The sequence below is a fragment of the Sinorhizobium mexicanum genome (assembly GCF_013488225.1).
In the GTDB taxonomy this organism is placed as follows: domain Bacteria; phylum Pseudomonadota; class Alphaproteobacteria; order Rhizobiales; family Rhizobiaceae; genus Sinorhizobium; species Sinorhizobium mexicanum.
Window position 1 is genome coordinate 4,000,172 of sequence record NZ_CP041238.1, and the last position, 225,116, is coordinate 4,225,287.

Genomic DNA, 225,116 nt, shown 5'->3' on the forward strand with positions numbered 1-225,116 from the left:
CGGCGCTGTAGGTGCCCTCCGAAATCATCGGCGGCACCACGACGTCTGGAGATGCGGCGCCGGGGCTGGCAACAGCTCCGGCTTTCGCTTGAAGGAGCAGCGAGCCTTGCATCCGGTTCAAGTCGGGCCGTGCCCCGTCCTTGCAATATCAAGTATCCGCAACCGAATGGATAACATAGGCGGTCGAAACGCTGCCGATCGACCGTATTACCGTTGATCGATCGAAAACTGTTTCCCTATTTTCAATAAGGTAATGCCTCACGCTCGCTGCCATAGTTTGCCACCTGCCTCATGAAGAGGCGGGAATACATGCAAAGGTATTGGAGGAGATTACCTTGGCAAACAATGCAGACGAAACTGTACGACATATGCGGCCGGAAGATGAGAAACTCGGCATCGGTGCCAATCTGGCCTATGGCCTGCAACATGTCCTGACGATGTACGGCGGCATCGTCGCCGTACCGCTGATCCTCGGCCAGGCGGCAGGCCTCACCTCCAGCGACGTCGGCCTGCTGATCACCGCCTCCCTTTTCGCCGGCGGCCTCGCCACCATCCTGCAGACCATCGGCCTGCCGTTTTTCGGAAGCCGGTTGCCGCTGGTCCAGGGCGTTTCCTTCTCGGGCGTTGCGACGATGATTGCCATTTCCGGCAATGGCGGTATCGAGGCCGTGCTCGGGGCCGTCATGGCCGCGTCACTGATCGGCCTTCTGATCACGCCCGTCTTCTCGCGGATCACGCGTTTCTTCCCACCGCTCGTCACGGGCATCGTGATCACCACCATCGGCTTGACGCTGATGCCCGTCGCCGCGCGCTGGGCCATGGGAGGCAACAGTGCTGCGCCGGACTTCGGCAGCCCGGCCAACATCCAGCTCGCAGCGGCGACGCTCGTGATCGTGCTCCTGCTCAGCAAGCTCGGCAGCGCATCGATCTCAAGGCTGTCGATCCTGATCGCGCTGATCATCGGCACCGTCATCGCCTATTTCGCCGGCATGACCGATTTCACGAAGGTGACCGAGGGGCCGCTCTTCTCCCTTCCGACCGTGTTCCATTTCGGCTATCCGACCTTCGAGATCGCAGCGGTCGTCTCGATGTTCATCGTCATCATGGTGACGCTGGTCGAGACGTCAGCGGATATCCTTGCCGTCGGCGAAATCATCGAAACAAAAGTGGACTCGCGCCGCCTCGGCGATGGCCTCAGGGCGGATATGCTGTCCAGCCTCATCGCACCGGTCTTCGGCTCCTTCACCCAGAGCGCCTTTGCCCAGAATGTCGGGTTGGTGGCTGTCACCGGCGTGAAGAGCCGCTACGTGGTGGCGACGGGCGGCATGTTTCTCGTGGCGCTCGGCCTGTTGCCCGTCATGGGCCGCGTTGTCGCGGCGGTTCCAAGCGCCGTGCTCGGCGGCGCCGGCATCGTGCTCTTCGGCACGGTCGCGGCAAGCGGCATCCGCACCCTGTCCAAGGTCGACTACAACAACAATATGAACCTGGTGATCGTCGCCACGTCCATCGGCTTCGGCATGATCCCGATCGCCTCTCCTGGCTTCTACGAGCACTTTCCGGCCTGGGTGGCGACGATCTTCCACTCCGGCATCAGTTCCGCCGCACTGATGGCGATCAGCCTCAATGTGATCTTCAACCATCTGACAGTCGGAAACTCCGACCAGCAATCGGTGTTCGTCGCCGGAACGGAGCGGACGCTCCGGTATCAGGACATCGCGCGGCTGCACGATGGCGACTATTTCCTCAACGGCAAGCTCTACGATGCAAAGGGCATCGAGGTGCCGGTGGTCGCTTCTGAAGCGCACTGACCGTTTGCACCGACAGCGCCGTGCGTCTTATCGGACACACGGCGCTGTCGTGAAAAGATCTCCCCATCTCGGGGAAATCTCTCCCGCAGATGCATCACATTTCGATCGGGACCGAAGCATCCGTCGTCCGACGATGTTAGAAGGACGGCATGGACTCGCTTCAAGGACTGGATTGATGACCGCGGCCAAGACAAACATCGCCTTCGAACTCTTGCTTCTTCTCGCGCTTGCCACCCTCTGGGGCGCCTCCTACACCTTCATCAAGCTCGGCGTCGAAACCATTCCACCGGTGACGCTGATTGCCGCGCGCACGCTGCTTGCCGGCGCGATTCTTCTGGCAGTGATCGGATGGCGCGGTCTTTCCTTGCCCCGTGACACGGCCACCTTGGGGCGGTTTCTGTTCCAGGCTTGCCTCAACAGCGTCTTTCCCTTCACGCTGATCGCCTGGGCCGAGCGGACGATCGACGCCGGTGTGGCAGTGATCCTCAATTCCACCACGCCCATCTTCGCCTTCCTTTTGACGGCCCTGATCACCCGGCACGAGCCCGTTACCGCCCGCAAATTCGTGGGCGTCATTGCGGGCCTCACCGGCATCAGCCTGATCATTGGGCTCGAAGCCTTTCGCGGCATCGGCGATCAGTTGGTGCCGCAGCTTGCCGTTGTCCTTGCAACCATTTGCTATGCGGGCGCGGCGATCTTCGGCAAAAGTTTCAAGGGCCTGGACCCGATCATACCCGCCGCGGGCTCGCTTCTCGCCGGCGCTGTCCTGCTCGTCCCGGCGAGCCTGATCGTCGATCGGCCCTGGACGCTCAGCCCCTCGCCGCAATCGCTGATCGCGCTCGTCTGCCTCTCGGCCTTCTCGACGGCGCTCGCTTTCGTCATCTATTTCCGCCTGATCCACACGCTCGGATCCGTCGGCACGACGGCACAGGCCTATATCCGTGTTCCGATCGGCGTTGCCATCGGAGTCCTGTTCCTCGGCGAAACTCTACCGACGACTGCGTGGATCGGCCTCTGCGGCGTTATCGCCGGCGTCGCCGCTATGACAGTGCCGGCGCGCAAGCGCGCGGCGGCGGCCGCAGCCAAAGTGTGATCCCCGGTCAGTCCTTGCGCTTCCGGCAATAGAGCTCCAGCCGGTGGCGCACCAAGTCATAGCCGAGTTCGGCGGCGATCTCCGCCTGCAGTTGTTCGATCTTGTCGGACCTGAATTCGATCACGGCACCTGTGTCGATGTCGATCAGATGGTCGTGGTGCGGCGCGTCCGCCGTCTCGAATCGAGCGGTTGCGTTCTCGAAGGCATGCCGCTGCACGACCCCCTGCTGCTCCAGCGCGGACAGTGTCCGGTAAACGGTCGAAAGCGATACGGTCGCATCTATTTCCTTCGCGCGCCGGTGCAATTCGCTAGCATCGGGATGGTCCTCGGCCTCGGCCAGAATCTTAAGGATTGCAGCGCGTTGGCGGGTAACGCGCACGCCGCCGTCCCGCAGGATTCCTTCCAGTTCCTTGATCCGATTCTTGCTTTGTCTCATCTGGCGACACTAGCCAAGGGCGGCCTGTTTGAAAATAGCTAGTTGCAAATGGTTCTCATTTGCATTGACTTATGCAGGTCATTCGCCTACCCATAGGACCGGATTGCATCGAGGCTGGCCCTGAGGAGTGATGAATGGTCGATCGCACGAGGCGCATGATTTTGACGGCGGCAGCGGCGGCGGCTGCCTTTTCCTTCGTCCCCGGCGCGGCGCTGGCCCAGGAAAAATTCAAGGCCGTCACGACTTTCACCGTCATTGCCGATATGGCGCAGAATGTCGCGGGCGACGCGGCCATCGTCGAATCGATTACCAAACCTGGCGCAGAGATCCACAACTACCAGCCGACGCCGCGCGATATCCTCAAAGCCCACGACGCCAAGCTCATCCTCTGGAACGGGCTGAACCTCGAACTCTGGTTCGAAAAATTCTTCCAGAACTTCGATGAAATTCCAGGCGTCGTCGTCTCCGATGGGGTCGAGCCGATGGGTATCGCGGAGGGGCCCTATAGCGGCAAGCCGAACCCACATGCCTGGATGTCGCCCTCGGCAGCGCTGATCTATGTCGACAACATCCGCGATGCCTTCGTGAAATTCGACCCTCAGAACGCCGAGACCTACAAGGCGAATGCCGAGGCCTATAAACAGAAGATCGAGGCGGCCATCGCGCCGATCCGGGCGGAGCTCGAGAAGATCCCGGCGGAAAAGCGCTGGCTCGTCTCGAGCGAGGGCGCCTTCAGCTACCTGATCCGCGACTTCGGCATGAAGGAACTCTATCTCTGGCCGATCAATGCCGATCAGCAGGGCACGCCGCAGCAGGTGCGCAAGGTGATCGACGCGGTGCGCGCCAACAACATTCCGGTGGTCTTCTCCGAGAGCACGATCTCGCCCGATCCGGCGGAACAGGTGGCGCGGGAAACCGGCGCGAAATATGGTGGTGTGCTCTATGTCGATTCCTTGAGCGAGGCCGATGGTCCGGTTCCGACCTATATCGATCTCCTGCGTGTCACCTCCGAAACGATCGCGAGAGGTCTTTCGCAATGAACCTTCAGGTAAAGGAGCGCGCCAGGCCGGCGCCGACTTCAACGGACGAGGGCAGCGGCATCCGCGTCCGCGGCGCCACGGTGACCTATCGCAACGGTCACCGGGCCCTTCGTGATGCCTCCTTCGAGATCCCGACCGGGACGATCGCAGCGCTCGTCGGCGTCAACGGCAGCGGCAAGTCGACGTTGTTCAAGGCGATCATGGGCTTCGTCCGGTTGGCGCAGGGCGAAATCTCGATCCTCGGGCTTTCGGTGCCGGCTGCGCTGAAGAGAAACCTCGTCGCCTATGTGCCCCAGGCGGAGGAGGTCGACTGGAACTTCCCGGTTCTCGTCGAGGACGTAGTGATGATGGGCCGTTACGGTCACATGAACATGCTTCGGATCCCGAAGAAGGCGGATCATGACGCGGTAGAGGCCGCACTCGCGCGCGTCGGCATGAGCGATTTCCGCAAGCGCCAGATCGGCGAGCTTTCCGGCGGCCAGAAGAAACGCGTCTTCCTCGCCCGTGCGCTGGCCCAGGACGGCCGCGTCATCCTGCTCGACGAGCCCTTTACCGGTGTCGACGTCAAGACCGAGGACGCGATCATCCGCCTGTTGATCGGCCTACGCGATGAGGGGCGCGTGATGCTCGTCTCCACCCACAATCTCGGCAGTGTGCCGGAATTCTGCGACCGCACCGTACTCCTGAAGAACACGGTGCTCGCCTACGGGCCGACGGCAACCACATTTACCCGCGAGAACCTCGAACTCGCTTTCGGAGGCGTGCTGCGCCATTTCGTGCTCGGCGGCGAGAACCTGCACGACGACGCCGACCCGCGCCAGCTTGCCGTCATCACCGATGACGAGCGTCCGCTCGTCATGTACGGCGCGCAGGGGCGGATGGTGACGCAGCCGGCAAAGCCGGAAACCGAGGCGGACGCCGAATGATCGCCACCCTCGTCGAGCCGTTCACATACGGTTACATGCTGAACGCCATGTGGGTCAGCGCACTGGTCGGCGCCGTCTGCGCCTTCCTCTCGGCTTATCTCATGCTCAAGGGCTGGTCGCTGATCGGCGATGCGCTTTCCCACTCGATCGTGCCGGGTGTCGCCGGGGCCTACATGCTGGGGCTTCCTTTTTCGCTCGGCGCCTTCTTTTCCGGCGCGCTCGCCGCAGCCGCCATGCTGTTCCTGAACCAGCGCACGCGGCTGAAGGAGGACACGATCATCGGGCTGATTTTCACCTCCTTCTTCGGCCTCGGCCTCTTCATGGTGTCGCTGTCGCCAACCTCGGTGAACATTCAGACGATCGTGCTCGGCAACATCCTTGCCATCACGCCGGCCGACACGCTGCAGCTGGCGATCATCGGCGTCGTCTCGCTGGTCATCCTGTTCGCGAAATGGAAGGACCTGATGGTCACTTTCTTCGACGAGAACCATGCCCGCTCGATCGGCATCAAAACGACATTCCTCAAGGTGCTGTTCTTCACGTTGCTCTCGGCATCTACGGTCGCCGCCCTTCAGACCGTCGGTGCCTTTCTCGTCATCGCCATGGTCGTCACGCCCGGGGCAACCGCCTACCTGCTCACGGACCGCTTCCCGAGCTGATCGCGATCAGCATCGCCATCGGCCGCGCTGACGAGCTTTGCCGGCGCCTATGCCAGCTATTTCCTTGACGGCGCGACGGGCGGCATCATCATCGTGCTGCAGACGCTGATCTTCCTCCTCGCCTTTGTCTTTGCTCCGAAGCATGGGTTGATCGCCGCCCGGTCGCCGCGCCTCCGAGGCACTGGAGGTTGCGCAATGATCTCGCTCGACATGCTTCTCGCCGTCTTCGAATTCGAGTTCATGCGCAATGCGCTGCTGATCTCGGTCCTGATCGCAATCCCGACGGCCATGCTCTCCTGCTTCCTCGTGCTGAAGGGCTGGTCGCTGATGGGCGACGCGATCTCGCACGCGGTCTTTCCAGGCGTCGTCATCTCCTACATCGTCGGCCTGCCGCTGGCCGGTCGGCGCCTTTGCCGCCGGCATGTGCTGCGCGCTCCTGACGGCTATCTCAAGGAAACAGCCGCATCAAACAGGACACCGGTGATGGGCATCGTCTTTTCCGGCATGTTCGGTTTCGGTCTTGTGCTCTACACCAAGATCCAGAGCGACGTGCATCTCGACCACATCCTTTTCGGCGACATGCTCGGCATCGGCTGGGGCGACATTCTGGAAACGGGCCTGATTGCGCTTCTTGCCGCCGGCATCCTCGGCCTCAAGTGGCGTGACCTGCTGCTGCACGCCTTCGACCCCGCCCAGGCGCGCCCGGGCTCCCGGTCGGATGGCTGCACTACGGACTGCTTGCGGTCCTGTCGCTGACGATCGTCGGCGCGCTGAAGGCCGTCGGCTTGATCCTCGCGATCGCAATGCTGATCGCCCCCGGCGCGATCGCCTTCCTGCTGACGCGCACATTCGGCGGCATGCTGATTGTCGCGGTGCTTGTCGCCGTCGTCGCCTCGTTTGCCGGGGTTTACCTGTCCTTCTTCATCGACAGCGCCCCCGCCCCGACTATCGTGATGCTGATGACGATAATCTTCCTGGCCGCCTTCGCCTATTCCAGCTGGAAGTCGGCACGCCTGGCGAGCTCGTTGAGTTCAAACGGTTAGGGCTCTCATGGCTGGAGCCAAGGCGCTCGCGACATTCATTTCCGCGCCAAAGGTTTCGCATCGCGCATTAGCGGGGCAAGCTGACGAGCAAGCTCTTCGCTCAATGTGCGCATATATGTCGCCGTTACGTGATGCTTGTCGTAATAGACCTGCACATTGCCGATGACTGCAGGGCACATTTCAGCGGTGCAGAAATAATCGGAAAAGTCCAGGAAATGCAGGTTTTCCTTGAAGGACACCGCGCGGGTCGGATTGATCGGAGCGAGCACCGAATCCCGCTCAACAGCGCATTTCGGCGAGAAGCGGCCATTGATTTCCACGCACTCGGGCACGTCAAAGCCAAACCAGGGCGTGTCGCGCATCGCGACGACAGGAATTTCCGCCGCCGCCAGTTTCTCCCATTGCCGCCGGTAACCGGCGGGAACTTCCTCGATGCCCTTGATCACCCGCGTGGACGTGGTGAAAATCAGATCCGGCTTTATCGCCAACAACCTTTCCATTAGCAGTTCGTTCCACTCGGTGCAGGCATCGCGATATGCGGGTACCTCGGACGACGCCTGCGAGGTCAGGACGCAACTGCTCTTGGTGTAGGTGACGATTTTCCATTCCGGATACCGCTGCAAGACGCCCTGCAATGCAGGTAGCCAATGCACGCTGTGCGAACCGCCAACAAGCGCCAAAGTGTGGCTTGCCTCTCTCGGTCCATAACTGCAACTGAGCAAGGCGGTGCCCAGCAGCGACTGGTGGCAACCGTCCCGATACACGTCTGCATCGTCCCACTTTGCGGTCATTGGTCCGGGATGGACGGGGATCTCACTCGAGCCCGCCGCGAGCCCCTTGATCGCCGCACCGGGGTAATGCTCGGGGTCCACGACACGCAATCGCTCCTCGGCCAAGCTTTGCGCAGCCTCCACTCTCCAGACGAACAGGCCCGCAGCGATCACTGCAAGGGTGGCGATAGCTGCGAAGGCCGTTTGCAAGGGACGCTCATCCTTCTCCCGCCGGGGGAAACATGCCTCCACGATTCGCGTCGTGAAGTACGAGAGGACGATGGAGACGAGCAGGACGACCGAGCCCTCGATTGGACCGGCCGAGGTTTGATACGTGTAGGTGAGATAAAAGACGAGGATTGGCCAGTGCCAGAGATACAGACAATAAGAGATGTCCCCAAGCCACGTGAGCGGTCGCGCGGCCAGCAGACTTGCCACGCCGAAGCGTAATGGCGGACCGTCGCCACAAACAAGGATCGCAGCGGCGGCAAGTGTCGGCCAGAGCGCCGCGTAGCCGGGAAAAACAGTCGATATTTCAAGCAGGATGCCGCAGCTCAAAATAGCTGCCAAACCAATCCATCCGCCGATGGTCCGCAACGTTGGCGACAAGATGATAGCGGGCAACAACAGGCGAGTGATTCCGCCAAGCGCGAATTCCCAGACCCGTGCAAAGGTGTCGTAGTAGGCGAATGCCTGGTTTCGGGACGTGCTGTAGACCGAGTAGGCTAACGACAGCGCGAACACACTTGTGAGAAACACCAACAGGTCGATGCGCGACGGCCGACGCCTTATCAAGGTAAATAGGGCAATACCCACTGCCAAGATCAGCAGGCATTGAACCTGGGCGGACATTGCCCAGTAATGCTGGACCGGGCTTCCAACTTCGTCTCGTGCAAGATAGTCGATCGCCGAAGTCGCCAGTAGCCAATTCTCCAGATATACCGAACTGGCCGCAATCTGATACATCCCGGCTTGCCATCGCATTCTCGGCAACCAAAACGGCGCCGACATCGCAATCACAGCAATCACCAAAAATGACGAGGGCAGAAGCCGACGGGCCAACTTGGTGGCAAAGGGGACGAGGTCCACGCGATGCCCGGATTCCGCCTGACGCGCCAGCGACCCGATAAGCAGATAACCGGAGACGATGAAGAAGACATCGACACCACCGGAAACCCGACCGATCCATATGTGATATATCGCGACCAGAAGTGCGCCGATTGCCCGCAGACCCTGAATGTCATCGCGCCGCGGCACAGCACGACTATTGGGCTCGACCATCACTTTGGTTCGGCCCCGGTAAACAGGTCGGGGTACCCGCAAGGCCTCGATAGAGCCTCGAAACGCATTAGGTCTGTTGATCCGATCGCCAACCTGCGTCACTCGCGAGATCGAATTAGTCGATTGGGCATTAACTGTTCAAATAGCGCACAAGGCAATGCCCCGACCGGGAACGTCCTGAGATGCGGGATCACTTTCAGCGTTAAATGTCACAAAGGTTGATGATTGGCTCTGTCAACGAACCTCGATGCGCGCCAGAAGACCCATGACGACAGCCGTGGAATGGCGGCCTTGCCGCCTCAATTCGTTGTGGGATTTTGGTATGGGCAGCCGGTGTCTCAGCCGATCCTGGTCGCCTTCAACCGCTCCTCATCGAGGGCGATGCCGAGCCCAGCCGCTTCGCCAAGTTCAAGCCAGCCCCTCGCGTGTCGGAGCGGCTGTGCCATCGGGTAGTCACGGCGCTCCCCGCTCCACTCCGGATTGTCATAAGGGTATTCGAGCCAGGGCGCTTCGCCGACGCCCGCCGTCAGGTGTGCGTTCGCCAGCACGCCGATGCCGTTGGTCCAGGAGTGCGGCGTGAACATCACGCCCGCCTCGCGCGCCTGCCAGGCAAGCCTGCGGCATCCGGTGATGCCGCCGACCAGCGCCACGTCCGGCTGGATCACGTCGAAGGCTCGCTCTTCGATGATGTCGCGGAACTCGTAAAGCTCGCGCGTCATCTCTCCGCCGGCGATACGGACGGGTGTCGCATCGCTCAACCGCCTCATGCCTTTTCGGTCGGAGCGATGGAGCGGCTCTTCCATCCAGTAGACGCCGAGCCGCTCCAGCTCTCTGGCAACCGCCAGCGCATCCTTGAAGGTCCAGGCAAGCGTCGTATCCCAGGGCATGCGCCAGCCCTGATTGCAGTCGACCATGAGTTCCAGCCGGTCGCCGACCCGGGCGCGGATCGCCTCGATCGCCCGGACATCGGCGCGCCAACCGTCGCGACCGCCAGCGGAGGAGGTGAAGCGCACCTTCATCGCCGGAAAGCCTTCCTCCAGATAGCTTTCAGCCTGCGCCGCCATCGCGCCGGCATCACGAAGAACGCCCGATGAGGCATAGAGACGGACGCGGTCCGCCCGCCCGCCAAGCATGCGCCACACGGGCTCGCCCGTGATCTTGCCGGTGAGATCCCAGAGCGCCAGGTCCATTGGCCAGCAGCGGCCATAGTGGAAACTGATATGCGACAGCACTTCGTAGTGCTGCTCGACATGACGCGGGTCTTTGCCGATGAAAAGCTCTTCGTGCCCCTCGAATCCTTTCATCAGGTCGCCGGAGCCGATCCCCTCGCGGCCCTCGGCATCGCGAACGCGGACGATCGTCGCATCGAAATGTTTGCGCGGCCGCCCGTCCCAGCTTGCCTTGAACGGCGGATCGAGCGGCAGACGGTGGTGGGTGATCTCGATGGAAACGATCCTGCTCATGGCGCCGTCCTCCCTCTCCTGCGAAACCCTAATCGAACTGCTGCCAGATGGTCTTGTAGTCGCAATACTTGTCGATTGCATGCACCGAACGGTCGCGGCCGAAGCCGGATTGCTTGAAGCCACCGAAAGGTGTCGCGAAGTTCGACATGTCGTAGCTATTGATCCAGACCGTGCCCGCATGGATCGCCTCGGAGAAGCGATGCGCCCGGTCCATGTCGCGGGTAAAGACCGCGCCCGCCAACCCGTAGATGGTGTCGTTGGCGATCCTCAACGCCTCCTCTTCCGTATCGAAGGGAATGGCGGCGAGCACCGGCCCGAAGATTTCCTGGCGCGCGAGCGTCATGTCGTTGGTCACATCGACGAATACGCCGGGCGCAACATAATAGCCGCCGGTTTCGCCCATCACCCGTTCGGCGCCGAAGGCACGGCGACCGCCTTCCTTCTCGCCGGCGCCGATGATAGAAAGCACCTTGTTCATGTGCTCCTCCTCGATCAGCGCCCCGATCTGCGCCGAAGGATCGAGCGAATGGCCGAGCGTGATCTCACGCCTTGTCACCGCCTCGATCTTTTCGATCAGCGTCTCCTGCACCGAGCGTTGGACGATCAGACGCGTCGAAGCGTGGCAGGTTTCGCCGGAATTGTAGAAACAGCCCCAAGCGACGGCGGTTGCTGCCGCATCGAGATCGGCATCCTCGAAAACGACGAGCGGCGACTTGCCACCCAGTTCCAGCGCCACCCGCTTGACGTTCGACTGCGCCGCATAGCCCATGATCAGCTTGCCGACCTCGGTCGAGCCGGTGAAGGCGATCATGTCGACATCCATGTGCAGCGCCAGCGGCTTGCCAACCTCCTCGCCGTATCCGGCGACGACGTTAAAGACACCGGCCGGAAGCCCGGCCTCTAGCGCGAGTTCCGCGAGCCGGATCGCCGAGAGCGACGACTGTTCGGCCGGCTTCAACACGACCGAATTGCCGGCGGCGATCGCCGGCCCGAGCTTCCAGGCGTCGATGATCAGCGGATAGTTCCACGGCGTGATCGCGCCGACGACGCCGAGCGGCACCTTCCGCACCAGGGCGCGCGCGTTCGGCCCGGTCGGCGCGATCTCGTCATAGAGCTTGTCGATCGTCTCGCCGTAATACTGGATGCCGTCGGCCGCGAGACGGACATCGACGTTAAGAGACGCCATAATCGGCTTACCGACATCGAGCGTTTCCAGCAGCGCAAGCTCCTCGCCATGCTGCCGGATGAGATCCGCCCATTTCAGCATGATCTTCTTCTTTTCCAGCGGCTCCTTTTTGCGCCAGATGCCGCTCTTGAAGGCGGCGCGGGCAGCGGCGACCGCAATATCGACATCGGCGGCGTCACCACGGGCGAGCCTGGCGCCCGGCCTTCCATCCATCGGGCGGATGCGTGTGAAGGTCTCGCCAGATGCGGAGGCTCTATGCGCGCCATCGATGAAATGCCGACCCTCGGGCGTCAGTTCGGCAAGCAGGCTTTCCCAATAGGCGCGCGTATATTCCTTCGTCATCTCATTGCCCTTTCGCGAGCGCCATCATCCTCGCCGCAAAACGGTCGATATCGGCATCCGTCACGTCGCGGATCGTCGACCGGCGCATCGGCTGGTTTTCCGGAGCCTTCATCTCGCGGGCGAGATCGGCCGCCGAGAACGCGTCGAATGCATTCGGTAGAGCGCGCACGAGGCCGCAGCGGTCCATCAGGTCGGAGACGAAGGCAGGAAGTTTCGCGGCCTTATCGACGCCGCAAGCTCCTGCCGCACGGTCGAGATCGACTGTAGCCGCCTCGACGAGCCAGCCGATGGTCGCCTCGAAACCAAGTGCCGTCGCGAGCGCGTGATGCACTGGCGCAAGTCCGGCTAGAGCATGGCTGATGTTATGCGCGATCGCCGTGCCGCAATTGTCGATGGCGATCCCGGCATAACAGGAGCCGAGCAGCAGCTTGCCGCGCGCCTCCAGATTGCCGGGCTCCTGCACCGCCGTTTCCAGCGCGCCGATGATCAGCCGCAACGCCTCGTGGGCATAGAATTGGGCGCCGCTGTGCGTGTTGCGATTGGTCGCCGCTTCGAAAGCGTGGACGAACGCATCGAGCCCGCACCAAGCGGTGAGGTTGGCGGGCAGTGTTGCAGTCAGCGACGGATCGAGCAGCACCAGATCGGCCTTGGTCTCCGCCCCCCAGATCCAGAGCTTCTTGCCTTCCGGCCCCGAGAAGATGTTGGTGGCGGAGGTCTCCGATCCGGTGCCGGCTGTCGTCGGCACCAGGATCTTCTTCAAGGGGTTTTTCGGCAACGGGTTGGCGGCGAGCGCGTAGTGCATCGGATCCCGGCCGGAGGCGGCGCAACAGGCTACGATCTTGGCAATATCGAGCGCCGAACCGCCGCCTATGCCGATCACGAGATCGCAGCCCGTCGCCATTTCAAGCGCCGCACGCAGGTGGGCAAGCTTCGGCTCCCCGGTAAATGCCGAGAAGATGCGGGTGCGGATTCCCTCCTGCTCAAGGGCTTTCGTGACACTTCCGCTCAAACCGGACTGCACGAGAAAGACATCGATAACGATGATCGCGCGCTGCGCGCCAAACGTCCTTGCGGCGCGGCCAAGGGTCTGATGAATATTCTCTCCGAAACGAATTTCCGGAATGAAGGACATGGAGAACTGCAAAGGTCGTGCTCCCGGCTGGCCTGCGTCGCGTCTTTACCCTGCAACACGATCTGATATTTTCAAATCCGGTGAATTTTCGGCCTTTTTGATAACCTGAAGTCATGGAAAACCGTCTGCTCGATCGCATTCCGCTGGAGGCCTTCCGCGTCTTCGATGCCGCGAGCCGGCACATGAACTTTTCTCGCGCCGGTCGCGAGCTGAACATCACCCAGGCGGCCGTCAGCAGGCGCATCAAGACGCTCGAGGATCATCTGGGCAGCCCGCTCTTCAGCCGTCGCGGCAAGAACCTGGAGTTGACCCCGCAAGGCGAGCGGCTTTTCCAGCGGGTACGCGCCTCGCTCGACTATCTCGAGGAAAGCCTCGAACCGTTCCGCGGCGCCTCCGGCCAGACGATCTCGATCGCTGCCAGCGGCTCGGTCTCCCATCTCTGGCTCGGCACGCGGCTGCGTGAATTCGGCAAGGAGAACCCGGGCATTTCCATTCGTCTCTTGACGACGGACAGCCCATCCGAGCTTGCCTCGGAAAACAACGACCTCGTCATCCTCTATTCCACCGGAGACCACCCACGCTGGTCGCTGAGCCTGTTGATGGCCGAGGAACTCGCGCCGGTCGCCTCGCCCGACTATCTCGCCGCCAGGGGCCTCGACGCCGCCGAGCTGCCGCCCGAGACCATCGCAACGCTCGACCTCATCGACTACGATCGCTTCAACGCCCATTGGATCTCGTTCCAGAAATGGTTCGAGCGGATCGAGCCCTCCCGGCACGGCACAAAGCCGCGCCCGAAATACACCTTTTCCACCTATGTGATGGCGATCGATGCAGCGCTGCGCGGCGACGGCGTGGCGCTCGGCAGCCTTGGACTGGTGCGTGAACACCTCAGGGATGGCCGCCTGGCGATGCTCGGCCAACGCAGCCTTGCCTCCGGTTACGGCTATTATCTCGGGTTGCCGCGCAACCGGCCATCGACGGACGAAGTCCTTCGCCTCCATGCAGCGCTGAGCAGGCTAGCATGAACGGCGTACTGCTCCACGACAGCGGATCTCAGCGGCGCGGCCTTCTGGCTCTGTGTTCCGCGATCTTCGTAGCGCGCGAGACACTTTGCGTCGCTGGCGCACTTTTCGAGACGGGGCGCTGACGCCCGATGGAGAAGACGCAGAAAGGCCGTTCCGGCATCGCCTTTTTCTTCCTCGCCCTGGCGCTCGTTTTCACGGCGATCCTCGCGACCGTTCTTCTTGCCAACGAGCAGCGCAACCTGAAACAGCTGCTCACGGCCGCCGGGCTGCCAGCGACATTCCTGGAGGGGGCGAAGAAGGAGGCGAAGCAAGCCGAGCCAGTACACGGGGTCAATAAGAAACCGGAGCCGCCCCGGATCTTGTTGCCGGCCAAGACTTTCGAAAACCTGCACACGCCCGAGCAGCAGTTCCTGCGCGAGATCCGCAGCGACCCGCGCGCGCTTTGCGAAGGCTTGCGCGACGCCGGCTTTCGTGAACTTGAGTGGAAATCCGCCGAGAGCGGCCGGTGGGAATGCTCGTCGCTCATCCCGCTTGCCCGGCCCGGGGAAGACAACCCCTCGTCCATCTTCATTTTCGTCAAAGGCAGCGGCGAAGACGAAATCACCTCGTTCCGCGTAAAGCTCAACATCGAACGGCCCGAAGACACGCAAGCCGTCACGAGCGCCGCCGCCAAGGCCGCCTCGGTCTTCCTGACGCAGGTGCGCTGGGCGGATAGCGAAAGCATCGCCCTGCGGATCCAGGCGCTTAAGGAATTCGACCTCAAGCGATTCGGCAGCCGGATCCAGTTCAAGCAGGAATCGGGCGACGTTCCCCGCTACAATTTCCTCGCCAACCAGGCGGGGCGATCGCGGCCGAAGAGTATCGCCGAGCTCTTTTTCGATCGCGGCAAGTGGCTCACTCCCGGTGACGGCTCGACTGTCTCCTTCGTGCGCGGTCCGGCAGCCTGGAACGCGCCAAACGCCGTGCCTGAGAAAAGCAGCGCCCCTCCATCAACGAATAAGCAATCCGTCCGCTGAACCAGAGACGCTCAGCGATCGATGCGGGTCGAGAGAATGATCGAGGACAGCGTCTTTTCGACCCCGTCGATTTCGCCGATGCGATCGATCAACAGGTCGAGCTCGCTGATCGAGGCCGCCGCCACGACCGCGATGAGATCGAAACTGCCGCTGACCGAATGGAGCGTCCGGATCTCCCGGATCGCACCGAGCTCGGGCGTAACGCGGCTCAGCGCCCGTGGCGCGATGGTGATCAGCACATGCGCCTTCACCAGGCCCTTCTCGTAGCTTTCCGAAAGCCGCACGCCGTAGCCGGCAATGACGCCCTCGCGCTCCAGCCGTTCGATCCGGGCCTGCACCGTCGTGCGCGAAAGGCCGAGCCGGCGCGCGATCGTCGCCGTCGGCATCCGCGCATTCTCGCTCAGGATGGCGAGGAGCTCACGATCCTTGTCGGTCACCTGCATATCGTCGGTCCATTTTGGCGAATTGCCGAATATAGACCGGCGATTTAGCCGCATCGACGCTTCAAATCAACAGGCGATCGCGAGAGAATAGAATACGAAGCAGCTCATACCCTGGGGAAAAGAATGAAAGACATCGTCGTCATCGGCGCCGGCAAGATCGGCTCCACCATCGCACGCATGCTGGCGCATACCGGCGATTATCGCGTCTGTGTTGCCGACCGCAGCGCCGAGCAACTGCAGCAGGTCGAAAAGCACGAGGCCATTTCGACCGCGACCATCGACATCTCCGACAAGAAGGCCCTCGTCGGTCTGCTCAGCGGCAAGTTCGCCGTGCTGAGCGCCGCACCGTTCCACCTGACGGTCGCCATTGCCGAAGCGGCCGCCGAGGCGGAGATCCACTATCTCGACCTGACCGAGGACGTCGAATCGACACGCCACGTCAAGGCGATCGCGGCAGAAGCGAAGACCGCCTTCATTCCGCAGTGCGGCCTTGCGCCGGGCTTCATCTCGATCGTCGCCAACGATCTGGCGAAGCGCTTCGATACGCTGGAAAGCGTCCGCATGCGCGTCGGCGCCCTGCCGCAATATCCGTCCAACGCCCTCAACTATAACCTGACCTGGAGCACGGACGGCGTCATCAACGAATATATCGAGCCTTGCGAGGCGATCGTCGAAGGTTCGCTGATCGAAGTCCCGGCGATGGAAGAGCGTGAGGAATTCTCGCTCGACGGCGTCACCTACGAAGCCTTCAACACCTCCGGCGGCCTCGGCACGCTTTGCGAGTCTTTAAAGGGCAAGGTCCGCACGCTGAACTACAAGACAATCCGCTATCCTGGTCACGCCGCCATCTTCAAGGCGCTCCTGAACGATCTTGGCCTGCGCCATCGCCGCGAGGTGCTGAAGGATATTCTGGAGAATGCCCTGCCGACCACCACGCAGGACGTCGTCGTCATCTTCGTCACCGTCTCCGGCTTCCGCGAAGGCCGCCTGGTTCAGGAAACCTACGCCAACAAGGTCTACAGCGGTGTCGTCGCCGGACGCATGCAGAGCGGTATCCAGATCACCACGGCCGGCAGCATCTGCGCCGTCCTCGATATGCTCGCCGACGGCAAGATCGCGACGAAGGGCTTCGTTCGCCAGGAAGACATCGCGCTCGACACCTTCCTCGCCAACCGCTTCGGCCATTACTACGCGCAGAAGCACGAGACGGAGCGTGCGGCGAGCTGACGTAAGCGCGGCTCTAGCCTGCTTCAGGATGAAGCGACAAATGCCCGGACCGTGTCCGGGCATTTTTCTTTTGATGCGGTCTCCCGAGTAACCCTCTGGCCTGCGGCATTTCCCACAAGACGGAGAGTGCGTGAGGCACGCCCTGCTCATCATCGGGCCGCTTCATACGAGCAAACCTTCCGTTGGAGTGACAACCTAGCCGCGACTCGATCTCCACCCTTGTGGGGGAGATGGCCGGCAGGCCAGAGGGGATGAGCCCTTCTTGTAGGCAATTCCTCGGGAGACACTGCTGCAACCGACCTACAGCGCCGCGCATCTTATCGGCCGCGTAAAGGACGCTGTAGCATCTTGAATTGCTGCACGTTCTTGTCCTTAGATCGGCTACGATTTAAGGAAACCTGCAGCAGGAAGCCAAAGACCACCAGGATCCTATCGCGCCCGACGAGACACTCGGTGCGATGGTTCAGCGAAAGCCGTTCTGACTGAATCGTTGCGCGCACCGCCGCGCATATGTCCAAGCCGGTTGGCACCCCTCTGCCCTACCGGGGCATCTCCCCCACAAGGGTGGAGATCGGTAAGGCGCGGCTCCCTGCTCCCTCTCTTCGACAATGTTTAGCCTTGCTGCAGGTAGAAATGGCGCGAAGCAATGCCTTCCCACCTGGCCGATGTCCGCGAAATCGCAGCGTCGCTACCGAGATTGTTTTCGCGGACATCGCCGCGCGGCACAGCGGTGACTTTCGGACATGAAAAACCCCGCTCGAGGCGGGGTTCGATAGGCATCATCCCTTATCGGGATGTCCCTTTCAGGCCGGGATGACGATCTCCCCGAGCTTCGTCAGTTCGGCGATGAATTGCTCGAGACGAGTCTTCTTCTCGTCGGCCGCACCCTCCAGTTCGGCGCGAACGGCGTCGATGCGGTTTTCCAGCACCGTACGGTCGAGTTCGTCGACGTGGACGGCGGACTCGGCAAGCAGCGTGCAACCGGTCGGCAGAATATCAGCGAAACCGCCGAAGACCGCAAAACGCTCGGTCTTGCCGTCAGCCGTCTTCACGGTAACCACGCCCGGCTTGACGGTCGTCATCGTCGGTGCGTGATAGGCCATCACGGTCATCTCGCCCTCGGTTGCCGGAATGACGACTTCCGTCACCTTTTCCGAAAGCAGCAGGCGCTCGGGGGAAACAAGCTCAAAATTGAAACTGTCGGCCATGACCATTCACTTCTGGTGCGCGCGCCGCCCGTTGGCAGCGGCTGTGGCATGTTCTCCGCCGCTCGTCGCGGCAGAATGAAAACCGTGGCGTGAAATATTCCCGCCACGGTTCACGATGCTGATTAAGCGGCTTCGGCAGCCAGCTTCTTGGCCTTCTCGATCGCTTCGTCGATGGAGCCGACCATGTAGAAGGCAGCTTCCGGCAGGTGGTCGTATTCGCCGTTGACGAGGCCCTTGAAGCCCTTGATCGTGTCTTCGAGCGCAACCAGCTTGCCCGGCGAACCGGTGAAGACTTCGGCAACGAAGAACGGCTGCGACAGGAAGCGCTCGATCTTGCGGGCGCGGGCAACCGCCAGCTTGTCCTCTTCGGACAGCTCGTCCATGCCGAGGATGGCGATGATGTCCTGAAGCGCCTTGTAGCGCTGCAGGGTCGACTGCACCTTGCGCGACACTTCGTAGTGCTCTTCGCCGACGATCATCGGGTCGAGCATGCGCGAGGTCGAGTCAAGCGGGTCGACGGCCGGGTAGATGCCCTTTTCCGCGATCGAGCGCGACAGAACGGTGGTTGCATCGAGGTGGGCGAACGAGGTTGCCGGCGCCGGGTCGGTCAAGTCGTCGGCCGGAACGTAGATGGCCTGAACCGAGGTGATCGAACCCTTGGTCGTCGTGGTGATGCGTTCCTGCATCGCGCCCATGTCGGTCGCGAGCGTCGGCTGATAGCCCACGGCCGAAGGAATACGGCCGAGCAGAGCCGACACTTCCGAACCCGCCTGGGTGAAGCGGAAGATGTTGTCGACGAAGAAGAGAACGTCCTGGCCTTCGTCACGGAACTGTTCGGCGACCGTCAGGCCGGTGAGCGCCACGCGAGCGCGTGCGCCCGGCGGTTCGTTCATCTGACCGTAAACGAGAGCGGCCTTGGAACCTTCACCGCCGCCGTGCTTGTTCACGCCCGATTCGATCATTTCGTGATAGAGGTCGTTGCCTTCGCGGGTGCGTTCGCCGACGCCTGCGAAGACCGAGTAACCACCATGCGCCTTGGCGACGTTGTTGATCAGTTCCATGATCAGAACTGTCTTGCCGACGCCTGCACCGCCGAAGAGGCCGATCTTGCCGCCCTTCGCATAGGGAGCGAGCAGGTCGACGACCTTGATGCCGGTGACGAGGATCTGTGCTTCCGTCGACTGCTCGACATAGGCCGGCGCATCCTGGTGGATCGCGCGGCGTGCGGAGGTCTTCAGCGGACCGGCTTCATCGACCGGCTCGCCGATAACGTTCATGATGCGGCCGAGGGTTTCCTTGCCGACCGGAACCGAGATAGGGCCGCCCGTGTCGGTGACCGACTGGCCGCGAACCACACCTTCGGTCGAGTCCATGGCGATCGTGCGGACCGAGTTTTCGCCGAGATGCTGCGCGACTTCGAGAACGAGGCGGTTGCCCTTGTTGTCGGTTTCCAGCGCGTTCAGGATCTGCGGGAGTTGACCTTCCTCGAAAGCGACGTCGACAACGGCGCCGATAACCTGCGTGACGCGACCGACAGCGCCGGTAGCCGTAACGACTGTCTTGGCGGAAGCTGCCTTACGCGGTGCAGCGGGCTTCTTCGCCGCTGCGGTTTCTTTCGGGGTAGCTGCCTTAGCCATAATTCTTACCCTCTTTCGTAACCTTAGAGCGCTTCCGCGCCAGAGATGATTTCAATGAGTTCCTTGGTGATCTGCGCCTGCCGCTGACGGTTGTAGTTGAGCGTCAGCTTGTTGATCATCTCACCGGCGTTGCGCGTCGCATTGTCCATGGCGCTCATCTTGGCACCCATTTCGCCGGCAACGTTCTCGAGCAGAGCCCGGAAGATTTGCACCGAGATATTGCGCGGGATGAGATCGGTCAGGATGGCGGCTGCGTCCGGCTCGTACTCGTAGATCGCCGAAGCGTCCGAGCTCGCGGCGGAAACATCGCCAGCCGAGGCCGGGATGAGCTGCTGCGCGGTCGGAACCTGCGAAATGACAGACTTGAACTCGGAGTAGAACAGCGTGCAGACATCGAACTCGCCCTTCTCGAAGAGCGCGATGACCTTGTGCCCGATCTGATCGGCGTTTTCGAAACCGATCTTCTTGACTTCACGCAGGTCGATGCGGTCGATGATCAGCGACGCGAATTCACGCCGCAGGATATCGAAACCCTTCTTGCCGACGCAGATGATCTTCACGGTCTTGCCGGCAGCGAGCAGCTTGCGCACATGATCGCGGGCAAAGCGCGCGATCTGTGAGTTGAAGCCGCCGCAGAGGCCGCGTTCCGCCGTACAGACGATCAGGAGGTGCGTGTCGTCCCTGCCGGTTCCCGTCATCAGCTGCGGTACGCTTTCGTCCGCGCCGACCGCCTGGGCGATGTTGGCGAGAACGGCAGCCATGCGCTGCGAGTAAGGCCGGGCGGCCTCGGCCGCCTCCTGCGCACGCCGAAGCTTCGCCGCGGCGACCATCTTCATCGCCTTGGTGATCTTCTGCGTCGCCTTGACGGAGGCGATCCGGTTTTTCAGATCCTTAAGTGAAGGCATCCGTTGTCCGTCCTAAATGAAACCCGCTCAGGCGAAAGACTTGGCGAAGGTGTCGATTGCAGCCTTCAGCTTGCCCTTGGTGTCGTCGGAAATCGCCTTTTCCGTGCGGATCGTTTCCAGCACGTCCTTGCCTTCCGAGCGCAGGTAGGAGAGCAGGCCCTGCTCGAACTTGCCGACCTGGTTGACCGGCAGCTTGTCGAGGTAGCCGTTGACGCCTGCGAAGATCACCGCGACCTGCTCTTCCGTCTTCAGCGGCGAGAACTGCGGCTGCTTCAGGAGTTCGGTCAGGCGGGCACCGCGGTTCAGGAGGCGCTGCGTTGCGGCATCGAGGTCCGAGCCGAACTGTGCGAAGGCCGCCATTTCGCGGTACTGCGCGAGTTCGCCCTTGATCGAGCCTGCGACCTGCTTCATCGCCTTGATCTGCGCCGAGGAGCCGACGCGCGAAACCGACAGACCGACGTTAACGGCCGGACGGATGCCCTGGTAGAACAGGTCGGTTTCAAGGAAGATCTGGCCGTCGGTGATCGAAATCACGTTCGTCGGAATGAACGCAGACACGTCGTTGCCCTGCGTTTCGATGACCGGCAGAGCCGTCAGCGAGCCGGCGCCCTTGTCGTCGTTGAGCTTTGCAGCACGTTCCAGCAGGCGGGAATGCAGGTAGAAAACGTCGCCCGGATAGGCTTCGCGGCCCGGCGGACGGCGCAGGAGCAGCGACATCTGACGGTATGCGACGGCCTGCTTGGAAAGGTCGTCGTAGCCGATCAGCGCGTGCTTGCCGTTGTCGCGGAAGTATTCGCCCATCGCGCAGCCGGCGAACGGAGCAAGATACTGCATCGGAGCCGGATCGGAAGCGGTAGCAGCAACAATGATCGAGTACTGCAGGGCGCCGCGCTCTTCGAGAACCTTCACAAACTGAGCGACGGTCGAGCGCTTCTGGCCGATGGCGACGTAGACGCAGTAGAGCTTGTCCTGTTCCGGGCCGTTGTCGTGGATCGGCTTCTGGTTCAGGAAGGTGTCGAGAATGATCGCGGTCTTGCCGGTCTGGCGGTCGCCGATGACGAGCTCGCGCTGGCCGCGGCCGACCGGGATGAGGGCGTCGATCGCCTTGAGGCCGGTCGACATCGGCTCATGAACCGACTTGCGCGGGATGATGCCGGGAGCCTTGACGTCGACGCGGGCGCGCTGCTTGGCATTGATCGGGCCTTTGCCGTCGATCGGGTTGCCGAGCGCGTCGACGACGCGGCCGAGCAGTTCCGGACCAACCGGGACGTCCACAATGGCGCCAGTCCGCTTGACGGTGTCGCCTTCCTTGATGTCACGGTCGGAACCGAAAATAACCACACCGACGTTGTCGGCTTCGAGGTTCAGCGCCATGCCGCGAATTCCACCCGGGAATTCGACCATCTCGCCTGCCTGTACGTTGTCCAGGCCGTAGACGCGGGCGATACCGTCACCGACGGAAAGCACCTGGCCAACTTCGGAGACTTCTGCTTCCTGGCCGAAATTTTTGATCTGATCTTTGAGAATTGCGGAAATTTCCGCGGCGCGGATATCCATCAGCCGACCTCTTTCAGTGCAAGCTTAAGGGTAGAGAGTTTGGTGCGAAGGGAGGTGTCAATCTGGCGGGACCCGACCTTGACGATCAGACCTCCAAGAATAGACGGGTCGACAGTGACGTTGACCGCCACGTCTTTGCCGGTGACGCCCTTGAGCGTCGCCTTCAATTCAGTTTCCTGCGCCGGGGTCAGCGCATGGGCCGACGTGACGTCGGCGGAAATTTCGCCGCGATGGCGCGCGGCAATCAGGCGGAACGCCTGGATGATGCCCGGCAGCGCGAAGAGACGGCGGTTGCGGGCAACGACCTTGAGGAAGTTGCCGACCAGGCCGGAGATTCCAGCTTTTTCTGCGACCGCGGAAATGGCCTTGAACTGATCCTCGGCGGAAAACACCGGGCTTCCGATCAGGCGCTTCAGATCATCACTACCGTCGATCAGCGACTGGACGCGGTTAAGATCGGTACCGACCGCATCGAGCGAACCGGCCTCAAGAGCGAGCTCGAAGAGCGAGGACGCGTATCTTTCTGCAACACCGGAAATAAGCTGGGATGTGTCTGCCACGGGCACACGCTTCTCTCTAAATCATCCAAGAACGTCAGCTGCGGCGAACCGTTGACTTAACATCTTGAATTTGCTGCAATAACTCGCAGGATATCGAGGCCCTTCGACCCACTTCCCCCGCAATTCGCGGTTCGTCTAGCATAGGATGTTTGGACTCGCAACACGCCAACGGCAGGAATGCGGCATAAGTCGACCCACATCGGCCGAATTTTGCCGTAAATCCCCGAATGAAACGCTGAATCGTGTTTGCGCTCGTCAGATTAGCCCGAAAACGTAAGCAAGCGGGAGGATCGCAAGCACCGCCTGAATAGCAAGGGCGATCCAATTGAAAAGGGTCCCCCCATTGTCGCTCATCATCGACAGGATGCGGCCGAAGGCCGCGAGCGCAAAGGCGGCGCCGACGGCGAGATAGACCATCGGCTGGGCGAGCAGGATGGCGCCGAGACCGAGACCGACATGCATGCCGCCCATGGTGGAGCGGGCTTCGGCAAGCCCGCCGCGGCGCCCTTCGGCGACGCCGATGCCAGCCGCGCGAAAGGCAAGACGCGGTGCAAAGAGCATGACAAGGCCGATGAGCGCTGCGACCGCCGCCGCGCAAAATGCCAGGAACTCCCCGGTTTCCGTCGGAATGTAGAACTCCATGCCGTCCCCGCTGATGGAATCATTTCGTTGGCGTCGCGCTCGGGCGATTCCTCGCAGACGCGGCACCGGGGTGGTCTAGCGCATGTCGGCGCCGATGTGAATCCGCTCCGTCGCGTTCGAACCATCGATTAGAGCGGGATGAGGAAAAGCGTGTGCGGTTTTCCGCCCGCATCCCGCTCTAACTTATTAGGATCGATCACGTTTATGATTTTGGGTCGAATCGACCCAAAATCATCGTGATCTAGAGAAAACTCTGCGGATCGATGTCGAGTTGCACGCTGATCGATCCCCTTTCCTTGGGCCCGCCGGCAATCATCGCCTTGACGAAGGCCTGCATGTCGCTGTTGCGCCGCCCATGGACGAGCAGACGGAAGCGGTGGCGCCCGCGGATGAGCGCGAGTGGCGCCTCGGCCGGACCGAGGATCGAGATGCCGTCGACGCGCGGGGCAGCCATGCGCAGACCGCGCGCATGGCTCTCGGCGTCGTTCCGACTCTCGGCGGAGATGATGATCGAGGCCAGCCGGCCGAAGGGCGGCAGTGCGGCGCGTTCCCGCTCGTTGATCTCACGCTCGTAGAAGGCGTCCGAATCGCCCGAGACGATCGCCTGCATCACCGGATGCTGCGGCTGGTAGGTCTGTAGCAGGCCAAGGCTCTTCAGGCCCGTCCGCCCGGCGCGCCCCGTCACCTGCGAGAGCAGCTGAAACGTCCGCTCCGCCGCGCGCGGATCGCCGTTGGCGAGGCCGAGATCGGCGTCGACGATGCCGACCAGCGTCATCATCGGGAAGTTGTGGCCCTTGGCGACGAGCTGGGTGCCGATGACGATGTCCGCCTCGCCGCGTGCGATCGCCTCGAGTTCCAGCCGCAGGCGTTTGACGCCCATCAGGTCGGAGGAGAGCACGATCGTGCGCGCTTCGGGGAAGTGCCGCTCGACCTCCTCGGCGATGCGCTCCACGCCGGGGCCGCAGGCGACCAGGTGGTCGAGCGTGCCGCATTCGGGGCAGGCTTCCGGCGTCCGCTCGGAGTAGCCGCAATGATGGCACTGGATCTGACCGCGGAAGCGGTGCTCGACGAGCCAGCTCGAGCAGTCCGGGCACTGGAAGCGGTGGCCGCAGACGCGGCAGAGCGTCAAGGGCGCGTAGCCGCGTCGATTCAAAAACAACAGCGCCTGTTCGCCACGGCCGATCGCCTTGCCGACCTGGTTGAGGAGCACCGGCGAGAGAAAGCCGCCGCGCTCGGGTGGATGGCGGCGCATGTCGACCACGCCGAGATGCGGAAGCGCCGCATCGCCAAAGCGCGTTGGCAGGTGGATCGGCCGGTAACGGCCCACTTCGCCGTTCACCCGGCTTTCGACGGAGGGCGTTGCCGATACCAAGACGACCGGAAAGCCGCTGATCCTGCCGCGCACGACCGCCATGTCGCGGGCGTTGTAGAAGACGCGGTCCTCCTGCTTGTAGGCGGGATCGTGTTCCTCGTCGACGATGATGAGGCCAAGATCCTCGAAGGGCAGGAACAGCGCTGAACGGGCCCCGGCGACGACGCGCACCTGTCCGGTCGTCACCTGTCGCCACACCTTCTCGCGCGTTCGCGGCGCGAGATCGGAATGCCATTCCGCCGGCTTCGCACCGAAGCGATCCTGGAAACGTTCGAGGAAGCTTGCGGTGAGCGCGATTTCCGGCAGCAGGATCAGCACCTGCTTGCCGGCCCTCAGGGTCGCGGCGATCGCCTCGAAATAGACCTCGGTCTTGCCGGATCCGGTAATGCCGTCAATCAGGGAAACGGAGAACGTTCCCTCTTCCACTGCCGCCAGCAGATCGGCTGCGGCAGCCTTCTGCGCGCCCTCCAGCCGGGGAGCGGCGAAATCCGGATCGGGCGGGGCGACAACGGGCGGCGGCGGCATGAAAACGGTCTCGAATACGCCCTGCGCAGTGAGGCCGTCGACGACGCTCGACGAAACGCCCGCCGCGTGCGCGAGGCCGGAGCGCGTCCAGGAAAAGCCGTCGCTTGCCGCCGCGATGACCCTTTCGCGCGCCGACGTGATCCGCTCCGGCCGCTGATCCGTCAGGCGCAATGCTTCCACCATCGGTTCCGGATCGAAGGCCGTCGGCGCCCGCAACGCCATGCGCGCGACAAGCCCCGGCGGCGTCACCGTATAGGCCGCCACCCAATCGAGAAAGGCCCGCATGTCGCCCGCGAGCGGCGGGCAGTCGAAGACCTTTGCGATCTGCTTCAGTTTCTTCGGATCGACCGTACCATCATCGGCGCCGTCCCAGACGACGCCCACGACCAAGCGCGGGCCTAGCGGCACCTGCACGATCGATCCCGGCTCGACCGCCATGCCATGCGGCACCACATAGGAATAGGCCTTCGGCGCCGGCATCGGCACCAGGACGGGCACGATGCGGCGCTCGGATACGGCCCCGAATAAATCGGTTGAATCAAGAGTCATTTTGCCGTGACCTTGCCACCGCTTTCAGTTAAAGAAAACTGCGCAGCGAACCGCTGCCTTGTGGATAGCAGGGTTTGTCACGGTTCCATCAGAGTTTCAACGCGCGCGGTTTCTGCCCGCGGATTTTCCGCCCGGCAGATATGCGCCCGAACGGCAATCATGCCCCAAGGAGAGACCTCCATGAAATTTTTCGTTGATACCGCCGATGTGAAGGAAATCCGGGAGCTGAACGACCTCGGCCTGCTCGACGGCGTCACCACCAACCCCTCGCTCATCCTGAAATCGGGCCGCGACATCGTCGAAGTCACCAAGGAAATCTGCTCGATCGTCGACGGACCGGTATCCGCCGAAGTGACGGCAACCGAATACAGCGAGATGATGAAGGAGGCGGCCGCGCTTTCGAAGATCGCGGACAACATCTGCATCAAGGTGCCGCTGACGCTTGACGGTCTCAAGGCCTGCAAGGCGCTCACCTCGGACGGTCACCAGACGAATGTGACGCTTTGCTTCTCGGCCAACCAGGCCCTGCTTGCCGCCAAGGCCGGCGCGACCTTCGTCTCGCCCTTTATCGGCCGCCTCGACGACATCGCCTTCGACGGCATGGATCTCATTCGTGAAATCCGCCACATCTTCGACAACTACGGCTACGAGACGGAAATCCTCGCCGCCTCGATTCGCACGGTCAACCACGTCAAGGAAGCCGCCCTTATCGGCGCCGACGTCGTTACGGCGCCGCCGGCAACGCTGAAGGCGCTCGTCAAGCACCCGCTGACGGACAAGGGCCTGGAAATGTTCCTGGCCGACTGGGCAAAGACCGGCCAGAAGATCGGCTGATCGGTCGCATTCCAGCGCGCAGAATTTGAAAGGCCTCGCAGCGATGCGGGGCCTTCTTGCATTCGGGTCGCGGTGCGGGTGATCTGCCCCTCACCCTACAGCGCCGCGCGTCTTATCAGACGCGCAAAGGTCGCTGTAGCACTTTGAATTGCTGCATGTCTTTGTCCTTAAGCCGAGGTCGATTTAAGGAGACATGCAGTAGCCCTCTCCGCGCCTGCGGGGAGAGGGGACTGGGAGGGCGTCGCGAGTCTCCTTCGCGCCGCTTGCGGGGAGAAGGTGGCTGGCAGGCCGGATGAGGGGCGGACATGGAGAAAGCATGCCGTTCAGGTCTGCTCAGATCTGCCTGACCGACGGGTCGAACACGGCATCGCTGTCGGCCGCGAGTTCGAAGACCGTGTGTCTTTCCAGCGCGCGCGTGATGTCTGCCGGATCGCCGTCCAGCGCTTCTGGCGCAATCAGATTGCCGACGCGAAAATCGAAGAGGTCGCCCTTCTTGTTCAGAAGTTCATGGAACACCGTCATGTCGCGCAGTTCCGTGGACCATTTGGCAAACCAGTAGAAGAGACCGGAATTGCGCGCGCTCATGTGTACCGGCAGGATCGGCAGGCCATATTTGCGCGCGAAACCGACGGCGGAACTCTTCCATGGACGCTCGTTAAGGCACCCGTCGGCCCAATAGGCGATGCGGCCCGAAGGGAAAAGCACGGTTGCCTTGCCTTCTTCGATGGCGCGATTGGTGACCTGCAGCGTTTCGCGAGCCTTGAGCTTGCTCTTGTATTCGTCGCGCCATTCGACCGGAATGACCATCTCTACGAAGCGCGGATTGACCCTGATCGCGTCGCGATTGGCGAAGAACATCATGTCCGGTCGGCGGGACTTCAAAAGATCGAAGACCGCTATGCCATCGGCAATGCCGGTCGGATGATTGCTGACAAGGAGAAAGCCGCCCCTTGCCGGAATCCGCTCTGCCTTGTCGACGCGAATGTCGAGCGAAAGCAGCGAGCTCAGGTGCTCGAACGCCTGAAAGCCCGGCATGTTGGCGACGGCATCGGCGAATTCGATCGCCTTGCGATAGTTGAGCAGGGTGTAGAGAAAGGGCCGCATGGCCGGCCACAACGGGTGGCGAACGATCTTCCGGCCGCGTTCCGCGATCAGGGTATCGACGATATGGCCGGGCTGTCCCTGAGAAACCAGCGCAATGGCCTCAGCAAAGTGCGCGAATCCGCCCCCCATGTCCCTTCTCGCCATAGTCCCATCCGCGTTTGCTGACCGACCATCGCAGTTCAATATGATCGAACAATGACAAATTCCAAGGGTGCGACAGCAAAAAGAAGTGCGTTAGCAAAAACATAAGGCGCCCGGCGACATTGTGTACGGCACACGAAATCGCCGGAGCGACGATGAACGAGATTCTTGCAATTGGTCACCCCGAAGTCATGGCGGAACGCCAGCGCTGGCTGGCGACCCTCACCCAGGAACGGCGTCTGTCCGCAAAGACGGTCGAGGCCTACGAGCGCGATACGCGGCAATTCCTGACCTTCCTGACCGGCCATCTCGCGGGGCCGCCGCGCCTGGCGGATATCCGCAGTTTGCGCCCGGCCGACCTGCGCGGCTTCCTGGCGCAACGGCGCAAACACGGCGCGGGCGCGCGTACGCTCGGACGCGGGTTGGCGGGCCTCCGCTCCTTCCTGCGGTACCTGGAGAAAAATGGTCTCGCCAACGCCGCGGGCGCCCAGGCCGTGCGCTCGCCGAAGCAGCCGAAATCGCTGCCGAAACCGTTGACTGACGGCGAGGCGCTGAAGGTTGTCACCGCGGACGCGCAGCTTGCGGAAGAGCCGTGGATCGCCGCCCGCAACGCCGCCGTCCTGACGCTTCTCTACGGCTGCGGTCTGCGCATATCGGAAGCGCTCGGACTGACACCCAACGATTTTGCCGGCAACAGGTCATCGTTGCGCGTCAACGGCAAAGGCGGCAAGACACGAATCGTCCCGCTCATTGCCGCCGCGACCGAAGCCGTCGCCACCTACAGCCGGATTTGCCCCTACCATCTCGCCGCCGATGCAGCGCTGTTCCGCGGCGCCCGCGGCGCCACGCTCCAGCCGGCGATCATCCAGCGCGAGATGCAGAAACTGCGCGCCGCCCTCGGCCTTCCCGATTCGGCAACGCCGCACGCCCTGCGTCATTCCTTCGCCACGCATCTTCTCGCCGGCGGTGGTGACCTTCGCACCATCCAGGAACTGCTCGGCCATGCCAGCCTCTCGACAACGCAGGTCTACACAGGCGTCGATTCGGCTCGCCTGCTGGAAATCTACGATCGCGCTCATCCCCGCGCCTGAATTCGGCCCGCGCCTGAAATTCGGCCCGCCTGAAATTTGGCAAAGTACCGGATTAACCAAGTGCGTTAAGGAACCCGTGACCATCGCGGCGTAGGGTTCGAGGGAGCATTCCAGGAAAGTAGAATTGTGCAGAATCGGTGCCCGATGACGACGTTTCCGATCTCAAGACCCGTTCGCAATCTCACTCACGCGCTTGCAGGCCGCGTCCTGTGGCTGATCGCGTCGCTGCATCTTCTGGCGCTCGCGAGCCTCATAGCCGCACTGCTTTCGATCTCGGATGCACGCGCTGCCGAAGAATCCGCCTGCGGCGGCAGCAACATCCTGGCAGGACTGGAACAATCGGATCCGACGCGCCTCGCCGCGCTGCGCCGGGAAGCCGACGCGGTACCGAACGGAAAGGGCCTCCTCTGGAAAATCGAAGCCCAAGGATCTGCACCTTCGTGGCTGCTCGGCACCATGCACGTCACCGATCCGCGCGTGCTGGCGATGCCGGAAGGTGCAGTCGACGCCTTTGCCCGGGCGGCCATCGTCATCGTCGAATCGGACGAGATCATCGACGACAGGAAGGCGGCGGCGGCGATCATGATGCACCCGGACCTCACCATGTTTGCCGGCGACAAGACGATCAACGACTTTCTCCAGCCGGAGGATCGCACGCGCCTCGAAAGCGGTCTCAAGGAACGGGGCATTCCGCTGCCGCTCGTCGCCAAGATGAAGCCGTGGATGATTGCAAGTTTCGTCGCGCTTCCGGCCTGCGAGATGTCACGCAAGGCTGCCGGCGCGTCCTTTCTCGACAAGAAGCTGGCGGAGGACGCACTGAGGGAGGGGAAGACGCTAAAGGGCCTTGAGACGCTGGTCGAGCAGCTTTCGGCAATGGACTCGCTCCCCGTCGAGCTTCACCTGCAGGCGCTGATCGAAACATTGGCGCTCGGCAAGACGGTCGACGATGTCATGACGACGACGACTGATCTCTATCTTTCCGGCGACACCGGAATGATCATGCCCATGATGAAATCCGTTTCCGTGCAGACGGCGGCAAAGGACTTCGGTTTTGCCGATTTCGAGCAGCGAATCATCATCGACCGCAACAAAATCATGGCGACGCGTGCCGAGCCGATCCTGAAGGGCGGCAATGCCTTCATGGCCGTTGGCGCCCTGCACCTTTCCGGCGCGGAGGGCCTGGTCGAGCTCCTGCGTCAACGCGGCTTTACCGTCACGCCGGCAAACTAGCCGGGCTGAGGTCAGTGAGCGCGGATTCGCCCGCTCGTTAGCTAGCGCATCGGCCCGAAAATCGGAATCGATTTTCGGGCCGATGCGTAGATTCAAAGACTTACAGCGTCCTTGGTGCGTCCTGAAGGACGCACGGCGCCGTAGAATCGATCAACGCCGCTCGTTCAGCTCGGCCAACAGTGCCGGCACGATGGTCTTGTGGAACGGCGTGACAACCGCGAGGTAGATGCGGCCGAGAAAATTCCGGCGACGCACGAGGGTCGTGACGCCGACGACGCGGCTGTCGGCGGGACCGTCACGAACGTCCACGACGATGCGAAAATCCAGATGCCGGTCATCGAAGCCGAGAACGGCCTTGCGTTCGTCATCAAGCAAAACCGGAAGGAACCCGATCAGACCACGATCCGCGTCAGGCGCATCGGTCTTCAGTCCGAAAGCCGAGACGATGCGGTTTCGAAGGACAAGAAGGGCTCGGACCCAGGCCGGCAATTGACCAAGCATCCGCTGGGCCGCTTCACCCGCCGTCAGCCGCTCATTCAGAATGAGCAGCTCGTAGCGGTCCGCCCAATCGGCTTCGGGCAGTATCGCGTTCGGAAGGGGTGCCGCAGCGCTTCGCGGTCTCATGAACGATCCTCATATCGGTTCATTCATGTTCGCGCGGTGCGGCAGCGCATGGCAGGGGGCCGCATGTCGCAGCCCCCCGGCCAATTGTCACATGTGGATCGGCTTGGCGAAGGTGGCGAGAGCCGCCTCCTTGACTGCCTCCGACATGGTCGGATGGGCATGGCAGGTACGTCCGAGGTCTTCCGACGAGCCGCCGAATTCCATCAGCACGGCGATCTCGTGGATCATTTCGCCGGCGCCGAAGCCGACGATATGGCCGCCGAGCACGCGGTCGGTTTCCTTGTCGGCCAAGATCTTGACGAAACCATCCGTCTGAAGCATCGCGCGTGCGCGGCCATTGGCGGTGAAGGGGAACTTGCCGACCTTGTAGGCGACGCCCGCAGCCTTGAGTTCTTCCTCGGTCTTGCCGACCGACGCCACTTCCGGCTGGGTGTAGACGACGCTCGGAATGACGTCGTAGTTCACGTGACCGGCCTGTCCGGCGATGATCTCCGCCACCGCAACGCCCTCGTCCTCGGCCTTGTGGGCAAGCATCGGACCGCGCACCACGTCGCCGATCGCATAGACACCGGTCAAGCTCGTCTGGAAGTGGCGGTCGATCTCAATCCGGCCACGGGAGTCGAGCACGACACCCGCCTTGGCAAGGCCCATATTCTCGGTGCACGGCTTGCGCCCGGTGGCGACCAGCACGACATCGGCGTCGATCGTGGTCGACTCGCCGCCCTTGACCGGCTCGAAGGTGACCCTCGCGCCACTGCCCGGCTTCGAGACGCCGGTCACCTTGGCGCCGAGCTTAATGTCGATGCCCTGCTTCGTCAGCATGCGGTGCAGCTGCTTGGCGACCTCGCCGTCCATGCCGCCGAGGATCGTGTCAAGGAACTCGACGACCGTCACCTTGGCGCCCAGGCGCGCCCAGACCGAGCCGAGTTCCAGTCCGATGACACCGCCGCCCACGACGACCATGCTGGCCGGTACCTTCTCCAGTTCGAGGCCGCCGGTCGAAGAGATGATGACCTTCTCGTCGAACGCGACTTCGACGCCGGGAATGCCGGCGACGTCGGAACCGGTGGCGATCACGACATTCTTCGCCTCGAGGACCTGCTCCTCACCCTTGTCGTTCGTGACCGAAACCTTGCCCTGGCCGAGAACCTTGCCCGTGCCCTGGAAACCATCGATCTTGTTCTTCTTGAAGAGGAAGGCAACGCCGTCGACATTCGCCTTAACGGTCGCGTCCTTGTGGGCCATCATCTTTGCGAGATTGAGCTTGGGGCTTGCGACCTCCACGCCCAGCGCATCGAGACTGTGCTGTGCGTGATGGAACATTTCGGAAGCGTGCAGCAAGGCCTTGGAGGGGATGCAGCCGACATTGAGGCAGGTGCCGCCATAGGTGCTGCGCTTTTCGACCACGGCAACCTTCATGCCCAGTTGCGCCGCCTTGATGGCGCAGACATAGCCGCCGGGGCCGCTTCCGATAACGATGAGATCATAAGCCATTTGATAGTCCTTGTTTCAGGGCGGTTACCGACCGCCGCTGACGTTGAGAATTGCCCCCGTCACATAGGTCGCCTTATCCGACAGGAGATAGAGAATTGCATCGGCAACCTCGCCGGCCGTGCCGGGACGTTGCATGGGGATCGAAGGCGCCATGTCGCGGGCGCGGTCCGGCAGCCCGCCGGAGGCGTGAATGTCCGTCTCGATGATGCCGGGGCGCACCGCATTCACGCGAATGCCCTCCGCCGCCACTTCACGCGCCAGGCCGACGGTAAAGGTGTCGATCGCGCCCTTTGCGGCGGCATAGTCGACATATTGCCCGGGTGAGCCCAGAATGGCCGCCATGGACGATAGGTTGACGATCGAGCCGCCACGCCCACCATGACGCGTCGACATCCTGAGCACTGCTTCGGCCGCGCAGCGGATGGAACCGGTCACGTTGACACGGAACATACGGTCCAGCCGTTCGGGAGAAATCTCGTCGATGCGCTGCGGCGGGCCGACAATGCCCGCATTGTTGACGAGCCCGTCGAGACGGCCGAATGCGGCGTCGACGGCAGAGAAGAGCGCCTTCACGCCGGCTTCGGAACCGACGTCCCCTTCGACGGCGATTGCGGCGCTGCCCGCTGCCTCGACCGCACGCACCACCTCTTCCGCGGCCTGCCGGTTCGAGGCGTAGTTGACGGCGACACGCCAGCCTTCGCTTGCCGCTGCGATGCAGACAGCGGCACCGATGCCGCGGCTGCCGCCCGTGACGAGAAGAACGTGCCCGTCGCTCATGCGGCGCATCCCTTGAACGCAAAGACGTCGGAGCTATCGGCGTTCGCCTTGCCCTCGCCCCAGGCGCTCGAAGTGCGCAGCGATGGACCGAAACCGGGGAGCAGTATCTGCTCGGCCGCCGGCGCGTCCTCCGCCTGAAGCACGCCGATGTGGCCGGCCCTGTCGACGATATAGATCGCGCCCTGCCAGACGGTGCAGGCCTCAAGCTCCGCGCCGGTGACGTCGCCTGTCGGGCAATCATGCATGACGATGCCGTTCGCACGCAGCGGCTCGCCGGACTGCATCACGACGCCGTCGAGCGACAGACGGGTCTTGCCGACCGTAACCTTGAAGTGATTGCTGGTGACGGCGCTTTCCGAGCCGACCGGCTCGAATCGCAACTCGTAGGTGCCTGCCGGATCGGCATAGATCGCATGCGCCTGGACGCACTCGTCCGCAAGGGCGGGTGCGGCGGCCAGGATGGTCGCGAGCGAAGCGAGGAGAGCGTTCCAGCGCTTCATCGTCAGGCAACCTTCTCGGTCGCGAGTTTCAACCCGAGCCCGATGAAGACCACGCCGCTTGCCCGGTCGATCCACTTGCTCGCCCGCGTGAAGGCCGCCCGCATCGGCGGCGTCGTCATGAACAGACTGACGCCGACGAACCAGAGGATCAGGCAGCTTGCCATGACGAGGCCATAGCCGAACTTGACCATCATCGGCGTATGCGCGCTGACGACCGTCGAGAAGATCGACAGGAAAAAGAACACCGCCTTCGGGTTGAGCGCATTGGCGGCAAAGCCGAGGCCAAAGGCCTTCGCCGCCGACTGCTCGTTACCCGCCTTGGCCTCTCCCGCGTCGACCGCGATCTCCGTCTGACCCGCGCGCAGGGCCTTGATGCCGATGTAGACGAGGTAAGCGACGCCGCACCATTTGACGATGTTGAAGAGGTAGATCGACTGGGAAATGATCAGCCCCAGGCCGAGGATCGTGTAGGTGACATGGAACATCAGCGACGTGCCGATGCCGAACGACGTGATGATCGCCGGGCGCCGCCCGTGCACGAGCGACTGTCGCATCACCATGGCGAGGTCGGCACCGGGGGAAACGATGGCGAACGAGAAGATCGCCATCAGCGATGCGAGTTCGATCAGGTAGTGGCTCATGCTTTTGCGACCGGTGCGTTGAGGGCCCAGATGTGGCCGAAGGGATCCTGGATGCGCGCATAGCGTGCTTGCCAGAACGTATCCTGCGGCTCCATCACTGTCGATGCCCCGGCGGCCATAGCCTTGGCATAGGCCTGATCCACATCATCGGGTTTCGGAAGGTTGATATTGATCGCGACGCTGGCGCCGCCGGCCGTCTTGGGCGAGCTGATGCTCATGCCGAATTCCGGAAACTCGTCGTGCAGCATGATCTCGCCGCCGAAGAGGGCCAGATTGGCGTGCATGACGCGCTTGCCGTCTTCGGACATCTGGTGAAACGTGTTTACCGCACCAAACGCCTTTTCATAGAAGGCGATGGCGGCAAGGCCGTGCTTTACGCAGATATGCGCCTGGATCGGGGGAACGTTCGGTTCGAATGCCATGCTTTTCTCCTCGGTCTAGATGAGAATGCCTGCAAGGATCAGCGCCAGCCCCATCGCCGAGACAGCCCAGATCGCGGAGCGAACACGCCCGAGCCCGCCGACATAGACCGGCAGATAGACGGCTCGCGCCCAGAACCAGATACCGGCGCCCCACTGCGTCAGCAATCCGCTGCGCCCGGTAAACTCTACCACGACCACCAGTACGATGAAGATCGGATAGGTCTCATGAAAGTTGCGGAGCGCGCGGCCGGCGCGCGCTGTCAGCATGTTCGGCTGTTCTTCCACGTCGCGGTTGGGATCCTGATCCATGACGCCGTGCTGCAAACGGTATGCGCCCGCCTGCGTCATCATATAGACGAAAGCCAGCACTGCGCTTGCGAGCAGGTAGATCAGTTCCAGCGACATCCGCACATCCGCAAGAAGGAAACGGGGGCTCTCGCCCCCGCCTGTCCTAGAGGTCGAGCACCAGGCGTTCCGGATCTTCGAGGCTCTCCTTGACGCGCACCAGGAACGTAACCGCCTCCTTGCCGTCAACGATGCGGTGATCGTAGGAGAGTGCGAGATACATCATCGGACGGATGACGACCTGTCCACCGATCGCGACCGGCCGGTCCTGGATCTTGTGCATGCCGAGAATACCGGACTGCGGCGCGTTGAGGATCGGCGAAGACATCAGCGAGCCATAGACACCGCCGTTCGAGATGGTGAAGGTGCCGCCCTGCATGTCGGCCATCGAAAGCGCGCCATCGCGGGCGGCCTTGCCGAGGCGACCGATTTCCTTCTCGATCTCGGCGATCGACATCTGGTCGGCATCGCGCACGATCGGCACGACAAGGCCCTTGTCGGTACCGACAGCGACGCCGATGTGGCAGAAATTCTTGTAGATGACGTCGGTGCCGTCGATCTCGGCGTTGACCGCCGGCAGTTCCTTCAGCGCGTGCGTGACGGCCTTGGTGAAGAAGCCCATGAAGCCGAGCTTGACGCCGTGCTTCTTCTCGAAGATGTCCTTGTACTTGTTGCGCAGGCTCATCACTGCGCTCATGTCCACCTCGTTGTAGGTGGTGAGCATCGCGGCGGTGTTCTGCGCGTCCTTGAGGCGCTTGGCGATCGTCTGGCGCAGCCGTGTCATCTTGACCCGTTCCTCGCGCACGGCGTCCTCGGCGGGCGCCGGTGAACGCGCCTGGACCTTCGCCGGCTCGGCGGCGGGAGCCGAAACCCCCTTGGCGAGAGCGGCGATCACGTCACCCTTCAGCACCTGGCCACGCTTGCCGGAACCGTCGATCTGCTCGGCGGCGATGTTGTTTTCCGCGATGAGCTTGGCGGCAGCCGGAGCCGGCGGCATCGACGTCGGCGCCTGCTGTGCCGGCGCGGGAGGGGCAGGCTGCGGGGCCGGAGCGGCAGCAGCGGGTTCAGCCTTTTTCTCGGCCGGAGCCGGAGCAGCAGCGGCGGCTCCGGCGCCTTCGGCGATCTGGCCGAGCAGCGCTCCGAGGCCGACGGTCTCGCCCGCCTGCGCCACGATTTCGGAGAGCGTGCCGGCGGCCGGTGCCGGAACTTCGATCGTCACCTTGTCGGTCTCAAGCTCGAGGATCGGCTCGTCGGCCTTGATCGCATCGCCGACCTTCTTGAACCAGGTCCCGACGGTCGCTTCGCTGACGGATTCGCCAAGAGTGGGAACGCGGATTTCTGTTGCCATGATTTTTGTTCCGTTGATCAGATATCTGTTTCTAGCTCTTTGAGTTACGCACTTCCGGACGGAAAACCGCTACGCACTTTTCCTGGAAGTGCTCTAGCGATTGGCAGACCGTGGGGAGCCGATCAGCCCCCCAGCGCGTCCTCGAGGAAGGCGGCAAGCTGCGCCATATGCTTGGACATCAGGCCGGTTGCCGGCGAAGCGGCGGCCGGACGACCGGTGTAGCGCACCCGCTGATACTTTGCATCGATATGGGCGAGCACCCATTCGAGATAGGGGTCGATGAACGACCAGGCGCCCATGTTCTTCGGCTCTTCCTGGCACCATACCATTTCTGCATTGCGGAAGCGGCTGAGCTCGTTGATCAGCGCCTTGGCCGGGAACGGATAGAGCTGCTCGACGCGCAGCAGGTAGATGTCGTCGATCCCGCGCTTCTCGCGTTCCTCGAGCAGGTCGTAATAGACCTTGCCGGTGCAGAGCACGACGCGGCGGATCTTCGAGTCCTTCTGCAGCTTGATCGGGCCGTCCTTGATGACTTCCGCATCGTCCCACAGCAGCCGGTGGAAGGAGCTCTCGCCCGCCATTTCCGAAAGGCTGGAGACCGCCCGCTTGTGGCGCAGCAGCGACTTCGGCGTCATCAGGATCAGCGGCTTGCGGAAGTCGCGCTTCACCTGGCGGCGCAGGATGTGGAAGTAGTTCGCCGGCGTGGTAACGTTGGCGACCTGCATGTTGTCTTCCGCGCAGAGCTGCAGGAAGCGTTCGAGGCGTGCGGAGGAGTGCTCCGGCCCCTGGCCTTCATAACCGTGCGGCAGCAGGCAGACGAGGCCGGACATGCGCAGCCACTTGCGTTCGCCGGACGAGACGAACTGGTCGAAGACCACCTGAGCACCGTTGGCGAAGTCGCCGAACTGAGCTTCCCACAGCGTCAGCGCATTCGGGCGGGCCAGCGAATAGCCGTATTCGAAGCCGAGCACCGCCTCTTCCGAGAGCATCGAGTTGATGACCTCGTAGCGCGCCTGGGTCGGCGACAGGTTGGCGAGCGGAATATAGCGCTCTTCCGTCTGCTGATCATAAAGAACCGAGTGGCGCTGCGAGAACGTGCCGCGCTCGCAGTCCTGGCCGGAGAGGCGGATCTTGGTGCCTTCTGTGACGAGCGTGCCGAAGGCGAGCGCCTCCGCCATCGCCCAGTCGATGCCCTCGCCGGTCTGCACCATGCCGGCGCGATTTTCCATGAAACGCTGGATCGTGCGGTGGGCGTTGAAGCCAGCCGGGATCTCCGAAATCTTGCGGCCGACTTCCTTGAGCTGCTTCATCGGCACCGAGGTCTTGCCGCGGCGCTGCTCATCCTGGTTGTCGGCCGTGCGCAGGCCCGACCAGACGCCGTCGAGCCAGTCGGCCTTGTTCGGCTTATAGGACTGGCCTATCTCGAACTCCTGTTCGAGATGAGCGCGCCAATCCGCCTTCATCTTCTCGACCTCGCCCTCGGTCATCAGACCTTCGGCGACCAGCCGTTCGGAATAGAGCTGGACGACCGTCTTGTGGGCGCGGATGGCCTTGTACATCTTCGGCTGCGTGAACGCCGGCTCGTCGCCCTCGTTGTGGCCAAAGCGGCGGTAGCAGAACATGTCGACGACGACCGGCTTGTGGAACTTCATCCGGAACTCGGTCGCGACCTTGGCGGCATAGACGACGGCTTCCGGGTCATCGCCATTCACGTGGAAGATCGGCGCTTCGATCATCTTCGCGACGTCCGACGGATAGGGCGAGGAGCGCGAGAAGGCCGGGTTCGTGGTGAAGCCGATCTGGTTGTTGATGATGAAATGCACGGTGCCGGCAACGCGGTGGCCGCGCAGGCCCGAGAGACCGAGGATTTCTGCGATGACGCCCTGGCCGGCGAAGGCCGCGTCGCCATGCAGCAGAAGCGGCATGACCTTGACGCGTTCGCGCAGCGGAATGATGTCGCCCTCGAAGACGGTCGCCATCTGGTCCTGCTTGGCGCGCGCCTTGCCCATGACGACCGGGTTGACGATCTCGAGATGCGACGGGTTCGCCGTCAGCGACAGGTGCACCTTGTTGCCGTCGAATTCGCGGTCGGACGAAGCACCGAGGTGATATTTGACGTCGCCGGAACCTTCCACGTCATCCGGCGCATAGGAGCCGCCCTTGAACTCGTGGAAGATCGCGCGATGCGGCTTGGCCATGACCTGCGACAGCACGTTGAGGCGGCCGCGGTGGGCCATGCCGAGCACGATTTCCTTGAGGCCTTCCTGGCCGCCGCGCTTGATGATCTGTTCGAGCGCGGGGATCAGCGATTCGCCGCCGTCGAGGCCGAAGCGCTTGGTGCCCTTGTACTTGACGTCGATGAACTGTTCGAAGCCCTCGGCTTCGACGAGCTTCTGCAGGATCGCCCGCTTGCCTTCCGGCGTGAATTCGACGCCCTTGTCCGGACCTTCGATGCGGGCCTGGATCCAGGCCTTCTCCTCGGGGTTGGACATATGCATGAACTCGACGCCCATCGTCGAACAGTAGGTCCGCTCGAGGATCTCGACCATTTCGCGCACGGTCGCGTATTCGAGGCCGAGCACGTTGTCGATGAAGATCTTGCGGTCGTAGTCCTTTTCCTCGAAGCCGTAGGACTTCGGCGAAAGCTCGTCGTAGTCCTCGACGGGGTCGGCGAGACCGAGCGGGTCGAGCTTGGCATGCAGGTGACCACGCATGCGGTAGGCGCGGATCATCATGATGGCGCGAACCGAATCGCGCGTCGACTGATGAACTTCCGCTTCGCTGACCGGTACGCCCGTGACGGCGGCAGCTTCCTCGACCTTGGCCTTGACCTTCTTTTCGATGACCTTCTCGACGACGCCCCAGTCGCCGTCGAGAGCGGACACGAGTTCGCCATTGGCGGCGATCGGCCAGTTGCTCTTTTTCCAGGAGGCACCCTTGGCGGCCTTCACCACGTCCTCTGGCCGGTCGGCGAGCGCCTTGAAGAAGGATTGCCATTCGGACGAAACGGAGGACGGATCCGCTTCGTAACGCGCATAGAGCTGCTCGATATAAGCAGCGTTGGCGCCATCCAGAAACGATGTGAGCTGGAATTGCTCGTTGGCCTCTTGCCTTGTCATGGTCTTTCGCGAACCCTCGGTTCGCCTCCTGACTGAAGTTGGGGTGCCGGGTCTTCCCGGTCGTTCATGTTATTCGGCGCTTTTACTGCACCAAGCTTGCGTCATTAATGGGTCGGGCGGGGGCCGGCAGCTGATGCCGGCCACACGCCTCGCTGTTGGAATCTCAGCCCTTCAGGACTTCGACCAGCGTCTTGCCGAGGCGAGCCGGCGACGGCGAAACGCGGATACCGGCCGATTCCATCGCCGCGATCTTGTCCTCCGCGCCGCCCTTGCCGCCGGAGATGACGGCGCCGGCATGGCCCATGGTGCGGCCGGGAGGGGCCGTACGGCCGGCGATGAAGCCGACCATCGGCTTCTTGCGGCCGCGCTTGGCTTCGTCCTTCAGGAACTGCGCTGCGTCCTCTTCGGCCGAACCGCCGATTTCACCGATCATGATGATCGACTTGGTCTCGTCGTCGGCGAGGAACATCTCCAGCACGTCGATGAACTCGGTCCCCTTGACCGGATCGCCGCCGATGCCGACAGCGGTGGTCTGGCCGAGGCCTTCGTTGGTGGTCTGGAAGACGGCTTCGTAGGTGAGGGTACCGGAGCGCGACAGCACGCCGACCGAACCCTTGCGGAAGATGTTGCCCGGCATGATACCGATCTTGCATTCGTTCGGGGTGAGCACGCCCGGGCAGTTGGGGCCGATGAGACGCGAGGAGGACTTCTCCAGACGCGCCTTGACCTTGACCATGTCGGCGACCGGGATGCCTTCGGTGATGCAGACGATCAGCGGGATTTCCGCGTCGATCGCCTCGATGATCGCAGCGGCCGCACCGGCCGGCGGAACATAGATGACCGATGCGTTGGCGCCGGTTGCGTCACGGCCTTCGGCTACAGACGCGAAGATCGGGAGTTGTTCGCCCTTGGCGCCGGCCCAGGTCTCGCCACCCTTCTTCGGATGGATGCCGCCGACCATCTTCGTGCCATGATAGGCGAGCGCCTGTTCGGTGTGGAAGGTGCCGGTCTTGCCGGTCAGGCCCTGAACGAGGACCTTGGTGTCTTTGTTGATCAGGATGGACATCGGCCTCAGGCTCCCTTCACGGCTGCAACGATCTTCTGGGCGGCATCGTCCAGATCATCGGCGGAGATGACGTTGAGGCCCGATTCATTGATGATCTTCTTGCCAAGCTCGACATTCGTGCCTTCGAGGCGAACGACGAGCGGCACCTTGAGACCCACTTCCTTGACGGCGGCGAGCACGCCTTCGGCGATGACGTCGCACTTCATGATGCCGCCGAAGATGTTGACGAGAATGCCCTTCACGGCCGGATCGGCAGTGATGATCTTGAAGGCGTGCGTCACCTTCTCCTTCGAAGCGCCGCCACCGACGTCGAGGAAGTTAGCCGGCTCGGCGCCGTAGAGCTTGATGATGTCCATCGTCGCCATGGCAAGCCCGGCGCCGTTGACCATGCAGCCGATGTTGCCGTCGAGTGCGACATAGGCAAGATCGTGCTTGGAGGCTTCGATTTCCTTCTCGTCCTCTTCCGTGGTGTCGCGCAGCGCGACGACGTCCTCGTGGCGGAAAAGCGCGTTGCCGTCGAAGGAGACCTTGGCGTCGAGCACGCGCATGCGGCCGTTCTTCATGACGATCAGCGGGTTGACCTCGAGCAGGCTCATGTCCTTCTCGACGAAGGCCTTGTAGAGGATCGGGAAGAGCTTTTCGGCATCGGCACGCGCCTCGCCTTCGAGCTTCAGCGCGTCGGCGAGCGTCTTCAGATTGTCCGCAGTGACAGCCTTGTCCGGGTCGATCGCAACCGTAACGATCTTTTCAGGCGTATGCTCGGCAACCGCTTCGATGTCCATGCCGCCCTCGGTCGAAACGACGAAGGCGACCTGGCCGACGGAGCGATCAACGAGGATCGAGAGATAGAGTTCGCGGTCGATGTCGGCGCCATCCTCGATATAGAGGCGGTTCACCTGCTTGCCGGCCGGACCGGTCTGCTTGGTCACCAGGGTGTTGCCAAGCATCTCCTTTGCGTTGGCGACCACCTCGTCGACGGACTTCGCGAGGCGCACGCCGCCCTTGGCATCGGGGCCGAGTTCCTTGAACTTGCCCTTGCCGCGACCGCCGGCATGGATCTGGCTCTTGACCACGTAAAGCGGTCCCGGCAGCTTCTTCGCGGCGGCTTCCGCTTCGTTGGCGGAGAAGATCGCGACGCCTTCGGCGACCGGCGCGCCATAGCTCTTCAAGAGAGCCTTGGCCTGATATTCATGAATGTTCATGGGGTTGTTCCTGTCTGATTGGCCGGATGGCGGTTACTTCAGGCTGGGTGCGATGTTGATGCAGGCTTCGCAAAGGCCCGCGACCGCTGCCACAGACTTGTCGAAGGCATCCTTCTCGCCCTTGTTGAGGTCGATCTCGATGATGCGCTCGACGCCGCCGGCGCCGATGATCGTCGGCACGCCGACATACATGTCCTTGACGCCGTACTGGCCGGAAAGGTGAGCCGCGCAGGGAAGCACGCGCTTCTTGTCCTTGAGATAGGCTTCCGCCATCTCGATCGCGGAAGCAGCCGGTGCGTAGTAGGCCGAGCCGGTCTTCAAGAGGCCGACGATTTCGGCGCCGCCGTCACGGGTGCGCTGGATGATTTGCTCGAGGCGGTCCTTGGTGACCCAGCCCATCTGGATGAGATCGGTCAGCGGAATGCCGGCGACGGTCGAATAGCGGGCGAGCGGCACCATCGTGTCGCCGTGGCCGCCCAGCACGAAAGCCGTGACGTCCTGGACGGATACGTTGAATTCCTGGCTGAGGAAAAGGCGGAAGCGGGCCGAGTCGAGCACGCCGGCCATGCCGACGACCTTGTTCTTCGGCAGGCCGGAGAACTTCTGCAGCGCCCAGACCATGGCGTCGAGCGGGTTGGTGATGCAGATGACGAATGCGTTGGGCGCATATTTCTTGATGCCTGCGCCGACCTGCTCCATCACTTTCAGGTTGATGCCGAGCAGATCATCACGGCTCATGCCGGGCTTGCGCGGCACGCCCGCGGTCACGATGCAGACGTCGGCGCCTTCGATGGCAGAATAGTCGCTCGCGCCCGTCAGCGATGCATCGAAACCTTCGACCGGGGACGACTGTGCGATATCGAGTCCCTTGCCCTGGGGAATGCCATCGGCGATGTCGAACAGGACAATGTCGCCCAGTTCCTTCAGGCCGGCGAGATGCGCCAGCGTGCCACCAATCATCCCTGAGCCGATAAGTGCGATCTTGTTGCGCGCCATGAAAGTGCTTCCTTTGTGATCCCAATATGATCGAGGCCTGGAACGCGGCAAACGCCAAACCTTCGCGAAAGCCCTTAAACGGCAAATGGTAAAATATCAACGCATACTTTTCGACAGAGCAAATTCAATCGGTTAGAAGATAAAATTCTTACGTAAACGTAAGATTGTATGTCACCATTGCGTCATCAAACGGCCGTTCTTACCGGATGTTGCGCCGCATATTCCTCGCTCTGCATCTCGATCAGGCGCGACACGGTACGGTCGAACTCGAAGCCTTCGGTTCCTTTTTTCGCGGTCAGCAGCTGATGCGGCTCGGCCGCGGCGGAAGCGAACAGGCGCGCGCCCTGGTCATAGAGGGCATCGACGAGGATGATGAATCGCTTAGTCTCGTTGCGCAGGTGAGGGCCAAGATGTGGGACGTGGTCGAGGAAGATAGTGCTGTATTGGCCGAGGATGGCAAGATAGTCGGCGGCACCGAGTGGCTGCGCGCAAAGGTCGGCGAAGGTGAACCGGGCGCTGTGGCCAGACGCCGATGGCACGCGGATCTTACGGCCCTTGCGGCTGATCTCCGCCGGGGCCTCCGGGGTCCCGCGGGTCTCGCAGTACCAGGCGCGCGCCATCGCCGCCTCCGCCTCCGGGCCGAGCGGCGAAAGCCAGACCGGGTTTCCCTCCGTCTTCTGCAGGCGATAATCCGTCTCGGTATCGAGCGAGACGATCTCCGCGTTCGCCTTCAACAGGTCGATGAAGGAGAGAAAGAGGCCGCGATTGAGGCCGTCGCGATAAAGATCGCTCGGCTCGACGTTGGAGGTCGCGACGAGAACGCATCCCTTGGCGAAGAGCTCGCCGAACAGGCGCGCCAGAATCATCGCATCGGCGATATCGGTGACCGAGAATTCATCGAAGCACAGGAGTCGCGCCTCGCCGAAGAGCTCTGAGGCCACCGGCGGGATCGGGTCTGCCTGCTTCGTCTCGCCATTCTTGAGTTTCTGGCGATGCTTGTAGATGCGCTCGTGCACATCCGCCATGAACGCGTGGAAATGCGCCCGACGCTTGCGCTGGATCGGCACGGCGTCGAAGAACATATCCATCAGCATCGTCTTGCCGCGACCGACGCCGCCATGGATGTAAAGACCCTTCACCGGAGCTTGTTCCTTCTTGCGCGAGGCAAAGAGCCAGCCGAGCGCATTGGACTTGCGCGACGGCCTGCTGGCAAGCAGCTCCGCCGTCAGGTGATCGAGCCGCCGCGCGATCGCAATTTGCGCCGGGTCGCGCTGGCGCTCTCCGGTGGCAACGAGCGTTTCAAGCTTGTGAAGAATGCTGTCGTCTGGGTTGAGCACGCGGCACCCAAGGTGAGCCAGGAACACTATCGATGAGTGAGGCGCGGGATGGAGCGAAGACTGCTCACATGTCCTCATCCCGCGTCGCATCCGGCTGAGCGCCGGGGTGTTGAGGCGTCAGCGGCTGAGGCTGACCGGCTGTCCGCCGTTGGTCGAACCGTCGAAGCGCGCGTCGGCGGTCTTGTAGAGGCGGGCGATCGGATTGCCGCCCCGGTCCTTGAGCACCACCTGCTTGCCTGCGACTTCCCAGGAGCCCATCGTCGTCAGCTCGCCGGCGCAGCCGCGCGTACCGCCGCGCGATCCGCTGCCGAGGTTCGTCAGCGTCAGGAACATGTCGCAGGAGCTGCCGGCGCTCGACACACGCCAATTGCCGACCATCGATTCCTTCGTCACGTCGAGCGCGTTGGGGGCGGCGGCAACTTGCGTGCCGGCCGGCGCGCCGCCGGGTGCGGCGGTGCCGGCGTTGGGTGCCGCCGGGAACTGCGAGGTATTCGTCGTCGGATCCGGGAGTTGGCTCGACGAAACCGTCGGAACGGGCTGCGCCTGCAGCGGAGCAGGTGAAACATCCTGAGAACCGAAACCACCCATGGATGTCCGCTGGCATCCGGTCAGCGCAAGCACAACCGCCAGCCCCGCCGCCGCATGAAAAACCCGCATGTCTCTTACCCCCGATATATTCATCGAACCATGATGCAACGCGATAATAATGGCCGAACTACAGCAAATCCACCTGTCAAATCAAGGGAAGGCATTTCAGCAGTACCTGTTGCACGATTGAAACGCCGGGCCAGATGGGTGCGCTGCGCGTCCCTGCCCGCGAAACATACGTCAAGGCCTGGTGGCGCAAATACAATCAATGATTGACGCCGGCGTAGGCACGGTCGCCCCACAACGCCTCGACCGTCCGGTTCCGGCCGCAGCCGTTTCTGTAGTACCAGTAGCGAATGGGGTTTCGGGCGCCGAAGTCCTGATGATAGTCCTCGGCCGGCCAAAATTTCGCGGCACCTTCCACCGGCGTGACGATCGGCTTTCCGAGTTCGGCCTCGGCCTTGATCTTTCCGGCCTTCGCGTCCATCGCCTGCCGCTCGTCGAGCGCGTAGATCGCGGTTGTGTAGGCAAAGCCGCGATCGCAGAACTGGCCGCCGCCGTCGGTCGGATCGGTCGTGTGGAACAGCACCGAGACAAGCGTCGAATAGGAAACCCTGTCCGGATCGAACTTGATGCGGACGACTTCGCGATGGCCGCCCTTCACGTAGTCCTCATAGGTCGGATTGGCGCTTTTACCGCCGGCATAACCCGAAATCGTCTCGAGAACACCAGGCACGCCGTCGAAGTCGGTCTCCACGCACCAGAAGCAGCCGCCGGCAAACAGCGCAAACTGCGGCTCGGCCGCTCGCGCCGGCAAAGACAGCAAGCAACCGGCGGCAAGTGCAAGCAGCAAGTGATTCATCGCAATCTCCGATCCCCACCTAAAGCTATGAGGACCGCCGAAAGTTTCAAAATCAAATGCCGACACGGGGCCGTGAAGTTCGTGAAATACACCAGAGCGGGGACGAGAAAAGGCGCGCGGTTTTCCGCTCGCAACCTGCTCTAAAGAGTCGATGACGTTTATGATCTCGGGTCGATTCGACCTGAAATCATCTCGATCTGGCGGCGGGCCGGACAGCCCGCCGTCGAAGCCGAAAACAAAAGTGGCCGGGAATCAGACCCTGCGCTCGACCAGCATCTTCTTGATTTCGCCGATCGCCTTGGCCGGGTTAAGCCCCTTCGGACAGGCCTGGGCGCAGTTCATGATCGTGTGGCAGCGGTAGAGCCGGAACGGATCCTCGAGATTATCGAGCCGCTCGCCGGTCGCCTCGTCTCGGCTATCGATCAGCCAGCGATAGGCCTGCAGGAGAACGGCGGGACCGAGATAGCGGTCGCCGTTCCACCAGTAGCTCGGACAGGAGGTCGAGCAGCAGGCGCAAAGAATGCATTCGTAAAGGCCGTCGAGTTTCAGCCGGTCCTCATGGCTCTGCTTCCATTCCTTGGCAGGCGTCGGCGAAACCGTCTTCAGCCAGGGCTCGATCGAGCGGTGTTGCGCATAGAAATTGGTGAGGTCCGGCACCAGATCCTTGACCACCGGCATATGCGGCAGCGGGTAGATCTTCACCGTTCCCTTGATCTCGTCCATACCCTTGGTGCAGGCGAGCGTGTTGGTGCCGTCGATGTTCATCGCGCAGGAACCGCAGATGCCCTCGCGACAGGAGCGGCGCAGCGTCAGCGTCGGATCGATCTTGTTCTTGATGTAGAGCAGGCCGTCGAGCACCATCGGACCGCAGTCGTCGATGTCGATGTAGTAGGTGTCGACGCGCGGGTTCTTGCCGTCGTCCGGATTCCAGCGATAGACGCGGTATTCACGCAGGTTCGACGCGCCGACCGGCTTCGGCCAGACCTTGCCTTCGTTGACCTGCGAGTTCTTGGGAAGTGCGAGTTCAACCATGTGCCTTAGTCCTCGAGATCAGTACACGCGCGCCTTCGGGGCGATCTTGTTGGGATCGATGCCCTCGGCGATCAGGTCGGTGTGAACCGGGCGATAATCGAGCCGGACATCGCCGGCCTCGTTGACCCAGGCAAGCGTATGCTTGCGCCAGTTGACGTCGTCGCGCCCGCCGAACGGGCCTTCAGTGTAATCCTCGCGCGCATGCGACCCGCGGCTCTCCTTGCGTGCCTCGGCGCCGTAGATGGTCGTGATGGCATTGGCCATCAGGTTTTCCAGCTCCAGCGTCTCGACAAGGTCGGAGTTCCAGATCATCGAGCGGTCGGTGACCTTGACGTCGGAAAGCTCCTTCCAGATTTCCGACAGGCGTCGGCAGCCGGATTCGAGCGATTCCTGCGTCCGGAAGACGGCGGCGTCGTCCTGCATGGCCCGCTGCATCTTTTCGCGCAGTACCGCCGTCGGCGTCCTGCCATTGGCGTGACGCAGGCGATCGAAGCGCTCGACGATGCGGTCGCAGGCAGCCGTGTTGAGCGCCGGAATCGATTCGTTGCGGTCGATGATCTGGCCGGCGCGGATCGCCGCGGCGCGACCGAAGACGACGAGGTCGATCAGCGAGTTGGAGCCAAGGCGGTTGGCGCCGTGAACCGAGGCGCAGCCCGCTTCGCCGACCGCCATCAGGCCGGGCGCGACGCGCTCAGCGTTCTGGCCATCGGCGTTCAAGACCTCGCCCCAATAGTTGGTCGGGATGCCGCCCATATTGTAGTGGACGGTCGGCAGCACCGGGATCGGCTCGCGGGTGACGTCAACGCCAGCGAAGATCTTCGCGCTCTCGGAAATGCCCGGCAGCCGTTCGTGCAGCACGGCCGGATCGAGATGGTCGAGGTGCAGGAAGATGTGGTCCTTGTTCTTGCCGACGCCGCGGCCCTCGCGGATTTCCAGCGTCATGCAGCGCGAGACGACGTCGCGCGAGGCGAGATCCTTGGCCGACGGGGCATAACGCTCCATGAAGCGCTCGCCTTCCGAATTGACGAGATAACCGCCTTCGCCGCGCGCACCTTCGGTGATCAGACAGCCGGAGCCATAGATGCCGGTCGGATGGAACTGCACGAACTCCATGTCCTGGAGCGGCAGGCCGGCGCGGGCGATCATGCCGCCACCGTCGCCGGTGCAGGTATGCGCTGACGTCGCCGAGAAATAGGCGCGGCCATAGCCGCCCGTCGCCAGCACCACCATCTTCGCCGAGAAGCGGTGGATCGTGCCGTCATCGAGGTTCCAGGCGACGACGCCGGTGCAGCGCCCGTCGTCCGACATGATCAGGTCGATGGCGAAATATTCGATGAAGAATTCGGCATTGTTCCTGAGCGACTGGCCGTAGAGCGTATGCAGGATCGCATGGCCGGTGCGGTCGGCAACCGCGCAGGTGCGCTGCACCGGCGGACCTTCGCCGTAATTCTGCATGTGGCCGCCGAAGGGGCGCTGGTAGATCTTGCCTTCCTCGTTGCGCGAGAACGGCACGCCGTAGTGCTCGAGCTCATAGACCGCCTTCGGCGCTTCCATGGTGAGATACTGCATGGCGTCGACGTCGCCGAGCCAGTCGGACCCCTTGACCGTGTCGTAGAGATGCCACTGCCAGCTGTCGGGCGTCATGTTCTGCAGCGACGCGGCGATGCCGCCCTGGGCCGCGACCGTGTGCGAGCGCGTCGGGAAGACCTTGGTGATGCAGGCGGTCTTGAGGCCCTGCTCGGCCATGCCGAGGGTAGCGCGCAGGCCTGCGCCACCGGCGCCGACGACGACGACGTCGAAGGCGTGGTCGACATATTGGTAGGCCCTGCCGTTTGCAGCGGGTGAACTGATCGATGCCATGGCGAAATTACCCTGCAAAAGCGATCTTCAGGATGGCGAAAAGACAGAGCCCGCCGACCGCGATCGCGAAAAATGTGTTGAGCATGAGGAGAGCGATCTTGATGCCTTCCGCATGCACGTAGTCTTCGATGATCACCTGCATGCCGAGCTTCATATGGGTGAGACCGGAAAGGAGAACGAGACCCATGATCACCGCGACGAACGGATTGGAGAGCGCCGCGACGACCTCCGCATGGGGAGCGCCGGCATAGCGGGCCACGAAGAAAGCGAAGAAGATCAGCAGCGGAATGTTGGAGACGGCCGTCAGGCGCTGGCGCCAGAAATGATCGGTCCCCTCCTTGGCGGAGCCGAGGCCGCGAACCTTGGCGAGAGGTGTGCGCATGTCCATGTCGTATTTCCTCAGTACCGAACCAGATAGCCGATCACCCAGATCAGCAGCGTCAGGGAAACCGATCCGATGATCGTGGCCTTCGCCATCTTTGTCGCGAAATGCTTCTCGTAGCCGTAGCCGAGATCCCAGATGAAATGGCGGATGCCGCCGAGCATGTGATGAACGAGGGCCCAGGTGTAGCCGAAGAGGACCAGCTTGCCGATCCACGTGCCGAACAGCCAGCTGACCCAATCGTAATAGGTGGCACCGGAGGCTGCGGCGATCAGCCACCAAGCTACGAGGATCGTGCCGAAATAGAGGGCGCCCCCGGTAATGCGATGCACAATCGACATCACCATGGTGGGGATAGGTTTGTAGATTTGAAGATGCGGCGAGAGCGGCCGGCTTCTTGTGACATCCGTCATCGGAACCTCACGGTGTGACCGGATTGCCGCGCTTCAAAAACTGGAGCGCGTTAGTCCGGTATCGCACACGATTGTGCGCAATTCAGTCATTCGGACCTTTAATCACCCTAAGGCTTAACGACAAGTATGCTTACGGAGCAAAATGAATAAAATCGATTAGACGAAAAACGGCATTTTTCAGCCCTGCTGAGACACAGGAGCGAATTAACGATAAGCCGAGAAAACATAAGCAAATCCGTGACATTTGCCCGCAACTGGCCCAGGATGAATTAACGATTTGTTAAGGATGGTTCGGAGGGCACGGCAGAATGAATCTGTTGCGAGTGGTCGGTGCGACCAAAGTCCTGGTGCTGGCTTGCGCTCTGGCGATGCCTGTCGGCCTGCCGGCAGCAGCGGCGAACGGAGCGAGCTTTGGCGACGTTCAGACCCGCACACGCCATGTCAGGCTCAAGCATGGCTTTGGCTTCCATGGCTTTCGCAAATCCCACGGCCAGCGGTTTTTTGCCGGCCATCGCCGGCACCGCTCCGTCATGTCCGGCATCGATGATTTCCCCGCCTTCACTTCGCAGGGCCTGCCCGACGTTCAGATCCGCACCCGGCACGTACGGCTGAAGCATCACTTCAACCGCTTCGCGAGGCGTGATTGGCGCCGCGACCACGGCGTGGTCGTGATCGGCGGTGGATACGGCTTCGGGCCATACAACGGTGTAGGGTCCTATGGCGGCGAGGACTTTCCTTCGGTGACGCCCGGGATCGGAACCTATGCCGGCGGCATTTCCGCTTTCCGACAAGAGGGCAACGGCATCTATTTCAGCCAGTACGGCGACTACAATTATTATACGGAGGGCGCTGCAGACCCCGCGCCGCCGTTGAAGCGCGCGAAGATCATCGTCGTATCGCCGCAACCGAACGACCGCGCGTGCTCGTGGGAGCACGGCGTCTGTGTCATCCGGCCATAGGCCACGAGCGACAGACGAAAGAGTATGTAACGGCCTTCCGTTCGGAAACCGCGCAGTTTCAAAGAGCGGCATCGGTCTTGGCCGGCTCGAATTCCCAGACGGTCGTGCGCTTCACCTCGCTGTCTTCGAGCGCCCGCGTGACCGGCACTTCATAGGTCGCGAGCGCCGTCATCATCTGCCGCGGGCAGTAGGCGCGCCCCGGGTCGCCGACGAGCACGGCGGCCCCCGCTCCCGCCAGTCCGGCAAGCCAGGGGCGAAGCAGGTCGGCAAAGCCTTTGTCATAGAAGACGTCGCCGGCGAGATAGACATCGGCGAGCTTCGGTTCACCGATGATGTTGCGATCGCTGAACCCGATTTCGACCCCGTTCAACGCCGCATTCAGCCGTACAGCGGTCTCCGCCCAGGGATCGATGTCGACGGCCAGCACGTAAGAGGCGCCGGCCTTCATCGCCGCAATCGCGACGAGGCCGGAGCCGGAGGCGAAATCGATGACACGGCGGCCGCGCACGCTTTCCGGGTGATCGAGGACATAACGCGCAAGACCCTGCCCGCCCGCCCAGGCGAAGGCCCAGAACGGCGGCGGCAGACCTATCTCCTCAAGCTCCTCCTCCGTCTTCAGCCAGAGATCGTGCGCTTCGCTCGCGAGTCGCAGCCGGATCTCCGGGACATGCGGCGGCGAGAGAATGCCCGTGTTGGCGCGGATGAAGCTTTCGGGATCAGTTTTCAAGAAACGCTCCGAGCGTGATCCGAAAAGTGGGAACCGGTTTTCGGATAAATCACGCAGAAAAACAAAGCTAGCAAACAAAGCTAGCGCGGCGGGTTGTCGAGCCCGCCCATGCGGCAGACTTCGATCCACTCGTCATCGGTGACCGGCTGCACCGAAAGCCGCATCGAGGTCACGAGCGACATCTTGGCGAGCTTCGGGTTTTCCTTGATCTCCTTGAGAGAGACCGGACGCGGCACGTCCATGACGGCACGGATATCGACGCAGTCCCACCGGGCATCGCCTTCAGCGGTGGAGTCGGGGTGCGAGAGCGCACAGACCTCGGTGATCCCGACGATCTCCAGGCCCTCGTTGGAGTGATAGAAGAAGCCCTTGTCGCCGATCTGCATAGCCCGCATGTTGTTGCGGGCGAGGTAGTTGCGAACGCCGGTCCACTCGGTACCCTTTTCACCGGCGTCCTTCTGCATCTGCCAGGACCATTTGGCCGGTTCGGATTTGTACAGCCAGAAAGCCATCGCCTCATGCCTCCGGATTGTTGATGACCCAGTTGTAGGCCTTGATCTCGACATTCGAAAAAAGACCCGCCTTGGCATAGGGATCGGCCTCGCTGATCGCCTTCGCCTCTTCAAGCGTCTCGGCCTTGACGATCGCCATGGTTCCCGTCGGCTTGCCATCCTCTCCGAGAAACGGTCCGGCAATCTTGAGGATGCCCTTGGCGTTGAGATCGTTGAGATAGGCGAGGTGATCGGGACGCGTATCCAGCCTGAGCTGCAGCCCGCCGGGCTTGTCCGTGCATAGAAGTGCGAAGAGCATGGTTCCTCCTGACGTTATCAACCGGAGCGGGAGGCCGGCGGAAAACCGCTTCATCCCGCTGCCGAATCATTCCTGGGTGATTGGACGCGACATCAACTGCTCCAGGGCGGTGCGGACATCGAGCCTTCCATCGATGATGGCAGCGACCGCCTCGGTAATCGGCATGTCGACGCCCAAGTCGTGCGCAACGCGGGCGGCGACCGACGCGGCAAAGGCGCCTTCGACCAGTTCGCCGCCTTGTCCGCTCGCTGGCCCGTCCCTGCCGAGCGCAATACCGAAGCGCAGGTTGCGCGACTGATGGCTCGTCGCCGTAAGGACAAGGTCGCCGAGCCCGGAGAGCCCGCGCACCGTATCGGGTTCGCCGCCTTGGGCAACGACGAAACGCGACATTTCCGCAAGACCGCGGGAGATCAGCGCAGCGCGGGCCGAATCGCCAAGACCCGCGCCTTCGACGATGCCGCAGGCGATCGCCAACACGTTCTTGAGTGCTCCGCCGAGTTGTACGCCGATACGGTCCGCCGAGGGGTAAAGCCGGAACGTGCGGCCGGAAAGCGTTTCAGCGAGTTCCGTCGCGGTCTCGCTGTCGCGCGCCGCAACGACCATCGCCGTCGGCAGGCCCTTGGCGATATCGGCGGCAAAACCCGGACCGGACAGCACACCGATCTTGTGGCCCGGCAACTCCTCGTCGAGCACATCGGTCAGGAGCCGGCCGGTCGATTGCTCCATGCCCTTGGCGCAGGTGACGACTGTCGCATCGGTGCCGATCCGGGCTCCGTAGCTGCGAGCGGCGGCGCGATGCTCCTGCGAGGGCATGGCGAAAAGGACGATGTCGGCGTCCATGAGCGCCGCGGTATCGGAGGAAAAGGCAAGTTCCGCCGGAAGCGGTATGCCGGGCAGAAATGCGTCGTTCCGGCGCGTGCGGTAGCACTCCTCGACCATCTCCTGTCGGCGCGCAAGCAATGTCACCTGGGCATTGCCGGTGGCTGCCGCGACGGCAGCGAGTGCGGTCCCGAAGGCTCCTGCTCCAACCACGACGATCTTCGGTTTTTCGCTCATTTTATCCATCATGCCTTGGCGCCGCGCTTGCCGGAACCGATCAATGCCTGCGCTTGGTTGTCGAGCGGCCAACGCGAGCGCGGCGCAACGTCGAGACCATCCGCCGCCAGCCCCGCCGCCAGCCGCTCGGCGCCGGCCCAGGCGATCATCGCCGCATTGTCGGTGCAAAGCTGAAGCGGCGGCGCCACGAAGCGGAAGCCGTTCTGGTCGCAAAGTTCCTGAAGCGTCGCCCGCAGTTCCTGATTGGCGGCAACTCCACCGGCTACCACCAAAGCGGGTTGCTCGACGGTGGCGAACTCGCCCTTGAACCGCTTCAGCCCGCGCCCGACACGGTCCTTGAGCGTGCGTGAGATGGCGCGCTGGAACGAGGCGCAGATGTCGGCGATGTCCTGCTCTGTCACGGGCTCCAGCGATTGCGCCGCCTGGCGAACCGCCGTCTTCAGGCCGGAGAAGGAAAAGTCGAGCCGCGCGTCGCCGACGAGCGGGCGCGGAAAGTCGAAGCGCTTGGGATCGCCCGTTCGGGCCGCGCGCTCGACCGCGGGGCCGCCCGGATAGGGGAGGCCGAGCAGCTTGGCGGTCTTGTCGAAGGCCTCGCCGAGCGCGTCGTCGATCGTCGTGCCCCAGCGTTCGTAGTCGCCGACGCCCTTCACCAGGATCAATTGCGTGTGGCCGCCCGAGACCAGCAGCATCAGATAGGGGAACGTCAGGCCATCGGTCAGCCGCGCCGTCAGCGCGTGGCCCTCGAGGTGGTTGACGGCATAAAGCGGTTTGCCGGTCGCCCGCGCGATCGCCTTGCCGGTCATCAGGCCGACGATCAGCCCGCCGATCAGGCCGGGACCACTTGTCGCAGCAATCGCGTCGATGTCCTGGAGTTTGACGCCGGCGCGCAGCAGCGCCTCTTCGATCAGCGTATCGAGCGCCTCGACATGGGCGCGTGCGGCAATCTCGGGAACGACGCCGCCATAGGCGCTATGCTCTTCCAGTTGGCTGAGCACGACATCGCCGAGGATCCGGCCGCTGCCGTCCTTTTCCCGCAGCACGACCGACGCCGCGGTTTCGTCGCAGCTTGTTTCGATGCCGAGGATACGCAGGGGCGCGGACATAGGTGGTCTACTCAAAGATTGCGGTCGAACGGAAAGGTGGGTACACCGATCTCCGGTAACAATGGATGACCAAGGATGCAAACGAAACCTTTCCGTATCGGCACGCGCGGCAGCCCGCTGGCGCTCGCCCAGACGCATGAAACGCGCGACCGGCTGGCCGCCGCTCATGGTCTGCCGCCGGAAATGTTCGAGATCGTGATCCTGTCCACCAAGGGAGACCGGATCACCGACCGATCGCTTTCAGAAATCGGTGGCAAGGGCCTGTTCACCGAGGAACTCGAACAGCAGCTTTTGTCGGGCGAGCTCGATTTCGCCGTGCATTCGTCGAAAGACATGCCGACGAAGCTCCCCGACGGGCTATTTCTCTCCGCCTTCCTGCCGCGCGAGGACATTCGCGACGCCTTTGTCGGGCGGACGGCACAGAAACTCCTGGACCTGCCGCGCGGCGCTACGGTCGGTTCGTCGTCGCTGCGTCGTCAGGCGCTCATTCGCCGCCTGCGGCCCGACATCAACGTGATCACCTATCGCGGCCAGGTCGAAACGCGGCTGCGCAAGCTCGCCGAAGGCCAGGTCGACGGCACGCTGCTCGCCTATGCCGGCTTGAAGCGGCTCGGCATGACCGACGTGCCGACGGAACTGCTCGATCCGGAGGAGTTCCCGCCGGCGCCGGCGCAAGGGGCGATCTGTATCGAAAGCCGCATCGGCGACACGCGGGTCAACACACTGCTTGCCGCCATCGACGACCCGCGCACCCACGAGGCCGTCGCCTGCGAACGCGGTTTTCTAGCGACGCTCGACGGTTCCTGCCGCACGCCGATCGCCGGCCACGCCCAATCGGACGGCACGCATATCCGCTTCGCGGGCATGATCCTGACGCCGGATGGCGCAACCTGTCATCGTATCGCCATAGAGGGCAAGGCGGCGGAGGCGACCGAACTCGGACGGAAGGCGGGAGAGGACATCCGCGCCAAGGCGGGGCCGGGATTCTTTTCGAGCTGGATGTGAGCCGATGCGCGTGCTCGTCACTCGGCCGCGCCCGGCCGCTGCCGCGACGGCGCTGAAGCTCGAGGCGATGGGCCACGAAGCGATCCTGTTGCCGCTGATGCAAGCGGAGCATCTCGTGGCCGCTGTCGGGACCGCATTGAAGCAAAGCCATGGCGCCATCGCGCTGACAAGCGCGGAAGCAACCCGCGTGCTGGAGGCGCTGGATCACGCGCTCAAACCGCACCTTGCAACACCGCTCTTCTGCGTCGGCGAGGCGACCGGCCGCGCCGCTGCGGACCTCGGTTTCACGGACATTCATGTCGGACCGGGGACGGGCGAAGGTCTCGCCGAACCGATCGCGGCCGCGTTCCCCTTGGGGCCGCCCGAACCATTGCTCTATCTTGCCGGTTCGCCTCGCTCCGATGGCCTCGAACGGGCGCTACGGCAGCGCGGCATCGATCACCGTACCGTCGAATGCTACCGGATGACGCCAGTCGACCATCGTTCGGACGAGCTCTCCGGTCTTCTGCGCGCGGGGCAGGTTGACGCCGTACTGCTCTATTCCCGTGAAAGCGCGCGGCAGTTTACCACCCTGCTGTCGCGGAGCCGTCTCAGCGCCGCGGCGTTATCCCGGCGCTATCTCTGCCTGAGTGCATCGATCGCGGAGGTTTTGCCGCCGGACGCAGCGACAGAAATCGCGGCATTACCCGACGAGGAGCATCTTCTGAGGCGGCTTTGAGCCCGCGCGCGAAGTGCTATCTGCGCGCAATCAGGTTCAGGGCGTGAACAGCAAAGCCGGCACCGGTTTTCCGCGAACGTGCCGCCCTTCGATCGGGTCATCTAGCGGCATTTCCGCCAAAAACGGAGTTGGGGGCTTTCCCTCAGGAGTTCGCCTGACTAGGTTTGTCATGATAGGCCGACTGGCAATGCAACGGTAAGAGGTCACCATGGTATCGGAAAACCCGCCGCGCCGCTCGAAATCCGAGAAGGAGCCGCTGACGATCGACCTCCAGGCGGAAAAGACGGCGGCTGACGAAGCCGAATCTGTCGCAGACCGGGAACCGGTTACCGACAAGCCCGCCGAGTTTTCGGCGGACCAGGCAGAAAGCGAAAACGCGGCCGACACCGCCGACGCGAAGGAACAGACGGAGGACGAGCGCGCCGATGCCGCAGCGGCCGCCTTCGACGAAGAGCCGCCACACCTGAGCAACGAGTCGATGGCGCAGCCGGCACAGCCGCGACAGGCGACGAGCGCGGGCGCGCTGGCGGCCGGCATTCTCGGCGGTCTCGTGACGCTCCTCGGCGCCGGCGTGCTGCAATATGCCGGTTATATTCCGGCGCTCGGTCCCGATCGCGGCAACGCCGCCCTCGACCAGGGCCTCGCGAGCGAAATCGAGGCAATCAAGGCGCAGATCGCATCGCAATCGGCGCCCGCGAATATCGCCCCGCTGGAGAACCGTCTCGCGGCGCTGGAAGAGGCCGCCAAGCAGCCGGGCGGGGCGGGCGCGCCGCAGATCACCGCGCTCGAGGCGGATGTCGCAAACCTGACCAAAGAAATCGCCGGGCTGAAAGCCAGTCTCGCCGATGCCGAACAGTCGGCAGCTTCCGCCAAGGCAGAGCTTGCAGGGCGCATCGACCAGGCGGAACAGAAGCTCAACGAGCCGGTCAACGACATAGAGATGGCGAAGGCCGTCGCCATCACCGCGCTGAAGACAGCGATCGATCGCGGCGGGCCTTTCCTGGCCGAGCTTGACGCGCTACGCAGCATTGCGCCTGAAGACGCAACGGTGAGGGATCTGGCTCAAGACGCCGCGACCGGTGTGGCGACGCGGACCGACCTTCGCGCTGCTTTCCCGCAAACGGCGGACGCGATGCTCGATCGGCTCAACCAGCCCGATCCGAACGAGGGCATTTTCGCTCGCCTTGTCTCGAGCGCCATGTCCGGCATCCGCGTCCGGCCGGTCGGCAGCGTCGAGGGCGACACGCCGGAAGCCGTGATCGCGCGCATCGAGGATAAGCTCAACAATGGCGACCTCAAGGGCGCATCCCTGGAGTGGGGCGGCCTTCCAGAAACGGCGAAGTCGGCCGGGGAGGACTTCAAGGCGAAACTCGATCGGCGCCTGCGCGTCGAGACCGCTATCGATGCCGCCGTGGCGCGGACCATGACGCGTACCGGCACCGCCGGCTAAAAGGAGGGAAGAGGAGTAGATGATCCGTATATTGTTCTTCATCCTTTTCGTGCTGTGTCTCGGCCTCGGCTTTGCGTGGCTGGCCGATCGGCCGGGGGAACTGTCGCTGATCTGGCAGGGACAGCGCATCGAAATGACGCTGATGCGCGCCGCGTCCATCCTCATCTCGCTCTTTGCCGCCGTCCTGATCGTCGTCTGGTTGATCCGGACAATCTGGCTGTCGCCCCATACCGTTACGCGCTATTTCCGCGCCCGTAAGCGTGATCGCGGCTACCAGGCGCTTTCGACGGGGCTGATCGCCGCCGGCGCCGGCGATGCCAATCTTGCCCGCAAGATGTCGGCGCGAAGCCGCGGCCTGATCAGTGCCGACCAGGAGCCGCTCATCCACCTGCTTGAGGCACAGACCGCGCTGATCGAAGGTAAATACGACGACGCGCGCAAGAAATTCGAGCTGATGGCCGACGATCCCGAAACGCGGGAACTCGGCCTGCGCGGCCTGTTCCTCGAAGCCAAGCGGCTCGGTGCCAAAGAGGCTGCCCGGCAATATGCTGAGCGTGCCGCGGAGAAGGCGCCGCACCTGCCATGGGCAACGCTGGCGACGCTCGATCACCGCAGCCAGGCAGGACAATGGGACGAGGCGATCCGCCTTCTCGACCAGAGCCGCACCGCCAATGTCCTCGACCGCAAGGAGGCGGACCGGAAGAAGGCCGTGCTTCTCACTGCCCGCGCGATGGCGAAGCTCGACGCTGACCCGAAAGCGGCGCGTGACGACGGCCTTGCCGCGCTGAAACTCGACGACAGCCTGGTGCCGGCGGCGCTGGTAACGGCCAAGGCGCTGTTCCGCGAAGACAATCTGCGCAAGGGCGCGGGGATTCTCGAAAGGATGTGGAAGCAGCAACCGCATCCGGACGTGGCAAGGCTCTACGTCAGAGCGCGCGGAGGCGATTCCGCCCTCGACCGTTTGAAGCGTGCGAAGAAGCTCGAATCGCTCCGCAGCAACAATGCCGTCTCCTTGTCAGCGGTCGCGGAGGCCGCACTCGAGGCACGCGAGCTGCCGCTTGCCCGTACCAAGGCGGAGACCGCCGCACGACTCGAGCCGACGGAAAGCGTCTTCCTGCTGCTCGCCGATATCGAGGAAGCGGACACCGGCGACGAGGGCCGTATCCGCCATTGGATGGCGCAGGCGCTGCGCAGTCCGCGCGATCCGGCCTGGACCGCCGACGGTGTCACTTCGCCGTCGTGGCTGCCGGTGTCGCCGGTCAGCGGAAGGCTCGACGCCTTCGAATGGAAGGCCCCGGCCTTGCAGCTTTCCGACAAGCTCGCAAATGGCCATCCGAGCGCCGACGAGGCGATCCGCAGCCTCCCGCCCGTCGCGACCGCCGAGCACGTGGCAGAGCACGCGACGCCGAAGCCAGCCCCGCCGCCAGCAACGCCAGCGGTCCTGGAAGCCGAGCGTGAGACAGTAATCAAGGTTCCGGAGAGGAAGGAAGCGGCTCCCTCTCCTGCCAAGAAAAAGGAAGAGACCGCCGAGGAAGAGCCGGCTCCCTTTTTCGGCCGGCCGCCAGACGATCCCGGCGTTCGCGAGGCGACGGCCGGCGAAAAGGCGTCGGACAAGGCAGGCTTCCGGCTGTTTTGAACTTCGAAGACTGTGGGCGAAGACATGTTAGAACGGTTTCAAGCGTTTCTCGAAAGCTTGGCAGGCTCCGCGGCGCCTATAAAAAAGGGCGATCCGCGCGTCGCCGTGATCGCACTGTGCCTCCAGGTCATGGAGGCCGACGGAACCATTCTGGCTGCCGAGCGCCGCAAGATGCGCGAGATCATCAAAGACCACTATAAACTCGACGATGCGCGCCTCAACAAGCTCGTCGAGGCCGGCGAGACCGCCGAAAGCGAGGCGATCGACTTCTACAAGTTCACTACCGAGATCAAGCGCGAGCTCTCCGAGGAGCAGCGGATCGAGCTCATCGGCATGCTGTGGGAGATCGTCTATGCCGATGGCATCCGCAACGAAATCGAAGATCACGTGATCTGGCGGATCGCCGACCTCCTGGGCGTATCCGGGCGCGACCGCATCTTGAAGCGGCAGGAAGTTGCCGCCAGGATCGACGCGAAGGAGAAGAACGACACGCAGCAGGAAGACTGAAATGCCTGCAGGGGCCGACGACGTCAAAAGACCAATCCTCATAATCCTGCATCAGGAGCGATCGAGCGCCGGCCGTGTGGGACAGATTCTCCAGCGCAAGGGCTTCGCGCTCGACATCCGCCGCCCCGCGCTCGGCGACGAGCTGCCGCCAACGCTGGAGGGCCACTCCGGAACCATCGTCTTCGGCGGCCCGATGAGCGCCAACGACGAGGAAGAGTTCGTCCGCCGCGAGATCGACTGGCTGTCGGTCCCGCTGCTCGAGAACAAGCCCTATCTCGGCATCTGCCTTGGCGCGCAGATGCTGGCCCGCAACCTGGGCGGCAAGGTCGCGCCGCATCACGAGGGCATGACGGAAATCGGCTGGTATCCGCTAAAGGCCACCGAAGCCGGCAAGGCGCTGATCGACTGGCCGGCCATGGTCTATCACTTTCACCGGGAGGGGTTCGACCTGCCCGTCGGCGCCGAGCTGCTGGCGACCGGCGAGACCTATCCGAACCAGGCCTTCCGCTACGGTGAGAACGCCTGGGGCATTCAGTTTCATGGCGAACTGACGCGCGCGATGATGCATCGCTGGGTGGTCCACGGTGCGCACCGCTTCGTGCTGCCTGGCGCCCAGATCGGCAAGGCGCATCTCGAGGGGCGCATGATTCACGATCATCATTTGCGGACCTGGATGGAGAATTTCCTCGAACTGATTTTTTTGCGCGGCGGGGAGGCAGCCGGCGCACCCGGGGGGCAAGACCGAGGGTAACGAAAACGGCTCTGCCGTCCTCCCCGCGATATCATCAGACTACTGGATGCTCTTCCGGAACGTCGAGCGTATCGATCTTGCGCAATTGCGGGAATCCGGCCGCCCAGAGAAGCGCCACGAGCAGCGTGCCGACGCCGCCGAAGGCGACTGCGAAGACAGCACCGAAACCCGAGGCCATCATGCCGGCGCGGAATTCGCCAAGCTCGTTCGACGCGCCGACGAACACCATGTTGACCGCGTTGACGCGGCCGCGCAGTTCGTCCGGAGTCCAGAGCGTGATCAGGATTTCGCGAACGTAGACCGAGATCATGTCCGCCGCACCCATGACGACAAGCGCTGCGATCGAGATCCAGGCTGTCGCCGACAGGCCGAAGACGATGGTCGCGACGCCGAAAAGCGCAACGCCCATAAACATGTAGAAACCTGCGCGGTTGCGGATCGGGTGGGCGGCAAGCCAGACGGCCATGCCGACGGCACCGACGCCCGGTGCAGCCCGCAGAAGGCCGAGCCCCCAGGGGCCGAGCGCCAGGACATCGCGGGCAAAGACCGGCATCAGCGCCACCGCGCCGCCGAGCAGCACGGCAAAGAGATCGAGCGAGATCGCCCCCAGCACGACCTTCTCCGCCCTGATATAGCGGAAGCCCGCCGTGATCGTCTGCCAGCTTTGTCCGGAGGCGGGCGTGCGCACTGTGGGCTTGGGCACGGCAAAGACCATCAGGGCAGCCGCCGCAAAGAAGGAGAGACTGACCGCGTAGGGCACAACAGGACCGAAACCATAGAGGAGGCCGCCGGCGACCGGCCCGACGATCGTCGCCGTCTGCCAGGAGGTCGAATTCCAGGCGATCGCATTGGGCACGTGCTCGACTGGCACCAGATTGGGAGCGAGCGACTGCGCCGCCGGCCCAAGAAACGCCCGCTCGATCCCGAAGACGACGAGGATCGCATAGACCGGCCAGGGCGAAAACAGCCCCTTCACGGTCAACAGGAGCAGCGCAGACGCACAAAGCGTGCTCACCGTCATGCAGATACCCATGATGACGCGGCGGTTGTAGCGATCGGCGACGGTCCCCGTCACCAGAATCAGGACCAGCGATGGCAGGAACTGGAAAAGGCCGATGAGGCCGAGATCGAACGGATCGCGCGTCAGGTCATAGATCTGCCAGCCGACGGCGACCGACATGATCTGAATGGCGAAATAGGCGAGGAAGCGGGAGAAGAAATAGCGCCGATAGCCGACATGCCTGAAGGCGGCGAAACGATGCGCGGCGTGAACGACGGACATTTGGGGGAAGCTCCTACTGCATGACTCCTTAAATCGGAATCGATTTAAGGACAAAATCATTCAGAAACTTAAAGCTCTACAGCGACCTATGCGCGTCTGATTAGACGCGCATAGGTCGCTGTAGAGGCGGCAAAGGACTGGCGCAAGGCCATTAAACATGATCGCGCACGACGAAGCGTCGTACTTGCCCGTTTAGTTTCCAATGTCTACATGTCTGTCAACAACGAATTGGAGACTGGCATGATTGCTGTCATCGCAACCTTGAACTTCATTATCAACATTGCCTGGTTCCTGATCATAGCGTCGGCCATCTTTTCCTGGCTCTACGCCTTCAACGTGATCAACGTGAACAACCACGCGATCAACATGATCGGCCGTTCGCTCTATCAGCTGACGGAGCCGCTCTATCGGCCCATCCGCCGCGTCCTGCCGGACATGGGCGGCGTCGATCTCTCGCCGCTGGTCGTCCTCGTGATCCTCTATTTCATCTGGTACTTCCTCAACACGACGGTCGCCTCGGCGGTGATCGGCATATAAGTGCACGCGGCGCTGACCAGCCTTGACGATCATGTCCGCTTGACCGTTCGGCTGACGCCGAATGGCGGCCGCGATACGATCGACGGCTTCGAAAGTGCTGCCGACGGAGAGGAATATCTCAAGGTTCGCGTTCGCGCCGTGCCGGAAAAGGGCAAGGCGAACCAGGCGCTGATCGCGCTGCTGGCAAAACAGTTCGGCATCGCAAAGAACAGGATCGCGCTCGTTTCCGGCGACACGCAGCGCAAAAAAATCCTCCGGATCGAGGCCGATCCGGAGGATATCATCAAGCGGCTCGCCGAAATCGTCGGCGGCGTGAAATGATGCATGTCGCCCAAAAGTGTGCAGCGGTTTTGGGCGACATGCACAAGTAGCTGAACGCGAAGCGCTTTAGCTACTTCTTTGCCTTGGCGCGCTCGACCGCTTCCTTGATCAACTGCTTGGCAACGGTCGCGTCCTTCCAGCCGAAGATCTTTACCCACTTGCCGGGCTCCAGATCCTTGTAGTGCTCGAAGAAGTGCTCGATCTGCTTGAGCGTGATTTCCGGCAGGTCGGTATAGTCGTGGACCTTGTCATAGCGCATGGTGAGGTGCGTCGAAGGCACGGCGATGATCTTCTCGTCCTGACCGGAATTGTCTTCCATCATCATCACCCCGATCGGACGGACATTGATGACGCAGCCCGGCACCAGCGGGCGGGTGTTGCAGATCAACACGTCGATCGGATCGCCGTCGTCGGACAGCGTGTGCGGAACGAAGCCGTAATTGCCCGGATAGGTCATCGGCGTATAGAGGAAGCGGTCGACCACCAGCGTGCCGGCTTCCTTGTCCATTTCGTACTTGATCGGATGCCCGCCGACCGGAACTTCCACGATAACATTGACATCTTCCGGTGGATTCTTTCCGATGGAAATCGCGTCGATCCGCATGAGTACCTCCAGGGGTCGGTTGAAATTCGCCCCGTCGGATAAAGGGAAACATGCCGCAATGCAACATAACTTTCGTCCGGATAGGGGAATGGCAGCCACGCAAAAGTGCCACAGCGTCCTTTGCGCGTCTGACTAGACGCGTTGCGCTGTAGGCGGGCGGCAGGGCCAAAAAAAGGCATGCGGAAGGCTTTTCAGTGAAGGACGAGACCCGTCAGTTCCAGACGAAGCCGACTTTCTTCAGGTATCTGTCGCCGAAATCTTCCATGCCCTCGGCAATGTCGCTGCCACCGGCAGTCTGGAAGAAGCTGTAGGCGTGTTCGCTGTCTTCGAGGCACCAGACGACGAGGCCACGGCAGCCAAGTGACCTCAAGAGGCTTTTTGCCTCGCGGAAGAGAATGCGTCCGAGGCCGATGCCCTGATACTCGGGCCGCAGGTAGATTTCGTAGATCTCACCTTCCTGCGGCAGCGCTCGCGCGCGGCTCAGGCCGAGCGTGGCATAGCCGGCGATCGTGCCGGCGACATCGACGACGAGCAATGTCGCCGGCCCGCGCGTGGCCTTGCGCCACCAGGTTTCGTCGCGGCGGTTGACCATCTGGACGAGGGGACGATGCGGAATGATGCCGCCATAGGCTTGCAACCAGGAAATGCGATGCACCTCGGCGATCGCCGCCGCCTCATGTGGCTCCCCGGGCCTGACCTCGATCGAAACAGTCTTCATGACCTGACTCTAAGCACACGACACGGCGAACCGGAATCCCGCCGGGCTGCCGGGCGGAGTTAACCCACAGGCAACTTTAACGGCATCCGAATGAAGGTTAACGCCTTTTTAACTTTATCCGCAAGCCGCCCGCGATCGGCACGCACAGCAAAAACCCCGGATCGCCCCGGGGTTGTGAATGTTTTCGATTTTGCGATTGAGGTGTCAGAACAACTGGCTCGTGCCCTCACCCTGGCCCTCTCCCCGCAAGCGGGCGAGGGGACTGGGGCCGCATCGCGAGTTCCCTTCTCCCCGTCAAAACGGGGAAGATGGCGGCGGGCCGGATGAGGGGCCGTCTCGCCCCGTGGCTTACGCCGCGCCGGCGGTGCGCGCCTTCTCGAAGCGCTTGCGCTCATGCGGGTCGAGGTGGAGCTTTCTCAGCCGGATCGACTTCGGCGTCACTTCCACCAGTTCGTCGTCCTGGATCCAGGAAAGGGCCCGTTCGAGGGTCATCTTGATCGGCGGCGTCAGGCGGACGGCCTCGTCCTTGCCGGCGGCGCGCATGTTGGTGAGCTTCTTGCCCTTAAGGACGTTGACCTCGAGGTCGTTGTCGCGGGTGTGGATGCCGATGATCATGCCCTCATAGACCTTCTCGCCCGGCTCGATCACCATCGGGCCGCGGTCTTCGAGGTTGAAGAGCGCATAGGCCACCGCTTCGCCCGCCTCATTGGAGAGCAGCACGCCGTTGATGCGGCCGCCAATCTCGCCCTTGTAGGGCTGATAGTCGTGGAACAGGCGGTTCATGATCGCCGTGCCACGCGTATCGGTCAGAAGTTCCGACTGGTAGCCGATAAGGCCGCGGGTCGGGGCGAAGAAGACGAGGCGGACGCGGTTGCCGCCCGACGGCCGGAGTTCGACCATCTCGGCCTTGCGCTCCGACATCTTTTGAACGACGACGCCGGAATGCTCCTCGTCGACGTCGATGACCACCTCCTCGATCGGCTCGAGAAGCTGGCCGCTTTCATCCTTGTGCATGACGACGCGCGGGCGGGATACGGCAAGCTCGAACCCTTCGCGGCGCATCGTCTCGATGAGCACTGCAAGCTGCAATTCGCCGCGGCCGGAAACGAAGAAGGAGTCCTTCTCGGACGATTCCTCGATCTTGAGCGCCACATTGCCTTCGGCTTCCTTGAACAGGCGGTCGCGGATGACGCGCGAGGTCACCTTGTCGCCCTCGGTGCCGGCAAGCGGCGAGTCGTTGACGATGAAGGACATGGTCACGGTCGGCGGATCGATCGGCTGCGCCTTGAGCGGCTCGGTGATCGAGGGATCACAGAAGGTGTCGGCGACGGTGCCCTTGGTAAGGCCCGCGATCGCGACGATGTCGCCAGCCTGCCCTTCCTCGATCGGCTGGCGCTCGATCCCGCGGAACGCGAGGATCTTCGAGATCCGCCCGGATTCGAGCACGGTGCCGTCCTGCGCCAGGACCTTGACCGCCTGGTTCGGCTTCACCGAGCCGGAATGGATGCGGCCGGTGATGATGCGGCCGAGGAACGGGTTGGCTTCGAGGATGGTGCCGATCATCCGGAACGGGCCTTCGGCGACCGTCGGCTCCGGCACGTGCTTCAACACGAGATCGAAGAGCGGCCCCATGCCCTGGTCCTTCGGGCCTTCCGGATTGACATTCATCCAGCCGTCGCGGCCTGAACCGTAAAGGATCGGGAAGTCGAGCTGTTCGTCGGTGGCGTCGAGATTGGCGAAGAGGTCAAAGACCTCATTGATGACTTCCTCGTGGCGGCCATCCGGACGGTCGATCTTGTTGATCGCGACAATCGGCTTCAGGCCGACCTTCAGCGCCTTGCCGACGACGAACTTCGTCTGCGGCATCGGGCCTTCGGAAGCGTCGACGAGCACGATGGCGCCATCCACCATGTTGAGGATGCGCTCAACCTCGCCGCCGAAGTCGGCGTGGCCGGGGGTGTCGACGATGTTGATGCGCACGCCCTTCCAGACGACCGAGGTCGCCTTGGCGAGAATGGTGATGCCGCGCTCCTTCTCCAAGTCGTTGGAATCCATGACGCGCTCGGCGACGCGCTGGTTGTCGCGGAAGGCGCCGGACTGCTTCAAGAGCTCGTCGACAAGCGTCGTTTTTCCATGGTCGACGTGCGCGATGATCGCGATGTTACGAATGCTCATTTTTTCTCTCGGAAAGTTCTGGGCACGCGCGACAGGGCGGGTACCGCTTTTCAGTTGCCGCGCTCATACAAGTTTTTTTGCATAAGCGAAAGGGGGCCTGCGCGCAGACCAGCTCTGCAGCCTCACGCGACGGCCCCCGGATCGAGCGTCACGCGCCAGAGTTCCTTATCCTCCCGATCCATCAGCCGCACGGTCATCTGGCGCGTCTGGCCGCTGATGTCGACGATGCCGAAGAATTGCAGACCGGCCGACGGCGGCAGGTTGCTGTCGATGCCGCCTCCGGACGCCTTGATGAAGCGGACCTCCGGGCCGAAGGTCATATCGAGTTCCTTCGGACCATAGGTGCCGGAATGCAAGGGACCGGAAACGAACTCCCAGAAGGGCAGGAATTCCTTGAAGGCGGCGCGCGACGGGTCGTAGTGGTGCGCGGCGGTATAGTGCACGTCCGCCGTCAGCCAAACGATGTTGTTGATCGCGTTGTCGCGAATGAACCGCAGCAGGTCCGCGAATTCCGTCTCCCTTCCCATCGGCGCGCCATTGTCGCCGTTGGCGATCGCGTCCGACCCGCGCCGTGCCGAATAATCATCCCAGACGACGAGGCCGATCGGCATGTCGCAGGCGATCACCTTCCAGGTGGCGCGCGAGGCGGCCAGCTCACGCTTCAGCCAATCCGCCTGCCGCCAGCCGAAGAGACCGGACTCCCCCTCCCCCTGATTGGGGCCGCGATAGGAACGCAGATCGACGAAAAAAACGTCGAGCAATGGGCCGTAAGCGACCTTGCGGAAGATGCGTCCGGGCTGGGTCGGCAAGGTGCGGATCGGCGTCATCTCGTGGAACGCACGAGCGGCACGCGACGCATACACCGCCACGTCCTTTTCCGGATAGCGCGGATCGTCCCTGAGATCGGTTGAAGCCGACCAGTTGTTCAAAACCTCGTGGTCGTCCCATTGATAGAAGGTGGGGCAGACGGCATTCAGGCCGCGCACGTGCTCATCGAGCAGATTGTATTTCCACTGGCCGCGATATTCCTCCAGCGTGCGGGCGACGTCGCGCTTCTCGGGCGTCACGATCCGGTTCTTCCACATGCCGCCGTCCCGGAGCTTGATCTCGTCCGGAATGGGATTGTCGGCATAGATCGTGTCGCCTGAATGGATAAAGAAATCCGGCTCGTGAAGCTGGATGGTCGAATAGGTCTTCATGCCGACATCGTCGATGCCCCAGCCCTGGCCGGCAGTATCACCGGACCAGACGAAGCGCACCGAGCGACGGCGCAGGGGTGCCGTGCGGAAACGTCCGACGATCGGCTCCGAGACACGATTGCCGTCATAAAGATCGGTTGCGGTGAAGCGATAGAAGATATCCTGGTCCGGCAGCAGGCCGTCGAGCCGGCTCTTGATCGTGCAGTCGGTCTGCGGCATCGCATCGATGTCGGGAAGCCGTAGGGCGTTCGAGAAGCTTTCGGTGGTCGAGTATTCGACCGCCACCCGCGCCGGCCGATCCACCCGCGTCCAGATCATTCCCGATTCCGTATCGACGTCGCCAGACTGCACGCCGTGCACGAATTCCGGCCGCCCATAGCCGCGGGCGTAGAAGGGTGTCGCGAGACCGGAAGAAGCGACGAGACCGGCGGCGCCGGCGGAGAAAAGGAAAGAGCGCCTAGTCAGCGTGCTTCGAATATCGGCCAAATTTTGCCTCCGGAACGACATGCGCAAAAAATTCGCGAATCATCGATTTCGCGATCGGACCTTTGGCGAGCCGCATGTCAGCGGCTTTACAGCGGGATGAAACTATTTGAACGGTTTGGCGACAGTTCTGTGAAGGAATGGCGGCGACGGCGCGCTCTTCGTGATTTCCTGTTTCGCGACATTGGAAGCGTCTCGCGGTGCGAACAGCGGCCCTCTCTCTTCGGGTTTAACCCGAGGACTAGCCCTCTCCCCGCACGCGGGGCGAGGAGACGTGCTCCATCAGAAGCATGTGCCACGCCCGACGAGGTTTCTGAGGGAGATTAAGCGTCGCCGCTCGTCCCTTCTCCCCGCCTGCGGGGAGAAGGTGCCGGCAGGCGGATGAGGGGCAACCGCACTCATCCCGCATCAGTGCGTGAAATCGTAGTGATCCCGCACGTGGTGGTTGAAGTAGCTGCCGGCGGAGTCCGCATGCACGAAGTCCTCGTAGATGCTCTCCGGGACATCGAGATAATGGTAAGGCCTGCGATTGCCGACGAACCAGATGCTGAGCGTGCGATGGCGCGCATCGTAGTTGACGCGTTGGATCGCGGAAGAGTCCAGGATCGCAGACGATTGCAACATTGGCATTAGCGTCTTCCCGGTTGGTTTCCAGAAGTCGCTGACGCCTCTTATCATACATCAATGGGCGGGATTTATAAACGATGACGGCTACCCTGGCGCCGCCGTCCCGCGCGAGGCAGCTGCGGCAATGAAGCCGCAGCACTTTGAATTGCTGCATGAATTGTCCATAACTCGGGTCCTGAATTACGGAATCATGCGAACAACGGTCATCCCATTTACGAGGTCTTCGCCTTGACCCAATCGAAAACTCCCTCTCGCGACCGGCTCGAAACCGTACTCACGCGCCTGGATGGGCGCCGGCACGAAGAACGCGTTTTCGTGAAATTCTATTCCGACACCGCCCGGGCCGAGGCTGACGCCGCCGACCGAAGGCTGAGCGACGGAAGCGGCCTCGGCCCGCTCGACGGCCGGATCGTCTCGATCAAGGACCTCTTCGACGTCGCAGGCGAACCGACGCTTGCCGGCTCGATCATCCGCCGGGCGGCGGAACCGGCAACGGCAGACGCGGCGATCGTCCAGCGACTGCGGACGGCTGGCGCCGTCATCATCGGCAAGACGCACATGACCGAATTCGCCTTCACCGCCGTCGGCCTCAACCCGCACTATCCGGTGCCCGGCAATGCGTTCGACGAGAGCCTCGTTCCCGGCGGCTCATCGTCCGGTGCGGCCGTCTCGGTGGCGGAGGGCACAAGCGAGATCGCCATCGGCTCCGACACCGGCGGCTCTGTGCGCATTCCGGCGGCCTTGAACGGCCTCGTCGGCTTCAAGCCGACCGCCCGGCGCGTACCCCTCGATGGCGCCTTTCCTCTCTCGCCAAGCCTTGATTCGATCGGCCCGCTCGCGCGCACTGTCGCCGACTGCGCGCTTGCCGACGCCATCATGGCGGGCGATACGCCAGGAACGCTCACGCCGCTGGCGCTCGACGGGTTGAAGCTCGGCATTCCGAAGGGCTTTCTGCTCGAAGACCTCGTGCCGGAAATCGCTCGGGCCTTTGAGGCAAGCCTGCAAGCGCTTTCCCGCGCCGGCGCAAAGCTCGCCGAATGCAGCATCGACGACCTCCTCGGCCGCTTCGCCGAGGCGACGTCGATCGGCTCCGTCGCCGCGATCGAAGGCAGCCGAATCCACTGGAACTGGCTTGAGGACCGGGACGCACCCGTCGATACGCGGGTAACATCGACGCTGCGCCGGCGCTTGACCGTGCCCGACGCGGCACTGGAAAAGCTGCTGCGGACGCGGCAGGACCTCATTCGCGCGATGGACGAGCGACTGGCGCCCCATGACCTAATCCTCCTGCCGACCACGCCGATCCCCGCCGTCGGCATTGCCTCTGTGGAACACGACAAACAGGAATATCGCCGCGTCGAGGACCTGCTCCTGCGCAACACGCAGGTCGCTAACCAATTCGACCTGACGGCGATCACGCTGCCTATGGCAGGCACGAGCCTGCCGGCGGGGCTGATGCTGGTGGGACGGGGCGGGACGGACGGGATGCTGCTGTCCGCCGCAGCGTCCGGCGAGAGATTGCTGCGAGTAGACTGAACGATGCGGTAGAGCGAGATGGAAAAGCATGCGCGGCTTTCCGCCCGCATTCCGCGCCCATTTCGTAGAAGCGCCTTATGGTGTCCGGCCGCTTCAAACTGAGATCATCGTGACCTAATACAAGTCGCCCAAAGACGTGCAGCGGTTTGTGGACAACGACATTGATGACACAAAGACCTCAAGCGCGCCACATGAGGCCGTTTGAATGCGACGCGCTTTAGTGCATCGCCTGGGACACCCACTCCTCATCGAGGATCCGGAATGCATCCTCAAGTGCGGCAACCAGGATGTCCGTGAGTTCGTCGCCGCGATTGTTCGCGAGAATGAGGGCCAGGGCCGCATCCTGCGGGTCGCTGTAGTGCTGAACATCATTAGACATCGCATCGTCCTTTTTCGCCGCGTCACATTCCGGCCTCTGGGGCGGTGATAGAAAAGCCGACTTGTGCGGGGCTTGAGGGCGGCGCAAAGCTTCAGCACCGCGCGTCCTTAAATCGCCAACGATCTAAGGAAACATGCGGGTAGGCCTTTCGTTCGCTCTGCCCCCCTGCCGTGAGATACCTTTTTGCTCGCCCTTACATCCCAGGCGCGATAGAGGATCACGGAATTTCGACGGCGGATGTGAGGATGGCGAAGAAGAAACTCGACAATGCACACGATCTGCAGCGGCTGAAATCCGAGTTCCCTGATGTCCATGGTGCTTTTCTTGCCGGCAAGATATCGTCCTTGCGCAAGGCCCTCGTGATCGCCGGCATGAAGCCGGAACGCACGCGACTGGATAAGCTCAAGAATTCCTGGACGAAGGCGACCGACAGCGAACGCGACGCCTTTTTGAACTGGCTCGAGGCAAGGGGCGCGCTGTCGACGGCACCTGCGTATTCTTCCGCCCCCTCGCCGTCTGCCAGTGCCGCGGAGGCTCCGATCGCCAGCGGCCGCTACCTGCTGCCCTCCGCGATCGCCGAGATCAAGGCGATCATGGCGAAACGCGAGCTGGAGCCGGAGGACGTCATGCAGGAGATCGGGTTCGCGGCCGACGGCCGCTCCCTCGCCCAAGCGCTTGCCCGCGGTGCAAGCCTCAGGCTGGCCGTAATTGCTGCATTACAGGCGTGGCTGCGCACGCATGCGCGGGGGTGAGACTGTAGGTGTCATTTTCGGGCAAGGAGCGGCTTTGCCGTGGGAGGCGCGACGTTGAAAGAAGCAAGCTTCGACAAGTTGCTCGGCATCGACGTTGGATACTCGCTGTCGCGACCAAGCACGGGGATCGCGTGGTGCGTCGGAGGGAACGTCGGCTGCGCAAAGGCGCATAGCGATTGGAACCGTCGACAGCGCCACATTCCGGCATCCACGACGTTTTCGACTATCGCCATCGATGGCCCCTTGCTGCCGCCCGACGCGCCCGATGAACTCGACCGCTCCTGCGAGCGCCTCTTCATCCGCGGGGCGTTCCATGCACGCTGCAAGCCAGGGCTCAGCCACCACGGCCACGGTCTCGCCCTGAGAAAGGCTGCGGCCGAGACCGCAGCGCAGGTAAGACACCTCGCGGCTGCGCCGATGATCGGCAGGTCAATCATTCCCGGCGCCGCAATCATCGAAGCTTTCCCGAACGCCTTTCTCGGTGTTCTTCTCGAGAACGAGCGTTTTGCCATGTCCAGGGCAGCGAAGCGCAGGAAGTTTGACTGGCTGTACGACCAAGCGGTTGAAAGCCACGTCTTCGACAGACTTCTTGACGCCATCGGCTGGAACAATGAAACGCTGCTGCAGAAGGTCACAACCGAGCGAGACCATGAAAAACGGGCGGCATGGATCTGCCTGTTGACAGCGGCAACCGCCGCCGCAGGCAAATCCGAGGTCATTGGAGTCGAGGCCAGCGGCTGGTTCTGGCTGCCGCCGGCAGAGCTCTGGGCGCCTTGGGCAGCAGATGCTTTGGTAGAGAACAGGGCCGCGGTCTCGGCGAGCGGCGGCGCCGCCAAGTTGAGCACGGTTTCAGCCATTGCGTGATTTACTGGCGGAGAGGGGGGCCGCCTATTTAAAGGACAAGATTGTGCAGGGGCGTTTATTTTTCAGCGTAAATTCAATGACATAGTTTTTATTTTTGTTCAATGCCGTCCATTGAGGTTCAACAAAATGCAGCTTATGATGTTGGGCGAATTGTGGGGTAAGAACGTGCCGAAGGCAAAAGGCCAGCATCGAGAGAAGGTACTGTCGGCACTCAAGGTGAAGCAACTGACCGCTCCGGGCAAGTACGGCGACGGGAACGGGTTGTACCTCGTTGTCGATAAATCCGGGGCAAAAAGGTGGATGCTCCGCATTCTCGTAAACGGCAAGCGCACAGACATCGGCTTGGGTGGCATTTCCTTAGTTTCGCTTGCCGAGGCGAGAGAGAAAGCGCTGGAATATCGAAAACTGGCTCGAGCAGGTGGCGATCCGCTTGCCGCAAAAAGGGAAGCGAGACGCGTCGTTCCAAGCTTCAAGGTTGCAGCCGAAACGGTCCACGAGGAACACAAAGCGGCTTGGAAGAACGCCAAGCATACTGATCAGTGGATCAACACTCTCAACCAGTACGCCGTTCCGGTCATCGGCGACATGATGGTCGATCGCATCGACACGCCCGAGATCTTGCGGGTGCTGTCACCCATCTGGTTAAAAAAGCCAGAAACCGCTCGACGAGTCAGACAGCGGCTAACCACAGTCTTCGATTGGGCCAAAGCGTCTGGTTATAGAAGCGGCGACAATCCCGTCGAGGGGGTGACACGCGGGCTACCGAAGCAGGTGGAGCGTGGTCGCCATCACGCAGCCATGGCATTTGCCGAAGTTCCGGCTTTCATCGAATCCATGCGCGGAACGAACAGTAGTTTGGTCGCCAAGCTCGCCTTTGAGTTGTTGATTCTGACCGCGACACGCACCAGCGAAGCCCTGCTGGCGAAGAAAACGGAGATAGACGCAAAAGGTAAGCTGTGGATCATTCCCGCTGACCGAATGAAGGCGAAACGAGAACATAGGGTGCCCATAACGGACAGGATTGCCGAAATCCTCAAAGAAGCAGCCACGATATCCGGCGATAGCCAGTTCATCTTCCCGGGACGGTCCGAAGATAAGCCTCTGTCCAACATGGTGTTCTTAGAGATCCTGAGGCGGATGGAGATCCCGGTTACGGCACATGGCTTCCGCTCTGCATTTCGCGATTGGGCAGCTGAATCGACGAATTATCCCCGCGAAATTGCTGAAATGGCACTAGCCCATACGATAGAAAACAAGGTCGAAGCAGCTTATCGTCGAGGCGATCTCCTCGATAAGCGAAGAGAAATGATGGTGAGCTGGGAGAAGTTTTGCCTTGGCAGGGAAAGAGATGGCGGATTTCAAGAAGACTGACTACCTCGATCCATTTCCAATTCCGCCTTACGGAGGTCTCGGCATTGGCGACGAGGCGACGAATGCAGTTTTCGACAGTGCATGGCCGACCGTAGAAAAACACCTCTTTGGCACGCAAGCTTTCGCCCACGTTCTTTCTGATGCCACGGTCGACGCACTCAGAAATGAGCTCCGCGCGGTGAGCAATGAGTATCTTGCCGGCAAATTTAGAGCGGAAACTTTTGTTGCATCTGGCCAAAAGAAAGCCGCGAAACAGATCATCAACCACGTGGATGCACTCGTTCCACAGATTGAGGAACTCTGGCGCGTAAATCTTCCAACGAGAAGTGTTCCAATCGCAATCGATCGGCGCGAGACCTTGCTAGAGCTGTTGAAGGGACTACGATGTGAGTGCGCCGCCGTAGCAGGCAGGCGCGTGCAACCGGGCGCCATGTCTGCACATTACATTCGAGGCGCAGTACTTGATTTTATAGCTAGCTACGAGAGCGTCTTGGGTCTTGGATTTGAGCGGTCCAAATCCGTAGGCACCGGAAAAGATAGCGAATTTATAGCCACAGGTCCGCGCCTTCTGCAGATATTTTTTCAAGCCATGGACCCGAAACTGCCTCTGCGTAAGCTCGCGAGCGTTATCCAATCTCTGCCAAAAAAGTAATTAGCCAGCTAATTAAGCCGCTATTTCGGACAAGGAACAGCGTGCGTTGCAGGTCAAAGGCGTGCAGCATGCTCCCGTTCGCTCCGAAAGTGAGGTGCAAGTTGAGCAACAAACTACCGGAAACAGGCTTCGTTCGCCTGAAGTCCATCATTGGGCCGACTGGACCGATACCCATCAGCAAATCCAGCTGGTGGAAAGGCATTCGAGAGGGGCGATTTCCGCCTCCTCAGAAACTAGGCCCTAGAACGAGCGTGTGGCCTGTCGAATCCATCCGAGATTTGATCGAAAAACACACCGTAAAATAAGAATGTAAATAATCGCCGCGGGCTGGATGCCCGCGGCCTACCCCCCCCAACAAACTCACTCGTTTTATGCGGAGCTTCGCCTTCGGTCGCCTCCCCATGCGCGAGTGACAGGCAGGACCCCGATGGATAAGAAAAACGCTCGTACTTCAACGCCCAAAATACCCAACATCACACAAAACGAAGCATATAGGGGGGCTGAATACTGGCTTTCGAACGGTGCGGCCATCGTACCGCTGGAACCGCGTTCAAAGAAGCCCTTCAATGGCTATAGCTCGCGGAAATACATCAAGAAGAAGAAGGAGCTGAAGAAGTTCTTCCGCAAATATCCTGACGCGAACTACGGCATCGTAACAGGATCCGCTTCAGGGATCATCGTCCTCGACGTCGACGGAAAGGAAGGCCGCGACTCGTTGAAGGCGCTAAAGAAAGCGAATGAAGGATTTTCTTCGACGGTTATCGTGGAAACGGGACGTGGCAGACATTACTATTTCAAGGGAGACGACTGGTTCCGCAACTCCGCGGGTAAACTCGGCGCAGGTCTCGATGTCCGCGGAGATGGCGGCTACGTAGTCGGCCCCGGCAGCGTGCATGAAAGCGGGGTGCGGTATAAGTATCGTGCTGGTAGCAGTCCTGACGAGGTATCCGTAGCAAACTCCTCATGGCTTCGTGAACGTGTCGCATCACTGGTCCAGCTCAAGGCAGACTCAGTTTCCACCCCCACGCTCGTCAAAGAGGGTGGCCGCAACAACGCCTTGATCGCCTATCTGGGCGGATTGGTGCGCAAGGGGATTGTCGGAGATGAACTTCTGGCGTTGGCTCGCATCTTTAATGGGTCTTTCCCAAGCCCATTAGATGACGATGAGGTCGTGAAAACCGTCAAGAGTGCGCTGACCTATTCGCCCGTGGACCGAGATGCTGATCCAGGTGAAGCATACGCTGATGCGGTCCTGCAAACATATTTCGGCGGTGGCAAACACCTCATGCGTTTGGATGACGGCCTGTTTTGGGCCTATGACGCGAAAAAATGGACCATTGAAAACGTCGACAGCCTTAAGCAGAAGACGTTGAAGGTGATCCAGCAAAACCCTCAGCGTCCGGGGATGGCGACAACTACTGTGATCAATCAGGTAGTTGATATCCTTAAAGCAAAGGTTATGCGAGATGGAGATCCTTTGCGATTTACTGACCCTCCGGCAGCCGCATTGAATCTTCGTAATGGCGAACTATGGCTTGCGTCAGATGGAGCGACGAAACTGGGCGCTCACAATGCCGAATCTTATCTCCGTCATTTTCTGGACATCGAATACGATTCCAATGCGGCCTGTCCGCTATTCGATCGGGCTATGGAGGAGATTTTCCCGGCAGAGCACGCCGAGATCATTCCCTACATGGTAAGCGCGAATTTCCCCGCACCTTTTGCTGTTGAGTGCTCTGATGCATGAGGTGTCCACCAAAATAGGTGGACACCTTGTGATGGAAGAAGATGATCAGAAACTGCAGGTAAGGCTTGTTGGTCGGAACGGGAGACGCCGATACGACCCCGCATCGAAGAACCGTCTTGTCTCGGCCTGCCTTGAGCCTGGCGTGTCGGTATCGAGGCTTGCGCTCGAACATGGGGTCAATGCGAACCTTCTTCGGAAGTGGATAAAGAAGCGCACGGAGACCCAGTCCCTCCCGCCGTCCTCATCACCGTCGTTTATCCCGGTTCAGATTGAAAGCACTTCCGATCGGGCCTTGCTGCGACAGAGCAGCATGGCTGCGGTGGATTTGCCGGGGACTTGCGATGGAGTGCGTGGGTCGGCATCGAAAAGGGCTGCGCCTTTTTCCTCTCCAGCCAAGGTGAGCGCGTCACTGCCGAACGGGGTGAAGCTGACGCTGGAATGCGGTGATGTGGATGCGTTGGCAGCGGTCATCGGAGCGTTGGGTCATGTTCACACTGGGCGCTGACCTTCAAGTCTACCTTCACCGCGAGCCGATCGACTTCAGGGCCGGCATCAACAGCCTTGCGGTGCTGGTTCAGGAGACGATGGCGCTCGATCCGTTTGCGCCGGCGGTTTTTGCGTTCTGCAATCGCCGTCGCGATCGGATGAAGCTCTTGTTCTTCGACCGATCCGGCTTTGTGCTGGTTCTGAAGCGGCTGACCGAGGACAAGTTCCGGTGGCCTCGCCGGGAGGCGGCGGTCGTTCAGCTTACGACCGAGCAATTGCACTGGCTCCTCGACGGCATCGATATCGATGCAATGGTCCGCCATCCGGTGCGGCAATATCAGGTTGCTGGTTGAGGGCTCTCGAACTCCGCGGTTGACGCGGCGGCATGCTTTCGATTCAAGAATCTGATGAATCGATCCGGCGAACCGACTGTTGAAGAGCTGATGGCGCGTATTGCTGCGCTGCAGGCGGAGAACCGCCAGCTCACAGAACGCGTCGTCAAACTCGAGGAAGAGTTGGCGCTTGCACGGCTGCATCGTTTTGCGCCGAAGAGCGAAAAGCACATTGACCGCCTCTTCAATGAAGCCGAACAGGCCGCGGATGAGGACGATGCCGACAACGAAGATGGCGATGTCGTTGCTCTGCCGGACACGGGCTTGCCGGCGACCGACGGCACGACGGGAAAGAAGCGCGGCCGCAAGGCCTTGCCGGAAAACCTGCCGCGCGAGCGTGTCGAGTATGACCTTCCCGACGATAAGAAGGCCTGTCCATGCTGCCGTCACCAGATGCATCGCATGGGCGAGACCGTTACCGAGCAACTTCATATCGAGGTGAAGGCGAAGGTCCTGCAGAATGTGCGGTTCAAATATGCTTGCCGTCATTGCGACCGCACCGGGATCAACACCCCGGTCGTGATCGCGCCGATGCCCGCGCAGCCCTTGCCGGGCAGCATCGCCACGGCTTCGACGCTGGCCTTCGCGCTCGTTCATAAGTATGTCGACGGCACACCGCTCTACCGCTTGGCGCAGGCATTCGAGCGCGCAGGTGTTCCTGTCAGCCGTGGCGCTCTGGGCCACTGGGTGATCGGCTCGAGCGAAAAGCATCTCTCCCGCATCTATAACGCCCTGAAGCTGCGGCTCAGATCGCAGCCCCTCATCCATGGCGACGAGACGACTGTTCAGGTCCTAAAGGAAAAGGATCGAGAGGCCGCCAGCACGTCATATATGTGGGCTTACCGAAGCGGCGAGGACAGTGACGAGCCGATCGTGCTGCTCGATTATCAGCCGGGCCGCGGCCAGATATACCCGCAAACCTTCCTCGGCGATTATCGCGGGATAGTGATGAGTGATGGCTATTCCGCCTGGCGCACGCTGGATGGGGCAACCCATCTTGGGTGTATGGCCCATTCCAGACGACGCTTTGTCGACGCCCTCAAGGCGAGAAAGAAGGGTGGCGGACCACCGGAGCAGGCACTCCGCTTCTTCGAACAGCTCTACCGGATTGAAAGGCAGGCCAGGGACAGAAAACCCGAGGATGGTGAAACGCAGGCCGACTGCATTCGGCGCTCTCGCCAACAGCACAGCGTGCCCGTCCTGAACGCACTCAAGGCTTGGCTCGACGACATCGCGCCGAAGGTCTTGCCGGACAGCAAGCTCGGCGACGCTGTGTCCTACACTCTGAACCAGTGGGACTATCTGACGCGCCACACCGAGGACGGCAGGATGCCGATCGACAACAATCTTCTGGAGCGCGATATCAGAATTTTTGCAACCGGCAGAAAGAGTTGGCTGTTCAGCGATACCGTTGACGGAGCCAGAGCTAGCGCAGTCATCTATAGCCTGATGCTGACTTGCCGCGCCTGTGGCGTCGAGCCATTAGCCTGGTTACGCCACGTCCTTACTGAACTGCCTCAGCGCCCTCAGAACGTAGCTATCGACGATCTCCTGCCCTTCAACTTCCTCAAGGCCGCCGCAGCCTGACCGACGCGTCCGTCTGAAAGCGATCAGTTGCAAGGGCCGTCAACGTGCGGGGAAATGAGCGCTTACCCTACATGCACGAGCTGATTGGCTACATACTACAGCCTGAACGGCCTATTGCCCTGATTTTGATCTGGAAAGGTGTTGGTAGCAACGGCAAGTCCGCATTGGCTGGTTTGCTGGCCGACCTGCTGGGACATCATGCAGTTGCGGCGATGCGTGTACGTGATCTGACAAGAAACCAGTTTTCAGTTAACAGCTTGTTTGGGCGCCTGCTGTTTCTCGATGACGACGTCCAGACCGGCACTCGTCTTCCAGACGGCGACCTAAAGCGTATCAGCGAGAAAAAGATCCTGACTGCCGAGCGTAAATTTAGCGGCCACTACTCGTTCGAGAATCGCGCGGTGCCGTTGATGCTCTGTAACAATCCTCCCTCGATTACAGACCTTAGTCAGGGTCTACAACGACGGCTTCATGTCGTGCCCTTCACTCGTCAATTCAAAAAGAAGGACATCGACAGCACGTTGTTTGACCGTATCAGAGCCCAGGAACTTTCCGGCATTCTAAATCACGCATTACGAGGCTATCAGCGGGTGGTACGGCGTGGATGGAAGTTCAAAATTCCTGATGCGGTGAAGGCAGCCTCTGAGGGGTTTTTGCAGGAGGCGAACCCCGTTCCGGCTTTCATAGATGAAGGGTGCATCAAAGGGAGTGGCAGCTGCCTCGTGGCAGAGCTCTATGCCCGCTACGGAACGTGGTGTCAGCAGCAGGGTATTACCATGGCGCAGCAACGTTCAAGCTTCGAGCGAAACGTCACCTCCCTTGGCTATAAGGCCGTGAAACGGAACAAGGGAATGACGTTTCTCAACCTCAGCATCCGCTACCCGTAGCCATTGTGGTGGTGGTGGTGGTGACGAAAGTGCTGGAAACAAATCACCCCCCCACTACAGGGGGGTATGTTGAAAGCTTTTAGTTTGCCAACTCGTCACTTTCGTCACCACCACCAGCGGATTCGGAAGGACATCGCGCAGCTAAGTAGACATCGCTTAGTCTAAGTACTTGACAAGATTAGGTTTTCTGCTACAATGCCTTCGTTTTCAGTCGCTGATGCAGCCAAACGAACCTGTTCGCAGACGTGAAAACACCTCAGCATGAGCGCCAATTCGGCGCTCTTTTTCGTTTCAGGAGCTACCCGATGCACATACTTTCAACCTCGCCCTTAACGCCGCACGCGACGATCACGCTGGCACCCGTTTCGATTCTGGGCGCCGCCCCTTCAGCGACGCTTCGCAACAATCCCAAAGCCAACGCCGCCGCGGCTCAAGGCCCCGACGCCAAAGTCATCGTGATCGGCCTGGACGATCAGGGAAGACCGCATGCGTCGTGGTTTGCAGAAGACGAGTGCGATGCCGCCGCTGTCGCCTCTGACCTGATGAACATGGCACTCATCGACGTGAGCAATGAGGAGTTGGCTGCGATCGCCAACAACCTGCCGCGTGGAAAGCTGTTCGAGAGCGGCAAGGCGTTCGTGCCGTTCGTGAAGCGCACCACCTATGATCAGCTCGCGAAGTACCTCGACGACGACTACCTCGCGGCAGCAGCAGCCCGCGTGGAGGCCGCCGCAGGGGCAGCCAGCGCTGCAGCCGAGGATTATGCGAAAGCGAGCAAGGGTGAGGTGCCGGCCCGGCAACCGGAGGACTGGTCGAAGCTTCTGGTTGGAGACCTCGTGCTGGCCCGTGAGACCGCCGAGGAAGGTTGGTTCGAGGCGATTGTCGTCGAACTAGCGGCCGACGGCCGTTTCCGCCTTCGCTGGCGCGACTGGCCGGAGCTACCGAACTTCACCCGCGCTCTAACGGATATTGCCCTTCTGCACCCCAAGCATGTCGCGGCGTAGGGCGATCATGATGACCATCACCATACTGGCAACAGTCCATGCGAGCAGCGCTGGCCAAGGAGGCGGGTCGATCATGGCCACCGCATCGTCACCGAGGGAATGCCGCATTCGCGAACTCAACGACGCGCTGCGGACAACCTTCGGCACCGGCCGCGTCATGCTCACCAGCGGCGTGCAGGTTCTGGATGAAAGCGAACGTGCCGAGCTGCTGAATGCGGTCCAGCAGTTCAATGATTTCACGGCAGCCAATGACCCCTATGGGGAGCATGACTTCGGGCGTGTGGTCGTTGGTGGCAAGGGCTACTTCTGGAAGATCGACTACTTTGACAGCGATCTTCAATACCAATCGCCCGACCCTGCCGATGCGGCCGTCACGACGCGCGTGCTGACTATCATGCGGGAGGATGAATATTGAACCTGCTGTTCAACGACATGCCTTCGATAGAAAGCCGCGCTTCGTTCGCGGCTTCTTTTTTGTCAAGGTTTTCCCGGCTTTCTACCTGCCCTCATGGGCGCGGGGCGGGATTCGTCAGGCCCAGCTTCTTGAAAGAACGCGCCCACTTTCACGTTCAAGGCCCGCGACAACGCCTCCAACACGGAGATAGTCACGTTCTCCTCGCCCCGTTCGATGCGGCCGACGTAGGAGCGGTCGATCGCTGCCTCGAGCGCAAGTCGTTCCTGCGACAGGCCCCGCTCAACGCGCAACTTGCGGAGATTCCAGCCGATGAGTTCGCGAGCATCCATAGTCGCGCAAGAGGCCACATCGCACCCTTGACAATCGACGGACTGTCAGTCCCATATTCGCGTCAGGGGCGAGTGCTTTCATGGCCTCAATCCATGCAGGCGCCGCCTCATCCACCAATACCGTTTGCTGAGGAAACAGAATGACCGCCTACATCAATGCCATGGGTCGATATTTCGACTTCTCCGGCCGCTCGACGAGAGCGCAGTTTTGGTACTACCACCTTGCGCTGCTGGGTCTCGCGGCCGTCGGCATCATCATCGACGCCGCGATCAACGGGGGCCAGCCGCTGGTCTCCGCCCTGATCATCATCGCGCACTACGTCCCGTCGCTCGCCATCACCGTTCGGCGCTTGCACGACGCGGACATGAGCGGCTGGCTGGTGCTGCTCTGCTTGGTGCCGGGTATCGGCATCATCGCGTTCATTGCCTATGGCTGCATTGCCTCGACGGCCGGCTCCAATCGGTTCGGCCCGGCCGATCGATCAGCCCCGCTTTCGACCGTGGCAGCCCCGACAGCGGCTTCTGGGCCAACGGCGGCAGCGAACATCGAACGCATCGAGAAGCTCGCCTCTCTTCGCGCTGCGGGGACGATCAGCGACGACGAATTCCAACAGATGAAATCAGAAGTCCTGGCAGGCGGCACGCGCTGACCGAACGTATCGGGGGACGCCGTGCTCTGCTCGGGAGTCCTCGTCAGTCGAACTGAAACCGAGCGAGGGAGACGGGGGCACATGAAAATCGCGATCGGAATCATTTCAATCTTTTTAGGCATGCTGGTGCTGCTGCAGTCCTGCACGGTCGGCACTGCGTCGGAGATGCTCGGCGATCAGGCGACCAGCGAAGCTGGCGCTGTCGGAATGCTGGTCGGCCTGCTTTATTTCGTCGGAGGCGCGTTCGCATTCGGCCTGCCGGTCGTGACGATGGTCGCGCTGACACTCGCCGGTTTGCTGGGATTTGCTGCGGCGAGCAGCGGCAGCTTCTCCGACCTGACAATGTGGGCGGTCGTCGCGCTTGTCTTGGCCGTAGGGGCGTTCTTTAGCTGGCGCAGCGGTCGCAAGGCGAAGGCGGCGCAAAACAATGTCTAAGGCGATCACAGGCTTGTTGATCGGGGGTGCCTTGCTCGCCAGTCCGGTCTCGCCGAAGGCCGAGGAAATATCGTATTTCGAGGGCGAGGTCTGGAGCGTGACGCAACATCTGCCCGAGAGCGTAGGTGCCGATTTAGAAGAGAAACCTCGGTGCCAATTCGGCACACGCACTTGGCCGCAGAAGGGCTTGAACTTCGTCTATGTGCTGACCAGCAATGATTACATCGAGCCTTGGCTGCAGGTGTATTCGGAGGGGTGGGAACTTCCAGTCGGCAATAAAACCAAGGTCGATCTCGTAACCGTTGGAGGTACTTTCGGGATTGAATTGACGGCAAGCAGTGTCAATTACCTGACCGGCTCGATCAGTTCGAAAGTCATCGGTGAGCAGAACAGTTATGCCCTCGTTGTCGCGTTGAGCTACATGCTGGATGCACGGCGTCAGGGAATCAGCATGCGCGTTCGATTTGCCGGCAACGAACCCGAATGGTTTATCCCGCCGATGGACCAAGTGGAGACGTATCAAGTGAGGTCGGCTTTCGACAAATGCATGAGCAGTCTTCAAAGCAAGGCTGCAGATTACTCGCGCGATGGCGGGAGACCCGAAGGCAAGACATCGCCATTCGGTCAACCAGATGGCTCGGCTTCGGTCTTGCCACCGACCACCTCCGATGAAGCATCAGCGCCAGCCTCTCCCGCGGCACAAGCATCGACAGAATGGCATTTCGACACTGCGGCGGAAGACTGGGGCAAAACCTGCTTCGCCGAAACGGAGGTTGGCGGTGTCAAGGTCGGCTTCATGGCCGCTCCGGGAGGGGACGTCGACGGCTTTGTGGCAGGGCTATTCAGTGGTCAAATAACCACAACGTGGAAGGTGGACAACAAAGCCCCCCATATTTCCGATGGAGTTGAGGACGCCTATTTTGGCTGGCACAGCTTCGACGAGGTATCGGATGCGCTTCTTGCCGACGTCGCTGGCGGCAGCGAACTAAGGATCGCCAAGCTTGGTGAAAAGCGCTTTGTCGTCCCGCTGCAGGGGGCGAATCAGGCGCTCTCGTCGTTTGCCGAGTGTGTTGGCAAGCCAAAGCCCGCTTCCAACGCTGCAGGCCCGCAAAACGACCCGCAACTGGGCAACAAACGCGACCGATCGTGCCTGCTGCAGGTCAAGGGTAAGAAAGTCATCGACGGGCCTTGTTCGTGGGAGCCCTACGGCTCGAGCGGACCCACTTTGCAAATGACGGCGAACGGCTTCTTTGCGCTCCTGATGATGGAGGATGCCGATAACGCCATCGGCTATTGGAACGAGACTGCAAATTCCGTTCATGCCCACGCCGAACTCGGAAGGCTCACCAGGAGCGGTGATTGCTGGACTAACGAGAACGTTCGAATGTGCCCTCGAAGGTGATCACCTTGACCCGAAGCGGATCGGCGCGGTCACGCGGCGGATCCAATTTCGCGATCGAGTGCGCTCGCAAGGAATGCATCGACGCATTCATAGTGCCAGTTTGTGCGCTTCGTCGTCGGAAACCTGATTGCCCTCCCACCCCTGATCTGTGGCGCGTTTGCGGAATTGAAGAACACTGTGCGGGGAGCGCGCACGTCGTTGGTCAGCCTCTCGAAGAGGGGCAGGTAGTCCTTACCTCCAAAGAAGACGATCGGCTCCTCCGTATCCGACGGTAGCATCGAGAGATCGTGGTAACGGTCGGTCCTTCGCCTCCGTTTGTAGTTCTCGGCTTGAGAAGTGAAGGTGATGTCGTAGTACGGAGTGAGGAACGACGCTCCGATGAGCCCCCATCCGGCCGACAAGATCAAGAGCTTCTCTGGCCCGACCTTCGCGGCGAGCTTGCGGTAGACTTCGTTCTGATAAAGTTCGAACGCAGCCAGCAGGCCAAGTGGATTTCCGCCTGAGCTGCGGTTATAGGCGAGCAGTTCATCGCGCCACGTCTTGCCGCCATCAGCGATATCGTCGGGCCGGGCAAACAGCACGCCGTCAACGGCGGGCGCGGCTTTGGGTTCAGCGACAAAGCAAACCCGTCGACCGTCGCGGGTCCGGAGGTGCCCTGCATCTGCTCTTTTGCGGGCCGCGCATTGAATAACAACAATCACGTTGCCTCCTCCATGGCGAGTACGTGCTCATCTAGACAATCGAGGAACTTCGGATCGTATACTTCATCGACGTGATTGGAGTTCCAGAGGCCAGACATTCTCACCTTTGCCCGGTCGCAATGTCGTCCAAGCCAGCCCGCCGACGGAGCGTCGATTGGCTGCTTGCCGTAGTTGCTGAGAAGCGCAATCGCGTTGCGCTCGATGTAACCGCGCAGGCTCTTCGCGCCGGGCTCATCGTCAACACCAAGCCACACGAGCGGCATCGAGCCGATTAGACGGCTCACCTCACGCTCGAGCGCAATCTCGCCCATCCTTACCTCGGCACTCGCCGAATTTCCTACATCCCACGTTGAGCACGCATACCCGTCACGGGCCATGAGTGCCGTTCCGACTATCAGCCGGAATATCGATCCGCGGTGATTGCCGCCGCCACTTTGCATCTGGCCGCGATGTTGCGACAGGCGCGTCCATAGTTTAGTGCCCGAACTTGGTTTGAGCGCGTGCGTGCCCACTCTGACGATGCGTGGACCGGAGCCTGAATCAGAACGGTCTTCGCCATCCTCCATGAAGAAGTAAACGCCGCGCCGTGGCCAGCCGAGTCTACCGTTGCAACTGCCAAGCATCCTAGCGCCTCGCAGGCAATGCTGGAGACGGTCAACTGCCGAATAAAACCTCTTCACATCATTCACGCGCCGCGAATCCATTGCGTCAGCATACCGTGGCTCGGCAGCTGCTTTCTAGGTGTCAATTCGGGGGCCCGAGATGCGGGTGTTGGCCGCGTCGCCCGAGCAGAGCACTCAACCATGAGACGCTCCGAAGAAGGAAGTGTATAGCAACTAAGTTGTTCGCCTAATAAGACTCTTGGAATCGATGAGACGCGTGTGGAGTAAGGGAGAAGGATATGTTGCCGGAGAATGTTACGCTTAAGTATCTCGTGGAGAACAGGCTGTTGCCGAATGCCGAAGACTACATTCGGTGCATTCGGTTGAATTGTCGCCAGTTGGGCAAGGGCAAGGGCGAGTATGTTGTCCGATTGGGCAGGACGGGCGACGGAATTGCTCCCAACTACCGCATTGAGTTTCCCTCAGATCAGGCCGTCTGTGCAACGTCTGGCGAACTTCACAACCATTTTACCGGTGCGAGGTGGCCTGCTGATGTCGATGAATTTTTTTCTCGTGATAACGTTTTCAATGGTCGCAGCCACAAGGAGGCGGTCCTTGGGAAAGCCAAGGAATCTTGGAGCGTGGAAACAGACGACGAAGCGTCAATGATGGGTCTTCTGCAAATATTCGTCGAGGCAAGGAAAGCCAGAAAATAGGAATTCTTCGGTTACCCTTCGAGCCTGCTGGAAACAGCATGAGCGTCAGCTCGTGCTTCCTAGTAGTGAAAGCCTGACGCTTGTTACCCCCCAATGAACAGCAAAATCCGACCCCTATGGCAACATTCGAGCAATTGGACATTGCTCCCAGCACACTTTTGCGGATCGCACGCCGAAGGGGGATGGAATCTCTTGACGTTCGTGCGGTTCGAAAAGACGCTACCTTCCGGTTGCGGAGGTACTAAAATGTCTGAACTCGTCCAATCGATTGAAGATGTAGTAAAGTACGTCGACACGATCCACAACTACGGCCAAGGCAATGGACCTGAACGCCGGTTCCACGATCGGCGGATCAAGAACGGGAAGATATTCATCGCAGTGAAACGTGGTGACGACTTCCGCTTTGCGCCGCGCAATTTTGCTGGATACCGAAACAACGATCTCACCCGAGAGAGCCAGCTATCCGATCGAGACGGTCGAGTAACGGACAGGACGATTGAAAAGCTTGCGGGAAAGCCGATCCTACCTGAGAAACCAGAGCACGAGCAGATAGACCGCGCCTTTCTAAGCTATTGCGCAGAAAGAAAAATTGAACCGTCAAAGCATCATATGAAACGCCGATATTGGCTGCTGACCATCGGCACTGAATCAGTGTTGCCCGAGGAAATTTTGGACCCAGAATTTTGGGAGGGTGCAAAAATCGCGATTCAGGTAAACCGGTTTGAACGCAGCCAACAAGCGAGGAAAGCCTGCACAGATCATTACGGCTACACTTGTCGGGTATGCGAGGTGAACTTAGTCGAGGTGTACGGAGAGATAGCTCGCGAATTTATTCATGTTCACCATATTATCCCTTTGTCTGAAGTCGGCGAGGGCTACAAGGTCGATCCAGTCGCAGACCTTCGCCCCGTTTGTCCTAACTGCCATGCCATGTTACACCGTCGCCGCGAACCCTTATCCATAGACGAACTCAGGGCGCGGATAGGTCGACTTGCGTAAGGAGTGGGCGGGGTGGATAAGATCGCGCTGTGCTTCTGCTCACCACCCGGAGTAGGCCTCCGCTTCGGGTTACCAACCGTCAGGCCTTCACCACTAGCTGACTGTTTGGTTCTCGGGCAAGATGTGGGTGTTGGAGCGATATTCCGGTTGGAGCTGTTTTAGAGTTGTCGCAACTGCCTTGTGACCGCAAGCCAGTCCTCGACGTTTTTGCCGTCACTCCCCACATCATGGAGCAATCGAAGCTCCGAAGCCGACAGCGTTCGGGGTTTCGCAAGGTCGGCGAAGAACGGCGACTCCAGCGTGGCGCGCGCCGAGATTTCGTAAGGGCAGGAGCCTAAACCGCCGATCTCGGAAGAACAGCTCACAACCGCCGTAACTTGCGACGAGCCTATGGGTCTCCCGCCGTCGCCGATATTGATCAGCTTCGAAACGTCGATTGTGCCGCCACCATTCTCCAGGATCGACGACGAACTCGTGCAGACGAGCGCATGGTAGCGCGTCTTGGGCATCCCCCTTCTCGTGCCACCGGAGATGACGATAACATGGCCCGGCAAGGGAAGCTCGCCTTGCGGTGTTCGGTACGACTGCCAGAGGAACACTACACTCGGCTCGCGTGATTGGGCACTCGGGCGGGAATGCATTTGGCTGAAGAGCACTTCAGGACGAGAGTCAGAGCGACGCAGCGTCTCGATCGCTCGTCCCTTGGACTCGCCGATGCCCCACCAGAAGGTGCCGCCCGCCATCCGCTCCAGTTCTTTGCGGTTACGGATTGCACGGATATCCTCACCCGCGTCGGTCTGCATCTTGGTGAAAACGAATTGGTCTGGAATGCCGTTGATCGTGCTCATGCCTTCCCCTCCCGCTTCGGCAAGTTATTCATCTGTCTGCTCAAGCAGGCTTTCGATCTCCTGCCGAGTTTTCCTGTCCCACCCGCTTGCGGGCCTCGGGTACCATCGGCCGGCCTCGTCGGGACAGCGCCACCGCGGTGAGGCCGCACGGCTGAGGAATTTGAGAGCGTCCCAATAGTCGTCAATCATTTTCTCTTGTTTGTATTTGGTGCAGGCGACGTGGAAGTAGCCGTCAGGCAGCATATGTTCCGGCGAAAACCAGTCTCCTTCCTTGGTAACCGGGACCCACACGGGATCGCCGTCAATGAAATCCGTCTGATCGGGACGTCGGAGGGGCAGGTCTTCTTGGAGGTGCCAGATTGACGGGCGAAAGTCGGGCCGTGCTTCCAGCCATTGCCGGGCGCTCTCCACGCTTATGCTTCCGTCGGCTCTGGTTTTGAGGATTCCGCCGCTCTTGGGCGCAAGTAGGTTCATGATGCTCTTGCGGCTGACGGCTGCCAAAGCAGCTAGCTCCTCTACGCTGAGTCCTATTCTGTGCCATTCCGGGTGGTCCAGCTTTTGGCGGGCCCGCGCCGCCGCAAAAGCCCGCTTTGCCTCCTTATCCTGCAGCCAAGATGGAGGGAGCATGCCTAAATCTTCGTTTTCGTGGAATGCATCCCAATCGTGAACCCCGAGGTCGGCATCTTCTAGTTTCAACCCATAAAATGCATAGGCCCGCACAGCTAGGTAGTTGCGGTAAATCGGCAGCTTCTCCACCGAGCTGATGGGCAGATCCTCATCCGCGCTTGTCCAATCGAAATCAGGCGGAAGCTCGCCCTCACTTTCTCTATACATAGTCGTGACGCCTTCTCGCACGGCTTCAAATGGAAACAGGAATGGCAAGAGCTCCACTACGTCGTGCAACACACCGCGGACCCAAGGCGGATCGAAGTCCTTGTGATCATCCCAGAACTCCCGCCAGCATTTTTCGACTTCGGTTCTGGCGCCGTCCAGATTGTCGTTCATCGGTGTTTCCTCCTTCCATGCGGACGACCGGCGCTACGCCGACCATGCAGAAGGTGCTTACACTTGCGAGAACAGGGTCGGTAGACGGAGGCGGCGTGACCGTCTGGGGTAATAGGCACGAAAGTGCCTGCCAGCTTCATCGCCCGCTCCATAAGTAGCCTGCTCGACAGCTTGTTGTGCTTGAGCATCAACCGGACGTCTTTCAAACGGAGAAGGTAGCCGTCCGGCACCTCCGTGCCGTGCTCGATCACGAATCTAATGTCGTCTTGGCTGTAGCCGCGCTGTCGGGCGCGAATCGCTGCATGCTTGGAAATGGTGCTCCAACCCTCGCTTGTCATAGGAAGCTCCTCTCAACCATGGCCCTGTGATTGTTGAAGATAGCTTTGTCATCCGGACTAGTCAATGCCCGGGATACTTAAAATCTTCCCGGGATCAAAATTATCCCGACTCCTCGGGATGGCGTGCCAGCGCTCGGCAGTAGAGCCAATGGGTATTGTAGTTGGCGTCGTGGCCCCGATGGTCGAAAGCGGGCATGGCTAAGGCGGTGCGAATTTCCGCTGTAGGCACGCACCCCCTGCGTAGACTTGGCGCATCCGTCGCCATCTCAACGCAGCCGCCGAGGTCCCGCGCAACGTCGAGGTATACCCCCGCGACTACGTCCTCTTTACTCTTGGCAATGTATTGATTGCGCCATTCATGCCGGACAGTGTGATTGCGGCGCTGGATATAGGCGTCCTACTGCGGCTTGCCGGACTGGATACCACCGTTGCATGAAGTGATGACAAGGCTTAGACCATTGATTCGATTGCAACAACGCACATTGCTTGGATTGCTCGTGAACCCCTTCGGCAGGGCTATCCGGGTCATGGAGCTCGAAGCGCATCACCTGCGGGTTGTCCGGCGTGGCCAGACGTCGTTGATGTCCTTAGACGGCATGACCTCTCCACCGTCAGTGCGAAAGTCCGCGCTTGGTACGATCCTAACCGTCTCATCGGCAGAATGCGGCGACATTGTCTTGCGCGGCGTCGGATATGTCGATGCGCGTGCATTCGCCGACGAAGTCAGTAAGGCCTGGATTGAGCTCAATGTGTCCGCCCTCGACCGCGAGGCGGATCGCTTCTCCCGACTTCACGCTGCCGTTGCCAGCTTCTCTCGGCCAACCCGCTATCCCTCCGCCTGCCGAATTGCACCCCTCTTGAGCGACGCGAGGGCCCTCGACGTCGCGCTTCTGTCGAAACTGCAGCCGGAAGCTATCGGACCCGAGACAACTGAGCGCGTCACACTTGTGAGGACATTCGTCGCCGATCCTCGGCCAGCGAGATCCAACGCTATTGCGACCTTTGTGACGGCCGAACTGGACCGCTGGAAGGATTTCTTCGATACGATCGAGAGCAAGCCGCTGACACACGAACAGCGCCTTTCCGTCGTCGTTGACGAGGACGCAACGCTAGTCCTCGCTGGTGCGGGGTCCGGCAAGACCAGTGTGATCACCGCCAAGGCAGCTTATCTCGTTAAGGCAGGAATCCGCCAGCCGGAGCAAATCCTGCTGCTGGCTTTTGCGAAGAATGCCGCGGAGGAAATGTCGGAACGGGTGGAAGCGCGATCCGGTGTGCCGATTGTGGCGCGGACATTTCACGCGATTGCGTATGACATCATCGGAATGGTCGAGGGGACAAAGCCCGCGCTGGCCGACCACGCCACTGATGATGTGGCATTCACCAACTTGATTAAAAAGATACTCAAGGACTTCGTTCTGACGCGGTCGGAAGTGTCCAAGGCGATCATTCAATGGTTCGCGCATTTTCTAGTCGAGCCGAAGACCGAATGGGACTTCAAAACCAAGCACGACTTTTACACCCATATGGAACAGCAGGATCTGCGTACGCTGCAAGGGGAAAAGGTCAAGAGCTACGAAGAGTTGCAGATCGCCAACTGGCTTTACGAAAGCGGCGTCGGGTACGAATACGAACCAGTCTACGAGCACGAAATCCATCGCACCGGCCGTCGAGACTATTGCCCGGACTTTCGCCTGACCGAAAGCGGCATCTATATCGAGCATTTCGGGGTGCGGCGCCAGAAAATGCCCGATGGCAGCGAGCGGCTAATCACCGCGCCCTTCGTCAATCGCGAAGAGTATCTGTCTGGCATGGACTGGAAGCGCGAGATCCACGCTGCGCATGAAACCACCCTGATCGAGACCTATAGCTACGAGCGGCAGGAGGGGCGTCTACTGACCAGCTTGGCAGAGAAGCTTGCACCCCATGTGATCATGAATCCCCGTCCCGCCGACACGATCTATGATCGCGTTATCGAGTTGAAGCAGGTCGATGCATTCTCGCAGTTACTCGGGACATTCCTGCGCAAGTTTAAGAGCGGTGGCTACAGCATCGCCGACTGCGACGCCAAGTCCGAGCGGATGAAGCTCGGCAATCGGGCCAAGGCGTTCCTTGCGGTGTTTGCGCCTGTCTTCCAAGAGTATCAAATGCGGCTCGGGGGGCGGATCGACTTCGAGGACATGATCCTGAGGGCTGCGCGCTACGTTGAAACTGGCCGATATGTCAGCCCGTTCCGCCACATCCTTGTCGACGAGTTCCAAGATATCTCGCAGAGCCGTGCCCGGCTGGTGAAGGCATTGAAAGCCCAGCATCCGGACGTACGCGTTTTTGCCGTGGGCGATGACTGGCAATCAATCTTCCGGTTCGCTGGGTCCGACATCCATCTGATGCGCAACTTCGGCGATGAGTTCGGCGGGAGCTTCGACGGGGAGGCCGGTGTGCACAGGACAGTCGATCTCGGGCGCACCTTCCGTTCAGTCGACCAGATCGCATTCGCGGCCAGAACCTTCGTCCTGAAGAACCCGGCGCAGATCCAGAAGCAGATTATCCCAGCCGGGTTGGCAACCGAACCGGCCATCAAGGTCGTGATGACGTCAAAGGGGGAGGAGGAGAAAACGCTCAGCGAAGTGCTCGCGGCGATGTCCGCCAAACTGGACGCCGCGCACAACGCAAGTGTGCTGCTGCTGGGGCGTTATAGATTTCTCGAACCGGACGGGCGGGATCTGCAGCGTCGGTTCCCCCGACTGCGCATCAGTTTCAAGACCATCCACGCATCGAAGGGCCTCGAAGCCGATCATGTGGTCCTCATGAACGCAGACAGCGGTCGGATGGGCTTCCCATCGGAAATTGTCGATGACCCCTTGCTTACCTTGGTCTCGCCCGAGGAAGAGGCATTCCAGAACGCGGAAGAGCGGCGGGTGATGTATGTGGCGATGACGCGGGCCCGTCACACCCTAACGATCCTCGCCTCAAACTCGAGACCATCGTCCTTTGTTGTCGAACTCAGGAAAGATCCCGCCTATGGCATTGCTGCTGCACCCGCTGCGCAACAGGATACTCACGAGTGCGGAGAATGCGGCGGGCGGGTGCTGGATGTGCGGGGCCAAGATGGTCGCGTCTGGTATCGCTGCGAGCATGTTGAGCATTGCGGAAACTCGCTGCCCGCCTGCCCGACCTGTTGTACGGCTCTCCCCCGCCGCGCAGACGGATCGGCCGAGGTCCGGTGTAGCTGCGGTGCCAGCTACCCACCATGTCCCGACTGCAAAGATGGATGGCTGGTTGAACGAACGGGGCCTTACGGTCGTTTCCTCGGCTGTGTTCGATATCCCACCTGTGCTGGAAAAGCTCAGATCTCGCCCGTTATAGGGCGTGCCCGGCGGGCGAGGTCAAAGCGTTAGGGTTCGCTCCCGTTCCGGGTATGCTAATGTGTGTGCCCCTTTCGCCGCGCAACAGACGATGAGGCGTATGGTCGAACTGCCCAATGGTCACGTACGGGTATACGTTAAGGTGCAATCGAAGATTGTTACAGCCGCAACGAAACTTCTACTTGACGGCGAGTCAATGTGACAGGGTAGGCTTCAAGCTTAAACCCTGAGGTGACAAAATGGCTCGAATTGGCTACGCCCGCGTCAGTACGATTGAACAAGATCTCGAAATTCAAGTTGTGAAACTCAAGTCTGAAGGATGCGAGATCATCCGCTCGGAAAAAATTTCAGGCGCCTCCCGCGAGGGCCGAACGGAACTACACACGATCATTGAATTCCTTCGTGAAGGCGATGAGTTGGTCATCACGCGATTGGACCGCCTCGGCCGCGATACGCGCGACGTCCTCAATATCGTCTATGAGTGCGAGCAGCGTGGGGCTTTTGTCACGATCCTTGACCCCCACGTATCAACCCGTGGCGAAATGGGGCATGTCATACTAACGGTGCTTGGCATGGTGGCTCAAATGGAGCGTCGCTTCATCAAGGAACGTCAGCGGGAAGGCATCGCACGAGCAAAAGCCGAGGGCGTGTACAAAGGTGGTAAGGTACGGCTGGACCATTCGCTGATACGACGACTTCACGCGCAGGGATTAACCCCGTCAGCCATCGCGCGGACAGCGAGGTGCTCCCGAATGCAGGTTTACCGCATTCTCAATTCGCCCGAGCCGCATGCGGGGGAATTTCGCGAGGCATAGAGAACGTCTGCAAATGCGCAGCGAGTGGTCGCAGTGCTGTCCGTGACTATACGTGGTCGGGTGGGCAGTCGAAGAGCCCCCGGATTAACGCTGCCGGGTCGCTACTTGGACGACCTCTTCTGCAACTCGACGCAAGACATGAACGTCACTCGCTTGAGGCGGACTCTCGTTCCCCGCATGAAGAATAGAGTTTCGAATCTTCAAAAGGCGACCCAAGGATTGCGCCTCATCGCGGCCAATGTGCCCCGCCATAGCCGCGTCACGAATGAGCGTCCATGGGGTGCTAGGGTTCTTTTCAGACTTGCGAGTCTCAGGAAGCAGACGAAGAGACGCCTCCAGAGCTGCCCATGCAAACAGGAAGGAAGCTTCTAAGTGCGCAGCATCCGGCCCAGCGATGACTTCAGACTTTTCAAGTAACTGAGATACCTTTTCCGCACTGGAACGACTGTTCACGTTCGAGGGTTCACGAGGATTCGTAAATACAACAACAAACTTCCAGCCCGGCTGCGAGTTGATTAACTCCGCAACTTCAGACAAGTTGGCTAGATCGCGCATCGTCTCCCGCGATTTCACTGCGATAACAAGATTCTCCTCAGCCGATCGAGCGATGATGTCGGGAATATAGTGTAACCGACGGAGAAACTCCGGAGATTCGGCCGGAGAGCTTGGAATACTCACCTGGAAGCCCTTGTTACGGTAGTCAATCGCGAGTTCGCTGGCCCGTTGCGCTTCACGACTTGAGGATTCTGGCTTCATGAATCGAGAACTCCGTTATGCGTATTGCTCTCTATGCGCACGTGCAAAAATCCCACTCCTGCAGCAAACCCTTGGAGAAGCACCCCGGAAGCCCCTTTGATTTGGTACGAGCCATCAAGCGGTCGTTTTCGCGATTTCGTTTCCGCGACTTGTGCGTCATCTACGAACACCAAGCCGTTCAACGCGTCTTGAATCGGCTTGATGATATTGTCGACATCCGGAGAGTCACCCTCGTAGTAGTAAGTTATCGTAATCTGGACTGGATCCGGTACCGGACCAATCCCGGCAGGGATTCGCGCTTGCGCCGCAAGGCCCACTTCTTGTTTCCACTGCTGCAACCTTGCCCTGTTCCGCGTCTGATTTGAAACAGGTGGGCCTTGGATGGTGAACTCGAAGGGCAGCATTCAAAAAGTCATCCGACAATACGAAAACAGAACTTGAATAGACTGCGTGAGAACCAGTTACACACCTGCGCCCTAATACCCCGAGTCCCAAGATTCCTTATAGGTAGCGTCCGGCTCACTGACAAGGCAAGTCGCTCCACTGGGAGATGGAACTCGACGTGGGCAGCGGTGATTCCGATACGGTCAGCACTAAGTCAGCGGCACGCCCGATTGCACGCCGCCCTGAAATAAACACGCCATGGCACGAATCAACGAAGGAACGGTCGAACATAGAGACGGTGGAGCCTCAGCAGTCCCTTCAAATGAAGCTTTGCCTGAAGTGCAATTGAACCTCTGGTCACAGCGACAGGGACGCCACTGCTCGTCAGCATCGGCACAACGAATCTCGGCATAATGACTACCGCCCACTTGCCCCCAGCGTGAAGACGATAGGCACTTCGAAGTAGGCCGGACACCTCCTCGATGTAAGCTTTATCAAAATCCGGAAAGGTTTCGAGATTTATTCTGATTGGCAATAGTCTATTCAATGTCGCCGATAGGCTTGGTCGGGTAAGTCCCTCATACAACCAATGGAGTTCCAGTGGATTTGCCCTGTAACCTTCGGCGCTACGAGTTGTATTGCGATATGTTTGATCGTCAAGTTCGTCACAGAAGCCTATCGGATCACGTTCGCGGCCAGGATTTGTAGGAATGCCATTTCCGACAATATGGACCTCGTCGAAACCGACCACCAGCCCGGGGTCGACGTCAACTAGGAGCTGCGTCGTAGGATCATTCCCTGTCTGAGATAAATGAGGGAACAATGCTCGTACAAAATGCTCGGGCATAGGTTTGTACCAATAACCCTCCAGTTCATTGCGAAACCGGCTCCACCGGTGTCGATCCAATAAGCGCTTTAGCCGTACAACGGCTCTAGTTGCGGCCTCGTGCCTTATCCGAGATGTTACTACGCTCGACGAGCGCCAATATAAGTGTAATGAATACCAGAGTCTTGTAAGTCTAGATATAAACTGCCTAAGGCCCGCCATTATTCTCTTCATTCCTACGAATCTTGGTCCTTCACATCCACGCAGACTGGTCTCGAATCCTGTTGAATTCTACAACCGCTGCTGGTTAAGAATACCTACGTAGAAAACGTAAAGGAAATCAGTCCGTGGATACCGAAGCAGACACGTGTCGTAAGCAGGTTGTACCTCGACTGATTGAGGCGGGTTGGGACAAGCCCCCGTGCGCCATAAACGAGCAGAGGTCTTTCACCGACGGACGCATTGTATTTGTCGGTGGCAGAGCACGCCGCGGCCGGCAAAAGCGTGCTGACTTCATTTTGCGGTACCGGCCAGATTTCCCGCTTGCCGTCGTAGAAGCAAAATCCAAATACAGGCATGCTGCAGACGGTCTTCAGCAGGCCAAAGAGTATGCAGAAATTCTGGGCTTGAAATTCGCATACGCGACTAACGGGCGGGAGATAGTGGAGGTAGATTATACGACCGGCGTGGAGCGCGATTTGACCTCGTTCCCTTCGCCCGAGGAGCTGTGGCAGCGCCTGTCCCAAGCGGAGCAGCTAGACGAAGCTGCTAAACAGCATCTTCTTTCCCCAATCTTCCCTGATAAGGACAAGCCATTACGCTATTATCAGGAAATCGCAGTCAACAGAACGGTGCAGGGCATACTGCAGAAGCGTAAGCGCGTCTTACTCACGCTTTGCACCGGTGCCGGCAAGACGGCGGTTGCGTTTCAAATCTGTTGGAAGCTTTGGAACGGCGGCTGGAATCCGAAAGGCAAGAACAGAAAACCCAAAATTCTCTTCTTGGCCGACCGCAATGTTCTAGTTGACGATCCCAAGGACAAGGACTTCAGCGCGTTCGGCGACGCTCGTTTTAAGATCACCGGGGGGGAAATCAGCAAAGGGCGCGACATCTATTTTGCGATCTATCAGGCCATCGCAGGCGACGACTCCCGCGATGGTCTGTTCCGGGAATATGCAAGAGATTTCTTCGATTTGATCATTGTCGACGAGTGCCATAGGGGGAGCGCACGTGACGACAGCAATTGGCGCGCCATCCTGGAGTGGTTCGAACCCGCCTACCAAATCGGCATGACTGCGACGCCGCGGCGCGAAGACAACGCCGATACGTACGATTACTTCGGCGATCCCATTTACGAATACAGCCTTGCTCAAGGGATAGCAGACGGCTTTTTGGCACCCTACCGGGTGCATAGGATTATTTCAGATTTCGACGCTGCCGGATGGCGTCCATCGCAGGGAGAACTTGACCGCTACGGGCGCGAAATTCCGGATACGCAATATGGCACGCGAGACTTCGAACGCATCGTCGCCCTTCGTGCACGAACCGAAGCGTTTGCCGCGCATCTAACGAATTTTCTGAAGCAAACTGACCGCTTCGCCAAAACCATTGTCTTCTGCGTTAATCAAGAACACGCACTTGAAATGCGCAATGCACTTGCGCGTCTGAACGCAGATCTCGTCAAGCAGTATCCGGATTATGCGTGCCGCGTTACAGCAGACGAGGGCGATATTGGATCTGCCCATCGGGCCAAGTTTCAGGACATTGAAACGGCATCGCCCGTCATCCTCACGACATCTCATTTGCTGACCACGGGCGTCGATGCGCCGACTTGCAAGAATGTCGTATTGGCGCGGGTGGTCGGATCAATGCCGGAATTCAAGCAGATCATCGGACGGGGAACTCGCCTTCGTCCCGACTACGGCAAGCTGGCCTTCAACATCATCGATTATACCGGGACTGCGACGGAGAAATTTGCTGACCACGGGTTCGATGGCGACCCAGTTAGGGAGCGCGAACAAGTCATCGACGACGTTGGGGATGTCGTCGATGAAACCGACGTCACGGAAGAGACCGGAAGCCCCTGCGAAACAGACACGGCCGAAATCGACCAATTCGAGGGCGGCTTGCCGGATGACACTGAGCCGGGCCTTCCCCGCAAATTCTACTATGATGGCGGTAGCGTCGAGATTATCCGTCAGCTTGTCTACGAACTTGATTCCGAGGGCAAGCAGCTCACTTGTCGTCAATTGACCGATTACACCGGTGAAAAGGTCCGAACGCTGTACCCGAATGCATCCGAACTCCGCAAAGACTGGCTGGACCCCGAACGACGCGCCGATATTATCGAGCAACTTGAGGAAAGGGGGATCGACACGGCGATATTGGGAGAGACGGTGAGCAAACCCGATGCTGACCCTTTCGATCTGCTTTGTCATTTAGCTTACAACGCTCCGCTTCGTACACGCCGGGAACGGGCCGAACGTTTGAAGCGGGAAGAGGCTGAATTCTTCGAAACGCACGGAGAAGGTGCGCGGCAAGTGCTTGATGCCCTCGTTGAAAAATATGCCGAGCACGGCACAGCACAGTTCAAGCTTCCAGACGTGCTCGAAATTCCACCGTTCAATAACTGGGGAAACGTTGTAGAAATCGCGGCGCGATTCGGTGGCGGCAAAGCCATGCGCGAAGCTGTCAGCGAACTCCAGCGGCGTCTCTACAGCGCATAACTAAAGAGAGTCAGTTTTGTCCCGTCAACTCAAGAAAAAACAGCAGCAAACGACCGCACAGCGCCTTGACAGTATCATCAAATCGGCGCGCAAGATCATGCGCAAAGACAAGGGGCTGAGTGGTGACCTCGACCGCCTTCCGATGCTGACATGGATTATGTTCCTGAAGTTCTTAGACGACATGGAGCATATCGAGGAGGAACGCGCGGAAATCGCGGGAAAAGCTTATCGCGGAGCTATTGAGGCGCCCTACCGTTGGCGCGATTGGGCTGCCGATGAGGGCGGCATAACCGGCCCCGATTTAATCGATTTCCTGACATTGGATGTGGCCGGGCGCCCAGACGGAACAAGAGGACCGGGCCTGTTTGCCTACCTTCGTAGCCTCCGCGGCAATAATGGTACGCGCGGGCGCAAGGACGTGATCGCGACAGTTTTCCGGGGCCTCGCCAATCGTATGGAAAGCGGTTACCTGCTTCGCGACGTTATCGACCTCATTGACGGCATTCACTTCGATTCTTCGGAGGAGATGCACACGCTTGGCCGTCTTTACGAAACGCTGCTGCGAGAAATGCGGGACGCCGCCGGCGATTCCGGGGAGTTCTACACCCCGCGCCCGATTGTGCGCTTTATGGTTCAGGTGGTGGATCCTAAACTTGGCGAGGCGGTGCTCGACCCAGCATGTGGCACCGGAGGTTTTCTGACCGAAGCCTTCGTCCATATGGCGGAACAGGCCGATACAGTTGAGAAGCGCGACGTTCTTCAGTCGACTAGTATCTTTGGTGGCGAAGCCAAGCCGCTTCCCTTCCTGCTCGCGCAAATGAATCTGTTGTTGCATGGTCTCGAAGCGCCGAAGATCGCGCCTGACAATTCATTAAAAGTTCGGCTATCCGAAATTGGCGAAGCCGACCGAGTCGACGTAATCCTGACGAACCCACCGTTCGGAGGCGAGGAAGAAGCCGGTATTCTCAACAATTTCCCTGAGGACCGACGTACGGCAGAGACGGCCTTGTTGTTCCTGCAACTCATCATGCGGCGATTGAAGCGCGGCGGCAAAGGCCGCGCCGCCGTCGTTGTCCCGCATGGCGTCTTGTTTGGCGATGGCATCGCCGCGCGGATCAAGGCAGACCTGCTGACGGAGTTTAATCTGCACACAGTCGTACGCCTGCCCGAAGGCGTCTTCGCGCCCTACACAGACATTCCTACGAACATCATTTTCTTCGACACGACTAAAACGACGGGCGACATTTGGTTCTATGAACAGCCCAAGCCGAACGGGCGCAAGAAGTATTCCAAGACTGCGCCTTTGAACTTCGACGAACTAAAGCCCTGTCGTGATTGGTGGAGCGCGCGCGAAGAGAACGAACAGGCATGGAAGGTCCACGGCCCCGATCTCATCGAGACCGATAAAGCCGGGCGCGTCGTCGGGTGCAATCTTGATCTTAAAAACCCCAATGGTAGCGGAGTGATCGACCATCGCACTCCGCTGGAAATCGTCGACAGTATTGAGACCAAGGAACAGCGCATTCTCGCTATAATGGGCGAAATCAAGCGCACATTGTCGGAGATGGCATAGTGGCTTGGGGGCGTGTGAGGGTCGGTGATTTCGTAACTCCCCTGAACCGTTGGGAAACGGTGTTGCCGACGAAGAAATACGATTTGCTGGGTATGCGATCGAACATCGGCGGACCCTTCCTCAGAGAGAGCAAATTTGGTTCCGAGATATCCGCAAATAGTCTGAATAAAGTGCAAAAAGGCGATTTCATCTATAGCCGTCTTTTTGCTTGGCAAGGTTCATTTGGGGAAATTCCCGATAACCTGTCAGGCTGCTTTGTCTCGAATGAATTCCCGATATTTTGCGTTGATCGATCAAGAGTCGATCCAAAGTTTCTGACTTACTGGTTTGGACTGCCATCAACCCAAAGCAGGGTTGAACGCGATTGCTATGGATCGACCCCGGGCACCCGCAATAGGTTCAAGGAAGAATTCTTCTATGAACTGCAAGCTCCCCTCCCATCGCTTGATGAACAAGCCAAGATCGTCCAGAGACTCGACAGCACGCGCGCGAAGCTAAACGAGGTTCGTGCACTAAAGATCCAGCAGGAAAAAGAGCTGTCATCACTTGTTTTTGCTCTTTTGAATGGTCCAAAAAGTTCGCCTTATCGCCGCATTGCTTTCGGAGAAGTTGCTACACATAGATCACCTGACACAGTAGTGCGCCCTGACGTTGAGTACTGCTTTGCGGGTGTTTATAGCTTCGGCAAAGGAGTGTTTGTCGGCGACAAGAAGGTGGGATCGGAATTTAGTTATGACCGATTGACGCAAATTCGGTCGGGAGATTTTCTCTATCCGAAACTCATGGCTTGGGAAGGCGCGTTGGGTGTGGTGCCTACCAGCTGCGATGGCTTGTTTGTTTCGCCAGAGTTTCCGGTGTTCTCCTTGAATGAGGAAAGGATTTTACCGCAGGTCGTGGACGCTTACTTTAGGCACCCTGCTACATGGCCAAATCTTGACGCCTCAAGTAAGGGCACAAACCTCCGTAGAAGGCGATTGCATCCAAGCGCAATACTTCAACACCAAATCCCACTACCGCCGTACGAAGTTCAAAACGCAGTTGCCAAGCTTCTGACTGAACACGGTCTCTCACCGAAACCGCACTATGATTCAGATCTAGAAGTGCTCTTTCCAGCCATGCTGCACCAGATTTTTGAGCGGCAAGGGGTCGAACCCAAGACGGTGCACACGGTTTCGAAGCCAAGCGTCGTCGATTTTCCTCAACTGCAAACGACAGCAATCGACGCGCCCTTCAAGGAGGCGGTCCTCGTCAGTGCAATTGTCAAGGCTTTCTATCAAGACGGCGGTCAACCAATAGGCAATTTTCGTCTTCAAAAGGCCGTCTATTTCGCCCGCCGACACATGGGCGAAAGCGCGCTGGACAAGGACTATCTGCGCAAAGCGGCAGGCCCCTACAATCCGTCCATGCGGTATTCTGGCGGCATTAAGATCGCCACCGACAAGGAATGGATCAAGCGTGCGACCGGGAGATTTGGTGAAGGCCACGCGCTGAGCAGCGTCGCCGCGGAGATGGATGAATGGATTGAAAGATATCAGTTCGCCGCCGCCGCCGCATGGGTCCGCGATCGGTTCAAGTTCAAGTCCAACGACATCTGGGAAACGTTGGCAACTATCGATTACGCCATGTTGGCGCTCGATCATCGAGGCACGCGCCCAAGCCCGGCGTCCATACTCACATACATTGAAGGCGATGACGAATGGCGTCCGAAAATTGGAAAGCTTCGCCTCACCGAAGCGTCCATCCAAAACGCCATGGTCGAACTTCAAAACTTGTTTCCGGTAGAGGATAGCGGCACCCTCAAATAGAACGTGGCTCACCCGATGTGCGTTGGAAAATCACCAAAGGAGGTAAAGCGGTGACCAAGGTCTTCTTCACCTATGTTTGGGGGCCACCCGGAAATCCCGCATGGCCTCTGACGTTTGCTACAAAGGCCGCACGCTCGCACGCAAAAAAAGTACTTTCTGAAGGAGACTTCGTCTTTACGATAGGCACACGCGGAGATCCAACAGCGTCCGAACATAGGGGCAAAGTGGTCGGCGTGTTCCAGGTCTCCGACCTCGAAGTTAACACGCAGGACTACGACCTACCGCGCAATCATGCTCGTCCTGAGTTTGACGGCGTGACGCGATTTCCTTATGCGCTGCATCCACTCGCGGTTTGGCAGATTACATCGCCCGGCACCCTGTTTTCTTCGTTGGTCGGCCCCCTCACGCCCAACCATCACCTGCAGGCACAGTCGAAAATCGTAGAATTGGACGCGACCACTGCCGCTCCTCTATTAACCCTTGAGCGCCAACAAGTGCCTCCAACTCTCCCCCGCACAGAGTTTGGGCGAGGCTTGGTGGCACTGAAGAACAGCAAGCTCGCGCCAAAGCATCAAGGCGAATTCAGCGGAACCTTTGCTGATCATGACATATGGTTCGTTTACGCTTTGGTCCTCCAGGACGGGCGGAAAAAGGTCCTCGCGACCAAGGTGGGATATTCGTTTGAACCCGAGCAACGTGCTGCCGCCCACAATGCGCCAATGGCGTCGGAGGTCACCGGCCTCAGGTGGCAAGTGTTTCTGAAACAGGCGACGTCGTCGGAAGACGCAGCACGTCAGATCGAGCAGGCGGTCTTAGCTAGGTATGCAAAGCACCGGTTAGCCAGCAATGGGGAAATCATCGTGGGTGTTGATCCTCTTATGGTCGCCAGTACGATTGCAGACATTATGCGCAGCAACTAAAGGTGACTGGCAGCGGACTTGCCGCGGAAGAGGGCTGCGATTTCCGCGGCTAAAGGTGGTTTGCCAATGGTACCCGACTATCAGACTCTCATGTTGCCAGTACTGCAGCTTGCTGCTGAGGGCGAGAAGCGGGTGGCCGACGTGGCAGATCGGATCGCTGATGAGTTCGGTTTGACAACGGAAGAGCGAGAGAAATTGCTGCCAAGCGGTAGGCAGCGAATTTTGCAAAACCGCATACACTGGGCAAAATTCTACATGTCCAGGGCTGGTCTTATCGCTTCGCCGGCACGAGGCCGTTTCGTCGCGACCGATGCGGGCCGGGCGCTCCTGGCCAGCAATCCACCTCGTATTGACATTCCCCTCCTGATGCGGGAACCGGCTTTCCGAGAATTCTATCGCAATGAGGGGCAGGAAGCTTCGAGGGAGCCAAGCGTTCCGGCGACCGAGCCGGCTGGAAGTACGACCACTCCCGAAGAGCGCATCGACGCAGCTTATCAATCGCTAAACGCGGCTCTTCGGACCGACTTGCTGGAACGAATCGTTCAAAACAGCCCCGCATTCTTCGAGCGACTAATAGTCGATCTACTGGTCGCCATGGGGTACGGTGGCTCGCACAAGAATGCGGCGGCACAATTGGGAAGATCAGGAGACGGCGGCGTCGACGGCGTGATCAACGAGGATCGCCTCGGCCTCGACCGCATCTATGTTCAGGCAAAACGGTACGCGCCCGGTAATCAGGTCGGCCGTCCAGAAGTGAACGCGTTCGTTGGTAGCCTCGTGGGTCTCGGCGCCTCAAAAGGCGTGTTTGTTACCACCTCAACCTTTAGCCAGCAGGCAAAGGATTTCGTGAAACCTCTCACGCAGCGGATCATCCTCCTCGACGGTACTACATTGGGCGAACTGATGATCGAGCACAACGTCGGTGTCCGAAGCCACCGGACAGTCGAATTCAAACGATTGGATGAGGACTTCTTCAGTGAGGAGTAGAGCACTATGTCTGGTGAACCCGATCGGTTTACAGCAACGCCGATAAAAGTTGTCCGACCACGTGCGAATGATGCCGGTAAGATCCGGCGACAAATGTGGGGCGAATCGTGGGGCGTAGCTGCTCGTCAAACAAAAAATGAAGCAATTACAAGCGGTTGCGAAAGCAACTGGCGGAGAGGGGGGGATTCGAACCCCCGATGGGCTTGCACCCATGCCGCATTTCGAGTGCGGTGCATTCAACCACTCTGCCACCTCTCCGCAGGTCTGGTTGGCGCTTTGTCGGCGCGGTCGGGTTCATAGCGGCAGATTCGGGTGCTGGCAAGGGGCGATGAAAAGAATATCTTGCTGGCCGACGTCTTTCGCCTTGACAGTTAGGAGCGATTCCCGTAATCCGCGCAATGAAGTGGTGTGGCCTGTCCGCACCGCGTAGGGTAAGAGTTTGTGCCCGCCCACTGGTGGAGGTCAAGGGTTTTCCGAGACGCTCCGCTCAATGCAACGACTGACAAAAAGACGGCCTTGCCTTTTGAGGTAAAGAGCCGGACCGAACATGAAAGGATAAAGAATGTTCGCAGTCATCAAGACCGGCGGTAAGCAGTACCGCGTGGCAGCCAACGACGTCATCACCATCGAAAAGCTGGAAGGCGTTGCAGGCGACAAGATTGAATTCACCGAGATCCTGATGGTCGGCGCCGGCGCCGATGCCACCATCGGTGCTCCGTTTGTCGAAGGTGCCGTTGTCAGCGCCGAAGTTGTGGAACAGGGCCGCGCCAGGAAGGTCATAGCCTTCAAGAAGCGCCGCCGCCAGAACTCCAAGCGTTCGCGCGGCCATCGCCAGCATCAGACGACCGTCCGCATCCTGGACATCGCTGCTGCCGGCAAAGCGAAGAAGGCTTCGAAGAAGACCGAAGCCGCCGCTGAAGCTGCAAACTGAGTTCCGGGATCGAAGGTTTAAAGGAGAACACCAATGGCACACAAAAAAGCTGGCGGTTCGTCGCGCAACGGTCGCGATTCTGAGTCCAAGCGCCTTGGCGTGAAGAAGTTCGGCGGCGAAGCCGTCATCGCGGGCAACATCATCGTGCGTCAGCGCGGCACGAAGTGGCATGCAGGCGCCAATGTCGGCCTCGGCAAGGACCATACGATTTTTGCGCTTACGGCAGGCAACGTGGACTTCCGTACGAAGGCCAATGGCCGCGTGTACGTGTCTGTAATGCCGAAAGCGGAAGCAGCGGAATAAGCCGGTAGCGCTCTAAAACAGCCGGCGTCTCATCGACCCGGCTGACGCACCTGCAAGGTTCAAAGCCAGACTTCAAAGGGGAGATGGGGCGATACCCAACTCCCCTTTTCGCATGTCTGGAGGAAGAACCATGCAAACCGAGCTCTTGAGGGAAGACCAATCCCGGTCTCCCGAACAAAGGCCGAGGCCTCAGCGGTCAAGGACCGATTGCCCGATATTGTTATCGCCCCGGCTCGTTTTGCGCGCGCCCCATGAAGACGATATCGACGCCCTTGCCCATCTTGCCAACAACGCCAATATCGCCACCATGGTCTCGCGCATGCCGCACCCCTACACCGCGGCGGATGCGGCCGATTTCGTGCGACGCGCAAAAGCCGGCACGATTGGCAAGTGCGTCTACGCGATCACCAAGGCGGACAATGGCGCATTCTTGGGTTGCTGCGGCATCGAGCCGCATCCTGACGGCAAGACGGCCGAGCTCGGCTACTGGCTCGGCGAGCCCTACTGGAACCAGGGTTACGCCACCGAAGCCGCGCAAGCGCTGACAGACATGGCCTTCCGCACCCGCGACATCGACCAGATCGACGCGCGCTGCCGGGTCATGAACATTGCCTCGCGGCGCGTCATCCAGAAGTGCGGCTTCCAGTTCCAGGGCTCCGGCATGGTCGACAGCCTGGCGCTCGGCGGCATGATGTCCGTCGAATGGTACCGGCTCGACCGCAAGACCTGGGTTTCGCTGAGAAGCTGGGGAGGCATGCGATGAACGCGCTCGTTCCCGAACGGTCGCGGGTCATCGTCCGCCCCGATCCCGGCCCCTCGCCGGTCATCGAAACCAAGCGGCTCAGGCTCCGCCCGCACCGCCTTGCCGATGCGGAGGCGATCGCCCAGTCGCTCGGCGACTTCCAGGTCGCGCGCATGCTGGCGCGCGTCCCGGCGCCCTATGACCAACAGGATGCGTTCGACTGGCTAAACCGCCAGGCAGCCAACGTTCTGCCCGACTGGACGCTCGCGGTCACCACCGGCGATGACGTCCATATCGGCTGCGTCGGCATCGAGTTGAGAAACGGTCAGTGGCATGTCGGCTACTGGCTGAACCGGTTCTACTGGGGCAAGGGCCTGGCGAGCGAGGCAGTTCATGCCGCAGTCGAGCGCTTCTTCCGGCGCATGCCGGACACAGTGCTTCATTCGGGCGTCTTTGCCGACAATCCGGGCTCGCTGAGAATCCAGGAGAAGCTCGGCTTCAAGGTCACCGGCTGCAGCCAGATCTACGCGCTCGCCCGCAACGCCATGGTCGCGCATATCGAGACGCGGCTCACGTCGGCCGAGTTGCGTCGGCCGAACTGATGAAAAGACCCGCGAAGCATGCGCTTCGCGGGTCTTAAAACTATTGGAGCTCGATTCCGACCGGCAGGTGATCGGAGCCCGTCGCATCATAATCGGTCCAGGCGTCCTTCAGGCGAGGGATGAGGCCGGCACTGAGGAAGCAATAGTCGAGATGCATGCGCCGCTGACGATCGTCCGGATGAATCCAGCTATAGCTTTCCGGCGTCAGTCGGCCGAGTTGGGCAAGTGCGTCGACCGGATTACCGATGCGCAGCGAGCGGCCGTAGAAGGCGTCGCGCGTCCCGACCATCGCATTGTATTCGGGCGATTCCGGCACCATGTTGAAATCGCCCATCACGACGAAATCCTCCGGATGCGGCGGCTCGGCGAAGCCGAAATCGGAGGCGCCCGAAATCGCGCCGCCTTCGAGCGGATAGTTGACGAGCCTTTGTTTCAGAAACTCGATCTGGCTGATGCGTTCGCCCGGAAGCACATGGTCGAGGTGGACGGAATAGACGCGCAACGGACCGGTCGGCGTCGCAATCAACGCTTCCGTCGCGCCGCGCTGCAGGTTCATCGGGCGGACGGTCCGCGTCCGTGGCAAGACGATCGGCCGCGTCGAAAGGATCGGCCAGCGCGACAGGATCATGTTGCCGAACTGAAAACGGCGGTTGACCGCGCGGCCGTTCTCGATTGCCGAGCCGATATCGATCTCGCAGGGCGCATGATAGACAGAAAAATAACCGGGCAGCAGATCTTCGAAAATCGAAACGAGGTCGGCATTGCCGTTTCGATGGAAGTTGCGCGTCACTTCCTGCAGGGCGATGATGTCGGCTTCGCGCAGCGAAGCGGCGATGCGCTCGGGGTCGAAACGGCCGTCGAGACCGATGCCGTATTGAATATTGTAGCTTGTGAACCGCACGATAGTCTTTGACCTCCAGGGTAACCGCCTATATCGATGGCGGCAAAACTAATGCATGTCGCGCAAAAGTGTGCAGCGGTTTTGCGATAACGACATGCGTGAAACCAATCGGCTAAAGCCTGGCGCGTGTTCACGCGACAGGCTTTAGCCGATACAGAAAACAGATGGCAGCCAGATGAAATTTCTCGACGAAGCAAAGGTCTATATCCGGTCCGGGGACGGCGGCGCAGGCGCGGTCTCCTTCCGTCGCGAGAAATTCATCGAGTTCGGCGGCCCGGATGGTGGCGACGGCGGCCGCGGCGGCGACGTCTGGGTCGAGGCCGTCAACGGTCTCAACACGCTGATCGACTTCCGCTACCAGCAGCACTTCAAGGCGAAGACCGGCACGCACGGCATGGGCCGCAACCGCACCGGCGCCGGCGGCGCCGACGTGACGCTGAAGGTGCCGGTCGGCACGCAGATCTTCGAGGAAGATAACGAGACGCTGATTGTCGACATGGTGGCCGAAGGCCAGCGTTATCGGCTCGCCGCCGGCGGCAATGGCGGCTTCGGCAACGCCCATTTCAAATCCTCCACCAACCAGGCGCCGAACTGGGCCAATCCGGGCCTCGAAGGCGAGGAAAAGACGATCTGGCTCCGGCTGAAGCTGATCGCGGATGCCGGCCTCGTCGGCCTGCCGAATGCCGGCAAGTCGACCTTTCTTGCCGCCTGCACCCGGGCCCGGCCGAAGATCGCCAACTATCCCTTCACGACGCTGCACCCGAACCTCGGCGTCGCGACCATCGATGGACAGGAGTTCATCCTCGCCGACATTCCGGGCCTGATCGAGGGCGCTCACGAGGGCGTCGGCATCGGCGACCGTTTCCTCGGCCACGTCGAGCGTACACGCGTGCTCTTGCATCTCGTCTCGGCGCAGGAGGAAGACGTCGCCAAGGCATACAAGACCGTGAAGCACGAGCTCGAGGCCTATGGCGGCGGGCTGGAGGACAAGCCCGAGATCGTCGCGCTGTCGCAGATCGACGTGCTTGACGAGGAAGAGCTGAAGATCAAGGCCAAGGCGCTCGCCAAGGCCTGCGGCTCGCCACCGCTCACGATTTCGGCGGTCACCAACAAGGGCATGACCGAGGCGCTGCGGGCGCTTCGCAGCATCATTTCCGCCGCCAAGGCCGGCGAGGAGAGCGCATAGGATGACCAGGACCCGCAAGCCGCTGCAAAAGTATCGCCGGGTCGTCATCAAGATCGGGTCGGCGCTGTTGGTCGATCGCAAATCCGGGCTGAAGAAGGCCTGGCTCGACGCCATGTGCGCCGACATCGCCGGATTGAAGGCAACGGGCGTGGAGGTGCTCGTCGTCTCTTCGGGCGCGATTGCGCTTGGACGGACGGTGCTGGACCTTCCGGCCGGAGCGCTGAAGCTCGAGGAAAGCCAGGCGGCAGCGGCCGTCGGCCAGATCGCCCTGGCGCGCGCCTGGTCGGAAAGCCTCTCGACCGATCAGATCATTGCAGGCCAAGTCCTCTTGACCCTCGGCGATACGGAAGAGCGCCGCCGTTATCTCAACGCCCGGGCAACGATCAGCCAGTTGCTGAAGCTTGGCGCCGTGCCGATCATCAACGAGAACGATACGGTCGCCACCACCGAGATCCGCTACGGCGACAACGATCGGCTGGCCGCGCGGGTGGCGACGATGGTCGGCGCCGACCTGCTTGTGCTGCTCTCCGATATCGACGGCCTGTACACCGCCCCGCCGCATCTCGACCCCGACGCGCGCTTCCTCGATACGATCGCCGAAATCACGCCGGAGATCGAGGCGATGGCCGGCGGTGCCGCCTCCGAGCTTTCGCGCGGCGGCATGCGCACCAAGATCGATGCCGGCAAGATCGCGACCACTGCGGGCTGCGCGATGATCATCGCCTCGGGCAAGCCGGAGCACCCGCTTGCCGCGATCGAGTCCGGCGCGCGCTCCTCCTGGTTCGCGCCGGCCGGCTCGCCGGTGACCGCGCGCAAGACCTGGATCGCCGGGCAGCTTCTGCCGGCCGGCACGCTCACAATCGACGCCGGCGCCGAAACGGCGCTCCGCTCCGGCAAGAGCCTGCTGCCGGCCGGTGTCCGGCAGGTGACGGGCAGCTTCAGCCGTGGTGACACGATCGCGATCCTCGGCTCGTCGGGCCGCGAAATCGCCCGCGGCCTTGCCGGCTACGACGCCGACGAGGCGCGCCAGATCGCCGGCAAGAAATCGGCCGAGATCGCCGCGATCCTTGGCTATGCCGGCCGCGCCGCAATGGTGCACCGCGACGATCTGGTGATGACAGGCCCTGCCGGCGCGCGCCTGGATGACGGAAGCGACGAAAGGAAAGGCGAGGTTCATGCCTGACGCGGTCAATAACGGCGAGGACGTCAACAGCGTCATGCTGGAAATTGGCCGTCGCGCCAAGGCGGCAAGCCGGCCGCTCGCTGTTGCAAGCGCCGAGCGCAAGCACGCGGCCCTGATTGCCATGGCAGATGCGATTGTCGCCAGGACCGAGGAAATCCTTGGCGCCAATGCGGTCGACCTCGAAAACGCCGAGAAAACCGGTGTTGCAAAGGCCTTCATCGATCGTCTCACGCTCAACCGGGACCGCATCCGCGACATCGCCGACGGCATCCGCGCCATCGCGGCCTTCAGGGACCCGATCGGCGACGTGATTGCCGAATGGGACCGCCCGAACGGGCTTCACATCGAGCGCGTCCGCACGCCGCTCGGCGTGATCGGCGTGATCTACGAAAGCCGGCCCAACGTCACGGCCGATGCCGGCGCCCTATGCCTCAAGGCCGGCAATGCGGTAATCCTGCGCGGCGGCTCCGACAGCTTTCATTCGTCGCGGGCGATCCATGCCTGCCTGGTCGAGGGGCTGAGGGCCGCCCGCCTTCCGGAGCATGCGATCCAGATGGTGCCGGTGGCCGACCGCGCCGCCGTCGGCGCCATGCTGTCCGGCCTCAACGGCGCGATCGACGTGATCGTGCCGCGCGGAGGGAAAAGCCTTGTCGCCCGCGTCCAGAACGAAGCGCGCGTACCGGTCTTCGCGCATCTCGAAGGTCTCTGCCACATCTATGTCGATGCCTCCGCCGATCTCGACATGGCGAGGAAGATCGTCGTTAACGCCAAGATGCGCCGCACCGGTATTTGCGGAGCCGCCGAAACGCTGCTCATCGACCGCACTGCGGCGGACCGGCTGGCAAAGCCGCTGCTTCAGGCGCTCGTTGACGCGGGCTGCGAGGTCAGGGTTGCGAACGAGCTGGAAGCGCTGCTGCCGGGTCTGAAGCCCGCGACCGATGAGGATTGGGCGACCGAATATCTCGACGCGATCATTTCGGCGAAGCTGGTCGACGGCATTTCCGGCGCCATCGACCACATCAACACCTGGTCGTCGGCTCATACCGAAGCGGTCATCGCGGAAGATCCGGCCGTCGTGGAACGTTTCTTCTCGGAGATCGACTCCGCCATCCTCCTGCACAACGCCTCGACGCAGTTTGCCGACGGCGGCGAGTTCGGCATGGGCGGCGAGATCGGCATCGCTACCGGCAAGATGCATGCACGCGGGCCTGTCGGCGTCGAGCAGCTGACCTCGTTCAAGTACCGCGTGCGCGGCACGGGACAGGTGCGGTCCTGACGTGATCCCGCCTCGAGTGAACGCGCGCTATCTGCGCATGCCGCATGTCGAAAGCGGGATGACCGTCGGCCTCTTCGGCGGATCGTTCAACCCGCCCCATGGCGGCCATCTCCTTGTTGCCGAAACGGCGTTGCGCAGGCTCGGCCTCGACCAGCTCTGGTGGATGGTGACGCCTGGCAACCCGCTGAAGAATCACGACGATCTCGCGCCGCTGGCGGACCGCATCGCGCTCAGCGAGAAGGTCGCCTCCAATCCCCGCATCAAGGTCACGGCCTTTGAGAAGGCGCTCGGCCAGAGCTACACGGCGCGTACGCTCGAAATCGTGCGCGCCCGCAACCACGACGTCCGCTTCGTCTGGGTCATGGGGGCGGACAACCTCAAGAATTTCCACCGCTGGCAGAACTGGCGCAAAATAGTCTCGACCTTCCCGATCGCGGTCATCGACAGGCCCGGCTCGACGCTTGCCTATCTTTCCTCGCGCATGGCGCGGACCTTCGACTATGCCCGTATCGACGAGGACGATGCTCTGGCGCTCGCCTTCCACCGCGCGCCCGCCTGGACATTCATTCACGGACCACGCTCGCCGCTCAGTTCCACGGCGCTTCGCTCTACAACGCCGCGTGTCTCGCCAGCCGTGCAGAAATCACTGTAGCTCTTCGGGTTGCTGTTGTTCTGATGCTTAAACCGGCTTCAGTTTAAGGGAACAAACCGTAGTGAAATCTGCGTGAATTCCCATGATTCATTTCTCGCGTCTTGAAACCCTCATGGTTTGATGCCTACATTTATAAACGGTTCGATCCTGATCATCGAATCGGAAGTGCCTGTTCTGTTCTTTTGGAAAGGAAAGACCCTGACAACAGTACACGCCAAGGGTTATGCGGCAACCGCGTACCCGCGCAGCACGGAATCAAGCGACGAAGCCGCTGTCCGTGCGCTTAACCTGGTCCTCGAAAGCCTAGAGGACTCGAAAGCAGAAAATATCGTCACCATCAACATTGCCGGAAAATCGGCGCTGGGAGACTTCATGGTCGTCGTCTCCGGGCGGTCGAACAGGCATGTGATGGCGATTGCCGACCACCTGATCACGGACCTGAAGGACGAAGGGTTTGGCAATTCCCGCGTCGAAGGCCTTGAAGGTGGCGACTGGGTGCTGATCGACACCGGCGATGTGATCGTTCACATCTTCCGGCCGGAGATCCGGGAGTTCTACAACATCGAAAAGATGTGGGCGGCTCCGGAAATCGAGGACGGTACCCTGCACTGAGACGCGCCGTAGCGCCGGTGTCGAATGGAAATGCGGCTGTCATCGCCCGGCCGGGCTGATGGCAGCAAGAGTGATTTTGCCAGTCGTTTCGCAGGATCGGTCTGGCACCGGTGGGGATGATCGAGTCGTGCGTATCGGACTTTTCGCAGTCGGCCGCCTGAAGGCGGGGCCGGAAAAGGACCTTGCGAGCCGTTATCTCGACCGCTTCGCCAAGGCGGGACCCGCGCTGGGGCTGGATTTCGCCCGGGTCGTGGAAGTGAATGAGAGCCGCGCCGGCAACGCGGAGACGCGCAAGCGCGAAGAGGCCGCCCAGCTTGAAAAAGCGCTCGCGGACGGCAGCCTGCTCGTGCTGCTCGACGAACGGGGAAAGGCGATCGATTCGGAGGCCTTCGCTTCGCTCATCGGCTCATTCCGGGACAGCGGAAAGCGCGACCTGATGATCGCGATCGGCGGCGCCGATGGCCTGGACCCGGCGCTGCACGCGCGCGCTGACGCGATTCTCTGTCTTGGCAAGATGACCTGGCCGCACCAACTCGTGCGCATCCTGATAGCCGAACAGCTTTACCGTGCCGTGACGATCCTTTCAGGCCATCCCTATCACCGCGCTTGATGAAACGCGGGCCTATTCACGGGCGCGATAACACGATTATGTGTTGGTTGGCTTGGCCAAATCAGATTAGGGTTTCTTACCTATTTTTTTGAGAGACACATCGGGCCGGATGACGCGCCGAGAAAAAAGTGCCGATTTGAGATGGGCGGCGCGTCGGATCGGACGCGGTGCCGCGGCATTGGCCGTTCTCCTCGGCGTAATCGCGTCGGCTGCTGCCCAGGATGGAACCGTCGCGGCTCCCGCCGGCGCGCCGTCGAGCGAACAGGGACCGCCAGACCCCGCCGCCGATCTGGCGCTGCGGCGCGACAGCACGCGCAGCGAGCTCGACGCGCTTTCCAAGACCATTACCCTGTCGCGCGAGCGCTCCGAAGCGCTTGAGCAGACGATCGCCGAGATCGACAAGAGCAATGAGGGGCTCCGCGCTGCGATCGTCGACTCGGCAAGCAAACGGCGTGGGCTCGAGCAGCAGATTGCCGACGGCGAGAAGAAGCTCAACGACCTGCGCGTCAAAGAGGACGTGGTGCGGCGGTCGCTCCGTGCCCGACGTGGCATACTTGCCGAAGTGCTTGCCGCGCTGCAGCGCATGGGCCGAAATCCGCCGCCGGCCATCCTCGTTACGCCGGAGGACGCACTAGCCTCCGTTCGCAGTGCAATCCTCCTTGGCGCCGTCGTGCCGGAGATGCGCGAGCAGACCGACAGTCTCGTCGCCGATCTGAAAGCGCTCGCGAACATTCGCAGCGGCATCGGAAAACAGCGCGAGGAATTGACGGCGGCGATGACGGCCAACCTCGAGGAAGAGCGTCGCATGTCGATGCTGGTCACCGAGAAGGAAAAGCTGCGGCAGCAGAATGCGAACGAACTTGCGGTCGAGCAGCGCAAGGCCCGTGAACTGGCCTCGCAGGCAACCAACCTCGAAGGATTGATTTCGTCGCTCGAGACCGAGATCTCCTCGGTGCGGGACGCCGCTGCGGCCGCTCGCGCGCAAGAAGAGGAGCGCCGGCGGATGAGCGAGGCCGAGCGCGAAGAGGCCCGCGAGATCGCCCGCAACGCGGTGCCCGACAAAAACCGCATTGCGCCCGCATACGTATTTTCGGAGTTGCGGGAGAGGCTTGCCTATCCCGTCGCGGGGTCAATCCTGCGGCAGTTTGGCGATGCAGACGGCACCGGGCACTCGCTGCAGGGCATCATGCTGGAAACCAATGCAGGCGCGCTGGTGACAACGCCGGCGGATGGGTGGATCGTCTACGCGGGAAATTTCCGCAGCTACGGGCAGATGATCATTCTCAATCCCGGCGATGGGTACCATATCGTTCTGTCGGGAATGGAAAATGTCAGTGTCCGGCCGGGACAGTTCGTCGTGGCTGGGGAGCCCTTGGCGACGATGGGTGCAAAAAGAGTGGCGAGTGCGGCGGCCTTGGCGCTGGAAACTGACAGGCCGACGCTTTACATTGAATTCCGAAAAGACGGAAAACCGGTCGATTCCCGACCGTGGTGGTCCGCAGCAGAGGTTGGAAAGGCGCGAAATGATACGTAGAGCTTCACTTGTTCTGGTCGGGGCGCTGATGGGTGCGACGGCGATGGGCGTCGTCTATTCGGCTACCATTCCGGCCGTGGCAGCCAATTCGTCGACGTACCGCGAACTGGCGATTTTCGGCGACGTTTTCGAGCGCGTGCGGGCGCAGTATGTGACGCCCCCGCAGGATGACAAACTGATCGAGAATGCCATCAACGGCATGCTCTCCTCTCTCGACCCGCATTCGAGCTACATGAACTCGACGGACGCCGAGGATATGCGCACACAGACGCGCGGCGAATTCGGCGGCCTCGGCATCGAAGTGACGATGGAAGACGATCTCGTCAAGGTGACGAGCCCGATCGACGACACGCCCGCTGCGCGCGCCGGCGTGCTTGCCGGCGACTTCATCTCCAAGATTGACGGCCAGGACGTTCGCGGCCTGAAGCTCGAGGAAGCTGTCGACAAGATGCGCGGCGCCGTCGGCACGCCGATCAAGCTCACCATTCTGCGCAAGGGCGCGGAAAAGCCGATCGAGCTGACGATCGTGCGCGACGTGATCGCCGTGCGTGCCGTGAAATACCGCACCGAAGGCGACGTCGGCTATCTGCGCGTCATCTCCTTCACCGAGAAGACCTTCGACGACCTGAAGAAGGGTATCGAGAAGGTCAAGGCGGACGTTCCGGCGGACAAGCTGAAAGGCTACGTGCTTGACCTGCGCCTCAATCCGGGCGGTCTGCTCGACCAGGCGATCAATGTTTCGGACGCCTTCCTCGAGCGCGGCGAGGTCGTTTCGACCCGCGGCCGCAACCCGGACGAGACCCGCCGCTTCAATGCGACGCCGGGCGATCTCACCGACGGTAAGCCGGTCATCGTGCTCGTCAACGGCGGCTCGGCGTCGGCATCGGAAATCGTCGCCGGGGCGCTGCAGGATCTGAAGCGCGCCACGGTGCTTGGTACGCGGTCCTTCGGCAAGGGCTCGGTCCAGACGATCATTCCGCTGGGCGACGCCGGCGCGCTGCGCCTGACGACGGCGCTCTACTACACGCCCTCCGGCAAATCGATCCAGGGCACAGGCATCTCGCCGGACATCAAGGTCGAGCAGCCGCTGCCGCCGGAGCTTCTGGGCAAGGTGGAAGCGCAGGGCGAATCCGACTTGCGCGGCCACATCAAGGGCCAGAGCGAGGACGATGAGGGTTCCGGCTCCGTGGCTTACGTGCCGCCGGAAGCCAAGGATGATATCCAGCTCAACTATGCGCTCGATCTCCTGCGTGGCAAGAAGACGGATCCAACCTTCCCGGCCAATCCGGAGCAGGCCGAGCTCAAGAAGTAAGCCAGCAGAATCGAGAAATTCGTCAACATGGGCGCCGGGCTGTTCAACCCGGCGCCTTTATATTATGCAACGGTAATGGCCCGCGAGAATCTGATGATTCTTCGTGAGCGGCAGTCCATCACCGGTAATTTCCTTCAGGTCGACCGAGGCTCCGTTTGGGAACCGATCTCCATGCCCCACTTGGCCAGAACCGGAAGGTGAGGCCCGCGCGTCGGCGCGACTTCCGCAGATCCCTCGGCTATGCGCTGATCAGCCTCTGTGCAGCCACCGTCGTCAGCCTTTCCGCCTGGAGCGCCTTATCGCCCGATGGACTTACCCATGCGCCCGAGCCTCCGGAACTTGCCTCAAAAGAGGCCGCATCGGCTGGAGAGACATCGGCAACTGCCGGAAAGGCTGATGCCGCCGGAAGGCGGAAAAGTCCTCTTCGCCCGGACGGCGCACTTTCCGGCGCCCATGTCGAAGAGATGCTGACCAACGACGGGGCGGCGGTGACGAAATACACGCCGCGATCACGCGAAAGCGACGGCCCGGCATTCATCAAAGTCGGAGCCGTCCGCGGCCAGGATCCGCGCATGGCGGCGCTGCCGAACGACGACCTTTTGGAGGACAGCCCGCTGGGCCGACTGCCGATCGCCGGTCCGGATGGGCTTAGGCCGATGGATCAGTATGCGCGGCCGTGGTCGGGCGCGCGAGGCACCCGCATTGCGCTGGTCTTGGGCGGGCTCGGCCTCAGCCAGACCGGAACGCAGCGGGCGATCCGCGACCTCCCACCGGAGGTGACGCTTGCCTTTGCCGCCGCCGGCAACAGCCTGCAGCGCTGGATGCAGGACGCGCGACGCGACGGCCATGAGATCCTGCTGCAGATTCCGATGGAGCCGTTCGACTATCCGGACAATGATCCTGGCCCGCACGCGCTCCGCGTTTCATTGAGCGCCACGAAGAACCTCGCCGAACTGCACCGGAGCATGGGTCAGATCACCAACTATACCGGCATCATGAACTATCTCGGCGGACGCTTCCTCTCCGACGCCGATGCGCTGGAGCCGGTGATGCGCGACCTCGGCAAGCGCGGATTGCTCTTTCTCGACGACGGCACATCGGCGCAATCTCTCTCGGGCACTTTGGCCGGCGCCTTCGACGTTCCGCATGGCTTTGCCGATGTCATCGTCGACAGCGAGCTCAGCCGCGGCGCGATCCTGCGCAAGCTCGACGAACTGGAGCGCGTCGCAAGGCGCAACGGCACGGCGATCGGTGTCGCCTCCGCCTTCGAGGAAAGCGTGGCGGCAATCTCCGAATGGATGCAGGAGGCCGGCGGGCGCGGCATCGAATTCGTCGGCGTTTCGGCGCTCGTCAAGGATCCGCAACAAAAGTGAGATAAGCGGGGCGAAACAGGGCGCGATCTCCAAACGGGCCGCCGTATCGCTACGACATTGCATCGGGTCATGCGGGTTGGCAACGCCTACAGCGCCGCGCGTCTTATCAGACGCGCCAAGGACGCTGTAGCACTTTGAATCGCTGCATGTTTTGTCCTTAAGTCGACTACGATTTAAGGAAACATGCAGCGGGGACGACAGAAGGGAAATCAGTATGAGCAAGGACAAAAGCAAGGTCGTGAAGGCGGAAGACCTGCCCTACCGGCCCTGCGTCGGCGTCATGGTCCTGAACCGAGAAGGCCTTGTCTGGGCCGGGCATCGGATCGCCGTCGGCAATTCGGAATATGATGGCTCGCCGCAACAGTGGCAGATGCCCCAGGGCGGGATCGACAAGGGTGAGGATCCGCTCAAGGCCGCTTACCGGGAACTCTACGAGGAGACCGGCATTCGCTCGGTTTCACTGCTCGCCGAAGCGCCGAACTGGATCAACTACGATCTGCCACCGCAGTTGATAGGAATCGGCCTCAAAGGCAAATACCGCGGGCAGACACAGCGCTGGTACGCCTTCCGCTTCGAAGGCGAGGAAAGCGAAATCGCCATCAACCCACCGCCCGGCGGCCACGATCCGGAATTCGATGCGTGGGAGTGGAAGCCGATGCACGAATTGCCGCATCTGATCGTGCCCTTCAAGCGCAAGGTCTATGAAGAGGTCGTTGCGACCTTTTCCCGTCTGGTGCGCTAATGCATGTCGCCCAAAAATGTGCAGCGGTTTTGGGACAACGACATGCATGAAAGCAATGACCTACAGCGCCGCGCGTCTTTTCAGACGCGCAAAGGACGCTGTAGCACTTTGAATTGCTGCATGTCTTTGTCCTTTAATCGGCTACGATTAAAGGCGACATGCAGTAGCGCATCGGCCCGAAAATCGGAATCGATTTTCGGAAAGCACGATGCGTAGATTCAAAGACTTACAGCGTCCTTTGTGCGTCCTGATGGACGCACGGCGCTGTAAAGTAAAGCGCGTCGCATGAGGCCGTTTGAACGCGACGCGCTTTAAAAGGTTCTCCGCCCGCATCTGCCCCTGCCGCCACGTTCTCCCGCAAGCGGGGAAGGGCGATGCCACCCCCCTGCTCACGTCACCCGCAGCATCGCGCGCGCCTCATCGGGCGCGCACAAAAAGCCGTCGCACCTCGAATTGCCGCACCGCCGGCGTCCCCCTCGCCCGCGGGGGTTAGGTGAGGAGCCAGGTTGCCCCCGATATTTGATTGACGAGCGAAGAGAAAGCGCCGCGTTTGGTTGCGCGGCGCGGGCAATTCGCTACAGCGCCGTGCGTCTTTTCAGACGCACAAGGACGCTGTAGCTTTTGAATTGCTGCATGTTTTGTCCTTAAACCGGTTACGGTTCAGGGAAACATGCAGTGGGCTGCGCTATTCGGCTTCGTCGGCCGAGGCAGCGTTGAGCTGACCGTACTTCTGCTCGCCGATCTTCTCGAGAAGATCGATCTGCGTCTCGAGGAAGTCGATATGGCCCTCTTCGTCGGCGAGCAGTTCCTCGAAGAGCTTCATGGAGACATAGTCTCCGGCGTCATGACAGATGTCGCGGGATTTCTTGTAGGCCGTGCGGGCGTCGTATTCACCGGCAAGGTCGGCCTTGAGCACTTCCTTGACGTTCTGCCCGATCCGCAGCGGCGCGACCGTCTGCAGGTTGGGATGGCCTTCGAGGAAGATGATGCGTGCGATGAGCTTGTCGGCGTGGTGCATTTCCTCGATGGATTCGGCACGCTCCTTCTTTGCCAGAAGCGTGTACCCCCAGTCTTCGAGGAGGCGGTAATGCAGCCAGTACTGGTTGACGGCGCCGAGTTCGAGATAGAGCGCTTCGTTAAGCTGCTCGATGACCTTTTTGTCGCCTTTCAAGATCCGCCCTCCGGTTTTCCTCATGGAATTGTTTTAGGCGGATCATGAAATCAAATATCTCGGCTTCCGTCGAGTCGCGACGGGCGTGATATTCTTCGGTGGTACGGATGATGATGTCGACGACATTCGGGAAGCAGCCGCAGCAACGGCCGCGTTTTTCCATCGCGTGATAGACCTTCGCCGGCACGATCAACTGCCAACAATCTTGGTCAAGCAGGCTGATGATCGTGTCTTCGATCTCTTTTTCGGTGATGAAATTGCAGCTGCAAACCAGCATCTCGTCTCGCCTATCAAACGCAACGCCCTGATTTCTCGCATAAAGCAAAAGAGGATATTTGCCGTCAAGAAAAAACTCCTCCCCGTAAAGTTGAGGGGTATATTAGAGGCATTCTAAACTTGAGGAAAACCATCGCATTTTCATTACATTAGCCGATTCTAAGGAGTCGTTTTTTCTTCCAGAACTTGCAATTTCGACCGGATCACCTGCGACATTTTTACACAGGCGCGGCCGAGGTGTCGCAAACCTCGTGAATTCACCAAGCCAATGGAGTGATCTCACTGGACCTCAGTGGAAGTTGCGCCCTTTCGGCATGACATCGGCCACCTCGGTTACCCCATCCCGGTGCTGGTCTGCACGGGCCGGCAGGGCCAGCCGCATTTGCTTGAGCGCCTTCTTTTCAGGGGCGTCGGCCGTCGGCCGCAAGGCCTCGTCCGCACGGTCGTTGGCGGCGAAGCGCCGTGCTTCATTGCGCAAGAGGCCAAGCATGGGCGTTATGTCTTCGATATGCTCGGCGACCACATGGATGACGCCGCTTTCGCTCTGCAAACGGCCACGGACCTTCACAAGCCGCCCGCCCATCACTTGCGCCCGGTATTTCTTGAACATTTTTTCCCAGACGATGATGTTGGCAACGCCGGTCTCGTCCTCGATCGTCATGAAGATAACGCCCTTGGCTGACCCTGGGCGCTGGCGAACGAGCACAAGGCCAGCGACGGTGACCCTTCTTCCTGCGGCGGTCGCCGCCAGATCGCGACTGGTCAAAATGCCTATTCGCGAGAAATCCTCCCGCATGAAGGAAACAGGGTGGGCCTTCAGCGAAAGCGTCAGATAGCGATAGTCGTTGATGACATGTTCTCCAGGGAGCATGTGAGGCAACGTGACCGCCGGCTCGGCTCTCAGATCCGTGGAACCCGCGCCATCGAAAAGCGGCAGGCGCTCGACCGCAGACGCCTCGTCCAGCGCCTTCACCGCCCAGAGGGCCGCCCGCCGATCGAGGCCGATGGATCGGAAGGCATCGGCATCCGCAAGACGTTCCAGAACGGACCGGGTAAGCCCCGAACGCATCCAGAGATCATGGACGGAGCGATATCCCCCGCCCCGACGCGCAACAAGCGCATCCATATCCTTTTGTCTTAGCCCTTTGACCAGCCTGAAACCGAGTCGAACCGCCTTTTGCGTCTTGATCACATTCTCCATTTCGGCATGACGCGGATGGATCGCCTTCTTGTCGAACGGGCCGCCACCTTCGAGCAGAGCGTCCCAGCTCGAGTGATTGATATCGACCGGCAACACCTTGACCCCGTGTTCGCGGGCATCGCGCACGAGTTGTGCAGGTGCATAAAAGCCCATCGGCTGCGAATTCAGGAGTGCCGCGCAGAAGATGTCCGGATAATAGGCCTTGAACCAGGACGAGGCATAGACGAGGGAGGCGAAGGAGGCGGCATGGCTTTCGGGAAAGCCGTATTCCCCGAAGCCTTCGATCTGTTTGAAGCAGCGCTCGGCAAAATCCCTCTCGTAACCATTCCTGACCATGCCATCGATCATTTTCTGTTTGAAGGTATGAATCGTGCCGGTCCGCTTGAAGGTCGCCATGGCGCGGCGGAGATGGTCCGCTTCGCTGGGCGAAAAGCCGGCAGCGGTGATCGCGATCTGCATCGCCTGTTCCTGGAACAGCGGCACGCCAAGCGTCCGGGCAAGGACCGGCCTCAACTCCGGTTTCGGAAAATCAAAAACGTTTTCACCTCTTCGCTGCGCCTCGCGTCGCTTCAGGTAGGGATGCACCATGTTGCCCTGGATCGGCCCCGGGCGGACGATCGCCACTTCGATCACCAGATCGTACATTTCGCGCGGCTGCAGGCGCGGCAGCATGCTCATCTGCGCGCGGCTTTCGATCTGGAAAACGCCGATCGTGTCGGCGCGGCAGATCATGTCGTAAACGGCCGGCTGATGATCCTGATAGATTTCCGCGAGCTTCTTCGGCTCGCCGTAATGCGCCTCCAGAAGCTTGAAGGCCTTGGCGAGGCAGGTCAGCATGCCGAGCGCCAGCACGTCGACCTTCAGGATCTTCAGATGGTCCAGGTCGTCCTTGTCCCATTCGATCATGTAACGGTCGGGCATGGCCGTGTTCATGATCGGCACCACCTCGTCGAGCCGGTCGCGGGTGATCACGAAGCCGCCGACATGCTGCGACAGGTGTCGCGGAAAGTTCAAGAGCAGGCTGGCATAGCCAAGAACGCGGCGGGTGAGCGGATCCGAAGCATCGAGACCCGCAGCCTTTGCCTGGTCCTCGGTGAAGGCCGAAGAGCTCCAGCCCCAGATCGGGCTCACGAGCGCCGACTGGACATCCTCCGAAAGGCCGAAGGCCTTGGCGACCTCGCGCCCGGCCGAGCGCGAGCGGTAGCTGATCACCGCGGCCGTCAGCCCGGCATGCTCCTTGCCATAGGTTCTGTAGATGTGCTGGATGACCTCCTCGCGCCGCTCGTGCTCGAAATCGACATCGATATCGGGCGGCTCGTCACGGTCGCGCGACAGGAACCGGTCGAAAAGCAGGGTGAACTTCTGCGGATCGACATCGGTGATGCCGAGGCAGAAGCAGACCGAGGAATTGGCCGCAGACCCCCGCCCCTGGCAAAGGATTTTCTCACTGCGGGCAAACTTCACCAGCTTATGCACGGTCAGGAAATAGGGCTCGTATTTCTTGTCGTTGATGAGTTCGAGCTCATATTCGATCTGCCGCTCCACCTTTTCCGGCACACCGGCAGGATAGCGTTCGGCCGCGCCTTCGGCGACAAGCCGCTTCAAGGTTTCGGCCGGCGTTTCGCCTTCGGCGTTTTCATCCGGATACTGGTGGCTGAGTTCGTCAAGGTTGAATGCGAGACGCTTGAAGACCTTGCGCGCATTGACGATCGCCTCGGGATAATCGCTGAAAAGCCGCGCCATTTCCTTCGGGCCTTTCAGGTGCCTTTCTGCATTCTTCTGCAGAAGGAAGCCGGCGCTGGCGACCGTCACATGTTCCCGAATGGCGGTGACGACATCCGCGAGCGGCCTGTATTGCGGATCATGGTAGAGCGCGTCATTGGTGGCCAGAAGCCGCACGCCGGCCTTCCGGGCGAGAGCGGCAAGAACGGCGAAATCATGCCGGTCGAAGCCGTCGTAACGCGGCGTCATTCCGAGATAGAGCCTGTTGCCCGCATGCTGTTGCAGCTTTTCCAGGATATTTCCAAGAAGGCCTGCGTCCGGTCGCCCCTCGCCCTGCATGACGATGAGGAGAAGATCCTCCTGCCACGCGAAAAGATCCGCGAGATAAAGCGTGCAGTCTCCTTTCTTCGAGCGCAGGTTTCCGGCGCTGAGCAGGCGGCACAGATGCCCCCACCCCCTCCTGTTTCTTGGATAGGCGAGGATATCCGGCGTGCCGTCGGCAAAAACCAGGCGCGCGCCCGGCCGGAAAGGATATCCCTCCACTTTTGCCTTGGCATGGGCCCGGACGACGCCCGCGACGCTGTTGCGATCGGCGATGCCGAGGCCGGCAAGCCCGACCTTCTTGGCAAAGACGATCATTTCCTCGGCGGGTGCCGCTCCTTCCAGGAAGGAAAAATTCGTGCGCGCGCCAAGCTCGTAGAAGGCAGGATCCGCGCTCATGCGAAAACTCCATGCATGAACCAGCGGGGCGAGGATGTTTCCCTTCCGTAGAGACCCTCGCGGAACAACCAGAAACGGCGACCTTCCTGATCCTCGATCCGGAAATAGTCGCGGGTCGGATGCCCCTCCCCATCGATCCACCATTCGGCGGCGATCCGCTCCGGCCCTTCGGCACGGGCGACGCGATACTGGGTCTTGCGCCAGTTGAAGCTGCGCGGCGCGCCATCAGGCACCTCGGCCGTCGCTTCGACAAGTTCAGGATGCGTGAAAATCCGAAGCGGGCGATTCTCGGGGAAGACTTTTTCATCGACCGGACGGGATCCGATGACCGCCGCGACATCCTCCAAAGGAGCAAATCCGCCGGCACGTTCCGGCAGATGGCTTTCGGCAAGGGTCGCAACCGTCAGGCAATCCGGCCCGAAGCGGGCATATAGCTTGTCGGCGAAGGCGGCCAGCGGCTGGCTTTCATCGGGAACGCCGGAAAAATCCTCCTGGGCAGGATCTAGCCTTTCGCTTCTGAGGACGGATAGCCGGAGGATCTCGAAACCATATCCGGCATCGAGGTCATCATGAACCGCCTGCAACCGCTCGCGAAAGAGAGCCGCGATCCGATCGGCGTCGTTCAAGGGAACGGCCGCATGTGCCTGAATGCGAAACACCCGGCCATCGACGCGAATGAGGAGAAGCTCGAACAGACGCCCGCCTTCGCCATGCCGCTCCAGCGAGAGGCGAACATCACCGGAAAGATGCCGCGCCAGTTCAAGAATGTGCTCTTCTTCCTGAAGCGGTTCGGCAAGTCGGCGTTCGGCGGAAAAGCTCGGAACGGGGAGACGGGGCGAGAGCGACTCGTCCGTGTGGCCTCTCGCCTGATCGAGCCGCAGGAGAAGAGAAGGACCGAAGCGCCGGGCCAGGGGCGCGCGCGGTGCTTGAAGAAGATCACCGATCTGCTTCAGCCCGACCCGCTCGAGCAGGGCGGCGGTTTCCGCCGGCAGGCGCAGGGCGGCGACCGGCAGGGGTGCGAGAACCCGTTCGGCATTCTCTGGCGCGATGACGGCCGCACCGCCATAGCGGGCAACCGCCCAGGAGAGGCCCGCAGAGGAGGAGATCACTGCCCGCGCCTCGACGCCGAGCAGGAAGAGACGCGAAAGCACGTCGTCGACCAGCGCCTTCTCGCCGCCGTGAAGATGGGCGCAGCCGGTGATGTCGAGGAACAGGCCATCCTTTCCGTCGAGCGCAACCAGCGGCGTATAGCGATCGCACCAGTCGGCAAGCCCCTCCAGGAAGGCCCGGTCCGCCGCCGGATCCTCGATGATCACGTCGAGCGACGGACACATGGCGCGGGCCTCCGCCGCCCCTTGGCCTCGCTTCAGGCCTGCCCGTTCGGCAAGCGTGTCGAGCGCGACGAGCCGCATGGCATTGTCGATCTTGGCAGCGAACACGACGGGCGGATGATCAGGACGCCCTTGCGTAAGCCAGGAGGCGCCCCAGCGAATCCGCGCCACTCGATCGGCCGACAGATGCGGAAAATGGATCGACAGAATTCGCTGATTGCCCGTCTGCCTGAGGAGCGACGGACTGCTCGATGGGATAGAAGCGGCGGTCATGGGCATTCCATTCCAGAAAGATATCGGCAGAGGCGTAAGCCCTGCTTTTTTCGACAAGGACGTGAAAGGCTGGATGGCCAATGCTGCCGCAAAGCATCGAGCCATCGGGGAGAGGTCGCTCGCCGGCAAATGCCGGTTTGATCTGAAGTCGGAAAAAGGCGCTGCTTGCCTCTTCCTCGCCCGCCTGCCGGAAGAGAAGAAGAGGCACTCCGTCCGCCCTGGCCCTTACATGCAGGCGCCTGCTCTCGCTCAAGGCGAGACAGTCGGGATTGCCGCGGATTTCCAGAACGACGGCCGCGAAGACCGGTACCGAAAGAGCCGTTTCGGCAACCCAGAGCGCATCCTTGACCGTGCGTATCGAAACGAACAGGAAGCGCTCGATGTCGAGCCCATAGGATTTGAGGCCAGGCGCATAGGGAAACCCGGCCTCGCGAGAGGCAAGCGCCTGGCTGATCCAAAGGACCGGCGCCAGATGACCTTTCTCCTTCTTTCTCCGCTGACAGAGTACCGCAAGCGCCGTCACGAAACCGGCGGCGGCACCCGCATCGCGCGTTTCGACATTGCGGATTTCCGTCATGCCCTCGAGCGGCAGCCCGCCGTCGAGCACGTCATCGAGCGGCGGGACGCCAAGGGGCAGGATCTTGTTGCAGGACGCCTCCTCCCTTTTGCGCCGGAAACCGGCAGGATCGGCCGCCTTGGCTGCGCGCATGATCCCGGGCAGCCGTCGATTTTCAATCTGTGCTATGGTTTCGCGGAGGGAAAGAACGGTTTCCCGCTGCACGGCTTTCTCGGCCATGACGGTCGGCTCCACCAGATGTTCATGTTATGTTCTTATGGATTCCAGAGCCTGCCGCAAGAGTCAACAACCAAGTTTGAGAATTTATTCCTCACTCGGCCTGTGCAGAATTCAACACTCGAAAAACAAAGGAGAAATCGTTATATGAGGGCAACAAGGAGTGCCCATGGCCCGCATTGACCAGACCGATGATTGGCGGGAACGCCACGCACCGACGCTCAGTACATTCGAACTGCTTGCGCTTGAAGCCTATAGCCATCTGCCGGAGGAATTCCGCAAGCTGACGACCGACCTCATGATCGAAGTCGCCGATTTTCCGAGCGACGACGTCTTCGAAGACATGGCGCTTGAAACACCTTTCGACCTGCTTGGCTTGTTCGAGGGCCGCGGCATCGGCGAACGCTTCACCATGGAGACCGGCCAGTTCCCGAACCGGATCACGCTCTATCGCCGCCCGATCCTCGACTACTGGGCGGAAAACGAGGAAACGCTGGGCGATATCATCACCCATGTGCTGATCCATGAGATCGGCCACCATTTCGGCCTTTCCGACGACGACATGGAGCGGATCGAGGCAAGCGTCGAACACGTAGGCGGCTAGTCCCTCACCGACCTTCAACGCGAGCCTCAGTCTTCGATCTTGCGCGCCTCCGACACGAGCATGATCGGAACGCCGTCGCGGATCGGATAGGCGAGACGGGCCTTTTCGGAAACCAGCTCCTGCGCTTCGGCATCGTAGCTCAACCGCCCCTTCGTCAGCGGGCACACGAGCAGTTCGAGGAGCTTCGGGTCGACCTTGCTGGCGTTGATATCCATCGCTTCGCGCTTATTGCAGGATGTTGTCGAGGTCGCCGAAATTGCGGGCAAGCACGATCTCGGTGATCGCGATCAGCGTTTCGGCGCGGGTTTTCAGGTCGGGCGCCTCCAAAAGCGCCTGCTTTTCCGCCGGGCCATAGGGCGACATCATCGCCATCGAATTGACGAGCGTGCGGTTGCTCGCCCGCTCCACGCTTTCCCAATCCGCCTCCAGCTTGTTGGCGTCTAGATAGGCCCGGAAAGCCGCCAGGAGCGCTTCCCGGTCGACGAGGCTCTCGTCGTCCGGACTGTCGAGATCGGTTGCGAAGGGGCCGATGCGGAAGCGACGGTAGCCGCGACAGCCGGCCACCTCGGCGAAGAGTCTATAGCGGCAGACGCCCGTGAGCGAGGTGATGTAGCGCCCGTCGCCGGTTTCCGCAAAGGAGGTGATGCGGCCGATGCAGCCGACCTGGCAAAGCGCCGGCACGGGCGCCGAGTCGATATCGTTGCGTCCCTCGGAGAAGGAGGGCTGGACGATGCCGATCAGCCGGTTTCCGGCGAGCGCGTCATCGAACATCGCAAGGTAGCGCGGTTCGAAGATATTGAGCGGGAGTTGCGCACCTGGAAGCAGGAGCGCGCCCGTCAGCGGAAATACCGGAAGAATCTCCGGCACGTCCTGAGGACCGAGGTAACGCGCATTTCCGACATGCATTCTGGTAGACCTTGCAGATACCGGCTTGCCGCGCCTCATCGCCAGGCACGACCCTCCGATCAAGAAATGGTGCGTCCCTCGAAAATCTCAAGGGAAAAAGACGCGGATCCTGCTGCAGTCTTGCCGCTTAATGCATGTCGCCCGAAAGTGTGCAGCGGTTTCGGGACAACGACATGCAAACGGCAACGACTTAAAGCGCGTCGCCTACAGCACGCGCGTCTTATCCGACGCGCAAAGATCGCTGCAGCACTTTGAATTGCTGCATGTCTTTGTCCTTAAATCGAAGTCGATTTAAGGACGCATGCAGTAGCTCCGACGCGCTTTAAGAGAAAAGAATCGACGAAAGCTTGCGCCGCGCGGCGACCGTCGCCGGATCCTTCGGCCCCCAGACCTCAAAGAAGCCTAGTAGTTCGCGCCGGGCGCCGTCGTCCTCGAAGCTGCGGTCGCGCTTCATGATCAACAGCAGGTGTTCGGCGGCCGCGTTCCGGTCGCCTTCGACATTGCGGATCTTGGCAAGCTTCAGCCGCGCCGCGTGGTCATCCGGATTGAGCGCCAGCTGATGCTCGAGCGCCGTCGGATCACCGAGTTTGCGCGCCTCTTCGATCTGGTCGAGTTTCTTCGAGACGGCGCCGATGGCCGCGTCCTTTGCAAGCTCCTCCGGCAATTCTGAAAGCGCCTGGCGCGCCTCGGCAATCTGTCCGAGCGCAATCATGCAGTCGACCATACCGGCAACAGCGGTCGCATTGTCCGGCTCAGCCTGCAGGACGGCGCCGTAGAGGCCGGCGGCGTTTTCCGCCTCGCCGGCATCGAGCAATGCCTTCGCATCGGTCAGGGCGGCCTCGATCTCGGCCTTGCCATCGCTCACGGCAGGCCCCGCGATCCGGTCGATGAACTGTTTGATCTGGCTTTCGGGAACGGCGCCCATGAAGCCGTCGACCGGACGCCCGCCGACGAAGGCGATGACGGCAGGGATCGACTGGATGCCGAGCTGGCCGGCGATCGAGGGATGGTCGTCGATGTTCATCTTGACGAGCTTCACCCGGCCGGCGGCTTCCGTCACGACCTTTTCGATCACCGGGGTCAATTGCTTGCAGGGTCCGCACCAGGGCGCCCAGAAATCGACGAGAACCGGCTGCTCGCGTGAGGCCTCCAGCACGTCGCGGGAGAAGGTGGCGGTGGTCGTCTCCTTGATCAGATCGCCTGCGGCCGCGGCCTTCGGCGCCGGCTGGCCGCCGAACGAAGCCGAAGCCGTCATCTGGTTGCCGAAAGAACCTGCATAGGGATTGTCGCTACCGCTCATTCTTCTCTCCTCGCGGACTTGCCGTCCGACTTCATGCATCCGCGCCAAAGATCGTATGTCAGGTCGTCACTTTCAAGACAAGCGGCTCGTGCCCTGTCGCTTCCATGAAACGCAGCATGTCCCTCGACGCGATCGAAGTCGTCTGGTCGTTCGAAAGCGGATGGCAGTTGATCGTGTCAAATTCCATCAACGCTTCGTCGAGAATGAACTTCACATTGCCGCCCGTATCGTTGATCGCGCCGAAGGCGGTCACCGCGCCGGGGATGACGCCCAGATATTCCATCAGCTTTTCCGGCTTGCCGAAGGAAACCTTGCTCGCCGCACCGATGATTTGATGGACCGTCTTCAGGTCCACCGTCGCGTGCTCCTCGACCGTCAGCAGGAAATAATTGTCCTTCTTATCCTTCACGAACAGGTTCTTTGTATGTCCGCCGGGAATTTCATCACGCAACGCCACCGATTCGGCGACCGTGAAGACAGGCGCATGGCGTTTCGTCGTGTGTTCGATCCCAAGGTCGTCGAGAAAACGGAACAGGTCCTCCGCGGTCTTCGGCTCAGCCTCGCTCATGCTCAAAATCCTTCCTGCCGTGTCGATTTCCGCCTTGCTTTACGGAGAACAGACGCGCTCCGCAATCTCGGGCGCGGCGATTCTGATCGGCTGGAGCGGTATGCGATCGAAAACCGCTCGCACCCATATCCCACTGCACACTCCTGCCGACATGCATCAGTCGAAAACACCGGCATTTCCGGGCTTTTTGGATTGCCCCGAAAAAATTCTTCGCATTTGCGTCATTTCCCTGTTGCATTTAAAAAAGGCTTAGGCCATATAGCGCCCGTCGCCGCAAGACGGGGCGGCACCACGGTCCACCGACTACCCCCGGACTGAGGATGATGAGCGGGTGTAGCTCAGGGGTAGAGCACAACCTTGCCAAGGTTGGGGTCGGGCGTTCGAATCGCCTCACCCGCTCCAGTTTCCCAACCACTTCATTTTGTTGTTATTCTTGGCTTTTGTCGCCGGAACCATCTGATCTGGCAGACGGCGGGCCGTTCCGTTCTCACCGTTTTGGTCACTCCCCCTCAGCTCTTCATAAACACATAGTCCGTCTCCTGGCGCAGCGTGGCGCCTGGCCTGAGCACCGCCTTCGGGAAACCTTCGTGGTTGATGGCGTCGGGCCAAATCTGCGTTTCGAGGCAGAAGCCGGCGAAGGGGCCGTAATGGCGGCCTTCCAGTCCCGGCACCGGCACATCGAGCTTGAAGCCGGTATAGAGCTGGATCCCGGGCTCGGTCGTCAGCACTTCCAGCGAAATCCCGGAATTGATGCTGCGCGCCAGCGCCACGGAATGTTTGTCCATCCGCTCCGGCGAGAGGCAGAAATTGTGGTCGTAGGCGATCTTCTCGCCTTCGATTTGCCGCCGCAGCGAGGTCATTTCCCTGAGATCGAAGGCCGTGCCGGCAACGGCGCGGATTTCACCGGTCGGGACCTGCCGCTCGTCCGTCGGCAGATAGTGGTCGGCGGCGATCATGATGTCATGGCCGAATACGTCATCGCTGCCGTCGAGATTGAAATAGCTGTGCTGGCAGACATTGGCGAGTGTCGGCGCGTCGGTTTCCGATTCGTAAACGACGTTCAGCACGCCGCCGGGCTTCACCGTGTAGGTGCAGGTGACCGTGCAGTTGCCGGGATAGCCGGCCCGTCCGTCGGGATCGGCGATCCTGAGCGTCACGCGATCCTCTGCAAGGTCGACGACCGTCCAGTTGCGCTTGGCGATGTTGCTGCTGCCGCCATGAAGATGGGTCACGCCCCTTTCGTTGAGCTCGAGCTGATGGCTCTTGCCGTCGAGCGTGAACCGCCCGCCGCCGATGCGGTTGGCGTTACGGCCGGGGGTGGCGCCGAAATAGGACGAATGCGCAGGATAGCTGTCGAAATCCTCGAAACCCAAAACCAGAGGCGGCTGGTGCCCTTCGAGCCGCAGGTCCTGGATGACCGCCCCCCAGGTGATCACCTTCGCCGTCAGGCCGCCGCCCTTGAGCGTGACGCGATGGACCGGTTCACCGGAAGGCAGGCGACCGAAGATTTCCATTTCCGTGCTCATCTAGTCTCCCTCTCACCGGATCAGACGTGGAACCGGAATACCGCACGCGTGCCCCGTCCCGCTCTAAGTCGGCGTCAACCTGCGGCATTTCCGGCGGCGCGGCAACCGGAAAGTCATACTTTTCCTCTGCGTACGTCCCGGCTGCCCCGTCATCCGCTGTCGCGGGCTTCTCCCCGCTTGCCCGGGAGAGGAGATATGCTCCGCCGTCCAAGTGCCTTTTGCTCGCAGGCGGGGGGTCACAGTGAGGGCAGTACCGCCGCGGAAAAACGAGGCGTGGCCGTCAATTTAGCGCGACAATTCCCTCGTCGCCGCCTGCAGGCCGGCGAGCGTCAGCGGGAACATCCGGCCGCCGAAGAGTGCGCGGATCATGGCGATCGACTGGGTATGCCGCCAATGCTCCGCGGGAACCGGATTGAGCCAGATAGAACGCGGGAAATGCGCCGTGATCCGCTGCAGCCAAAGCGCACCCGCCTCGTCGTTCCAGTATTCGACCGAACCGCCCGGATGGCTGATCTCATAGGGGCTCATCGAGGCGTCGCCGACGAAGATCGCGCGGTAGTCGCCGCCGAAGGTGCGCAAGAGTTCCGCCGTGCGGGTGACATCGGCGCGCCGGCGGCGATTGTCCTTCCACAGGCCCTCATAGACGCAATTGTGGAAGTAGAAATAATCCATGTGCCGGAATTCGCTGCGCACGGCCGAGAAGAGTTCTTCCACGACGCGGATATGATCGTCCATCGATCCGCCGACGTCGAAGAACATCAGGAGCTTGACCGCGTTGCGCCGCTCCGGCCGCGTCACCACGTCGAGATAGCCATGCTCGGCGGTCGAGCGGATCGTGCCGGAAAGGTCGAGCTCCTCGGCAGCGCCCTCACGCACCCAGCGCCTGAGCCGCTTCAGCGCCGCCTTGATGTTGCGCGTGCCGAGCTCGACGGTGTCGTCATAGTCCCTGAATTCGCGTCGATCCCAGACCTTTGCCGCGCGCCGGTGACGCGAGCCCTCCTGGCCGATCCTCACCCCTTCCGGATTGTAGCCATAGGCGCCGAACGGCGAGGTGCCGGCGGTGCCGATCCATTTCGAGCCGCCTTGGTGGCGGCCGGTCTGCTCGGCAAGCCGCTGGCGCAGCGTTTCCATCAGCTTGTCGAAGCCGCCGAGCGCCTCGACGAGCTTCTTCTCCTCCTCGGTCAGGTATTTCTCGGCAAGCTTTTTCAGCCATTCCTCGGGAATGGCTGCTTCACCAAAGGCCTCCGATGGGGAGACCGCTTCCAGGCCGGCGAAACATTGCCGGAACACCCTGTCGAACCGGTCGATGTGGCGCTCGTCCTTCACCAGCGCCGCACGGGCGAGGAAATAGAAGGCCTCGACGTCGAAGGTCGCGATCCCCGTCTCCATTCCCTCGATCAGCGACAGGAATTCCCGGAGCGTCACCGGGACTTTCGCGGCCTTCAATTCGAGGAAGAAGGGGATGAACATTGGGGCTCAATGGTCTCCGGCGCCAATCTTTTCGAGCTCGTAGGGTGTCGTCTGGTATATTTCGTTGATCCAGTTGCCGAAGAAGAGATGCGCGTGGCTGCGCCAGCGGTTCTGCGGCGGCAGGTCCGCGTCATTGTGCGGGAAATAGTCGTGCGGCAGCTTGATCGGCACGCCGGCGTCCACATCGCGGAAATATTCGTCCGACAAGGAGGTCGAATCATACTCCACGTGGTTGAACATGTAGAGCCGGTTGCCTTTCTTTTCGTGCACGAGGCAGATGCCCATTTCCTTCGATTCCATCAGGACTTCGAGCTCCGGCACGCGGTCGATGTCGGCGCGGCGCACCTCGGTCCAGCGTGAAACGGGGACGGCAAAGTCGTCGGAAAAGCCGTTCAGATAGACCGAGGACGGTTTCAGGTTCTGATGGCGGTAGACGCCGAAGGCCTTTTCCTTGAGCGGATATTTCGGAACGCCGTGGAAATGGTAGATCGCCGCCATCGCGCCCCAGCAGACGTTCAGCGTCGAATGCACGTTCGTCGCCGTCCAGTCGAAGATGCGCTGCAGCTCCTTCCAGTAGGTGACGTCCTCGTATTCGAGCGTCTCGACCGGCGCGCCGGTGATGATGAAACCGTCGAACTTGCGGCCCTTCACTTCTTCCCAGGTTTCATAGAAGGCGAGCAGGTGATCCTCGGAGGTGTTCTTCGCCCGGTGACCGCCAACCCTCACGAGCGACAGTTCGACCTGCAGCGGAGAGGCGCCGATGAGCCGCGCCATTTGGATCTCGGTCTTGATCTTGTTCGGCATGAGGTTCAGGAGCCCGATCTGAAGCGGGCGGATATCCTGACGGATCGCCACGGTCTCGGTCATCACCCGCACGCCCTCATGCACGAGGGTTTCGAAGGCGGGCAGCGTATCGGGAATCTTGATGGGCATGGGTCCACTCGATCAATACAAAAAAACCGGCGGCGAGATGATCGCGACCGGTCCTTGGAAATCCATTTTTCCTCGGCCCTTTAGCGATTTCTTTAACGTGGCTGCAAGCCGGCCGGCCAAATCACCACGGTCCATTTGATAGCGCGCCGCGGGCCGCGCGGTCAACGAAAAACGATTCGCCGGCGGCCCTCTCATCCAGCCTGCCGGCCACGTTCTCCCCGCCAGCGGGGCGAAGGAGACACGCGGCGCCCGCTTAAGGCCCCTCGCCACGCTTGCGGGGAGGGGGCTAGTCCTCGGGTTAAACCCGAGGAGAGGAGCAATGCGGCCTCACCCGTCGCGGCGCGCCATGAAGGCCAGGCGCTCGAAGAGATGCACATCCTGCTCGTTCTTCAACAGCGCCCCGTGCAGCTTCGGCAGCATCGATTTCGGGTCGGCGCGCAGGTCCGCCGGATCGATCTCGTCGGCAACCAGCAGCCGGATCCAGTCGAGCGCCTCGGAGGTCGAGGGTTTCTTCTTCAAGCCCGGCACCTCGCGGATGCCGTAGAAGGTGGTGAGCGCCGCCGAAAGCAGCGTCTTGCGGATGCCCGGATAGTGCACTTCGACGATGCGGGCGAGCGTTTCGGCATCGGGGAAGCGGATATAATGGAAGAAGCAGCGGCGCAGAAAGGCGTCCGGCAGTTCCTTCTCGTTGTTGGAGGTGATGATGACGATCGGCCGCTGCCGCGCGTGGATCGTTTCGCCGGTCTCGTAGACGTGGAACTCCATCCGGTCGAGTTCCTGCAGGAGGTCGTTCGGGAACTCGATGTCCGCCTTGTCGATCTCGTCGATCAGCAGAACGGCTTTCCGCGACGCCTCGAAAGCCTGCCAGAGCTTGCCCTTGCGAATATAGTTCTTCACGTCATTGACGCGAAGATCGCCAAGCTGGCTGTCGCGCAGCCGCGAGACGGCATCGTATTCGTAAAGACCCTGCTGTGCCTTGGTCGTCGACTTGACATTCCACTCGATGAGCTCGAGACCGAGGGCCGCAGCGATCTGGCGTGCCAGCTCGGTCTTGCCGGTGCCGGGCTCGCCCTTGACCAGAAGCGGACGCTCCAGCCGAATCGCCGCGTTGACGGCGATCATCAGGTCCTTGTCGGCGATATAGTCGGCCGTGCCTTCGAACTGCATGGGCGTCTCTTCGATCTCTCTACGCTGAGCTGGAGACGACGGGCTTCACCCGCGAAATGCCGTAACCTCGATCTCGATCAGCATTTCCGGGCGGATGAGATCGCAGACGATCATCGTCGCCGCCGGGCGGATCTCGCCGAACATTTCGCCGAAGATCGGAAAGACCCGGTCGGCAAAGCTGGCGTCGGTGACGTAGTAATGGTTGCGCACGACATCCGAAAGCGAGAACCCGGCCTGCTGCAAGGCGCCCTCGATCGTCTTAAGGCAATTGCGCGCCTGTTCCTCCACCGTCTCCGGCATGATCATGGTGGCATAGTCATAGCCGGTGGTGCCGGATACGAAGCACCAGTCGCCCTTGACGACGGCACGCGAATAGCCTGCCGTCTTTTCGAAAGGGGAACCGGAAGAGATGAGCTTGCGCGTCATGGGCGCCCGCACTCAGGCCCAGGGGCGCGATGCGGCGTTTTTCTGCTCGAAGCTGTCGATGGCGCTCGCCTTCTCCAGCGTCAGGCCGATGTCGTCGAGGCCGTTCAGGAGGCAATGACGCTTGAAGGCGTCGACCTCGAACTTGACCGAACCGCCGTCGGGGCCGGTGATTTCCTGTGCTTCCAGATCGATCGAAAGCACGGCGTTCGAGCCGCGGTTGGCGTCGTCCATCAGCTTGTCGAGGTCGGCCTGGCTGACGACGATCGGCAGGATGCCGTTCTTGAAACAGTTGTTGTAGAAGATGTCGGCGAACGAGGTCGAAATGACGCAGCGGATGCCGAAATCGAGGAGCGCCCAGGGCGCATGCTCGCGCGACGACCCGCAGCCGAAATTGTCGCCGGCAACGAGGATCTTGGCGTTCTGGTAGGCCGGCTTGTTGAGCACGAAGTCAGGGTTCGGCGTGCCGTCTTCGTTATAGCGGGCTTCGGCGAAAAGTCCCGTGCCAAGACCGGTGCGCTTGATCGTCTTCAGGTAGTCCTTCGGAATGATCATGTCCGTGTCGATATTGACGACGGGCAAGGGTGCGGCGACGCCGGTGAGCTTGACGAACTTTTCCATGACTTTGGCCTTCGATTTCAGCGGAAACGTTGGAAGAGCGTTTAGATCAGTTTCGCGCCGAAATGAAGGAAAATCTGCGCCTCTGCAGCGCCGCGCGTCCTGTCAGACGCCCCAAGGTCGCTGCAGCACTTGAATTTCTGCATGTCACAGATCGATGATCGTGCCGCGCCCGTCGTTCCAGATCCGCATTTCGCGTCTTTCTCCGGTCGGATTTACTCGGGCGTGCGCATGTGCGGGCTTGCCATTGAGTCTTGCGGCGATGGCGCTGCCGACCGCAACGACGGCGGCGATGCCGGCCAGAGCCACGGCAAGCGAGGCGGTGAAGACGAGAGCTGCCAGCGTGATGGCGATGGCGGCGGCCGTCAGGAGAACAGAGCGAATGCTTTGCATGATCGTCAACCTTTCTAAGAAGCGATGTGGGAGCTCAATACGCCTCTTGCAAGGGGGAGACCCTCAATCGCTCGTCTTGCCTAAGAACCGAAAGGCGGGCACAACGGTTCCATGACAACCGTGATCGACCATCATCCCGCGCGCCTGCGCCGCTCCGTGCTCAGCGTTCCGGCCGATAATGCCCGTGCCTTGGCGAAGGTGCGGCAGCTTGCCGCCGACGCCGTGATCTTCGACCTGGAGGACGCCGTCGCTTCCGAACACAAGGGCGAAGCGCGCGAAGCGCTTGTCCGGCATCTTTCAAAGAACAGGCCCGACTGTGAAGTGATCATACGCGTCAATGCGCTGGGATCCGGCTTCGGTCAGATGGATCTCACCGCCGCGCTCGCCGCCAGTCCCGACGCCATCCTTTTGCCGAAGGTCGAGAGCCCGGCAGACATCCAGGCGGCTGTCGATTGGCTGGCTGAAAACGATGCGCCTGAAAACATCAGGCTCTGGGCGATGATCGAGACGCCGCGCGGCCTCATCAATGTCGCTGCAACCGCCGAGACCGGCCGTACCTTCGGCGGCAGGCTCGATTGCTTCGTCGTCGGGCTGAACGATCTCAGGAAGGAGACGGGCGTTCCTGGCACTCCCGGCCGCGCCTATCTGGTGCCCTGGCTGATGCAGATCCTGCTCGCCGCGCGCGGCAGCGGCCTCGATGTCATTGACGCGGTCTTCAACGATTTCCGCGACGCCGAAGGTTTTGAGGCCGAATGCCGTCAGGGGCGCGACATGGGCTATGACGGCAAGATGCTCATTCACCCGGCGCAGATCGGTCCGGCAAACGAGTATTTCGGTGTCGAGCAGGCGGCGGTAGAGGAGGCGCGGGCGATCATCGCGGCCTTCGACCTTCCGGAAAACGCGGGCAAGGGCGTGATCAATCTCCATGGCCGCATGGTCGAGCGGCTGCATCTCGACCAGGCTCTGAAACTGGCCGCCAAGGCGGACATGATCGAAAGACGAAAGGCAAGACCTTGAAACTCTACCGCTTCCTCACCGGTCCCGACGACGCCTCCTTCTGTCACAAGGTGACGGCGGCATTGAACAAGGGATGGATGCTGCATGGCCCGCCGACCTATGCCTTCAATGCCGATACCCAGCACATGCAGTGCGGTCAGGCGGTGGTGAAAGAGGTGGCAGGCAAGGACTATCACCCGGACATGAAGCTATCGGAGCAGTAAGCAATCATTGGCCACTGAGTAGTTGCCCCTCACCCTAACCCTCTCCCCGCGAGCGCGGCGAGGGGACGGGAGCTTGCCGGTAGCCCGCATCCTCCTCTCAGTTCCGCAGGCGGACGAGCGGGCGCGGCATGTCCCTTCGCCCCGCCTGCGGGGAGAAGGTGGCAGGCAGGCCGAATGAGGGGCCTTACACGCGAAAGAACTTCGTGTAGTCCAAGATCGTTCAGATCGGCTGGCCCGCAAGCAGGCGCGGGTCGCCTTCCCCGGCCACCCCGGCCGCCTGGCGGATGAAGAAGTTCTTGAGTGACGGAATGCGATCGACGATGCCGAGGCCGACGTCGCGGGCGATCCTGATCGGCGCGATGTCGTTCGAAAACAGCCGGTTCAGGACATCCGTCGTCACCCCCATCCGGAAGGTGTCGAAACGCCGCCAGGTTTGGTAACGCTCGAGGACCGCGAGCGAGCCTATGTCGAGGCCGAGGCGGTCCGCCTCGACGATCGTTTCGGCAAGCGCCGCCACGTCTTTGAAGCCGAGATTGAGCCCCTGGCCTGAGATCGGGTGAATGCCGTGAGCGGCATCGCCCGCAAGCGCGAAGCGGGGTGCTACGAAGTCGCGGGCAAGCGTCAGCCCGAGCGGAAACGCCCTGCGACCGCCGACGACCTTGAGGTGGCCGAGCTTGTGGCCGAAACGGCGCTCGAGCTCTTCCTCGAAGAGGAAATCATCGCCCTTGACGAGGCGTTCGGCATCGAAGGTGCTCTCGGTCCAGACGAGTGAGGAACGGTTGTTCTTGAGCGGCAGCGTTGCAAACGGGCCAGCGGGCAGGAAATGCTCCTCGGCCGTGCCCTCGTGCGGGCGCTCGTGCTCGACCGTCGTAACAATCCCCGACTGCCCGTAATCGAACTCAACCACCTTGATGCCGGCCGCCTCGCGCAGCCTGGAGCGAACGCCATCACAGGCGACCAGAAGCCGCGCCTCGATCGTTTCGCCATCGGCAAGCGTGATCGCCACCGCATGCTCGCCGCTCTTGAAGCTCTCGACCATCGCCGATTGCCGGATGGATACACCAAGGTCCTTGCAGGCGGCGCGCAGCGCACTGACCATCGCCGTGTTCGGCACCATATGGGCGAAAGGACGCCCCTCGCCGCCGTCACCCTCGAACGTAAGAAAGACCGGGCGGACGGGATCCGCCGCCTTCGAATCGGTAATCACCATCCTGAGGATCGGCTCGGCTTCGGGCGCAATCGTATCCCAGACGCCGAGAACATCCAGCATCCGCTCGGCGGCCGAGGCGACGGCGGACGCCCGCTCGTCCTTCTTCCAGGCGCCCTCCGGCGCGCCGTCGACGACGGTGATGTCGAGATGGGGCGCCGCCTTTTTCAGCGACACGGCAAGCGACAGGCCGACATAGCCGCCTCCGGCAATCAACACATCGATCATCCGCTTCTCCCGTCGCACTCGAGCCATTCTACTTGAGCCCCATTCCACTTGAGCCCCATTCCACTTCAGCCCCATCGCTCTTGAGCCCCATCGCTCTTGAGCATTGTCCCATGGCTATATAGATCAATGCCATCGCCGTTCCTACACCGGAGACCGCCGAAATGTCGCGCCCCGCCGAAACCGCCACGCCCATGGATGCGCTCCTTGCGATACTCGATCTCGAAAAGCTGGAGGAAAACCTGTTTCGGGGCTTGAGCCCCCAGGTCGGCTGGCAACGGGTCTTCGGCGGACAGGTGATCGGCCAGGCGCTGGTGGCGGCGCAGCGCACCGTCGACGAGGGCCGCTATGTGCACTCGCTGCACGCCTATTTCATGCGTCCGGGCGATCCGTCGGTCCCGATCATCTATGAGGTCGATCGTATCCGCGACGGTTCGAGCTTTGCCACCCGGCGGGTCGTGGCAATCCAGCACGGCAAGGCCATCTTCTCCATGTCGGCCTCCTTCCAATATGACGAGGACGGTTTCGAGCATCAGTTCGACATGCCGAAGGTGGCGATGCCCGAAGCATTGCCGGGCGAGCAGGAGCTCAAGGAAAAGTTCCTCGTGCACGCGCCCGAGGCAATCCGCAGGTACTGGGAACGGCCGCGCCCGATCGAGATCCGTCCGGTCGCGCTTGAGCACTATTTCTCGCGCGACAAGCTGCAGCCGACGCAGGACGTGTGGGTGAAGGTCGTCGGCACCGTGCCGGACGAGCGCCATCTGCAGGCGGCCGTGCTCGCTTATCTCTCGGACATGACCCTGCTCGATACCTCCCTCTACGCCCATGGTACCTCGGTTTTCGACCGCCACCTGCAGGTCGCCAGCCTTGACCATGCCATGTGGTTCCACCGCCCCTCGAAGATGGACGATTGGCTGCTCTATACCCAGGACAGCCCGAGCGCACATGGTGCCCGCGGCATGACCCGCGGCAGCCTGTTCGACCGCTCAGGGGTGCTGATTGCCTCCGTGGCGCAGGAAGGATTGATCCGCAAAAAGGCAACTGAATAACAATTAGGCAATCTTTATTTTCTGCCCTTTTTTTAATCTAAATAGCTGATCGTTTTTTGGCCTGCTGCGGAGCGAGCTCCACCGCATGTGATTTTCGCACATTTTTTCAATGACTTAAGCAATTTCATCGAATCTGGCACGCCCCTTGAATGTGTCTTTTCGGTTGCCCGGCGCTTCACGCGCTTAAGCAGCAAGGAGAGACGGCCTCCGGCGGGAGGCGAAAAAGGATGGGACCAGATGAAAATTGTGATGGCCATTATCAAGCCGTTCAAGCTCGATGAGGTTCGCGAAGCCCTCACCCAAGTTGGCATCCAGGGGCTGACCGTAACCGAAGTGAAGGGCTACGGCCGCCAGAAGGGGCACACCGAAATTTACCGCGGCACCGAATACGCCGTGAGCTTCCTGCCGAAGCTCAAGGTGGAAATCGCCGTGCCGTCGGAGATCGTCGACAAGGCCGTCGACGCGATCGCCTCTGCCGCCAAGACTGGCCAGATCGGCGACGGCAAGATCTTTGTCTATGCGATCGACCACGCCATGCGCATCCGCACCGGCGAAACCGATTCAGAAGCGTTGTAAACCACGCCGTTCAGGGAGCATTTCTCACATGTCATCGTTCAAACTTTCCACCTCTCTCGGACGCCTGGGCGCAACCGCTGCCGCCCTGCTTGCGCCGGTCGTCGCCTTCGCCCAGGAGGCGGCCCCTGCCATCGCTGAGGCCGCTGCGGCAACCCCTGTTCCGGACAAGGGCGACACCACCTGGATGCTGCTGTCGACGATTCTCGTGCTGCTGATGACCGTTCCGGGCCTGGCGCTCTTCTACGGCGGTCTCGTGCGCGCCAAGAACATGCTCTCGGTGCTGATGCAGGTTCTGATGATCACCGCCGTCGTCATGATCATCTGGGTGACCTACGGTTATTCGCTGGCCTTCACCGATGGCGGCTCGCTCAACTCCTTCGTCGGCGGCTTCTCGAAGATCTTCCTTGCCGGCGTCGACACGACGACGCTCGCGGAAAGCTTCTCGAAGGGTGTGTTCATTCCCGAATACGTCTTCGTCGTGTTCCAGATGACCTTCGCCTGCATCACACCGGCGCTGATCGTCGGCGCTTTCGCCGAGCGCATCCGCTTCTCGGCCGTCGTTCTGTTCGTCGTCCTCTGGGTTACCTTCGTCTACTTCCCGATCGCCCACATGGTCTGGTTCTGGGGTGGTCCGAGCGCCTACACAGCCCCGACCGGCCTGATCTTCTCCTTCGGCGCCATCGACTTTGCCGGCGGCACCGTCGTCCACATCAATGCCGGTATCGCGGGCCTCGTCGGCGCGATCCTTCTCGGCAAGCGCACGGGCTACAGGAAGGAGATCATGGCGCCGCATTCGATGACGCTCACCATGGTCGGCGCCTCGCTGCTGTGGGTCGGCTGGTTCGGCTTCAACGCCGGCTCCAACCTGGAAGCCAACGCCTATGCGGCCCTCGCCATGATCAACACCTTCCTCGCAACGGCCGCCGCAATCATCTCCTGGGCCGTTGTTGAAACGCTCGTGCGCGGCAAGGCCTCCATGCTCGGTGGCGCATCGGGTGCCGTCGCCGGCCTCGTCGCCGTCACGCCGGCTGCCGGTTTCGCCGGCCCGATGGGCGCGATCGTGCTCGGCCTCGTCGTCTCGCCGGTCTGCTACTTCTTCGTCGACGTGGTGAAGAACAAGTTCAACTATGACGACAGCCTCGACGTGTTCGGCATCCACGGCGTCGGCGGCATCCTCGGCGCGATCGGAACCGGCATCCTCGTCAACCCGGCGCTCGGCGGCGCAGGCATCGTCGACTATTCGACCGCCGACTTCGCCGCTGGCTATGCCGGCACGGCAACGCAGGTCTGGGCGCAGCTCAAGGGCGTGCTCGTCACCGTCCTCTGGTCCGGCATCGGTTCGGCCATCCTCTACAAGGTGGTCGACGCGATCGTCGGCCTGCGCGTCTCGGTCGAAGCGGAGCGTGAGGGTCTCGACCTCTCCTCGCACGGCGAAGCCGCCTACCACGCGAGCTAGGCAATCGCGGCGCCGGGAACGCGGCGCCGCCTAAAGTCCCGTCGCGGTCCGTCTGGTTATTGCGGACCGCCTCTGGCCCGGATCCTTAAAGATCCGGGCCTTTTTTGTGGAAGGACACCGGTCGTCCCAGCTCTTTGAACTTGGACAATTCCGGCGGAAAGCCGTTACCCACCCCTCCTGGAACTGCTCTATTTCGTCGGCACACGCTCATGGTTAATGTCGCATTAACCCTACTCCGCGTAGGTTGATTCCATGGCACGCAATGTGCCCGAAGCGTCCCGCTCGCACGCACACTCTTCGAACGTGGGCGAGATGCTCCGGAATCAAGCTACTGGAACGTCCCCATGGTCTACCCATGAACGCGCGACGCTCCGAAGGATCGACACGGGCAACAGGCAACATGAGCAGAAGCAATCCCGCAACGCTTGACAGCCGTTCCAACCGGTTCGTGCTGGCCACCTTCGTTTGGCGCCAGATCACCTCGCTGGCAGGCTTTGCCCTGTTCGGCGCGTTGGCGCTTGCTGTCGCCGCGCTTTCGACTTGGAACGTGTCCGATCCGAGCTTCTCCTACGCAACCTCGAACGAGCCGACCAACGTGCTCGGCCATGCGGGCGCCGCGTTCGCCGACATCTTCATGCAGTTCTTCGGGCTGGCGAGCGTCGTAGCACTGCTTCCCGCCGTCGCCTGGGCGCTTGTCCTCATCGGCGGCAAGCCGTTCGACAAGGTGTTCAAACGCCTCGGCGTCTGGTTCGTCGGCTCGGCACTCGCGGGCGCGGCGCTGAGCTGTGTTCCGGCGCCGATTACCTGGCCCCTTCCGAACGGTCTCGGCGGTGTTTTCGGTGACATGATCCTGCGCTTCCCTGCCCTTTTCACTGGTGCCTTCCCGACCGGCACCTTCGCGACCGTTCTCGCCTGCCTTTTCGCTGTCCCGGCTGCCTGGTGCCTGATCTATAGCGCCGGCCTCATCGGCGTCAGCGAGGAGCAGGAAGAAGAGCCGGCGGCGGAAGTCGCGCCGAGCAAGGCCCGCACCATCGGTGAGGAACTTGAGGACGAGGACGCCGAAGGCCCCTTTACACTGTTCATGGGCTCGCTTGCCCATATGCGCTTCACGCTGGAGGCCCGCCTGCGCCGCGCCTTCGGGATGAGCGGCACGCGAAGCACCAAACGCCAGTATGACGAGCCCTATGACTTCAATAATGATGAGTTCGGCACGCTGAACGAACCCGTGCGGCCGAAGCCGCTGGCCGACCGTGTAGAGCCTTCCCTCGACCGCACCGAACGCCGCGTCGTCGCGCCGCCGCCGATCATGGCCGACGGCGATGACGATCCGCCCTTCGATCTCGACGAACCGCGGCGCCCGGCGGGCATCCTGCCGGACGATGACGACGATGATGTTGCCGGCGATTGGGCGCCAAGAGCCGCGCCGCCGAAGGCGGGGCTCGCCAAGCCCGGATCGCGCGTCGCGTCCCCGGCGCCCCGCCCCAAATCGGGCCAGCGCGTCGAACGCGAGGCGCAGCGCTCATTTGTCGAGGACGACGGCGACTTCACGCTGCCGCCGATGCATTTCCTGGCCGAGCCCAAGAACATTGCCCGCGATCCCTCGCTCTCGTCCGATGCGCTCGAACAGAACGCCCGCATGCTCGAAGGCGTGCTCGAGGACTTCGGCGTCAAGGGCGAGATCATCCATGTCCGCCCCGGCCCCGTGGTCACGCTTTACGAACTGGAGCCGGCGCCGGGCATCAAGTCCTCCCGCGTCATCGGCCTTGCCGACGACATCGCCCGTTCGATGAGCGCGATCGCCGCCCGTGTCGCGGTCGTGCCGGGGCGCAACGCCATCGGCATCGAACTGCCGAACCAGCGGCGCGAAACGGTCTACCTGCGCGAACTGATCGGCTCGCGCGACTTCGAGACGACCAAGACGAGGCTCGCCATGGCGCTCGGCAAGACGATCGGCGGCGAGCCGGTCATCGCCGATCTCGCCAAGATGCCGCATCTGCTCGTCGCCGGCACCACCGGTTCGGGCAAGTCGGTGGCGATCAACACCATGATCCTGTCGCTGCTCTATCGCCTCAGGCCCGACCAGTGCCGCCTCATCATGATCGACCCGAAGATGCTGGAACTCTCCGTCTATGACGGCATCCCGCACCTGCTCTCGCCGGTCGTGACCGACCCGAAGAAGGCCGTCGTCGCGCTGAAATGGACCGTGCGCGAGATGGAAGAGCGCTACAAGAAGATGTCGAAGATCGGTGTGCGCAACATCGACGGCTTCAATACCCGCGTCGAGCAGGCGCTCGCCAAGGGCGAAGCGATCACCCGTACGGTTCAGACGGGCTTCGATCGCGAGACCGGCGAAGCGATGTACGAGACGGAGGAATTCGACCTCACGCCGCTGCCCTACATCGTCGTGATCATCGACGAGATGGCGGACCTGATGATGGTCGCGGGCAAGGACATCGAGGGCGCCGTCCAGCGCCTCGCCCAGATGGCGCGTGCGGCCGGCATCCACGTCATCATGGCGACCCAGCGTCCGTCGGTCGACGTCATCACCGGCACGATCAAGGCCAACTTCCCGACGCGCATTTCCTTCCAGGTCACCTCGAAGATCGACAGCCGTACGATCCTCGGCGAGCAGGGTGCCGAACAATTGCTCGGCATGGGCGACATGCTCTACATGGCTGGCGGCGGGCGCATCCAGCGCGTGCACGGCCCCTTCGTTTCCGACACGGAAGTGGAGGAGGTGGTCGCTTACCTGAAGACCCAGGGTGTGCCGCAATATCTCGATGCGATCACCGAGGACGACGGCGAGGACGAGGACGGCGGCGGACCGGCCGGCACCTCCAACCTCGCCGATTCCGACGATCCCTACGACCAGGCGGTGGCGATTGTGCTGCGCGACGGCAAGGCCTCAACCTCTTACGTGCAGCGACGCCTCGGTATCGGCTATAATCGTGCTGCCTCCCTGATCGAACGGATGGAACAGGAAGGCATCATCGGACCGGCGAACCATGCCGGCAAGCGCGAGATCCTGGTGCCGACCGAGGCCGAAATCACCGGCCGGTAATCCGGCCCTCATCGCCAGCCGCCATGACGCGCGGCCGGTAACGGTCATTTGAAACGACGCCCCCTTGCGGCACCGGGCTGCGCCTTGAAGGCGCCCCACTTGCTCTTCAAATGATCCTGAAATGAAGGAGACTGCGATGACAGAGACAAAAACCGGCCAGGGCAGCGATCGGGCAATCTCGCGGCGCGTTTTCGTTTGCGGCCTGGCGGCTCTCGCGGGCATGGCCGGAACGACGCTCGATGCGCGGCACGCCTCCGCACAGGCCTCTGGCGTCGCCCAGAGGATCGCCGATCATTTTTCGTCGGTGAAGACGATGGCGGGCGAGTTCGTGCAGTTCGGGCCACGCGGCGAGCAGACAGGCGGCAAGTTCTACATCCGCCGCCCCGGACGCATCCGCTTCAATTACGAAGCCCCCTCGCCGATGCGGGTGATCGCCGACGGCAAGTCGGTCGTCATCGGCAACATGAAGCTGAAGACCTGGGATATCTACCCGCTTTCGAAGACGCCACTCAACCTGCTGCTGAGCGAAAGGATCGACCTGACCGGCCGGATGGTTCGCGCCGTCAGGGAGGAGTCAGACCTCATCACCATCGTGCTCGGCGACCGCTCGATCTTCGGTGATTCGACCATCACGATGATGTTCGATCCGAAGACCTACGATCTCAGGCAATGGACGATCACCGATCCCCAGAAGAAGGACACCTCGGTGATGATCTTCAACGTCCGCACCGGAATGGAGTTGGACGACAAGGTTTTCCGCATCCCCTACGACGAAGTGCGCAATAAGCGAGGCGGCTGAAGCGAGGCGCCAACGGCGTCTGCAGCAGACTATCGATCAAGCATAATCGCAGCAATCAAGGTGCTCTCGCGACCACTGCGCGTCTAGATGCACGGCGCAGTCGCGCCGCGGGCTTTTTCATGCCTTGTCGATTGACGCGCGACCCCTTAAAAAGCGCGGCACGCATTGCCGGGAGCATCCCCGCTCGATCGCCGGCGCCTCATCCTTCCTACAGCGCCGCGCGTCTTATCAGACGCGCAAGGGACGCTGTAGTCCTTTGAATTAACGCATGTTTCCTTAAATCGGCAATGTAAGGAGACATGCAGTAGGGAACGCGGAATGACCCTTTCCATCGCCACATGGAACATCAACTCCATTCGCCTGCGCATGCCGCTGGTCGAGCACTTTCTGAAGACATGGCAGCCCGACATCCTGTGCCTGCAGGAAACCAAGTGCCCGAACGACCAATTTCCGTCTTCGCCGCTGAAAAGCCTCGGCTACAAATACATCGAGATGCACGGCCAGAAGGGTTATCACGGTGTGGCGACCGTGTCGCGCCTGCCGCTGCATGAGCTTTCCGATCGCCGCGACTATTGCGGGGTCGGCGACGCACGCCATCTCTCCGTCGTCTTCGAGGCTGACGGCAAGACGATACGCCTGCACAATTTCTATGTGCCGGCCGGCGGCGACGAGCCGGACCGCGCCATCAATCCGAAGTTCGGCCACAAGCTCGACTTCGTTGATGAAATGAAGCTCCTGCACGCCGAGGCCGAGGCTGGTATCTCGTCCATCCTCGTCGGCGACCTCAACATCGCGCCGCTTGAGCACGACGTCTGGTCGCACAAGCAACTCCTGAAGATCGTCAGCCACACTCCGATCGAGACCGAAGGCTTGACAGCCGTAATGACCGGCGGCGCCTGGGTCGATCTGATGCGCCAGCACGTCCCCTCGCCGGAAAAGCTTTACACCTGGTGGAGTTATCGCGCGAAGGATTGGCAGCTTGCCGACCGCGGCCGCCGGCTCGATCATATCTGGTCCTCCGCTGATCTCGCGCCGAAACTCGCCCGCGTCGACATCCTGCGCGAGGCACGCGGCTGGGACCGCCCTTCCGACCACGTGCCGGTGATCGCGCATTTCGAGCTTTGAGATTCGGCTGCCCTCCCCTGGTGGGAGGGGTCTTTCGAGAGGGCCGCTCCGTGAGCCCTCAGGCAAAGCGCCCGGCAAGCGCCTCGGCGCGCCGGATCATCGCCTGCAGATTCTCGCGGATGCGGGCTTCGACAAGCGCCGTCACCTCCGGATACTCTTCCAGCATCCGGCGAAAAAGCGGGCGGTTGATGCGGATGACTTCGCTGTCTTCGTCGGCGGTCGCCGTGAACTTGCGCTCGACCATCGAGATCAGCGCCAGCTCGGAAAGAAGCGCGCCCCGCTCGACGGTCGCCACATGCTGCAGGCGGCCCTCGCCGTCAGCCTTCGAAAGCGTGAAACTGCCGGCGGCAACGGCAAAGGCACAGTCGGCCGGCGCCCCTTCGCGAAAGAGTTCATGACCCTTCAGCACGCGGCGACGCTCGGCGCCGAAGGCAATCAGCCTCAGCTTGTCCTCGCTGATATCGGCAAAGAGCGCCACATTGGACAAAAGCGCGATGTCGTCGTTGAGTGCCAAGGCGGCGAAACTCCCAGCTCACATCTACAGCGCCGCGCGTCTTTAAGACGCGCAAAGGACGCTGTAGCACTTCGAATTGCTGCACGTTTAATCCCTAAATCGGCTACGATTTAAGGAAACATGCGGTAAATAGCGGAATGCGGAGCGGAAAGCCGCTTCACACCTTTCCGCGATCCCGCTTAAGGAACGATCTTGTAGCCGCCGTTCTCTGTCACCAAAATCTCCGCATTGGAAGGGTCGCGCTCGATTTTCTGGCGGAGCCGGTAGACATGCGTCTCCAGCGTGTGCGTGGTGACGCCGGAATTGTAGCCCCAGACCTCCTCGAGCAGGACATCGCGCGTGACCACCTTCTGGTCAGCGCGATAGAGATAGCGGATGATCGCCGCTTCCTTCTCCGTCAGGCGGATCTTCTGGCCATTCTCCATCGTCAGCAGCTTCTGGCTCGGCTTGAACGTGTAGGGACCAACGCTGAAGGTGGCGTCCTCGCTCTGCTCGTGCTGGCGAAGCTGGGCGCGGATGCGGGCGAGCAGCACGGCAAAGCGGAAGGGTTTGGTGACGTAGTCGTTGGCGCCCGCTTCGAGCCCGAGGATGGTGTCCGAATCGGTATCGTGCCCGGTCAGCATGACGATCGGCGCCTTGAAGCCGCCCTTGCGCAGGAGCTTGACCGCTTCGCGCCCATCCATGTCAGGCAGGCCGACATCCATGATCAGGAGGTCGACCTGGTGCGCGCGGGCGGCCTGGATGCCTTTGCCGGCGGTTGCCTCTTGCAGGAGGTCGAACTCTTCATAGAGAGAAAGCTGCTCTACCAGTGTCTCGCGCAGGTCATTGTCGTCATCGACAAGGAGAATGGTGCGTGTCGCCATAGGGACAATTCCTGTTTGCTTCCTGAATCAAAACTAGCTCAAATGCCGCTCTTGGCAAGCCGGCCGCCGTTGAACGCCGTCATATACGCAACCATGCCTATGGTCGTCACCTACTCGCGGACAAGGCAAAAATTTTGTGAGAATAATGCGCAAGAAAACGTCGGGAGTAAGATCGCCGAAATCCATGATCATCGTCAGAATGGCGCCACGCGACCGCCGGCGCGCGCTTGTCAGTTTCGACGGCAGGACGGAGCAGGCGGCGATCGGCCGAAGCGGTGTGACGGCGATCAAACGCGAGGGCGACGGCGCGACACCGCGGGCATCGATGAAGCTGATCGGCGGATACATGCGCCGCGACCGCATCTCGTTGCCGCCGACGCGGCTGCCGATGCGTGCCACCCGCCGCGACATGCTGTGGTGCGACGATCCTGCGCACGCCTCCTATAACCGCCCGGCCAAAGCCCCGCTCACGGTGAGCCACGAGACGATGATGCGCGACGACGGCCTCTATGACATATGCCTGGTCATGGATTGGAACATTTTCTGCAGACGGCGCAACGCGGGCTCCGCGATCTTCTTCCACCTGATCCGTCCCGGCTACGAGCCGACGCAGGGCTGCGTCGCCGTCAGCCTGCCGGCAATGAAGCGGCTGATCCGGCATATGCACCGCGGAACGATCGTGAAGGTGGGGTAGGAAGCCGACGGCTGCATCACGTTCCGTCGTCCAGCATTCGCGGCATCACGAACTGAACGAGCCGGCCCGTACCGGGCGCAATCTCAGACCATTGCTCGATAGTGAAATCCATGACGGCGAGCCCGGCCGTCGGAAACTTCTCGCGCAGGCGCGCCAACGCCACCTCGTCGCCGCCTCCAATGAGGAGGAGAGCAAGCTCCGCCATGCCCGGGTTGTGCCCGACGAGCATGAGCTTCTCGACCGACGGCTCCACCTTTCGGATCACATCGATCATCGCCTTGGCGGCGACCTCGTAGATGGCGACGGCGTCGCGGGCTTCAACCTTGTGCGGCAACGCCTCGGCCACGAGCTCCCAGGTCTCCTGCGCACGCCGGGCGGTCGAAACGAGCGCGAGATCCGGGATCAGCTCCTGTCTTGCCATGAAGGCGCCGATTGCCGGCGCCGCCCTCCGGCCGCGGCCGGCAAGCGGGCGGCGATGGTCGGCGACACCCTCGGGCCAGGCGGATTTGCCGTGGCGGAGCAGCAGGAGGCGGCGTGTCGGGGGTCTGGCGTCGTCAGGCATGGGTTTCCTCATCTGTCGGGCCGGTTGCTCCATTCTCGCACCGTCGCGCGCATAAAAAAAGCCGCCCCGAAGGGCGGCCTGAGATGCCGGAAAAGCTCGAACCGGCCTATTTCCATTCGCGGATATCGACGAAGTGCCCGGAAACCGCCGCGGCGGCCGCCATCGCCGGCGAGACCAGATGCGTGCGCCCCTTGAAACCCTGACGGCCCTCGAAGTTGCGGTTCGACGTCGAGGCGCAGCGCTCGCCCGGCTTCAGCCGGTCGTCGTTCATCGCCAGACACATGGAGCAGCCCGGCTCGCGCCAGTCGAAGCCCGCTTCCTTGAAGATCTTGTCGAGGCCCTCGGCTTCCGCCTGCTCTTTGACGAGGCCGGAACCCGGCACGATCATCGCCGAAACGGTCGAGGCGACCTTGCGGCCCTCGACGACCTTGGCGACGGCGCGCAGGTCCTCGATGCGGCCATTGGTGCAGGAACCGATGAAGACCCGATCGATGGCGATGTCGGTGATCTTCGTGCCCGGCTTGAGGCCCATATAGTCGAGCGCACGCCATTTCGAGGCGCGCTTGGTCTCATCCTGGATTTCATCCGGGTTCGGAACGATGCCCTGCACGGAGACCACATCTTCCGGCGAGGAACCCCAGGACACGATCGGCGGCAGATTGGCAGCATCGAGCACGACGACGCGGTCGTAGTGGGCGCCCTCGTCCGTGTGCAGCGTCTTCCAGTATTCGAGCGCCATGTCCCAGGCCTTGCCCTTCGGCGCGCGCGGCCGGTCCTTGATGTAGGCGAAGGTCGTCTCGTCCGGGGCGATCAGGCCGGCGCGGGCGCCGCCTTCGATCGTCATGTTGCAGATCGTCATCCGGCCTTCCATCGAGAGCGACCGGATGGCTTCGCCGGCGAATTCGATGACATGGCCGGTACCGCCGGCCGTGCCAATCTCGCCGATGATCGCGAGGATGATGTCCTTGGCGGTGACGCCCGGCGGCAACTGGCCGTCGACGCGCACCAGCATGTTCTTTGCCTTCTTCTGGATCAGCGTCTGCGTCGCCAGAACATGTTCCACTTCCGAGGTGCCGATGCCGTGCGCAAGCGCGCCGAAGGCCCCGTGCGTCGAGGTGTGGCTGTCGCCGCAGACGATCGTCATGCCCGGCAGCGTGAAGCCCTGTTCGGGACCGACGATGTGGACGATGCCCTGGCGCTTGTCGTTCTCGGAGTAGTATTCGACGCCGAAGTCGGCGGCGTTCCTGGCGAGCGCCTCGACCTGGATGCGGCTCTCTTCGTTCTTGATGCCGAGGTGGCGATCGGGCGACGTCGGGACGTTATGATCGACGACGGCAAGCGTCTTTTCCGGCGCGCGGACCTGACGGCCGGCCATGCGCAGGCCCTCGAAGGCCTGCGGGCTCGTCACCTCGTGAACGAGGTGACGATCGATGTAGAGAAGACAGGTGCCGTCGTCCTGGCTGTTGACCAGATGATCGTCCCAGATCTTGTCATAGAGGGTACGCGGTGCGCTCATGGCGATATTCCATTTGAATTTTCAGAATATGGGGAAAAGGCCGGCAGCAGGGCAGCCGGAAAACTGACCGACGATCAGGATAGGCGGCTGGTAAGCGCGCCGGAGACCCGCGCGAAAAAGCGTGCCGGCAGACGCTTGTGGTCCTGCAGCACGACGATTTTCTGTTCGCGACATCCGAATTTGGATTCCATGGCCGTGCTCATATCAATTTTTCGGCTGTTCGGCAATCGAGGAGATGGTGCGAACCGGCACCCCTTCTCTGCGAATGCGAACCCTACCGCGCTTCCGCCCTTCTCAGCCGCCGCTCGAGCGCCCGGAGAGCCAGCGACAGGCCGATCGTCAGGATGAGATAGACATAGGCGACGATGGAATAGGTCTCGAAGAAGCGGAACGAGCCCGAGGCGTAGATCTTGCCCATCTGGGTGATATCGGCAACGCCGAGCACCGAGACCAGCGAGGAATCCTTGACCATCGCCACGAAATCGTTGCCGAGCGGCGGCAGGATGACGCGGATCGCCTGCGGGAAGACGACGAGGCGAAAGCGCTGGTAGCGCGAAAGCCCGAGCGCCTTCGCCGCCTCCACCTGCCCCTTGTCGACCGACTGGATGCCGGCGCGAAAGACCTCCGCGATGAAGGCCGAATAGCCGATCATCAGCGCAATGATCGCCCGCCACATCAGCGAGATGTCGCGAACCACGAGCGGCTCCACCCAGCCTGCCGAAATGAAGGGCGCGGCTGCAAAATTCGCAACGACCACCAGCGCCGGAGCCCCTACGAAGGCGATGTAGAAAAGCAGGACGAGGATCGGCACGCCACGGATTACCTCGGTGTAGAAGCGCGCCGTCTGGCGGAGCGCAACGTGCTCGGAAAGCGCCATAAGCGCCACCCCGAGTCCGAGCACCGTCGCAAGCACAAAACCCACCAACGTCACGAAAATGGTGACGCCGATGCCCTTGAGGACAACGCCGAAAACCTGCGAAAAGATGTCGTTGGTTGCAATGACCGCGGCGAGTGCTGCGGCGATCAAGAGAAGGGCGACCAGCCACCAGGGATAGTCGCCCTTTTCGGAAGTGTCGGATCTAACTGGCGCCATCATGATTCCGATAAGTTGGAGCGGGATTGTTCCCTCATCCCGCTCCGGCGATCAGCCGCCCATCTTGTAGTCGAGGAACCACTTCTTGTTCAGCGCATCGAAGGTGCCGTCCTCCTTCAACGCCTTGATGGCGGCATTGACCGGGGCGACGAGATCGGAGCCCTTCGGGAAGATGAAGCCGAAATCTTCGGTGCCAAGCGGCTCGCCGATAACCTTGAGTTTGCCTTCGGACGAATCGACATAGCCCTTGGCGGCCACGCTGTCGGTCAGCACCAGGTCGACGTCGCCGGCCTTGAGCGCCTGCACGGTCGCGCCGAAGGTCTCGAACAGCTTGATGCGCGAGTTCTGCTCGTTGCCGTCGAGGATTTCATAGACTGCCGTGTAGAAGGGCGACGTGCCGGGCTGGGCACCGATCAGCGCATCCTCAACGGCGGCGAAGCTCTTGGCGTCCTTGAATCGGGCTTCGTCGCCGCGCACCAGCATGAACTGCTGCGAGCGCATATAGGGATCGGAGAAGTCGACCTTTTCCTTGCGGTCGTCCTTGATGGTGATGCCGGTCATGCCGATCTGGTACTGCCCGTCGGAAACGGCCTGGATCATCGCGTCCCAACTGGTGTTCTGGTACTCGACCTTGAAGTTCAGCCGCTTGGCGATCTCGTTCATCGCGTCATATTCCCAGCCGACGGCCTGGCCGGTCTTCGGGTCGACGAACTGCAGCGGCGGATAGGCGTTCTCGGTGACGACGACAACCGTCTTGCCGCCGAGGTCCGGCAGGTCGCTCGCGACAGCAGGCGCAGAGAATGCGAATGGAACGGCAAGGGCTGCGGCGATGCCGGCAAGCACGTGGCGGCGGATTGTCATTTGCAGGAGCTCCCGAAAATTGTGGCGCCCGAAAATGTCATAAAATTTGCGGGGAAGACAAGCGGTTAGTGCCAAAAAGAAAGGCGGCTCGAAAGCCGCCTTCCTGACAATTCCGAGGAAATGAAATCTTATTCCGCAGCGTTTTCCGCTGCCTTTGCTTCTTCCGCTGCCTTTGCCTCGGCGGCTTCGGCTGCTGCCTTCTCGGCTGCGAGAGCCTGGGCGGCTGCAACCTTTTCAGCCTCGATGCGTGCCTTCTCGTCGGCAACGGCCTGGCGCTCGGCTTCGTTCAGCTTGCGGGCGCGCGTGCCGGTGTTCTCGACGATACGAGCCGACTTGCCGCGACGATCGCGCAGATAGTAGAGCTTGGCGCGACGGACCTTACCGCGGCGAACCACTTCGACGCTCTCGACGAGCGGAGAGTAAACCGGGAATACGCGCTCGACGCCTTCGCCGTAGGAAATCTTGCGAACGGTGAAGCTTTCGTTGAGGCCGCCGCCGGAACGGGCGATGCAGACGCCTTCATAGGCCTGGACGCGGGTACGGTTGCCTTCGACAACGCGGACGTTGACGCGGACGGTGTCGCCGGCGGAGAAAGCGGGAAGGGTGCGCTTTGCGGCGATCTTTGCTGCCTGTTCGGCTTCCAGCTGCTGGATGATGTTCATCGGTCTAACCTTTGCGTTCTTCTGAAACAGCCAGAGCGCTCTCGACCGGCCTGTCGGGTTTCCCTTCAAGCCTTGCCGTATTCATGGCAGGAGCGGATTCGCCATTCTTTGTTGATGGTCGACGGGCAAAGAACCCGAACCGGGGCGGCACATACACCAAACGAACCGCCTTGTCATCCCCGAAAGCCGATTTTCTGCTGCGTGTTTCCTTAAGATCCCAACCGACCTACGGGCAGAACATGCAAATTCAGAGTGCTGCAGCGTGCTTTCCGCATCCGAAGACGCGCGGCGCTGTAGGTGCCTCCGCCTCGCAAGGGGCATTTTATCAGAATTGGCTGAAATTACCGACATGGGAGACACGATCGACGACGGGCTTGCGGTCGCTATCGCCAGCGGCTATCCCGGTGCCCACGCGGTTCGGGGATGGCCATGACGATTGTTCAAGCTCTTCTGCTTTTTGTTTCGGGATTCCTCTCCGGTGTTGTCAATGCCATCGCAGGCGGCGGCACCTTTCTGACCTTCGGCGCAATGACGCTCGGCGGCCTGCCGCCGATCGTCGCCAACGCCACCTCGTCGATCATCCAGTTGCCCGGCTACATCACCTCGGCGCTCGCCTATGCCAAGGAAATCCGGGCGGACCGGCAGAACGCAATCTTGCTCGGCGTCATTTCGGCGATCGGCGGACTGGCGGGTGCGCTGCTCCTGCTCTCACTCTCCAACCCGTCCTTCCGCGCAATGGTGCCCTGGCTGCTGATCCTGGCGACCGCGATCTTCGCTGTCGGTCCGCTGCTCAAGCCGAAGGTGCGCAGCGACGAACACCGGATTGGCCCGCTTGGCGTCGCCAGCCAGATGGCGACCTCCATCTATGGCGGCTTCTTCGGCGCCGGCATGGGCATCATGATGCTGGCGGTGCTGGGGCTCGCGACCGGTGGCGGCTACCATCGGCTGAACGCGCTGAAGAATTTCATCTCGATCGTGATTGCCGCAATCGCCATCGCGGTCTTTGCCGCGGGCGGGGTCGTCTCCTGGCTGCACGCGGCCATCATGGTTCCGGGTGCGGCCCTTGGCGGCTATTCGGGGGTCTGGGCGGCGCGACGCGTCCCGCAGGCGATCATTCGGGCGCTCGTCGTCGCGGTCGGGCTGCTGCTTGCCGCCTATTATTTCTTCACCGGCTGACCGCCAAGCTTGATCCACGCGTGGTTATTCCGAAAACCGGTTCCCACTTTTCGGATCACGCTTCAGCAGATCCGGCCGGCGCTCCGCCGTCAATTTTCGGGCTTCGGCCTCGCGCCATTTGGCGATCGCGCCATGATTTCCCGAGGTGAGCACGGCCGGGATTTCATGGCCTTCGAAGACCTGCGGCCGCGTATAGTGCGGGTGCTCCAGGAGGCCGCCCTCGAAACTTTCGTGCATGCCGGACAATTCGTTGCCCATCACTCCGGGCAGGATGCGCACCACGGCATCAAGCAGCACGAGCGCCGCCGGTTCTCCGCCGGAGAGAATATAGTCGCCGATCGACACTTCCTCGAGATTGCGCGTATCGATGACCCGCTGGTCGACACCCTCGAAGCGGCCGCAGACGATGACGACGCCGGCGCCACCGGCGAGCTCCCGCACGCGCTCCTGCGTCAGGGGCCGGCCGCGCGGGCTCATCAGCAGCCGCGGGCGGTCATCGTCGGCCGCGACCCGGTCGATGGCGCGGGCCAGCACGTCGGCCTTCAGCACCATGCCGGCACCGCCGCCGGCCGGTGTATCGTCGACAGTGCGATGCTTGTCCTCGGCGAAATCGCGGATCTGCACCGCCTCCATCGACCACTGCCCGCGTTCCAGCGCCTTGCCGGCGAGCGAGACGCCGAGATGCCCGGGAAACATCTCCGGATAGAGCGTCAGGACCGTCGCGCGAAAGGACATCGCCGGACCGCTCACTTGTTCTTCTTCGAGAACGGATTGCCGGCGCTTTCGTCCTTGTCGTCGACAAGACCCGCGGCGATCGGGTCGACCAGCAGTCTGCCACCCTCGAGATCGATCTCGAGCACCGACCATTCGGTGAAGGGGATCAGCACCGGCCGCCTGCCCGGCCCCTTCAGTTCCAGGAGATCGCCGGCGCCGAAATCGAAGACGCCGGTCACCGAGCCGTAGCTCTTGCCGGCGCCGTCCACCGCCTCCAGCCCTTCGAGATCGGCGTAGAAAAACTCGTCCTCGTCGAGATCGTCGTCGGGAAGGTTGTCGCGCTCGATAAAGAGCTCAAGCCCGTTGAGGGCCTCGGCCGCATTGCGGTCGTTGATGCCGCGAAAGCGCACGACCACTACGTTCTTCGCCTCGCGGATTTCAAGCACCTCGAAGACGCGCCCGTCGGCACTGTGCAGATTGCCGTAGTCGCCGAGCGCAGTCGGATCGGCGGTAAAGGATTTCACCCGCACTTCTCCGCGCAGGCCCTGGGCCGCGCCGATGGTCGCCATCAGGACTGGGTTTTCAAGCTTGCTCATAGTCTCAATCCATTTCGGGACCTACAGCGCCGCGCGTCTTCTCAGACGCGCAAAGGATGCTGTAGCACCTAGAACGTCTGCGCGATCCGTGTGCACATAAAACAAAACGGGCGGCATGGAAATGCCACCCGTTTGTCACGTCCGTTTGGCGGATATTATTCCGCGGCAGCTTCGGCAGCGGCAGCAGCTGCTTCTTCAGCACGCTGCTTGGCTTCCGCGGCACGTTCCTGTGCCTTCTTGCCGGGCTGCGCCTTGGTCGGGTTGTTGCGGGCCGGGCGCTTTGCAAGACCAGCCTGGTCGAGGAAGCGCAGCACGCGGTCGGTCGGCTGTGCGCCCTGGGCGATCCAGTGCTGGACGCGCTCCTTGTCAAACTCGATGCGCTTTTCGTCGTCCTTGGCGAGCATCGGGTTCCAGGAACCGAGCTTTTCGAGGAAGCGGCCGTCACGGGGGCTGCGCGCATCGGCAACGACGATCTGGTAGTAGGGGCGCTTCTTGGAACCGCCACGGGCGAGACGAATTTTCAGTGCCATTTCAGTTACTCCTTGCAGGCTTTCTTGACCGCTTCGTTCAAGCGGAACGTGTGGCGCCGGCGTTGCTCGCGGGTTGCGAGCGATCGGCGGCGATGGCTTCATGATGCCGGATGACTTCCTTGATGATGAAGTTCAGGAACTTCTCGGCGAAATCCGGGTCCAGATTGGCATCCTTCGCCAGGCGGCGAAGGCGTTCGATCTGGTATTCCTCGCGCGCCGGATCGGCCGGCGGCAATTGATGCTTGGCTTTCAGAACGCCGACCGCCTTGGTGCAGCGGAAGCGTTCGGCCAGCATGTGGACGAGCGCGGCATCGATATTGTCGATCGACTGCCGGTAGCCCGCCAATTCCTGTCTGATCTCGGGATCAATCATTCTCTGCGATCCTCACTTCTTCTTCGGCAGGCCGGGAAGACCCGGGAAGCCGCCACCAAGACCCGGAAGCTTGGCGCCGCCCAAACCAGGCAGCCCGCCGCTGCCGAGACCGGGCAGGCCGCCGCCGGGTTTTCCGAGTCCGGCGGCCTCGGCCTGCTTCTGCAGGGCTTCGAGCTGCTTGGGGTCGAGCTTCGACAGATCCGGCATGCCGCCGCCCAGGCCCCCGAGGCCCATCTTGTTGGCAAGGCCGCCCATCATCTGCTTCATCATACCGCCTTTGCCCTTGCCGCCCATCATCTTCATCATGTCCGCCATCTGGCGGTGCATCTTGAGAAGCTTGTTGATGTCGGCGGCATCGGTGCCGGAGCCGCTAGCGATGCGCTTCTTGCGCGAATGCTTGAGGATGTCCGGGTTGGCGCGCTCGGCCCTGGTCATCGACGAGATGATCGCGAGCTGGCGCTTGAAGAGCCTGTCGTCGAGGCCGGCAGCGGCCATCTTGTCCTTCATGCCGGCCATGCCCGGCATCAGCCCCATGATGCCGCCCATGCCGCCCATTTTCTGCATCTGCCGCAGCTGGTCGGCGAGGTCGTCCAGGTCGAACTTGCCCTTGGCCATCTTGGCGGCCATCGCCGCCGCCTTCTCGGCGTCGATGTTTTCCGCCGCCTTTTCGACCAGCGAAACGATATCGCCCATGCCGAGGATGCGGTCGGCAACGCGGCGTGGATGGAACTCCTCGAGTTCGTCCATCTTTTCGCCGACGCCGATCAGCTTGATCGGCTTGCCGGTGACGGCGCGCATCGACAGTGCCGCACCGCCGCGGCCGTCGCCGTCCATGCGGGTCAGCACGAGACCGGTGATGCCGACACGGTCGTCGAAATTGCGGGCAAGATTTACGGCGTCCTGACCGGTCAGCGCATCGGCGACGAGCAGGATCTCGTGCGGATTGGACTTCCGCTTGATCTCGGCCATCTCGATCATCAGCGGCTCGTCGATATGGGTACGGCCGGCGGTATCGAGGATGACGATGTCATGGCCGCCGAGCTTGGCCGCCTGGACGGCGCGGGCGGCAATGTCGGTCGGCGACTGGCCGGCGATAATCGGCAGCGTATCGACGCCGGTCTGGACGCCGAGCTGGCGCAACTGCTCCTGCGCGGCCGGACGACGCGTGTCGAGCGAGGCCATCAGGACCTTTTTCTTGTCCCTGCTCGTCAGCCGCTTGGCGATCTTGCCGGTCGTCGTCGTCTTGCCCGAGCCCTGGAGGCCGACCATCATGATGACAACCGGGGCCGGCGCATTGAGATCGATCGGCACACCCTCGGAACCGAGCATCGCGACGAGCTCGTCATGGACGATCTTGACGACCATCTGGCCGGGCTTGATCGATTTCAGGATTTCGGCGCCGACCGCCTTCTCGCGAACCTTCTCGGTGAAGGTACGCACGACATCGAGCGCCACGTCCGCTTCGAGCAGCGCACGGCGAACCTCCCGAAGCGCCGCGGAAACATCAGCTTCCGACAGGGCACCGCGGCCGGTCAGTCCATTCAATATGGAACCAAGACGGTCCTGGAGGCTCTCGAACATTCTCTCTTCCTTCTGGTTTCCGGTTTCACCAACGGCTCAGCCGGAAACGTGGGTTCCCTCGCACGGAAAACAAGGCGCAAAGCCAAAAACCACCCGAGGGCGCAACGCGCTGTCGGATGTTGACCTCCGGGCTCTCTTTATACCTTTGCGGGGCCCGGTCGGCGGCTTCGAAGTCATCACTTGCGAAGGAATTTGGCCGCGATAAACAGGAAAGCTGGCGAAAAGTCAAGGATCGGCGGCAAATTCGCTTGAAGCCGCATCAGGTCAGCACGGCGCCGCGCCCTTCCAGCGCCTCGGCATGCTTGCGCCATCCGGCTTCATCGCGGCTCAATACGGCGTTTTCGAGGATTTCGACCCGATAGCCGCGATTAAGCGCGCCGTTGGCGGTGTTCTGGACGCAATGGCAGCCGTCGAGCCCCGTCAGTAGCAAGGTGCCGACCCTGTTTGCAGCGAGATAGCCCTCAAGCTCTGGCGAGGAGAAGCCATCGCCGAGCGATTTCACCACCTCGAAATCCGGCGACAGCGGCAGTCCGAGATCGAGCCCTTTCGATCCGGGGATTCCCCGCCCCTCGCCGAAAAGCCAGATCATCAGCCTGGTGAGCGGCGCGCGATAGACATGGCTGATGGCGATCACCGGTATTTCAGCCTCGCTTGCCTTGATCGTGGCCGTGCTGATCATGGCAAGGCGCGGCTTCAGGTAGGCCTCGTCCCATCCGTATTTTCCGCCGATCGAAGTGAAGTCCTTCTGTATGTCGATGACGAGCAGCGCGAGGTTCGGCCGCATGGAAATGTCGATGCGCTCGCCCGTGGTCGGCGTATTCGCTCTCCGCAGTTCGTATTTCAAGCGTATGACGAAGAGGGCAGCCGCAACGACGACCGCCGCGACGACCGCGACAAGCGCAATCATCCGCTCTCCTCCGTGCCCAGCTGACGCGCCAGTTCCTCGAAAGCGGTGTCGACGCGCGCCATCACCCGGAGAGCCACCACCACCTCGGTCTGATTGATATCTCCGAGGACAGCATGCAGCAGCTCGAGCTCGCGCTGGTGAACGGCTTCGAAGATCTCCCGACCGGCGGTGCTCGGAACGCAGAAAAAGGCCTTGCGATGGTCGGGATTGGGCTTTTTCTCGATCAAGGCCTTTGCGAGCAGTCCCGCCGCAATGCGCTGGACGAACTGCCGCTTCATCGAAAGCCGCCTTGCCGCCTCCGGTACCGTCAGCGGCTCGTCGCACAGCATCTCCAACACGGCGCGCTCGGCAACCGTGATCCCCGCCCCTTCAAGCATCTTTTCCACCGTCCTGTTGACGTTGAGCTGGATGGGGCGGACAAGTTTGATGGCCTTGTAGAGCCGTTCCTGTTTGTCGAATCGGACGAGCATCGGCCGATAATAGCAATCGAGTTGTCACCTTCAAGAATTTGTTAGGGACTCGTGCCTGAACTCTGTGATGAGGGACCCAACGCGCCTATCTTGTTGCATGGCAACGGCAACCGAGGACGGCAATGACGAAGGGTGGCAATCCCTATTATACCGGCCCCGTTTCGGATCATTTCGACGGCGTTCGCTTCTTCAACCCCGGCGGCACCGCGCCGCGCGGCCTTGGCGCTTTCTTGCGCTGGCAGCTTGGCGGTGGTCGGGCGAGATGGCCCGCACACCGCGCCAGTCCGTTCCTGCAGGCGAGACCCGATCTCAATGTCGACGGCGACGGTCTCCGGGTCACAATGGTGGGGCATGCCACGCTGTTGATCCAGGTCGGCGGCCTGAACATCCTGACCGATCCGGTCTGGTCGCATCGCGCCAGCCCCTTTATCTTTGCCGGTCCCCACCGGCGCAACGCGCCCGGCATTCGCATGGACGACCTTCCGCCGATCGACATCGTCCTCGTCACGCACAATCACTACGACCACCTCGACGTCGACACGCTCATGGCATTGAACCAGGAACACGCGCCGCAGGTCGTGACGCCGCTCGGCAACGACACGATCATCCGGCGCTCGGTTCCAAATGCAGCAATATCCGTTGTCGATTGGGGCGACCGGGTCGAGCTCGACGACGGGATCACCATCCATGCCGAACCCTGCCATCACTGGTCGGCCCGCGGCTCCGGCGACCGGCGCATGGCGCTTTGGGCGGCCTTCGTCATCGAGACGCCGGCCGGCAAGATCTATCATGTCGGCGACACCGGCTTTCACGACGGCATCAACTATCGCGCGGCCCGCGCCAAACATGGGCCCTTCCGCCTGGCCAATCTGCCGTTCGGCTGCTACGAGCCGCGCTGGTTCATGGCGTCCCAGCACCAGAATCCGGAGGAGGCGGTCCAGGGCATGATCGCCTGCGGCGCCGGCCACGTCGCCGGTCATCACTGGGGCACGTTCCGCCTGACCAATGAAGGGATCGAAGAGCCGCTGAGAGCCCTGGAAACGGCCCTCGACAGCGCCGGCATCGAACGGGCGCGTTTCAGGGCGATGCGCCCCGGCGAGATCTTCGACGTTCCGGCGACCGCACCGAAGGCCGAATGAAGCCGGCACTGGTAATTTCCGGGCTTTTCCGCCATATACAGCGCAAATGAAGGACGCCTCCCCGAAGTGGAGGCCAGTTTGGACAATCGCGACATGGCCGACAGCGTGCAATTTGCCAGGATGAACGGGCTTGGAAACAAGATCCTGGTTGTCGACATGCGCGGCCGCAAGGATCGCGTCACGCCTCATGCCGCGATCGCGCTCAATGCCGATCCGGCGACCGAGTTCGACCAGATCATGGCGATCCATGATCCCAAGGCCGCCGGCACCGATGCCTGGATCGACATCATCAATTCCGACGGAACAATGGCACAGGCTTGCGGCAACGGCACCCGCTGCGTCGTGCAGGCACTCGCCGCCGAAACCGGCAAGAAGGCTTTCCTCTTCCACACCGTTGCGGGCCTCCTCGAAGCCAAGGAGCATGAGGACGGCACGATCTCGGTCGACATGGGAAGCCCGCGTTTCGGCTGGAACGAAATCCCGCTGGCCGAAGAATTCCACGACACGCGCCGGATCGAACTGCAGATCGGGCCGATCGACGACCCGGTGCTGCATTCGCCGTCCGTCGCCTCCATGGGCAACCCGCATGCGATCTTCTGGGTCGACGACGACGTCTGGTCCTACGAACTCGATCGCTTCGGTCCGCTGCTTGAAAATCATCCGATCTTTCCCGAGCGCGCCAATATCTCGATCGCCCGCGTCCGGTCGCGTGATGAAATGGACCTGCGGACCTGGGAGCGCGGCGCAGGGCTGACGCTCGCCTGCGGCTCGGCGGCTTGTGCCGCCGCGGTCAGCGGCGCGAGAACCGGACGAACCGAGCGGACGGTAACCGTGAACGTTCCGGGCGGGCCGCTCCTCATCGAATGGCGCGAGCGCGACGACCACGTCGTCATGACCGGGCCGGCCGAGTGGGAGTGGTCGGGCACCGTCGATCCCGCTACCGGCGCCTTTCAGCGCGACGCAGCAGCGGCTGGTGACAGCGGAGCGCGGGCGCTTTGAGCGGCGTCGAGGTCATAACCTTCGGCTGCCGCCTCAACACCTATGAATCGGAAGTGATGCGGGCCGAAGCCGAGAAGGCGGGGCTGAACAACGCCATTCTCGTCAACACCTGTGCGGTGACTGGCGAGGCCGTGCGCCAGGCACGCCAGGCGATCCGCCGCGCACGGCGCGACAACCCGCACGCCCGGATCATCGTCACCGGCTGCGCCGCCCAGACCGAGAAGCAAATCTTTGCCGAAATGGCCGAGGTCGATGCGGTGCTCGGCAACGAGGAGAAGCTCAAGAGCGCCTCCTACCGTTCGCTGCCCGATTTCGGCGTCTCGGCGGAGGAAAAACTCCGCGTCAACGACATCATGAGCGTGCGCGCCACCGCGCCGCAGATGGTGAAGCACATCGACGGGCATGTTCGCGCCTTCATCCAGGTGCAGAACGGCTGCGACCACCGCTGCACCTTCTGCATCATCCCCTATGGCCGCGGCAATTCCCGCTCCGTGCCGATGGGCGCCGTCGTCGACCAGGCGCACCGGCTCGTCGAGGGCGGTTATCGCGAGATCGTGCTGACCGGCGTCGATGCGACGAGCTATGGCGCCGACTTACCCGGAACGCCAACCCTCGGCCTGCTTGCCAAGACGTTGTTGAAGCAGGTGCCGGAAATCCGGCGCCTGCGCCTCTCGTCGATCGACAGCATCGAGGTCGACCGGCACCTGCTCGACCTGATCGCCGACGAGCCGCGCTTCATGCCGCATCTACATCTTTCGCTCCAGCACGGCGACGACCTCATTCTGAAGCGGATGAAGCGGCGGCATGCGAGCGCTGATGCCCGTGCCCTCTGCGACGAGGTCCGCCGCCTGCGGCCCGAGATCAGCTTCGGCGCTGACATGATCGCCGGCTTTCCGACCGAAACCGAAGAGATGTTCGAGAACGCCGCGCGCCTTGCGGAGGACTGCGGCATCGCGCATCTCCACGTCTTTCCCTATAGCCCGCGCCCCGGTACGCCGGCCGCGCGCATGCCGCAGCTCGATCGCGCGCTCATCAAGGAGCGTGCGGCGCGGCTGCGTGCGAAGGGGGCGGACCTCTACGCCGCCCATCTCTATCGTATGATCGGCAGCGAGCAGACGATACTGGTCGAGATGAACGGGCTGGGGCACACGGAAAACTTCACGCTCGTCGATGCGGCCGGCCTCAAGCCGCGGTCGCTCGTTGCTGTCACAATTACCGGCCACAATGGCAAGCATCTGACGATGCAACAAAAACAGATGGCTGCGGCCTGAAATCCGGACATTCCCATGGCGATTGGTTTCATCAAGAAGATCTTCTCCTTCGGCAAGGGTGCCGTCGAGGAGAAACCCGCGCCGCCGCAGGAGGCGCCGGAAGTGCGCGACGAGGCGCTGACACCCCCCTCTGTACCTTCGGGACATCTCCCCCACAAGGGGGGAGAGGGGACGGAGCACGAGGCGGCCGCAGGGGATGATCGAGCTGTCATCGAAAAGCCGGAGGCTGCCGCAGACGATCTCGCCGGCTCGCCCGAGACAACCGCACCAGAGACCGAAGTAACACGCGAAGACACCGCGGAAAACACTCCTCCTGCCGCAGATGAAAACGCTGGCTTTGCTGACGAGGGCGCGCCTCCTCCGATCTCCCCCCCTGTGGGGATGCCCGGCAGGACAGAGGGGGGTGAGGAGACCTCTCCCGACCGCGCCGCGGGGCCTGAAGACGACACGGCCAAGGCCGTGACACCCCCCTCTGTCCCAGATCAGGGGGAGACCGAGGTCACCACCGAGGGCGACCGCAGCGCCCCACGTGAGGAACCGGCGGACGGGGACGGCCTTTTCGCCTCGAGCGAGACCGAGAGCGAGGATGCCGAGCGCCAAGAGCCGGAGGCAACCGCGGACCGCGTTGGCGGCGAAGCCGTCGCGATGGACGATGAGGCGGCGACCGAAGCAACGGCCGCAGACAATCGCTCCGCCTCGCGAGAGGGGTCGGCCGGCGGAAACGACCTCGCCGCTTCGACCGAGACCGAGGATGCCAAACGTGAAGAGGCAGAGGCAAATGCGGAAATCGCCGCCGAAGAGTGGAGCGTCCTTCCTCCAATCTCCCCCCTTGTGGGGGAGATGCCCGGCAGGGCAGAGGGGGGTGAGACTCGCGACAATCTCGCGGACACATCACCACACAGCCTCCCCAAAGGCTTTGCCACCGCCGACAAGCGCCCGAAGGAAGCAGCGCCCGCCCCTCAGCCGAAGCTTTCCTGGTACCAGCGGCTGCGCCGCGGCCTCGCCCGCACTTCGTCGCAACTCACCGGTCAGATCGCCAGCCTCTTCACCAAGAGGAAGCTCGACGAGGCGACGCTGCAGGATCTCGAAGATCTGTTGATCCAGGCCGACCTCGGCGTCGAGACGGCGATGCGCATCACCGATACGCTCGCCTCCGAGCGCTATGGCAAGGACGTCTCCGGCGAGGATGTGTCGCGCATCATGGCCGGCGAGATCACCAAGGTGCTGGCCCCGGTCGCCAAACCGCTTGAGCTCGATCTCAGCCACAAGCCGCACGTGATCCTCGTCGTCGGCGTCAACGGCACCGGCAAGACGACGACGATCGGCAAGCTCGCCGCCAAGCTTTCCGGCGCCGGCCTGAAAGTGATGCTTGCGGCCGGCGATACCTTCCGCGCCGCAGCCATCGAACAGTTGAAGATCTGGGCCGAGCGGACAAAATCCGACATCGTCTCCTCGAAGCTCGGCGCCGACGCAGCCGGCCTTGCCTATGAAGCGTTCCAGCTCGCTCGCGAGAAGAAGTCGGACGTGCTGATCATCGATACTGCGGGGCGACTGCAGAACAAGGCCGAGCTGATGGCGGAACTCGAAAAGATCGTGCGCGTGCTCGGCAAGCTCGATCCCGACGCGCCGCATACGGTCCTGCAGACGCTCGACGCGACGACCGGGCAGAATGCCCTGCAGCAGGTCGAGATCTTCCGCAACGTCGCGGGCGTCAGCGGCCTGATCATGACCAAGCTCGACGGCACCGCGCGCGGCGGCATTCTGGTCGCGATCTCCGCCAAGCATAAGCTACCGGTCTACTTCATCGGGGTCGGCGAGGGTATCGACGATCTCGAGCCCTTCGAGGCGAAGGATTTCGCCGACGTAATCGCCGGCGTGGCCGCCTGATGCCCTACATGTTTCCGTAAGTCGGACCCGAAGTGCTGCTGCGTCCTTTGCGCGTCCGACCAGGGCGCGCGGCGCAGTAGGGCCGACCAACTCGGAAGAACGTTTGGACGCCGCCCGCCTCGTTGATATGGTTTTGCCGCAATGCTGGTGTTATGAGCAGCACTCAAGTGCTACAGCGACCCTTGCCCGTCTCGGACGCGCGGCGCGGTAGAAGGCGCGATATGCAAGAACAGGATCCGCATATGTCGACAATCGAAGCCGCCAAACCGCGGACAGAGGTGAGCCCGCTCCTGAAGCTCGTGCTGGAACTCGGGCCGCTCATGGTCTTCTTCTTCGCCAATTCCCGCGGCGACTGGCTGGCCGGCCGCTTTCCGGTGCTTGCCGAACTCGGCGGACCGATCTTCATCGCCACCGGGCTCTTCATGGCGGCAACGGCGATCGCGCTTGTCGCTTCCTGGATCATGACCCGGACGCTGCCGATGATGCCGCTCGTTTCCGGGATCGTCGTGTTCGTCTTCGGTGCGCTGACGCTCTGGCTGCAGAACGACACCTTCATCAAGATGAAGCCGACGATCGTCAACACGCTCTTCGGCGCGATCCTGCTCGGCGGCCTCCTGTTCGGCAAATCCCTGCTCGGCTACGTCTTCCATTCCGCCTTCAGGCTGGACGAGGATGGCTGGCGCAAGCTCACGGTGCGCTGGGGCCTGTTCTTCCTGTTCCTCGCCGTGCTGAACGAAGTCGTCTGGCGTGCCTTCTCGACGGATTTCTGGGTGGCCTTCAAGGTCTGGGGAACGATGCCGATCACTATTCTCTTCACCCTGGCCCAGATGCCGCTGATCATGAAGCATTCGCTCGAACAGGATAGCGCCGAGTGACGATCGCAGCCGGGACCGACGACAACAGACAACGCTGGGCCCGGTTCTGGCTGATCGCCTGCCTTGGTGTGCTCGCGGTCCAGATATTGGCGCAGCATTTCATGGGCCGGCTGTGGATCTGCGAATGCGGCTACGTCAAGCTCTGGGAAGGCATCGTCAAGTCCAGCGGCAACTCGCAACACATCAGCGACTGGTATACGCCGTCCCACATCATTCACGGCTTCCTCTTCTACGGCCTCGGTCACTTGGCTCTGCGCGGCAAGCCGCTGAGCGCGCGCCTCTTCCTTGCGACCGTGATCGAATCCGCCTGGGAAATTGCCGAAAACACGCCGATGGTGATCAACCGCTACCGTTCGGCAACGATCTCGCTCGACTATTTCGGTGACAGCATCCTGAACTCCACCATGGACACGCTCGCCATGGCGACGGGCTTCCTGCTCGCCTCGCGGCTGCCGGTGGCGTTGACGGTCGTGATCGCGATCGTGCTTGAGCTCTTCACCGCCTGGACGGTGCGCGACAATCTTACATTGAACGTGCTGATGCTCGTCTGGCCGCTCGATGCCGTGAAGGGCTGGCAGGCGGGGCTTTAGCGGCTCCGTCGTCCCCATTTGCCCCTCATCCGGCCTGCCGGCCACCTTCTCCCCGCAGGCGGGGCGAAGGAAACTCGCGGCGCCCTCTTAAGTCCCCTCGCCCCGCTTGCGGGGAGAGGGTTAGGGTGAGGGGCAATAACGACCGCGCTTCACTGCTCGAGTCGCGTCAGAAATTTCGATCGCCGCTCACGAGCCAGCAAGCGCCTTCTCGATCGCTGGCATCAGCCCTTCCTTGAGGCTGCGTTCGTCAAACGGGCCGACGCGCTTGTAGAGGATCGTGCCGTCGGCCCCTACGAGGTAGGATTCCGGGATGCCGTAGACGCCCCAGTCGATCGCGGCCTTGCCGCGCGGATCGATGCCGATCGCCGAGAACGGGTTGCCGAGCTCACCGAGGAACCGCAACGCGTTTTCGTTCTGGTCCTTGTAGTTGATGCCGACGACCAGCAGCCTCGGATCCTTGGAGAGCTCAAGGATGATCGGGTGCTCCTGCCGGCAGGGCACGCACCAGGACGCCCAGACATTGACGAGCGTCAGCCTGCCCTTGACCGCCGTATCGTTGAGCGCAGGCATCGGCTGGCCGGCAAGCGTCGCGCCTTCAAGCGGCGGCAGGTCGAGCTTCGGCGCCTTCGTGCCGATCAATGCGGACGGGATTTCGCTTACATCCTTGCCGGAATTCAGCTGGCTCCAGAAGATCAGCGCCAGTGCCGCGAAGATGATGAGCGGCAGCGCCGCAAATACGAAGCGCAGAGCGCCGGGCTTGCGCTCGTCCGGCTGGGGTACCTGCGTGCTGCTCATCGGCCGGCCCCGCTTGACGCTTCGGCCGAGCGGCGTCGAATGCCCGCCGCCTCGAGTTCCTTCAACTCACGCTGGCGCGCGCGGCCATCGCCGATGACCCAGAACACGAGTCCCGCCACCGTAACGGCGGCGACAGCATAGCTGGCAAAGACATAGGCGGCGTGGCTCATCATAGTGCCTGCGCCTCCCGGCCGGCGTTGCGCACAGCCTGACGGCGGAGCGACGTGACCCGGCGGCGCCAGATCTCGTTGCGCATCGCGGCAATGTGCAGCGTGAAGAACAGGAGCGTGAAGGCGACCGCCATGACGAGAAGCGGCCACAAGAACTCGGAATCGATCGTCGGACCACCGAGACGCATGACGCTCGCCGGCTGATGCAGCGTGTTCCACCATTCGACCGAGAACTTGATGATCGGAATGTTGACGAAGCCGACCAGCACGAGCACGGCGGAGACGCGGGCCGAACGGGCAGGATCGTCCATGGCGCGATTAAGCGCGATCAGACCGAGATACATGAGAAAGAGCACGAAGACCGAGGTCAGCCGCGCATCCCAGACCCACCAGGCACCCCACATCGGCTTGCCCCAGAGGGACCCGGTGACGAGCGCGAGAAAGGTAAAGCAGGCGCCGATCGGCGCGGCCGCCTTGGCGGAAACATCGGCGAGCGGGTGGCGCCAGACGAGCGTGCCGAGCGCGGAAATCGCCATCACCGTATAACACATCATCGACAGCCAGGCTGCCGGCACATGCACGTACATGATACGCACGGTCTCGCCCTGCTGGTAATCGCCTTCGGTGGTGAAGGAAAGCCAGAGGCCAGCAACGAAGAACAGGGCGGTGGCAGCAGCAAACCAAGGCAGGACACGCTCCGCCAGCGCCAGAAACCGGGTGGGGTTGGCGAGATCGCTGAATTTGCGGATAGCCAGGCTGTTTTCGCTCATGACGGCTCTTTAACGCGGAAGCATGACTTCCGCAATTGACCCTGGTCAATCACGATTGCGTTAGATCCCGCCGGCTTCGGTTCTCAATCGGCCGAATGCCTGAGCGCGGCGGCAGCGGCGACCGGACCTATCACTGCGAAGAACAGGGTTATCGCCATCAATATCATGAAAGGCGGCAGAAACGGGGCGGGATCCTCGATCGCCGCATAAACTGCACTGACACCGAAGATCAGCACCGGGATGGCAAGCGGCAGAACGAGGATCGAAACGAGCAATCCGCCGCGCGGCAAGGCGACCGCGACCGCGGCGCCGACCGCGCCGATGAATGTGATCGCGGGTGTTCCGGCAAGAAGCGTGAGCATCGTGGCGCCGATTGCCAACTCGTTCATATTCATGAAGAGGCCGAGCAGCGGCGAGGCGATGACGAGCGGCAGGCCGGTCGCGGCCCAATGGGCGGCGCACTTGACGAAGACGGTCAGAATGAGCGGTGTCTCCTGCATCAGCAGGAGATCGAGCGACCCGTCCTCGCGCTCCGCCTGGAATAGACGGTCGAGACCGAGCAGCGAGGCAAGCAGCGCGCCGATCCAGAGCATCGCCGGGCCGATGCGCGACAGCAGGTTGAGATCCGGCCCGACCCCGAAAGGGACGACGGCAACGACCGTCATGAAGAACAGCACGCCGATCATTGCGCCGCCGCCGGCACGCACCGAGAGTTTGAGGTCGCGGAAAAAGAGGGGGATCAATGGGTGAACCCCTTCATCTGCAAGTTCTGCGTCGACCCGAGCCCCAGAGGCTGATGGGTGGCAGCAATGACGATGCCGCCCCGTTCGAGATGAGCCGTCACAAGCCCGGCGAACAGCCTGTCCGCCCCGGTATCGAGCGCGGCGGTCGGCTCGTCGAGCAACCAGATCGGCCTGTAGGCGACGAGGAGCTTCGCCATCGCCATGCGCCGCTGCTGGCCGGCGGAAAGATAGCCGAAGGGCAGGTGCGTGATGCCGGCAAGCCCGACGGCTTCGACGGCTTCGTTGACGTCGATGCCGGAACCTCCGGGCGAATCACCCATGAAACGCTGCCAGAAGGAAAGATTTTCCCGGACGGTCAGCTCCCGCTTCATCGCGTTGCGATGGCCGAGATAATGGCTGAGCTCGTAGGGATGCGCGATTTCCGCCGGTCCTCCCTCGACTCTGAACCTGCCCGATTCGGCCCGCAGGAGCCCCGCAAGAACGCGAAGCAAGGTCGACTTGCCGGAGCCGTTCGGCCCCGTCACCACAAGGGCCTCGCCGGCGCCGAGAGCAAAGGAAATATCGTTAAAAATCAGGTCCTCGCCGCGCCTCGCACTCAAACCTTCAGCCAGCAGGCGCATGTATTTTCAGCTTCCCTTGACGCTCTCTGCCGCACACCAAAAAAAGTTCCGATTGAACCTTGGTTGGTCTGGCACCATCTGGAGAAATTATCTATAACGCGGCCAACACGCCAGCGGTCGGCGTGAATTTCATCCAAGCGCCGAACATGGAATGACATTCCACGTACGGACAGCGGAAATGGCCGCACCCGCATCCCATTTCGCGCTTCACAGGCGCTCGGGCGTTCGTACGTCAGCTTTTGGCGATCAGACGGAACGGGGTATTATCCAGTGTCCAAATCCCTAGACAGCTTCAATTGTCGCTCCACGCTCACCGTCAATGGCGTGGATTATGTCTATTACAGCCTTCCGAAGGCGGAAGCGAACGGCCTCGCCGGTGTTTCGAAGCTTCCCTATTCGATGAAGGTGCTGCTGGAAAACCTGCTGCGCAATGAGGATGGCCGCTCGGTCACCAAGAAGGACATCGAGAACGTCGCCGCATGGCTCAGCGACAAGGGCACCGCGGAAAACGAAATCGCCTACCGTCCGGCACGCGTTTTGATGCAGGACTTCACCGGCGTCCCGGCCGTCGTCGACCTCGCGGCAATGCGCGACGCCATGGTCTCGCTCGGCGGCGATCCGGAGAAGATCAATCCGCTCGTCCCCGTTGACCTCGTCATCGACCACTCGGTCATCGTCGACGAATTCGGCACGCCTCAGGCCTTTGCCCGCAACGTCGAACTGGAATACCAGCGCAACGGTGAGCGCTACCGCTTCCTGAAATGGGGCCAGCAAGCCTTCAAGAACTTCCGCGTCGTGCCGCCCGGCACCGGCATCTGTCACCAGGTCAACCTGGAGTATCTCGGCCAGACGGTCTGGACCCGCGAAGAAGACGGCGAAGTGACCGCCTATCCCGATACCTGCGTCGGCACCGACAGCCACACCACCATGATCAACGGCCTCGGCGTGCTCGGCTGGGGCGTCGGTGGTATCGAAGCGGAAGCCGCGATGCTCGGCCAGCCGGTCTCCATGCTGCTGCCGGAAGTCATCGGCTTCAAGCTGACCGGCAAGCTCAAGGAAGGCGTGACCGCGACCGACCTGGTGCTGACGGTCGTCCAGATGCTGCGCAAGAAGGGCGTGGTTTCGAAGTTCGTCGAATTCTTCGGCCCGGGCCTCGACAACATGACGCTCGCCGACCGCGCGACGATCGGCAACATGGGTCCGGAATACGGCGCCACCTGCGGCTTCTTCCCGGTCGATGCCGAAACCATCAATTACCTCACCATGTCCGGCCGTGAAGAGAGCCGCATCGCGCTGGTCGAAGCCTATTCGAAGGCGCAAGGCATGTGGCGCGAAGGCGACGGCTCCGAGCTCGTCTTCACCGACACGCTGGAACTCGACCTCGGCGACGTGGTGCCGTCGATGGCGGGCCCCAAGCGCCCGGAAGGCCGCATTGCGCTCGAAAACATCGCCTCCGGCTTCGCGACGGCGCTCGAAAGCGACTACAAGAAGCCCGACCAGCTTGCGAACCGTTATGCGGTCGAAGGCACGGATTTCGACATCGGCCATGGCGACGTTGCGATCGCAGCCATCACCTCCTGCACCAACACCTCGAACCCGTCGGTCCTGATCGCCGCCGGCCTGCTCGCCCGCAACGCGGTCGCCAAGGGCCTGAAGACGAAGCCGTGGGTCAAGACCTCGCTCGCGCCCGGATCGCAGGTCGTCGGTGAATATCTGGCGAAATCCGGCCTGCAGGCCGATCTCGACAAGCTCGGCTTCAACCTGGTCGGCTTCGGCTGCACCACCTGCATCGGCAACTCCGGCCCGCTGCCAGGCCCGATCTCGAAGACGATCAACGACAAGGGACTGATCGCCGCCGGAGTTCTCTCCGGCAACCGCAACTTCGAGGGCCGCATCTCGCCGGACGTCCAGGCGAACTACCTCGCCTCGCCGCCGCTCGTTGTCGCCTACGCGCTTGCCGGCACGGTCCAGAAGGACCTGACCAAGGAGCCGATCGGCGAGGACAAGGACGGCAAGCCGGTCTACTTGAAGGATATCTGGCCGACCTCGCAGGAAATCCAAGACTTCATCTTCAAGTACGTCACCCGCGAACTCTACGCGACGAAATATGCGGACGTGTTCAAGGGCGACGCCAACTGGCAGGCGGTCCAGGTTCCGGCGGGCCAGACCTATGCCTGGGACGAGGCTTCCACCTATGTCCAGAACCCGCCCTACTTCGTCGGCATGGGCAAGAAGGGCGCCGGCATTTCCGACATCAAGGGCGCCCGCGTCCTCGGCCTCTTCGGCGACAAGATCACCACCGACCACATTTCCCCGGCCGGTTCGATCAAGGCCCAGTCGCCGGCAGGCTCCTACCTGCTCGGCCATGGCGTCGGCGTCGCCGACTTCAACCAGTACGGCACCCGCCGCGGCAACCATGAGGTGATGATGCGCGGCACCTTCGCCAATATCCGCATCCGCAACCACATGCTCGGCCCGAACGGCAAGGAAGGTGGCTACACCATCCACTATCCGTCGAAGGAAGAGATGTCGATCTACGACGCCGCCATGCAGTACAAGGAAGAGGGCATTCCGCTCGTCATCTTCGCCGGCGTCGAATACGGCAACGGTTCGTCACGCGACTGGGCGGCCAAGGGCACCAACCTGCTCGGCGTCAAGGCGGTGATCGCCCAGTCCTTCGAGCGTATCCACCGCTCGAACCTCGTCGGCATGGGCGTCATCCCCTTCGTCTTCGAGGAAGGCATGACCTGGGAGTCGCTGGGCCTGAAGGGCGACGAGGTAGTGACCATCGACAACCTCGCCAATGTCCAGCCGCGCGAAAAGCGCCTGGCGCGGATCACCTATGGCGACGGCTCGGTCAAGGAAGTTCCGCTGATCTGCCGCATCGACACGCTTGACGAGGTCACCTACGTCAACAACGGCGGCATCCTGCAGACGGTTCTGCGCGACCTCGCGGCCTGAGCCCGCCGACCGTCTACTGCTCGCAAGCCGGGGCATCGAAAGATGCCCCGGCTTTTCACGTTTCCGTAGCGGCGGGTGGCGAAATGCTCACTCCAACGTGACTTTCCGTTGAAGTACGGCCGTCGTATGTATGAATTCCAGCATTCGAGCCTGCCTACAATAAAGTGACGCCATGACATTCGCCTATAGAACAACCATCCGGCGTCTCGCCCTGACGATATGGTTCCTGACGGCAGGCTGCGGAGCGGTTACGGCGGACGACGGAAAGACAATCAAGGGCGTCGTCGAACTCTTCACCAGCCAGGGCTGCTCCTCCTGTCCGCCGGCGGATGCGGCGCTGAAAAAGCTCGTCGATGAGGGCGATGTCGTCGCGCTCGCCTATCACGTCGACTACTGGAACTACCTCGGCTGGGCCGACACGCTTGCTTCCAAGGAAAATACCGAACGGCAATATGCCTATGCCCGCATGCTCGGCCGCAACGGCGTCTATACGCCCCAGGCGGTCCTCAACGGGCGCGATCATCTCAACGGCGCCAATCTGCAGGCGATCAGGAGCCGGCTCGACGCGATGAGCACCGAGGGCCGGGGACTGGCCGTTCCGGTCCAGGCCGCGATTGGCGACGATGGAATCTCGATCAAGGTCGGCGCCGGCGAAGGCAAGGCGAATGTTGTCGTCGTCTATTTCGAGCGGGCCAAGGTGGTCGATGTCGAGAAAGGCGAAAACAGCGGCAAGCAGATCGCCTATTGGCATGCCGTGCGCGACATACAGACGATAGGCATTTGGGATGGCAAGCCGGCCGAATTCACATTGCCCGCCTCCGTCCTCATTGAAGGAAATGGCAACAGTGGCTGCGCCGTCCTGCTGCAATCGATGAAGGATGCGGAAACGCCGGGGGCCATTGTCGGGGCGGCAGCCGTTCTTGCCGGCCCGCAGGGCAAGCTTTGAACCCGGTGATTTTCTGCATGTTCCTTACTTTGCGCGTCTGACCGGACGCGCGGCGCGGAGAGACGGGGGTGGTTCGGCCCGGCAGCATCGAGGGGCTGGGGCTGAGGGTTCGAAGTTACCGGACCGAACCGGTCATGTCTGCGTTCGTAATATCTCCCGCAGCATGACGACCTGTCCGGACATACGGTGGCAACGACTCTGTCCGGCAGCGGTCGAAGTCTTGCCGTGAATTGGGGCGCCGATTTGACTGAATTGCGGCAACCGAAAGAATTGCCGGGATTGTTCACCGGCTTCCGGCTTGCTTTTCCGTTCGTGTCAGGCACACTGTCGTGGTCCTGTCACATCAGAAGGCCAAAATACTGATGACCGATCAACCGGATTTGCCGGAAGGCGAGACGCGTCGCCAGGGCCAGGCCACGTCGCAAGTGGTCGATTTTCACGAATACAAGAGCGCCAGGAATCCCCCTCCCGTTACATTTCATCGCCGCGAGCTGGATCAGATTTTGCGGGTCTATGGCCGCATGGTCGGCGAAGGCGAATGGCGCGACTATGCGATCGACCACACGAAGGATCGAGCCGTGTTCTCCGTGTTCAAGCGATCGGGGGAAACGCCGCTCTACCGCATCGAGAAAAACCCGAAGCTTGCGGCAAAGCAGGGCGCCTATAGCGTGCTCAACGCCCATGGCACGATATTGAAGCGCGGCCATGAGCTTGCCCTGGTGCTCAAGGTGTTCGACAAGGTGCTGAAGCTCGTCGAGACCTGACGCGATATCTCCTTTGGAATTGCCGCCCATCCGCCCGCCGGCACTCTTCTCGCCGCAGGCGGGGCGAATGGTGGCGCGTGAGCGGAGCAGGTGAGGGTGATCCCACCGCTTCGAGGGGAACTACAGCGCCGCGCATCTTAATCAGAAGCGCAAAGGGCGCTCAGGTCCGGTAGAGCGTATCCGGATAGACGCCCTCGTCCGGATCCGAGGCTGCTCCATCTCCGAGGGCGAGTTGCATGATCGCCGTGTCCAGCCAGCGGCCATGCTTGAAACCGGTCGCCTTCATGAACCCCTGATGCTCGAAGCCGAGAGCGCGATGCAATGCGATCGATGACGGGTGCGCGCCGCCGATCACCGCCACCATCTGGCGGAAGCCAAGCGCGGTGCATCGCTTGACCAGTTCCGCGAGCAAGGCCCTGCCGACACCTTTGCCCCGGGCCTCGGGTGCGAGATAGATGGAATCCTCTACCAGGAACCGGTAGGCCGTCCGCGTGCGGAATGCGGAAGCATAGGCATAGCCGATGATCGCTCGCCCGTGGTCCTCCTGTGCCACGATGTAGGGATAGCCGCTGCCGGTTATCGTCGAAAAGCGGAGCGCCATCTCCGCCTCGGACGGCGGCGTTATCTCGTAGGTCGCCACGCCGTTCAAAACGGACTCGCGGTAGATTTCGGTAATTGCGGGAAGATCGGCAGCGACGGCGTCGCGGAGAGTGACAGACATGGGACTTCATGATGTTGGCTTGTCCCGATCAAATCGCATGGATCGGACCGAGCGATCAAGCCGTCTCCTGTAGCTTCCTTAGATCGAAGCCGAACAAAAAAGGCGGCCGAAGCCGCCTTTTCCGCGAATGCGTCCTGACTACTGGTTCCTGTTGCCCAGGAACTGCAGCAGGAACATGAACAGGTTGATGAAGTCGAGATAGAGCGTCAGCGCGCCCATGATGGCCTTGCGGCCAACAACCGCGGCGTCATCGGCCTCGTAGTACATTTCCTTGATCTTCTGTGTGTCGTAGGCGGTCAGGCCGGCGAACACGAGCACGCCGATCACCGAGATCGCGAAGGCGAACGCGGAAGACGCCAGGAAGATGTTGACGATCGACGCGATGATCAGGCCGAAGAGGCCCATGATCAGGAACGTGCCGAAGCCCGACAGGTCCTTCTTCGTCGTGTAGCCGTAGAGCGACAGCGCGCCGAAGGCGGCGGCCGTGACGAAGAACGTCTGCACGATGCTCTGGCCGGTGAAGACCAGGAAGATCGAGGACAGCGAGAGCCCCATCAAGGCGGCGTAGATCCAGAACGTCGTCTGCGCTGCGGAGACGCTCATCGAATTGATGCGGAAGCTCATGAAGAAGACCAGCGCCAGCGGCGCCAGCATCACGACCCACTTCAAGGGCGAAGCGTAGATGAGCTGGGCGAATGCCGGATTGGAGACGGCAAGCGCATAGGTTCCGTAAGCTGCTACACCTGTGATCGCCAGCCCGAGAGCCATCAGGTTGTAGACCTTCAGCATGTAAGCGCGAAGGCCTTCGTCGATCACGGCACCCGCCTGAGCGCCGGCGGGCGACATTCGGGTTTGGTAGTTTCTCAGATCAGCCATTGTTTCCTCATTTAAGCCCCGGTGGAAATGACGGTGTCGGGCGGTAAGTGTTTGTCCTTCAAGCGCCCAGGCGCCGCTGCGGGGCTCCAGCATGCCTGTGGACAAATATGATGTTGAATGCGGTCACGCACAAGAGCCGGAAGGGCCCGAATCGCGCAAAGCCGGGCCTCGAGCCATCAAACAAGGGTGATTTACGGTTAATCGCCGCGCTCACAACTCGCGCAGCACCGGAGCGGCCTTCTGGCCGAGAATGCGCCAGGTTCCGGCAAGACCGATGCCGACGGTCATGACGAGTGCTACTACGATCGTGGCGATCGCGACATCCGGGAGGAAATCGGACGGCAGCGTCATCACGCGGCTGACGACGAACCAGGCAGAAACACCTCCGGCAAACAGCGCGAAGACGGCAGTTGCGAAGCCGAGAATGATGTATTCGTAGCTAAAGGCGCGGATCAGCGTGCCGCGCGTGGCACCCAGCGTCTTCAGGACAACTGCATCGTGGATGCGCGCACGGTTGCCGGCGGCGAGCGCCCCCGCAAGAACGAGAACCGACGCGACAAGGGCGACCGCGGCGGCGGCGCGAATGGCCGTCGCAAGCTGCGCGAGAAGCGCATTGACAATATCGAGCGCATCCTTGACGCGCACGCTGGTGATCGTCGGATAGGTATTGGTCACCGACTTCAACACCGCCGCCTCCTCCTTGGCCGTCGCATCGGGATCGATGACCGTTGCGAGCCAGGCGTGCGGCGCGCCGGCAAACGTGTTCGGCGAGAAGACCATGACGAAATTGATCGACAGCGATTCCCATTCGACGTTGCGGAAATTGACGATCTTCGCGGTGATGTTGCGGCCGAGCACGTTGACGGTCACCGTGTCGCCGAGTTTCAGGCCGAGCTCGCGGGCTTCCTCCGCCGAGAACGAAACCAGCGGTTCACCCCGATAAGCCTCAGGCCACCACGTGCCCTCGGTGAGCGTCGCGTTCTCCGGCGGATTTTTGGCATAGGTGATGCCACGGTCGCCGCGCAGCACCCATTGCCCGCCCGGCGGCACGTTGCGGCTGTTCACGTCCTCGCCGTTGAACGCCACGATGCGCCCGCGCAGCATCGGCACTTCAACGACCTTGCCCTGTGGCATCGCCTGCGAAAGCAGTGACCGGAACCCTTCGATCTCGCTCCCCTGGATATCGACGAAGAAGAAGTTGGGCGCCCGCTCGGCCATGTGGCCGGTGAGTTCGCGCCGAAGGTTGCCGTCGATGAGCGCCAGCGTCACGAGCAAGGCGAGACCGAGACCGAGTGAAAGCACCACCGACGGCGTCAGGGCGCCGGGGCGATGGATGTTGCCGATCGCCAATCTCAGCGCCGGCGAGTTGACCCGCGGGCTGCGCCGCGCAAGCCAGGAAATAAGCCACGACACGCCGCGCAGCAGGATGAAGGCAAAGGCGATTGCGCCGAGGAAGATCAACGAAATGCTGCGATCGTACGCGGTCCAGACGGCAAGTCCGGCGAGCGCCGCAAGGCAGGCGAGCGCGCCTGCGAGATAGGGCCAAGCCGGGAAGCCAGTGGGTTCTAACCCCTGTTGCCGGAAGAGCGCCGTTGCCGGCACCCGGCGCGCGCGGCCGAGCGGCAGGATGGCGAAGGTGAGCGCCGTCAGCAGTCCGAAAAGCGCCGCGAGGCCGAGCGCCGATGGGTAGAGTTGGAAAGACGTCGGAACAGGCAGCACATCGGCGAGAAACTGGGCCGCGACGAAAGGGATCAGCGCGCCGAAAACGAGGCCGATGCCGATGCCGATCAGCGCGATCATCAGGATCTGCGCGAGATAGACCATGGCGACCAGTGACGCCGGGGCTCCGAGGCATTTGAAGGTCGCGATGACGCTGCGTTTGCCATCGAGATAGGCGCGCACGGCGTTGGCGACGCCCACCCCACCGACGATCAGCGCCGTCAGGCCGACGAGCGTCAGGAACTGCGAGAAACGCGTGATGTTGGCGTTGAGCGACGGGGCGGCATTGCCGCTCGTCCGGATCGACCAGCCGGCCGACGGGAATTGCTTCTCCGCCTCGGAGCGAACCGATGCGACGCGCTGAGGATCGGCAAGCTTGACCTTGTAGCCGTGCTCGACGAGGCTGCCGGTCTGCACGAGGCCCGAGGCGGCGAGGGCGTCGGCCGAGACCATCAGCCGCGGCGCAAAACCGAACCCGTCGGAAAGCGCGTCCGGCTCCCGGACGATCGTCGCGTTGATCCGAACCCGCGCATTGCCGAGCAGGATTTCTTCGCCGGGGCTGATGCCCAGACGCTCCAGCAGCAACGGCGCGGCCACGGCGCCGAACGCCTCCCCCCGTTTGGACAAGAGGTCGCCGAGCGGTCTGGCCGGCTCGCTTTCGACGGTGCCGTAGAGCGGGTAGGCATTGTCGACGGCCTTCAATTCGACGAGTGCCTGGTTGGATCCATCGGGGAGCCGCGCCATGGAGCGGAGCCCCGAGGAAACGGAGACCCTGCCGAGACTGTCGAGGAAGGCGCGCTCCTCGGCCGTCGCTACGCGATTGTTGAGTTCGAAGCGGATATCGCCGGCAAGGAGCTCTTGGCCCTGCGACGCGATCGTGGCGCTGATCGACTGCGAGAGGGAATTGACGCCCGCGATCGCCGCCGTGCCGAGCGCGATGCAGGCAAGAAAGATATAGAAGCCCTTGAGCCCACCGCGCATTTCGCGCAGCGCCAGTCGGAGGGCGAGAAGCGGGCGAAAGCGGTCGATGGCGCCCGTCCCGCTCATGCCGACGCCGCCGCCTGGTGAACGGAAGCGGACCTCGAATCGGGCTGTCCGCCGGAGACGATCTCGCCGGAGCGCACCTGAACCTGCCGCGCGCAGCGCCCGGCAAGTGCTGCATCATGCGTGACGAGAACCAGGGTCATGCCGCGTTCGCGCTGCTCCGCAAAAAGAAGATCGGCGATCTGCCGGCCGGTCTCGGCGTCCAGATTGCCGGTGGGCTCGTCGGCAATCAAGAGCTTTGGCGACGGCGCCAGCGCACGGGCGATTGCGACGCGCTGCTGCTCGCCGCCTGAAAGCTGCCCCGGATAATGCGTCAGTCGATCACCCAGGCCGACCGCGACGAGTTCCTGGCGCGCGACGTCGAAGGCGTTGCGGACATTTGCAAGCTCAAGCGGCACCGCGACGTTTTCAAGCGCGGTCATGTTGGGAATGAGGTGAAAGGACTGGAAGACGATACCGACGTTGCGGCCCCGGAAATCCGCAAGCCTATCCTCGCTCAGGCCATGCAGGGGCGTACCGTCGATGACGATCTCGCCGCTGTCCAGCCGCTCCAGGCCGGCGAGCACCATCAGCAGCGTCGATTTCCCCGATCCGGACGGGCCGACGATCCCGACGGATTCGCCGGCGTCGACTGTGAGGCTCACGGCCTTCAGCACATGGACTGCAGCCGCGGCCTCGCCCAGCGTCAAGTCGGCATTTTTCAACTCGATGATGGTTCTTGCCACGCGGAAACAGCCCTATATGAAATCGGATCGGATGACGAAACCGTTGCCCTCGGGGATTTAGGAACGAGCCTATGGCATTAAAAGATTTTCTGCGCTTTTTCTTGAGCCTGGCAATGACAATTGCGTTATCGTCAACGGTGCGCGCCGAGAGTGTGAGCCTCGTCGGCTTCGGCGACAGCCTCATGGCCGGCTTTCAACTCCCGCCCGAGGACGCCTTTCCTGCCCGCCTCCAAAAGGCCTTGAAAGACAAGGGTTTGGATGTCGCGATCACCAATGCCGGCGTTTCCGGCGACACGACTTCCGGCGGCCTTTCCCGCATCGACTGGTCAGTGCCGGATGGAACGAAAGGCGTCATCCTGGAGTTAGGTGCGAACGACGCATTACGTGGTATTCCGCCGGAACAGTCGCGGAAAAATCTCGAGGCGATGATCGCCCGACTGAAGGAGCGCGGCATCGCCGTGCTGCTCGCAGGCATGATGGCGCCGCCCAACATGGGAACCGACTATGCCGCCCGCTTCAACCCCATCTACCCGGAACTGGCGGCGAAATACGACCTCGAGTTCTATCCGTTTTTTCTCGACGGAGTGGTGACGGACGGCGCACTGAAGCTCGAGGACGGAATGCATCCGAACAGCCGGGGCGTCGGCGAGATGGTCGAACGCTTTTTGCCTGTCGCCGAACGATTCATTGCCAAGCTTGCGAAAGGAGACTGATCAATCGGTCCACAGTTAAGAGAAAGTTAACGCTCTGTCGCGTTAAATAACAGTTGCGTGCAGACTCGATGCGTGATTCGCTAAGACATCTGCAAGAGATTCGGGGAGCTCGCCATGCCGAGACTGTTTACCGCCCTCGAAATTCCGCGCAATGCAGCAATGAGCCTTTCTTTGCTGCGCGGAGGTCTTCCCGGAGCTCGATGGATTGATGTGGAGAACTATCACATCACTCTGCGTTTCATCGGCGATGTCGACGGACGCACCGCCGACGAGATCGTTGAAAGGCTCGACCGGATCGAACGCCCCGAATTCCAGCTGCAACTGACGGGCACGGGTGCCTTCGGCTCGAAAAAACCGCATTCGGTCTGGGCCGGCGTCAGCAACGAGCCGGAAATGTTCGCGCTCCAGGCGGAAATCGAACGCATCTGCCAGCGCCTCGGCCTGCCGTCGGACCCGCGCAAGTTCACGCCTCACGTGACGCTCGCGAGGCTGCGTTCCTCGCGCGTCGAGGATGTGGTGAATTATCTCTCCGGGCGCGGCAATTTCCTCACCTCACCTTTTACGGTCGCCCGCTTCGTTCTCCTCTCATCGCGCGATTCGGTCGGCGGCGGTCCGTACCTGACCGAAGAGGTTTTCCCGCTTCACGAGGCGCGGTCCCCGAGCCTCGCCAGCAGGGACAAGCACCCTGCGTCCAGCATCTGGTAGAGCGTTTCGAAGACCTCAGCCGCTTCGTAGTAGGGGTCCGGAACGTCTCCCGCCTGACCTGTGGCATAGCGCATGAATAGATGCACCTTGCCAGTCATTGCGGGCGGCGCGAGCGCGCTGAGGTCGCGGACGGTGCTCATGTCCATGCCGAGGATCAGGTCGAAGGCCGCAAAATCCGCCGTGCTGACCTGGCGCCCGCGCAGGGCCGCAATATCGATACCGTGCGCCTTCGCCACCGAAATCGACCGCTGATCCGGCGGGGCGCCGACATGCCATGCGCCGATGCCGGCTGAATCGACCAAAATCGCTCGCCCATGACCCGCCTTGTGCGCCAGATCCCGCATGACGCCTTCGGCCAGCGGCGAACGGCAGATATTGCCAAGGCAAACGAAGAGAATTCTGACCGGCTTCATGTTATCCAACTGGCGTCGGGAGTGGCGCGCCGCGACGACACGCCGCGCGTCTTTTCAGGCGCAAATGCCGCTGTAGCACTTTGAATTGCAGCATGTTTTTATCCTTATATCGGAACCGATTTAAGGATAAAAACTTCTTGTAGGCCGTTGTTAAGCACGAAAGATCACAGGGAGAAACAACATGAGGCCGGAAAAACTGGACGCCGAGGCTGTCGCCGAGCATTTGCACAAGATGGAGGGCTGGGTTCTCGCCGAGGATGGTGCGTCGATCTGGAAGGCGTTTCGGTTCAAGAATTTTGCCGAGGCGTTCAGCTTCATGACGCAATGCGCGCTTGCCGCAGAAAAGCTCGACCACCACCCCGAATGGTTCAACGTCTACAACAGGGTCGACGTTACGCTTTCGACGCATGATGCAAACGGGCTGACGGAGCTCGACTTCAAGCTGGCGGCAAAAATGGACCACGCGGCCGCCGGCCGGATGCCCGACCATTTGAAATAGCAGACACCCTTCCCATATCAGCCCCCTGCATGTTTCTCTGCGCGCCAGACGCGCGGCGCTGTTGGGCCCAAATCGGAAACGGACGCGATGGACGATATCAAGATCGGAGAAATTCTCCTTCCCGGCGAGGAATCCGAACAGGAGCGCCGGGAGCGCAAGGTACGTCGCCGGTTCTGGCCAACCTTTCGCCGCGCAGCCCGCCAGATTCCCTTCAGCCGCGATCTCGTCGCCGCCTTTTATTGCGCGGTGGATCCGAAGACGCCGACGCGCACGCGCGGCATTCTGCTCGCAGCCCTTGCCTATTTCGTCCTGCCACTCGACTTCGTGCCGGACATGCTGGCCGTCGTCGGCTTTTCCGACGACATCGCCGTGTTGACGGCCGCGTTCGCCGCGATCAGCGGCCAGATCAAGGAAGTGCATTATAACAAGGCTGACGAAGCCCTGCGCGACCGGCCGGATGAGGAATGATCGCTACGTCTGATCAGACGCGCAAAGATCGCTGTAGAGCTTTGAGTTTCTGCACGATGCGGGACCGCCGCATTTCTGCCTGAAAGACAAACTCTTGCCTGATTCTTTGTGACATAGATTCCGCAAACGCAGCGGCTGTGGGCGAATAGGCTGCAGGACAGTGCGTTGCGGCGAGATTTGAGACAGGGAACTCCTACCGGCCACGGCCCTCCAGAATTGACGATCGACTGAACCGGCAAACACGAAGAAACGGCACGCCGGGCAAGCGCGCCGGCTTCGGCTGCCGGGTGTGTCGCTGGTCTGTTTCGGGCGGAAACGATCGGATTGCGGTGATCGTTGACGGTTTAGTAACCTGAATTAAGTCAAAATAAATTAAAACGTGACTATGCGTTGCCCGTCTCACCTGTTTCGGGCAGTCGCAAGCAAGACAAGCGGCAGGACCTCATGTTTGTAAGAAAGATCGCAACTGCAATCGCACTCGTATTGGCAGCAGCCGGCGTTGCTTCCGCTCAATCTCCGACACGGATCCAGCAGTTCCAAGCCTGGGGCGCCTATTCCTACCAGGCCGGCGCCGGCAAGGTCTGCTACGTCCTGTCCGTTCCAAAGGAGAAGAGCCCCGCCGGTGTCGACCATGGCGATATCTTCTTCCTCGTCTCGCAGCGCCCGGGACAGAACATCAGCTACGAGCCTCAGGCGATGATGGGTTATCCGCTGCAGGACAATTCCAAGGTCAACGTGGTCATCGACGGCAAGACGTTCGTCATGTTTACCAAGGGCAATTCCGCCTGGGTGGAAAACGCTGCCGAAGAACCGGCGTTGGTGGCGGCGATGAAGTCGGGCAAGGATATGTCCGTCAACGCGAAGTCCCGCAAGGGGACCGCGACGTCCTATTCCTATTCTCTGTCCGGCATCTCCGCCGCGCTGAAGCAGATCGAAGCCTGCAAGTAACCTCAGATGCTTCAGCTATATCGCAAAGGCCGGCCCTCTGGACCGGCTTTTTTGCGTTGGCAATTGCCCCTCTCCTCGGGTTTAACCCGAGGACTAGCCCTCTCCCCGTACTGACGGGGAGAGGGGATTGGGCGCGTGCGGCTTGCCCCTTCTCCCCGCCTGCGGGGAGAAGGTTGCGGCAGCGGGATGAGGGGCAGAAAAAGCTTCATGTCGACTCGCGGCGAAAAGAATGCTAAAGCGCCGCCAAATTCAGAGCCCCGCGCCCATTGCCGCGCTCGAAGGCTCGCCAGATTTCAATTCGAGCATCGGAACACGATCCGGAACCTTCTCCGGACGGGCCGTCGCTGTTTGACAGGACATCGCAAGCATGGCAGCCACTGAGATCTTGAACAGGGCGGACATCGTCAAGGCGCCACAGGTCCGCCTGGCGCCACAGGCCGAGAAGCCATCGCTGATCGGTCTTGTGCGCGAAGACATGGCCAGGCTGCTCGTCGAGCGGGGCGTGCCCGAGCGCCAGGTCAAGATGCGTGTGAGCCAGCTCTGGCATTGGCTCTACGTTCGCGGCGTTTCCGATTTCGATCAGATGTCGAACGTCTCCAAGGACATGCGAGAGATGCTCAAGGAGCATTTCACCATCGCCCGGCCGGAGATCGTCGAAGAGCAGATTTCGAACGACGGCACGCGCAAGTGGCTCTTACGCTTCCCGCCGCGCGGCGCTGGTCGCCCCGTCGAGATCGAGACCGTCTACATCCCGGAGGAAGGCCGCGGCACGCTCTGCATCTCGAGCCAGGTCGGCTGCACGCTCACCTGTTCCTTCTGTCACACCGGCACCCAGAAGCTGGTGCGCAACCTGACGGCCGAAGAAATTCTCGCCCAGTTGCTGCTTGCCCGCGACCGGCTCGGCGATTTCCCCGAACGCGATACGCCGCAGGGCGCCATCGTGCCTGCGGAAGGCCGCAAGATCACCAATATCGTGATGATGGGCATGGGCGAGCCGCTCTACAATTTCGAGAACGTCAAGACCGCACTCCTGATCGCGTCCGACGGAGACGGTCTTTCGCTCTCGAAGCGCCGCATCACGCTCTCGACCTCGGGCATCGTGCCGGAAATCTACCGCACCGGCGAGGAGATCGGCGTCATGCTGGCAATCTCGCTGCATGCCGTGCGCGACGATCTGCGCGACATGCTGGTGCCGATCAACAAGAAGTATCCGCTGAAGGAGCTGATGGAGGCCTGCCGTGCCTATCCGGGCCTGTCGAACGCGCGCCGCATCACCTTCGAATATGTGATGCTGAAGGATGTCAACGATAGCCTCGAGGACGCCAAGGAACTGGTGAAGCTATTGAAGGGCATTCCGGCCAAGATCAACCTCATCCCCTTCAATCCGTGGCCGGGCACCAACTACCAGTGTTCGGACTGGGAGCAGATCGAGGCTTTCGCCGATTTCATCAACCAGGCCGGCTATGCCTCGCCGATCCGCACCCCGCGCGGCCGTGACATTCTCGCCGCCTGCGGCCAGCTCAAGTCCGAATCCGAACGCATGCGCAAGGTCGACCGCCTCGCCTTCGAGGCGATGATGATTGCCAATCACGGCGAGGACTGAGCCGGGAAGGAGATGCGCGGGGCGGGTTGCGCTCTGGTTCGCCCCTCATCCGGCCTGCCCGCCACCTTCTCTCCGCAGGCGGGGAGAAGGGACCATGCCGCGCTGTTCCAGTCGCCTCTTCCGCGAGCGGGGAGAGGACCAGGGGTGGTGAGCAATCTCCAATCGATGAAGAAGATTGATGGATGAAGCGCTCTCCATCGATTGATTTCATTGCTCCGCTTTCCTAAGAAAGCGGCGAATTCATCTGGAGCGGGATGAGAAACATGCGAAGCGGTTCATCCGCCGGCATCCCGTTCGCCAAACGGAGGACATCCATGCGCTCACTTCTCATAGCTCTTGCCGCCACCGTGGCGTTTTCGCTGCCGGCGCGCGCCGACGAAGTCACCGTTGCCGTGACGGCAATCGTCGAGCATCCCGCCCTCGATGCCGCCCGCGACGGCGTCAAGGACGCGCTCGCTGCCGCCGGCTACAAGGAAGGCGAAAACCTCAAGTTCATCTACGAGTCGGCGCAGGGCAACCCGGCGACGGCGGCACAGATCGCCCGCCAATTCGCCGGCGAAGCGCCGAGCGTCATCGTGCCGATCTCCACGCCCTCCGCGCAGGCGGTGGTTTCCTCGACACGTGATATCCCGGTGGTCTTCACCGCCGTCTCCGACCCGCTCGGCGCGCAGCTCGTCAAGGACATGGACAAGCCCGGCGGCAACGTCACCGGGCTTTCCGACATGTCGCCGGTTGCCGAGCATGTGAAGCTGATCAAGGAGATCCTGCCGAACGTGAAATCGATCGGCTACCTTTACAATTCCGGTGAAGCGAACTCCGTATCCCTGCTTGCGGCGCTCAAGGCCGAAGCCGAAAAGGCAGGCCTGACCGTGGTCGAGTCCGCAGCAACGAAATCCGCCGAAGTCCAGGGTGCGGCCCGCGCCCTCGTCGGCCGCGCCGATGCGATCTACGTTCCGACCGACAACACCATCATCTCCGCGCTCGAAGGCGCCGTGGCCGTTGCCGAGGAAAGCAAGCTGCCGCTCTTCACCGCCGATACCGATTCCGTCTCCCGCGGCTCGGTTGCGGCCCTCGGCTTCAACTACTACGACGTAGGCAAGCAGACCGGCGACGTTGTTGTCCGTATCCTGAAGGGTGAAAACCCGGGCGACATCGCGGTCAAGGTCGCGGCCGGCACCGACCTCGTGATCAACAAGGCTGCCGCCGCCAAGATGGGCGTGACCCTGCCGGAGAGCGTGGTCAAGCGCGCGACCCGCGTCATCGAGTAACGACTGCGTTCCGTTTGCGAACGCAAGTTGGTTGCCTTTTTGCCGCCCCCGTTCCATACGGGGGCGCTTCACTATTAACGAGATACGTTGCGCGGCAGGGCCTTGCGCGCAACACGATCGAAGAGGGCCGACAGCCTTGAGTCAAATCGCTTTTTGGGGAGCCGTGGAACTGGGGCTCGTCTATGCCTTTGTCGCCGTCGGCGTTTTCCTTGCCTTTCGCGTGCTCGACTTTCCTGACCTGACGGTCGACGGATCGTTTCCGCTCGGCGCGGCGGTCACGGCGGTCCTGATCATTGCGGGCGTCAATCCGTGGCTCGCCGCAGCCGTCGCGATGGTCGCCGGTGCCGCGGCCGGCATGGTCACGGCACTCCTCAACGTGCGCTTCCGAATCCTCAACCTGCTCGCCTCGATCCTGACGATGATCGCGCTCTTCTCGGTGAACCTGCGCGTCATGGGCAAGCCGAACGTCGCGCTGATCAATGCCGACACCATGCTGTCGCCGTTCTACGGATTGGGGCTCAGGGACTTCTACGTTCGCCCGCTCTTCGTCGGCATTCTTGTGCTCGTCGCCGTCGTCATCGTCTGGCGCTTTCTTGAGAGCGACGCCGGCCTCGCCATGCGGGCGACCGGCGCCAATGCGCGCATGGCCCGCGCGCAAGGGGTCGATACCAGCCGCCAGATCTATCTCGGCATGGCGATCTCCAACGCGCTTGTTGCCTTCGGCGGCGCGCTCTTCGCCCAGACCAACGGCTTTGCCGACGTGACCTCGGGCGTCGGCACGATCGTCGTCGGCCTCGCAGCCGTCATCATCGGCGAAACGCTGTTCGGCGCCCGCGGCATCCTGATCGCGCTCGCCGGCTGCGTGCTCGGCTCGATCCTCTACCGCATTGCCATACAGCTTGCGCTCTCGACGGATATGCTCGGCCTGCAGGCCTCCGACCTGAATTTCGTGACCGCGGCGCTCGTCACCGTAGCGCTCGTTCTTCCTCGTCTGCGCCGCGGAGGTGCCGCATGATCAGCGTCAAGAACATCAAGGTCGTTTTCGGCAAGGGCACGCCCTTGCAGAAGCAGGCGCTGAACGGCGTAAGCCTGACGATCGAGCAGGGTTCGTTCGTCACCGTGATCGGCTCGAACGGCGCCGGCAAGTCGACGCTGCTCAGCGTGCTCGCCGGAGACGTCCTGCCGAGCGAAGGCGAGGTGACGATCGGGCATGCGGACGTCACCCGCAAAGGAACGGCGGCGCGCGCCGGCCTCGTTGCGCGCGTATTCCAGGATCCGCTTACCGGCAGTTGCGGCACGCTCTCGATCGAGGAAAACCTGGCGCTTGCCGCCAGGCGCGGTGAAAGCCGCGGCCTGACGCCGGCGCTTGGCGCGAAGCGTCGCGAGCATTTCCGTGAGCGGATCGCCGAACTCAACCTCGGCCTCGAGAACCGCCTTGGCGATCGCATGGATCTCCTGTCCGGCGGCCAGAGGCAGGCCGTGTCGCTGGTGATGGCGACGCTGGCCGGATCGGAAGTTCTGCTTCTTGACGAGCACACCGCGGCGCTCGATCCGGGCATGGCCGAATTTGTCATGAATCTCACGCAGAAGATCGTCACGGAGCGCAAGCTGACGACGATGATGGTCACCCATTCGATGCGTCAGGCACTCGACTACGGGCATCGCACGATCATGCTGCATGGAGGCGAAATCGTGCTCGATGTCGCCGGCGATAGCCGCAAGACGCTGCAGGTGGAAGATCTTATCGCCATGTTCCGCCGCATCCGCGGCCAGACGCTCGACGACGACGCGCTGCTGATCGGCTGACGGTATATCGGCCCTTCCGCCGCCATTGCCCCTCATCTGCCTGCCGGCATCTTCTCCCCGTCACAACGGGAGAAGAGCGCGTGATGCAACGCCGGCACTTCAGCAGCACCGTTAAAGATTGGCGGGAAGGTGCACGGAGGGGCTGGGAGCTTGCAGCTTGTCTCTTCTCCCCGCCTGCGGGGAGAAGATGCCGGCAGGCAGATGAGGGGCCAAAAGCGTCACACCTATAGCTCAGCGCGCCTGCGTCAGAAAAATCTTGACCGCGAAGACCGAGAAAACGCCGGCGAAGCTGAAGTCGAGGGCGCGCATGAAGCGCTTGTTCTTCTGCAGCCAGGCGGCGAGCCAATCGGCGGCAAGCACCACCATCGCATTCACGGGCATGCCGATGACGATGAAGAAGAAGCCCAGGAACAGGAGCTTGCTTGTAACCGACGGATCGGTCGCGCTGACGAACTGCGGCAGGAAGGTCATGAAGAAGATCACGACCTTCGGGTTGAGGATGTTCACCCAGAAGCCGGTCGCGACGTTCGCAAAGGCCGTTCCCTTCGCCCCGTCGATCTTCTTTACCGAAAGGGTCGAGCCGTGGCGCATTGCCTGGACGGCAAGCCAGAAGAGATAGGCAGCACCACCTGTCTTCAGCACCAGGAAGGCGGTCGGCGACGCGGTAATCAGCGCCGAAATCCCGAAGGCGACGAGCATCGTGTGGACGACAATGCCGAGGCCGGTGCCGAGCACGACGAAAAGCGCGGCCTTCCTCCCTTGAGCCAGGGACCGGCTGATCGAAAGCGTCATGTCCGGTCCGGGCGTTGCCGCCAGAAGCAGGCTGGCAGCGGCAAAGGCGAGCAGCGTGGGCAGTCCGGGCACGAAGTCCATGAGACGTTTCCTCGATAAGATGATTGCCGGTGATATCGCCCGCCAGGCTTTTTTGCCAGCGGATTCGCATGTCCGCTCGCGACACCGGCTGGTGTGACGCCTCCTGACGCGTCAAATTTCGACGCGGGGTGCTGTAATGCTTGTATCCCTTCAAGTTCTGGCTAAAGTGCCGCAGATTTTGCACGCGGCATTGCCGCCCCCAGAGCAAGCAGACGGACAGAAACCATGGCATCGCATAAAGACGTGAAGAAGGTCGTTCTCGCCTATTCCGGCGGTCTCGACACCTCGATCATCCTCAAGTGGCTGCAGACGGAACTCGGCGCCGAAGTGGTGACCTTCACCGCCGATCTCGGCCAGGGCGAGGAACTGGAGCCGGCGCGCAAGAAGGCCGAAATGCTCGGCATCAAGGAAATCTACATCGAGGACGTGCGCGAGGAGTTCGTGCGTGACTTCGTCTTCCCGATGTTCCGCGCCAATGCAGTCTATGAGGGCGTTTACCTGCTCGGGACCTCAATCGCCCGTCCGCTGATCTCCAAGCACCTGATCGACATCGCCAAGAAGACCGGCGCCGACGCGATCGCCCATGGCGCAACCGGCAAGGGCAACGACCAGGTCCGCTTCGAGCTTTCGGCCTATGCCCTGAACCCGGACATCAAGATCATCGCGCCCTGGCGCGACTGGTCGTTCAAGAGCCGCACCGACCTGCTCGAATTCGCCGAAAAGCACCAGATCCCGGTCGCCAAGGACAAGAAGGGCGAAGCGCCCTTCTCCGTCGACGCCAACCTGTTGCACTCCTCGTCCGAGGGCAAGGTGCTCGAGGACCCGGCGCAGGAAGCTCCTGAATATGTGCACATGCGCACGATCTCGCCGGAAGCAGCGCCCGACAAGGCGACCGTCATCAAGGTCGGCTTCGAGCGCGGCGACGCGGTTTCGATCGACGGCGTGCGCATGTCGCCGGCGACGTTGCTTGCGAAGCTCAATGAATATGGCCGCGACAACGGCATCGGCCGCCTCGACCTCGTCGAAAACCGCTTCGTCGGCATGAAGTCGCGCGGCGTCTACGAAACACCCGGCGGCACCATCCTGCTGGCGGCGCACCGCGCGATCGAAAGCATCACGCTCGACCGCGGCGCCGCCCACCTCAAGGACGAGTTGATGCCGCGCTATGCCGAGCTCATCTATTACGGCTTCTGGTTCTCGCCGGAACGCGAGATGCTGCAGGCAGCGATCGACAAGAGCCAGGAGCATGTCGAAGGCGAAGTGACGCTGAAGCTCTACAAGGGCAATGTCATGGTCACCGGCCGCGAGAGCGCTAAGTCGCTCTATTCCGATAAGCTCGTCACCTTCGAGGATGACCAGGGCGCCTACGACCAGAAGGACGCCGCCGGCTTCATCAAGCTCAACGCGCTGCGCCTGCGCACGCTTGCGGCGCGTAATCGCTAAAAGTTGGCAATAGCAGTTGGAATTAGCCGCGGCGGGCGACCTGCCGCGGTTTTTTCATATGCGGCTCTCCTTCTCCCTCTGCTTCGCGCAGCTTGTCGTCGGATGCTGCCGGCGCGCACAGGGGCCGCGCGCGAACGGTGTTGCGGTACCAGAAGTAGCTGACGATCGCGGCTAGCCCGAAGCCTGGGATGATCGTGCCGAGCGCCACTGCCGGCACGCCGACGAGCGCAGCAAGCGCGCCGCCGAAAAGCCCCGCGCTCATCTGGATGAAGCCCATCATCGCCGATGCCGTGCCGGCGATGTGCGGAAACGGAGCCATCGCCCCGGTCATCATGTAAGGCATGACGAAGGCAATGCCGAACGCATAGATGCCGACGGGGCCCATCACCGACAGGAAGCTCGGGGGGAGAACGTGCATGGTAATGGCGAGCAGAAGGCTGGCCGCACCAATGAAGCAGAGGCCGGCCGGCACCAGTCCTTGCGGCGAGAAACGCCGCATCAGCAGACGCACGGTGACCGTACCGGAAAAGAAGAGACCCGATTGCATCAGCATGCCGACGCCGAACTGGGTCGGCGTCAGGCCGACCTGGTCGATCAGCACGAAAGGCAGCATCGTCGCCTGGGCATAGAGCGCGCCGACGGCACCGGCGATCACCAGCGTCGACGACAGGAAGCGACTGTCCGTCAAGAGCTCGCCATAAGCCCTCAGGATCGGCCGCAAGTGCCCCTTGCTGCGGTCCGGCGTCACCGTTTCCACCATGAAGAATTGCACGATGAAGCACGCCATCAGGGCGAAACCGACCATCAGGAAGAAGATCGACTGCCAGCCGAAGAGGCCGAGCGCGATGCCGCCGAGCGTCGGCGAAACCGCCGGACCGAGCGCCAGCATCATGCCGATCATGTTCATGATGCGGGCGGCGGGGGTGCCGGTGAACTGGTCGCGCACGATGGCGCGCGCCACCGTCATGCCGACGGAGGCGCCGGCCCCCTGCACCAGGCGCCCGGCCAGCAACACGCCGACCGAGGGAGCGAAGGCGGCCATCAGGCTGCCGGCGAGATAAATCGCCATGAAGATCAGCGTCGACGAGCGGCGTCCGATGACGTCGGAGAGCGTGCCGGAGACGAGCTGCGCAAAGGCGAAGCCGCCGAAATACAGCGACAGCGTCATCTTGATCGCCGCCTCGCTGGTGGCGAAGGCGCGAACGAGTTCCGGCATCGCCGGCGTATAGAGCGCCATCGAAACGGGACCGAGCGCCACCAGGAACGCGCCGATGATGCTCGTGCGCCGCTCGCTCATCCTGAGCGTCATTCGGCCGCCCCTTTTTCCCTATTGCTTTCCTTGCCGGCGAGGCAGGGATCGAGCCGGCGAAGGTTGTCGCGCAGGACCCGGAGATTGCCACGCAACAATTCCAGCCCCCCCTCGCCCAGGCCTTCGGTATAGCCGCCCATCATTTCGCGCAGGCCCGCCATCATCTCGTCGATGAGCGGATCGGCCCGGTCACTGACGACGACGTTCTTGGCGCGCCGGTCGGCCGGGTCCGGCACCCGCGCGACGAGCCCCAGCGCTTCCAGGCGATCGAGATAGGCCGAGAGCGTCATCGGCTCGATACCCATGCGGGTCGCAATTTCCGCCTGCTTGATGCCTTCCGTGGTGGCAACCTGGATCAGCGTGCGCGCTTCGCCGGGCGTGATCCCGAGCTGCATGGCGTTGACCTTGCGGTCGAAGGCGCCGCGAAGCAGCCGGGAGACGTCGTTGAGCAGCATCCCGATCGTCTCGGATTCAAGTTTTCTCGGCATCTCAATCGTTCACAGGGAATAGTAAGTTTTACTTATCATATTCCTAGAACGTGTTCAATGTGGGGCGATGAGCAAACGGCTGTCCTGAGGACTCAATCAAGCCTCTTCTACAAGGCGGAGACGCGCCCGCTCTCGTGATCCGGGAGACCTTAGCCTTCGAGCTCTTCGCGCAGCATCTCCAGCTCCAGCCATTCCTCTTCCATCCGCGCGAGCCCACCCTTCAGCTTTTCCAGTTCGGTGGCGATTTTGGCAAAGCTGGTCGGATCCTTCGAAAACAGGTTGGGATCGGCCATCCTCTCTTCGCGCCTGGCGATCTCGGCTTCGGCCTTGGCAATCTCCTTCGGCAGGTTTTCCAGCGCGAACTTCTGTTTGTAGGAAAGCTTGCCCTTGGCCTTCGGCGCCTCGGATGCAGCCGCCGGAGCGTCGGTCGATTTGGCCTTCTCGGCCTTCTCGGCCTTCTCGACCTTCCGCCTGTCCTCGATCGCGCCCTTGCGCTGCGCCATCATGTCGGAGTAGCCGCCGGCATATTCGATCCAGCGGCCGTCCGGCGCCTCCGGATTGGCCGGCGCGATGGTCGAGGTCACGGTCCGGTCGAGAAAGTCGCGATCGTGGCTGACGAGGATTACGGTGCCTGCAAAGCCTGCAACGATCTCCTGCAAAAGGTCGAGCGTTTCGATATCGAGGTCGTTGGTCGGCTCGTCGAGGATCAGCAGATTGGTGGCGCGCGCCAGGATGCGCGCCAACATCAGCCGCGCACGCTCGCCGCCTGAAAGCTCGCGGATAGGGGTGCGGGCCTGCTCCGGCTGGAAGAGGAAATCCTTCATGTAGCCGGTGACATGCCGCTGCTCACCATTGACGAGCAGGGTCTCGCCGCGCCCGTCTGTCAGGTAATGCGCCAGAGTGTCGTCGATGCTGAGCTCATCCCGCTTCTGGTCGAGCGTCGCCATCTCGAGATTGGTTCCGAGCTTGACACTTCCGGAGTCCGGCTCGATCTGGCCGGTCAGAAGCTTGAGCAGCGTCGTCTTGCCGGCGCCGTTCGGGCCGACAAGACCGATCCGGTCGCCGCGGTGCACGCGGATCGAGAAGGGCGCGACGATCGTACGATCGTCATAGGCCTTGGTGATCTTCTCCGCCTCGATGACGAGCTTGCCGGACTCCCTGGCGTCGGCGGCCGTTGCCTGCACCGTGCCCTGCGGTCCCTTGTGGCCGCGATAGCGCGCCCGCATGTCCTGCAGCTCGCCGAGACGGCGCATGTTGCGCTTGCGCCTGGCGGTCACGCCGTAGCGCAGCCAGTGCTCCTCGCGTTCGATCGCCTTGCCGAGCTTGTGCTGCTCCAGTTCCTCGGCCTCGAGCACCTCGTCGCGCCATGCCTCGAAATGGGCGAAGCCGCGATCGAGCCGGCGCGACTGGCCGCGGTCGAGCCAGACGGTCGCCGTCGAAACCTTTTCGAGGAAGCGCCGGTCATGCGAGATGAGCACCAGCGCCGAGCGGCTGCGGACGAGTTCGTCCTCCAGCCATTCGATCGTCGGAAGATCGAGATGGTTGGTCGGCTCGTCGAGGAGCAGGATATCGGGCTCCGGCGCCAGCACCCGGGCAAGTGCGGCGCGCCGCGCCTCGCCGCCCGAAAGCCGCCGCGGATCCTCTTGCCCCGTCAGCCCCAGATGCTGCAGCAGATAGGCGACGCGATAGGGATCATCGCTTGGGCCGAGCCCCGCTTCCGCATAGGCCTGGACCGTGTCGAAGCCTTCGAAATCCGGCGCCTGGTGCAGGTAGCGCACCGTCGCCGAGGGATGGCGGAAGATTTCACCCGATTGCGGCTCGACGAGGCCCGCAGCCATCTTCATCAGCGTCGACTTGCCCGAGCCGTTGCGGCCCACGAGGCAGATGCGGTCGCCGGGCTCGACCTGCAGGTTGGCGCCGGCAAGCAGCGGCGTGCCGCCGAAGGTCAGGAAAATGTCATCAAGCTTCAGAATCGGTGGCGCCAAGGCTTCAGGCTCCGGAAAGATCATAGGGTCGGGCGACAATGACCGCCCGGCCGGATTTCAAGGAAAAGCGGACCGGCCCCTCCGCAACGTTGGAAATGGTCCGCGACGAACCGAAGGGCAGCGCGAAATCGTCGAGCGGATAACGCGCATTTTCGATGGAAAGGCCGGAAAGTGCGCTGAGGCCAAGAATCGAGAAGAGGCTGCCTTTGGGAAGGTCGATCTCCTCCGAGCCCTCCAGCAAGGGATAGGCTTCCTCCTCGCCGGAGGTCATCAGCACCGGCAACCCCTCTTCGGCGATCGCCACGGCGCGCAGCAGATGCAGGAAGGCATGGTCGCTTCTGGTGCCGCCGAGGGCACCGACGAAGATCAGCGACGTCGCACCCCGCGCAAGCGCCGCCTCGACGCCGATTTCGCCGTCGGTCGCGCTCTTGGCGGCTGGATAGCTCTCGCGCGGCACCGCGGCGAACGCGGCCAGCAAGGCGTCGTCGGTCGAATCGAAGTCGCCGACCCAGAGCTCGGGAACAATACCAAGCGCCTTCGCATGGCGCATGCCGCCGTCGGCCGCGATGAAGCGACTGCCGGAAAGTTGGCTCGCAAGTCGCTCGGTGCGGGTGAGCGCGCCCCCGAGAAGGATGGTGAAGGGTGATCCAGTCATGGCAGAAGCCCATAGCGCAAAGCGGCAAGCAAGGAAAAGGCCGAAAGCAGTTTCCGGCCGCCGTTTCGCCAACGCAATTTGCGCGGATCAGGTTCCGGACGGGTCTTCATCGGGAAAAAGCATGCCCGCATAGATGCCCGGCGTCGAATCCGGTATCTCCACCGCGCCGACCGCGCGGGCGTAAAAATCGACAGGACCGACACCGCCGATAACGGCGTAGCCGTAACCGGCGGCGCGCATCGCCATCAGGCTTTCGATAAGCAGTGCCTCGCCGATCCCCTGGCCACGCATCGCTTCATCGACGCCTGTCGGCCCGAAGAAGCCAAGCGCGGTCACGTCATGGCAGGCGAAGCCGACGATCCGGTTCTCGTGAACGGCGACATGGATCCGCGCCGGGGTTGAGGAGAAGGCGGCCTCGGCCTCGCCGACCCAACCGGCGCCGAACCGTTCTTCGATCCAGGCGATCACGATCCTGCGTTCCGCAGCCATCGCCCGGCGAATGCTGACGCCAGGACCGAGCCGGGAAGCACGCCTTTCAGGCAAGGCGTAGAGACGAACGAGCATGTCTGGCATGAGAACCCTCCCCCACTACAACGTCCTTTGCGCGCAAAGGACGTTGTAGCACTTTGAATTGCTGCTGCAGGCGAACAAACGCCGCCGACAAGTGTTTGGTCTAATAGCGCAGATGGCTTGGACGGCAAACGTTTCCGCCGAAACTCGGCTTGCCAGACCTGCCGCCGAAAGCTAAATCTTTGCTGCTCTAACGGGGTGCCTTCGGTTCGCTTCATGGAACCAAGGCTGAGAGGCCCAAGCCAACCCGCGGAACCTGATCCGGCTCATACCGGCGGAGGGATTAGAAGCGATCGGACCGATGCGCCTCCTTTTCCCGCAACATCACCAACAGGGAGAGAGGTGCCCGTCATGTCCATTTACACCAAGTTGCTTCGCCGGCTGGCGATTACGACGATCGCCGCGGCTTTGCCGTTCGGCGCCAGTGCCGCCGAGAAGACGCTGACGATCTACACCTATGAGAGTTTCATCAGCGAATGGGGCCCTGGCGCAAAGGTCGCCGAGGCCTTCGAGAAAACCTGCAACTGTGACGTCAATTATGTCGGCGTCGCCGACGGAGTCGAGCTTCTGACGCGGCTGAAGCTCGAAGGCGAGCAATCGAAGGCGGACATCGTGCTCGGCCTCGACACCAACCTCGTCGCCGAAGCCAAGGCGACGGGCTTCTTCGCCCCGCACGGTCTCGACACCGCAGCCTTGAAGGTCCCGGGCGGCTTCTCCGACGACACTTTTGTTCCCTATGACTACGGCCATTTCGCCGTGATCTACGATACCGAAACCCTGAAGACGCCGCCGAAGAGCCTGAAGGAACTGGTCGACGGCGATCCTTCACAAAAGATCGTCATCGAAGATCCGCGCACCTCCACGCCGGGCCTCGGGCTGCTGCTCTGGATGAAATCGGTCTATGGGGACGAGGCGGCCGCTGCCTGGTCCAAGCTCAAGGACCGGGTGCTGACCGTGACCCCCGGCTGGTCGGAAGCCTACGGCCTCTTCACCAAGGGCGAAGCGCCGATGGTGCTGTCCTACACCACCTCGCCCGCCTACCACATGGTGGCGGAAAACACCGAACGCTATCAGGCCGCACCCTTCGCCGAGGGCCACTATATCCAGATCGAAGTGGCCGGCGTGACGAAGAACGCCAAGGAGCCGGAACTCGCCAAGGAGTTTCTGGCCTTCATGACCGGCCCGGAATTCCAGTCGATCATTCCGACGACCAACTGGATGATGCCGGTTTCGGCAACCAGGGAACCCCTGCCGGACGCCTTCGGCAAGCTCGTCAAGCCGGAAAAGACATTCCTGATGTCTTCCGAGGAGGTCGCCGCCAACCGCAAGGCCTGGATCGACGAATGGCTGACGGCCATGAGCAAGAACTGAGGCAGGCTTGTCCGGTGCGGCCGAAAGACGAATGACGATTGCCGCCGGGGCCTTCAGCCTCGGCGGCATTCTGCTGTTCGTCGGCCTAGCCGTGGTCGCCCTCCTCGCCCAGTCGGGCGGCGGCTATGCCGGCGCGCCCTTCGACGCCTATGTCTGGCGCGTCACCCGCTTCACGCTGCTTCAGGCATGCCTCTCGACGATCCTCTCCGTGCTCTTCGCGATCCCGGTGGCGCGTGCGCTCGCCCGGCAGGCAAAATTTTCCGGCCGCATCTGGTTGCTTAGGTTGATGGCGCTGCCACTCGGTCTACCCGCGCTCGTCGCAGCGCTCGGCCTCATTCAGATCTGGGGCCGGCAGGGCTTTCTCAATACTGTCCTCGCCGCGACCGGACTCAACGACCCGATCAGCATCTATGGTCTTTTCGGCATTCTTCTCGGCCACGTCTTCTTCAACATGCCGCTCGCGGCGCGGTTGATGCTTGCGGGGATCGAACGGATTCCGGGCGAATACTGGCGTACCACCGCCAATCTCGGCATGCCGTCGAGCGCAATCTTCCGCTTCATCGAGTGGCCGGCGATCCGCGGGCTGTTGCCGGGCATCGCCGGCCTCATCTTCATGCTCTGCGCCACCAGTTTCACGATCGTGCTGACGCTCGGCGGGGGACCTGCAGCAAGCACGATCGAAGTGGCGATCTACCAGGCGCTGCGCTTCGATTTCGACCCGCCGCGCGCGATCGCCCTTTCCGCCCTTCAGATCGCCCTGACGGGCGCGCTGCTTCTCGTTCTGAAGGTGCTGGCGCCACCACCGCCGGAGAGCGAGACAACCGGCAAAGCAATGAAGCGGTTCGACGGCATGAGCGGACAGTCACGACTCGCCGACGGGCTCTGGCTCGTCCTTGCGCTCGTTTTCGTCGGGCTGCCGTTCGCCGCGATCGCCTGTTCCGGCGTGCAGGCGGACTTGCCGAGGCTCGCCCGCGATGCTGCCGTCCACCGTGCATTCGCCACCAGCGGCGTGATTGCCCTTCTTTCAGCCGCGATATCCGTTGGGGCGACCGCCGTGATGATCCGCGCGCAGCAGGTTACCTTGATGCGACGACAGGCGGGAGCCGCCGCCCGGGGGTTTACCGGCATGATCAGCGCGAGCACCTCCTTCGTCCTGCTGGTGCCGCCGGTCGTCCTCGGCGCAGGCTGGTTCCTGCTGTTGCGCCCCTTCGGCGATGTCGCGCGTCTTGCGCCGGCCGTCGTCATCGCCATCAACGCGCTGATGGCGCTTCCCTTCGTCTATCGCGTGCTCGCTCCGGCAATGGCCACCCATGCGGCACGCACGGATCGGCTAGCGGCGAGCCTCGGCATCGCGGGCTTTCATCGCCTGCGATGGATCGACTGGCCACCGCTGCGAAGACCCTTGCTCATGGCCTTCTCTTTCGCCATGGCCCTGTCCCTCGGCGACCTTGGGGCGGTGGCCCTGTTCGGGTCGCAGGACATGACGACCTTGCCCTGGCTGCTCTACAGCCGCATGGGAAGCTACCGCACCGCTGATGCTGCGGGACTTGCATTGCTGCTCGGCCTCATCTGCCTGGTCCTCACCGTGCTCGGCACGGCGGGAGAGGACGGCGCGCGCGAAGGAAGAGACGCATGAATTCGCCAGCCTCCGTTTCCACGGCGCTTTCGCTCCAGGATGTCGAAGTCCGTTTCGAAACGATGACGCTCGCGTTCGACTGCGCGATTCCGCCCGGGCAGATCGTCGCGGTCGTCGGTGCCTCGGGGTCGGGGAAATCGACACTGTTCAACGTGATCGCCGGCTTTGAAGAGCCGGAGCAGGGCGCGGTCCATATTCTCGGCAAAGACATGGCTGGCCGTCTGCCGGCCGAACGCCCGGTATCGGTGATCTTCCAGGAGCACAACCTCTTTGCCCATCTCGACGCCGCGACGAATGTCGGCCTCGGCATCAACCCGGCGCTGCACCTGTCCGCCGTCGACCGCGCCAAAGTGGCCGATGCACTCAAGCGTGTCGGCCTCGACGGCTTCGGCGGGAGGTTGCCGCCGACGCTTTCCGGCGGCGAACGTCAGCGCGTGGCACTTGCCCGCGCGCTCGTCCGCCACCGTCCGCTGCTCCTGCTTGACGAACCCTTTGCCGCTCTCGACCCGGGCATGAGAGCGGAAATGCGCGAGCTTTTGCGCGATCTCCACGACGAGGAAGGCAATACGATCCTGATGATCACGCATCATCCCGATGACGTGAGACTGCTCGCCGACAAGGTGCTTTTCCTCGACCGGGGGCGTATCATCGCTCACGACCCTGTCGATCGTTTTGTCGAACGGCGCGACATCACGGCGATCAACCGCTTCCTCGGCCGCGAATGAGGTTTGCCGTCGGCCGGCCACCGCAGCGATTCAAAGCGCTCCGGCGGCCCTTGCGCATCTTAAAACATGCACGGCGCAGGAGAGAATTTTTCGCCAGATTGCTGTTCGCCACAATTTGACCGCCGCGTTGTGCGACGCGCGGGATATCCGACGGTTGGCGCGATGTTCGCGCATCCGTTGCTGTGATACCACGGGGCAACTATTTCTACCGTGATCAGCTATGCAGACGGCGCTGAAATCGCTACAGCACGATGATGGCTGAAACACCCAGGCTGGGACACTGTATCCGGCTGAAAAAGTAGAATTTTTTCGACGTCGGCGCTCTAGTTGTGGCACGCGCCGGCGGAGGGGAACGGGCTGAGGCATGGTTAGGCATACAGTCATCGATGGCCGGATTCCGACGCGACGCGGCGGCAAGAATGCACGATTAATGGTTGCATTCCTGGCGACTGCGCTCCTGTCTGCCTGCCAATCGGTAATTGAACAGACCTACGAGCCGACCGTCTCGCCGTCGTCAAATCCGCAGATCGTCGAGGAAGTGCAGAAGAACGATCCGCGCGCGCAGCTCGGCGCGCGCGAACACCCGCGGATCGTCGCGAGCTACGGCGGCGAATACAAGGACGCCAAGACGGAGCGACTGGTGGCGCGCATCACCGGCGCGCTGACGGCGGTTTCGGAAAATCCGCAGCAGTCCTATCGCATCACCATTCTCAATTCACCGGCGATCAACGCCTTTGCGCTTCCCGGCGGCTATCTCTACGTCACGCGCGGTCTCCTGGCGCTTGCCAACGATGCCTCCGAGGTCGCTGCCGTTCTCTCGCACGAAATGGCACACGTCACCGCAAACCACGGCATCGAGCGCCAGCAGCGTGAAGAGGCCGAGGTGATCGCGAGCCGGGTCGTCTCCGAAGTGCTTTCCTCCAATCTCGCTGGGAAACAGGCGCTTGCCCGCGGCAAGCTGCGGCTCGCCGCCTTCTCGCGCAATCAGGAGCTTCAGGCCGACGTGATCGGCGTGCGCATGCTCGGCGAGGCAGGATACGACCCCTATGCCGCCGCCCGTTTTCTTGATTCGATGGCGGCCTACGCCCGCTTCACCGCGGTCGACCCGGAAGCCGACCAGAGCCTCGACTTCCTGTCGAGCCACCCCAACGCGCCGCAGCGCGTCGAACTGGCGCGCCGCCACGCGCGTGCCTTCGGCGTCGAAAGCTCGATCGGCGACCGCGGGCGCGATTACTATCTGGCCGGCATCGACGGCATCCTCTATGGCGACAGCCCGCAGGAGGGTTATGTCCGCGGCCAGACATTCCTGCACGGCCAGCTCGGCATTCGCTTCGACGTGCCCGTCGGCTTCCAGATCGACAACAAGGCCGAGGCGGTGCTCGCGACCGGCCCGGGTGACATCGCGATCCGTTTCGACGGCGTAGCCGACACAGCGCAGCGCAGTCTCACCGATTACATCGCCAGCGGCTGGGTCACCGGCTTGCAGCCGGATACGATTCATCCGATCTCCGTCAATGGCCTCGAAGCAGCAACGGCGCGGGCGTCGGCCGATCGCTGGGATTTCGACGTCACCGTGATCCGCATCGACAACCGCATCTATCGTTTCCTGACCGCCGTCCCCAAAGGATCGAACGCGCTCGAAAGCACCGCGAGCCAATTGCGCGGCTCGTTCCGCCGCATGACGCAGGGCGAGGTTCAGTCGCTGAAACCGCTACGCATTCGCGTGGTAACGGTCAGGTCCGGCGACACGATGGCGACGCTCGCCGCCCGGATGATGGGAACGGACCGCAAACTCGATCTCTTCCGCCTGATCAACGCGATGCAGATCACCTCCACCGTCAAACCCGGCGACAAGGTGAAGATCATTTCCGAATAGAGTGGCGGATTGCTTTTCTTCGTGGCCAGAGTGCTGCAATGTTTCCTTAATCTCGCCGATTAGGGATAAAACATGCAGCGATTCAAAGTGCTACAGCGTCCGTCCTTTGCGCGTCCGATTAGACGCGCGGCGCTGTAGGGGGCTATCGATTGTCACAGCCACCAGGGCTTGTGTTCAATGAGAAACATTCGCCTGACAGCGTTCAAAATTTTCGCGGCCGCATCCCTCTTCTTTAATCCATGGACCCACGCGGCCGCCAGCGATGATCAAGGTGCGCTCGAACGCGTCGTGAACGAAGCGATCCGCCCCTTGATGGAGCAATACAACATTCCCGGGATGGCTGTCGCTGTCACGGTTCAGGGAAAGAGATACGTCTATAACTATGGCGTTGCCTCGAAGGAGGGTCGGCAAGAAGTCACCGACGGGACGCTCTTCGAGATCGGCTCGATCAGCAAGACGTTCGCAGCGACCCTTGCCTCCTACGCCGAAGTGCGCGGGGCCTTCTCGCTTTCCGACCACGCCAGCAAATATCTGCCAGCGCTCGCCGGAAGCAGTTTCGATAGGATCACCCTGCTCCAACTCGGCACCTATACGGCCGGAGGCTTACCCCTGCAGTTCCCGGATTCCGTCGCGCACCAGGAGGAGGCGATCAGCTATTTCAGAAGCTGGCGTCCGAGCTACGAACCCGGCGCGTATCGGATCTACTCGAACCCCAGTATCGGGCTGTTCGGATACCTGGCCGCCGAAAGCATGGGCGAGCCGTTCGACGATCTGATGGAAAAGAAGCTCTTCCCGGAGCTCGGCCTGACGCAGACCTATATCCGAGTTCCTGAGGATCGCATGCGCGATTACGCCTATGGCCACGCGAAGGAGGGTAACCCTATCCGGATGAACCCGGGTGTTCTGGATTCGGAGGCCTACGGCGTGAAGACGACTGCGGCCGATCTGCTTCGTTTCGTCGAGGCAAATATTGACGCATCGAAGCTCGACGAAACGCTCCAGCGGGCGATCGCCGCAACGCATGTCGGCCATTACAAGGTGGGCGACATGACACAGGGACTCGGGTGGGAGATGTATGCCTATCCGACCGATCTCGAGCAACTGCTGGCTGGAAACTCGGCTGAGCTAAGCTTCAAGCCAAACAAGGTGGCCAAGCTTGCGCCGCGACTGCCACCACGAGACGACGTGCTGATCAACAAGACCGGCTCGACAAACGGCTTCGGCGCCTATGCCGCCTTTGTCCCCGCGAAAGGCATCGGCGTCGTTGTGTTGGCCAACAGGAATTACCCTATTCCGGCTCGGGTAAAGGTCGGCTATCGAATCTTGGCGACCTTGGACGGTGAGTTCGGAACGGCGAGTACACGCTAGACTTCGCCAGCCCATCCGCTTTCACGTGGATTCGCTGAAAGCGGATACGATGCTCTGGAATGAAGGTACGAGAGCGTTCTTTATGCGGTCATTTGAACGCACGGCGCTCCAGATTTCTGCAGTCGATTCCGCATTGCGTTCAGTGCATGCCGGAAGCCAATGCCGGCGCTTTGGCGGCGAGCGCGACGCGCAGCTTTTCCAGCGCGCGGGTCTCGATCTGCCTGACGCGCTCCTTCGAGATGCCGAGGTCGACGCCCAACTCCTCCAGCGTCGCGCCGTCTTCCGACAAACGCCGCGCGCGGATGATCTTCATCTCACGCTCGCTCAACTCCCCGAGCGCGATATGAAGCCAGCGGCGAGCACGTTCGCCGTCGATCATGTCGCTGACCTGTTCGTCAGGCAGCGGCGCCTCGCTCGCAAGGAAGTCGAGCCGCTCGCCGCCGTCCGAGTCTCCGTGGCCGACAGGGGCCTGTAGCGATGCGTCGCTTCCGGACAGGCGCGCGTCCATCGTCTGCACGTCGGCGAGGCTGACGCCCAGCGCCGCGGCAATTTCCTCATGCATCGCCTGCGAGGTCAGTTGCCGGTCGCCTTGGGCAAGACGCGCCCGTAATCTCCTCAGGTTGAAGAACAGCGCCTTTTGCGCCGAGCTTGTTCCCCCGCGCACGATCGACCAGTTTCGCAGGACATAGTCCTGCATCGACGCGCGGATCCACCAGGTGGCATAGGTGGAGAAGCGAACGTCCCGACTTGGCTCGAAACGCGCCGCCGCCTCCAGCAGGCCGACATGCCCCTCCTGGACGAGATCGCTCATCGGCAACCCGAAGCTGCGGAATTTGGCCGCCATGGCGATCACCAGGCGCATATGCGCCATGGCGATCTTGTTGCGCGCCTCCTGATCGTTGTTGTCCCTCCAGGCCTGCGCCAGGGCATGCTCCTCGTCGCGCTCGAGATACGGCGCATCCATGGCAATCTTGATCATGCGCCTGTCGGCAGTAAGGGTCTTCATCGGTCGCTCCGTAGCTGGCGCCGGGGCGCCGTTAACGATTGAACACGAAGGGCCAAACGCTTGTCGGAGCATCCGGCAACAGGAACGGCGAGCGCCAGGATCGTACTTGAAGAACCGGTGCAGCGCCCTAAATCGAAGATACGAACCTGAAACGGTGAAAGATCACAGAACCAAGATCGTCCGGGCAGCAAAGGCGAACACCTTCGTACCGGCCATACCTAACGCGTGCCAGGGCAAAAAGTTCCGCCACTTGCGATGATTTCCGAACGATCGCTCGTGCAATAAGCCTTTGCTCAGCGCCTGAGCCTATAGCGCCGCCCGTCTTGTAAGACGCGCAAAGGACACTGGAGCACTTTGATTTAAGGAACCGCAGTAGCGGACAAAGAAAAAGCCCGGCGCGAGGGCCGGGCTCTTGGGTCGTGACTTCCGGGTCGTATAGCCTGAGGCTTAAGCGGCCTCGTCCTGGGCGTCGTCTTCGTCGATGGCCTTGCCGCGCTTCGGCCCCTTGTTCAGGTTGGCTTCGACGAGGCGTACCGCCTCCGTTTCCGACATCTTGTTGACGGCAGCGATTTCGCGCGCCATGCGATCAAGAGCGGCCTCATAGAGCTGGCGTTCGGAATAGGACTGCTCGGGCTGGTTTTCTGCGCGATAGAGATCGCGCACCACTTCCGCGATGGAGATGAGGTCGCCCGAATTGATCTTGGCATCGTATTCCTGGGCACGGCGGGACCACATGGTCCGCTTCACGCGTGCCTTGCCCTGCACCACCTTCAGCGCACGATCGACGAAATCGGTTTCGGACAGCTTGCGCATGCCGATGCTGACGGCTTTCGCCACCGGCACCTTGAGACGCATTTTGTCCTTCTCGAAATCGATGACAAAAAGCTCGAGCTTCATGCCAGCGACTTCCTGCTCCTCAATCGCAACGATCTGGCCAACACCATGAGCCGGATACACGATCGATTCACCGGTCTTGAAGCCTTGGCGCGTTGAAGATTTTTTCTGCTGGGTCGTCATTCGTTTCAAAAACTCCCTATTGCGCACCCGGCCTCTTAAAGGCCGGGGCCGGGTCGGTCGGGCCCGGGATAGACGGGGATACCGCCGGGTGGGGTCAATCCTGGTCCGTCCAACGGAACGCAAACGCCTCATAATCGCGGTCACAGGCAACGGAACGTTGCGTATTTGGGAAGAGCCGCGCCGTGGAGATCGTTTGCTTTCGTGATGGTTTTCGGGCGCGCAAAAACACCCTCGGTGGATCAGTAATAGGAAGCTATCACAAAAAAGTGCGCAAATCAATAATTTGCTGCATGGCAGCGATCAAGCTGCCACGCAAACAATTGTGAGGCTGAGGCCGGATTTCCCCAGATTTCGGCCCTCGCTTTTGTATCCGTTCGTCAGCGTCGGCGAACCAAGCGCCGACGATTGCGTCAATCGCCCTGACCCGGCTCGGCAGAGAAATACTTCTCGTATTTTCCCTCGACGCCGTCCATTTCCTTGGCCTCCGGCAAAGGATCCCGCTTCACCGTGATATTCGGCCACTTCGCCGCAAAATCAGCGTTCAATTTCAGCCACATATCGAGGCCCGGCTCGGTATCCGGCTTGATCGCCTCGGCGGGACATTCCGGCTCGCACACCCCGCAATCGATGCACTCGTCGGGATGAATGACGAGGAAATTCTCGCCTTCATAGAAGCAGTCCACCGGGCAGACTTCCACGCAGTCCGTATACTTGCAGCGTATGCAATTGTCGGTCACGACATACGTCATGAGGTACTCCAGCCAATGCTCACATGTGATGGCAGACGGCAATCAACGGTGATCCCCACCGTCCGTGCATGCTAGGAATGTCCGACGCGCATAGCTGCCGAAGCAGACCCGAATGCCATTCAACGTGGCTTGTCAGGTAACGGCTTTGAGTGCCCTTTGCAAGAATAATCCATGCGCCGTTGGCCGGGAAGCGGGCAGAGTTTTCTAGAGCGGAATGATTTTCGATCGCTTCGATCCAAAATCGCGGATTTGACTGGTTTTCATGGGGCGAGGCAGCCCGGAAACCGCCGCTCGCTTCTCAATCGTCCTCCTCATCGAAGCCGGATTTGAGTCGATCGGTGTCGCGCCGTTCCCGCTTCGTCGGGCGCCCGGCACCCCGTTCACGCGTTGCCTGTTCGAACGCCGTCAGCCTCTGGGAGGAGGTTGGCGGGGTCAGGTCCTCGTAAAGCAGGCGGGCCTCCTCATAAGGCCCGCGCCGCACACCGGCCAAGAGCACGCGAACGACGAGATCCCGTCGCTCCAGTGACAATTCGAGCGTATCGCCGGTCTTTACCTGAGCGGAGGATTGCGTCACCCGCACGCCATTGACCGCGACATGACCGGCCTCGATCGCCTTCTGGGCGAGCGAGCGCGATTTGATCAGCCGCGCGAAGAACAGCCACTTGTCGAGCCGCTGACGAGATGCGGGCGCGGACGCTGGCTGTTTCTCCATTGCCTTCCTACTTTTTCAGCTGCTCCTTGAGAGCGGCAAGTTTCGCGAAGGGCGAATCCGGATCCAGTGGCTTTTCCTTGCGGGGCGGGCGCCCCTCGAACTTCGGACCGCCCGGCTTTCCGCCCCGATCGTGGCGATCGGGCCGATCCTTGCGCTGGCCGCCACCCGGCCTGCTCTCCTGTGCCTTGCCGCGCATGGGCGCTCCGCCCTTGCGGCCGCCCTCCCGGCCTTCACCCTGGCCATGCCGCTGGCCACGCCGTTGATCGCCCTGGTGGCGGCCACCCTGGCGCTGGTTTTCCTGGCGCGTGCCAGGACGCCAAAGGAGAACGGGCTTGGCTTCGACAGGCTCTTCTGCCGGGCTTGCTTCTACCGGTACCGGGCTTGCTTCAGCCGGCGCGTCGCTGGTCGCTTCGGCTGCGGGCGCCTCCGCCTGCGTCACGCCGACCGGCTCGCTCTCGGCTTCCGCATCGACGTTCTCGGCCACGGCATTTTCGACCGGTGCCTCCGCCGAGGTCGTCTCTGCGCTCTGGCTTGCGAGGAACGCGGCCGCGTCCTCGGCGGTCACGCTGTCGGCGCGATAGCCGAGCCCCTTCAGGATTTCCTCCATGTCGTCGGGCGTTGCGCCGAGAATGGACAGCATCGCGGTGGTCGCCATGAAGCGGCGGCCGTCATATGCGCCGTCCGGACGCGGCTCGGCGCCCGGCTTCCACTGCAGCAGCGGACGAATGAGGTCCGCGAGCCGCTCGAGGATGTCGATCCGTACCGCCCGCTTGCCGAGGAAACGGAAACCCGCGAGCTTGTAGAATGTCCGCTCGAACGACGGGTCGGTGACGACAGAGGTACGGCCGGCGGCAAGCATCGGGATCAGCTCGCCATAGCCGGGCTTGTCGAGGCCGTCGTTCTTCAACGCCCAGAGCAGCGTGATGAGCTCCGCCGGCGCCGGCTTCAAGAGAGCCGGCAGGAAGATGTGATAGGCACCGAAGCGAACGCCGTATTTGCGGATAGACGCGCGACCGTCCTGGTCGAGCGACTTCACCTCCTCGGCAACGTCGCGGCGGAAGAGCACGCCGAGATTCTCGACGAGCTGGAAAGCCAGACCTTTGGCGAGGCCTTCCAGGTCCTCCGCACGCGAAATATCGTCAAGCGGCTTCAATATCGTGCCGATATGGTGGTTCACGAACCGTTCGATCCGGGCGAGCACATGCTCGCGGGCATTGGCCTGGAGCTGCTCGTCGGCGAGCAGGATGACGCGGGGACGCATGACGTGATCGCTCGCGGCAAGCCGCGCCACGGGATCGCCGAGCCAGCGCACGAGGCCGTCCGACGAAAGCGCCAGATCACTATTGCCGGCCGCATGCAGGCGGGCGGCGCGCGCCTCGAATTCCAGCGCGAGCGCCTTCAGGGCGGCGCCCTGCACGGCCTTCGCATCCGACCCGCCGCCACCGGCCGCCAAAGTGAACCGGAAACCGGTTAATTGGCCTACGTGGTGCCCTTCGACGAAGACATCACCATTCACACTGATTTCAGCTTCCAGCATCGCATTCTCTCTCAGGCGCTTCATGAGCACAGATGTCCTGCGATCAACAAAGCGTTTCGTCAACCTTTCATGTAGCGCGTCGGACAATCGATCTTCAATTTCCCGCGTCTTTTCTTGCCAGTGTGTCGGATCGGCAAGCCATCCGGGCCGATTTGACACATAGGTCCAAGTCCTGATCTGCGCAATTCGCGCCGAAAGTGTGTCAATCTCGCCATCGGTGTGATCCGCGCGGCGGACCTGCTCGGCCATGAAGTCTTCGTTGACGGCGCCCTCGCGAACGAGATCGGCGTAGATCGTCGAAATCAGATCCGCATGCTGCGCCGGCGTTATGCGCCGGTAGTCAGGCAGGGCGCAGGCCTCCCAAAGCGTCTCGACCCGCTCGGCCGTCGTGGCGACGTCCACGACTTCGGGATAGCGCGTCAGGTGCTCCAGCGCCTGCTGGTCGACGGCCGGAAGGGCGCGCGTCAGACCGGCAACGGCCGGCGCCGCCTCGAGACTTTTCTTGAGCGCCTTCAACGAAGAATAGTCGACCGCCTTCGAGCGCCACTGCAGGACTTTGACCGGATCGAATTCGTGCGACTCGATGCGGTGCACCAGTTCATTGTCGAAGGGATCGACACGCCCGGTGACGCCGAACGTTCCGTCCCGCACATGCCGGCCCGCGCGCCCCGCGATTTGCGCAAGCTCTGCCGGGTTGAGATTGCGGTACTGGTAGCCGTCGAACTTGCGGTCCTGCGCGAAGGCGACGTGATCGACGTCGAGATTGAGGCCCATGCCGATGGCATCGGTCGCCACGAGGTATTCGACGTCACCCTCTTGGTAGAGCGCGACCTGGGCATTGCGGGTGCGCGGCGACAACGCCCCGAGCACGACTGCCGCGCCGCCGCGCTGTCGCCGGATGAGTTCGGCGATAGCATAGACCTCGTCGGCCGAGAAAGCGACGATTGCGGAACGATGCGGCAGTCGGGTGATCTTCTTCGATCCTGCATAGAGAAGCTGCGACAGGCGCGGCCGCTCGATGATCGTGATGCCCGGCAGGAGCTGTTGGAGTATCGGTCGCATCGTCGCCGCACCGAGCAGCAGCGTCTCGCCGCGGCCGCGCAGATGCAGCAGCCTGTCGGTAAAGATGTGGCCACGCTCCAGATCGGCGGCAAGCTGCACCTCGTCGATCGCGACGAAGGATGCCGTCGTCTCGCGCGGCATGGCTTCGACGGTGCAGACCGAATAGCGCGCGCGATGAGGTGTGATCTTCTCCTCGCCCGTGATCAGCGCGACGTTATGGTGGCCCACCTTTTCGACCAGACGTGTATAGACCTCGCGCGCAAGCAGACGCAGCGGCAGGCCGATGACGCCACTGTCGTGCGCAACCATGCGCTCGATCGCATAGTGGGTCTTGCCGGTGTTGGTTGGCCCGAGCACCGCGGTCACGCCGCGACCACTCAGGATCATGGATTGAAAGGACACTTCATCGATCCTGGGCATTCTCAACGCGCCGGCCTGCTTTCGCTTGGCCGGCGGGCAACACATGCCCACGCTGCGGGCCAAACGCAAGGGGCGCGGGCAATTAAAACCGCTTTCGACCTTCTCCCCGCGCCAGATTTCGTGCCTCCGGCATTAACACTCGGAACAGCGGTGGAACGAATCAGCGACGAATCGCTGACTCGCCTCGATTCACTGTATGTTCACGGCTATATCTAGATTACCGTAGCAAGAGTCGCACCATATGCTGAATCTGCCGGAACATCGCGCAAACGAATGCCGTCGGTGCCGTTAACTTTCCCTTCCAGAGCGTTAATCGTCATCAAGGATTCGGAATCCAAGACTCTGGAAAGTTTAGAAAATTTTAACTCAGATTCGTTTTGGGCGCGGCGAATCAAGAAATAAGAATCGCCGTGTTAACTTCTCGATCAAAGCCGGAACGAATCGGCGACGAATCGCTGACACAACCATTTTCTCGTTTTGTTCACCACAACATATAGTGTCCTTGGTGAACGCAGATCAATAGAACCAAGGGTCGATTTTCGCAATCGGTGCACCGCAAGGCAGCATCGTTAACCATTGCATCGAGCCCAGTGAATTCCGCTGCCGCAAACAAAAGCGGCGCCCCGGAAGGCGCCGCGAGAGATGGCATTATCTGACCTCGGGCGGGTCAGGAGGTCAGGAGAAAAATTGGCCACCATTTGCCGAAATTGTCGAACCAGTGATGAAGCCGGCATCGTCCGATGCCAGGAACACGACGCAGCGCGCGATTTCTTCCGGTTCACCGAGGCGCCCGACGGGAATCTGCGGAATGATCCGTTCGTTGAGCACCTTCTCCGGCACGGCCCTGACCATCTCGGTGCCGATATAACCCGGGCAGATCGCGTTGACGGTGACGCCTTTTGCCGCCCCTTCCTGGGCGAGCGCCTTTGTGAAGCCGAGATCGCCCGCCTTCGCCGCGGAATAATTCGCCTGGCCCATCTGCCCCTTCTGACCGTTGATCGAGGAGATGTTGATGACGCGCCCGAAGCCGCGGTCACGCATGCCCGACCAGAGCGGATGCGTCATGTTGAAGAGGCCGGTCAGATTGGTGCTGATCACTTCGCCCCATTGTTCGGGCGTCATCTTGTGAAACATCGCGTCACGGGTGATGCCCGCATTGTTGACGAGAATGTCGACCGGCCCGAGATCGGCCTCCACTTTGGCAATGCCCTCGGCGCAGGCCTGATAGTTGGAGACATCCCACTTGTAGACCGGGATGCCGGTTTCCTGCTTGAAGGCCTGAGCCTTCTCGTCATTGCCGGCATAGTTTGCGGCCACCTTGTAGCCTGCCGCCTTCAGAGCCGCCGAAATGGCTGCACCGATGCCGCGGGATCCACCCGTAACCAACGCTACCCTGCTCATGCTCGCCTCCCACAAGTTGGTTTCAATTTTGCATGGTTAATCCGCATGTGACCCGACATAAGCGGGCCACATGTGCTCGATCAATTTCGCGGATGTCACATAGGAACAGCAGGCCAGCGGACCGGCGAATGCACCGGAAAACTGTTCGGCCGGCCTGCTGCATAGGATTGCGGCCGGCTTACAGGCGCTCGACGCACATGGCGACACCCATGCCGCCGCCGATGCACAGGGTGGCAAGACCCTTGGAAACGCCGCGGCGCTTCATCTCGAAGAGCAGCGTGTTGAGAACGCGAGCACCGGAAGCGCCGATCGGATGGCCGATCGCGATCGCGCCGCCATTGACGTTGACGATCGACGGATCCCATCCGAGGTCCTTGTTGACGGCGCAGGCCTGTGCCGCGAAGGCTTCGTTGGCCTCCACGAGCCCGACGTCGCCGACGGACCAACCGGCCTTCTCCAGCGCCTTGCGCGAGGCCGGGATCGGCCCCGTCCCCATGATCTGCGGATCGACGCCGGCCGTCGCCCAGGAAACGATGCGGGCAAGCGGCTGGATGCCGCGCCTGCCGGCTTCCGCCTCGGTCATCAGCAGCGTCGCGGCGGCACCGTCATTGAGCCCGGACGCGTTGCCGGCAGTGACCGTTCCTTCCTTGTCGAAGGCGGGGCGGAGCTTCGCCATGGAATCGAGCGTGGCGCCGTGGCGGATATATTCGTCCTGGTCGACGGTCACGTCGCCCTTGCGGGTCTTGACGATGAAAGGCACGATCTCGTCGGCGAAACGGCCGGCCTTCTGTGCGGCTTCGGCCTTGTTCTGCGAAGCCAGCGCGAATTCATCCTGCTCCTCACGGGTAAGCTGCCACTTGCGCGCGACGTTCTCGGCGGTGATGCCCATGTGATACCCGTAGAAGGCGTCGGTCAGGCCGTCCTTGATCATCGTGTCGATCATCTTGAAGTCGCCCATCTTCACGCCGCCGCGAAGGTGCGCGCAATGCGGCGCCATCGACATCGATTCCATGCCGCCGGCCACGATGATATCCGCATCGCCGGCCACGATCTGCTGCATGCCGAGCGCCACGGCGCGCAGGCCCGAACCGCAAAGCTGGTTCATGCCCCAGGCGGTCTTTTCCTGCGGGATGCCAGCCTTCATCGCTGCCTGACGGGCCGGGTTCTGCCCTTCACCGGCGGAAAGAACCTGACCGAGGATCACCTCGTCCACCTCTCGCGCGTCGACGCCCGCGCGCTCGAGCACCGCCTTGATGGCGCCCGCGCCCAACTCGTGCGCAGGAGTGTTGCCGAAGGCACCGTTAAAGGATCCGACGGCGGTGCGAGCCGCGCTGGCGATCACGACGGAGGGATTGCTCATGGGACGTTTCCTCATATTTCGTTTGCCTGATTTAGCCAGACTGGCAAAGCCGTGAGCGCAAGTCAAACGCCTTGATGCACTGCCGCAAAAGCTTCACGATTCGCGCGGTTACCATATTTCGCAGGTGCGTCGCCGCATTGCACAAATAGATTGTCAGAGCCTCGATTTTGCGGATACTCTAAAAAACACAATAAAGACGGGACGATGGGTAAGAGGAGACCCTGATGGCGAAGAATGAAGGCCAGATCGTTATCAAGAAATATGCGAACCGGCGCCTCTACAATACCGGCACCAGCACTTACGTGACCCTCGACGACCTGGCAGTGATGGTAAAGAAGGGTGAAGAGTTCGTGGTACAGGACGCGAAGTCCGGCGAAGACATCACCCACTCCGTGTTGACGCAGATTATTTTCGAGCAGGAATCGAAGACCGGCAACACGCTCTTGCCGATTTCCTTTCTGCGCCAGCTGATCTCCTTCTACGGCGACCAGATGCAGATGGTCGTGCCGAGCTATCTCGAACATTCGATGCAGGCCTTCACCGAACAGCAGTCGCAGATGCGCGAGCAGATCAACAAGGCGTTCGGCGACACGCCGCTTGGCAAGAACCTGCAGGTGCCGCTGCAACTGGTCGAGGAGCAGGTGCGGCGCAACACCGAAATGTTCCATCAGGCCATGCAGATGTTCTCACCCTTCATGGCCGCGCCCCCGGCCAAGGAAACGAAGAAGGCAGAGGCCAAAGACATCGACGAGCTCAAGGAACAGTTGCGCGCCTTGCAGACGAAGCTCGACAATCTCGGCTAAACCCAGCTCCCTCTATCGAACTGCCGACACAAAATCGGGCGCGGGAGCAATCCCAGAAAAGTAACACCGGGGATGCCGGTGGAAAGCCGATGCTTTCCTACGGTTTCGCGCGCCAACGGCAGAGATGCACACCAAATGAAAAAGGGCCGGCAGAGCCGACCCTCAAACTTCATCCGCGAACGGTAACGCTTATGCGTTTTCCTTCGGCGTCAGCACCTGGCGACCGCGGTACATGCCGGTCTTCAGGTCGATGTGGTGCGGACGACGCAGTTCGCCGGAATTCTTGTCTTCAATGTAGGTCGGAGCCTTGAGGGCGTCAGCGGAACGGCGCATGCCACGCTTGGACGGGCTCGTTTTTCTTTTCGGTACAGCCATTTCATTCTCCACTTATCGGGCAAAACACTGTTCAGCAGCCGAAAATGGCCGGGTCAAACAGATGTCGATCTCGGAAATTTCGCGCGCTTATACATGGCCAACCGCAGTTTGACCAGTCCCCGCCTACAATTTTTCGAGTCACGCTTCGTCTTCCGGCACGATCCACGGTTCGGCCCTTGCCGCTTCCTCCCATTTGCGGAAGGCCGGGTGCCCCTTGACGGCATCCATATAGGCGAGCGTGGCGGGATCTGTCACCAGTTCGTAGACATCAAAACGGTTGACAACCGGGGCGAACATCGCATCCGCCGCCGTAAAACGGCCGAAGAGAAACGGTCCGCCCGAGCGGGCGATCGATTCCCGCCAGATTTCTTCGATGCGGGCGACGTCGGCCTGGACATCGTCCGGCAGCGCGATCGCCTTACGGGGCCGGCGAATGTTCATCGGGCAGGCGCCGCGCAGCGCCCGAAAACCTGACAGCATCTCCATCGAATAGCTGCGGGCGCGGGCCCGGTCCTCGCGGTTTTCCGGCCAGACTCCGGCCTCGGGGTAAAGCTCCGCCACATATTCGATGATCGCCAGCGATTCCCAGATACGGGCATCGCCATGATGGAGCACCGGCACGCGTCCTGTCGGCGAGATCTCGCGGAAGCGCGGATTTCCAGCGGGGAAATCGAAGGGAATAACGACATCCTCGAACGGAACTCCGCAGGCTTCAAGCGCCAGCCAGGGTCGAAGCGACCAGGAGGAATAGTTCTTGTTGCCAATATAAAGGACGAGCTTCGTCATGCGCGTGTCTCCCACCTGCTTTCAGGCGGCAGGCTTGCCACATCAGCGACAGCGAGGCCAATGAATTGCTGTCATCTTAATCATAAAGGCATGTGATGTAACCGCCGGAGCGGCTGGCGCGGCGCTCGATGAGCGATGCAAGCCGCCTCAGGCCCCGCCCTGGCTTGCCGGCGTTGCGGTCGATCGGATTCGGCAGCGATACGGCGAGCAGGGCAGCCTGGCGGCGCGATAGTTTGGCGGCCGAAACGCCGAAGTGGTGCTGCGCGGCGGCCTCGATACCGTAGATGCCTTCTCCCCACTCGGCGACGTTCAGGTAGATTTCCATCATCCGGCGCTTGCTCCAGACGAAATCGGCGACGATCGCAAGCGGCAGTTCCATCGCCTTGCGGACAAAGGAACGACCGTTCCAGAGAAACAGGTTCTTGACCGTCTGCATCGGGATCGTGCTTGCTCCCCGCGTCTGTTCACCGTCGAGCGCATCTTCGACGACGCCGCGCATCTGGTTCCAGTCGATACCGGCATGCGAGCAGAACTGGCCGTCCTCCGACATCATCACCGACTGGACGAGCACAGGCGCGATGTCGTCGAACTCCACCCACTGCCGGTCAAAGCCGCGCAACAGCACGAGGTCGCGCAGCATCAGCGTCGAGATCGGGCGGACGAAATCCAGGGCGTAGAAGACGATGAGTACATAGGGGAGCACGAGGAGAGCAAGGACGGCAAGAAAGAGGCGACGAAGCCTCGCCCGCCATGCGGAAGACCAGCGATTGGCGGACATCTGGCCCTCCTCCAATGCTTTCGTGACGACGTCCACGCTCTGACTGTCCACCTCTTTGTCCATCCGCCTCTCTTATTTCATGGGCGAGCAAAGTTGAATGGCGTTTCTTGTAAAAGGCAAGATGGTTACACGCTCATCCCACGTAAAGCACTACAGCGCCCCGCGTCTAATCGGACGCGCTTTGAGGTGCTGCATGATTTTGTCCTTAAATCGATTTCGATTTAAGGAATCATGCAGGCCCTGCGACGCGAATGCCCGTTGAAAGCCTCTCCCCCGCATGCCAAAGAGCGCTGCATGAAAGAGACGCCATCCTTTTCCGCACACCTGAAGGCCAATGCTTTTGCAGTGGAAGAACTGCTTTCTGCCCTTCTGGGGCCAGCCGTCGGCGCAGATGAAATCGCGCGGCCAGCGAACCTGCTCGCCGCGATGCGCCATGGCGTCCTCAATGGCGGAAAACGCCTGCGCCCGTTTCTCGTGAGCGAATGCACCGCGCTTCTCGAAGGCGACGCCGATGCGGCGCTCAGGGTCGGCGCCGCGCTCGAATGCGTGCATTGCTACTCGCTCGTCCACGACGACCTACCGGCGATGGACGATGACGATATGAGACGCGGGCAGCCGACCGTCCACATCGCCTTCGACGAGGCGACCGCGATTCTCGCCGGTGACAGCCTGCTGACCTTCGCCTTCGACATCATCGCCGCACCGGAAACGCCACTGCCCGACCGGCAGAAGACGGCGCTGATCTTGGCACTCGCGCGTGCCTCCGGACACGGCGGCATGGCCGGCGGGCAGGCGCTTGACCTCGCCGCCGAGAAGAGGGCACCCGGCGAAGCTGGCATTGTCACGCTGCAGGCGATGAAGACCGGGGCACTCATTCGTTTCGCCTGCGAGGCGGGCGCAGTCATCGCCGACGCCTCCGACGAGGATCGGCGGCGGCTGCGCGCCTTCGGCGAAAAGATCGGACTCGCCTTCCAGCTCGCCGACGATCTGCTCGACCTGACGGCGGATGCCGAGGCGATGGGCAAGGCCACCGGCAAGGACGCCGCGCGCGGCAAGGGCACCCTCGTGGCGCTTCACGGCCAGGCCTGGGCCGAGCGTGAACTGGAGGAACTGGTGGCGCAGGCGGAAAATCTGCTTCAGCCCTATGGCGCCCGCTCGGCCATCCTCGTCGAAACCGCCCGCTTCATCGCCAACCGCAGGAGCTAGTGCCCGTGAGCAAATACTGGTCGCCGATCGTCTCCGCGCTGAAACCCTATGTCCCGGGTGAGCAGCCGCGCATGGCGAACCTCGTCAAGCTCAACACCAACGAGAGCCCTTACGCGCCTTCGGACAAGGTGATCGAGTCGATCCGGGCTGCGGCAAGCGCCGATCTCAGGCTCTATCCGGATCCGCTCGCGCTCGACCTCCGGAAAGCGATCGCCGCGCGATATGGCCTAGAACCGGAGGAAGTCTTCGTAGGCAATGGCTCGGACGAGGTGCTGGCGCATGCCTTCGCAGGGCTGCTGAAGCATGACCAACCGCTGCTCTATCCGGATATCTCCTACAGCTTCTATCCGACCTATGCGGGTCTTTTCGGTATCGACGTGGTTGAAGTGCCGCTCGATGCCGCCTTCGGCATCGACATCGCCGACTACCGTCGTCCAGCTGGCGCGATCATTCTTCCCAATCCGAATGCCCCGACCGGAATCGGCCTGCCGCTTGCGGCGATCGAGGCGCTGGTGGCCGAGCATCCCGACCAGCCGGTGGTGATCGACGAGGCCTATGTCGATTTCGGCGGCGACTCCGCCACCACTCTGGTTCCGAAATACGAAAACCTGCTCGTCGTGCAGACCTTTTCGAAGTCGAGGGCGCTTGCCGGATTGCGGGTCGGCTTCGCGATCGGCCAGCGGCCGCTGATCGAGGCTTTGGAGCGCGTCAAGGACAGCTTCAATTCCTACCCGTTGGGGCGCACCGCCCAGGCGGGCGCCATCGCCGCGATCAAGGACGAGGCCTGGTTCGAGCAAACCCGCGGCAAGATCATCGCCTCGCGGGAGAAATTGACGGGCGAACTCAAAAACCGCGGCTTCGAGGTTCTGCCCTCCCAGGCAAACTTCGTCTTCGCCCGCCATCCGGGCCATGGCGGGCAGACGCTGGCGGCGAAGCTGCGCGAACGTGCGGTCATCGTTCGCCACTTCGCCAAGCCGCGGATCTCGGATTTCCTGCGCATCACCATCGGCACCGACGAGGAATGCGCAAGGCTGGTTGCGGCGCTCGACGAGATTCTGTGAGAGTGGGACCGGGACGCCGCCGGCAGGCGAACGGCTCGTTTTGCCCCTCTCCTCGGGTTTAACCCGAGGACTAACCCTCTCCCCGCATGCGGGGAGAGGGGATTTGGTCGCGGCATACCCCGTTTACGCGCCTGTTGGCGAGAGCGGGTGAGGGGGCGCCGCGAGTCCCTTCGCCCCGCCTGAGGGGAGAAGGTGGCCGGCAGGCCGGATGAGGGGGAGCCAGTGGCACAGCACCCATATTTTCCCGCCCGCAGCCCGAGCGGTAGGCAAAGCGATTGAGACCCGCACACTGCCTCCCATTGGCACCGCCGGAAGCCTCGGCTACTGTCGCGTTCGCAATCATCGACGGACGCCGCCCATGCTCGACCTCACGCCCTATCTGCCGCAACTTCTCGTCGCCTGGACGGCCTATATCATCGCCGTCGTATCGCCCGGGCCGGCGGTTCTGGCGATCATTGCGACGTCGGTCAACCAGGGGCGAAAAGCGGGCCTTGCGCTCGCCTTCGGCGTGCTGAGCGGCAGCTATACATGGGCGATGCTGACGGCCTCTGGCCTCTCGGCGCTCATCCGGACCTACGGACAGGCGATCATCTTCCTGAAGATCGCCGGTGCCTGCTATCTCTTCTGGCTTGCCTACAACGCCCTCCGGGCCGCGATGCGCGGCGAGGCGTCACGGGCAGCGCTTCGTGTTCCGCTGCAGATGTCGTTGAAGAAGCTCTATCTCAAGGGGCTCGGTATCCACCTGACCAATCCCAAGGCGATCTTTGCCTGGATCATGCTGGTTTCGCTCGGCATGCCGGCGGGGGCGCCGGTCACCGTTACTGCCGCCTTCATCGGGGGATGTATGCTGATCGGCCTCGTCAGCTTCTGTGGCTTCGCGATCGTGTTCTCGCTCTCGCCGGTCCACCGTGCCTATCTCAAATCGCGGCGCGTGATCGAGAGTCTGATGGCGGGCTTCTTCGCTTTCGCCGGTTTGAAGCTGCTGACGGCGCGACTCTGATTAAAACGCGGGACGCGGGCGGAAAACCGCCTCACACTTTTCCTGTCCCGCTCTGGGACTATTCCGCCGCCGCCTGACCGCGGCCGTAACGCTTCTCGATATAGTCGGCGACGAGAAGCTGGAATTCTTCGGCGATCTTCGGTCCACGCAACGTCATCGCCTTCTGGCCATCAATGAAGACGGGTGCCGCCGGCGTCTCGCCGGTGCCGGGCAGCGAAATGCCGATGTCAGCATGCTTGCTTTCGCCCGGGCCGTTGACGATGCAGCCCATGACGGCGACCTTCAGGGCCTCGACGCCCGGATATTTCTCGCGCCAGACCGGCATGCTTGCGCGGATGTCCTCCTGGATCTTCTGGGCAAGCTCCTGGAAGACCGTGGACGTCGTGCGGCCGCAGCCCGGACAGGCGGCGACCACGGGAATGAACTGGCGGAAGCCCATGACCTGCAGCAGTTCCTGCGCCACCTGCACCTCGCGCGTGCGGTCGCCGCCGGGCTCCGGGGTCAGCGAAATACGGATCGTATCGCCGATGCCCTGCTGCATCAGGATGCCGAGCGAGGCGGAGGAAGCGACGATGCCCTTCGTTCCCATGCCGGCTTCGGTAAGCCCGAGATGCAACGCATGGTCGGAACGGGCCGCAAGCATCGCATAGACGGCGATCAGGTCCTGCACGCCGGAAACCTTGGCAGAAAGGATGATGCGGTTGCGCGCCAGGCCGAGCTCCTCGGCCAGCTCCGCCGAGAGAAGGGCCGACTGGACGATCGTTTCACGCGTGACCTGCTGTGCCGTCAGCGGCGAGCCCTTGGCCTGGTTCTCGTCCATCAGCCGGGTCAAGAGTTCCTGATCGAGCGACCCCCAGTTGACGCCGATGCGCACCGGTTTGTCGTAGCGCATCGCCATCTCGATGATCTCGGCGAACTGCTTGTCCTTCTTGTCCTTGAAGCCGACATTGCCCGGGTTGATGCGATATTTCGCCAGCGCTTCGGCACAGGCCGGGTGATCGGCCAGGAGCTTGTGGCCGATATAGTGGAAGTCGCCGACAAGCGGCACGTCGATGCCGAGGCGCAAGAGCCGCTCGCGGATCTTCGGCACCGCGGCAGCACTTTCGTCGCGATCGACAGTGATGCGTACCAGTTCGGAGCCCGCTTTATGGAGCGCCGCCACCTGGGCGACAGTCGCATCGACATCGGCCGTATCCGTGTTCGTCATCGACTGGACGACGACCGGCGCGCCGCCACCGACGATCACGCCGCCGACATCGACGGCGACGGAGGCACGGCGCGGCTGTGGCTCGAAATCGAAGGGAGAAGTCATGAAGGCCTCTTCTTGGGTCCCGTTTCGCCCGAGCGGCATGCCGGCCGCGCCGAGCTTTCGCCTTTCAGGTGGCGGAGGAAAGCGTGCTTGTCAACGGCAACATCACGCGCTGACGGCGAATTGATGGCAGGGCTGCTGTCGGCTCGGCCCAAAACCATCCCCGATCCAAGCGCCGGAAGCCAATCGCCCTGTGCGGATTACGAATGCTCCCTGCCGTGATCTGCATGAACGGCGTGATGCGAGAGCAGGAGCACGACAATGAAGAGCACGGGGATACAGGTAAAGATGATAGCGAAGCCGCTGTGCTCCGCGATGAAGCCGATCAGCGACGGTGCGAAGAGCATGCCGGAATAGCCCATCGTGGTCGCGACCGCGAGCCCGATGCCCGGCTGCAGCCCCGGCATGTTGCCGGCGGCCGAGAAGGCGATCGGCACCATGTTGGAGATGCCGATCCCGGCCAGCGCAAAACCGAGGATCGCAACGACCGCGTTGGGCGCAAGCCCGGCGAAGACCATGCCGACGAGCGCGGTGACCGTGCAGAGGCGCAAGGTCCGCTTCGCGCCGAGGAGATCGCGCACGTGGTCGCCGGCAAAGCGCATGGTTGCCATGGTCGCCGAGAAGGCGGCAAAGCCGAAGCCCGAGAGCTCGACCGAGGCGCCGAGTTCGTTCCTGAGATAAAGCGCGCCCCAGTCGAGCACCGCACCTTCCGGCACCATCGAGAACAGGGCCATGATGCCGATCAGCCAAGGCAGGGGCGTGAGCGGCAGGCGCAGTTTCTCCTTGTTCGCCGCCGAATGAGGCCGGTCGGCAAGGATCATCGGCCAGGCGACGGCAAGAAACACAAGGCTAAGCACCGTGACCACAAGCACGTGCGGCAGGACGCCGACGCGCGCCATCAGGAAGCCGCCGATGCCAGCGCCGATCAACCCGCCGAGACTCCAATAGGCGTGGCAGGAGGACATGATCGCGCGGCGCATCGACTTTTCGACCTCGACCGCGTTGGCATTCATCGCCACGTCCATGGCGCCGACGAACCCGCCGAGCAGGAACATGCCGATCGCCGCTGTCCAGACATTCGGGGCCAGCGTCAGGACGAGGAGCAGCGGCGACAGAATGATTGCCGTGACCTTGACGACCTTCTGCGAGCCGGCGCGGGCGATGAACCCACCGGCAATCGGCATCAGCACCAGCGAGCCGATGCCGAATACCAGGATCAGCAGGCCGAGCACGCTCTCGCCGATCCCGAGCCGGTCCTTGAATTCCGGAATCTTCGGCGCCCAGCTGCCTGTGACGAAGCCGTTCATCAGGAACAGCAGCGATACCGCAAGCCGGTTCTTCGACATGTAACCCTGCCGAACGAGGCCTTCGGAGGCAGTTTGCGTGCGCTGATCCATGGATAACCTTCCCGCAGCCGGAACCGTCCGGCTCAAATGGTGATTTCGATGAGATTGCCGTCGGGATCACGGATCACGGCTTCGTAGAAGCCGTCACCCGTCCATCGGGCCCTGGAGACGAGCACTCCCTTGCGGTCGGCCCGATCCGCCATGTCGTCCACGGCCTCGCCACTGCCTAGCGAAAGGGCGAGATGCGCGTAGCCGGCGCGTTCCACTATCGCCTCGTCATGGGGAGCAAGCCACGGCCCTTCCATTACCTCGATCGAAGGCCCGCTCTCAAGCGTCAGAAAACGCGAGCGGAAACCGGGGCGACGTCGGCTTTCATAGATTTCGCCAGCGTCGGCGCCGAAGAATTCGGCCCAGAAGGCGGCGATCCGGTCAATGTCCTTCGTCCAGAGAGCGAAATGCGCGACGTTCATCGAGCCGGCTCCTGTGCCAGAACGACGTCAGCGCCGCGCGCGCCGAGGGCGACGATCGCGGCTTCGGGCGCGTCGGCCTCCAGAACCAGCGCCGTCACCGCCTCGATGCCGATGACCGCGTGTGGCGCAGCGGTTCCGAGCTTGTCGCTCGTTATCGCGGCGAGAACCGAGCGGCTCCGCGAGGCGATGAGACGCTTGAACGCCGCATCCTCGAAATGGAATGCTGTCAGTCCCGCTTCCGCGTCGGCACCGCAAGCACCGAGAACGCAGAGGTCGGGCCGGAGAAGCTCGGCGTCGCGCTGCGCGCGGGCGCCGACGGCTGCCCCCACCGCGCGATAGAGCGGGCCGCCGATAAGGATGAGCTCCACACCCGCCTTCTCCATCAGGGCGGCCGCAATGAGCGGCGTGTTGGTGACGACTGTTACCGGGAGGTCCGGCTCGAGCGCCTCTGCGATCGCCAGATTGGCCGAACCCGCGTCGAGGAACACCGTCATGCCCGGCCGGATGAATCCGACGGCGGCCCGGGCAAGCGCCGCCTTGCGCTCCGGCGCGAGAGTGGCGCGCTGGCTGAGCGAGCCGGCCATCGGCGCGAGCGGCAAGGCTCCGCCATAGACGCGCTCGCACAGGCCAGCCGCGGCCATCTCGCGCAGGTCACGACGGATCGTGTCTTCCGAGACTCCGAATTCGCGCGCGAGGTCGGCGGCCAGCACACGGCCGTCAGCTTTCAGCCGCTCCTGGATCAGGGATTTTCTTTCGCGCAGCAGCAGGTCCGTCGCCATATTTCAAATCGTGCATAAACGTGCATTAATCGGTTGAACCGTGAATAGCAGCCTTTCGCGGAGAATTCAATTGCTCCCGCGCGTGGAACTTCGACTGACCCAACACATTGACCAACGGAGTGTTTTCGCTGAGATTTCGCGCCAGTTTGGGGAAAAATCTTCATCGAAAGCCGGATGAATTGGTGTTTTATGCGCTCAGATGCGTCTGCTTTTATGCGAATCTCACCGCAATCCGGACGACGGGCCGGAGAACAAAAAGATGGAAAACAAGACAATGAAGTTCCTTCCGACGCTTTTCGCTGCCGCCCTTCTGCAAATCGCCGCCTTCGCTCCCGCCCATGCGGAATCGAACCTCGATCAGATCAAGTCTGCCGGTGTTCTGAAGATCGGCACAGAGGGCACCTATGCCCCCTTCACCTATCACGATGCCGGCGGCGCGCTGGTCGGCTTCGACGTCGAAATCGGCCAGGAGGTCGCGAAGCGCCTTGGCGTCAAGGCTGAATTCCTCGAAGGCAAGTGGGACGGGCTGATCGCCGGCCTCGACGCCAACCGCTACGACACGGTCATCAACCAGGTCGGCATCACCGAAGAGCGCAAGAAGAAGTATGATTTCTCCGAGCCCTATATCGCCTCCAAGGCCGTGCTGATCGTCAAGGGCGACAACGAGGAGATCAAGGGCTTCGCCGATCTCAAGGGCAAGAAATCCGCCCAGTCGCTGACCAGCAACTTCGGCAAGCTCGCTCAGGCCTCGGGCGCCGAGCTCGTCGGCACCGACGGTTTCGACCAGTCGATCCAGCTCGTGCTGACCGGCCGCGCCGACGCGACGATCAACGACAGCCTGTCCTTTCTCGACTTCAAGAAGCAGAAGCCGGACGCGAACGTGAAGATCGCCGCCGAACAGGCCGACGCCGATTATTCCGGCATCATCATCCGCAAGAACGAGCCGGACCTTCTGGCCGCAATCAACAAGGCGCTCGCCGAAATCAAGGCCGACGGCACCTACGACAAGATCTCGCAGAAATATTTCGGCGCCGACGTCTCGAAGTAAGCTTGTGAAAGCGCGGGCCGATCGGGTTTTTCCATCGGCCTTTCTCGGTTATGAATCGCGATCCGTTCCGGCCCCCGGAGCGGATCGCGCTTTTTGAAAGGCTTCCCCTTGCCCCAATGGCTTCACCTGATGGCGGAATCGCTGCCGACCCTGCTCTGGGCCGGGCTGATCTTCACGGTCCCGCTGACCCTGCTTTCCTTCGTGCTCGGTCTTTTGCTGGGACTTGTCACCGCGCTCGTCCGTCTTTTCGCGCCGGCTCCCTTCGTCGCCGTGGCGCGATTCTATGTCTGGGTGATCCGCGGAACGCCGCTTCTCGTCCAGCTCTTCGTCATTTTCTATGGGCTGCCGAGCATGAACATATTGCTCGATGCATTCCCCGCCGCGTTGATCGGCTTCACGCTCAACATCGGCGCCTACACATCCGAAATCATCCGCGCCACGATCTCCTCCGTGCCGCGCGGCCAATGGGAAGCAGCCTATTCGATTGGGATGAGCTGGAGCCAAGTGATGCGCCGGACGATCCTGCCGCAGGCGACCCGGGTTGCAATCCCGCCCCTCTCGAACACCTTCATCTCGCTGGTGAAGGACACTTCGCTCGCCGCAGCCATTACCGTGCCCGAGCTCTTTCAGACGGCGCAGCGGATCGTCGCGACCACTTATGAACCCCTGATCCTTTATATCGAGGCGGCGCTGATCTACCTTGCCATGAGCTCCGTACTGTCGGCCCTGCAGGTCAGGCTCGAGCACCGCTTCGCCCGCTATGGCGGCTTCCTGGAGGCGCGCGCATGATCGAACTCACCGATATCGAAAAGCGCTTCGGCACCAATTTGGTGCTCAAGGGAATCAGCGTGACGATGGCCGAAGGCTCGGTAACGGCGCTGGTCGGCCCGTCCGGCGGCGGCAAAAGCACGCTGCTCAGATGCGTGAACCTGCTGGAGATCCCGACACACGGCGCGATCCGGCTTGGCGACGAACGGCTGGAGTTCGATCCTCACCGCACGGTCGGCTGGAGGGCGATCCAAAAGCTGCGCCGGCAAACTGGCATGGTGTTCCAGAATTTTCAGCTCTTTCCGCACCAGACCGCGCTCGGCAACGTGATGGAAGGCCTTGTGACCGTCCTCAGATGGCCGGCCGACCGCGCCCGCGCCCGTGCGCTCGAGCTCCTGGAGAAGGTCGGCATGGCGCACAAGGCGGATGCCTGGCCCTCGACGCTTTCCGGAGGCCAGCAGCAGCGCGTCGCGATCGCCCGTGCGCTCGCCCCCTCACCGCGTGTTCTCCTCTGCGACGAGCCGACCTCCGCGCTTGACCCGGAGCTCGCCGAGGAGGTGGTCGAGGTCCTGAGCCGTCTTGCCCGCGAGGGGACGACGATGATCATGGCGACTCACGACCTTCGCCTCGCCTCGCGCGTCGCCGATCACGTGATTTTCCTCGACGGCGGCGTCATCGTCGAAAGCGGTCCGCCGAGGAAGATCTTTTCGACGCCCGAGCGCGAGCGCACGAAGAAGTTCATCGCCTCGCTCAGCGCGCCGATGAGCTATGATATCTGACCGACGCGGCAAGCCTCAGCGCAATCGTGGGGACGATGGATAACGGGCTGGACTGTTTTGCCCTCTAACCACGATTGTCGGTGTTAGTTCGCGTGTTCGTCGCGAGTTCGGTCGCGGAGTTCTTTGCGAGCGAGTTCGATCACATCGTCGATGAACCGGCTTTTTGCTGCGGTATAGCTATCGCCGTCATAGGCAAACTTCTCGGCAAGATCCTGCTTCAGCAAGCCATAGGCGGCCGCCATTTCCTTATGGGCGAGCAAGTAGTCTCGAAAAACGAGGCGACGTTCGTGCGTCTCATTCGCCGGTGGACACAGGTAGACGCGTTGTTTCGGAACACTTCGCCGGTTCGTGAAGGCCCAAACATCATCGTCGTAACGATTGCCGCGAGGCTCATATCCGGCGGCGACCAAGACGGCGCCCGCTGAAGGGATATTCGATAGGCTTCGCAGGGTGACATCCACGTCGATAACAGGCTTGGCGGATAGACCCGGAATTGCGGTGCTGCCCACATGATCCACGGCGACAATGCCGGCTCCCAGCAAGCGCCTTATCGTTTCCGCGACCTCTAGGAAGCAATTCGGCCAGGCTTCATCATAAGGCACGATTTCAACAAATGTGGCCACGCGTCATTCGTCCTGTGGCGAACTTCTCGTTACAGCGATGTTTGCGCGCGCAACTTTTCCGAACGTCGCAAGGCGCGCCTATTACGTCTATCGAAATCCGGCAGACTCAGCAGGAAATAATTCTGCCACAGAAAGCCGCTCGCGACAGCCTATCGCGGGCGGCTCGTTTCGGCATTAGGTCGAGCGCCGGATTGCTCCGACCGTCCACACCTGAAGGTCCGGCAGCATTACGCCCCAAACACGACCAACAAATCCTTGGCGTCGATCTGGTCACCGGCTCTGACCAGCACTTCGGCGATCACACCGTCCTTTTCGGCGTGAAGCGCCGTCTCCATCTTCATCGCCTCGATCGAGAGCAACACGTCGCCGGCCTTGACCGGCTGGCCGGGGTGGACCGCAACAGTCGAGATGACGCCCGGCATCGGCGCGCCGAGATGGGCGGCATTGCCGGCCTCGGCCTTGCGGCGGATGGCCGCGGAAGCGCCGCGGTTGCGGTCCGGCACCTTGATCGAGCGCGGCTGGCCATTCAGTTCGAAGAACATCTTGACCATGCCCTTCTCGTCGATCTCGCCCTGGGCCTGGTTGAGGATGACCAGCGTCTTGCCCTTCTCGATGTCGGCGAAGAGCTCCTCGCCCGGCGCCATGCCGTAAAAATAGGCCGGGGTCGGCAGCACGCTGACTGGGCCGTAGGTCTCGGCGGCGAGCGCGTAGTCGGTGAAGACCTTCGGATACATCAGATACGAGGCGAATTCGAAGTCGGTGACCTCGCGACCGAGCTTCTCCTCGATGCTTTTTCGCTCCGCGCCGAGATCGGCAGGCGGCAGCAGCGAGCCCGGCACGGATGTGTAGGGCTCTTCGCCCTTCAGCGCCTTCTTCTGAAGCGCCTCCGGCCAACCGCCCGGGGGCTGGCCGAGATCGCCCTTGAGCATCGAGACGACCGATTCCGGGAAGGCAATGTCTTTCGCCGGATTCTCGACGTCGGCCACCGTCAGGTCCTGGGAGACCATCATCAGCGCCATGTCGCCGACCACCTTGGAGGACGGCGTCACCTTGACGATGTCGCCGAACATCTGGTTGGCGTCGGCATAGGCCTGCGCCACCTCGTGCCAGCGGGTCTCGAGCCCGAGCGAGCGGGCCTGCTCCTTCAAGTTGGTGAACTGCCCGCCCGGCATTTCGTGCAGATAGACTTCCGAAGCCGGCCCCTTGAGGTCGCTTTCGAAGGCCGCGTACTGGTGGCGCACCGCCTCCCAATAGAAGGAGATGCGGCGGATCCATTCCGGATTGAGGCCCGGGTCGCGCTCGGAGCCGGACAGTGCCTCTACGATCGAGCCGAGGCAAGGCTGCGAGGTGTTGCCGGAGAGCGCATCCATCGCCGCATCGATGATATCGACGCCGGATTCGACCGCGGCAAGCACGGTCGCGGCAGCAATGCCCGATGTGTCGTGCGTGTGGAAGTGGATCGGCAGATCGGTCGCTTCCTTCAACGCCTTGAACAGCACGCGGGCGGCTGCCGGCTTCAGAAGACCCGCCATGTCCTTGACGGCGATGATGTGGGCGCCGGCCTTCTCCAATTCGGCGGCAAGCGCCGTGTAGTATTTCAGGTCATACTTCGGCCGGGCGGAATTCAGGATGTCGCCGGTATAGCAGATCGCTGCCTCGCAGACCTTGTTCTCTGCGGCCACCGCGTCCATTGCGACGCGCATGTTCTCCACCCAGTTCAGGCAGTCGAAGACGCGGAAGACGTCAATGCCGCCCTTCGCGGCCTGGGCGACGAAGTATTTGACGACATTGTCGGGATAGTTCTTGTAGCCGACGCCGTTGGCGCCGCGCAGAAGCATCTGCAGGAGCAGGTTCGGCGCGCCCTCGCGCACCATTGCCAGCCGCTCCCACGGGTCCTCCGTGAGGAAGCGCATCGACACATCGAAAGTCGCGCCGCCCCAGCATTCGAGCGAGAAGAGGTTCGGCAGCGCCCGGGCATAGGTACCGGCGATGCGGGCGATATCATAGGTGCGCATGCGGGTGGCGAGCAGCGACTGGTGGCCGTCGCGCATCGTCGTATCGGTCAGGAGCACCTGAGGCTGCGCCTTCACCCATTCGGCGAACTTCTTCGGTCCGAGCTGGTCGAGCAGTTGCTTCGTGCCCGGCTTCGCCTCGCCATTGATGAACGGCACCACAGGGGCGGCGATGTCATCATTGGGCTTCGGCCGGCCCTTGGCCTCCGGATGGCCGTTGACCGTGACGTCGGCAAGATAGGTCAAGAGCTTGGTCGCGCGGTCCTGGCGCTTGACCTGCTGGAACAGTTCCGGCGTCGTGTCGATGAAGCGGGTGGTGTAGCTGTTGTCGTGGAAGCTCGGATGGCTGATGATCGCTTCCAGGAAGGTGAGGTTGGTCGCCACGCCGCGGATGCGGAATTCGCGGAGCGCCCGGATCATGCGGTGGATCGCCTCGTCCGGGTTCGGCGCCCAAGCCGTCACCTTTTCCAAGAGCGGATCGTAGTAGCGGGTGATCACCGCCCCGGAATAGGCCGTGCCGCCGTCGAGACGGATACCGAAGCCGGTGGCGCCGCGGTAGGCGGTGATGCGGCCGTAGTCCGGAATGAAGTTCTGCTCGGGATCTTCCGTCGTGATGCGGCACTGCAGCGCATGGCCGTTCAGCCGGATGTTTTCCTGCGAGGGCACGCCTGATTCCGGCGTGCCGATGGCATAGCCGTCGAGGATGTGGATCTGCGCCTTGACGATGTCGATGCCGGTGACGACCTCGGTCACCGTGTGCTCGACCTGGATGCGCGGATTGACCTCGATGAAGTAGAACTTGCCGGTATCGGCATCCATCAGATACTCGACCGTGCCGGCGCCGATATAGCTGGCCGCCTCGGCGATCCGCTTCGAATAGGCGGCAAGCTCCTCGCGCTGGGCTGCGGTGAGATACGGTGCCGGTGCGCGCTCGACGACCTTCTGGTTGCGCCGCTGGATCGAGCAGTCGCGCTCGAAGAGGTGAACGACATTGCCGTGGGTATCGCCAAGGATCT

General features: G+C 61.8%; 217 protein-coding genes, 2 tRNA genes, 1 pseudogene and 2 riboswitches (1 of these 222 cut by a window edge). Of the genes and pseudogenes, 103 read left to right on the forward strand and 117 right to left on the reverse strand.

The window, feature by feature from the left end:
* The first annotated feature begins 335 nt into the window (after nucleotides 1-335).
* Together FKV68_RS18790 and FKV68_RS18795 are read left to right on the forward strand one after the other, a co-directional pair.
* On the forward strand, nucleotides 336-1,808 hold the full coding sequence (locus FKV68_RS18790) for a nucleobase:cation symporter-2 family protein (RefSeq protein WP_209647396.1): 1,473 nt from the start codon (nucleotides 336-338) through the stop codon (nucleotides 1,806-1,808).
* A 175-nt stretch (nucleotides 1,809-1,983) separates the two neighbouring features.
* The gene (locus tag FKV68_RS18795) at nucleotides 1,984-2,901 is read left to right on the forward strand and encodes a DMT family transporter (protein ID WP_180939283.1); all 918 of its coding nucleotides are present in this window, start codon (nucleotides 1,984-1,986) and stop codon (nucleotides 2,899-2,901) included.
* Between the two features lie 7 nt (nucleotides 2,902-2,908).
* Here the strand turns inward: FKV68_RS18795 and FKV68_RS18800 are convergent, their stop codons facing one another.
* Nucleotides 2,909-3,337 (reverse strand): Fur family transcriptional regulator, encoded by a 429-nt coding sequence (locus FKV68_RS18800; RefSeq protein ID WP_153436669.1) that lies wholly within the window; start codon nucleotides 3,335-3,337, stop codon nucleotides 2,909-2,911.
* Nucleotides 3,338-3,471: 134 nt separating this feature from the next.
* On the opposite strand from FKV68_RS18800, the gene FKV68_RS18805 reads away from it, so the two are divergent.
* The 3 genes and pseudogenes from FKV68_RS18805 (at nucleotide 3,472) to FKV68_RS33770 (ending at nucleotide 7,005) form a co-directional block, all read left to right on the forward strand.
* Complete coding sequence (locus tag FKV68_RS18805) at nucleotides 3,472-4,377, forward strand: metal ABC transporter substrate-binding protein (protein WP_269808442.1); 906 nt, start codon at nucleotides 3,472-3,474, stop codon at nucleotides 4,375-4,377.
* Nucleotides 4,374-5,303 carry a manganese/iron ABC transporter ATP-binding protein gene (locus FKV68_RS18810; RefSeq protein ID WP_245181951.1) on the forward strand — a complete coding sequence of 310 codons (930 nt, stop codon included), beginning with the start codon at nucleotides 4,374-4,376 and terminating at the stop codon, nucleotides 5,301-5,303. The genes FKV68_RS18805 and FKV68_RS18810 overlap by 4 nt, the downstream gene beginning before the upstream one ends.
* A gap of 47 nt (nucleotides 5,304-5,350) precedes the next feature.
* Nucleotides 5,351-7,005, forward strand: a pseudogene (locus tag FKV68_RS33770) (metal ABC transporter permease).
* Between the two features lie 35 nt (nucleotides 7,006-7,040).
* Here FKV68_RS33770 and FKV68_RS18825 read toward each other — a convergent pair.
* The 4 genes from FKV68_RS18825 to FKV68_RS18840 form a co-directional block, all read right to left on the reverse strand.
* Nucleotides 7,041-9,056 (reverse strand): acyltransferase family protein, encoded by a 2,016-nt coding sequence (locus FKV68_RS18825; protein ID WP_180939284.1) that lies wholly within the window; start codon nucleotides 9,054-9,056, stop codon nucleotides 7,041-7,043.
* A 338-nt stretch (nucleotides 9,057-9,394) separates the two neighbouring features.
* Nucleotides 9,395-10,519, reverse strand: a complete 1,125-nt coding sequence (locus FKV68_RS18830) for a mandelate racemase/muconate lactonizing enzyme family protein (RefSeq protein WP_180939285.1) — start codon at nucleotides 10,517-10,519, stop codon at nucleotides 9,395-9,397.
* A 28-nt stretch (nucleotides 10,520-10,547) separates the two neighbouring features.
* On the reverse strand, nucleotides 10,548-12,047 hold the full coding sequence (locus FKV68_RS18835; RefSeq protein WP_180939286.1) for an aldehyde dehydrogenase: 1,500 nt from the start codon (nucleotides 12,045-12,047) through the stop codon (nucleotides 10,548-10,550).
* A 1-nt stretch (nucleotide 12,048) separates the two neighbouring features.
* Nucleotides 12,049-13,191, reverse strand: a complete 1,143-nt coding sequence (locus tag FKV68_RS18840) for an iron-containing alcohol dehydrogenase (protein ID WP_180939287.1) — start codon at nucleotides 13,189-13,191, stop codon at nucleotides 12,049-12,051.
* Between the two features lie 101 nt (nucleotides 13,192-13,292).
* Here FKV68_RS18840 and FKV68_RS18845 point away from each other — a divergent pair, with 101 nt between their 5' ends.
* Complete coding sequence (locus tag FKV68_RS18845) at nucleotides 13,293-14,204, forward strand: LysR substrate-binding domain-containing protein (protein WP_245181950.1); 912 nt, start codon at nucleotides 13,293-13,295, stop codon at nucleotides 14,202-14,204.
* Nucleotides 14,205-14,332: 128 nt separating this feature from the next.
* Nucleotides 14,333-15,220: a DUF6030 family protein gene (locus tag FKV68_RS18850; protein ID WP_180939288.1), complete on the forward strand. Its 888-nt coding sequence runs from the start codon at nucleotides 14,333-14,335 to the stop codon at nucleotides 15,218-15,220.
* 11 nt (nucleotides 15,221-15,231) lie between these two features.
* Here FKV68_RS18850 and FKV68_RS18855 read toward each other — a convergent pair whose 3' ends face one another.
* A complete protein-coding gene (locus FKV68_RS18855; protein WP_180939289.1) occupies nucleotides 15,232-15,663 on the reverse strand; it encodes an Lrp/AsnC family transcriptional regulator in 432 nt (143 codons plus the stop codon).
* A 123-nt stretch (nucleotides 15,664-15,786) separates the two neighbouring features.
* On the opposite strand from FKV68_RS18855, the gene FKV68_RS18860 reads away from it, so the two are divergent.
* Nucleotides 15,787-16,890, forward strand: coding sequence for a saccharopine dehydrogenase family protein (locus FKV68_RS18860; protein ID WP_180939290.1), 1,104 nt, complete (start codon nucleotides 15,787-15,789; stop codon nucleotides 16,888-16,890).
* Nucleotides 16,891-17,693: 803 nt separating this feature from the next.
* Here FKV68_RS18860 and FKV68_RS18865 read toward each other — a convergent pair.
* The 7 genes from FKV68_RS18865 to FKV68_RS18895 all read right to left on the reverse strand — a co-directional run bounded on the left by FKV68_RS18865 (nucleotide 17,694) and on the right by FKV68_RS18895 (nucleotide 25,845).
* A complete protein-coding gene (locus FKV68_RS18865) occupies nucleotides 17,694-18,098 on the reverse strand; it encodes a F0F1 ATP synthase subunit epsilon (RefSeq protein WP_180939291.1) in 405 nt (134 codons plus the stop codon).
* A gap of 122 nt (nucleotides 18,099-18,220) precedes the next feature.
* A complete protein-coding gene (gene atpD / locus FKV68_RS18870; protein ID WP_180939292.1) occupies nucleotides 18,221-19,735 on the reverse strand; it encodes a F0F1 ATP synthase subunit beta in 1,515 nt (504 codons plus the stop codon).
* Nucleotides 19,736-19,758: 23 nt separating this feature from the next.
* On the reverse strand, nucleotides 19,759-20,640 hold the full coding sequence (locus FKV68_RS18875; protein WP_180939293.1) for a F0F1 ATP synthase subunit gamma: 882 nt from the start codon (nucleotides 20,638-20,640) through the stop codon (nucleotides 19,759-19,761).
* A gap of 27 nt (nucleotides 20,641-20,667) precedes the next feature.
* A complete protein-coding gene (gene atpA, locus FKV68_RS18880; protein ID WP_180939294.1) occupies nucleotides 20,668-22,197 on the reverse strand; it encodes a F0F1 ATP synthase subunit alpha in 1,530 nt (509 codons plus the stop codon).
* Entirely contained in the window at nucleotides 22,197-22,763 is a 567-nt protein-coding gene (locus tag FKV68_RS18885; RefSeq protein ID WP_180939295.1) for a F0F1 ATP synthase subunit delta, read from the reverse strand. Before FKV68_RS18885 ends, atpA begins: the two co-directional genes overlap by 1 nt.
* 249 nt (nucleotides 22,764-23,012) lie before the next feature.
* Nucleotides 23,013-23,399 (reverse strand): AGROH133_08824 family phage infection protein, encoded by a 387-nt coding sequence (locus tag FKV68_RS18890; protein WP_180939296.1) that lies wholly within the window; start codon nucleotides 23,397-23,399, stop codon nucleotides 23,013-23,015.
* 241 nt (nucleotides 23,400-23,640) lie between these two features.
* A complete protein-coding gene (locus FKV68_RS18895; protein ID WP_180939297.1) occupies nucleotides 23,641-25,845 on the reverse strand; it encodes a primosomal protein N' in 2,205 nt (734 codons plus the stop codon).
* A gap of 180 nt (nucleotides 25,846-26,025) precedes the next feature.
* Between FKV68_RS18895 and fsa the strand changes: the two genes are divergently transcribed.
* Complete coding sequence (gene fsa, locus FKV68_RS18900; RefSeq protein ID WP_180939298.1) at nucleotides 26,026-26,679, forward strand: fructose-6-phosphate aldolase; 654 nt, start codon at nucleotides 26,026-26,028, stop codon at nucleotides 26,677-26,679.
* Nucleotides 26,680-27,012: 333 nt separating this feature from the next.
* Here the strand turns inward: fsa and FKV68_RS18905 are convergent, their stop codons facing one another.
* Complete coding sequence (locus FKV68_RS18905) at nucleotides 27,013-27,927, reverse strand: GNAT family N-acetyltransferase (RefSeq protein ID WP_180939299.1); 915 nt, start codon at nucleotides 27,925-27,927, stop codon at nucleotides 27,013-27,015.
* Nucleotides 27,928-28,079: 152 nt separating this feature from the next.
* Between FKV68_RS18905 and FKV68_RS18910 the strand changes: the two genes are divergently transcribed.
* Both FKV68_RS18910 and FKV68_RS18915 read left to right on the forward strand, forming a co-directional pair.
* A complete protein-coding gene (locus FKV68_RS18910; protein ID WP_180939300.1) occupies nucleotides 28,080-29,015 on the forward strand; it encodes a tyrosine recombinase XerC in 936 nt (311 codons plus the stop codon).
* 144 nt (nucleotides 29,016-29,159) lie between these two features.
* Nucleotides 29,160-30,245, forward strand: coding sequence for a TraB/GumN family protein (locus tag FKV68_RS18915; protein WP_180939301.1), 1,086 nt, complete (start codon nucleotides 29,160-29,162; stop codon nucleotides 30,243-30,245).
* A gap of 150 nt (nucleotides 30,246-30,395) precedes the next feature.
* On the opposite strand, the gene FKV68_RS18920 is transcribed toward FKV68_RS18915, so the two are convergent.
* The 19 genes from FKV68_RS18920 to sdhC form a co-directional block, all read right to left on the reverse strand.
* Nucleotides 30,396-30,869: a DUF2867 domain-containing protein gene (locus FKV68_RS18920; RefSeq protein ID WP_180939302.1), complete on the reverse strand. Its 474-nt coding sequence runs from the start codon at nucleotides 30,867-30,869 to the stop codon at nucleotides 30,396-30,398.
* Nucleotides 30,870-30,956: 87 nt separating this feature from the next.
* Nucleotides 30,957-32,363, reverse strand: coding sequence for a dihydrolipoyl dehydrogenase (lpdA, locus tag FKV68_RS18925; protein WP_180939303.1), 1,407 nt, complete (start codon nucleotides 32,361-32,363; stop codon nucleotides 30,957-30,959).
* Nucleotides 32,364-32,387: 24 nt separating this feature from the next.
* Nucleotides 32,388-33,140 (reverse strand): SDR family oxidoreductase, encoded by a 753-nt coding sequence (locus FKV68_RS18930; protein WP_180939304.1) that lies wholly within the window; start codon nucleotides 33,138-33,140, stop codon nucleotides 32,388-32,390.
* The gene (locus FKV68_RS18935; protein WP_180939305.1) at nucleotides 33,137-33,640 is read right to left on the reverse strand and encodes a hypothetical protein; all 504 of its coding nucleotides are present in this window, start codon (nucleotides 33,638-33,640) and stop codon (nucleotides 33,137-33,139) included. The genes FKV68_RS18930 and FKV68_RS18935 overlap by 4 nt, the downstream gene beginning before the upstream one ends.
* Nucleotides 33,641-33,642: 2 nt before the next feature.
* Nucleotides 33,643-34,281: a LysE family transporter gene (locus FKV68_RS18940; protein ID WP_180939306.1), complete on the reverse strand. Its 639-nt coding sequence runs from the start codon at nucleotides 34,279-34,281 to the stop codon at nucleotides 33,643-33,645.
* Nucleotides 34,278-34,703, reverse strand: a complete 426-nt coding sequence (locus FKV68_RS18945) for a VOC family protein (RefSeq protein WP_180939307.1) — start codon at nucleotides 34,701-34,703, stop codon at nucleotides 34,278-34,280. The genes FKV68_RS18940 and FKV68_RS18945 overlap by 4 nt, the downstream gene beginning before the upstream one ends.
* A 15-nt stretch (nucleotides 34,704-34,718) precedes the next feature.
* Nucleotides 34,719-35,108, reverse strand: coding sequence for an MAPEG family protein (locus tag FKV68_RS18950; protein WP_180939308.1), 390 nt, complete (start codon nucleotides 35,106-35,108; stop codon nucleotides 34,719-34,721).
* A gap of 46 nt (nucleotides 35,109-35,154) precedes the next feature.
* On the reverse strand, nucleotides 35,155-36,396 hold the full coding sequence (gene odhB / locus FKV68_RS18955) for a 2-oxoglutarate dehydrogenase complex dihydrolipoyllysine-residue succinyltransferase (RefSeq protein ID WP_180939309.1): 1,242 nt from the start codon (nucleotides 36,394-36,396) through the stop codon (nucleotides 35,155-35,157).
* A 122-nt stretch (nucleotides 36,397-36,518) separates the two neighbouring features.
* The gene (locus tag FKV68_RS18960) at nucleotides 36,519-39,515 is read right to left on the reverse strand and encodes a 2-oxoglutarate dehydrogenase E1 component (protein WP_180939310.1); all 2,997 of its coding nucleotides are present in this window, start codon (nucleotides 39,513-39,515) and stop codon (nucleotides 36,519-36,521) included.
* A 163-nt stretch (nucleotides 39,516-39,678) separates the two neighbouring features.
* Nucleotides 39,679-40,581 carry a succinate--CoA ligase subunit alpha gene (sucD, locus tag FKV68_RS18965; RefSeq protein WP_180939311.1) on the reverse strand — a complete coding sequence of 301 codons (903 nt, stop codon included), beginning with the start codon at nucleotides 40,579-40,581 and terminating at the stop codon, nucleotides 39,679-39,681.
* Between the two features lie 5 nt (nucleotides 40,582-40,586).
* Nucleotides 40,587-41,783, reverse strand: coding sequence for an ADP-forming succinate--CoA ligase subunit beta (gene sucC / locus FKV68_RS18970; RefSeq protein ID WP_180939312.1), 1,197 nt, complete (start codon nucleotides 41,781-41,783; stop codon nucleotides 40,587-40,589).
* 33 nt (nucleotides 41,784-41,816) lie between these two features.
* The gene (gene mdh, locus FKV68_RS18975; protein ID WP_180939313.1) at nucleotides 41,817-42,779 is read right to left on the reverse strand and encodes a malate dehydrogenase; all 963 of its coding nucleotides are present in this window, start codon (nucleotides 42,777-42,779) and stop codon (nucleotides 41,817-41,819) included.
* A gap of 185 nt (nucleotides 42,780-42,964) precedes the next feature.
* Nucleotides 42,965-44,116 (reverse strand): cell division protein ZapE, encoded by a 1,152-nt coding sequence (gene zapE / locus FKV68_RS18980; RefSeq protein ID WP_180939314.1) that lies wholly within the window; start codon nucleotides 44,114-44,116, stop codon nucleotides 42,965-42,967.
* 117 nt (nucleotides 44,117-44,233) lie between these two features.
* Entirely contained in the window at nucleotides 44,234-44,773 is a 540-nt protein-coding gene (locus FKV68_RS18985) for a protease inhibitor Inh/omp19 family protein (protein WP_180939315.1), read from the reverse strand.
* A 196-nt stretch (nucleotides 44,774-44,969) separates the two neighbouring features.
* Nucleotides 44,970-45,566 (reverse strand): peptide-methionine (S)-S-oxide reductase MsrA, encoded by a 597-nt coding sequence (gene msrA / locus FKV68_RS18990; protein WP_180939316.1) that lies wholly within the window; start codon nucleotides 45,564-45,566, stop codon nucleotides 44,970-44,972.
* Between the two features lie 252 nt (nucleotides 45,567-45,818).
* The gene (locus tag FKV68_RS18995; protein ID WP_180939317.1) at nucleotides 45,819-46,598 is read right to left on the reverse strand and encodes a succinate dehydrogenase iron-sulfur subunit; all 780 of its coding nucleotides are present in this window, start codon (nucleotides 46,596-46,598) and stop codon (nucleotides 45,819-45,821) included.
* A gap of 18 nt (nucleotides 46,599-46,616) precedes the next feature.
* Nucleotides 46,617-48,458 carry a succinate dehydrogenase flavoprotein subunit gene (gene sdhA / locus FKV68_RS19000; RefSeq protein ID WP_180939318.1) on the reverse strand — a complete coding sequence of 614 codons (1,842 nt, stop codon included), beginning with the start codon at nucleotides 48,456-48,458 and terminating at the stop codon, nucleotides 46,617-46,619.
* A gap of 7 nt (nucleotides 48,459-48,465) precedes the next feature.
* Nucleotides 48,466-48,846 carry a succinate dehydrogenase, hydrophobic membrane anchor protein gene (sdhD, locus tag FKV68_RS19005; protein WP_180939319.1) on the reverse strand — a complete coding sequence of 127 codons (381 nt, stop codon included), beginning with the start codon at nucleotides 48,844-48,846 and terminating at the stop codon, nucleotides 48,466-48,468.
* Between the two features lie 11 nt (nucleotides 48,847-48,857).
* Nucleotides 48,858-49,253 carry a succinate dehydrogenase, cytochrome b556 subunit gene (sdhC, locus tag FKV68_RS19010; protein ID WP_180939320.1) on the reverse strand — a complete coding sequence of 132 codons (396 nt, stop codon included), beginning with the start codon at nucleotides 49,251-49,253 and terminating at the stop codon, nucleotides 48,858-48,860.
* Between the two features lie 308 nt (nucleotides 49,254-49,561).
* Between sdhC and FKV68_RS19015 the strand changes: the two genes are divergently transcribed.
* The gene (locus FKV68_RS19015; RefSeq protein WP_180939321.1) at nucleotides 49,562-50,212 is read left to right on the forward strand and encodes a hypothetical protein; all 651 of its coding nucleotides are present in this window, start codon (nucleotides 49,562-49,564) and stop codon (nucleotides 50,210-50,212) included.
* 58 nt (nucleotides 50,213-50,270) lie between these two features.
* On the opposite strand, the gene FKV68_RS19020 is transcribed toward FKV68_RS19015, so the two are convergent.
* From FKV68_RS19020 to tsaD, 5 genes are all read right to left on the reverse strand, one after another.
* A complete protein-coding gene (locus tag FKV68_RS19020; RefSeq protein WP_180939322.1) occupies nucleotides 50,271-50,939 on the reverse strand; it encodes a class I SAM-dependent methyltransferase in 669 nt (222 codons plus the stop codon).
* Nucleotides 50,940-51,019: 80 nt separating this feature from the next.
* Nucleotides 51,020-51,451 carry an EVE domain-containing protein gene (locus tag FKV68_RS19025; RefSeq protein ID WP_180939323.1) on the reverse strand — a complete coding sequence of 144 codons (432 nt, stop codon included), beginning with the start codon at nucleotides 51,449-51,451 and terminating at the stop codon, nucleotides 51,020-51,022.
* 4 nt (nucleotides 51,452-51,455) lie between these two features.
* On the reverse strand, nucleotides 51,456-51,749 hold the full coding sequence (locus FKV68_RS19030; RefSeq protein WP_180939324.1) for a YciI-like protein: 294 nt from the start codon (nucleotides 51,747-51,749) through the stop codon (nucleotides 51,456-51,458).
* 66 nt (nucleotides 51,750-51,815) lie between these two features.
* A complete protein-coding gene (locus FKV68_RS19035) occupies nucleotides 51,816-52,805 on the reverse strand; it encodes an NAD(P)H-dependent glycerol-3-phosphate dehydrogenase (protein ID WP_180939325.1) in 990 nt (329 codons plus the stop codon).
* 8 nt (nucleotides 52,806-52,813) lie between these two features.
* Entirely contained in the window at nucleotides 52,814-53,908 is a 1,095-nt protein-coding gene (tsaD, locus tag FKV68_RS19040) for a tRNA (adenosine(37)-N6)-threonylcarbamoyltransferase complex transferase subunit TsaD (RefSeq protein WP_180939326.1), read from the reverse strand.
* 75 nt (nucleotides 53,909-53,983) lie between these two features.
* Between tsaD and hemC the strand changes: the two genes are divergently transcribed.
* From hemC to FKV68_RS19070, 6 genes are all read left to right on the forward strand, one after another.
* The gene (hemC, locus tag FKV68_RS19045) at nucleotides 53,984-54,913 is read left to right on the forward strand and encodes a hydroxymethylbilane synthase (protein ID WP_180939327.1); all 930 of its coding nucleotides are present in this window, start codon (nucleotides 53,984-53,986) and stop codon (nucleotides 54,911-54,913) included.
* Between the two features lie 4 nt (nucleotides 54,914-54,917).
* A complete protein-coding gene (locus tag FKV68_RS19050) occupies nucleotides 54,918-55,631 on the forward strand; it encodes a uroporphyrinogen-III synthase (RefSeq protein WP_180939328.1) in 714 nt (237 codons plus the stop codon).
* A gap of 208 nt (nucleotides 55,632-55,839) precedes the next feature.
* Nucleotides 55,840-57,081, forward strand: coding sequence for a COG4223 family protein (locus FKV68_RS19055; protein WP_180939329.1), 1,242 nt, complete (start codon nucleotides 55,840-55,842; stop codon nucleotides 57,079-57,081).
* A gap of 19 nt (nucleotides 57,082-57,100) precedes the next feature.
* On the forward strand, nucleotides 57,101-58,717 hold the full coding sequence (locus FKV68_RS19060; RefSeq protein WP_180939330.1) for a heme biosynthesis protein HemY: 1,617 nt from the start codon (nucleotides 57,101-57,103) through the stop codon (nucleotides 58,715-58,717).
* Nucleotides 58,718-58,741: 24 nt separating this feature from the next.
* Nucleotides 58,742-59,224, forward strand: coding sequence for a tellurite resistance TerB family protein (locus FKV68_RS19065; RefSeq protein ID WP_180939331.1), 483 nt, complete (start codon nucleotides 58,742-58,744; stop codon nucleotides 59,222-59,224).
* A gap of 1 nt (nucleotide 59,225) precedes the next feature.
* A complete protein-coding gene (locus tag FKV68_RS19070; RefSeq protein WP_180939332.1) occupies nucleotides 59,226-59,975 on the forward strand; it encodes a glutamine amidotransferase in 750 nt (249 codons plus the stop codon).
* A 34-nt stretch (nucleotides 59,976-60,009) separates the two neighbouring features.
* Here FKV68_RS19070 and FKV68_RS19075 read toward each other — a convergent pair whose 3' ends face one another.
* Nucleotides 60,010-61,257: an MFS transporter gene (locus FKV68_RS19075; protein WP_180939333.1), complete on the reverse strand. Its 1,248-nt coding sequence runs from the start codon at nucleotides 61,255-61,257 to the stop codon at nucleotides 60,010-60,012.
* A 240-nt stretch (nucleotides 61,258-61,497) separates the two neighbouring features.
* Between FKV68_RS19075 and FKV68_RS19080 the strand changes: the two genes are divergently transcribed.
* Together FKV68_RS19080 and FKV68_RS19085 are read left to right on the forward strand one after the other, a co-directional pair.
* Nucleotides 61,498-61,794: a YggT family protein gene (locus FKV68_RS19080; protein WP_153435933.1), complete on the forward strand. Its 297-nt coding sequence runs from the start codon at nucleotides 61,498-61,500 to the stop codon at nucleotides 61,792-61,794.
* A complete protein-coding gene (locus tag FKV68_RS19085) occupies nucleotides 61,795-62,115 on the forward strand; it encodes a DUF167 domain-containing protein (protein WP_180939334.1) in 321 nt (106 codons plus the stop codon).
* Nucleotides 62,116-62,185: 70 nt separating this feature from the next.
* Here the strand turns inward: FKV68_RS19085 and ppa are convergent, their stop codons facing one another.
* The 5 genes from ppa to FKV68_RS19110 all read right to left on the reverse strand — a co-directional run bounded on the left by ppa (nucleotide 62,186) and on the right by FKV68_RS19110 (nucleotide 67,924).
* Complete coding sequence (ppa, locus tag FKV68_RS19090; RefSeq protein WP_180939335.1) at nucleotides 62,186-62,719, reverse strand: inorganic diphosphatase; 534 nt, start codon at nucleotides 62,717-62,719, stop codon at nucleotides 62,186-62,188.
* Nucleotides 62,720-62,930: 211 nt separating this feature from the next.
* Nucleotides 62,931-63,437 carry a GNAT family N-acetyltransferase gene (locus tag FKV68_RS19095; protein WP_180939336.1) on the reverse strand — a complete coding sequence of 169 codons (507 nt, stop codon included), beginning with the start codon at nucleotides 63,435-63,437 and terminating at the stop codon, nucleotides 62,931-62,933.
* A 348-nt stretch (nucleotides 63,438-63,785) separates the two neighbouring features.
* Nucleotides 63,786-65,612, reverse strand: coding sequence for a translational GTPase TypA (gene typA, locus FKV68_RS19100; protein ID WP_180939337.1), 1,827 nt, complete (start codon nucleotides 65,610-65,612; stop codon nucleotides 63,786-63,788).
* Between the two features lie 122 nt (nucleotides 65,613-65,734).
* Nucleotides 65,735-67,297, reverse strand: coding sequence for an alkaline phosphatase D family protein (locus FKV68_RS19105; RefSeq protein WP_180939338.1), 1,563 nt, complete (start codon nucleotides 67,295-67,297; stop codon nucleotides 65,735-65,737).
* 405 nt (nucleotides 67,298-67,702) lie between these two features.
* Entirely contained in the window at nucleotides 67,703-67,924 is a 222-nt protein-coding gene (locus FKV68_RS19110; protein ID WP_180939339.1) for a KTSC domain-containing protein, read from the reverse strand.
* 225 nt (nucleotides 67,925-68,149) lie between these two features.
* On the opposite strand from FKV68_RS19110, the gene FKV68_RS19115 reads away from it, so the two are divergent.
* On the forward strand, nucleotides 68,150-69,457 hold the full coding sequence (locus tag FKV68_RS19115) for an amidase (RefSeq protein WP_180939340.1): 1,308 nt from the start codon (nucleotides 68,150-68,152) through the stop codon (nucleotides 69,455-69,457).
* Nucleotides 69,458-69,674: 217 nt separating this feature from the next.
* Here FKV68_RS19115 and FKV68_RS19120 read toward each other — a convergent pair whose 3' ends face one another.
* Nucleotides 69,675-69,836: a hypothetical protein gene (locus FKV68_RS19120; protein ID WP_180939341.1), complete on the reverse strand. Its 162-nt coding sequence runs from the start codon at nucleotides 69,834-69,836 to the stop codon at nucleotides 69,675-69,677.
* 245 nt (nucleotides 69,837-70,081) lie between these two features.
* Between FKV68_RS19120 and FKV68_RS19125 the strand changes: the two genes are divergently transcribed.
* The 12 genes from FKV68_RS19125 (at nucleotide 70,082) to FKV68_RS19180 (ending at nucleotide 79,993) form a co-directional block, all read left to right on the forward strand.
* Nucleotides 70,082-70,588 (forward strand): hypothetical protein, encoded by a 507-nt coding sequence (locus FKV68_RS19125; protein WP_180939342.1) that lies wholly within the window; start codon nucleotides 70,082-70,084, stop codon nucleotides 70,586-70,588.
* Nucleotides 70,589-70,642: 54 nt separating this feature from the next.
* Nucleotides 70,643-71,452 carry a DUF429 domain-containing protein gene (locus FKV68_RS19130; RefSeq protein ID WP_180939343.1) on the forward strand — a complete coding sequence of 270 codons (810 nt, stop codon included), beginning with the start codon at nucleotides 70,643-70,645 and terminating at the stop codon, nucleotides 71,450-71,452.
* Nucleotides 71,453-71,578: 126 nt separating this feature from the next.
* On the forward strand, nucleotides 71,579-72,823 hold the full coding sequence (locus FKV68_RS19135) for a tyrosine-type recombinase/integrase (RefSeq protein WP_245181949.1): 1,245 nt from the start codon (nucleotides 71,579-71,581) through the stop codon (nucleotides 72,821-72,823).
* Nucleotides 72,801-73,475, forward strand: coding sequence for a hypothetical protein (locus FKV68_RS19140; RefSeq protein WP_180939344.1), 675 nt, complete (start codon nucleotides 72,801-72,803; stop codon nucleotides 73,473-73,475). The genes FKV68_RS19135 and FKV68_RS19140 overlap by 23 nt, the downstream gene beginning before the upstream one ends.
* Nucleotides 73,476-73,543: 68 nt before the next feature.
* Complete coding sequence (locus tag FKV68_RS19145) at nucleotides 73,544-73,780, forward strand: helix-turn-helix transcriptional regulator (RefSeq protein WP_093233109.1); 237 nt, start codon at nucleotides 73,544-73,546, stop codon at nucleotides 73,778-73,780.
* 122 nt (nucleotides 73,781-73,902) lie between these two features.
* Complete coding sequence (locus FKV68_RS19150) at nucleotides 73,903-75,222, forward strand: bifunctional DNA primase/polymerase (RefSeq protein ID WP_180939345.1); 1,320 nt, start codon at nucleotides 73,903-73,905, stop codon at nucleotides 75,220-75,222.
* 31 nt (nucleotides 75,223-75,253) lie between these two features.
* A complete protein-coding gene (tnpA, locus tag FKV68_RS19155; protein WP_180939346.1) occupies nucleotides 75,254-75,727 on the forward strand; it encodes an IS66-like element accessory protein TnpA in 474 nt (157 codons plus the stop codon).
* Nucleotides 75,708-76,061, forward strand: a complete 354-nt coding sequence (gene tnpB, locus FKV68_RS19160) for an IS66 family insertion sequence element accessory protein TnpB (RefSeq protein ID WP_180939347.1) — start codon at nucleotides 75,708-75,710, stop codon at nucleotides 76,059-76,061. The genes tnpA and tnpB overlap by 20 nt, the downstream gene beginning before the upstream one ends.
* 54 nt (nucleotides 76,062-76,115) lie before the next feature.
* Nucleotides 76,116-77,687, forward strand: a complete 1,572-nt coding sequence (tnpC, locus tag FKV68_RS19165) for an IS66 family transposase (protein ID WP_180939348.1) — start codon at nucleotides 76,116-76,118, stop codon at nucleotides 77,685-77,687.
* Between the two features lie 71 nt (nucleotides 77,688-77,758).
* Nucleotides 77,759-78,574, forward strand: coding sequence for a phage/plasmid primase, P4 family (locus tag FKV68_RS19170; RefSeq protein WP_180939349.1), 816 nt, complete (start codon nucleotides 77,759-77,761; stop codon nucleotides 78,572-78,574).
* A 305-nt stretch (nucleotides 78,575-78,879) separates the two neighbouring features.
* Nucleotides 78,880-79,578, forward strand: coding sequence for a tudor domain-containing protein (locus FKV68_RS19175; RefSeq protein ID WP_180939350.1), 699 nt, complete (start codon nucleotides 78,880-78,882; stop codon nucleotides 79,576-79,578).
* A 10-nt stretch (nucleotides 79,579-79,588) separates the two neighbouring features.
* The gene (locus FKV68_RS19180) at nucleotides 79,589-79,993 is read left to right on the forward strand and encodes a DUF3768 domain-containing protein (RefSeq protein ID WP_245181673.1); all 405 of its coding nucleotides are present in this window, start codon (nucleotides 79,589-79,591) and stop codon (nucleotides 79,991-79,993) included.
* 62 nt (nucleotides 79,994-80,055) lie between these two features.
* Here FKV68_RS19180 and FKV68_RS19185 read toward each other — a convergent pair whose 3' ends face one another.
* Nucleotides 80,056-80,322 (reverse strand): helix-turn-helix domain-containing protein, encoded by a 267-nt coding sequence (locus FKV68_RS19185; RefSeq protein WP_180939351.1) that lies wholly within the window; start codon nucleotides 80,320-80,322, stop codon nucleotides 80,056-80,058.
* Between the two features lie 140 nt (nucleotides 80,323-80,462).
* Between FKV68_RS19185 and FKV68_RS19190 the strand changes: the two genes are divergently transcribed.
* The 3 genes from FKV68_RS19190 (at nucleotide 80,463) to FKV68_RS19200 (ending at nucleotide 82,809) form a co-directional block, all read left to right on the forward strand.
* The gene (locus tag FKV68_RS19190; RefSeq protein ID WP_180941573.1) at nucleotides 80,463-80,972 is read left to right on the forward strand and encodes a DUF805 domain-containing protein; all 510 of its coding nucleotides are present in this window, start codon (nucleotides 80,463-80,465) and stop codon (nucleotides 80,970-80,972) included.
* An 81-nt stretch (nucleotides 80,973-81,053) separates the two neighbouring features.
* Nucleotides 81,054-81,407: a hypothetical protein gene (locus FKV68_RS19195; protein ID WP_180939352.1), complete on the forward strand. Its 354-nt coding sequence runs from the start codon at nucleotides 81,054-81,056 to the stop codon at nucleotides 81,405-81,407.
* On the forward strand, nucleotides 81,400-82,809 hold the full coding sequence (locus FKV68_RS19200) for a hypothetical protein (protein WP_180939353.1): 1,410 nt from the start codon (nucleotides 81,400-81,402) through the stop codon (nucleotides 82,807-82,809). Before FKV68_RS19195 ends, FKV68_RS19200 begins: the two co-directional genes overlap by 8 nt.
* A 29-nt stretch (nucleotides 82,810-82,838) precedes the next feature.
* Here FKV68_RS19200 and FKV68_RS19205 read toward each other — a convergent pair whose 3' ends face one another.
* Together FKV68_RS19205 and FKV68_RS33945 are read right to left on the reverse strand one after the other, a co-directional pair.
* Complete coding sequence (locus tag FKV68_RS19205) at nucleotides 82,839-83,510, reverse strand: hypothetical protein (RefSeq protein ID WP_180939354.1); 672 nt, start codon at nucleotides 83,508-83,510, stop codon at nucleotides 82,839-82,841.
* Nucleotides 83,507-84,214: a GIY-YIG domain-containing protein gene (locus tag FKV68_RS33945; RefSeq protein ID WP_180939355.1), complete on the reverse strand. Its 708-nt coding sequence runs from the start codon at nucleotides 84,212-84,214 to the stop codon at nucleotides 83,507-83,509. The genes FKV68_RS19205 and FKV68_RS33945 overlap by 4 nt, the downstream gene beginning before the upstream one ends.
* Nucleotides 84,215-84,411: 197 nt before the next feature.
* On the opposite strand from FKV68_RS33945, the gene FKV68_RS19215 reads away from it, so the two are divergent.
* Together FKV68_RS19215 and FKV68_RS19220 are read left to right on the forward strand one after the other, a co-directional pair.
* Nucleotides 84,412-84,828 carry a hypothetical protein gene (locus FKV68_RS19215; RefSeq protein ID WP_180939356.1) on the forward strand — a complete coding sequence of 139 codons (417 nt, stop codon included), beginning with the start codon at nucleotides 84,412-84,414 and terminating at the stop codon, nucleotides 84,826-84,828.
* Nucleotides 84,829-85,074: 246 nt separating this feature from the next.
* Nucleotides 85,075-85,827: an HNH endonuclease gene (locus FKV68_RS19220; RefSeq protein ID WP_180939357.1), complete on the forward strand. Its 753-nt coding sequence runs from the start codon at nucleotides 85,075-85,077 to the stop codon at nucleotides 85,825-85,827.
* Nucleotides 85,828-85,985: 158 nt separating this feature from the next.
* On the opposite strand, the gene FKV68_RS19225 is transcribed toward FKV68_RS19220, so the two are convergent.
* Nucleotides 85,986-86,675 (reverse strand): hypothetical protein, encoded by a 690-nt coding sequence (locus tag FKV68_RS19225; protein ID WP_180939358.1) that lies wholly within the window; start codon nucleotides 86,673-86,675, stop codon nucleotides 85,986-85,988.
* A 24-nt stretch (nucleotides 86,676-86,699) separates the two neighbouring features.
* Nucleotides 86,700-87,680, reverse strand: coding sequence for a hypothetical protein (locus tag FKV68_RS19230; protein WP_180939359.1), 981 nt, complete (start codon nucleotides 87,678-87,680; stop codon nucleotides 86,700-86,702).
* Nucleotides 87,681-88,455: 775 nt separating this feature from the next.
* On the opposite strand from FKV68_RS19230, the gene FKV68_RS19235 reads away from it, so the two are divergent.
* Together FKV68_RS19235 and FKV68_RS19240 are read left to right on the forward strand one after the other, a co-directional pair.
* Entirely contained in the window at nucleotides 88,456-91,413 is a 2,958-nt protein-coding gene (locus tag FKV68_RS19235; RefSeq protein ID WP_246452589.1) for a UvrD-helicase domain-containing protein, read from the forward strand.
* 206 nt (nucleotides 91,414-91,619) lie between these two features.
* The gene (locus tag FKV68_RS19240; protein WP_180939360.1) at nucleotides 91,620-92,195 is read left to right on the forward strand and encodes a recombinase family protein; all 576 of its coding nucleotides are present in this window, start codon (nucleotides 91,620-91,622) and stop codon (nucleotides 92,193-92,195) included.
* An 84-nt stretch (nucleotides 92,196-92,279) separates the two neighbouring features.
* On the opposite strand, the gene FKV68_RS19245 is transcribed toward FKV68_RS19240, so the two are convergent.
* Entirely contained in the window at nucleotides 92,280-92,951 is a 672-nt protein-coding gene (locus tag FKV68_RS19245; RefSeq protein ID WP_180939361.1) for a hypothetical protein, read from the reverse strand.
* Entirely contained in the window at nucleotides 92,948-93,355 is a 408-nt protein-coding gene (locus FKV68_RS19250; RefSeq protein ID WP_180939362.1) for a RusA family crossover junction endodeoxyribonuclease, read from the reverse strand. Before FKV68_RS19250 ends, FKV68_RS19245 begins: the two co-directional genes overlap by 4 nt.
* 1,153 nt (nucleotides 93,356-94,508) lie before the next feature.
* Here FKV68_RS19250 and hsdR point away from each other — a divergent pair.
* The 5 genes from hsdR (at nucleotide 94,509) to FKV68_RS19275 (ending at nucleotide 102,172) form a co-directional block, all read left to right on the forward strand.
* A complete protein-coding gene (gene hsdR / locus FKV68_RS19255) occupies nucleotides 94,509-96,887 on the forward strand; it encodes an EcoAI/FtnUII family type I restriction enzme subunit R (RefSeq protein ID WP_180939363.1) in 2,379 nt (792 codons plus the stop codon).
* Between the two features lie 16 nt (nucleotides 96,888-96,903).
* A complete protein-coding gene (locus FKV68_RS19260) occupies nucleotides 96,904-98,460 on the forward strand; it encodes a class I SAM-dependent DNA methyltransferase (RefSeq protein ID WP_180939364.1) in 1,557 nt (518 codons plus the stop codon).
* Between the two features lie 62 nt (nucleotides 98,461-98,522).
* Entirely contained in the window at nucleotides 98,523-100,265 is a 1,743-nt protein-coding gene (locus FKV68_RS19265) for a restriction endonuclease subunit S domain-containing protein (protein WP_180939365.1), read from the forward strand.
* A 50-nt stretch (nucleotides 100,266-100,315) separates the two neighbouring features.
* Nucleotides 100,316-101,185, forward strand: a complete 870-nt coding sequence (locus FKV68_RS19270) for a hypothetical protein (RefSeq protein WP_180939366.1) — start codon at nucleotides 100,316-100,318, stop codon at nucleotides 101,183-101,185.
* Between the two features lie 66 nt (nucleotides 101,186-101,251).
* A complete protein-coding gene (locus FKV68_RS19275; RefSeq protein WP_180939367.1) occupies nucleotides 101,252-102,172 on the forward strand; it encodes a restriction endonuclease in 921 nt (306 codons plus the stop codon).
* 168 nt (nucleotides 102,173-102,340) lie between these two features.
* Here FKV68_RS19275 and FKV68_RS19280 read toward each other — a convergent pair.
* A tRNA-Ser gene (locus FKV68_RS19280) sits at nucleotides 102,341-102,430 on the reverse strand.
* Nucleotides 102,431-102,734: 304 nt separating this feature from the next.
* Between FKV68_RS19280 and rplU the strand changes: the two genes are divergently transcribed.
* The 4 genes from rplU (at nucleotide 102,735) to FKV68_RS19300 (ending at nucleotide 104,750) form a co-directional block, all read left to right on the forward strand.
* Entirely contained in the window at nucleotides 102,735-103,103 is a 369-nt protein-coding gene (gene rplU, locus FKV68_RS19285; RefSeq protein WP_180939368.1) for a 50S ribosomal protein L21, read from the forward strand.
* Between the two features lie 33 nt (nucleotides 103,104-103,136).
* Nucleotides 103,137-103,406 carry a 50S ribosomal protein L27 gene (gene rpmA / locus FKV68_RS19290; protein WP_012709652.1) on the forward strand — a complete coding sequence of 90 codons (270 nt, stop codon included), beginning with the start codon at nucleotides 103,137-103,139 and terminating at the stop codon, nucleotides 103,404-103,406.
* A 130-nt stretch (nucleotides 103,407-103,536) separates the two neighbouring features.
* Nucleotides 103,537-104,169, forward strand: coding sequence for a GNAT family N-acetyltransferase (locus tag FKV68_RS19295; protein ID WP_180939369.1), 633 nt, complete (start codon nucleotides 103,537-103,539; stop codon nucleotides 104,167-104,169).
* On the forward strand, nucleotides 104,166-104,750 hold the full coding sequence (locus FKV68_RS19300; RefSeq protein ID WP_180939370.1) for a GNAT family N-acetyltransferase: 585 nt from the start codon (nucleotides 104,166-104,168) through the stop codon (nucleotides 104,748-104,750). The genes FKV68_RS19295 and FKV68_RS19300 overlap by 4 nt, the downstream gene beginning before the upstream one ends.
* A gap of 40 nt (nucleotides 104,751-104,790) precedes the next feature.
* Here the strand turns inward: FKV68_RS19300 and FKV68_RS19305 are convergent, their stop codons facing one another.
* The gene (locus tag FKV68_RS19305) at nucleotides 104,791-105,651 is read right to left on the reverse strand and encodes an endonuclease/exonuclease/phosphatase family protein (RefSeq protein WP_180939371.1); all 861 of its coding nucleotides are present in this window, start codon (nucleotides 105,649-105,651) and stop codon (nucleotides 104,791-104,793) included.
* Nucleotides 105,652-105,826: 175 nt separating this feature from the next.
* On the opposite strand from FKV68_RS19305, the gene obgE reads away from it, so the two are divergent.
* From obgE to FKV68_RS19355, 10 genes are all read left to right on the forward strand, one after another.
* Nucleotides 105,827-106,837: a GTPase ObgE gene (gene obgE, locus FKV68_RS19310; protein ID WP_180939372.1), complete on the forward strand. Its 1,011-nt coding sequence runs from the start codon at nucleotides 105,827-105,829 to the stop codon at nucleotides 106,835-106,837.
* Nucleotide 106,838: 1 nt separating this feature from the next.
* Complete coding sequence (gene proB, locus FKV68_RS19315; protein ID WP_180939373.1) at nucleotides 106,839-108,020, forward strand: glutamate 5-kinase; 1,182 nt, start codon at nucleotides 106,839-106,841, stop codon at nucleotides 108,018-108,020.
* The gene (locus FKV68_RS19320) at nucleotides 108,013-109,296 is read left to right on the forward strand and encodes a glutamate-5-semialdehyde dehydrogenase (RefSeq protein ID WP_180939374.1); all 1,284 of its coding nucleotides are present in this window, start codon (nucleotides 108,013-108,015) and stop codon (nucleotides 109,294-109,296) included. The genes proB and FKV68_RS19320 overlap by 8 nt, the downstream gene beginning before the upstream one ends.
* A 37-nt stretch (nucleotides 109,297-109,333) precedes the next feature.
* Entirely contained in the window at nucleotides 109,334-109,948 is a 615-nt protein-coding gene (locus FKV68_RS19325; RefSeq protein ID WP_180941575.1) for a nicotinate-nucleotide adenylyltransferase, read from the forward strand.
* A gap of 120 nt (nucleotides 109,949-110,068) precedes the next feature.
* Complete coding sequence (gene rsfS / locus FKV68_RS19330) at nucleotides 110,069-110,560, forward strand: ribosome silencing factor (RefSeq protein ID WP_180939375.1); 492 nt, start codon at nucleotides 110,069-110,071, stop codon at nucleotides 110,558-110,560.
* 127 nt (nucleotides 110,561-110,687) lie between these two features.
* A complete protein-coding gene (gene rlmH, locus FKV68_RS19335; protein ID WP_180939376.1) occupies nucleotides 110,688-111,170 on the forward strand; it encodes a 23S rRNA (pseudouridine(1915)-N(3))-methyltransferase RlmH in 483 nt (160 codons plus the stop codon).
* Nucleotides 111,171-111,279: 109 nt separating this feature from the next.
* Nucleotides 111,280-112,704 carry a murein hydrolase activator EnvC family protein gene (locus FKV68_RS19340; RefSeq protein WP_180939377.1) on the forward strand — a complete coding sequence of 475 codons (1,425 nt, stop codon included), beginning with the start codon at nucleotides 111,280-111,282 and terminating at the stop codon, nucleotides 112,702-112,704.
* Nucleotides 112,694-114,016 (forward strand): S41 family peptidase, encoded by a 1,323-nt coding sequence (locus FKV68_RS19345; protein ID WP_180939378.1) that lies wholly within the window; start codon nucleotides 112,694-112,696, stop codon nucleotides 114,014-114,016. Before FKV68_RS19340 ends, FKV68_RS19345 begins: the two co-directional genes overlap by 11 nt.
* Nucleotides 114,017-114,171: 155 nt before the next feature.
* A complete protein-coding gene (locus tag FKV68_RS19350) occupies nucleotides 114,172-115,389 on the forward strand; it encodes a divergent polysaccharide deacetylase family protein (protein WP_180939379.1) in 1,218 nt (405 codons plus the stop codon).
* 214 nt (nucleotides 115,390-115,603) lie between these two features.
* On the forward strand, nucleotides 115,604-116,131 hold the full coding sequence (locus FKV68_RS19355) for an RNA pyrophosphohydrolase (RefSeq protein WP_180939380.1): 528 nt from the start codon (nucleotides 115,604-115,606) through the stop codon (nucleotides 116,129-116,131).
* A gap of 685 nt (nucleotides 116,132-116,816) precedes the next feature.
* On the opposite strand, the gene bfr is transcribed toward FKV68_RS19355, so the two are convergent.
* The 5 genes from bfr to FKV68_RS33145 all read right to left on the reverse strand — a co-directional run bounded on the left by bfr (nucleotide 116,817) and on the right by FKV68_RS33145 (nucleotide 123,621).
* On the reverse strand, nucleotides 116,817-117,302 hold the full coding sequence (gene bfr / locus FKV68_RS19360; RefSeq protein WP_180939381.1) for a bacterioferritin: 486 nt from the start codon (nucleotides 117,300-117,302) through the stop codon (nucleotides 116,817-116,819).
* Entirely contained in the window at nucleotides 117,268-117,579 is a 312-nt protein-coding gene (locus FKV68_RS19365) for a (2Fe-2S)-binding protein (RefSeq protein WP_180941576.1), read from the reverse strand. The genes bfr and FKV68_RS19365 overlap by 35 nt, the downstream gene beginning before the upstream one ends.
* A 288-nt stretch (nucleotides 117,580-117,867) precedes the next feature.
* Nucleotides 117,868-121,221 (reverse strand): error-prone DNA polymerase, encoded by a 3,354-nt coding sequence (locus FKV68_RS19370; RefSeq protein ID WP_180939382.1) that lies wholly within the window; start codon nucleotides 121,219-121,221, stop codon nucleotides 117,868-117,870.
* Nucleotides 121,218-122,723 (reverse strand): Y-family DNA polymerase, encoded by a 1,506-nt coding sequence (locus tag FKV68_RS19375; protein ID WP_269808457.1) that lies wholly within the window; start codon nucleotides 122,721-122,723, stop codon nucleotides 121,218-121,220. The genes FKV68_RS19370 and FKV68_RS19375 overlap by 4 nt, the downstream gene beginning before the upstream one ends.
* Nucleotides 122,674-123,621: an ImuA family protein gene (locus tag FKV68_RS33145; protein WP_245181669.1), complete on the reverse strand. Its 948-nt coding sequence runs from the start codon at nucleotides 123,619-123,621 to the stop codon at nucleotides 122,674-122,676. The genes FKV68_RS19375 and FKV68_RS33145 overlap by 50 nt, the downstream gene beginning before the upstream one ends.
* A 166-nt stretch (nucleotides 123,622-123,787) precedes the next feature.
* On the opposite strand from FKV68_RS33145, the gene FKV68_RS19380 reads away from it, so the two are divergent.
* On the forward strand, nucleotides 123,788-124,222 hold the full coding sequence (locus FKV68_RS19380; protein ID WP_153436743.1) for a metallopeptidase family protein: 435 nt from the start codon (nucleotides 123,788-123,790) through the stop codon (nucleotides 124,220-124,222).
* A gap of 26 nt (nucleotides 124,223-124,248) precedes the next feature.
* On the opposite strand, the gene FKV68_RS19385 is transcribed toward FKV68_RS19380, so the two are convergent.
* From FKV68_RS19385 to FKV68_RS19400, 4 genes are all read right to left on the reverse strand, one after another.
* The gene (locus FKV68_RS19385; protein ID WP_180939384.1) at nucleotides 124,249-124,437 is read right to left on the reverse strand and encodes a Trm112 family protein; all 189 of its coding nucleotides are present in this window, start codon (nucleotides 124,435-124,437) and stop codon (nucleotides 124,249-124,251) included.
* 10 nt (nucleotides 124,438-124,447) lie between these two features.
* The gene (locus tag FKV68_RS19390) at nucleotides 124,448-125,128 is read right to left on the reverse strand and encodes an LON peptidase substrate-binding domain-containing protein (RefSeq protein WP_180939385.1); all 681 of its coding nucleotides are present in this window, start codon (nucleotides 125,126-125,128) and stop codon (nucleotides 124,448-124,450) included.
* A gap of 322 nt (nucleotides 125,129-125,450) precedes the next feature.
* The gene (gene trxA, locus FKV68_RS19395; RefSeq protein ID WP_180939386.1) at nucleotides 125,451-126,428 is read right to left on the reverse strand and encodes a thioredoxin; all 978 of its coding nucleotides are present in this window, start codon (nucleotides 126,426-126,428) and stop codon (nucleotides 125,451-125,453) included.
* 58 nt (nucleotides 126,429-126,486) lie between these two features.
* Nucleotides 126,487-126,996, reverse strand: a complete 510-nt coding sequence (locus FKV68_RS19400) for a prolyl-tRNA synthetase associated domain-containing protein (protein ID WP_180939387.1) — start codon at nucleotides 126,994-126,996, stop codon at nucleotides 126,487-126,489.
* Here FKV68_RS19400 and FKV68_RS19405 point away from each other — a divergent pair.
* Both FKV68_RS19405 and FKV68_RS19410 read left to right on the forward strand, forming a co-directional pair.
* Nucleotides 126,995-127,249 carry a hypothetical protein gene (locus tag FKV68_RS19405; protein ID WP_180939388.1) on the forward strand — a complete coding sequence of 85 codons (255 nt, stop codon included), beginning with the start codon at nucleotides 126,995-126,997 and terminating at the stop codon, nucleotides 127,247-127,249. The genes FKV68_RS19400 and FKV68_RS19405 overlap by 2 nt on opposite strands.
* Before the next feature lie 74 nt (nucleotides 127,250-127,323).
* Nucleotides 127,324-127,398 (forward strand) — tRNA-Gly (locus tag FKV68_RS19410).
* Nucleotides 127,399-127,505: 107 nt separating this feature from the next.
* Here FKV68_RS19410 and FKV68_RS19415 read toward each other — a convergent pair.
* From FKV68_RS19415 to FKV68_RS19445, 7 genes are all read right to left on the reverse strand, one after another.
* Nucleotides 127,506-128,522: an aldose epimerase family protein gene (locus tag FKV68_RS19415; protein ID WP_180939389.1), complete on the reverse strand. Its 1,017-nt coding sequence runs from the start codon at nucleotides 128,520-128,522 to the stop codon at nucleotides 127,506-127,508.
* A gap of 285 nt (nucleotides 128,523-128,807) precedes the next feature.
* A complete protein-coding gene (locus FKV68_RS19420; protein WP_180939390.1) occupies nucleotides 128,808-129,992 on the reverse strand; it encodes a vWA domain-containing protein in 1,185 nt (394 codons plus the stop codon).
* A gap of 6 nt (nucleotides 129,993-129,998) precedes the next feature.
* Nucleotides 129,999-130,925, reverse strand: a complete 927-nt coding sequence (metA, locus tag FKV68_RS19425) for a homoserine O-acetyltransferase MetA (protein ID WP_180939391.1) — start codon at nucleotides 130,923-130,925, stop codon at nucleotides 129,999-130,001.
* A gap of 60 nt (nucleotides 130,926-130,985) precedes the next feature.
* Nucleotides 130,986-131,063: riboswitch (SAM riboswitch) on the reverse strand.
* A 189-nt stretch (nucleotides 131,064-131,252) separates the two neighbouring features.
* Nucleotides 131,253-132,092, reverse strand: a complete 840-nt coding sequence (locus tag FKV68_RS19430; protein ID WP_180939392.1) for an AAA family ATPase — start codon at nucleotides 132,090-132,092, stop codon at nucleotides 131,253-131,255.
* Between the two features lie 45 nt (nucleotides 132,093-132,137).
* Nucleotides 132,138-132,518 (reverse strand): RidA family protein, encoded by a 381-nt coding sequence (locus FKV68_RS19435; RefSeq protein ID WP_180939393.1) that lies wholly within the window; start codon nucleotides 132,516-132,518, stop codon nucleotides 132,138-132,140.
* A gap of 12 nt (nucleotides 132,519-132,530) precedes the next feature.
* Nucleotides 132,531-133,136: a 3-isopropylmalate dehydratase small subunit gene (gene leuD / locus FKV68_RS19440; protein WP_180939394.1), complete on the reverse strand. Its 606-nt coding sequence runs from the start codon at nucleotides 133,134-133,136 to the stop codon at nucleotides 132,531-132,533.
* Nucleotides 133,137-133,280: 144 nt separating this feature from the next.
* Entirely contained in the window at nucleotides 133,281-133,526 is a 246-nt protein-coding gene (locus tag FKV68_RS19445; protein WP_180939395.1) for a hypothetical protein, read from the reverse strand.
* 111 nt (nucleotides 133,527-133,637) lie between these two features.
* Between FKV68_RS19445 and FKV68_RS19450 the strand changes: the two genes are divergently transcribed.
* Entirely contained in the window at nucleotides 133,638-134,543 is a 906-nt protein-coding gene (locus tag FKV68_RS19450; protein WP_180939396.1) for an HpcH/HpaI aldolase/citrate lyase family protein, read from the forward strand.
* The gene (locus FKV68_RS19455) at nucleotides 134,540-134,746 is read left to right on the forward strand and encodes a DUF1737 domain-containing protein (protein WP_180939397.1); all 207 of its coding nucleotides are present in this window, start codon (nucleotides 134,540-134,542) and stop codon (nucleotides 134,744-134,746) included. Before FKV68_RS19450 ends, FKV68_RS19455 begins: the two co-directional genes overlap by 4 nt.
* A 220-nt stretch (nucleotides 134,747-134,966) precedes the next feature.
* Here the strand turns inward: FKV68_RS19455 and FKV68_RS19460 are convergent, their stop codons facing one another.
* A complete protein-coding gene (locus tag FKV68_RS19460) occupies nucleotides 134,967-136,181 on the reverse strand; it encodes a ubiquinone biosynthesis hydroxylase (RefSeq protein WP_245181667.1) in 1,215 nt (404 codons plus the stop codon).
* 161 nt (nucleotides 136,182-136,342) lie between these two features.
* On the opposite strand from FKV68_RS19460, the gene tesB reads away from it, so the two are divergent.
* The 6 genes from tesB (at nucleotide 136,343) to FKV68_RS19490 (ending at nucleotide 144,244) form a co-directional block, all read left to right on the forward strand.
* Nucleotides 136,343-137,227, forward strand: coding sequence for an acyl-CoA thioesterase II (gene tesB / locus FKV68_RS19465; RefSeq protein WP_180939399.1), 885 nt, complete (start codon nucleotides 136,343-136,345; stop codon nucleotides 137,225-137,227).
* Nucleotides 137,228-137,464: 237 nt separating this feature from the next.
* The gene (locus FKV68_RS19470; RefSeq protein WP_180939400.1) at nucleotides 137,465-137,803 is read left to right on the forward strand and encodes a P-II family nitrogen regulator; all 339 of its coding nucleotides are present in this window, start codon (nucleotides 137,465-137,467) and stop codon (nucleotides 137,801-137,803) included.
* A 28-nt stretch (nucleotides 137,804-137,831) separates the two neighbouring features.
* A complete protein-coding gene (locus tag FKV68_RS19475; RefSeq protein ID WP_180939401.1) occupies nucleotides 137,832-139,259 on the forward strand; it encodes an ammonium transporter in 1,428 nt (475 codons plus the stop codon).
* A gap of 400 nt (nucleotides 139,260-139,659) precedes the next feature.
* Nucleotides 139,660-142,320, forward strand: coding sequence for an FtsK/SpoIIIE family DNA translocase (locus tag FKV68_RS19480; protein WP_180939402.1), 2,661 nt, complete (start codon nucleotides 139,660-139,662; stop codon nucleotides 142,318-142,320).
* A gap of 136 nt (nucleotides 142,321-142,456) precedes the next feature.
* Nucleotides 142,457-143,119 (forward strand): outer membrane lipoprotein carrier protein LolA, encoded by a 663-nt coding sequence (locus FKV68_RS19485; RefSeq protein ID WP_180939403.1) that lies wholly within the window; start codon nucleotides 142,457-142,459, stop codon nucleotides 143,117-143,119.
* Nucleotides 143,120-143,437: 318 nt separating this feature from the next.
* Nucleotides 143,438-144,244, forward strand: a complete 807-nt coding sequence (locus FKV68_RS19490) for an exodeoxyribonuclease III (protein WP_180939404.1) — start codon at nucleotides 143,438-143,440, stop codon at nucleotides 144,242-144,244.
* A gap of 58 nt (nucleotides 144,245-144,302) precedes the next feature.
* Here FKV68_RS19490 and FKV68_RS19495 read toward each other — a convergent pair whose 3' ends face one another.
* On the reverse strand, nucleotides 144,303-144,758 hold the full coding sequence (locus FKV68_RS19495; RefSeq protein ID WP_180939405.1) for a cyclic nucleotide-binding domain-containing protein: 456 nt from the start codon (nucleotides 144,756-144,758) through the stop codon (nucleotides 144,303-144,305).
* Nucleotides 144,759-144,937: 179 nt separating this feature from the next.
* Nucleotides 144,938-145,621 (reverse strand): response regulator transcription factor, encoded by a 684-nt coding sequence (locus FKV68_RS19500; protein ID WP_136505392.1) that lies wholly within the window; start codon nucleotides 145,619-145,621, stop codon nucleotides 144,938-144,940.
* Between the two features lie 145 nt (nucleotides 145,622-145,766).
* On the opposite strand from FKV68_RS19500, the gene FKV68_RS19505 reads away from it, so the two are divergent.
* Nucleotides 145,767-146,315 carry a L,D-transpeptidase family protein gene (locus tag FKV68_RS19505; RefSeq protein ID WP_180939406.1) on the forward strand — a complete coding sequence of 183 codons (549 nt, stop codon included), beginning with the start codon at nucleotides 145,767-145,769 and terminating at the stop codon, nucleotides 146,313-146,315.
* A 16-nt stretch (nucleotides 146,316-146,331) separates the two neighbouring features.
* Here FKV68_RS19505 and FKV68_RS19510 read toward each other — a convergent pair whose 3' ends face one another.
* The 5 genes from FKV68_RS19510 to rplS form a co-directional block, all read right to left on the reverse strand.
* Nucleotides 146,332-146,877, reverse strand: coding sequence for a SixA phosphatase family protein (locus FKV68_RS19510; protein WP_180939407.1), 546 nt, complete (start codon nucleotides 146,875-146,877; stop codon nucleotides 146,332-146,334).
* Nucleotides 146,878-146,983: 106 nt separating this feature from the next.
* Nucleotides 146,984-148,393 (reverse strand): 3-isopropylmalate dehydratase large subunit, encoded by a 1,410-nt coding sequence (leuC, locus tag FKV68_RS19515; protein WP_180939408.1) that lies wholly within the window; start codon nucleotides 148,391-148,393, stop codon nucleotides 146,984-146,986.
* 274 nt (nucleotides 148,394-148,667) lie between these two features.
* A complete protein-coding gene (locus tag FKV68_RS19520) occupies nucleotides 148,668-149,486 on the reverse strand; it encodes an amino acid ABC transporter permease (protein WP_180939409.1) in 819 nt (272 codons plus the stop codon).
* A gap of 51 nt (nucleotides 149,487-149,537) precedes the next feature.
* The gene (locus FKV68_RS19525; RefSeq protein WP_180939410.1) at nucleotides 149,538-150,347 is read right to left on the reverse strand and encodes a basic amino acid ABC transporter substrate-binding protein; all 810 of its coding nucleotides are present in this window, start codon (nucleotides 150,345-150,347) and stop codon (nucleotides 149,538-149,540) included.
* Nucleotides 150,348-150,475: 128 nt separating this feature from the next.
* Nucleotides 150,476-151,009, reverse strand: a complete 534-nt coding sequence (rplS, locus tag FKV68_RS19530; RefSeq protein WP_180939411.1) for a 50S ribosomal protein L19 — start codon at nucleotides 151,007-151,009, stop codon at nucleotides 150,476-150,478.
* A 429-nt stretch (nucleotides 151,010-151,438) separates the two neighbouring features.
* On the opposite strand from rplS, the gene FKV68_RS19535 reads away from it, so the two are divergent.
* Complete coding sequence (locus FKV68_RS19535) at nucleotides 151,439-152,185, forward strand: sulfite exporter TauE/SafE family protein (RefSeq protein ID WP_180939412.1); 747 nt, start codon at nucleotides 151,439-151,441, stop codon at nucleotides 152,183-152,185.
* Between the two features lie 24 nt (nucleotides 152,186-152,209).
* Here the strand turns inward: FKV68_RS19535 and trmD are convergent, their stop codons facing one another.
* From trmD to FKV68_RS19570, 7 genes are all read right to left on the reverse strand, one after another.
* Complete coding sequence (gene trmD / locus FKV68_RS19540; protein WP_180941577.1) at nucleotides 152,210-152,920, reverse strand: tRNA (guanosine(37)-N1)-methyltransferase TrmD; 711 nt, start codon at nucleotides 152,918-152,920, stop codon at nucleotides 152,210-152,212.
* 11 nt (nucleotides 152,921-152,931) lie between these two features.
* Nucleotides 152,932-153,495 (reverse strand): ribosome maturation factor RimM, encoded by a 564-nt coding sequence (gene rimM / locus FKV68_RS19545; protein WP_180939413.1) that lies wholly within the window; start codon nucleotides 153,493-153,495, stop codon nucleotides 152,932-152,934.
* A gap of 155 nt (nucleotides 153,496-153,650) precedes the next feature.
* Nucleotides 153,651-154,025 carry a 30S ribosomal protein S16 gene (gene rpsP / locus FKV68_RS19550; RefSeq protein WP_180939414.1) on the reverse strand — a complete coding sequence of 125 codons (375 nt, stop codon included), beginning with the start codon at nucleotides 154,023-154,025 and terminating at the stop codon, nucleotides 153,651-153,653.
* A 37-nt stretch (nucleotides 154,026-154,062) separates the two neighbouring features.
* Entirely contained in the window at nucleotides 154,063-154,398 is a 336-nt protein-coding gene (locus FKV68_RS19555; RefSeq protein ID WP_180939415.1) for a chorismate mutase, read from the reverse strand.
* Nucleotides 154,399-154,410: 12 nt separating this feature from the next.
* On the reverse strand, nucleotides 154,411-155,979 hold the full coding sequence (ffh, locus tag FKV68_RS19560; RefSeq protein WP_180939416.1) for a signal recognition particle protein: 1,569 nt from the start codon (nucleotides 155,977-155,979) through the stop codon (nucleotides 154,411-154,413).
* Nucleotides 155,980-156,238: 259 nt separating this feature from the next.
* Nucleotides 156,239-156,886: a cysteine hydrolase family protein gene (locus FKV68_RS19565; RefSeq protein WP_209647315.1), complete on the reverse strand. Its 648-nt coding sequence runs from the start codon at nucleotides 156,884-156,886 to the stop codon at nucleotides 156,239-156,241.
* Nucleotides 156,883-157,356 carry a MarR family winged helix-turn-helix transcriptional regulator gene (locus tag FKV68_RS19570; protein ID WP_180939417.1) on the reverse strand — a complete coding sequence of 158 codons (474 nt, stop codon included), beginning with the start codon at nucleotides 157,354-157,356 and terminating at the stop codon, nucleotides 156,883-156,885. Before FKV68_RS19570 ends, FKV68_RS19565 begins: the two co-directional genes overlap by 4 nt.
* A gap of 122 nt (nucleotides 157,357-157,478) precedes the next feature.
* Here FKV68_RS19570 and FKV68_RS19575 point away from each other — a divergent pair, with 122 nt between their 5' ends.
* The 6 genes from FKV68_RS19575 (at nucleotide 157,479) to FKV68_RS19600 (ending at nucleotide 164,117) form a co-directional block, all read left to right on the forward strand.
* Nucleotides 157,479-158,495, forward strand: coding sequence for an MBL fold metallo-hydrolase (locus FKV68_RS19575; protein ID WP_180939418.1), 1,017 nt, complete (start codon nucleotides 157,479-157,481; stop codon nucleotides 158,493-158,495).
* Nucleotides 158,496-158,588: 93 nt separating this feature from the next.
* Entirely contained in the window at nucleotides 158,589-159,494 is a 906-nt protein-coding gene (gene dapF, locus FKV68_RS19580; RefSeq protein WP_180941579.1) for a diaminopimelate epimerase, read from the forward strand.
* Nucleotides 159,491-160,765, forward strand: coding sequence for a tRNA (N(6)-L-threonylcarbamoyladenosine(37)-C(2))-methylthiotransferase MtaB (gene mtaB, locus FKV68_RS19585; protein WP_180939419.1), 1,275 nt, complete (start codon nucleotides 159,491-159,493; stop codon nucleotides 160,763-160,765). Before dapF ends, mtaB begins: the two co-directional genes overlap by 4 nt.
* A gap of 15 nt (nucleotides 160,766-160,780) precedes the next feature.
* Nucleotides 160,781-162,652 (forward strand): signal recognition particle-docking protein FtsY, encoded by a 1,872-nt coding sequence (ftsY, locus tag FKV68_RS19590; protein WP_209647314.1) that lies wholly within the window; start codon nucleotides 160,781-160,783, stop codon nucleotides 162,650-162,652.
* Nucleotides 162,653-162,894: 242 nt separating this feature from the next.
* The gene (locus tag FKV68_RS19595; protein ID WP_180939420.1) at nucleotides 162,895-163,527 is read left to right on the forward strand and encodes a septation protein A; all 633 of its coding nucleotides are present in this window, start codon (nucleotides 162,895-162,897) and stop codon (nucleotides 163,525-163,527) included.
* Entirely contained in the window at nucleotides 163,524-164,117 is a 594-nt protein-coding gene (locus FKV68_RS19600) for a DUF2585 domain-containing protein (RefSeq protein WP_180939421.1), read from the forward strand. The genes FKV68_RS19595 and FKV68_RS19600 overlap by 4 nt, the downstream gene beginning before the upstream one ends.
* Nucleotides 164,118-164,303: 186 nt before the next feature.
* On the opposite strand, the gene FKV68_RS19605 is transcribed toward FKV68_RS19600, so the two are convergent.
* From FKV68_RS19605 to ccmA, 5 genes are all read right to left on the reverse strand, one after another.
* Complete coding sequence (locus FKV68_RS19605) at nucleotides 164,304-164,912, reverse strand: DsbE family thiol:disulfide interchange protein (RefSeq protein ID WP_180939422.1); 609 nt, start codon at nucleotides 164,910-164,912, stop codon at nucleotides 164,304-164,306.
* On the reverse strand, nucleotides 164,909-165,085 hold the full coding sequence (ccmD, locus tag FKV68_RS19610) for a heme exporter protein CcmD (protein WP_153436784.1): 177 nt from the start codon (nucleotides 165,083-165,085) through the stop codon (nucleotides 164,909-164,911). The genes FKV68_RS19605 and ccmD overlap by 4 nt, the downstream gene beginning before the upstream one ends.
* The gene (locus FKV68_RS19615; RefSeq protein WP_180939423.1) at nucleotides 165,082-165,852 is read right to left on the reverse strand and encodes a heme ABC transporter permease; all 771 of its coding nucleotides are present in this window, start codon (nucleotides 165,850-165,852) and stop codon (nucleotides 165,082-165,084) included. The genes ccmD and FKV68_RS19615 overlap by 4 nt, the downstream gene beginning before the upstream one ends.
* 83 nt (nucleotides 165,853-165,935) lie before the next feature.
* Nucleotides 165,936-166,595, reverse strand: a complete 660-nt coding sequence (gene ccmB / locus FKV68_RS19620; protein WP_180939424.1) for a heme exporter protein CcmB — start codon at nucleotides 166,593-166,595, stop codon at nucleotides 165,936-165,938.
* Nucleotides 166,592-167,215, reverse strand: coding sequence for a heme ABC exporter ATP-binding protein CcmA (ccmA, locus tag FKV68_RS19625; RefSeq protein WP_180939425.1), 624 nt, complete (start codon nucleotides 167,213-167,215; stop codon nucleotides 166,592-166,594). Before ccmA ends, ccmB begins: the two co-directional genes overlap by 4 nt.
* A gap of 270 nt (nucleotides 167,216-167,485) precedes the next feature.
* Here ccmA and acnA point away from each other — a divergent pair, with 270 nt between their 5' ends.
* From acnA to FKV68_RS19640, 3 genes are all read left to right on the forward strand, one after another.
* Nucleotides 167,486-170,176, forward strand: coding sequence for an aconitate hydratase AcnA (gene acnA, locus FKV68_RS19630; protein ID WP_180939426.1), 2,691 nt, complete (start codon nucleotides 167,486-167,488; stop codon nucleotides 170,174-170,176).
* A 172-nt stretch (nucleotides 170,177-170,348) separates the two neighbouring features.
* Nucleotides 170,349-171,122, forward strand: a complete 774-nt coding sequence (locus FKV68_RS19635; RefSeq protein ID WP_180939427.1) for a DUF1223 domain-containing protein — start codon at nucleotides 170,349-170,351, stop codon at nucleotides 171,120-171,122.
* A gap of 362 nt (nucleotides 171,123-171,484) precedes the next feature.
* Nucleotides 171,485-171,886, forward strand: a complete 402-nt coding sequence (locus FKV68_RS19640) for a DUF2794 domain-containing protein (protein ID WP_153436789.1) — start codon at nucleotides 171,485-171,487, stop codon at nucleotides 171,884-171,886.
* A 160-nt stretch (nucleotides 171,887-172,046) separates the two neighbouring features.
* Here the strand turns inward: FKV68_RS19640 and FKV68_RS19645 are convergent, their stop codons facing one another.
* The 4 genes from FKV68_RS19645 to FKV68_RS19660 all read right to left on the reverse strand — a co-directional run bounded on the left by FKV68_RS19645 (nucleotide 172,047) and on the right by FKV68_RS19660 (nucleotide 176,971).
* Nucleotides 172,047-172,607 carry a GNAT family N-acetyltransferase gene (locus tag FKV68_RS19645; protein ID WP_180939428.1) on the reverse strand — a complete coding sequence of 187 codons (561 nt, stop codon included), beginning with the start codon at nucleotides 172,605-172,607 and terminating at the stop codon, nucleotides 172,047-172,049.
* 138 nt (nucleotides 172,608-172,745) lie between these two features.
* The gene (locus FKV68_RS19650; RefSeq protein WP_180939429.1) at nucleotides 172,746-173,483 is read right to left on the reverse strand and encodes a Bax inhibitor-1/YccA family protein; all 738 of its coding nucleotides are present in this window, start codon (nucleotides 173,481-173,483) and stop codon (nucleotides 172,746-172,748) included.
* A 210-nt stretch (nucleotides 173,484-173,693) separates the two neighbouring features.
* The gene (locus tag FKV68_RS19655) at nucleotides 173,694-176,249 is read right to left on the reverse strand and encodes an ABC transporter permease (RefSeq protein WP_180939430.1); all 2,556 of its coding nucleotides are present in this window, start codon (nucleotides 176,247-176,249) and stop codon (nucleotides 173,694-173,696) included.
* Nucleotides 176,246-176,971, reverse strand: a complete 726-nt coding sequence (locus FKV68_RS19660; protein WP_180939431.1) for an ABC transporter ATP-binding protein — start codon at nucleotides 176,969-176,971, stop codon at nucleotides 176,246-176,248. The genes FKV68_RS19655 and FKV68_RS19660 overlap by 4 nt, the downstream gene beginning before the upstream one ends.
* Nucleotides 176,972-177,042: 71 nt before the next feature.
* Here FKV68_RS19660 and FKV68_RS19665 point away from each other — a divergent pair, with 71 nt between their 5' ends.
* Both FKV68_RS19665 and thpR read left to right on the forward strand, forming a co-directional pair.
* Nucleotides 177,043-177,684, forward strand: coding sequence for an arylesterase (locus FKV68_RS19665; RefSeq protein ID WP_180939432.1), 642 nt, complete (start codon nucleotides 177,043-177,045; stop codon nucleotides 177,682-177,684).
* 114 nt (nucleotides 177,685-177,798) lie between these two features.
* Entirely contained in the window at nucleotides 177,799-178,389 is a 591-nt protein-coding gene (gene thpR, locus FKV68_RS19670; protein WP_180939433.1) for an RNA 2',3'-cyclic phosphodiesterase, read from the forward strand.
* On the opposite strand, the gene FKV68_RS19675 is transcribed toward thpR, so the two are convergent.
* Nucleotides 178,326-178,802 carry a low molecular weight protein-tyrosine-phosphatase gene (locus FKV68_RS19675; protein WP_180939434.1) on the reverse strand — a complete coding sequence of 159 codons (477 nt, stop codon included), beginning with the start codon at nucleotides 178,800-178,802 and terminating at the stop codon, nucleotides 178,326-178,328. The two genes, thpR and FKV68_RS19675, sit on opposite strands and share 64 nt — an antisense overlap.
* A gap of 181 nt (nucleotides 178,803-178,983) precedes the next feature.
* On the opposite strand from FKV68_RS19675, the gene FKV68_RS19680 reads away from it, so the two are divergent.
* The 7 genes from FKV68_RS19680 (at nucleotide 178,984) to FKV68_RS19710 (ending at nucleotide 185,394) form a co-directional block, all read left to right on the forward strand.
* Entirely contained in the window at nucleotides 178,984-179,301 is a 318-nt protein-coding gene (locus tag FKV68_RS19680) for a 4a-hydroxytetrahydrobiopterin dehydratase (protein WP_180939435.1), read from the forward strand.
* A gap of 87 nt (nucleotides 179,302-179,388) precedes the next feature.
* Nucleotides 179,389-179,769, forward strand: a complete 381-nt coding sequence (locus tag FKV68_RS19685) for a YkvA family protein (RefSeq protein ID WP_180939436.1) — start codon at nucleotides 179,389-179,391, stop codon at nucleotides 179,767-179,769.
* Between the two features lie 444 nt (nucleotides 179,770-180,213).
* A complete protein-coding gene (locus tag FKV68_RS19690; protein ID WP_180939437.1) occupies nucleotides 180,214-180,717 on the forward strand; it encodes an invasion associated locus B family protein in 504 nt (167 codons plus the stop codon).
* A gap of 367 nt (nucleotides 180,718-181,084) precedes the next feature.
* Nucleotides 181,085-182,320, forward strand: coding sequence for a dual-specificity RNA methyltransferase RlmN (gene rlmN / locus FKV68_RS19695; RefSeq protein ID WP_180939438.1), 1,236 nt, complete (start codon nucleotides 181,085-181,087; stop codon nucleotides 182,318-182,320).
* Between the two features lie 314 nt (nucleotides 182,321-182,634).
* Complete coding sequence (locus FKV68_RS19700; protein ID WP_180939439.1) at nucleotides 182,635-183,588, forward strand: ABC transporter substrate-binding protein; 954 nt, start codon at nucleotides 182,635-182,637, stop codon at nucleotides 183,586-183,588.
* A gap of 136 nt (nucleotides 183,589-183,724) precedes the next feature.
* On the forward strand, nucleotides 183,725-184,603 hold the full coding sequence (locus FKV68_RS19705; RefSeq protein WP_180939440.1) for an ABC transporter permease: 879 nt from the start codon (nucleotides 183,725-183,727) through the stop codon (nucleotides 184,601-184,603).
* Nucleotides 184,600-185,394, forward strand: coding sequence for an ABC transporter ATP-binding protein (locus FKV68_RS19710; protein ID WP_180939441.1), 795 nt, complete (start codon nucleotides 184,600-184,602; stop codon nucleotides 185,392-185,394). Before FKV68_RS19705 ends, FKV68_RS19710 begins: the two co-directional genes overlap by 4 nt.
* A 231-nt stretch (nucleotides 185,395-185,625) precedes the next feature.
* Here the strand turns inward: FKV68_RS19710 and FKV68_RS19715 are convergent, their stop codons facing one another.
* A complete protein-coding gene (locus FKV68_RS19715; RefSeq protein ID WP_180939442.1) occupies nucleotides 185,626-186,267 on the reverse strand; it encodes a LysE family translocator in 642 nt (213 codons plus the stop codon).
* A 225-nt stretch (nucleotides 186,268-186,492) separates the two neighbouring features.
* Between FKV68_RS19715 and FKV68_RS19720 the strand changes: the two genes are divergently transcribed.
* Entirely contained in the window at nucleotides 186,493-187,710 is a 1,218-nt protein-coding gene (locus tag FKV68_RS19720) for an argininosuccinate synthase (RefSeq protein WP_180939443.1), read from the forward strand.
* A 22-nt stretch (nucleotides 187,711-187,732) separates the two neighbouring features.
* On the opposite strand, the gene FKV68_RS19725 is transcribed toward FKV68_RS19720, so the two are convergent.
* The 5 genes from FKV68_RS19725 to FKV68_RS19745 form a co-directional block, all read right to left on the reverse strand.
* Nucleotides 187,733-189,019 (reverse strand): multidrug effflux MFS transporter, encoded by a 1,287-nt coding sequence (locus FKV68_RS19725; protein WP_180939444.1) that lies wholly within the window; start codon nucleotides 189,017-189,019, stop codon nucleotides 187,733-187,735.
* On the reverse strand, nucleotides 189,016-189,507 hold the full coding sequence (locus FKV68_RS19730; RefSeq protein ID WP_180939445.1) for a MarR family winged helix-turn-helix transcriptional regulator: 492 nt from the start codon (nucleotides 189,505-189,507) through the stop codon (nucleotides 189,016-189,018). Before FKV68_RS19730 ends, FKV68_RS19725 begins: the two co-directional genes overlap by 4 nt.
* Before the next feature lie 149 nt (nucleotides 189,508-189,656).
* Entirely contained in the window at nucleotides 189,657-191,492 is a 1,836-nt protein-coding gene (locus FKV68_RS19735) for an ABC-F family ATP-binding cassette domain-containing protein (RefSeq protein WP_180939446.1), read from the reverse strand.
* Nucleotides 191,493-191,496: 4 nt separating this feature from the next.
* Complete coding sequence (locus FKV68_RS19740) at nucleotides 191,497-192,147, reverse strand: thiamine diphosphokinase (RefSeq protein ID WP_180939447.1); 651 nt, start codon at nucleotides 192,145-192,147, stop codon at nucleotides 191,497-191,499.
* Nucleotides 192,148-192,234: 87 nt separating this feature from the next.
* A complete protein-coding gene (locus tag FKV68_RS19745; protein ID WP_180939448.1) occupies nucleotides 192,235-192,720 on the reverse strand; it encodes a GNAT family N-acetyltransferase in 486 nt (161 codons plus the stop codon).
* A 181-nt stretch (nucleotides 192,721-192,901) separates the two neighbouring features.
* Nucleotides 192,902-193,017: riboswitch (TPP riboswitch) on the forward strand.
* Nucleotides 193,018-193,068: 51 nt separating this feature from the next.
* On the opposite strand from FKV68_RS19745, the gene thiB reads away from it, so the two are divergent.
* The 5 genes from thiB (at nucleotide 193,069) to ampC (ending at nucleotide 199,693) form a co-directional block, all read left to right on the forward strand.
* On the forward strand, nucleotides 193,069-194,088 hold the full coding sequence (gene thiB, locus FKV68_RS19750; protein WP_180939449.1) for a thiamine ABC transporter substrate binding subunit: 1,020 nt from the start codon (nucleotides 193,069-193,071) through the stop codon (nucleotides 194,086-194,088).
* 7 nt (nucleotides 194,089-194,095) lie between these two features.
* A complete protein-coding gene (gene thiP, locus FKV68_RS19755) occupies nucleotides 194,096-195,724 on the forward strand; it encodes a thiamine/thiamine pyrophosphate ABC transporter permease ThiP (RefSeq protein ID WP_269808443.1) in 1,629 nt (542 codons plus the stop codon).
* Nucleotides 195,721-196,449, forward strand: coding sequence for a thiamine ABC transporter ATP-binding protein (gene thiQ / locus FKV68_RS19760; RefSeq protein WP_180939451.1), 729 nt, complete (start codon nucleotides 195,721-195,723; stop codon nucleotides 196,447-196,449). The genes thiP and thiQ overlap by 4 nt, the downstream gene beginning before the upstream one ends.
* 430 nt (nucleotides 196,450-196,879) lie before the next feature.
* On the forward strand, nucleotides 196,880-198,325 hold the full coding sequence (locus FKV68_RS19765) for a M48 family metalloprotease (RefSeq protein WP_483414538.1): 1,446 nt from the start codon (nucleotides 196,880-196,882) through the stop codon (nucleotides 198,323-198,325).
* A gap of 177 nt (nucleotides 198,326-198,502) precedes the next feature.
* Nucleotides 198,503-199,693, forward strand: coding sequence for a class C beta-lactamase (ampC, locus tag FKV68_RS19770; RefSeq protein ID WP_180939453.1), 1,191 nt, complete (start codon nucleotides 198,503-198,505; stop codon nucleotides 199,691-199,693).
* Nucleotides 199,694-199,832: 139 nt separating this feature from the next.
* On the opposite strand, the gene FKV68_RS19775 is transcribed toward ampC, so the two are convergent.
* The 7 genes from FKV68_RS19775 to FKV68_RS19805 all read right to left on the reverse strand — a co-directional run bounded on the left by FKV68_RS19775 (nucleotide 199,833) and on the right by FKV68_RS19805 (nucleotide 208,957).
* On the reverse strand, nucleotides 199,833-200,699 hold the full coding sequence (locus FKV68_RS19775) for an RNA polymerase factor sigma-32 (protein ID WP_180939454.1): 867 nt from the start codon (nucleotides 200,697-200,699) through the stop codon (nucleotides 199,833-199,835).
* Nucleotides 200,700-201,146: 447 nt separating this feature from the next.
* On the reverse strand, nucleotides 201,147-201,716 hold the full coding sequence (locus tag FKV68_RS19780) for a CarD family transcriptional regulator (RefSeq protein WP_180939455.1): 570 nt from the start codon (nucleotides 201,714-201,716) through the stop codon (nucleotides 201,147-201,149).
* A gap of 410 nt (nucleotides 201,717-202,126) precedes the next feature.
* Nucleotides 202,127-202,465, reverse strand: coding sequence for a ferredoxin FdxA (gene fdxA / locus FKV68_RS19785; RefSeq protein ID WP_180939456.1), 339 nt, complete (start codon nucleotides 202,463-202,465; stop codon nucleotides 202,127-202,129).
* Between the two features lie 298 nt (nucleotides 202,466-202,763).
* The gene (locus tag FKV68_RS19790; RefSeq protein ID WP_180939457.1) at nucleotides 202,764-203,177 is read right to left on the reverse strand and encodes an RNA-binding S4 domain-containing protein; all 414 of its coding nucleotides are present in this window, start codon (nucleotides 203,175-203,177) and stop codon (nucleotides 202,764-202,766) included.
* A 7-nt stretch (nucleotides 203,178-203,184) separates the two neighbouring features.
* A complete protein-coding gene (locus FKV68_RS19795) occupies nucleotides 203,185-206,163 on the reverse strand; it encodes a helicase-related protein (RefSeq protein WP_180941581.1) in 2,979 nt (992 codons plus the stop codon).
* A 708-nt stretch (nucleotides 206,164-206,871) separates the two neighbouring features.
* Nucleotides 206,872-207,597 (reverse strand): beta-ketoacyl-ACP reductase, encoded by a 726-nt coding sequence (phbB, locus tag FKV68_RS19800; RefSeq protein ID WP_180939458.1) that lies wholly within the window; start codon nucleotides 207,595-207,597, stop codon nucleotides 206,872-206,874.
* Between the two features lie 178 nt (nucleotides 207,598-207,775).
* Entirely contained in the window at nucleotides 207,776-208,957 is a 1,182-nt protein-coding gene (locus tag FKV68_RS19805) for an acetyl-CoA C-acetyltransferase (RefSeq protein WP_180939459.1), read from the reverse strand.
* A gap of 224 nt (nucleotides 208,958-209,181) precedes the next feature.
* Here FKV68_RS19805 and phaR point away from each other — a divergent pair, with 224 nt between their 5' ends.
* A complete protein-coding gene (gene phaR, locus FKV68_RS19810; protein WP_180939460.1) occupies nucleotides 209,182-209,760 on the forward strand; it encodes a polyhydroxyalkanoate synthesis repressor PhaR in 579 nt (192 codons plus the stop codon).
* Nucleotides 209,761-209,949: 189 nt separating this feature from the next.
* On the opposite strand, the gene rpmF is transcribed toward phaR, so the two are convergent.
* From rpmF to mtgA, 3 genes are all read right to left on the reverse strand, one after another.
* Nucleotides 209,950-210,135, reverse strand: a complete 186-nt coding sequence (gene rpmF / locus FKV68_RS19815; RefSeq protein ID WP_003535764.1) for a 50S ribosomal protein L32 — start codon at nucleotides 210,133-210,135, stop codon at nucleotides 209,950-209,952.
* Between the two features lie 138 nt (nucleotides 210,136-210,273).
* Complete coding sequence (locus FKV68_RS19820; protein WP_180939461.1) at nucleotides 210,274-210,921, reverse strand: glutathione S-transferase family protein; 648 nt, start codon at nucleotides 210,919-210,921, stop codon at nucleotides 210,274-210,276.
* 76 nt (nucleotides 210,922-210,997) lie between these two features.
* On the reverse strand, nucleotides 210,998-211,699 hold the full coding sequence (mtgA, locus tag FKV68_RS19825; RefSeq protein WP_245181685.1) for a monofunctional biosynthetic peptidoglycan transglycosylase: 702 nt from the start codon (nucleotides 211,697-211,699) through the stop codon (nucleotides 210,998-211,000).
* Between the two features lie 294 nt (nucleotides 211,700-211,993).
* Here mtgA and FKV68_RS19830 point away from each other — a divergent pair, with 294 nt between their 5' ends.
* The 3 genes from FKV68_RS19830 to FKV68_RS19840 all read left to right on the forward strand — a co-directional run bounded on the left by FKV68_RS19830 (nucleotide 211,994) and on the right by FKV68_RS19840 (nucleotide 214,966).
* Nucleotides 211,994-212,905 carry a polyprenyl synthetase family protein gene (locus FKV68_RS19830; RefSeq protein WP_180939463.1) on the forward strand — a complete coding sequence of 304 codons (912 nt, stop codon included), beginning with the start codon at nucleotides 211,994-211,996 and terminating at the stop codon, nucleotides 212,903-212,905.
* A 5-nt stretch (nucleotides 212,906-212,910) separates the two neighbouring features.
* Nucleotides 212,911-213,966 carry a histidinol-phosphate transaminase gene (gene hisC / locus FKV68_RS19835; protein WP_180939464.1) on the forward strand — a complete coding sequence of 352 codons (1,056 nt, stop codon included), beginning with the start codon at nucleotides 212,911-212,913 and terminating at the stop codon, nucleotides 213,964-213,966.
* Nucleotides 213,967-214,324: 358 nt separating this feature from the next.
* Nucleotides 214,325-214,966 (forward strand): LysE family translocator, encoded by a 642-nt coding sequence (locus tag FKV68_RS19840; RefSeq protein WP_180939465.1) that lies wholly within the window; start codon nucleotides 214,325-214,327, stop codon nucleotides 214,964-214,966.
* A 58-nt stretch (nucleotides 214,967-215,024) separates the two neighbouring features.
* On the opposite strand, the gene ispG is transcribed toward FKV68_RS19840, so the two are convergent.
* The 4 genes from ispG to FKV68_RS19860 all read right to left on the reverse strand — a co-directional run bounded on the left by ispG (nucleotide 215,025) and on the right by FKV68_RS19860 (nucleotide 218,870).
* A complete protein-coding gene (ispG, locus tag FKV68_RS19845; protein WP_180939466.1) occupies nucleotides 215,025-216,278 on the reverse strand; it encodes a flavodoxin-dependent (E)-4-hydroxy-3-methylbut-2-enyl-diphosphate synthase in 1,254 nt (417 codons plus the stop codon).
* Nucleotides 216,279-216,475: 197 nt separating this feature from the next.
* On the reverse strand, nucleotides 216,476-217,672 hold the full coding sequence (locus tag FKV68_RS19850; RefSeq protein ID WP_180939467.1) for an MFS transporter: 1,197 nt from the start codon (nucleotides 217,670-217,672) through the stop codon (nucleotides 216,476-216,478).
* A gap of 32 nt (nucleotides 217,673-217,704) precedes the next feature.
* The gene (locus FKV68_RS19855) at nucleotides 217,705-218,091 is read right to left on the reverse strand and encodes a VOC family protein (protein WP_180939468.1); all 387 of its coding nucleotides are present in this window, start codon (nucleotides 218,089-218,091) and stop codon (nucleotides 217,705-217,707) included.
* A complete protein-coding gene (locus tag FKV68_RS19860) occupies nucleotides 218,088-218,870 on the reverse strand; it encodes a DeoR/GlpR family DNA-binding transcription regulator (RefSeq protein WP_180939469.1) in 783 nt (260 codons plus the stop codon). The genes FKV68_RS19855 and FKV68_RS19860 overlap by 4 nt, the downstream gene beginning before the upstream one ends.
* Nucleotides 218,871-219,144: 274 nt before the next feature.
* Here FKV68_RS19860 and FKV68_RS19865 point away from each other — a divergent pair, with 274 nt between their 5' ends.
* The 3 genes from FKV68_RS19865 to FKV68_RS19875 all read left to right on the forward strand — a co-directional run bounded on the left by FKV68_RS19865 (nucleotide 219,145) and on the right by FKV68_RS19875 (nucleotide 221,465).
* Nucleotides 219,145-219,918: an amino acid ABC transporter substrate-binding protein gene (locus FKV68_RS19865; protein ID WP_180941582.1), complete on the forward strand. Its 774-nt coding sequence runs from the start codon at nucleotides 219,145-219,147 to the stop codon at nucleotides 219,916-219,918.
* A gap of 108 nt (nucleotides 219,919-220,026) precedes the next feature.
* Complete coding sequence (locus FKV68_RS19870) at nucleotides 220,027-220,707, forward strand: ABC transporter permease subunit (protein WP_180939470.1); 681 nt, start codon at nucleotides 220,027-220,029, stop codon at nucleotides 220,705-220,707.
* The gene (locus tag FKV68_RS19875) at nucleotides 220,704-221,465 is read left to right on the forward strand and encodes an amino acid ABC transporter ATP-binding protein (RefSeq protein WP_180939471.1); all 762 of its coding nucleotides are present in this window, start codon (nucleotides 220,704-220,706) and stop codon (nucleotides 221,463-221,465) included. The genes FKV68_RS19870 and FKV68_RS19875 overlap by 4 nt, the downstream gene beginning before the upstream one ends.
* Nucleotides 221,466-221,548: 83 nt before the next feature.
* On the opposite strand, the gene FKV68_RS19880 is transcribed toward FKV68_RS19875, so the two are convergent.
* Nucleotides 221,549-222,088 carry a GrpB family protein gene (locus FKV68_RS19880; RefSeq protein WP_180939472.1) on the reverse strand — a complete coding sequence of 180 codons (540 nt, stop codon included), beginning with the start codon at nucleotides 222,086-222,088 and terminating at the stop codon, nucleotides 221,549-221,551.
* Between the two features lie 227 nt (nucleotides 222,089-222,315).
* Nucleotides 222,316-225,116, reverse strand: partial view of a pyruvate carboxylase gene (gene pyc / locus FKV68_RS19885; protein ID WP_180939473.1) — the 3' portion only. Its footprint extends 658 nt past the window's final position; only the last 2,801 of its 3,459 coding nucleotides appear in the window; its start codon lies off the right edge, out of view — the gene reads right to left on this strand; its stop codon occupies nucleotides 222,316-222,318.

Excerpts from the sequence above, each read along its gene's own strand:
- FKV68_RS18795 (WP_180939283.1), top strand. The coding sequence starts at position 1,984 with ATGACCGCGGCCAAGACAAACATCGCCTTCGAACTCTTGCTTCTTCTC.
- FKV68_RS18800 (WP_153436669.1), bottom strand. The coding sequence starts at position 3,337 with ATGAGACAAAGCAAGAATCGGATCAAGGAACTGGAAGGAATCCTGCGG.
- FKV68_RS18805 (WP_269808442.1), top strand. The coding sequence starts at position 3,472 with ATGGTCGATCGCACGAGGCGCATGATTTTGACGGCGGCAGCGGCGGCG.
- FKV68_RS18810 (WP_245181951.1), top strand. The coding sequence starts at position 4,374 with ATGAACCTTCAGGTAAAGGAGCGCGCCAGGCCGGCGCCGACTTCAACG.
- FKV68_RS18825 (WP_180939284.1), bottom strand. The coding sequence starts at position 9,056 with ATGGTCGAGCCCAATAGTCGTGCTGTGCCGCGGCGCGATGACATTCAG.
- FKV68_RS18830 (WP_180939285.1), bottom strand. The coding sequence starts at position 10,519 with ATGAGCAGGATCGTTTCCATCGAGATCACCCACCACCGTCTGCCGCTC.
- FKV68_RS18835 (WP_180939286.1), bottom strand. The coding sequence starts at position 12,047 with ATGACGAAGGAATATACGCGCGCCTATTGGGAAAGCCTGCTTGCCGAA.
- FKV68_RS18845 (WP_245181950.1), top strand. The coding sequence starts at position 13,293 with ATGGAAAACCGTCTGCTCGATCGCATTCCGCTGGAGGCCTTCCGCGTC.
- FKV68_RS18850 (WP_180939288.1), top strand. The coding sequence starts at position 14,333 with ATGGAGAAGACGCAGAAAGGCCGTTCCGGCATCGCCTTTTTCTTCCTC.
- FKV68_RS18855 (WP_180939289.1), bottom strand. The coding sequence starts at position 15,663 with ATGCAGGTGACCGACAAGGATCGTGAGCTCCTCGCCATCCTGAGCGAG.
- FKV68_RS18860 (WP_180939290.1), top strand. The coding sequence starts at position 15,787 with ATGAAAGACATCGTCGTCATCGGCGCCGGCAAGATCGGCTCCACCATC.
- FKV68_RS18865 (WP_180939291.1), bottom strand. The coding sequence starts at position 18,098 with ATGGCCGACAGTTTCAATTTTGAGCTTGTTTCCCCCGAGCGCCTGCTG.
- atpD (WP_180939292.1), bottom strand. The coding sequence starts at position 19,735 with ATGGCTAAGGCAGCTACCCCGAAAGAAACCGCAGCGGCGAAGAAGCCC.
- FKV68_RS18875 (WP_180939293.1), bottom strand. The coding sequence starts at position 20,640 with ATGCCTTCACTTAAGGATCTGAAAAACCGGATCGCCTCCGTCAAGGCG.
- atpA (WP_180939294.1), bottom strand. The coding sequence starts at position 22,197 with ATGGATATCCGCGCCGCGGAAATTTCCGCAATTCTCAAAGATCAGATC.
- FKV68_RS18890 (WP_180939296.1), bottom strand. The coding sequence starts at position 23,399 with ATGGAGTTCTACATTCCGACGGAAACCGGGGAGTTCCTGGCATTTTGC.
- FKV68_RS18895 (WP_180939297.1), bottom strand. The coding sequence starts at position 25,845 with ATGACTCTTGATTCAACCGATTTATTCGGGGCCGTATCCGAGCGCCGC.
- fsa (WP_180939298.1), top strand. The coding sequence starts at position 26,026 with ATGAAATTTTTCGTTGATACCGCCGATGTGAAGGAAATCCGGGAGCTG.
- FKV68_RS18905 (WP_180939299.1), bottom strand. The coding sequence starts at position 27,927 with ATGGCGAGAAGGGACATGGGGGGCGGATTCGCGCACTTTGCTGAGGCC.
- FKV68_RS18910 (WP_180939300.1), top strand. The coding sequence starts at position 28,080 with ATGAACGAGATTCTTGCAATTGGTCACCCCGAAGTCATGGCGGAACGC.
- FKV68_RS18915 (WP_180939301.1), top strand. The coding sequence starts at position 29,160 with ATGACGACGTTTCCGATCTCAAGACCCGTTCGCAATCTCACTCACGCG.
- FKV68_RS18920 (WP_180939302.1), bottom strand. The coding sequence starts at position 30,869 with ATGAGACCGCGAAGCGCTGCGGCACCCCTTCCGAACGCGATACTGCCC.
- lpdA (WP_180939303.1), bottom strand. The coding sequence starts at position 32,363 with ATGGCTTATGATCTCATCGTTATCGGAAGCGGCCCCGGCGGCTATGTC.
- FKV68_RS18930 (WP_180939304.1), bottom strand. The coding sequence starts at position 33,140 with ATGAGCGACGGGCACGTTCTTCTCGTCACGGGCGGCAGCCGCGGCATC.
- FKV68_RS18935 (WP_180939305.1), bottom strand. The coding sequence starts at position 33,640 with ATGAAGCGCTGGAACGCTCTCCTCGCTTCGCTCGCGACCATCCTGGCC.
- FKV68_RS18940 (WP_180939306.1), bottom strand. The coding sequence starts at position 34,281 with ATGAGCCACTACCTGATCGAACTCGCATCGCTGATGGCGATCTTCTCG.
- FKV68_RS18945 (WP_180939307.1), bottom strand. The coding sequence starts at position 34,703 with ATGGCATTCGAACCGAACGTTCCCCCGATCCAGGCGCATATCTGCGTA.
- FKV68_RS18950 (WP_180939308.1), bottom strand. The coding sequence starts at position 35,108 with ATGTCGCTGGAACTGATCTACCTGCTCGCAAGCGCAGTGCTGGCTTTC.
- odhB (WP_180939309.1), bottom strand. The coding sequence starts at position 36,396 with ATGGCAACAGAAATCCGCGTTCCCACTCTTGGCGAATCCGTCAGCGAA.
- FKV68_RS18960 (WP_180939310.1), bottom strand. The coding sequence starts at position 39,515 with ATGACAAGGCAAGAGGCCAACGAGCAATTCCAGCTCACATCGTTTCTG.
- sucD (WP_180939311.1), bottom strand. The coding sequence starts at position 40,581 with ATGTCCATCCTGATCAACAAAGACACCAAGGTCCTCGTTCAGGGCCTG.
- sucC (WP_180939312.1), bottom strand. The coding sequence starts at position 41,783 with ATGAACATTCATGAATATCAGGCCAAGGCTCTCTTGAAGAGCTATGGC.
- mdh (WP_180939313.1), bottom strand. The coding sequence starts at position 42,779 with ATGGCGCGCAACAAGATCGCACTTATCGGCTCAGGGATGATTGGTGGC.
- FKV68_RS18985 (WP_180939315.1), bottom strand. The coding sequence starts at position 44,773 with ATGCGGGTTTTTCATGCGGCGGCGGGGCTGGCGGTTGTGCTTGCGCTG.
- msrA (WP_180939316.1), bottom strand. The coding sequence starts at position 45,566 with ATGAATCACTTGCTGCTTGCACTTGCCGCCGGTTGCTTGCTGTCTTTG.
- FKV68_RS18995 (WP_180939317.1), bottom strand. The coding sequence starts at position 46,598 with ATGGTTGAACTCGCACTTCCCAAGAACTCGCAGGTCAACGAAGGCAAG.
- sdhA (WP_180939318.1), bottom strand. The coding sequence starts at position 48,458 with ATGGCATCGATCAGTTCACCCGCTGCAAACGGCAGGGCCTACCAATAT.
- sdhD (WP_180939319.1), bottom strand. The coding sequence starts at position 48,846 with ATGGACATGCGCACACCTCTCGCCAAGGTTCGCGGCCTCGGCTCCGCC.
- sdhC (WP_180939320.1), bottom strand. The coding sequence starts at position 49,253 with ATGACGGATGTCACAAGAAGCCGGCCGCTCTCGCCGCATCTTCAAATC.
- FKV68_RS19015 (WP_180939321.1), top strand. The coding sequence starts at position 49,562 with ATGAATCTGTTGCGAGTGGTCGGTGCGACCAAAGTCCTGGTGCTGGCT.
- FKV68_RS19025 (WP_180939323.1), bottom strand. The coding sequence starts at position 51,451 with ATGGCTTTCTGGCTGTACAAATCCGAACCGGCCAAATGGTCCTGGCAG.
- FKV68_RS19030 (WP_180939324.1), bottom strand. The coding sequence starts at position 51,749 with ATGCTCTTCGCACTTCTATGCACGGACAAGCCCGGCGGGCTGCAGCTC.
- FKV68_RS19035 (WP_180939325.1), bottom strand. The coding sequence starts at position 52,805 with ATGAGCGAAAAACCGAAGATCGTCGTGGTTGGAGCAGGAGCCTTCGGG.
- tsaD (WP_180939326.1), bottom strand. The coding sequence starts at position 53,908 with ATGTCCGCGCCCCTGCGTATCCTCGGCATCGAAACAAGCTGCGACGAA.
- hemC (WP_180939327.1), top strand. The coding sequence starts at position 53,984 with ATGCAAACGAAACCTTTCCGTATCGGCACGCGCGGCAGCCCGCTGGCG.
- FKV68_RS19050 (WP_180939328.1), top strand. The coding sequence starts at position 54,918 with ATGCGCGTGCTCGTCACTCGGCCGCGCCCGGCCGCTGCCGCGACGGCG.
- FKV68_RS19055 (WP_180939329.1), top strand. The coding sequence starts at position 55,840 with ATGGTATCGGAAAACCCGCCGCGCCGCTCGAAATCCGAGAAGGAGCCG.
- FKV68_RS19060 (WP_180939330.1), top strand. The coding sequence starts at position 57,101 with ATGATCCGTATATTGTTCTTCATCCTTTTCGTGCTGTGTCTCGGCCTC.
- FKV68_RS19065 (WP_180939331.1), top strand. The coding sequence starts at position 58,742 with ATGTTAGAACGGTTTCAAGCGTTTCTCGAAAGCTTGGCAGGCTCCGCG.
- FKV68_RS19070 (WP_180939332.1), top strand. The coding sequence starts at position 59,226 with ATGCCTGCAGGGGCCGACGACGTCAAAAGACCAATCCTCATAATCCTG.
- FKV68_RS19075 (WP_180939333.1), bottom strand. The coding sequence starts at position 61,257 with ATGTCCGTCGTTCACGCCGCGCATCGTTTCGCCGCCTTCAGGCATGTC.
- FKV68_RS19080 (WP_153435933.1), top strand. The coding sequence starts at position 61,498 with ATGATTGCTGTCATCGCAACCTTGAACTTCATTATCAACATTGCCTGG.
- ppa (WP_180939335.1), bottom strand. The coding sequence starts at position 62,719 with ATGCGGATCGACGCGATTTCCATCGGAAAGAATCCACCGGAAGATGTC.
- FKV68_RS19095 (WP_180939336.1), bottom strand. The coding sequence starts at position 63,437 with ATGAAGACTGTTTCGATCGAGGTCAGGCCCGGGGAGCCACATGAGGCG.
- typA (WP_180939337.1), bottom strand. The coding sequence starts at position 65,612 with ATGAGCATTCGTAACATCGCGATCATCGCGCACGTCGACCATGGAAAA.
- FKV68_RS19110 (WP_180939339.1), bottom strand. The coding sequence starts at position 67,924 with ATGCCAATGTTGCAATCGTCTGCGATCCTGGACTCTTCCGCGATCCAA.
- FKV68_RS19120 (WP_180939341.1), bottom strand. The coding sequence starts at position 69,836 with ATGTCTAATGATGTTCAGCACTACAGCGACCCGCAGGATGCGGCCCTG.
- FKV68_RS19125 (WP_180939342.1), top strand. The coding sequence starts at position 70,082 with ATGGCGAAGAAGAAACTCGACAATGCACACGATCTGCAGCGGCTGAAA.
- FKV68_RS19135 (WP_245181949.1), top strand. The coding sequence starts at position 71,579 with ATGCAGCTTATGATGTTGGGCGAATTGTGGGGTAAGAACGTGCCGAAG.
- FKV68_RS19140 (WP_180939344.1), top strand. The coding sequence starts at position 72,801 with ATGGCGGATTTCAAGAAGACTGACTACCTCGATCCATTTCCAATTCCG.
- FKV68_RS19145 (WP_093233109.1), top strand. The coding sequence starts at position 73,544 with ATGCTCCCGTTCGCTCCGAAAGTGAGGTGCAAGTTGAGCAACAAACTA.
- FKV68_RS19150 (WP_180939345.1), top strand. The coding sequence starts at position 73,903 with ATGGATAAGAAAAACGCTCGTACTTCAACGCCCAAAATACCCAACATC.
- tnpA (WP_180939346.1), top strand. The coding sequence starts at position 75,254 with ATGGAAGAAGATGATCAGAAACTGCAGGTAAGGCTTGTTGGTCGGAAC.
- tnpB (WP_180939347.1), top strand. The coding sequence starts at position 75,708 with ATGTTCACACTGGGCGCTGACCTTCAAGTCTACCTTCACCGCGAGCCG.
- tnpC (WP_180939348.1), top strand. The coding sequence starts at position 76,116 with ATGAATCGATCCGGCGAACCGACTGTTGAAGAGCTGATGGCGCGTATT.
- FKV68_RS19170 (WP_180939349.1), top strand. The coding sequence starts at position 77,759 with ATGCACGAGCTGATTGGCTACATACTACAGCCTGAACGGCCTATTGCC.
- FKV68_RS19175 (WP_180939350.1), top strand. The coding sequence starts at position 78,880 with ATGCACATACTTTCAACCTCGCCCTTAACGCCGCACGCGACGATCACG.
- FKV68_RS19180 (WP_245181673.1), top strand. The coding sequence starts at position 79,589 with ATGACCATCACCATACTGGCAACAGTCCATGCGAGCAGCGCTGGCCAA.
- FKV68_RS19185 (WP_180939351.1), bottom strand. The coding sequence starts at position 80,322 with ATGGATGCTCGCGAACTCATCGGCTGGAATCTCCGCAAGTTGCGCGTT.
- FKV68_RS19190 (WP_180941573.1), top strand. The coding sequence starts at position 80,463 with ATGACCGCCTACATCAATGCCATGGGTCGATATTTCGACTTCTCCGGC.
- FKV68_RS19195 (WP_180939352.1), top strand. The coding sequence starts at position 81,054 with ATGAAAATCGCGATCGGAATCATTTCAATCTTTTTAGGCATGCTGGTG.
- FKV68_RS19200 (WP_180939353.1), top strand. The coding sequence starts at position 81,400 with ATGTCTAAGGCGATCACAGGCTTGTTGATCGGGGGTGCCTTGCTCGCC.
- FKV68_RS33945 (WP_180939355.1), bottom strand. The coding sequence starts at position 84,214 with ATGGATTCGCGGCGCGTGAATGATGTGAAGAGGTTTTATTCGGCAGTT.
- FKV68_RS19215 (WP_180939356.1), top strand. The coding sequence starts at position 84,412 with ATGTTGCCGGAGAATGTTACGCTTAAGTATCTCGTGGAGAACAGGCTG.
- FKV68_RS19220 (WP_180939357.1), top strand. The coding sequence starts at position 85,075 with ATGTCTGAACTCGTCCAATCGATTGAAGATGTAGTAAAGTACGTCGAC.
- FKV68_RS19225 (WP_180939358.1), bottom strand. The coding sequence starts at position 86,675 with ATGAGCACGATCAACGGCATTCCAGACCAATTCGTTTTCACCAAGATG.
- FKV68_RS19230 (WP_180939359.1), bottom strand. The coding sequence starts at position 87,680 with ATGAACGACAATCTGGACGGCGCCAGAACCGAAGTCGAAAAATGCTGG.
- FKV68_RS19240 (WP_180939360.1), top strand. The coding sequence starts at position 91,620 with ATGGCTCGAATTGGCTACGCCCGCGTCAGTACGATTGAACAAGATCTC.
- FKV68_RS19245 (WP_180939361.1), bottom strand. The coding sequence starts at position 92,951 with ATGAAGCCAGAATCCTCAAGTCGTGAAGCGCAACGGGCCAGCGAACTC.
- FKV68_RS19250 (WP_180939362.1), bottom strand. The coding sequence starts at position 93,355 with ATGCTGCCCTTCGAGTTCACCATCCAAGGCCCACCTGTTTCAAATCAG.
- FKV68_RS19275 (WP_180939367.1), top strand. The coding sequence starts at position 101,252 with ATGGTACCCGACTATCAGACTCTCATGTTGCCAGTACTGCAGCTTGCT.
- rplU (WP_180939368.1), top strand. The coding sequence starts at position 102,735 with ATGTTCGCAGTCATCAAGACCGGCGGTAAGCAGTACCGCGTGGCAGCC.
- rpmA (WP_012709652.1), top strand. The coding sequence starts at position 103,137 with ATGGCACACAAAAAAGCTGGCGGTTCGTCGCGCAACGGTCGCGATTCT.
- FKV68_RS19295 (WP_180939369.1), top strand. The coding sequence starts at position 103,537 with ATGCAAACCGAGCTCTTGAGGGAAGACCAATCCCGGTCTCCCGAACAA.
- FKV68_RS19300 (WP_180939370.1), top strand. The coding sequence starts at position 104,166 with ATGAACGCGCTCGTTCCCGAACGGTCGCGGGTCATCGTCCGCCCCGAT.
- obgE (WP_180939372.1), top strand. The coding sequence starts at position 105,827 with ATGAAATTTCTCGACGAAGCAAAGGTCTATATCCGGTCCGGGGACGGC.
- proB (WP_180939373.1), top strand. The coding sequence starts at position 106,839 with ATGACCAGGACCCGCAAGCCGCTGCAAAAGTATCGCCGGGTCGTCATC.
- FKV68_RS19320 (WP_180939374.1), top strand. The coding sequence starts at position 108,013 with ATGCCTGACGCGGTCAATAACGGCGAGGACGTCAACAGCGTCATGCTG.
- FKV68_RS19325 (WP_180941575.1), top strand. The coding sequence starts at position 109,334 with ATGCCGCATGTCGAAAGCGGGATGACCGTCGGCCTCTTCGGCGGATCG.
- rsfS (WP_180939375.1), top strand. The coding sequence starts at position 110,069 with ATGCCTACATTTATAAACGGTTCGATCCTGATCATCGAATCGGAAGTG.
- FKV68_RS19340 (WP_180939377.1), top strand. The coding sequence starts at position 111,280 with ATGACGCGCCGAGAAAAAAGTGCCGATTTGAGATGGGCGGCGCGTCGG.
- FKV68_RS19345 (WP_180939378.1), top strand. The coding sequence starts at position 112,694 with ATGATACGTAGAGCTTCACTTGTTCTGGTCGGGGCGCTGATGGGTGCG.
- FKV68_RS19355 (WP_180939380.1), top strand. The coding sequence starts at position 115,604 with ATGAGCAAGGACAAAAGCAAGGTCGTGAAGGCGGAAGACCTGCCCTAC.
- FKV68_RS19365 (WP_180941576.1), bottom strand. The coding sequence starts at position 117,579 with ATGCTGGTTTGCAGCTGCAATTTCATCACCGAAAAAGAGATCGAAGAC.
- FKV68_RS19370 (WP_180939382.1), bottom strand. The coding sequence starts at position 121,221 with ATGAGCGCGGATCCTGCCTTCTACGAGCTTGGCGCGCGCACGAATTTT.
- FKV68_RS33145 (WP_245181669.1), bottom strand. The coding sequence starts at position 123,621 with ATGGCCGAGAAAGCCGTGCAGCGGGAAACCGTTCTTTCCCTCCGCGAA.
- FKV68_RS19380 (WP_153436743.1), top strand. The coding sequence starts at position 123,788 with ATGGCCCGCATTGACCAGACCGATGATTGGCGGGAACGCCACGCACCG.
- FKV68_RS19385 (WP_180939384.1), bottom strand. The coding sequence starts at position 124,437 with ATGGATATCAACGCCAGCAAGGTCGACCCGAAGCTCCTCGAACTGCTC.
- FKV68_RS19390 (WP_180939385.1), bottom strand. The coding sequence starts at position 125,128 with ATGCATGTCGGAAATGCGCGTTACCTCGGTCCTCAGGACGTGCCGGAG.
- trxA (WP_180939386.1), bottom strand. The coding sequence starts at position 126,428 with ATGAGCGGTAGCGACAATCCCTATGCAGGTTCTTTCGGCAACCAGATG.
- FKV68_RS19405 (WP_180939388.1), top strand. The coding sequence starts at position 126,995 with ATGCTCAAAATCCTTCCTGCCGTGTCGATTTCCGCCTTGCTTTACGGA.
- FKV68_RS19400 (WP_180939387.1), bottom strand. The coding sequence starts at position 126,996 with ATGAGCGAGGCTGAGCCGAAGACCGCGGAGGACCTGTTCCGTTTTCTC.
- FKV68_RS19415 (WP_180939389.1), bottom strand. The coding sequence starts at position 128,522 with ATGAGCACGGAAATGGAAATCTTCGGTCGCCTGCCTTCCGGTGAACCG.
- FKV68_RS19420 (WP_180939390.1), bottom strand. The coding sequence starts at position 129,992 with ATGTTCATCCCCTTCTTCCTCGAATTGAAGGCCGCGAAAGTCCCGGTG.
- metA (WP_180939391.1), bottom strand. The coding sequence starts at position 130,925 with ATGCCCATCAAGATTCCCGATACGCTGCCCGCCTTCGAAACCCTCGTG.
- FKV68_RS19430 (WP_180939392.1), bottom strand. The coding sequence starts at position 132,092 with ATGCAGTTCGAAGGCACGGCCGACTATATCGCCGACAAGGACCTGATG.
- FKV68_RS19435 (WP_180939393.1), bottom strand. The coding sequence starts at position 132,518 with ATGACGCGCAAGCTCATCTCTTCCGGTTCCCCTTTCGAAAAGACGGCA.
- leuD (WP_180939394.1), bottom strand. The coding sequence starts at position 133,136 with ATGGAAAAGTTCGTCAAGCTCACCGGCGTCGCCGCACCCTTGCCCGTC.
- FKV68_RS19445 (WP_180939395.1), bottom strand. The coding sequence starts at position 133,526 with ATGCAAAGCATTCGCTCTGTTCTCCTGACGGCCGCCGCCATCGCCATC.
- FKV68_RS19450 (WP_180939396.1), top strand. The coding sequence starts at position 133,638 with ATGACAACCGTGATCGACCATCATCCCGCGCGCCTGCGCCGCTCCGTG.
- FKV68_RS19460 (WP_245181667.1), bottom strand. The coding sequence starts at position 136,181 with ATGATCGATGTGTTGATTGCCGGAGGCGGCTATGTCGGCCTGTCGCTT.
- tesB (WP_180939399.1), top strand. The coding sequence starts at position 136,343 with ATGTCGCGCCCCGCCGAAACCGCCACGCCCATGGATGCGCTCCTTGCG.
- FKV68_RS19470 (WP_180939400.1), top strand. The coding sequence starts at position 137,465 with ATGAAAATTGTGATGGCCATTATCAAGCCGTTCAAGCTCGATGAGGTT.
- FKV68_RS19475 (WP_180939401.1), top strand. The coding sequence starts at position 137,832 with ATGTCATCGTTCAAACTTTCCACCTCTCTCGGACGCCTGGGCGCAACC.
- FKV68_RS19480 (WP_180939402.1), top strand. The coding sequence starts at position 139,660 with ATGAGCAGAAGCAATCCCGCAACGCTTGACAGCCGTTCCAACCGGTTC.
- FKV68_RS19485 (WP_180939403.1), top strand. The coding sequence starts at position 142,457 with ATGACAGAGACAAAAACCGGCCAGGGCAGCGATCGGGCAATCTCGCGG.
- FKV68_RS19490 (WP_180939404.1), top strand. The coding sequence starts at position 143,438 with ATGACCCTTTCCATCGCCACATGGAACATCAACTCCATTCGCCTGCGC.
- FKV68_RS19500 (WP_136505392.1), bottom strand. The coding sequence starts at position 145,621 with ATGGCGACACGCACCATTCTCCTTGTCGATGACGACAATGACCTGCGC.
- FKV68_RS19505 (WP_180939406.1), top strand. The coding sequence starts at position 145,767 with ATGCGCAAGAAAACGTCGGGAGTAAGATCGCCGAAATCCATGATCATC.
- FKV68_RS19510 (WP_180939407.1), bottom strand. The coding sequence starts at position 146,877 with ATGCCTGACGACGCCAGACCCCCGACACGCCGCCTCCTGCTGCTCCGC.
- leuC (WP_180939408.1), bottom strand. The coding sequence starts at position 148,393 with ATGAGCGCACCGCGTACCCTCTATGACAAGATCTGGGACGATCATCTG.
- FKV68_RS19520 (WP_180939409.1), bottom strand. The coding sequence starts at position 149,486 with ATGGCGCCAGTTAGATCCGACACTTCCGAAAAGGGCGACTATCCCTGG.
- FKV68_RS19525 (WP_180939410.1), bottom strand. The coding sequence starts at position 150,347 with ATGACAATCCGCCGCCACGTGCTTGCCGGCATCGCCGCAGCCCTTGCC.
- rplS (WP_180939411.1), bottom strand. The coding sequence starts at position 151,009 with ATGAACATCATCCAGCAGCTGGAAGCCGAACAGGCAGCAAAGATCGCC.
- FKV68_RS19535 (WP_180939412.1), top strand. The coding sequence starts at position 151,439 with ATGACGATTGTTCAAGCTCTTCTGCTTTTTGTTTCGGGATTCCTCTCC.
- trmD (WP_180941577.1), bottom strand. The coding sequence starts at position 152,920 with ATGTCCTTTCGCGCGACGGTCCTGACGCTCTATCCGGAGATGTTTCCC.
- rimM (WP_180939413.1), bottom strand. The coding sequence starts at position 153,495 with ATGAGCAAGCTTGAAAACCCAGTCCTGATGGCGACCATCGGCGCGGCC.
- rpsP (WP_180939414.1), bottom strand. The coding sequence starts at position 154,025 with ATGGCACTGAAAATTCGTCTCGCCCGTGGCGGTTCCAAGAAGCGCCCC.
- FKV68_RS19555 (WP_180939415.1), bottom strand. The coding sequence starts at position 154,398 with ATGATTGATCCCGAGATCAGACAGGAATTGGCGGGCTACCGGCAGTCG.
- ffh (WP_180939416.1), bottom strand. The coding sequence starts at position 155,979 with ATGTTCGAGAGCCTCCAGGACCGTCTTGGTTCCATATTGAATGGACTG.
- FKV68_RS19565 (WP_209647315.1), bottom strand. The coding sequence starts at position 156,886 with ATGATTGCGCTTGTCGCGGTCGTCGCGGCGGTCGTCGTTGCGGCTGCC.
- FKV68_RS19570 (WP_180939417.1), bottom strand. The coding sequence starts at position 157,356 with ATGCTCGTCCGATTCGACAAACAGGAACGGCTCTACAAGGCCATCAAA.
- FKV68_RS19575 (WP_180939418.1), top strand. The coding sequence starts at position 157,479 with ATGACGAAGGGTGGCAATCCCTATTATACCGGCCCCGTTTCGGATCAT.
- dapF (WP_180941579.1), top strand. The coding sequence starts at position 158,589 with ATGGCCGACAGCGTGCAATTTGCCAGGATGAACGGGCTTGGAAACAAG.
- ftsY (WP_209647314.1), top strand. The coding sequence starts at position 160,781 with ATGGCGATTGGTTTCATCAAGAAGATCTTCTCCTTCGGCAAGGGTGCC.
- FKV68_RS19595 (WP_180939420.1), top strand. The coding sequence starts at position 162,895 with ATGTCGACAATCGAAGCCGCCAAACCGCGGACAGAGGTGAGCCCGCTC.
- FKV68_RS19605 (WP_180939422.1), bottom strand. The coding sequence starts at position 164,912 with ATGAGCAGCACGCAGGTACCCCAGCCGGACGAGCGCAAGCCCGGCGCT.
- ccmD (WP_153436784.1), bottom strand. The coding sequence starts at position 165,085 with ATGATGAGCCACGCCGCCTATGTCTTTGCCAGCTATGCTGTCGCCGCC.
- FKV68_RS19615 (WP_180939423.1), bottom strand. The coding sequence starts at position 165,852 with ATGAGCGAAAACAGCCTGGCTATCCGCAAATTCAGCGATCTCGCCAAC.
- ccmA (WP_180939425.1), bottom strand. The coding sequence starts at position 167,215 with ATGCGCCTGCTGGCTGAAGGTTTGAGTGCGAGGCGCGGCGAGGACCTG.
- FKV68_RS19635 (WP_180939427.1), top strand. The coding sequence starts at position 170,349 with ATGACATTCGCCTATAGAACAACCATCCGGCGTCTCGCCCTGACGATA.
- FKV68_RS19640 (WP_153436789.1), top strand. The coding sequence starts at position 171,485 with ATGACCGATCAACCGGATTTGCCGGAAGGCGAGACGCGTCGCCAGGGC.
- FKV68_RS19645 (WP_180939428.1), bottom strand. The coding sequence starts at position 172,607 with ATGTCTGTCACTCTCCGCGACGCCGTCGCTGCCGATCTTCCCGCAATT.
- FKV68_RS19650 (WP_180939429.1), bottom strand. The coding sequence starts at position 173,483 with ATGGCTGATCTGAGAAACTACCAAACCCGAATGTCGCCCGCCGGCGCT.
- FKV68_RS19655 (WP_180939430.1), bottom strand. The coding sequence starts at position 176,249 with ATGAGCGGGACGGGCGCCATCGACCGCTTTCGCCCGCTTCTCGCCCTC.
- FKV68_RS19665 (WP_180939432.1), top strand. The coding sequence starts at position 177,043 with ATGGCATTAAAAGATTTTCTGCGCTTTTTCTTGAGCCTGGCAATGACA.
- thpR (WP_180939433.1), top strand. The coding sequence starts at position 177,799 with ATGCCGAGACTGTTTACCGCCCTCGAAATTCCGCGCAATGCAGCAATG.
- FKV68_RS19675 (WP_180939434.1), bottom strand. The coding sequence starts at position 178,802 with ATGAAGCCGGTCAGAATTCTCTTCGTTTGCCTTGGCAATATCTGCCGT.
- FKV68_RS19680 (WP_180939435.1), top strand. The coding sequence starts at position 178,984 with ATGAGGCCGGAAAAACTGGACGCCGAGGCTGTCGCCGAGCATTTGCAC.
- FKV68_RS19685 (WP_180939436.1), top strand. The coding sequence starts at position 179,389 with ATGGACGATATCAAGATCGGAGAAATTCTCCTTCCCGGCGAGGAATCC.
- FKV68_RS19690 (WP_180939437.1), top strand. The coding sequence starts at position 180,214 with ATGTTTGTAAGAAAGATCGCAACTGCAATCGCACTCGTATTGGCAGCA.
- rlmN (WP_180939438.1), top strand. The coding sequence starts at position 181,085 with ATGGCAGCCACTGAGATCTTGAACAGGGCGGACATCGTCAAGGCGCCA.
- FKV68_RS19700 (WP_180939439.1), top strand. The coding sequence starts at position 182,635 with ATGCGCTCACTTCTCATAGCTCTTGCCGCCACCGTGGCGTTTTCGCTG.
- FKV68_RS19710 (WP_180939441.1), top strand. The coding sequence starts at position 184,600 with ATGATCAGCGTCAAGAACATCAAGGTCGTTTTCGGCAAGGGCACGCCC.
- FKV68_RS19715 (WP_180939442.1), bottom strand. The coding sequence starts at position 186,267 with ATGGACTTCGTGCCCGGACTGCCCACGCTGCTCGCCTTTGCCGCTGCC.
- FKV68_RS19720 (WP_180939443.1), top strand. The coding sequence starts at position 186,493 with ATGGCATCGCATAAAGACGTGAAGAAGGTCGTTCTCGCCTATTCCGGC.
- FKV68_RS19725 (WP_180939444.1), bottom strand. The coding sequence starts at position 189,019 with ATGACGCTCAGGATGAGCGAGCGGCGCACGAGCATCATCGGCGCGTTC.
- FKV68_RS19730 (WP_180939445.1), bottom strand. The coding sequence starts at position 189,507 with ATGCCGAGAAAACTTGAATCCGAGACGATCGGGATGCTGCTCAACGAC.
- FKV68_RS19740 (WP_180939447.1), bottom strand. The coding sequence starts at position 192,147 with ATGACTGGATCACCCTTCACCATCCTTCTCGGGGGCGCGCTCACCCGC.
- FKV68_RS19745 (WP_180939448.1), bottom strand. The coding sequence starts at position 192,720 with ATGCCAGACATGCTCGTTCGTCTCTACGCCTTGCCTGAAAGGCGTGCT.
- thiB (WP_180939449.1), top strand. The coding sequence starts at position 193,069 with ATGTCCATTTACACCAAGTTGCTTCGCCGGCTGGCGATTACGACGATC.
- thiQ (WP_180939451.1), top strand. The coding sequence starts at position 195,721 with ATGAATTCGCCAGCCTCCGTTTCCACGGCGCTTTCGCTCCAGGATGTC.
- FKV68_RS19765 (WP_483414538.1), top strand. The coding sequence starts at position 196,880 with ATGGTTGCATTCCTGGCGACTGCGCTCCTGTCTGCCTGCCAATCGGTA.
- ampC (WP_180939453.1), top strand. The coding sequence starts at position 198,503 with ATGAGAAACATTCGCCTGACAGCGTTCAAAATTTTCGCGGCCGCATCC.
- FKV68_RS19775 (WP_180939454.1), bottom strand. The coding sequence starts at position 200,699 with ATGAAGACCCTTACTGCCGACAGGCGCATGATCAAGATTGCCATGGAT.
- FKV68_RS19780 (WP_180939455.1), bottom strand. The coding sequence starts at position 201,716 with ATGACGACCCAGCAGAAAAAATCTTCAACGCGCCAAGGCTTCAAGACC.
- fdxA (WP_180939456.1), bottom strand. The coding sequence starts at position 202,465 with ATGACGTATGTCGTGACCGACAATTGCATACGCTGCAAGTATACGGAC.
- FKV68_RS19790 (WP_180939457.1), bottom strand. The coding sequence starts at position 203,177 with ATGGAGAAACAGCCAGCGTCCGCGCCCGCATCTCGTCAGCGGCTCGAC.
- FKV68_RS19795 (WP_180941581.1), bottom strand. The coding sequence starts at position 206,163 with ATGATCCTGAGTGGTCGCGGCGTGACCGCGGTGCTCGGGCCAACCAAC.
- phbB (WP_180939458.1), bottom strand. The coding sequence starts at position 207,597 with ATGAGCAGGGTAGCGTTGGTTACGGGTGGATCCCGCGGCATCGGTGCA.
- FKV68_RS19805 (WP_180939459.1), bottom strand. The coding sequence starts at position 208,957 with ATGAGCAATCCCTCCGTCGTGATCGCCAGCGCGGCTCGCACCGCCGTC.
- phaR (WP_180939460.1), top strand. The coding sequence starts at position 209,182 with ATGGCGAAGAATGAAGGCCAGATCGTTATCAAGAAATATGCGAACCGG.
- rpmF (WP_003535764.1), bottom strand. The coding sequence starts at position 210,135 with ATGGCTGTACCGAAAAGAAAAACGAGCCCGTCCAAGCGTGGCATGCGC.
- FKV68_RS19820 (WP_180939461.1), bottom strand. The coding sequence starts at position 210,921 with ATGACGAAGCTCGTCCTTTATATTGGCAACAAGAACTATTCCTCCTGG.
- mtgA (WP_245181685.1), bottom strand. The coding sequence starts at position 211,699 with ATGTCCGCCAATCGCTGGTCTTCCGCATGGCGGGCGAGGCTTCGTCGC.
- FKV68_RS19830 (WP_180939463.1), top strand. The coding sequence starts at position 211,994 with ATGAAAGAGACGCCATCCTTTTCCGCACACCTGAAGGCCAATGCTTTT.
- FKV68_RS19840 (WP_180939465.1), top strand. The coding sequence starts at position 214,325 with ATGCTCGACCTCACGCCCTATCTGCCGCAACTTCTCGTCGCCTGGACG.
- ispG (WP_180939466.1), bottom strand. The coding sequence starts at position 216,278 with ATGACTTCTCCCTTCGATTTCGAGCCACAGCCGCGCCGTGCCTCCGTC.
- FKV68_RS19850 (WP_180939467.1), bottom strand. The coding sequence starts at position 217,672 with ATGGATCAGCGCACGCAAACTGCCTCCGAAGGCCTCGTTCGGCAGGGT.
- FKV68_RS19855 (WP_180939468.1), bottom strand. The coding sequence starts at position 218,091 with ATGAACGTCGCGCATTTCGCTCTCTGGACGAAGGACATTGACCGGATC.
- FKV68_RS19860 (WP_180939469.1), bottom strand. The coding sequence starts at position 218,870 with ATGGCGACGGACCTGCTGCTGCGCGAAAGAAAATCCCTGATCCAGGAG.
- FKV68_RS19865 (WP_180941582.1), top strand. The coding sequence starts at position 219,145 with ATGAAGTTCCTTCCGACGCTTTTCGCTGCCGCCCTTCTGCAAATCGCC.
- FKV68_RS19875 (WP_180939471.1), top strand. The coding sequence starts at position 220,704 with ATGATCGAACTCACCGATATCGAAAAGCGCTTCGGCACCAATTTGGTG.